Raw genomic sequence first — 230,686 nt, 5'->3', positions numbered from 1 at the left:
CCAGCGGACAGCGCCACCGGCTTCGTTTAACGCCGCTACCGCATCCCAGTAGCCGGTCGTTGCCAGCTTGAGGGTTTGTAAATTCTGTTCGGGGCTCAACCCGCCGATAACAACGGCAATCGTGTACGGCGGACAGGCAGCCGTTCCAAGGGCGGCGATTTTCGTCTGCAAAAAACGCTCAAAGGATTGGGGATTCAGCAACGCCTTTGTCGCGCAGGTAAAATCCGTTTTATTGGAAGAACCGCCGCCCTTCGCGCAGAACAGGAAACGGTACGAAGGCTCGGCGCTTCCGTTTGTGCTGAATATATCAATTTGCGCCGGTAAATTGGTAGCCGAGTTTTTTTCATCGAAGAGAGAAGAAGGAATATTGATGGAAAACCGCAGATTATTCTCTTTATACGCCTTCCCGATACCCGCAGTCAACGCTTCCGTATCGGAACCGAAAGGCGTTGTTCCCTCCACAGCGTTTAAGACCGAATACACGGACGAATCCTTCCATGCAAAGACTTGCGCAACGCCCGTGTCCTGACAGAGCGGCAGCGTACCTTTTGCCGCAATCACTGCATTTTCCAACAGTTTAACTGCGACAAGCCGGTCGTTTTCCGAAGATGCAGGATCGCACGCAACATTCAGCAAACTTTCCAAATGTTCTTGAGGAAAGGTAAAAGACAATCGTTTAAACGCTTGCTCTGCGAAGACAGCGAGTATGCTGCCGTCAACTATTAAGCCGTTTCCGCCCTGTACCGCCGCAAGGCCGGAGGCTGGAATAATCTTTTCAAATTCCATATATGTAAGTATACATCGAAAAGAACAAATTTACCAGCCCACGCATCGGTTATATATCGGTTGTATCACTATTTTTTTTGACTCTATTTATAATGCGGAATCCATAGCGTTTACCGTGAACTTCTTGAGTTTTATATTCAATTCATGCTATGACAATAAGGACATCTCTAAAAAACTGCGAGCTTATCAGCTTATTCTGTAAGAAAATGCTCATTCAGGTGTCCGCGTTGCCGACCTACGAATCAGTTTTTAAAAGATGCCCAAGGAGTCTTTCATGATTAAAGCACTGATTTTGGATTACGGCAATGTTATTTCTTTAACCGATACGGAAGCTATCGATGCGACACTGGCTGCCGAAACCGGCATTCCGTTGAAAGCATTTGGAAATCTTTACAGCACACACCGCAGCGATTTTGATCGCGGCATCATCAGCGGTGAGGAAATGTACAGCCGCTTACTGCAAAATAACGGCTATGAAGAAGCCGCTAAAGATGCCGAGCTACTAAAAAAAATGGTGGATATCGATTTAGCCGCTTGGCGAACTTTAAATAATGCGGTATGCGATTGGGCATTGAACATTCAAAAGCAAGGATTTAAATTGGGCATCCTTTCCAATATGCCATATCAATTTTTAGATCGATATGAAAAAGAAATTCCGCCCTTTGTAGCCGCCGATTATGCATGCTTTTCATGCCGGTTGCATCTGATAAAACCCGAACCGGAAATTTATCGCAAGTGTCTTAAAGGTTTGGGTATCCGCGCAGATGAAGCTGTTTTTTTCGATGACATTGAACGGAATATCGCTGCAGCGCAAAAGCTCGGATTCCGAGGTTTTGTATGGACAGGATTGGCGCAAGCTCAGAAAGATTGGCTTTCTTGCCTGTAAACGACAAAGCCCGGATTAAGCCCTGATTGAGCCGTTGACATAAACTATCGTACACTATAAAATAACAGCATTATTTATATGTTAGGACATTTCTAAAAGCTAACCGAGTTTTTAGAGATGCCCATGTATCTAATCTATTTTTATCTATTTATTAAGGAAGGAAATCATGGCAGAAGAAAAATATGTCTATTTCTTCGGAAACGGCAAGGCTGAAGGTAACGGCGAGATGAAGCAGTTACTGGGCGGTAAAGGCGCCGGCTTAGCCGAAATGACCCGTGCAAAGTTGCCCGTTCCCGCTGGTTTTACAATTACCACTGAAGTTTGTCAATTGTATTATTCAAATAATAAGAAATACCCTACCGGTTTGGAAAAATCTGTAAAAGAGAATTTGCAGAAGCTGGAAAAAAGCGCCGGTAAGAAACTCGGTGATCCCAACGATCCGCTTTTGGTTTCCGTCCGTTCAGGTGCTCCCGTCTCGATGCCCGGTATGATGGAAACGATTTTGAACCTCGGTTTAACCGATAAATCGGTTGAAGGCTTGGCAAAAAAGACATCGAACCGCCGTTTCGCTTTGGATGCGTACCGCCGTTTCATTATGATGTACGGTTCAACGGCAATGGGTATTGACCGCAGTAAATTCGACGCCCTTTTTGATGAAGTAAAAGAAAAACATACCCGCGGACGCTTGAACATTGCAGCAAGTAAAAAAGTCGGCGATACCGATGTAAATGAAGACGAGCTTGCAGAAGTTATTACAAAATTTAAGGCGCTATATAAAAAAGAGATTAAGAAAGACTTCCCACAGGATCCGATCGAGCAGCTTTGGGGCGCTATCGGAGCGGTATTCAATTCATGGATGGCTGAAAAAGCCGTTACTTACCGCCGCGTAGAAAACCTCGTCGGAATTAAAGGCACTGCAGTAAACGTTATGCAGATGGTATTCGGTAACAAGGGGAATACCTCCGGTACCGGCGTTTGCTTTACGCGCGATCCCAACAGCGGTGAAAATATATTCTACGGAGACTACCTCTTTAATGCACAGGGTGAAGACGTTGTTGCGGGTATCCGTACACCGATTAAACTTTCCGAATTTGAAAAAGAAGATAAAAAAGCTTATGACCAGCTCTGCAAAGTCCGCGCTCTTTTGGAAGACCACTACAAGGACATGCAGGATATGGAGTTTACCGTAGAAGAGGGTAAACTCTATATGCTTCAGTGCCGTACCGGTAAACGCTCTCCTGCTGCCGCGTTCAGAATGGCTGTCGATATGGTGAATGAAGGGCTTATCACAAAAGAAGAAGCGATCATGCGTATTAAAGCAAGCGATATCGAAGGTATCTTCTATCCGGCTATTGACTACAAGCAGGCAAATTTGAAATCCGCATTGCTTGTAAGCGGAATTGCCGCAGTCCCGGGCGCTGCCACCGGAAAAATCTGTTTTTCCGCCGCTAAGGCAGAAGAGCTTGCTGCAAAGAAAGAAAAAGCAATTCTCGTGCGTAAGGAAACCAGCCCCGAAGATGTCGGCGGTATGCACGCTGCACAGGGTATTTTGACTGCAACCGGTGGAAAGACCAGCCACGCAGCGGTTGTTGCGCGCGGTTGGGGAAAATGCTGTATCGTCGGATGCGAAAAACTCGTTATCGATTACGAAAAAGGCGAATGCAGCTATGACGGTAAAGTCCTGAAAGAAGGCGATTTTATCACCCTTGACGGAACCAAAGGTGATGTGTATGTCGGCGAGCTGAAATTGGTACAAGCAAAACAGCCTGAATCATATAAGACCTTGATGAAGTGGGTTGACGAGATTCGTACCATTAAAGTACGCACCAATGCTGACCGCCCCGAAGATGCGAAAGTTGCAATCGAACACGGAGCCGAAGGTATCGGTTTGTGCCGCACCGAGCACATGTTCTTTAATGATGAAAAGCGTATTCTTGCGATCCGTGAGATGATTGTTGCAAACACTACCGAGGGACGCAAAAAGGCTTTGGCTAAGCTGCTTCCGATTCAAACAAAGGACTTTGAAGGCATCTTTAAAGCAATGGATGGAAAAGGCGTTACCATCCGCTTAATCGATCCTCCGCTGCATGAATTTGTACCGCACGATAAGGAAGGTCAGCAGAAGTTGGCCGAAGCGCTCAATATCAGTTTTGCAAGTGTAAAGGAACGGGTAGAACAGCTCCATGAAGCAAACCCGATGCTCGGTCATCGCGGCTGCCGTTTGGCAATTACTTATCCCGAAATTCTCGAAATGCAAGTAACCGCTATTATTACTGCAGCATGCAATGTGCACAAAAAAGGTATTACGGTACTGCCCGAAATTATGATTCCGCTTACTATCGATCCTAAAGAATTTGCGATTCTTGAGCAAAGAATTCGCAGCGTTGCAGACGCAATTCTAAAAAAGCATGAGGCTAAGATTAAATACTTGGTCGGTACGATGATCGAAACTCCGCGCGCTGCTTTATTAGCCGATAAAATCGCAGAACGGGCAGAGTTCTTCTCGTTCGGAACTAACGACTTAACGCAGATGACGCTTGGTATAAGCCGCGATGATGCTGCGAAGTTCTTGCCTGCGTATGTGGATGAGCAAAAAGCGGGAGTATTCCCCGCCGATCCCTTCCAGTCGTTGGATCAAGTCGGCGTCGGGTTGCTCGTAAAAGACGGTATTGCAAAAGGTCGTTCAACTCGCCCCGAATTAAAGGTCGGTATCTGCGGTGAACACGGCGGAGATTTGGAATCCGTTAAGTTCTGCTGCCGTGTCGGCATGTCTTATGTTTCGGCATCCCCATTCCGTGTTCCGATTGCCCGCCTTGCTGCTGCACAGGCTGCAATAGAAGCGAAAAAGGGCGGAGCTAAAAAAACGACCAAAACGGCAAGATCCGCTAAAACCACAACAAAGAAGAAATAAATAATCGTTATAGTTTATATAACTGTACCCAAAGGCTGCCCGAAAATTTTAGTTTTGGGTAGCCTTTTTACTTTATAGCTTAATTCCGGATGAAAGCTAATAAGGGAGATACGCTTAAAAACTATAAAGAAGGAGCATGGGGATGTTCCAAAAGTTAGTTACTTTCGAGACAGCTCCAAGGCAACGAAGTAGATGTGTCGTATATTTTCAAAAGTCAGAGGGGTTGTACTTTTCATGATACACCCGCTCATACAAAAACCGTTTATCCTCTTCGAAAAGATCTTCGAACACAAAGCCGAGTACAGCACAGTTGCTTTTTGGAAGAAAATGGGAAAATAGACTTCGCCCTTTGCTATGAATGGTACGGTGAGGAAAATGCAGCACAAACTGAAGCGATTGCCGTTTCCCGATTGAAACTGCATAGCGGTCTTTGCATCCGCAGATGAGTATCTTACTGTCTATAAACAATACATACAGCCCGCTTGATGAATATGGGTTAAACATCATAAACGTTTGCCGTTCAAACTCGTGCAGGCGGTATAAAAAAAGCGGGAACATATTCCGCGTTATTGTTTTTTCTGCCGTATATTGTGCGGCCGTTTGATAAGCCGATGGTAAAAAATCGGTGAAGGCAGGCAAATACAGATCAGTATGGATAATCGAATCGAGGGGAAAATGTTCGTGTTCATGCGCGGTAATCGGAGAGTTATCCGGTATATGAATTTCTGCAAAAACATTGTTTTTTTGCTGTCCATCGGGGTCGTATTTATATGCAATATCGGGTAACGCTATAGAGCAGCTGCCGTTATGTGCATAAACAGTTGTATGAAAGACAATGCTTCGTTTTTTATGATCAAAAAAAACGGATGTTTTTTTCCCGATGAATTCAGGCAGTGGTTGAAAATAGAGCTTACTGTTTTTTATCGTATAGGAGCCGGACGGCAACATATAAAAGAGCGCTCCCGATTGTAGAAGAAGCGGCGGGAACTCCTGTAAGAATGATTCAATGATATAGTCATATTCAATTCGTGAGAGCGGAATCTGCATATTCTGCCCCCTTAAAATCGATATAAGAAATTTTCCATGCGGTATCTTCTTTTACTGCGCCGAATTCCAGCATAATAAACAGCGGCTGTTCGTCATCGGAAAAAAAGTCTGGAACCTCAGCGATATTCTCCGGCTGTTCTTCGATACCTTCCTCGATAGCTTTAGTACCTGCGGTATTTTCCATACTTTTGGTATTTTCGATAGGAAGAGCGTCCGGTTCCGGCTCTCCAGTCTGTACAATTGCATTCTGTTGTACAGCTGCATCTTGTTGTGTAATCGCATCCTGCTGTAAAGATGAACCTGGGCTTATCGCCGTATCATGCGGTACAGCGGTCTCTTTGCTTTCATTGCTAACTTCATCACTCACTTCCGCTGCTGCCGGTTTTACAGTCAGCCGCATCAGTATTATTGCACTGCCATCCTGTTTGAATGATGGGCGTCCGTAAAACGCATAAGAAAAATCAGGAAAATGTTCTATCATAAAACGACCGAGATGAGATAAAAATGCTTTTTGTGTACTAAAAAAGGCATCATCAATCGATTTTGAAACAATTGCTGCTGTGATTTTATCACAAAAGGCGAGGACATCTTCGGGAATATTTTGATAATCCAGTATCCCAAGCTGCGGCAATGAAGGAAGAATATCGCCGTCATCGATAGTATCTGCATACGGAACAGGCCGGTCGCCTTCAATAGTATACGGTTCGGGAAGGGGCGGAATAACCAAATCATCTCCCAATGCTTCCCATTGAATAGAGTCAAAATATGCCTTATTTTGATCCCGTAGAGATTCCGAACAGAGCGGCAGTAGTATCAATAAAAAAAATGCCCCGAACCATTTTTTTCGCACTATTTTATATCTCCTCCCATACCATCCATATCTTCCAACGATAATCCGTAGCACTCCCCGTCCCTATCGGAATTATACGGTTCAATATGGATCACAATATCATACACATTCCCAAGTGCATTTCTAATAGCGAGCGAAGTTTTTTCGGCAATACTGTGCGCTTCACTTACCGGCATGGAGCCGTCAACCTCGATATCCAAATCGATATCCCACAAATTCGCCATTTTGCGTATCCGCGCCCGATGCGGGTTTTTAACCTCCGGGATGGTTGCTACGGCGCTAAAAAGCTGTTCGTAAAGCTGCTTATTGGTATTGCCGTCCATCAATTCAACATTGAGTTCAATAAAGAGCGTAATGGCCGATTTGATAATCAGGCATGAAACGAGCAATGCAACAAGCGGGTCAAAATACGGTGCATGGAATAACAGAGAAATAACAAAGCCGACAAGTACCGATGATGATATAACAATATCATTTACCATATTGCGTGCATTGGCGAGTATCATCAAGCTTTGGGCTTTTTTACCGAGGAGATATTGATTAAGCGCGAGGAGAAGCTTACCGGCAATAGACACCGTCGTTACGATTATCGCAATGCGCTGCGGCATCGGAAGCAGCTCGCCTTTATATACCTGTATCAGTTTATTGATTGAGGCGATAAAGAGCTGGATGCCGGCGAACATAATGATAAACGCCAATACCATAGAGGCAATGGTTTCGGCACGCTGCCGTCCCCACGGATAGCGGGAGTCCGACGGCTTATTGATGATAAAGCTGACGAGCACTGCCATCACGGCAATACCGACATCGGTTGCCGTATCGATGCCGTCTCCCAACACTGCAAGACTGCCGGTTATAAGACCTACGGCGAGCTTCATTATGCAGAGAAACAGATTACCCCCGAGTGCAATAAAAGAAGCTGTGCGTACAATCTTGGTGCGTGTATCCTGCATAAGCGTATTTTGATCGGTCGATTGCATTTAGTCGTAAAACTCTTTAATTGTGTCCGCAATATATTGGATATGTTCTTTTGTTATCCAATAGTGTGTTGCCAATCGGAAATACCCGTTGCGGTCGCAAGGATTGATCAAAATATTTTTTCCATGCATATATTCGACAAAGGCTTCCGTATCCAATTGTGCATCTGCGCTATTTTTGAAAAACAAAAAGTTAATGTCCCTGCGGTCATGCGCAATCTCTATTTTATCGATATCGTTTAAGAGCTTTTCCAACATTCCCGCATTCTGATGGTCGGTATCAAGGCGGTACCGCATCTCTTTTAAGGCGATTAAGCCCGCAGCGGCAAGGATACCCACCTGACGCAAACCGCCGCCCATAATTTTGCGGTTCCGGCGGGCTTGGTCGATAAATTTACGGCTTCCCGCTAAAATAGAGCCGACCGGTGCGCATAAGCCCTTGGAAAGGCAGAACATAACCGAATCCGCATGCTGCGTCAGTTCCTTCGCTTCAATACCTAAGGAAACCGCCGCGTTAAAAAGACGCGCGCCGTCAAGGTGAATGGGAATATGATAGCGGTTTGCACATCGCCTTACCTGCTCCATCTGCTCTACCGAAAACACTTTTCCGTTTGAGTGCGCATTTTCCAGACAGATGAGACTGGTTTCCGGTTCATGAATATCATCCCCGATGCGTACACGCGGTTCAATTGCTTCCGGCGAAAGAATAGAACCGTGAGCATCGATCGTCCGCAGTTGTACGCCTGCAATAATACTCGCGGCTCCGCTTTCGTGCTGTACGATATGACATTGATCGTCTAAAATGACCTCACTGCCGCGGGGACAATGCGTGAAAAGCGCCAACTGGTTTCCGAATACGCCGGACGGTACGAAGAGCGCTGCCTCTTTTGCCGTAATACTTGCCGCATATTGTTCCAGTTCCTTAACGGTAGGATCATCTTCGTACACATCATCGCCGACCGGAGCCTTTGCCATAGCTTCCCGCATTGCTTCGGTTGGCCACGTAACGGTATCGCTGCGTAAATCAATGTATTTCATATATCCAAGTGTATCCCATAAGCCCTTCCAATGCAATACAGGACATCTCTAAAAAACTTACGGTTTTTAGAGGTTTTTCTTAGATGTAATTTGCGATGCTGAACCTCAGCTACGCATCAGACACTTTTCCGCACGCCTTGATCGGGGAGAGCTGCGAGTGCGGCGGCGAGCGGCTGTCGTGTAACGGGATCATGGTAGTCAGGATACAGTTCCAATAATGGGATGAGTGCAAAGGCTCGCCGGTGTACGGCAGGGTGCGGGATGATAAGCGGAGGATTATCGAGCTTAACGATTTGGCTCCCAAAAAAGAGAATATCGATGTCGAGTGTACGAGGGCCTTTTGGAATCTCAATTTCACGGTTTCTGCCGTAGTCCGCTTCGATCCGTTGCAGAGTTTTAAGCAACGAGGCGGGACTCCCTGCATAGTGTCCCGATACAACCATGTTGTAAAAATCATCCTGATCGAGATAATCCTGCGGCTTTGTGATATAGACGGATGAGGTACGGATATCATTTAAAAATGACGCGAACCGTTTAATTGCTTCTGCAAGGATTGTTTTTGAATCTCCGCGGTTGGACCCAAGTCCCAATATGATTGTTTCCATATCTAAAATTTTCGGCCTCTTTACAAAAGACTTGTATATTTTTATAGTATCGATAGCATTTTGTATAGGAGATACTATGAGTAAATTTTTGGCGGATGCCTCTTTTTGGGAGCTTTTTCCTCAAGCGCAGCTCGGTGTGGTGCTGTTAAAAGGTATAGATAATAGCGGCGAAAGTGTCCGCGATATAAAGGTATTACTTTCACGAAGCAATGCCGATGCGGAAAAATTTTTGGTAAAAAACGTATTCAGTGAGAATCCCGTAATCGCGATTTGGCGTGATGCGTATCGTAAGTTTAAAACAAAGAAGGGCGTTCGATGCAGTATCGAAGCGCTGTTGAAGCGGGTAGAAAAACAGAATCCCGTTTCGTATATCAATCCGCTGGTAGATATTTACAATGCCGCATCATTGCAATTCGGCTTGCCGTGCGGAGCGGAAGACAGCGATACCTTTGACGGTGATTTAATCCTCGGTGTTACAAAGGGCGGCGACGATTTTTTTGCGCTCGGCGATGAGGAACATAGCCAAACACTGGAAGGTGAGTTGTGCTACCGTGATAATAAAGGCGCCATCTGCCGCTGTTTTAATTGGCGTGATGGGCAGCGCACAATGATTACCGAAAACACAAAAAATGCGTTTATCATCATGGAAAACCTTGATCCTGCCCGCTTGGAAGACTTAAAAGCCGCATTGGCGCTTATCGGAGAGTATGCTCAAAAGTACCTCGGTGCAGCTGTTACAACCGAAATTTTAACGCAATCAAATCCTTCTATCGAACTATAATTCTATCTTACTATAAATAATAAGAACACCGGTTAGTCTATTTTTTTTGGCTGATCGGTGTTTTTTTATCGTTTTCCTATTTACTAAATAATAAAATATCGTTATAATACTATCTATAAAATAAAAGAGGATTAGACTATCCGTTTAAGATACAGTTACAAAACGGTACAACATAACGCCTCTTTTAATGAATAGGAGTATAAATTATGAAGTACGCAACATTCAGTATCCCGCCTAAGATTGTACACGGAGTGGGTGCCTTGGAATTTCTTTCCACATTGGAAGGGAAAAAAGCGGCTATCGTTACCGGTGGAAGCTCGATGAAAAAATTCGGCTTTATCGATGAAGCGAAGGGCTATCTGGAAAAAGCCGGTATGGAAGTAGCGGTTATCGACGGCGTAGAGCCTGATCCTTCCGTTAAGACCTGTAAAGAAGGCGGCGCAAAGATGGCAGCCTTTAATCCCGATTGGATTATCGCATTAGGCGGCGGTTCTGCAATGGATGCTGCAAAAATCATGTGGGTGTACTACGAATACCCCGGCTATAACTTTGACGATTTAGCCGCCTTCAAATTCCCCAAGCTGCGTACAAAAGCAAAGCTGGTTGGTATCCCGTCAACATCCGGAACTGCTTCCGAAATTACCGCATTCTCCGTTATTACCGACACGGAAAAAAATATCAAGTATCCGCTCGTAAGCCCTGATATTATCCCCGATATTGCGATTGTCGATGATAGAATCCCCGCAAAAATGCCGCCGCTGGTAACGGCTCAAACCGGTATGGACGTTATGACCCATGCTATCGAAGCCTTCGTGTCTACCGCTCACGACGATTACACCGATCCTTATGCACTTGAGGCGATCCGGCTGGTGTTCGACTATCTTGAGCGGGCCGTCGCAAACGGAAACGATATGGAAGCACGCGGAAAAATGCACACGGCATCAACGGTTGCCGGTATTGCATTCAGCAATTGCTCGCTTGGTATCGTTCACTCGATGGCGCATAAGATTGGCGGTGAGTTCCATCTGACGCATGGTGAGGCAAACGCAATTATGCTTCCGTATATTATCAACTATAATAGAAAAGAAACCGACCGGTACAGCAAGCTGGAAGGGGCTTTAGGTATTGATAATATCGCAAATGCAGTCTCTGCCTTGAACCGGAAAGTTGGTATTACCCGCACCATACAGGAAGGCAAGAATACCGTTATTCCAGAAGATAAGTTCCTCAAGGTATTGGATTTGATGAGCGAAAGAGCCTTTAACGATGCCTGTACGCTGACCAATCCGCGCAAAACCTCTCCTGCCGATATTAAGAAGATTTATCTTGCAGCTTATTACGGCAAAGATATTGATTTTTAACAATATAACCATTTCATAAGATAAAACGCCCTTGCTGCCCTCATCGGTAGCAGGGCTTTCTTTTATGCATAGGATGTTGTTTACGTTGCAATGTGCTTCTCTTCTGATTCTACAACCTCTTTTACCGTTCTTACATAAACAATTTTTATCTGTTCATGTGTTATTCTTTCCCTTAACATCCCCCTCTCTTGACATTTATTACTTAATAAACTAGTATACTAGTTACATAGTATACTAAAGGAGGAGAGCATGAAATATGATACCGATATACCGATTTATGTTCAAATTATCGAAAAAATAAAAAACGATATATTGAACGGTACATTGGTACCGAGTGAAAAACTTCCTTCCATTCAAGAAATGGCGGTGATGATGGAAGTGAATCAAAACACCGTTTCACGGGCATATAAGGACTGTGAATCGCTCGGCATTATCGAAACAAAACGAGGCATCGGCTCATTTGTCATTGATAATCAAGACTTGATCAGCCGGCTGCGTACTGAAAAAGTTACGTGTATCACCAAGGCATTTATCCATGACTTGGAAAGCCTCGGCTATTCACGGGCTGAAATTATTGAACTGATAAAAAATTCAGCTACAACGCAGGCTGCACAGGAGGTTACCCCATGAGTATTATTTTACAAGCGGATTCACTGAAGAAATCTTATTTTACTAAACCGGTACTAAAAGATATTTCGTTAGAAATACAGGATGGTTCGATACTCGGCTTACTTGGTCCCAATGGTTCGGGCAAAACGACCTTTTTAAAAATTATTGCAGGGCTCCTGCACGCAAGCTCAGGGGAGATCAGGATATGCGGTGAAACTGTCGGTCTTGCAACAAAAGCTATGGTCTCTTTTTTACCCGACAGGAATTGTCTCTATCCTAAAATGACTGCGTTGGATGCCATTCAATTTTATCGAGATTTTTTTGAGGACTTTGATCGGAATAAGGCTTTGGAACTGCTCAGTTTTATGCAGCTTGATCCAAACCAAAGTATTAAAACAATGTCAAAGGGCATGATCGAAAAAATGAATCTGACGCTTACTTTTTCCCGTGCAGCAAAGCTCTTTGTTCTTGATGAACCGCTCGGCGGAACCGATCCAGTCGCCCGTGAAAAAATTATTAAGACAATTATTAAAACATGGACGGAAAATAGCGCCATTATTATCAGTACGCATCTGGTAACCGATGTTGAACACGTCTTTACCGATGTTGCATTTTTACGGGAAGGAACGATCGCCCTATCCGGTGATGCAGAGCAGCTGCGGGAATCGCACCAAAAATCAATTTATCAGCTCTATCTCGAAATTTTCGGTTAAGACGGCTCTTGAGTTTACGGAGGTTTATATGAAGCAGATTTTTAAATACATCTTTTTACAGCGGAAACAAAGTATTCTCCTTCACTGTGCCCTTATGGCATGTATGAGTGGGGTTGAACTCTTGTTCCTTACCATGACAAACGATGTAACAAACGGTTTTTATCATTTCTGGTTTGTGCTAACCATGTTAGCGTTAGCGGTTATTCCGCTTTCATCCTTTATCCGGTGCAGCAGCGGCTATGGGCGCTCATTGCTATTCACCGATGAAAGTTATCTTATGCTCACGCTGCCGGTACGTACTGAATGGATAGTGCTTGGCAGAATGCTATGCGGACTTGTAGAATTTTGTATATACGCGATTGCCGCACTGATCCTTTTTGTGATAGTGATGCTGTTTTGGATTATCCATTATATGGGATTCCACTTCCGAGATTTATTCCAGCTTAATATCGAGCTTTTAAACACGATACTAGTCAAAAATATTCCGGGATATATTGTGCTGCTGTTTCTGTTTATTGCAGGATTTATTTTGATCGGAAATATAACCCTTGCTGTTCAAACTATTGTGCGGTCTTTTAACATTAGACGTATGCGTGCCCTCTGGACAGTAGGAGGTATCTTGTTATTTATGGGTATGCTTTCATTTATTGGAACGATTGAAACAGGAGCAGCCGCAATGTTGGGCGAAATATTTACCATTAACATTTACGGAATACACCATTATGCCGGAACGTTTACCTATCCTACTACTACGGTACATGTACCGGTAGTATCCATTCTGCTTTCTATCGCTTTCGGTATCGGATGCTTTTTTCTTTCGGTCTGGCTTTTAAAAAAGAAGGTAGAAGTGTAAGAGGGAACCGCTAAAAACTTCAAGTTTTTGGACAGTTTCCTTAGATTTAGATGCGATGTTACTACTAAAACCACTGCCATCCATGTCCGTTTTGCAAAGCTGCCACGGATGGCAGTGGAACTAGGCAGAAACAAGTTTTCGCAAGAAAACTTGCAGTCAAGAAATTGACATGGAGATCAATTTCTTGACGTTGACTTAATTTTAAACTCGTTATCAGCTATGCTGATGAGGGATGGCGAAAAAGTAACCAACTTTTGAGACATCCCCTTGTGTTCAGCGAAGTACATGGACGTACTTCGCTGAACAAGCAAAAAAGCAGACGGCGTGTATATCTTCAAAAGGACTGCCCCAGCGCTTCCTTTTCCGCTTCCAGTTCACGCAAGCGGGCTTCCAATTCAGCTTCTTTTTCGCGCTTACACAAGGGACATTCAAAATGCTCCCCGTCGATATATCCGTGCTTGGGGCAAATGGAGAAAGTCGGTGATATGGAAAAATACGGGATACGGTAGTGGGATGCAACCGCTTTAACCAAATCGCGGCACGCCTGCCAATCTTTAATCGATTCTCCTAAAAAGATATGGAATACCGTACCGCCGGTATATTTACGCTGCAACGCTTCCTGATGATCGAGCGCTTCAAACACATCGGCGGTGTACGAAACCGGCAGCTGGCTTGAATTGGTATAGTAGGGATCGCGCTCCCCTGAGGTGATAATATCGGGGAACTGCTGTTTGTCGTGCCGTGCAAGCCGGTACGAGGTGCTTTCGGCGGGGGTTGCTTCAAGGTTAAAGAGGTCGCCCGTCTGCTCCTGAAAATCCGCGAGCCGCTTACGGATATGAGTCAGCACTTTTTCGGCAAAAGCTTTACCGGTTTCGCTCACGATAGTTTCTCCGAGGAAGTTAAGGCAGGATTCGTTCATGCCGCAAATTCCGATGGTAGAAAAGTGATTGTTTAAGTGCTGGAGATACCGGCGCGTATACGGGAAAAGTCCTCCCTCCAGCAGCCGCTGAATCACCTTGCGCTTAATCTGCAAGCTGGTTTTAGCAAGCTCCATCAGATAGTCGAGGCGGTCAAAGTATTCTTTTTCCGTGCGCGCAAGGTAGCCGATTTGCGGCATATTGATGGTAACAACGCCGATGGATCCGGTAAATTCGTCGGAGCCGAAAAGACCGCCGCCCCGCTTCCTCAGTTCGCGTTTATCCAGCTGCAAACGGCAACACATAGAGCGGACATCGCTCGGGTTAAGATCAGAATTGATAAAATTCTGAAAATACGGCGTCCCGTACTTTGCCGTCATCTCGAAAAGGAGAGCGGCGTTCGGGCTATCCCACTTAAAATCCTCGGTAATATTGTAGGTCGGAATGGGATACTGAAAGCCGCGACCTGCCGCATCGCCTTCCAGCATCAGCTCGATAAAGAGCTTATTGATCATATCCATTTCCGCTTGGCAATCACCGTAGGTAAAATCGGTTTCCTTTCCGCCGACCACCGCCTTTTTATCGGCAAGGTCTTTAGGGCATGTCCAGTCGAGTGTGATATTGGTAAACGGCGCTTGGCTTCCCCACCGGCTCGGCGTGTTAACCCCGTAGATAAAGCTTTGCAGGCACTGTTTTACACTCTTTTCGTCCATCTTGTCGGCTTTTACAAAGGGTGCGAGATAGGTGTCGAAAGAGCTGAATGCTTGCGCCCCCGCCCATTCATTTTGCATAATGCCGAGAAAGTTCACAATTTGCTGAATAAGGGTAGAAAGGTGGCGTGCAGGCTTCGACGTAATCTTGTCGGGAACGCCGCCCAAGCCCTCTTGAATGAGCTGCCGGAGCGACCATCCCGCACAATAGCCCGAAAACATCGAAAGGTCATGGATGTGGAAGGCGGCTGTCTGATGCGCTTCGGCGATTGCCGGCGTGTAGATATTTTTAAGCCAGTAATTCGCCGTTATCGTGCCGGAGTTATGCAGGATGAGTCCGCCGAGCGAAAAATTGACATTGGCATTCTCGTTGACCCGCCAATCGCTTTTGCTCAAGTAACCGTTCATCGTTTTGTCGATATCGATCATCAGCCGTTCCGCATCGCGGACAGCTTCCCGTTTTGCACGGTAGAGGATAAATGCCTTTGCGATGCGTGCTTCATTGCGTTCGATCAAAACATTTTCAATAATATCCTGAATTTCTTCGATTGCCGGAATCGAATGTGCATGGCGCGAAGCCATCAACTCCGTCAACTTTTCTTCTACTGCAACCGTCAATAAATCAGCTTTTTCTTCATCTACGGAACCGGTAACCGCTTCAATCGCTTTTTGAATTGCTATCTTTATTTTATTTCGATTAAAAACTTCAATATCGCCTGACCGCTTTACCACCGAGCGTAATATCGGTTTTGTTTCTATTGTTGTATCGCCCAAAAAGGCTGTCCATTCAGGAAATACTGCTTGATCCATCTGCTTCCTCCCCATATTTGACATATCGGAACCTCTAAAAACTTGAGTTTTTAGAGATGCCCATGTATTTTTTGTACTTCGTTGATAAACTCATCAAGGTTATTGAATTTCTTATATACCGATGCAAACCGGATATACGCTACTTTATCTACAGTGTATAAACGGGCAAGTACCATTTCACCCAGCTCGGTACTCTTGATTTCTTTAGCGCTCTTACTATTCATAACCGCTGCATCTTCAATATCGCTGACGATGTTTTCAATCTCGTTCATCGAAACGGGACGTTTTTCCAGTGAACGTTCGATGCCGCGTTCCAATTTTGCGCGGTCGAATGGCTCTCTCCGGCCGTTTCGTTTAACCACCATCAGCGGTTTTTCTTCTATCCGCTCATAGCTGGTAAAGCGGTATCCGCAACTGAGGCACTCTCGTCTCCGCCTGATACAATCGCCTTGCCCGAGCGTTCGGGACTCTACCACTTTGTCGTCAACACTTCCGCAATACGGACAGCGCATATCTTCTCCCTTAAATCAATTTATAATTAATTTTTAATTATAAATTGTGAATTATGAATCGGTATACTTTAACCGGCAAAAAATGCTGTGAGAGTTTCCCACTGCCGTTCAAGCGCTGTATTACGTGCCGGAAAAATGGCGACTGTTTTCTTTTCTCCGGTACGTAAACACAGCACGCATTTTATGAACGGTGTTTTAAAAATCCCTTTGGTAAAGCGCTCCGTTTCGGCCTTTTCGATATCGGAAAAAAGGTGTTGCGTACGCAAAATAAAAAAAATAAGACCGACCCGATACTCTACCGTCTGTTCCGTACAGTTAAAACTCCACCGGTCTATATAGCATAGCACAAACAGCGAAAAACATCCCAGTATAATTCCCAAAATCGGCAGCTGATGCCGTTCATTATACATCAGAACAGAGGCTGCACTGATACACAGCAGCATCACCGCATATCCTACCCGTGTTCCGGGAGAAAGGAGCGAAAAGGTGAAAATATTGCTTCGTTTTTTTTCAGGTAACAACGGTTTATCCATGGTTACGCTTCCGATTATATCGAGCTAAAAGACCGATACCGATAAGACCGCCTGCAATCATCATAAAGCAAAAGATTTGTCCGGTAGAAATATTTTTGAACGAGCTAAAAAGATAGATATTTGCCTCGTCCGCTGCAATCCGGAAGCCCAGCTCATAATCGGGCTGCCGAAAGTATTCGATAAAAAAACGGACAACACCGTAACCGATGGTATAGAAGCAAAATAAAAAGCCGTTAAACGGTTTTTTATTGCGCACCAGCCATACCGCAATCCAGAGGAGTACTCCTTCAAACAGCGCTTCGTACAGCTGGCTCGGATGGCGGGGAAGGTTGATATACTGCGCTCCTTCCTGTATGGCGACTCCTGCTTTTGCTGCAAACTCTTGTACCCACGCTTCTTTGACCGGAAAGCAATCGTGCAGGGGAACCGACGGAAAGATCATGCCGATGGGACTTGTTGTGATGCGCCCATAGAGTTCGCCGTTGAAAAAGTTTCCGAGCCTTCCGAATGTGTAGCCGAGCGGTATGCCTGCTGCTGCGGTATCCGCCCAAGCGAAGAAGTCCTGTTTATGCCGTTTTGTCCACAGAAAGGCGCCCAAGAAGCATCCGATAAACCCCCCGTGATACGACATTCCCTGTAAGCCCGTCCATTGCCGCGCTTCGGAGAACGGCCAAAAGATCAACCACGGTTTTTGCCAATAAAGCCATGTCGGTTCATATACCAGCGTTGCAAAAATGCGGGCGCCGAGCATCAGCCCGAACAGAGACCATGTAAAAAAGTCGATGATATCTTCATTCGTGATAGGCTTTTCGCTTTTTGTATATCGTTGTAACTCACCTTTTTTAACCTGTACCTTAAACAGCACGAAAGCTATCGCAAAGGCAACGAGGTACATAAACCCGTACCAGCGTAAAAGGGGGAAGCCCGGAATAATCTCCGGTTTTATCCACGACGGATATTGAATAGCACAAATCATAAAAACACCTCTTATTCCGCCGTAAAGTCGATTTTATCTTCAATTTGATTACAGACTATTCTGCCCTGTTTTGAATCGAAGGTGAATATGACATGAGAAGCCGGTTCTCGTACTTCGTAATATCTACCATGACTTTCTAAAATAACGCCGGGGTACACGGTGCCGGTTACCTTCACCTCCGAGGGAATATGCGATTCAAAATTCTCTTTCAGCTTAAAAATCTTTATGCCGAGAGATGTATTTGATTTAAGCAAGATGACTTTTTGTTCCCGCAGTTCTTGGATACGGTCAGCCGGGGTTTCCGTATCGCTTAACTCCGCTTCTATGCGAGCAAGCTCCAGCAGGTTTTCCTGCGTCTGTTTTTCGTATACCTCGATTTTATCTTTTATGAGGTAGTCTTGCCCGAAAGAAATAATCGTGCGGACGGTTTTGTAATCACCTAAATTGCGCACATTGATACCGTGTGCAGCATGGGCGTTTCCCCCGATAAAACTACCCGGTTCTCCGTTCATAATGAGTTGACCGTTTGTTTTAACAACGCAGCGGAAACTGTATTCATTGATATAGATATTACCGCCTGCGAACAACCGTGCGGTTTCGGCAAAATGGAGTGCCATCGTGTTCTTTGCCCACACCGTACCGCGGCTTTCTCCGCGTATGCCGCCGTTCATTAAAAGCGATTCTTTGGTATACACCAGCGATACACCTGCATCTCCGTTGACGGTTAAACTGCCGCCTGCCTTTACGCTGCGGTCTGCATCTATGTCCCCATTGATAATCACATCACCCGCAAAGATAATGTCGCCGGTTTCTTTATTCACATCAGTGTCGATAATTTTTGAATTCAGTATCTTGAGCCTTTCACCGGTGCGTATCAATTCTCCGTGTACAGCCGCTACGAATGAAACTTTTTTTCCTTGCTTGATAACACGGATCGTGTTATCGGTTTGAGGCAGATTTAATGGTACGGCCTTATCGATTTCTATAGTAGTACCGAATACGTCGGATCCTTTCTCGCCGGTTTCCTGAAAGAATGTTTCCAACAGGGTTTCTCCCCGTTTTACCGAAACACTGTTGGAATGCCCGAAATGTACCTTCCAGTCAAATTGGTACGAATGCGGGGCGACCGGCTGTATGCCTCTGCTGACGGTAAATTCAACCGGCGCAGAGGAAAGCCGTGCTTCGTAAATAGCGTCCCTCAGTATTTTGTCGGTATATCGATCAGGCGGTAGGTTTACCTCGTCCAAGGCTTTTTTTAAGCGGGAAAGTGAAAGGCGTGCACCGGCTCCTCTTCCCGATTCGAGGATGAGCGATGCTTCCATGTTGTCGGCACTGATAACAGCTTTGACCGTGGCATCTTTATACGGGATAATACGCAGCTTGAGCCCGTCGGAACTTTCCGCCGATAAAAGAATACCGTTACAACCGGCTTTTAGTTCGTCGTTGGTTTGCGTGATATTTCGTAAATCAAGTACAAAGGGGTCATTGCCCGGTAAGCCCGGAATAGTATTTCCATAAATATCCGCTCCGCTTGTTCCGAGTTCCGATTTTGAAAATTCGTACAGCAGATCGTGTTTTGCGACGATGGAAAGAGCTTGCGCTTCGGATAGCGGAAAGTCTTTGTCGTATATCATCTGCGGTTGCTCACGGGCTGTTCCTACCGCATGGAGCAGTTTTTTACGGAACAGGAGATCTTCTGCCTCGTCCAACTTTGTAATATGCGAAATAAGAGATCGATCTTTTCCTCGTCCGGGGAGTGTGCCTTCTGCGATGACAAGTTCAATTTCACGGTCGGATGCTTCGACAAAAGCATTTATTTTTTCGTCTAGCGTTTTAAAATCGATGTTTGCAATTTGGCTGTTATTCAGCATTGTCGTAATCAGTTTTTTATCAATACTGTGCGGTTCGTTTTTTGCTTTCCGTATATAGAGTGTCGCCTTGGTTTTATTCGGATCGATAATAAGCCGTGTATCAAAGGATGAATCAAGTTCGATTTCGAGAGGAAGCGGTAATGTCGTTCCATACAATATTTTATCGAAGTAACGTTCAAACTGTTGCGCGTTGATGAGGTTTTCGGTAGATACCCCTACTTTTTTAGCCTGTTCTACTATTTCTTCATAGCTAGGGAACACGCAATCCTCTTTATTGTCTACGTCGCTGACGGAAAAATACCACTTTTTATTTCTTTCGTTTTGTTTTATCGTCCACTTCATATCATACCGCTTATATACGATACCCTTGTTCAAGGGCTGTTTTTATTTTCCGCTTTAACAAAGCATTTTCTTTCTTTAAAACGGAAATCTCATATTGCTGACTCTTGAGCATTTCGGCAATATCACTCATTGATAATGCATCACTGCCGATAAGATCTTCGATATAACCCATTTTTGAGCGGAAGTCGGTTTCAGCCTCTAATTCGGCAGACTGAAACGTTTCATCGGTATATTCGGCGTAATCTGCCGCATTTTGAAAGGTTTCGGTTTCGGACTGTAGAATTTTGTCGGCAATGCGGTAGATTGCCTGAGAAATCATCGCATGTGGTTTGTATAGGATGACGGGTAAACGCGATGCAAGCGCCGTATCCTGTATTGTATCTCGGTAAATAACGCCGAGGTGTTCAAGATTGATATTGAGGTATTCCTGACATGAACGGCGGATCTTTAAGGCTTTGTCGGCATCTTTCGGGTCATCGAGCATATTCATAATAAGCCGGGGCTTAAATTTCCGCAGATTGGATAAAAAAAGTTCGGTGTTTTTAGGATCGACTTTTTCCAGCTCGGTGATGATGCGGGGAATATACATTCGCTGCATAGATGCGGAATCCGACTTGAGCTTCTCAAGGTATTTAAAACCGGGGCTGTTTCGCTTAAAGGCTCCGTAGAGCATACGGAATACGACATTTTTTAGGAAAAGATATGCGTTCAGTATTGCGGTAACCGACGGCGCAGTAACGACAATGCCCTGAGGGGAAAGTAAAAAGAAATCCAGAATACCGAGGTGCGTTCCTGCACCGAGATCAAGGATCAGGTAGTCTGCATCCATTTTAAGCATATTTTTGATTAAGCTGTTTTTATCGGAGGCTTTTAAGGCTGCGAAGCCGGGAATTTCGGAGTCGCCCGGAACAAAACGAACATTCGGATACCCCGTATTTACAATAATATTTTCAAATGACGAATTTCCCGACAGAAAAGTACCGATTCCGTGCGCATTCGATTGCTGTCCAAGGACTAAGTGAAGATTTGATGCGCCTAAATCCAGATCGGCAACCAGAACGTTTTTTCCTGCTTGTCCGAGTGCAATTGCAAGATTCGCGGAAAGAAGACTTTTTCCGACCCCTCCCTTTCCGCTAGCAATCGGTATTATTTGCATAATACACACTCCCTTTTATAAATGAATAAAACAACAGCACCGTATCAGCTGGGAAGAAAAAAAGTACTTCCTTTGAAAAATTGAGACTGCCGCTGCTCTGTGCCGAGTTAAAGACAATCCCTATTATAGCAAATCCCTGTTGAAAAATATAGAGGAATTCCGCGCAAACAGCGGTTAATTTGAACAATGCAACCGCATAAAGCGCCCAGTGAAAGTCTTTTTCGTTTAACGCGAGCATCAGCCACAAAAGTACCGGCATACAGAGCGCCGCAAGTGCGCTATACTTAAAGAAAGTCATCCCTTGGGGATAGCCGACAGAAAAGACAGCGATATAAAAAACTTTTATTATTTCGTACACAAAAGCGGCACAATAGGCAGCAACCGTTTTCTTGTTCATCTAATAGAGTGTATGCGCTAGATTACGTTAGGTCAAGGGCTATTATCAAGGCGCACGTAATACAAAAGCTCCTTCAAAGGGGAGCGGCGTGTCCAAACTGCAACAGGCTTGAACGTTAGTGGAAGCGTGGGGCTTAAGTTTCGGCTTAAGTCCCTGTTTTTATAGACTCAGTACAAATCACCTGTTTTACGGGTGGTTTGTACTACGTCTAAGCTCTGTCTACTCCGCATCCCCTCCGTCGAGGTCAAGCTCTCCGTTGAAGGTTGTTTCCGAAGCGGGCGGCGCGATGTCTTCTTCATCCTCGCGTGCAACCACATCCAACCCGATGAGCTGGTCGGGGCTTTCGATATCGAGGATTTTAACACCCTGCGCGGCGCGTCCCATCACATTAATAGAGGAAACCTGCACGCGGATGGTTTTTCCCTGTCCGGTGATGCAGACAATTTCGTCATCGTCAGCGACGGCAAGCAGCCCGACCACTTCGCCGGTTTTTTCGGTAATGGTGTACACCTTTTGCCCGCCGGTACCGCGCCCATGCGGAGAAAACTCGGAAAAGTCAACCCGCTTGCCGTAGCCGTTCTCGCTCATCACGAGGAGCTTGCCGCCGTTAATCCGAAGCGCGCCGGTCAGCTCATCCCCGCCGGACAGCCGAATACCGATTACCCCATGCGAAGCGCGTCCTTGATCCCGTATTTCGGTTTCGGAAACGCGGAGCGCCTGTCCGTGCCGGGTTACCAGCATCAGCTCATCTTTACCGGTGGTAAGGATTGCACTCACGAGCTTATCCCCTTCATCAAGCTTAATGGCGATAATACCGCGCGTTTTGGCATTTTGGAAGCTGTCGGTCTGCACTTTCTTCACAATGCCGCCCGCCGTCGCCATCAAGAGGTATGTGTCGCTACTAAACTCTTTTAAGGACACAATCGTGGTAATTTCCTCGTCGGAAGATACGGCAAGGAGCGACTTGATATGCGAACCGCGGCTTGTACGGCTCGCTTCGGGGATTTCGTGTACCTTAACCCAATACGCCTTCCCCTCATTGGTGATAAACATAATATAGTCGTGTGTAGAAGCGGTGAAAATCTGGTCGATAAAGTCGTCTTCAACCAAGGCAGCCGAGTTGGAACCCTTGCCGCCGCGGTTCTGCCGCTTGTAGGCGGTAACCGGTACCCGCTTGATGTAGCCGAGGTTGGAAACCAGCACTACCATCTGCTCTTTTTTGATGAGGTCTTCGATGTTAATCTCTTCCACCTCATCGCTGACAATATCGGTACGGCGGTCGTCGCCGAATTTCTCTGCAAGCTCATCGGTTTCCTGCTTAATGAGCGCAAGAATCTTTTCAGGATACGCCAAGAGGTCTTTCAAATGTTCAATCAGCAGTTCAAGCTCCTGCAATTCCTTGCGGAGGTCTTCAATTTCGAGGCTGGTGAGGCGCTTGAGCTGCATATCAACGATTGCCTGCGCCTGTATGTCATCAAACGAGAACCGCTCCATCAGCGCGTTCTTGGCGCTTGCCGTATCGCGGGAGCCGCGGATAATCTTAATCACCTCATCGATATTGTCGATGGCGACGATGAGGGCGCGTAAAATATGGGCACGTTCTTCAGCTTTTTTCAAGTCGAAGCGGACGCGGCGGGTAACAACCTCCTGCCGGTGCGCAACAAAGTAGCCGACCAACTGCTTAAGCGTCAGCGTTTGCGGCCGCCCATCCACCAATGCAAGGTTGATAACGCCGAAGGAGGACTGCAGCGCTGTCTTGGAAAAGAGCTGGTTCAGCACCACCTTTGCGATTGCGCCCCGCTTCAGCTCGATAACCAGCCGTAAGCCGGCGCGGTCTGAGGTTTCATCGTTGACTGCCGCAATCCCTTCTATCACTTTTTCACGGGCAAGTTCACCGATCTTAGCAACGAGTGCCGTGGTGTTTACTTGATAGGGCACTTCGGTAAAGATAATCGTTTCCTTGCCCTTTTTATCAACCTCGATATTGAACCTGCCGCGGACTAAGATCTTCCCGCGTCCGGTTTTAAACGCCTGCCGGATGCCCTTTTTACCAAAGATAATGCCGCCGGTCGGAAAGTCCGGCCCCTTAATATACTTGGCAAGCTCATCAATGGTAATATCAGGATTGTCGATATAAGCAGACACCGCTTGAGCAATTTCGCGTAGGTTGTGCGGCGGCATATTGGTTGCCATACCGACGGCGATACCGCTTGAACCATTCGCCAACAAGAACGGAAATTTACCGGGCAGTACGGTCGGTTCCTGCGTAGAATCGTCAAAGTTCGGAATAAAATCAACGGTATCTTTTTTGATGTCTTCTACCATCGACTCGGCAAGCCGCGCCATCTTTGCTTCCGTATAACGGTAGGCTGCAGGCGGGTCGCCGCCGATGGTACCAAAGTTTCCTTGCGGATGGATTACCGGATATCGGAGTGAAAAATCCTGCCCCAAACGGACAAGCGCATCATATACGGAGGCATCGCCGTGCGGGTGGTAGCTTCCCAGCACATCACCGACAATCTTAGCGCATTTGCGCGTCGGCCCCGAATAGCGCAAACTCTTCTCTTCCATCGAGTAGAGGATTCTGCGGTGTACCGGCTTCAAGCCATCCCGCACATCGGGCAGGGCGCGGCTCACAATAACCGACATCGAATAATCTATATATGCACGTTTTACTTCAGTTTCAATCGGAATGGGGATTAACACCCCGCCTTCCGGCGTTTTTATCTCTTCCACGTTTTATGCTCCATTACACATCGAGATTTGCATAGACCGCATTTTCTTCGATAAACTTGCGGCGCGGCTCTACTTCTTCGCCCATCAGCGTGCTGAAAATCCGGTCTGCCTCTACTGCATCGGGCAGGGTTACCCGCATCATCTTACGGCGGGCGGGATCCATCGTTGTCTCCCAGAGCTGGGTGCCGTCCATTTCACCCAAACCCTTGTATCGCTGTACCGCAGGACTGACGTTACGTCCGATTTCATTCAAAATGCTGTCCCGCTCGCTGTCGTCATAGACGTACCATTCTTTTTTATTGTAGGAAATTTTATAGAGCGGCGGCATCGCGAGATACACATAGCCGTGCTCGATCAATTCCGGCATATAGCGGAAAAAGAAGGTAAGTAAGAGCGTGCGGATATGGGAACCGTCAACGTCGGCATCCGCCATAATGATAATCTTGTGGTAGCGGATTTTATCAAGGTTAAAGTCCTCGCCGATGCCGGTACCGAGCGTTGCGATAATCGGCTGGAGTTTCTCATTGCTCATCACCTTGTCGAGCCGGGTCTTTTCTACGTTCAGCATCTTTCCCCACAGCGGTAAAATCGCCTGCGTCTTGCTGTCGCGCCCCTTCTTTGCGGAACCGCCTGCAGAATCACCTTCTACAATGTAGACTTCGCATTTTTCAGGGTCTTTGGAAGAACAGTCAGCGAGTTTTCCCGGTAGTCCGAAGCTGTCAAGTCCGCTTTTCCGGCGGGTCGCTTCCTTCGCCTTGCGTGCTGCGATACGAGCAGTTGCTTCACCGACTGCTTTTTCGAGGATTTTATCGATTTCGGTCGGGTTTTGCTCAAAAAAGAGGGTGAGCTTTTCGTTGATAAAGGTGTCAACAATGCTGCGTACGTCGCTGTTGCCGAGCTTGGTCTTCGTCTGTCCTTCAAACTGAGGCTCAGGGACTTTGACCGACAGTACCGCCGTTAAACCGGCACGCACGTCTTCGCCCATCAGCTTTTCTTCTTTTTCCATCTTTTTAGAAAGCTTGGCGTTCTTTTTCAAGAATTCGTTCATCACGCGGGTGAGCGCCGTTTTAAAACCTTCGAGGTGGGTGCCGCCCTCGCGCGTGTTAATATCGTTGACAAAAGAAAGGATGTTTTCTTTATAGCCGTCGTTGTACTGCATTGCAAGTTCAACAATGACATCGTTTTTTTCACCGTCAAAATAGATCGGTTCCTTAGGCAGTACCTGTTTGCTTTCGTTCAGGTAGCGTACAAAGTGAGAAATACCGCCGTCAAAGGCAAAGGTTACCTCTTTTGGAGTCGAAAGCCGCTCGTCGCGCAGCGTAATGCTGATAGTGTTGTTCAAAAAGGCGAGTTCTCGCAACCGGACTGCCAGTACGTCAAAATTATAGGTTGTTGTTTCGGTAAAAATAGTCGGATCGGCAGTCCAGCGGATAGTAGTGCCGCGCTTTTGCGTCTCTCCGCGTTTGGTAACAGGACCGAGCGGCTCACCGAGCGCAAATTTCTGCACATATTCAAAGCCGTCCCTGTATACAATCGCTTCCATACCGGTAGAAAGTGCGTTTACAACAGAAACACCGACACCGTGCAAACCGCCGGAAACCTTGTACGAACCCTTGTCGAATTTACCGCCTGCATGGAGCCGCGTCAAAACCAACTCCAGCGCGCTCACGCCCTCTTCGGGGTGAATATCGACGGGAATACCGCGCCCGTTATCTTCTACCCTGACGGTATCGTTTTTTTCCAATACGACTAAAATGGTATCGCAATAGCCCGCCATCGCTTCGTCGATACAGTTGTCGACAACTTCGTAGACCAGATGATGCAGCCCATCGGGGCCGGTAGAGCCGATATACATTCCGGGGCGCTTGCGGACGGCGTCCAGCCCCTTTAAAACCGTAATATTTTCCGCTGAATATGAAGGCGTTGTCATGCACTATCCTTAGAGAATAAAAATGAAGGGAACCGATAAAAGAATGATTTTTAGCGGTATCCTGTGAATTATTGGTTATCCTATAAAAATGATTTTAACGGTAGAAGCTCCCGTTCTTTATGAAAATCGGGCTATTGTACTATAATCAATCGAAAAAGTAAAGGCTGAAACTAACGTACGGGTATTTCAAATTGACAGTGTGTCCTCATACGTATTATAGTAGGCAAAGAATGATGAAAAAAGAACTATCTTTTAAGCCATTTTCATATTTGAAGCATAAAAATAAAGGGAATTACGTGCAGAAGTCTTGTTTTTTTAAAATAGTCGGACACAGCTGCCTTATCGCTGTGGTTGTTTTTATCAGCGGTTGTGTGTCGCGTCCGCCTGAGTATGATATGCAAGCCTTCGGTGCCGTTGGAATGGACGCCGATGTGTATATAGTTGCTCCGGTTTCAGGGAACGAGCCGCTTTTAAAGGCGCTGTTTACCGCCTTTGTTCCGGAGAAAACCGCTGCGCAGTATTTAAACCGGACATTGGTACTGTATATCGGAGCAGACTACGGGGCGTCGCCGTCGGCAACCGTTGTTTCGAGCGGTTCTTATCCTGTTAGTTTAGGAGATTTGCTGTTTCCTAAAAAAGACGGTTGGGAAAAACGCCGCGCGGTAGCGCTGAACAATCATACTTATTATTCTTCCGAGGTTGCGGATATAGTGGTGCAGGAAAAAACAGCTTTTATGTGCTTAGGTGATAATCAACGGAATTCGGCGGCGTTTTTGCAGCGGATAGCCGAGCCGCACTTGCCGGTGTTCCCGCCTCGGTTCCAAGCTCTGAGCGAAACGGGCGGAGTAGGTGAAATCGGTTTATATGCTCGATCAGGCAACCTCATCGCAGCCGCTTTGCTGGATTTAGAAGATATCGAATTACCGATACGGTCGATAGAACTCTATCTGAAAAAAAACGCGGATTCGATCTATCGCTGCTCCGCCGTATTTGAAACGACTGATGTTCGTACAGCGCTTGTAGTCCGGTTGCTTCTGAGCCATGGCATGAATGGAGATTTTTCCGTTCAAGGCTCTTCTGTTTTTGTAGAAAATGCCGATATTACAGAAACAGAGTTCATTAAAATGCTGGAATCTATGTTTTTTAAAAGCTTATAGCGTTGACGAAAATCTCTTTAAATATTTTTCGTAGTTATGGGGTGCGTATGCCTACGTATGACTATATGTGCGATTCTTGCGGAACGGCTTTTGAGGTGCAGCATAAAATAGCTGATACTCCCGTTATAGTTTGCCCTCAATGTGGAGCATCCGCTCATCAAGTATTCTCCGCAGGATTTGGATTAAATTTTACCGGTAAAGGGTTTTATCAAACCGATACACAAAAAACAGCTGCGTCTGCAAATGCGAAGAAAGTTGATGGACAAGAAGGAACTTTGCAAAAAAAGGATAAACCGGCCAAGTCGTGCGGCTGTAGCTGTTCGGGCGCCTGTTCGTGTTCAAGCTAAATATATGAATAAACAACCTAAGTTTTTTTGTGAAAATTGTAATGCAGAAGTTCGTCGTGATGCGGTGATCTGTCCGTATTGCGGTCGTTTTTTTGCCTCCGTGCGGTGTCCTTCGTGTGGATTTACCGGAACACATAAAGAGTTTAAAGATGGATGTCCTTCATGCGGCTATGCATTCACTCCTGATGTACAAGAGGATAAAAAGAATAATACAAAAAAAATAAAAAAAAAGAAATTTCATATTCTGCGGTATATCAAACCTAAAAACGATATTCGCACTGATGCCGACCCTTTACCTTTATGGATATATGGGGTAGTTATTTTGCTCTGTGTAGTTCTTGCAGCACTTTTCTTCTTCCTTTAAGCGAAAAATACTTATTCCAAACAAAAAACATCGGTGGCATATCGATCTCTCAAAGATATGATAATTTTGCTTGACTGTTAGCAATTTCGGCTCTATACTTATAGATAACAAACCTGTTCGGAAACTTCCGTTTCTGAACAGGGTACCTTGAAATGCGATGTTCTTGCATCGTGCTATTTGTGCGATGCGTGAACTCGTCGACCTATTCGAAAACGCAGTTATCGAATAGATCTAATATAAGTGGGGTAAAATGAGTACGGCTAAAGTTTTTAGTTCCATTTTACCATAATATGATTGTTTGCTGAAACTTATTGAGGAGGAGTTTTATGAGCAAAGAAACCTTAAATCCGTTAGCAAATGCACAGGCACAGGTAAAAAAAGCGTGTGATGCTTTAGGTGCAGACCCCGCGGTCTATGAATTATTGAAAGAACCGCAGCGGATGATTGAAATTTCCATTCCGGTAAAGATGGATAACGGTTCTATCAAGGTATTTAAAGGATATAGAGCTGCACATAATGATGCGGTCGGTCCTTACAAGGGCGGTATTCGCTTCCATCAGAATGTCAATGTCGACGAAGTAAAAGCTCTTTCGATTTGGATGAGTATTAAATGCCAAGTAACCGGTATTCCCTATGGCGGTGGAAAGGGTGGTATCACGGTCGATCCTTCCGAACTGTCTCAGCGTGAGCTTGAGCAACTTTCACGCGGCTGGGTACGCGGTTTGTATAAGTACTTGGGTGAAAAAGTAGACGTACCTGCTCCGGACGTTAATACCAACGGCCAGATTATGGCATGGATGCAGGACGAGTACAATAAGCTTACCGGCGAGCAGACAATCGGTGTATTTACCGGTAAGCCGCTCACCTACGGCGGTTCCAAGGGAAGAAACGAAGCAACCGGTTTCGGTGTTGCAGTTGTTATGCGTGAAGCATGCAAAGCAATCGGTATGGATTTAAAGAAAGCGACCGTTGCCGTTCAAGGTTTCGGAAACGTCGGACGGTTCACCGTTAAAAATATCATCAAGCTGGGCGGAAAAGTCGTTGCAGTTGCAGAATTCGATAAGAAAGAAGGTACATACGCAACCTACAAAGAAAGCGGCTTTACCTTTGAAGAATTGAACGATGCAAAAACAAAAGACGGCAGCTTACTCCATGTTCCCGGTGCAAAGAGAATTTCTCTCGATGACTTCTGGGCATTGAACGTCGATGTTATCAGCCCCTGTGCAATGGAAAACGCGATTAAAGAGCACGAAGCTAATCTGATTAAAGCGAAATTAATTTGCGAAGGCGCAAACGGCCCCATCACGTTGGAAGCTGACGAAATCCTTTACAAGAAAGGTATCCTCGTTACTCCCGATATTCTGACCAATGCCGGTGGCGTTACCGTTTCTTACTTTGAATGGGTACAGAACCTCTACGGCTACTATTGGACTGAAAAAGAAGTTGAAGAGAAAGAAGAGCGTGCGATGATCGATGCGTTCAACCCAATTTGGGCATTGAAGCAAGAAAAGAACGTTTCTTTCCGCCAAGCAACTTACATGAAATCTATCAAGAGAATTGATGAAGCGATGAAGGTAAGAGGCTGGTATTAATCCCGAACTTCATATTTGCCTGAAAATATATGAGAACGGGGCTGTCCAAAATCTGAAAGCCTATCGGCTTTTTCTGTAAGGAAATGAATTATCATATCCGCTAAAGCGGATTGCGTAACAGTTTTTGGACAGTTTCCTTAGATTTAGATTCGATGTTGTGATGCAAAATGTACGTCCTTGTACATTTTTCATCGGCGAGTTTTTGCTGTGCAAAAACGTCGCTGCTGCCGGGAACCACCGCCATCCGTGGCGGGTCTGACAGTCATTACTGTATAAAGACTTAATTTTAAACTCGCAGGGATGTCGAAAAAGTAACCAACTTTTGAGACATCCCCGTTTCTATATGGGTAGATAACAGGTTTTAATTTACAAGGCGCATTGGGTGTCGTAAATGATCATCCGATGTGCCTTTTTTATTTTTACAGGAGCAATCTCTGAAAACTCAATGAGATTTGCCTCGTATCATTCGGACTGAATATCCCCATATAGAAAAAAATGCTGTTTTTTTCTATAATAATAAAAAGTAACTTTTTATGGGAGGCTCAACTATGAAAGCAGCCGTATTGGACGGATTTACGCTTAATCCGGGAGATTTGTCGTGGCGAGTTTTACAGGACATTGCAGATATTACGATATATGACAAAACCGCACCCGATGAGGTGTACGAACGGGTAAAAGACTGCGAGGCGGTTTTATCAAATAAAATTGTGTTTTCAAAAGAATTGATTGAGCGCTTACCCAAGCTGCGCTATATCGGCGTACTGGCGACCGGCTATAACGTTATCGATATAGAGGCGGCTCATGCGGCGGGCATCACCGTAACGAATATCCCCAGCTACAGCACCGACAGCGTTGCCCAGCTGGTATTTGCATTCATCTTGCAGTTTTATTGGCACGTAAAAGAACACAGCGATGAGGTACACAGCGGTAAGTGGAGCCGCAGCGCACATTTCTGCTATACCTCGTTCCCGACATTTGAACTGACGGGAAAAACGCTTGGTATTATCGGTTTTGGACACATCGGGCAAAAGGTTGCGGAAATTGCACTTGTGATGGGTATGCGGGTGCTTTATGTCAACCGCTCGCCTAAAACGGTACCGCAGCTCGCGGCGGCGAAGCAGGTGGAGCTTGACACTCTCCTTGCCGAAGCCGACATTATCAGCTTGAATGCGCCGCTTAACAGTGCAAGCGAAAAAATGATCGATACCGCAGCGCTTGCAAAAGTAAAGCAGGGTGTGTTTATTATCAATACCGGACGGGGGCCGCTTATCGATGATGAAGCGGTTGCCGCAGCATTAAAAAAAGGTTCCATCGGCGGCTATGCGGCCGATGTGCTTAGTGCCGAGCCGCCGCCTGCAAACCATCCGCTGTTCGGCTGTCCAAACTGCGTTATAACACCGCATATTGCATGGCAAACCCGCGAAGCGCGGACGCGGCTATTGAACCTCGCCGCGGATAATTTAAAAAGCTTTCTTTCCGGTAAACCGCAGAATGTAGTGTAGAATAATTCATAATTATGAATTATGAATTCTGAATTCTGCCATCGCTGGCATCACTAAAAAATATACAGGGGCAAACACATCAGATAAGCCAGTCAAATACCGCAGAATATATAAGCTGGACGACCATTTGAGCCGCAACGCGGCGAAACTCTGGTCGGAGTGCTTATATATTCTGCGGGGGTGTACTACAAAATGTCTGATACGCTTGCCCGAAAGGAGTCTCGATGAAGCAATTAAAAAACGGGCAGCTTGTTGCAATAGGCGCAGCGGTTGTACTCGTTATCTTGGCATTTTTCAGTTTTACCGTTGTTTCGACAACGGATAACGGTGTGGTAACGCGGCTCGGTAAGTACAACCGGACGCTGCAGCCCGGGCTGCAGTTTATTATTCCGATCGTCGAACGGGTGTATCATATACCGGTTACGACCGTTCAAAAAGAAGAGTTCGGGTTCCGTACCACGATGGCGTCCGACCGGAGTCAGTACCGAAACAATATCGTAAGCGAATCTTCCATGCTAACCGGTGATTTGAACATTATCAATGTTGAGTGGACGGTGCAGTACCGCATTATCGATCCTAAGGCGTGGCTCTTCAATGTTGAAGAAGGGGAACGGATTAACACCGTCCGCGATGTGTCCACTGCGGCAATCAACAGCTTAATCGGCGACCGAGCTATTTTGGATATTATGGGATCGGAACGCGATTCCATTCAGTTCTCTGCCAAGGAGATTATGAACGAAAAGTATAAGCAGCTTGGGCTCGGCATTGCGGTTTCGTCGGTGCAGCTGCAAAACGTTATCCCGCCGGAAGATGTGCAGCAAGCCTTTGAGGACGTTAACATCGCCATCCAGGATATGAACAGGATGATTAACGAAGGCAAAGAAGCCTATAACAAGGAAATCCCTAAAGCGAAAGGAGAGGCCGACCGGATGATTCAGGAAGCGCGCGGCTATGCGGCGGAACGGGTCAACAAGGCGGAAGGAGATGTTGCCCGATTTAATGCTGTCTATGTCGAGTATAGCAAGGCGCCCGATATTACCAAGCGGCGGCTCTATCTTGAAACACTCGATAAGATATTTTCAAATACCGACAAGGTAATCTTCATCGATAAAAACGTTAAAAATTTCTTACCGTTAAAAAATCTTTCGGGAGGGGAGCAGTGAGAGCGAGTAAAATAGATCCGGTAAAGGCTAAAAAGACCGTGCGGTTTGGCGCAGTGGTGGTGTTTATTCTTATTCTTGTGTTGTCGGTAAAGCCGTTTTATGTTTTACATGAGGGGCAGACGGCCATTATCACTCAGTTCGGTGAGATTGTCAAAACCGAAACGGACGCCGGGCTTCATTTTAAAATGCCGCTTTTGCATCAGGTGCATCGATATACGGCAAAACTGTTACGCATCGACGGCGACCCTCAAAAAATCCTCACCAAAGAAAAGCAATTCATCGAGGTGAATACGACCAGCCGTTGGCGTATTTCTGATATCCGTAAGTTTTATCAGTCACTCGTAACCTACGAAGGGGCTTATTCGCGGCTTTCCGATATTATCGATTCGTCGGTACGGGATATCATCACCGTCAACAGTTTGGATGATGTTGTCCGCACTACCAACAGCATTAACGAAACCGTCCATCAAGAGCAATTCGGATTGAATACGGACGACGTGAAGCTTGAGGAGGTAACCGGTTCGGAAAAGGTGGTATATGCCGCTATCGAAAAAGGGCGCGATGTGCTGGCCGCCGAAATTTTAAAGAAGGCGAATATGCAGCTGGAAGATTTCGGCATTGAGGTTATCGATGTCATCTTTAAAGAGATAAAATATTCCGACGAATTGCAGGTTTCGGTCTATAATAGAATGATTAAGGAACGGAATCAAATTGCCCAGACCTTCCGTTCTACCGGTGAGGGAAAAAAGGCGGAGTGGCTCGGTAAGTTGGAAAACGAGAAAAAGAGCATCCTGTCAAAGGCGTATTCCGAGTCGGAGAAGATAAAGGGAACGGCAGATGCGCAGGCTACCGCAATCTATGCTGCATCGTACGGCAAGTCTCCTGAGTTTTATAGCTTTTGGAAGAGCCTTGAGGTATATCAAAACGCGCTTCCCGATACCGAAAAGATATTATCAACCGATATGGAATACTTTCAATATCTCTATAAACATTAACAGCGTGTGATGGGTAGATAAAATCAAGTACGGGAGACTTGATTCGTGCGGAAGGTTTAATACCCCGACGCTTGCGTCAGGGTTGTTGATTTTTTCTATCTTTAAGCTTATACTTTAAAAGTGGGGATTCCCACCGTGAGGAAATAGATTATGCCGACAACAGTTTTAAAATCCTATGATGCAAAAATCGACTCAAAAAAAAGGATAACATTGCGAAATGCGTTCTACGAATACTTCCATGTCGAAGAATATGATGATGGCAGAATATTACTTGAACCTCGTGAACTTACAAAACCACTTCAAGTTTCAGTGAATACTCTCAAAATGATGGATGCAAGCATGGAAAATTTCAATAAAGGACTTGTTTCCGAACCCATTGATTTTTCTGCCTATGCGGATATTAAGTAATGTTCAACATAAGAATGGGTATTCCTGAAATGAGAGAATATTGGAACGGTTTGGAAAAGAACATTAAAGCTCATGTCGCTAACAAACATGAAGTTATGTTATTCAAAAAATTAGTGAACTGTTTTAAGAAGCTGTCGTCTGACCCGAAATATCCGGGACTGTGTACACATGATATTGAGGCACTGACAAAACGATATGGAAAGAAAGTTTGGCAGTCATATTTGGAAAACAGCAAACCTGCAGCCGGTAGAATTTTTTGGGTGTATGGTCCGAATAAATCTGATATTACGATAATCGGACTTGAACCGCATCCGAATGATAAGAAAGATGCGTATCAGAAAGTAACGCTTTCAAGTATGGATAAGGGAAATGAGGGCAACGCCCTAATGCCCTAATATTTGTTGGAATTTTTACCGATACTGAAATATGCAGGGAGGACTCCGGTGAGACGTAGAGGTTCTTTTGGACGAGTAATAGTATTACTTTTATTGATTATTATATTGGTTTTCGGCGGACTTTTTTGGTTTAGCTATCTCGGCTTAATCAATGCGCGAGGAATCTTTTCGCCGGTATACTCGTTGTTCGGATTAAAGACACCTGCCGGTGTCGCTTCTCCGGCTGATGCGGATGCGGATTTGGATGCCGACCGGTATGCAAAGCGGTTGATTGCCTTGGATGTCCGTTCGCAGGAGCTTGATAAAAAAGAAGCTGATGTTACCGCCCGCGAAAAAGAAGCGGCGCAGGTATCGCAGGAACTGGACGATCGGCTTTCTATTATAGAAGAAAAAGAAAAGTCTTTTAAACAGATGATGACGGAACGAGATATGCGAGAAGCGAATATCGACCAGATTGCGCGGTATATCAACGGTATGCAGCCTGAGAAAGCGGTCGCAAACTTATTGCAAATGGATGATCAAGATATTATCGATGTACTGCGGGCGGTAGAGGCAATAGCAAAAAAAGCGAACAAAACATCTTCCGTTGCATACTGGTTCTCGTTGATGCCGGCGAATCGCGCCGCCGATATTCAGCGCAAGATGGCAAACAAACCGGCAGCGCTTCCTTAATCTCTTGAGAGATGTTATTTCCGACACTTCAGTTTGCGCTCTTTTTTTCCGTTGTCTTTTTTCTGTACTGGTATGTATTCAGGCGGAGAGAACAACGGATTGTGCTGCTTACCTGCGCAAGCTATTTTTTTTATGCCTGCTGGGATTGGCGTTTTTGCCTCTTGCTGTTTGGAGTGTCGGCGCTGTCCGGCCTTATCGGTTATCTGCTCGGAATTCAAAAAAACTATATTCCCCGTACTGTTACGATGATAATCGGTACCGTACTGCACATTCTCTTCCTCGGTTTTTTTAAATATTTTTATAATATTGTTTCCTTTTTCAACTACACATTTTTTAACGGGCAGCTCCAAACGCCGTTATTGTTGCAACTGCAAAGTTACTCACTCTTATTACCGGTCGGAATTTCGTACTATACGTTCCGTTCGATGAGTTATATCTTTGATATTTACCTTTGCAAAATGAGGCCGGTTAAATCGTTTATCGAAGTAATGCTCTATATCTCGTTTTTTCCGCAGCTGGCGTCGGGTCCCATCGTGCAGGCGGAAGCTTTTTTTACCGCCTTGCCGGACAATCTTACACAAGACGCAACGGCAGAACGTCCGATCGCCTTTGACCGCAGCGTACTGTTGATCTTGTCGGGGCTGTATAAAAAGATGGTACTGGCCACCTTTCTTTCCGTGCTTGCCGTCGATCCCGTATTTGCGAATCCTGCACAGTGCAATACCCTCGAACTGCTTGTCGCTTTGGTGTCGTACACATTTGTCATTTACTGCGACTTTTCCGGTTACAGCGATATGGCGATCGGCATCGGGCTTTTACTCGGCTTTGAAGCGCCGCAGAACTTTAACCGGCCGTATCTTTCCCAATCGGTGAGCGAGTTTTGGCGGCGCTGGCATATCAGCTTTTCGTCGTGGCTGCGCGATTATGTGTATTTTTCCTTCGGCGGCTCACGCTACGGGTTAGTCCGCACAGTGTTTGCGCTGGTCGGGACAATGCTCATCGCAGGGGTGTGGCACGGCGGCTCTCTTCCTTTTATACTGTGGGGGCTGCTTCAGGGTATTGCCTGCGCCGCAGAGCGGGTTGTCGCCGTACTCGGCAAAGAGCGCCGCGCCGCCGCTATAAACACTGCTGCGGGCAACCAAGGATCTCTCATTGCTGCAACGGCTGTATCCGATAAACCGCGCCGCGGCATGGTGCGGTTTGCCGGCCGGGATATTGATATAAAACAGCTGCTTCGGCTCGGCGGTATGTTTGTGTTTATCAATATCAGCTGGTTGATTTTCCGGTCGAGTACCGTGCGGGAAATTGCGTTGTATCTTTCTTCGCTCAAGAATATCACACAGCCGATTCGCACGGTGCATTGGTTTGTGCTGGTACCGCTTGCCGCCGCCTTCCTACTGCAAATCCCGAAAGAAGAGACGCGCCGCGTATGGTTTACACGGTATGTGCGGCTGCCGCTTGCAGTAAAGACCGCTGCCGTTGTGCTGTTTTTTGTCGCTCTCAACATTGTGTCGACCTCCGGTATCGCACCGTTTATCTACTTCGGCTTTTAAGGAGGATGTGCAAAGTATGAATGAACCCAGTCAACACGGCGAATCTGCTCAGCAAGAGTGGAACGGCCGATACTCTCCCAACCAGTGTTTTTTCTTTGCGGTGCTAGCGCTGCTTATTCTTATTCCGTTTTTAGGGCAGCGGCTTGCGCATCCGGTGCAAAACATCAAAAGAGCTTCTTTAAAAAATATTTACAGCGCGCTCACCGCTCCGATTGTTTCCGTTACCGAAGCAATTCCGGTAGCAGCCGTTATTCCCGTACTCAGGAATGCGTTTATACGGGGGGCGGGATTAGCGGAGCGCGGCGAATGGGATACGTTTTTTTACCGACAAGGGGTGTACGACAGCGAGGTTGCAGCCTTTTATGCAATAACCGGTGAACAGGGCTATATCGAAACACTACCCGGTTTTTCGGATACGCTGAATGAACGGGAAGGTATACCTGCCGAGTTGAGCAGACAGGTTTCTAAAGAAACGCTCCGCAATGTCGCACTGCCGGTTATTCATTCTGCACGGACGCCTCTGCGGATATTTTTTTTCGGGGATTCCCAAATGCGCAGTATCGCTGCCGGTATGACCCGCGCGCTCGGTTCCGATACCTCTATTGCCGTGCGGGAATTAAGCGTTCCTTCTTCCGGTTTTCTCCGTTCCGATTACTATAACTGGCCGCAAAAACTTGAAGCCGTGTTTGCCGGTCAAAAAGACGGGGAACGTTTTGATGCAGCCGTCATTTTTTTAGGGATGAATGACTATCAGGATATGTGGACAACCGGCGGCATCATGCTTACGGCGGGTACCCCTGAATGGGAAGAGGTGTACCGTAAAATGGTAAAAGTACACCTCGACACTGCGCTCGCTTCCGTTCCGCGGCTGTACTGGCTCGGCTTACCGGTCGTTCGGAGCGCTGCATATAACGAAAAGATGCAATACCTAAATGCAGTGCACGATTCCATCGCGGAAGAATACGATTCTAAAAAGCTGGTCAGAATTTCGCTCAAAAGCCTCGTCGAGCGATACGGAACGGGATACCTCGGCGCAATTAAGCCTGAAGGCAGCGCATGGATATCCCTCATGCAAAGCGACGGTATCCACTACACAATCGAGGGCGGCGAGTATTTAATGAAGCAATTCATTGACCGCCTGCACTGCGACTATGCATTCAGGTAAACGCATCAGACCGTTTTTAAACACCCTCGTGGAAAAATTGAAACTATTCGACCAGAACTGCCAAGGATGGCATCGCTAAAAAATGTACATCCCTGTACATTTTTTAGCTTCGAGTTTTCCTGATGAAAAACTCGATACTGTTTGGAACCACTGACTTCCTGTCAGTACAGCGATGTTTTGTGCGTGCACAAAACTCGCCTTCAACTGATGTACATGGATGTACAACAGTTGAAGATGGTTCAAATGGTCTCACAGTCTCAATTTTTCCGCGGTTTTTATCTACTCTATCTGATGCGTTTACCTGTCTGCTGGAAAAATGTGCGAAATTTTATTTCCTTAAAATGCAACAGTTGAACAAAATATGAATTTTTGAAACTGTTGCATTGGTGCGCGTCAAGCGCACGCATCAATACGCAAGTTTTCGAAAGAAAACTTGACGGTTAAGGTGAGCGGCGTCATTGTAGACGCTCACCTTATACCTATGAAATTTCGCACAGAAGGAAGGCAACCACTAAAAATATTTTTCATGCGGTTGCCCTGATTACGTATTTGAAACACATTGAACAATGATTTAAAAGCAGTTACACTACTTCCCATGATACTCGACAATAAATATATGATGCCGTATACGGTGCCGACCACTGCCATCGATGGGCAGTATCGCTGTACGCCGTTAACCGTTGCTGCGCTTTCGCAGGATTTGGCGGCTAATCACTATAGTTCTACCGGTATATTTATGCCGCAGCTGCAAGAACGGGGGTTGATGTGGATTATTTCGAAGCAGCATTTTGAAATACATGAATACCCGCTCTGGCTCGATTGCCTGACGTTACAAACATGGGCGCAGCCGCCGAAGGGGCTTTTTTGTTTTCGGGATTTTGCCTATTACTATGCCGAGGGCGGAAAGAAAGATTCGTTGTCTGCGGCCTTTAAAGATTTTGATGCGGCGGAACGGAAGGGTACGGAATGGACGGCAGACTCGTTGCTGCGGCATGGAGAGCTGTGTGTGCGCGGCAGTACATGCTGGATTGTGCTGAATATGCAAACCAATCAGCCTGCCATTCTTGACGATATGGTGTTCGGTTCGCTGACCTTTTGTGACGAGCATTTGGAAGGACGGGTTTTTGCGAAGATACCCTTGCCCGAACACTGGGATCAAGAAGAGCTATTCCATCCGTCGCTTTTGGACATCGATATGAACGGACACGTCAATAACCTTCATTATATCCGCTGGGCACTATCGTTTATGGATGCCGGTTTTTGCCGTGGCAAATTGCTCCGCGTACTTGATACCAATTTTTTGATTTCCGCTCAATATGGGGAAGAACTCTGCTGCCGCTGCTCTTATAGTGAAGACAATGTGTGTGTGCATTCTATTGTGAGAACTGCCGACGGCAGCGAGGTATTCCGCGCCCGTAGTGAATGGGCTGACGAACGGAAGATGGCACGGCCGCTTCAGGTTGAACATGAAACATCCCGACTATAACGCGCCGTCCGCACTCGCCACCGTGCTTGATGAACACGGGTTCGGGATGCAGAAAAAATTCGGACAAAACTTTTTGATTAACGCACATATACGGCAGGAGCTCGTTTCCGCACTCGGTCTTTCCGCCGGAGATACTGTATGGGAAGTCGGCCCTGGGCTTGGCTCGATGACGTCGCTGTTGTTAGAAGCCGGTGCCGATCTAACCGTATTCGAAATAGACCGCGGCTTCGTACAGCTTTTAACGTCATACTTCGGCTCCTATCATTCGTTTCATTTAATAGAAGGCGATGTGCTTAAAACATGGAAAGCGGAGTATCAACGGCATGCACCGGAAGCCTTTTTCGGGAATCTGCCGTACAATATTGCGGCAAAGCTCATCGCGGCGACAATCGAAGCCGAGTGTTTTTTTGACCGTATGGTGATAACCGTGCAAAAAGAGGTTGGACTCCGGATGACCGCGGCTCCGGGAAGCGCTGATTATTCATCGTTTTCGGTGCTGTGCCAGTGGGCTTATGATGTGGAACCGATCCGCGATATTGCTCCCGCCGCTTTTTGGCCTAAACCGAATGTCGAATCACGGGCGCTCCGCTTTACCAAAAAGCAGTCCCCGCAGCCGGTACGCGATGCGCGTTTTTTTTTAAGTCTTGTCCGCGGTTTGTTCAGTGCGCGGCGTAAAACGGTAAAGAATAATTTAAGTACGATCCTTGCTGCACGGGGAAAAAAGACGCTGTCTGCGGAATCCTTGCTGAAAGCAGCCGAAATCGATCCCGCCGCCCGTGCGGAATCTCTTACGGTCTATGATTTTATCCGATTATCGGATACACTGGCGGGCTGTGATGAATAAACGATTGCGTTGTACTGCGTTTTTGGTTCTGTGCATGATGACCGCTGCGCAGATGCCGCTGATTGCGGAAGAAAAAAAAGAAGATCATACGCCGGTTCCCTATACCAAAGAGGAATTCCCTCTTTGGCAGCGGGAGCTTCGACGGTTTGAAATATTGTCCTTCGGGGCGCTTCCCTTTGTTACGTTGCTCTCTTTTTGGGGCTACGATATGATTCGAGCTGCAAAACACCCCAAAGACCCCGCCTATTATCCGTGGCCGCTCAAACAGGCTGATAAAGCGGTCGCGCTGACCGAAAAAGAACAGCTCGGCGTGTTCCTTACCGCCGCCGGTATATCAATGACAATCGCGTTAATCGATATAACGTACCGCGCTATTAAACGTTCCGCAGTAAAAAAACGTTTGGAACGGGAAAATGCCTTTACCGAAGATCCCATTCAGTTTATTCCGATAAAACCATCAACTGAAGTAGAACCTCAGACTTTGCAGCACATGACCGATGCCGCATTATCTGCGGGTTCTATCGGCGGAATTGCAAGGCTATTAGAGAAGAACGTCGCTGCAGATCCTTCCGCTCAGGGCGGCAAGACCGATACGGCAGCGCAGCATTATGACTAAAGTATTTGAGCTTGAGGTTCCGGAAGGTACCGCTAAGCTGAGGCTTGATGCGTTTTGCAGCAGCATTCTTACCGGCATGACCCGTTCGCAGCTGAAAATGGGGATGCAATCCGTGCAGCTTAACGAGCGGCAGGCAAAACTTTCAAGCACTGTGCAAGCGGGCGACCGTATCACACTGATATGGGAAAATCCGCTCCCCGATGTTCTTATCCCTGAACACATTCCGCTCCGTATCCTGTATGAAGATAACGATGTCATTGTGGTAAATAAGCAGGCTGGTATGGTAACGCACCCTGCGGCAGGCAACTGGACGGGGACGCTGGTACAGGCGCTTGCCTATTATCGTTTGCACACTTCTCCTATCCATGACGCATTCGCTCGCTTGCTCGAAGCGGAGCAGGGAAAAGAAAATTTTACCGAGCTATCGCGTATGGGTATCGTTCACCGACTTGATAAGGATACCTCCGGCATCCTTATCACCGCCCGTAGCGCCGAGGCGGAAGCCTTTCTAAAAAACGAGTTTAAGCTGCGGCGTACGGAAAAATATTATCTTGCAATCTTGAACGGCATACCGGAAAAGCAGACCGGTATTATCGAAACTTCGGTATTCCGTGACGGACATAGCCGCATTCGGTTTGCCGCCTCAGGCGATTTGTCTAAGGGAAAATATGCGCGTTCCCGCTATAAGGTATTGCGGGTATATGGGAAATATGCGCTGGCGCTCTTTAAAATCGATACCGGTAGAACTCACCAGATTCGGCTCCACGCGCGGTTTATCGGCTGTCCGATTGTCGGGGATCCGCTGTATGGAAAAAAAGAGGCGGAGTGGAAACAATACGGGTTGATGCTCCATGCGTATCGGCTCCGTATTACGCTCCCTTCAGCACGTGAAAAAGCCGTGTTTACCGCCCCGCCGCCCCGAAAATTCCTGACAGTCCTGCGCCTTTTGCAGAAGCGACAGCCGCAGGGGAATAGCTGAGATATTAACACGGCAATCGCATCACAAATATTTTAAGCGATTGCTTTCCTTTTGTACGAAATTTTATCTAAAATTTCATACAGTTGATTGACAGCTCCGTTCGCTTATACCTTCCGCATACTTTCCAAGGGCTTTTCTTTACCTGCATACACGGCGGGCAGCAGGCAGACAATTACCGACAGAATAAGCGTTCCGGCGGCGATTATATAAAGCTCGGTAGCATTGAGGGATATGGGGATATACTCCAAATAGTATTCGGGCGCTAAGAGGCGGATGGTTTCGGGGCTGCCCGTTTTTCCCAGCATATAATAGAACGCGGTCTGCCCTATATTGATTGCGTGCTCAAAAGCGACAAACAGCTCGTTGATGTGTAAAGCCGCCAGTATCCCACCGGTTAAGCCGATACAGAGTCCTGCTGCTCCCGTAAAGAGACCTGCGAGTAAAAACGACAGGGTGATAAAAAACGGATGCGCTCCGGTCGCTTTAAGAATTGCAATTTCCTTCCGCCGCTCCATGATGAGCATTACCATTGCCGACGAAACATTGACCGAGGCAGCAAGAAGAATCAAAAACATAATGAACATCAAAAGATTCTTTGAAGTCTGAAATGAATAAAATTGAGAACGGTTTAAATCCTGCCACGTATACACCGAAAATCCCGCCGGTAACAGTTGCCGAATGGCGTCTTTTGCTTCCGCAAGCAAGACGTCGTTAAAAGGATCTGCAATACTGACAACAAGAGCGCTCAGCGAAGATTGCGGCGACAATACTGCATCGGCAGACTCCAACGGGATAAAGATCCACAGTGCATCCAATTCCTGATAACCGGAGGAAAGAATGCCGACAACCTTAAAACGAGTAAGTTTCGGCTTTGTCTGATTGCCTGAATACTGCGGCAGCAGCGTAAGCAGCGAGCAGCTGTCTCCGACTTTAAGACCGGTTTTCTCCGCAATCTTTTTGCCGAGCAGGATGGAGCGGGCGCCGTCAAATTCAAGACTGCCGTCTACCACCGTTAACAGGTTCCGTGCCGCCGGATTTTCGGTAAAATAGCCCGTCTCTATTGCCCGTATTGTGCCTCCGCTGCGGCCGGTCTTGCCGATGAGTAACCCCGTACCTTCCTGTTGCCGCCGAGAACCGGTGAGCGCCGACTGTGCAGTCATGCGGATTGAATTAAAAACTTCTTGGATGCTTTGCTTCCGCTCATCGGCTGTCTGTGCATTCCGCGGCGTCGGGCGCAAGTCGAGCACCTGTATGTGTCCGCTCCCCAGTTCAATCATACGGGAGGTAATCCCCTTGATCATTCCGTCAGACACAACGAGCACAATAACCAACGGAATGATGCTGATACCGATGCCCCAGACAGCGCCGATTAAACTTTTCCGTGCGTTTGAAACTGTCTTTCCTGCATTCAGTCCCAGATACCGCAGCGCAAGCTTCCATGCCAATAAAAAATTCATAAAAGCTGCAACTTCCCTTGCTCAAGCCGGTAGCATAGATCGGTATCGGCGGCAATTCCCTGATCATGCGTCACGATGATAAGTGTTTTATGATGTTTATCCGCTATCGAAAAAAGCAGCTCCTGCACCCCGTGCGCATTTGCGGGATCAAGGTTGCCGGTCGGCTCATCAGCTAAAATAAGCGAAGGGTTATTGATAAGCGCACGGGCAACCGCCGCCCGCTGCCGCTCTCCGCCGGACAGCTGTGCGGGAAAATGATGAAGCCGCGTTTCCAACTTGACATCATGCAAAAGCGCAATAGCTTTCTCTTTTACCTCTTTTTTGGGCATACCCGCGATGAGTGCCGGAAGCATCACATTTTCGAGCGCCGTAAAGTCTTTCAACAAATAGTGAAATTGAAAAATAAAACCGAGGTAAAAACGGCGGTAGTCCGTTAGTCCGCTTTCATTGAGCCGGTGCAGTTCATATCCGCCCGCAATAATCTCACCCGAATCCGCCTGTTCCAAGCCGCCGATAATATTTAAAAAAGTGCTTTTCCCGCAGCCGGACTCTCCTACGACGGCGATTTTTGCCGGCTGTTCGATTATCAGACGTAAGTTTTGCAAGATGCGGATTGAATCCGCTTCCGATTGAAAGGTTTTTGAAACGTTTGTCAATGCCAAAATCGGTTTATTCATAGCGCAGCACCTCCGCAGGTTTAAGGGTTAGAATTTTTCGGGCTGCAACTGAAGCGGCAAAACTCGCAGAAAAGACGCCGAATAAGAACACCAAAAAAACTTCGCCGAAAAAGATACGCACCGGAACCGAATCGATGTAAAAGTATTTGGGACTGAAAATACTAAAGCCGGTAAAAAACGTGTGCTCCAACAAAATATTTGCCGCTTCAATGACGGCATTTACCAGGTACTCCGCCAATAAAAACACCCGATTGATATCTGCAGAAAGCAGCAGTCCCAACAGCAAGCCGATGGAAGCGCCCAAAAGCCCGATTGTAAAACCGTTAGCGATAAAGAGGGCTTGGATATGTTCTTTTTTAGCGCCCAACGAAGCAAGCACCGAAATTTCCTCCCGCCGCTCATAGATGGAACGCCGCATTCCGTTGTAAATATTCACAGTAACCACCACAAAGATTAAAAACACGAGCATAAACATCGTATTTTTTTCGATACGCAAAGCTCCGAAAAAAGCTTGATTATAGGTACGCCACGATTCCGTTTTCAGTTCGGGCACGGCTGCGGAAATGCGGGCAATATATATTCCGTCAGTCTCCGAATTTTGAAGCTTTACTGCAGCGGACAGCTCCTGTTGTTTGCCGCACAACCGCTCGCCGGTCTCCGTGGACATAAAGGCAAAGCCCGCGTCAATTGCATAATAGCCGGTCTTCATTAAACCAGTAATCCGGCACTCCGCATCCTCCGGAAAGATGTCGGTATCCGCAGTGCCCGAAAGCGCGAGCAGTGAAATCTTATCCCCGGCGGAAACCGAAAGCATACGGGCAAGCTCATATCCGAGCACAACGGCATTTGGCGTGCCGAGGTCAAAAGAGCCTTCCATCATCGTTATAGCGCCGGAAAAGCCGCGGTCATCGCTTAAGACCGTTTCCGGCACGGCGCGGAGTATGGCCGGCTGTTGCCTGCCGTAGTTCCCCTGCATTATCGTTTGCGTTTCTGAAAATATATAAAAAGATTGGAACCCGCCCGCAGCTTTTGCCTTTTCAAGCGCCGCTTCGGAGCCGTACAGCTGCACATGCGCCGAGCTTACCTGTAAAATAGTGTCGATAAAACTGCGCTGAAAACCGTTCATCACGGCAAGTATTACGATAAGCACCGTAACTCCGAAGGCGATGCCGAGTACGGAAAGGATTCCGGTAATTGCCGAACGCCCCTTGGTATCCGCAGCATTAAACCGCCGCAATACAAAAAAAATCCATGCAAGGTCGGTACGTTTCACTGTTCCTCCCCTACATACACTTCTTTATCATCGACATAGAGGTGTACAATATGCGGCGTACTATGCAGCTCGATAAAGGCGGTTTTCTTCCCGTTACGGTATTTTGTTTGAGTAACAGCCTTATCACCGACGAATTCCCATACCGACCGATCGGTGTTTTTTCCTGCGGTAATTGTCTGTTCAATCAGTTTATCAGCAGCGTTATAGACGTTTTCCGTCTTTGATGCCAAGGTTTTTCCTTCGTACCGCTCGACGGTCAGTTCTTTTCCTTTCTCGTTATAGCGGAAAATTTCCGACGATTCCTTGCGGAGTATTTTTTTTTGCTCGGGATAGCGGGCGGCACCCTGATATGTCCATACCGTTTTTTCAATCGCGGCACCATCTTCGTAGAGCACTCCAAAGGCTGACCGTCCTTGCCGGTCAAAACCTTCGTAGTACCATTTATTTCCGTCTGCAACAGCTAATCCTTTGCTATGAATTGAGGCAAAGGTAGAATCGACAGGTTCGCCATTTTCGCCCTCTTTCCCGTCCGTACCGTCCGCCGGTGAAGCGGTTCCGCCATTCGTTGCAGCGCTCTTTGCAGTTTCCGCAGAAACCTTCTCTGCTTGGGGAGTATCTGCCGGCGCTGTATCTGCCGGAATCTCTTCCATTTGAGTGCTGCCGGCGGCATTTCCGACCTTAGAAGTTTGCGCCGTATCCGGTGATTCTTGCTGTTTTTCTCCGGACTGATTCGGCTCATCCGTTGGTTTCATTTTTTCGGCAGGCCGCGGCGTATCCGTTGATTCCGTCTTTCCGGCAGCAGCGAGCGGCGAACGGCAGAGTAAGCCAACCGTTAAAAGGAGGCAGCACAAAGCGAGGCGTTTCATACCGGCATACCGATAAATTCCCGCAGATAGGTATCGGCGTTGAAGGGAGCAAAGTCTCCGTATTTTTCGCCGGTACCGGTAAAAATGACCGGCAGATTCAGCTGCCGTCCCACGCTGAGCGCGATACCGCCCTTTGCCGTCGAATCGTATTTTGTCAGGATAACGGCATCGACACCGACCGCCTCGTGGAAAACCTCAGCCTGTCTAAAGCCACTTTGTCCTGCCGTTACATCAAGTATGAGTATTTTTTTATAACATCCCTCATCGGTTTTCGATTCGGCAATCCTATTGATTTTTTGTAATTCCCGCACGAGGTTTTCCTTATTATGGAGCCGCCCGGCGGTATCGGCGATAACAAGCCCGCCGCCCTGCGCCCGCACCGCCTGCGCAGCATCAAAGATAACCGCCCCCGGATCTCCGCCGTACTGATGCGCAATAACCCGCACATCAAGCTGTTTTCCGTGATATTCAAGCTGCTCTATCGCGGCTGCCCTAAAGGTATCCGCAGCGGCAAGGATGATCGGTGCTTCAAAGCGTGATTTATAATATTGAGCAAGCTTTGCCGTAGTTGTCGTTTTTCCCACTCCGTTTACGCCAAGCAATAAATACACGGAAGTTTTATCTTTCTCCGGCGTAAAAGAAGCGACCGGCAAAAAGGGAAGTAAAATATCATATAAAACCTGTAATACCTGCTCTTGTTGTTCAACCTTCCGCTTTTTGCATTCCGCGCGGAGCCGGTCTTCAATCTCAAATGCAAATTGAGCGCCGATATCGCCTTCTACCAACGTATCGGTAACGCTTTCAAAAAAAGAATCATCCAATTTGGAATGAATGCCGAACAGTTTCTTTAAGCCTTCGGAAAAACTTTTTTTAGCCATATTTTTCTCCAATATATTCAGTATTACATATTAGACCTATTCGATAACTGCGTTTTCGAATAGATCGACGAGTTCTAAATCGCACAAATAGCGCAATTTAGAACATCGCATTTCAAGGTAACCTGTTCAGAAACGGAAGTTTCCGAACAGGTTTATTATAGGGCATCTCTAAAAACTCGATTGGATTTTTTCAGATATCTCATCAGCAAAGCTGATAACGAGTTTAACCGATTATAATTTGCGAGCTTCTTTCGGGATGCTCTGATCGACGGCGTGCAAGTACAACCCGAGCTGCACCGCATAGTTAATACCTAAACCGATTGTTAGCCCCTGCATTACCGCCGTACTGATAAAAAGCGCACGATATTTTTTCTTTACGCTTTCATCGACCTCGAGTCTATAATCCGTAATTGCGGAAGCCATATCCGCCGTTACCCCTTGCAAAATCATAAAAATAGGAAGCGACACATAAAAAGCACCGAGCGACCAGTACAAGACATTCCTCCGCCGATCGATCAATGTCTTGGTCTTTTCTTTATTGAGCGTAGCTTGCAGCTGATAGATTGTCTGCCCTTGTTGCATAAAATTATTAGGTCGAAGCACAATATAGGTTTTTACATCTTTATATGAAAAACTGATAGCAGTATTTTTACCTGCCGGAATATCGGTTTTGAACGGTGTACCGGCAAAATACTGCGTATGTAAAAACACATCCGCATCGGGCTTTATAAACTGAAATCCGACAGAAATAATTTTTTCCTTTTTTAATTTTATATTAAGCAAATAATTTTGCCCTGCTTGAGCCTCAATAGTCTTACCGGCTGAATCGTAACCGGCAGCAAGTGCTTCAAGCCGATGACTTCCTGCATACATATAAATAGACTTTTTTCCCGTTTCCAACAGTTCGCTGTCCAAATACACTTCCGCATCTTCCGGTTCGACAGTAAGCAAAACCTTTGCAGGCTGGGTGTTTTTTACCGCCGTCATAATTTGAGCCGCCAACGAACGGGCAATTGTTTCAATTGACTGATACGGCCCCGCTTCGCTGAACCGGTAGTCGGGCATCCCCAGCAAACCGGTTGTTAATACAACGGACACATACATATACCCAGCCAAGTCCTGTATCGAGCCGTCAATAACTGCGGAGATGTTTTCTGATTTCAGCGTTTGCGAAATGTTCGCATATTCGGGAAGCTCAAACACCTGCTGTCCGTCCTTCCACATCATAACGGGCAGCGTTTCGACGGTAAAAGAGGTGTCTGCCAGCAATGTATCGATTTTCTTTTGTGCTTTTTCAATATCGGCTTCCTTTGCGGTTATTTTTTTGTTGAGCGCAGCTGTCTGCTTGAGCTTTTCTTTTTCGGACATTACCGCAAGGTACAGCGAATCACGTTCTGCAATTAATGATACCCGTTCGCGGATAAGTGCAAGTTTTTTTGCCGCATAATCTATGAGCTGCCGTGCTCTTTTTTCTTCGGGAGTTACGAGCCTGCTTGCGGGCATAGTACAAAAAAGATTGAGCATTGCGGGTAATGCAGTCGCGTACGACGCATATAATTCAGGCACATCGGTAAGCACAAATTTTGCTGCGGTAATCGACCACGTAGGAATTTCATCCTTTGCTTGGGCGGCGCCGCATAATGCAGTTACTATCGCAATCAGAGCAACACACAGCCGTTTTATCTTCATTCCGGAGTATCCTCATACATCAGCTGATTTGCCCATTGTTTTTTCAAAAAGTCTTCGATAAAGCCGTCTATATCACCGTCCATAACGGTTTGAATATTGCCCGTTTCATGCTTTGTACGATGATCTTTTACCATTGTATAAGGCTGAAAGATATATGATCTGATCTGATTCCCCCACGAAATCCCTTTTTTTTCAGCGGCGAATTTCGCGTTCTCTTTTTCTTTTTCGTTGCGGTAGTATTCGTAGAGCCGCGCTTTAAGCATACTCATCGCCGTTGCCCGATTGGAGATTTGGCTTCGCTCATTTTGACATGCAACAACAATGCCGGTAGGCAAGTGCGTCAACCGTACTGCCGAGTCGGTTTTATTGACATGCTGCCCTCCGGCGCCGCCTGCGCGGTAGGTATCTACCCGTAAATCTTCCGGTCTGATATTTACCTCGATGGTATCGTCCAGCACGGGGAATACATAAACGGAAGAAAAAGAGGTATGCCTGCGGGCATTCGCATCAAACGGGCTGATCCGAATAAGCCGGTGTACGCCAGTCTCCGCCTTTAAAAAACCGTAAACATAATCGCCGCTTATCTGTAGGGTGATAGACTTTAAGCCCTCATCGGCTTCCAGTTCATCGAGCGTTTCGACGGAAAAACCGCGGCGCTCCGCCCAGCGAAGATACATACGAGTTAACATCCGCGCCCAATCACAGGCTTCGGTTCCGCCTGCTCCTGCATGCACAGTCAAAAAGGCATCGCTCCCGTCAACCTCATCGGAAAGGAGTGCCAGTGTATTAAGCTTTTCAAACCGTTCTTGAAGATTTTTAAGCGACATATCGATTTCTTGAATGGAATCTGCATTATCTTCCGCTCCGGCTTCTTGAGTGAGTTCATAGAGCGTCTGCAAATCTTCTATATCCGCAATGAGTATTTCCCACGGCTCAATACGGTTTTTCAGTTTTTTAATTTCCGACAAGAGTTTTTCAGCATTTTTAGGGTCGTTCCAAAAGCCTTCTTGCCCCGCGATAGCTTCTTTTTCTGCAATCCGTTTTTTTACCGCTTCGGAGTCAAAGACGCCTCCAGATTTCGTCGACATCGGATTTAAGCGCTACAATCTGCGGTTTATATTCTTCCAATAACATCATTCCCCCTGATATGTTGTCTATAAAAACTTTTAGCCTTTCTGAGGCGGACGGATTAAGAGTTTCCGCCACTTCTTTTTTGCAAGCGTGGAAATCGCTAATACGCCCTCAACGGGATACTGATATATGCGGATAACATCATAATAATCGGTTACCCGATCGATCTCGCGTTTAAGAGCAATTAATTGTTTTTCGTCAACGGTAGAGGATTCCCAGCACGCCCGCTGCACCCGTTCAAATCCGTGAAAAGTTAATAATTCAGAAAGATGAACGGCAGATTCTTCTCCGCCCGGATCTATCATTACCGATACAAACATAGTATTGTATAGAATATAACAAACAAGGCTCTATTGTCAAAGGGCTTGCACCAAGAAGTCAGGGTAAACGCATCAGGTCGGTTTTCATATCCGCCGCGGATGGCGGTGGTACTAATCAGCAACAAGTTTTTCGTTAGAAAAACTTGACACGAACATTGTACAAGGAAGTACAATGTTCGTGTTACCCGCAGAAAAATTGAGACTATTCGACCAGAACTGCCAAGGATGGCAGTGGTTCCATATAGTAGCGATGTTTTGTGCGTGCACAAAACTCGCCTTCAACTGATGTACATGGATGTACAACAGTTGAAGATGGTTCAAATGGTCTCACAGTCTCAATTTTTCCGCGGTTTTTATCTACTCTACCTGATGCGTTTACCCGTCCGCTAGAAAAAAATGTGCGAAATTTTATTTCCTTAAAATGCAACAGTTGAACAAAATATGAATTTTGGAAACTGTTGCATTCGTGCGCGAAAAGCGCACACATCAATACGCAAGTTTTCGAAAGAAAACTTGACGGTTAAGGTGAGCGGCGTCATTGTAGACGCTCACCTTATACCTATGAAATTTCGCACAGAAGGAAGGCAACTGCTAAAAATATTTTTAATACGGTTGCCCTGCACACCCCCGCAGTCGCCGGTTTTTGAGGGCTTTTTCGACGGTAACGGCGAAGCGTAAGAGGTTTTCGATGAGTGCAGGCAATAAAGAAGCAAACCGGCGGCCGGCGCTTACAATATCATGCCGCCGATGGGTACGTGCATCGTAAGCATAGTTTAACTGAGTCCACACCTCAAACACACGAGGTACGCATATCAATGTGATGGTAAAGAGCGTCGAAAAGGCGCCGGTGTATTTCTTTCTGCAAAAGAAGCGTTCGATTTTTTCGCAGAGCACAAAAATTTCCAGCTTTGAAGTGGTTTCGTAAAATATTGAGGCAGTAAATAAGATAAGCGCGAGTTTTTGCATAAAAAACAGTGTTTCCGCTGCCATAGTTTTAAATATATCTACCGTCAGCGGCATACCGATTATCTTGATAAAAAAAATACAAATTGCATAGATACCTAAAAACCGGCAATTCCTTTTTACCGTTAGCCATGACAGTTTTGCGCAAATACCGGTTAATATAAGGCAAACTGCATATACCGCCAGCAGTGTCTGAGGTGCGCCGTACAGGGTAAAAGAAGAAAGGCATAATATGCAGAACTTTACTCCTGCCGGAAGACGGTGGATAAGCGTATTTTTTGCTTGATACTGAAATAAAAAGCTTTTCTTATCGGCAGGCATCGTAAAAAGAATCTAAGGAGAAGCTTTAAAAACTTCAGTTTTTAAAGCTTCTCCATACAAGGTCGGCAAATACACGGTATGAGCAGAGGGGATTTCGTATGCCGTATTGTTCAAGGATACCACTATGGAGTGCCGGTTCGGGTTCCGCATTATAGACAAGATTTCCCTTGTGTAAAATGATGAGCCGGTTCGCAAGCGCAAGTACCTTTTCCAGCTCATGGGTAAGCACCATAACCGTTTTTCCGTCACACTGCAACTGCTCTATCATTGCCGTTACCTGCACCACCCCTGCATAATCGAGGTTTGCAAAAGGTTCGTCAAAGATGATAAGGTCGGCTTCCATCATCAAAATACCGGCAACCGCAAGCCGCCGCTTTTCGCCCCCTGACAAACTGCGTGCGGGCAAACGGCGCTTTTCGTATAAGCCCAGCTGCGTTAGTACTGCTTCTAACCGCTGCGCAATGATCTCTTTCGGAAGTTTGCTATCCCGCATACCGAAAAGCGCATCCTCCTCGACGGTATCGCCGAGGATTTGAGCGTCGGCTTCCTGAAACACCAGCCCAATACGCAGCTCACCGCCGTCTTTCCTACGGCGAACTATCGAACCGGCAGACGGCGTTTCCAATCCGGCGATAAGCGTCATCAAAACCGTTTTACCCGATCCGTTCGGCCCCGATACAACAATGCAATCCCCGTCACATACCGAGAAAGATATACCGTTCAGCACCGGCTGCCCAACTCCGGCAAAAGATTTAGTTACATCGGTGAGCTTGAGCAATTCATGTCGTTCTGAGGAAGATGGCATCAGTACGGAGTTCAATGCAGGTATAGAACCGTTGTTATTCTATGTAGCGCCGTATAATCGGGCGCAATTTGAGCGTAATAGGAACGACAACAACCAGTTTAATCAAATCGGGCAGGACAAAAGGCACAAAGCCTTTCAGAAAAGTATGCTGCCAGCTGAGGTTAAGCGCGTGCTTAAACCAAAGGAGGCCGAACACATAGATGGAAAGGAAGCTTAAAAGCCCGGCAACCGCAATGATACCGCAAGCGAACGGCCACCGCTGTTCTGCTCTATAAAGTTTCATGATAAAACCGCCGACAACCGCTGCGGCAAGATACCCGACTAAAAAGCCGCCGGTCGGTCCCGCAAATACGGCAAAGCCTCCGGAACCGCCTGAAAAAACAGGCAGACCGACAGCTCCGGCAACCAGAAAGAGCAGTACCGAAAGACCTCCGAACAGCGGCCCCAACAGCAATCCGGCAAGCACTGCAAGCGCGTTTTGCAGTACAATCGGAATAGGTCCAACGGGAATGGCTATCATCCATCCCGCACAAATCAATGCGGCAAAAACCGCAGAAATAATACTTTTACGCATTTTCGTACATACCCTTTGAGTACCTCTAAAAATTTGATGAACTTTTTAGAGGTTCCCTATAGTTTCGGCGGAATCAGCTTCCACGTACCATCAATATTTTCCAAGCCGTAGACGAGCAAAGAAACATTTGCCTGCTTCATAATAACATCGACCCGAGTCGGTGAAACAAACTTGATATCGTCTACCCGTACATTCTGACGCGAAGGGACGAATACGTAGGTAAAGTAATCTCTCAAAGATTTAAGTTTTATCCCCTTAACCGGCAATGCTTCGGAAACTTTTTGAAGCGTCAAAGCTTGAGAATACTGCTGCTTATAGTCTTCCGATAAGAATTTAAGCCATTGACTATAATCCTTTGAAGCAGTAATCCGGTTGAGATTCTCAACAATCTTTTCCATCTCCGTTTTTGTTAGATCGTACGTTTCTTTTGTAATTGTAACCCCTTCAAACTCGGCGATAACTTCCTGTTTTTTTTCAGCGGGAGCCGGTTTAACTTTAGCAGCAGGCTCTTTTTTCTCAATAACCGGCTCGGGTTTCACGGACGGCTCTTCCGCCTTCGCAGGCGGATCCTCTTTCCGAACAGGAGCTTCCTGCTTAGGCTCGGCCGGTTTAACCGGAACAGCCGGCTTAGCAGGTTCCTGCTTTACAGACGGCATTGCCTCTTTAGGTTCCGGTTCCTTAACCGGTTCGACCACAGGCGCAGGAGTCGTAACCGCTTCGGATTGGGCAGGTTCTTCTTTAACGGAAGGCGGCGCAGCAGAACAGCCGGCCAATACACTTATTATAAAAGCCAAAAATAAATATCGATGGAATATTTTCATGTCTGTATTCTATAGGTAAAAACCGATTTCGTCAAATCATCAAAGCATTAAATTATCAAATACTCACGGCAAACGCGACAGCTCGTTATGAACGGTGCTATATGTCATAAAGCCCCCGGATAGATTAACCGTATTCTTATACCCGTTCTGCCGCAAGATTCGATCCGTGATATATCCGCGCAAACCCGACCCGCAATTGATAACCACCGGACGGTCTTTCGGCACCTCACTCAACCGATCCCGCAATGAAGTATGCGGTATATTGACCGAGTCCGGAAGTGCACCGCAGCTGAATTCCTCCGGTGCACGCGCATCAAGGAAAAATGCTCCCTGTTCCGCATATCGGGGAATATCCCGCCACGAGATAAGCGTTGTTAAACCGTTATGGTCGTTTTCCGCAATAAAACCGAGCATATTGATTGGATCCTTTGCGGAATTGAACGGCGGTGCATACGCTTGCTCAAATTCGGCAAGATCGGAAATCGTACCGTTTTTTTTGATGTAGGCTGCAAGCACATCGATCCGTTTATCAACACCTTCCGGACCGACAGCCTGTGCTCCCCAGAGCCGTCCGTTTTCAGGATTATATAAAATTTTAATCGATAACATGGAGGCATTGGGATAATACCCTGCATGGTGCACCGCATGGGTTATCACTTGCTTATAGGGAAGCCCTGCCCTATCCAACGCTTTCTCCCCCAATCCCGTTGCAGCGGCAGTATAATCGAATATCCGCGCGATGCTGGTACCGATTGTCCCGCAGTATGTTTTCTTGTTGCCGTACACAATATTATCCGCACAGATACGCGCTTGTTTATTCGCAGGCCCGGCGAGGGGAACCGTCGCATCGGTGCCAAGCAGAGGGCTCTTAAACGAAATAGCGTCGCCGATAGCGTAAATATCCTTTTGAGAGGTTTCAAAATAGTCGTTGACCTTTATTGCTCCGTTCGGCGCCAACTCAATATTGCAATCCTTTGCCAATTTGGTATCGGGGCGTACGCCGATCGAAAGGAGAACGGCATCGCATATAACCTCTTTACCCGACTGCAAACATACCGCCAAACCGGCGCTGCGCCGTTCAAACGCTTTTACTCCATCTTTCAGGTATAAACCGACACCCTTGCTGCGGATGTTCGCCTGCACGATTGCCGCCATATCATAATCGATAACATTCATCACCTGATCAACCACTTCGATAATGGAAACTTCCATGCCGCGACGGTGCAGGTTTTCCGCCATTTCCAAACCGATAAAACCGCCCCCGATTACGGCAACCCGTTTTGTTGCAGGGTTGTCTATTCTTTGTTTAATCGCATCGATATCGCTGACCGACCGCAGCGTGTAAATCGCTTCATCGTTAATTCCCGGAATCGGCGGCTTAATGGGGGATGCGCCCGGGCTTAGAATCAGCGTATCATAGCTTTCGGTAACTTCCGCCCCGGTATCCAAATTTTTCACCGTTACCGTTTTGGAAGCAGGGTTAATCGCCGTTACCTCGTGCCGTACCTTTGCGGTAACGTTCAGCGAGGCCTTAAACTTTTCGGGCGTCATCACAAAAAGCGCATCCCGGTTTTCGATAACGCCGCCGGCATAATAGGGAAGCCCGCAATTCGCAAAGCTGATATGCTGTCCCCGCTCAAAGACGGTAATCTCCGCCGTTTCATCCAATCTGCGTAACCGCGCTGCAACTCCTGAGCCTCCGGCAACGCCGCCTACTATGATGTATTTTTTCATTTTTCCTCCATAGGATTCAATGATGCCGCGAACATATAATCGGACATCTTCAAAAATTCAACCGAGTTTTTAAAAAATACCCAATTGTTTTTGAGGAATCCTCTTATTTCGCCTGTTTTTTCCACGCATCGATAAATTCAAGCATGTACTGCTGAATATCGCCGAACCATTTTTGCTGAAAGGCGCAGGCTTCTACACCGATATAGCGGTAGTGCCATGACTCCCACACATAGCCGGTTACCTTCTCGTATCCTTTGGGAAAAGAAAGCGACCAGCCGTATTTTGAAGCGTTCTGCAGTACCCACTTACCGGCGCGTGTTTGTGCAAATTCATCGGAGATGGAACCTAAGTCTACGACCGTACCAAGCTGGTGTTGGCTTGTTCCCGCACGGGCTGAGAACCGTTCCGCCTCTTTTTCGCCGGATTCCCGTACATAGCGGTCAAATAAATTTTTCTGATATGTGTATGAACGGTACGAGGAGCTGACAACCAGTGTAACCCCATCCCGCTTTGCCGCAAGCGCCATCTCCTGCAAAGCTTGTTCCGCTGTTTTTGTCAGGGATAAATCCTTTCGGTTAATGATATAGGCGCGACCGGTATCCAACCTTACAAGATTTTGCGGCGTATATCCGTCCGGCAATAAATGCCGTTTATCAACCAATATCAAGAGATTCTCTTTCTCGACAGCCAAGACCTTTTTCAAGTCGGCTAAGAAAAGAACTGGATCATTGCCGATACAACGCCGTATCTCTGCCGGAATAGCAGAAGGATATGCAAAGTTACGAAGTTGCATTTCCATATTTGCATCAGCTGCCGTTACACAAAAGAATGATAACAGACATATCGTTATACAAAGTATTTTTTTCATACCACTTACTTTTTAGCGACGTGTTTATAGGTATACAATAATACAGGAGCGAGACTGCTCTTGCCGATAGCATACTCTACGGGCAAGATTTTTTGTCATCAATAAACCGAATCCCCGATACCGCCTTGCCTTCAGATCAAAATAGGGTTTTGTTCTTTTGAGCGCATGTAATAAATTGTCAAAATTCGTACTGTGATAGGAGAAACAAAGACGCGGAAAGAAAATATTTGATACACTTAATAGAATATCTTTATTTTCAGCAAAGACAGCATGCTCGGCAATATTGTCAAACACTTCTGTTGAGATAATAAGTGCTGCTGTCCGTTTGCTCTCAGGAATATCTTTAGAGGTAGAGATAAACTCTTCAATAAAGCCGATATTTTTTAAATCGGCTTCTACCTGTAAATGGTTCACGTCCTTATACCGTATCAGCCTATTTTACTTCATCAAGCGAGCGAATAATAGGAAACACTTCCGAAAAACCGGTGGAAGCAATCGCAAGCTTTACAACCTCTGAAGGATTCAAAATATAAATTTTATGACCAAGCTCCTCCCCGTCTTCGGAAGCAGCCATAAGGATCCCTAATCCTGATGAGGATAGGTTTGTAACCCGAGATACATCAAGTACGATTGAGCGCTCCTTAATAAGGTTGTAAACTTTTGTCTCAAATTCATGATACGTGTATGAATTTATTGAACCGGCTACTGTCAGTAATACAAACGTATCGTTCGTTTTTTCCGTAATCGTTAAATTATCCATCATTATACTCCTCTATTATTGATTATACTTTAATACCAATATGGTAACATCATCATCAATTTTACGTAAAATAAAATCCAGAAGGCGATTATAAATAGTGCGGGCAATCTGAGAGGGTTTGGCGCTGTTATTTTCCTGCAGGATTCGGCCGACACGATCGCTGCCGAACCGGTCTCCTTTAAGGTTCGTTGCCTCAAGCAAACCGTCAGTTGTAAAAACAATCGTATCTCCCTTGTGCATGGTGATTTTCCGTACTTTTAAGAAAGGCGCAATATTCTTTACAAAGCCGAGAACTCTGCCTTCCCCCTGAATTTCGATTGCGTTCTTATATGAACTGATATACATCGACATCAGCGGAATACCGCAGTTCAAATAATAAATCGTATTGGTAGGAAAATCGATAATACCGAAAAGTCCCGCAAAAAAAGTTCCCCGCGGCAGATTATCCTTTATAAATCGATTAACCTTTGTTACCAGTTCTTTAAAATCGGTAATAGTTTGCAGATAGGTATGAATAATCGATTTTAAAATGACCATCGACATACTGGCGCTTAATCCCTTACCCGACACATCGCCGATAAGGAACATTGCCCGCTTTTCATTCAGCGTAATATAGTCGATAAAATCACCGCCGAGCTGATGTGCAGAATATGCAATAGAATCCATTGAAAATCCATGCGATTCAAGCGTATCCTTATAGTTCTGAATGGAGCCGATAATTTGGTCGGACATTTCGACCTCGCGGTCGATCGTAACGGTAATATCCTGTTTAGAAATATTTCTAAGGTAATAGATTACCAAAAAGAAATACGAATACATATTGGATAATACTCGTATGTCATACGGAGTGTACTCCGCACTGTGCGTCTTAGGCGCTAATAGGATACAGCCGATGAGTTTTTGTCCCTCTCTCATACTGATAAGAATTTCGGTCTGTGTTGTTTCAAAAATATCGAGTAGTTCATCCCGTATCGATTCATACAAATAATTAGCAATAAGCTCCGTTTTGGTAATAACGATATTATTTCGATTGAGTAGATACTCAAAACAAGGGAGGTTTGCGCTCAATGTACTATGATGCTCAAAATCCGAATACACCGTCTGCAAATTCATGTTTTCATCGCTGACGAGAATATCGAGCCCCTTACAGGTGATATGCTGTTTCATAATTCTCGGAAAAGTCTCCAACACCGTATCGTGGCCTTTCCCAAAATCGAGTTTTTGCAGCTCTGCATCCAACTTTACTTCGTAATCCGCTGTTTTACCAAAGACATATTCAAGCTTACCGGCAATAAAATTTCGTATAAAGAAAATAATAACGCAAGAAAGGGTAATTAAAACCATCCAACTGCCGATCGAATGAGTAACCTGCATAATCATCGACGTCGTAAAGCCTGCGGCTGCAGCAAAAAAGGCGGTAAAAAGGATAAATCGAATAAGGCCGAAAACGATTTGCTTAATGTCAAAAACACGCGTCAGCGAAAATATGGCATTGTCCAACGCCAGCATAGCAACATACCCGAACGGTACAAACGAAAAAGCCCAAGAAAACACCATAAAATAATGGTTTTCTGCAATCCATATTGCAAGACCAAGTCCTATGGCAAACCCATGCAAAAGGAGCTGTTGCCGGTGAATATTGCTTTTAACAAAAAATGCTTTGACAAAGCATATCATGATTGAAAGCACCGGAAGAAAGAATATATAAATATACATAAAGAGCCGAGCGCCGCTCAGTCCCTTAACAATATCGCGCGGTAAAAAGTAAAAGCCCCTCAACGGGTTCCATTGAAATCTGCCGATGTAAAATACGACAAGACCGATACCCGCGATATGGAATACTGCACTAATCTTTTGGAGCACCTTATACGCTTTTAGTTCCGAAATGATAAATGCCATATTGATGATATGATATGATGCAAGCACCATAAAGAAAAAGGCACCGACGGATACGATACGCTGTATAGCGGCCTGTCCGTAAAACACCAAATGAATGGAAACTGCGATACAAAGTGCAACAAGCGTAGCAGGAACCGTAATCTTATTTAACAGAACATTAATACGATTCGATTGATGAAACGAAAGATACAATGAGTTTACAAGGAGTAAAACAGCGCCAAAATATGTAAAGAAAATTAACCCCATACATTATCCCTTTAATTTTACTGCTAAAATAGTAGTATCATCGCGGAAGGCTTTTGCAGCACTATAGTTAAGCCCCAATTCCGCTACTTTTGAGGTAATTGACGATGCGTCCGACGAAGCAAAAGATTTAATCGAGTCAATGTAAAGCTCATTACTGCCGAGTTCCACCCCTTCTTCATTGGTAATTTCGGGAATTCCGTCCGTCGTAATAACAAGCAAATCATTACGGTATAAAGGCTTTTCGGAAACCGTCACCGAATCGATATCAATAATTCCGATAACGGAACAATTTGAATCAAGCATCTTTACTTTATATCCTTCCGCCGCCCTCGTAAAGATCATCGGCGCTTCCATTGAAGCATTTACATAACGTATCTTCATAGCCTTAGTGTCGATGAGTCCTAAAAACACGACGGTATATTTATCCAGCAGATTCATACGCTTAATAGCGCTGTCTATTGCAAAAATCAAACCGGCAAGGTCTTCTTTATTTTCCATAATCCTTATCGTGTTTACAACGACACCCATGACAAGCGCTGCAGCGAGTCCTTTGCCGGAAACGTCCCCCGTAATAACAAGGGTTTTATCTTCGTCAATAGGGATAATGTCATAATAATCTCCCGATACGTTTACCAATGGCCGGAAATAAACGCCTATTTCCAGCTTGTCAAGCGCCGGTATCTTTTGCGGCAGGAATGCCCGCTGAGTATTGGCAACCATCTGCCATTCTTGCGCAAGTTCCGAATAATAGAGGAGCTGCGAAAGTGTTTTTTCGCGTCCGAAATAGTTCTTAAACTCCGTAAAAAACTGATGGAAAACTTCGGGTTCAACCGCACGGATATAGCGGCAGATAATAAAAAACCGTGCGGAACTATATGCAATGACCAAACCCCGCGCTTTTTTTCTATCAGTGATCATCTGCATATCCGAATCCAATAAATAAATATTTTCTCCCCAGTGATCCATCCATTCGACTGAAAACCGATGCGCTAGTTTTTCATACACATCGGGATCCGAGACATAAGCAGAAGTGCTGCTATATATAACCAAATCGGTGTCGGTATTGATAAGCAAGACAGAGCAATCAGCCTTGTATTCAAGTTCCTGTTGAATAGCTTCAATAAGGTTTTCACGAGTATAGCAAAAGCGCAATCTGTTGATAAAGGTGTCAAAAAGAGCAGTCTCGGTTTCTTGATACACCCTTTCCCGTACCTTGCGAGATAAAAAAGCTGTCCCAAGCGAGACCATAATGGAAGCAATAGCAAAGATTGCAAAAGCAAAACCGAAACGGGTAACAAAACTGAAATTAGGAAGCATCCGGTATTGTGTTACCATCAATGTAAGGTCTCTTGCCGAAATCAGCCGCCCTAAAAACGAAAAACGAGGACTCAACGCGAGCATAAAAGCTGAAAAAACCAAACTAATGCCGGTAAAAATAACTAATTTTCCCCAAAATTCCTGTTGTTTTCGTATCATGCACTACAACCTCATAACCATTTTAATTCACTTTTCATTTTTAAACGAATAACACCGACCTATCTTTACCCGACCGGCCAGTGTTACTCCGTTAGTCCATACTATTATTTTTACCCTGTTCCCGTTATTTCATCATATTGACGGCAGGCTTCTCGCTGATCAGCGCAAGATCGCACCAGTCCCAGTCGGTAACGAACTGTTGATCCCAGCTCTTTGTCCGCTTGTTTACCGCGTACAATTTCATGCGGTAAGCAGTCGGAATCGCCGGAGCTTCTTCAAGGATATTCTCGTCCCATTCCTTATAAGCTTGAGCGCGGAACGCTTCGTCAAAAGAATCTTCGGAACTTATCTGAGAAAGCAGCGCTTCGTTTTTATCGTTTACCCAGCGGGGAAGATTGAACTGCGCAACCTTTCCATACAATCCTGACGGTTCGGGATTTGAACCGACACCCCATGCAGCGGAATACATCTCTACTGTCGGGTCATCATCCTGCAACTTATCATAGAACGCATTGAACTCGATTAAACGACCGTCGTTTAACGCGACATTTAAACCGACATCTTTCCAGTTTTGGATATAGTAATTAGCAATCGGAGCCGCCACATCGCTGCCGCTCATAAACATAAAATTGATCTTAAACGGTTTTCCGTCCGGCGTTTCGCGGTAGCCGTCCCCATCTACATCCTTATAACCTGCTTCGTCGAGTAACTTTTTTGCTTTTTCAGGATCATACGAATAGCCCTTCCGTGAGGCATCGTAAAAACCGGGATGATACGGCGTGATAAAGGAATTTGCCGTAACACGGAGCCCGTGGTAGTAGATGGCATTAATACCGTCGTTATCCATCGCATACCCGATCGCTTGACGCAATGCCTTATCTTTAAACTTACCACCGTCGGGAAACATTTCGCACTCTTCTTTTTCTTTATTCCACACCCCGAATTTAAATGCGACGTATGTATAAGTATTTTCGATGTTACCGACAATATCGATATTATCGATTTTCATTTTCGGCTTTCCGTTTTCGTCAAAAAGCGTCTTCCCTTCGTCGTCAAGCTCGACAAATTGATCATATAAATCGGCTTTAAACTGAACGGCGTCAACCTCGCCTGCCTTTATTGCGGCAACAGCTGAAGTCGGCGCAATCCGCTTTACGATAAGCTTATCGATAGCCGGTTTTTTACCGAACCAATAGGGATTAGGCACATATTCGAGGATATCCCCTTCAACCATAGAATTAATCACAAATGGACCGCAGGAGAGCGGCGTTTTCCGTACACGGTCGTGGGAGGCCATTTCCGTCAGCGGAATATCTTTGAGGTAATGAGCAGGTTCCGCATCATACGTAATTCCCGCGCCCCATAAGATACCGGGAAAAAAGTTTTTAAAGGTAACCTCTACCGTTTTGTCATCTATCTTTTTGATGCCGGAAATAGTTTTTGCCTTCCCTTCATGATATTCAACCATACCGACAACGTTTTCGTAATCACTGTCATAGCGGACACCCGTATAGTCGGGATGTCCGACACATTCATAGACAAAGATAATATCCTCAGCAGTCACGGGTACCCCATCAGACCACGTAAGCTTCTCGTTTATGTGATAGGTAGCGGTTTTTGCCTCGCGGTCGAATGTCATAGCACAGTAGCTGTCTTTAATTTCATGGTTCGGGCCATCGGTCATAAACTTACCGATCCGCGGACGCATCGCTTCATACGTAGGATTATCCTGATAGAGGAAGGTATTAAACACCCCCTGCCATGGCGTATCGTACACATAGCCGTATACGAATGTACCGCCCTTAATAGCCGCTCCTTCCCGCTCGATCATTTGCGGAAACATCAGTTTTAATGTTTTATCTCCTGCATCGTCCCCGCCGCTCTGTGCAGTCTGTTTTTGCTCAGTCTTACCGCCGCAGCTTGCAAGAGCCACCATTACCGCGCATAAAAACGCAGCAATTTTTAAACCCTTTGACATTGTACTCCTCCCATAAAAAGTCAAGAAGAAAGTATCAACTTTCGATTGACTTTTTACGCACGTTCGCAACAAAGTGAGAACGTGCAGATGATATACAAGTTTGCAAGGCAAACTTGGGTAAATAAAAGCCGTGCCATTTGTACGGTTTTTATTTTACACTTCTCCTGATTTATTTATAACGCTGTTTTGCATCGGATGCGCGTTTGATCGTTTGTCCGACATAGTTAATACACAGCATTAACACCATAATTAAAATCGACGCAGGCAGCCATACCCACAGCTTACCGGAAATGGTTCCCGGATCACGCGCATAGCCGATCAGCGTACCGAGCGACGGCGACGTCGGCGGAAGCCCGAAGCCTAAGAAGCTCATCCCCGTTTCGATACCGATATTCCCCGCCATACCGAGCGTAAAATCGACAATAATGATAGAAGCGATATTCGGTAAAATACCGCCGTACATAATTTTAAAATCACCGGTACCCATAATGCGCGATGCGTTTACATAATCGCGGCGGTTTTCCGATAACGCTTTACTGCGTACAAGGCGCGTAACGCCTGTCCAGTAAAAAGCGGACATAATAAAAATAAATGTCCAAATATTATAGGTCGGCACAATGGTTACAAAGACGATAATCAGCATAACGACCGGCAAAATCATAATAAAGTCGCAGATACGCATGATGATGTTATCAACCCTTCCGCCGTAAAAGCCAGTGATTAAACCGAAAAACATCCCGACGATTTCGGTAAGAATGGTTACGCTGAAAGCAATTAAAATGGAATTACGCGCACCGATAATCAGCTGCGGCAGAATCGGACGTCCGCCGAGGTCTGCACCGAGCAGGAATTTTTTACCGGGCACCGAAAATTTATCCCGTAAACTTACCTTCATAACCGCTTCCGTATCAAGTACAAAGCCGCCGATGATGATAACGGTAAAGATAATAACCAATATACCGAGCGCAACAATTGCCGCCTTATCATGTTTAAATTCCGTCTTTACAATCTTCCAAAACGACGGCACGGAAGACATCTCTTTTAATGTCGCCTCATCTATGGTATCAATATCAAATGCCGTTTTTTCCATATTTACTCCTTAGTCAATTCTGATACGGGGATCGACAATTATCATAATAATGTCGGAAATCAAGCTGCCGAACAGGGCGAGCGTTCCGTACAATAAGGTCAACGCATTGATAATAGAATAATCACGCGACATAATCGATTCTATAAACAGCAAGCCCATCCCTTGATACATAAAAATCGTTTCGATAAATATTGAACCGGCGAGCAATCCCGTTACCGTAAAGCCGAAAAAGGCCGCTATCGGCAACAGAGAATTTCGGAAAATATGATGCGTATAAACTTTATCGATCGGTACGCCCTTACTCCGCGCCGTTTTAACGTAATCTTGACTCTTCGCATCGATAACCTCATTGCGCAGGTATTGCACAATACCCGTCGTACGCAATACTGCCGCCGTAATTGCCGGCAGCAGCATGTGATATATTCTGCTTACAATATAACGGCTACTGTTTCCCATTGCCTCCAATCCGACGAAGCCCGACGTCGGAAAAATCTTCAGCCGATAGCCGAACAGCAAAAGACTCAAAAGACCGAGGATAAACGTCGGGATTGCATACGTGATAAAGTTATAGACCAGCACCGCCTTATCGAATTTAGACCCATTATAGCGGCCGGCACGTATACCGAGCGGAACGGCAATGGCATACGTTAACACAACGGTTAAAAGCGAAAGCCACAAGGTATTTTGCGCAGGTAATTTGATTTTATCCGTTACCGGAATCTTATAGGTATAGGAAATGCCGAAATCGCCGTGCAGCAGAATGCGTCCCATCCAGTTCTTATACTGTACCGGCCACGGATCATTTAAACCGGCTTTTTCCCGCAGCTCTTCGATACGGCTTGCCTTAATGTTAGGATTGCCAACCAGTCCGGTAAAGGGATCGCCGGGCATCATTTTTCCAATTAAAAAAACCAAAACACTCAATATAAACAGCTGCGGTATCATAATAAGGATACGGCGTACTATTGTTTTCCACATACTCTCCCCCTAATCCTTCAGCGCAGCGTAATGAGTTTCGCTGATTTTCTTTAAATCGTACACTCGCCCTTCGGGACTAAAGTAACGTTCCGATTCACGCTCATATATTTCATCAATTTCGGCACGGCGCTTTTTATATTCGTCACGTATTTCGACATTCATTTCAGGGATTGCCGCAATAAGCCTCTTGGTGTAGATATGCATCGGATTGCGATAAATATCATCCCGTGTTCCCGCCTCTACGAATCGACCGCGGTACATAATATAGATGTAATCGCACATGTGTTTGACAACGCCGAGGTCGTGCGAAATAAATAGATAGCTCAGCATAAATTCACGCTGAATCTCTTTAAGGAAGTTGAGAATTTGCGCCTGTACCGAAAGGTCAAGCGCGGAAACCGGTTCGTCCGCCACAATGAGCCGCGGATTAACCGCTATTGAACGCGCAACACCGATACGCTGCCGCTGCCCACCGGAAAATTCATACGGGTATTTATATAAGCCGTCGGGCGGTATTCCGACAATCTGCAACAGCGACAGAACCTTCTTTAATTCTTCATGTTTGGAAAGCCGCTCAAAGTTTCTGATGGGTTCCGCAATGATGTCTCGAATGCGCTTTTTGGGGTCGAGGCTCGACATAACGTCCTGAAATACCATCTGAACGTTTTCGTTGTATTTAATCTTTCTCCGCTGAGCCTTCGTATTTACGAGGTTGCCTTCGTAGCGGATTTCCCCGCCGGTAGGCTGCTCCAACCCGACAATTGCTTTGCCGATGGTTGTTTTCCCCGAACCGGACTCCCCGATAAGACCGTAGGTTTTTCCTTCTTCAATCTGAAAAGAAACGCCGTCCACCGCCCGCACATGATCCTGTATCGTATTAAAAAAGCCGCCGCGGATAGGGAAATGTACTTTTAAATCTTTTACTTCCAATAATGCCATATCCGCCCCCTTATACCTCATCCTCGAACCGGAAATTTTTCCAGCAGGAACAGCGGACAAAATGCCCGGGGCTTACTTCGTGCAAAACCGGCGTTTCTTCGTGTTCTTCGGCAGGAATCCACGGAATACGGTCGGCAAACCGGCAGCCCGTATGCTTGAGTTTTTTAAGCGACGGAACCATACCTTTAATAACATGCAGCATGTCATCGTCTTTATCGGCCTGTGGAATCGATTTAAGCAAAGAGCGGGTATAAGGGTGCAACGGATGCGTAAACAGTTCCTGCACGGTGGCCAGTTCGACAATCTCCCCCGCATACATAACCGCAACACGGTCGGCAACCTGCGCAACAACGCCGAGATCATGGGTAATAAGAATGATGCCCGCCTTGTGCTTTTCCTGCAGGTCTTTGATGAGATCGAGAATCTGCGCTTGGATGGTTACGTCGAGCGCCGTTGTCGGCTCATCGGCAATGATAAGCGACGGATTACAAGACAGCGCTGTCGCAATGAGTACCCGCTGCCGCATTCCGCCGGAAAGCTCATGCGGAAACCGCTGCGCCGTACGCTTGGGGTTCTGGATACCGACATCGTTTAAAAGCTGTAAAACCCGCTCTTGCCGCTCTTTTTCGTTGAGACTGGTGTGGTACAACAGAGCTTCTTCAATCTGCTTCCCTACCCGCTGCAGCGGATTAAGCGAGGCGAGCGGATCCTGAAAGATGAACCCGATATCCTTTCCGCGGATTTTGTTCATCTCATTTTCTGAAAGCGTCAGCAAGTCCCTGCCGTTCAGTAAAATTTCACCCGAAACGCGGGTAAAGCGCATATCGTGCAGTCCCATAACGGACATCGCAACCGTGCTTTTACCGCAGCCGGATTCCCCTACAATAGCAAGCATCTCATTGGGATGAACGTCAAACGACACGCCGTCAACAGCATCATAGTAGCTGCCGTCGATACGGAAAGCCGTGTGCAAATTTTTAACGGTCAATAAATTGTTTTGTTCCATGGTAGTTCACTGTATTTATAACCTTTTTTTAATAACTCTATAACACGGTATCACGGATACGCAAATTTTGCAACCGTATACCTATAAAAAAATCCGGGTAACTGCATCAGGCTCTTTTGTTATCCCCGCAGAATAATTGAGGCCGTTCAACCAGAGTTGAACCGTTGGTTCAAATGGTCTCGCGACCTCAATTATTCTGCGATGTTTATCAATTTTTCCTGATGCGGTTACCCGTCTGCTAGAAAAAATGTGCGAAATTTTATCCAAAATTTCGCACAGAAAGAAGGTACCGCATCTTATACTCTATAGTAGATATTTCTCTAAAAAGCGGGCAATACCGTCCTCGTTATTGGTGTAGTCCGTTACTGCGTACGCAATATCTTTGATAGCGTCGTGGCCGTTTTTCATGGCGATGCCGTATCCCGCAAGGCGGATCATCGTTTCGTCATTCATACTGTCGCCGAATGCCATCACTGCCTCATTTTTGATACCGAGTAGCCATGCCAGCTCTTGCAGGAACTCCCCCTTACCGGTATCCAATGGAATAATTTCCAAAAAATACGGCTTACTGGTAAACAGGACAGCCCGCGTACCGAACCGCTTTCTAAACTCCGGTTCGACGGCAGCGATAATATCAGGCTCCGCAGGAATGAGCAATTTATACACCGGCTTGGTGCGCAAAATCTCCCGATAATCATCCGGTATGACAACCTTCATTTTTGTCAGATGCGCATCCCTATCCGAAAAAACAGTCCGTTTAGCGATGTAAATGGTATCGTCAAAGTAGAGATGGCAGGAAAGATTTTGCGACTCTATATAATCGTAAATCTCAATCGCAAGATCGGCGCCGAGACGGCGGCTGATGATTTCCAGCTTCATATCGGAGGTCAATATCTGCGTCCCGTTGTTGCACAGGATATAGCTTTCCGTTTTATCCGAACCGATCCGCTGCGCATACGAATGTACCGAACGAGGACTTCTCCCCGAAGCGAGCAATGTCAGTACACCCTTTTTCATCAAGGCCTGTAAAACCGATACCGTATAATCGGAGATGGTCAGATCATCCCGCAAAAGGGTATCGTCCAAATCCATTGCGATAATTTCTATGTTTTTTAACTTTTCCATTACAGCGGCTCGCCTTTCAGCAATTTACCGATACGCTCAAGCGCAACCCGTATTTTACTGATGTCGGTAGCGTAGCAGCAGCGGACAAAGCCTTCGCCGCCGCTTCCGAACACGTGCCCGGGCACAACGGCAACTTTGTAGTCGGTAATCAGCTTAACCGCAAAATCTTCCGAACTTAAACCGGTACTACGGATATCGACAAAGAGGTAAAATGCACCGTCGGGCGTTATATAAGGAAGATTCATCGAATCAAAGCTCTTCATCATCAAGTTACGCCGCTGCCGGTAGGAAACCCGCATCCGCTCAACCTCGTCCCAGCCGCGTTCCAATCCTTCCAGCGCCGCATATTGGCTCATAATCGGAGCGCAGATTGCCGCATACTGATGAATTTTATGAATTTGAGCCATCAGCTCCTGCGGGCAGGCGATAAACCCGATACGCCAGCCGGTCATTGCAAAGGACTTTGAAAACCCATTGAGGATAATGCAGTAATCCTTCATTCCGGGGAAAGAACCGATAGATGTATGCGGCGCTTCATACCGAAGTTCGCAATACACCTCGTCGGACAGCGCCCAAATCTTATGCTTTTTAACGACGGCGGCGATCTTTTCCATCTCATCAGCAGGAATCATCGTACCGGTGGGATTGTTCGGGCTGCAGATAATTAGCGCCTTGGTTTTCGGCGTAATAAGCGCTTCGATGGCCGCCGCAGTCGGGATAAAGTTATCCGCCGAGGTGTCCAGCCCGACCGGTTTCGCCCCGCAGAGCGCCACCAAGGGCTGATACGAAACATAGCACGGTTCCGCAACAATCACCTCATCTCCCTGATTCAGGATGGAACGGAACACAATATCGATTGCTTCCGAAACGCCAAAAGTAATCAGTACCTCGTTTTTAGGAGAATACGACATGCCGTAGCGGTTCAAATAACCGGCAATCGCCTTGCGGAGCGGTTCAAGCCCCCAGTTTGAAGTATAGGATGTATGCCCGCATTCGAGATGATACCACGCTTCCTCGCGCATAACCCACGGCGTTGCAAAATCAGGCTCCCCTACCCCCAGCGAGATAATATCGTCCTGTCCGGCGGCAAGCTCAAAAAAACGGCGGATACCGGAAGGTGCAACGCTCACAATCCGGTTGGAAAATTGATCGGGTCTGTCCATTATGCGGTAATCTCTTCGCGGGGATCTTTTTTGGGGTCGATATAATACGTTCCGTTTTCCTTGTAGGTCTTGAGCACAAAATGAGTACGTGTGCTGATCACTCCTTCCAGCGACGCGAGTTTTTCCGACACGAAAAAGGCAACCTCTTTTAAATCTTTTCCTTCGACCAGCACATGCAGATCATATCCGCCGGACATCAGCTGTACCGTCTTTACCTGCGGGTACCGATATATCCGCTCCGCAATGCGGTCAAATCCGTGTTCCCTCGCCGGCGCAACCTGAATTTCTATCATCGCAGATACCGTATCGCTGCTTGCAAGCCGTTCACGGTTGATAACCGCAGCATATTTTAAGATGATGCCCTCATCCTCTAATTTTTTAATGGCAGCGCGAACCTCTTCCTCGGACTTACCCGTCATTGCGGCAATATCCTGCGGACTTAGCCGCGCATCGTTTTCCAGTAAATCGATAATTTCCTGCATACCAGCTCCTTGGTAATCCGGTTCTATTCCAGCGGGGCAAAATAGCCGGTTTCATCCCTGCCCGAACGGGTTAGAAGCCGTACCTCAAGCTCTACCGGTAAATAGGCACGACCGAAGTCGGTTGGCAATGTAGAGGTATAACTTAGCTGATACGAGCCTATAGGTTTGGCAATTAAATCTTCAATAACCGGAGAAAGCCCCTGTTCGGCATAGATATACGTACTCATCCCACCCGTTTTTGTGCAAAGATACGAAAGCTCAGGAGGCAATGTCCGCGGCTTTAGATTAACCGTATAAAAACGGATACCGTTGTTGGTCATATATGCAGCAAGATCGTTTAAGCTGTACTGTTTAAAGCTGTCGGAACCGATATCTTCAAACGACAAGAACACGATAGCCCGCTTTGGAGCCGCATTAATCAGCTCCCCGCTGGCAAGCCGCAACGCAAGATCGCAGTTCCATACCGGTGACCATGCCGCCTTTAATTTAAGCGGCTGCGATAAAAGCGCTTCGGGAGAAAACTTACCCTCCAGCACCGGCAGTTGAGAGGCTGACACAAGAGAAATCTTTCCTTTTCCCTGCATTGTCTCGGCGAGCTCTTTTACCACCGTCTTAACCAGCTCCAATTCTTTTTCCGATTGAGGTGAGCGCTCGATTACAACGGCAATATCGCAGCCGGTATTGAGGTAGGCGGCGCCCTTTAAAGTAAAATCATTGACTTGCCGGTTCGATTCGGTCAGGAAAAAATTATTCGCCGTTAATCCCACCACCGGTTGCCCCATCCGGTTTTCTACGCGGACATCGACGGTAACCGTCGGGAACTTATCGGCATAGACGCGGTCGAAGCGGACAAACAAACCGCCCGCCAGTTCGTTGATATGGGAAAAGACCTGAATATTTCCGTTTTTATAATCGGCCAACAAAAGACTGCCGTTGGCATCGGGAATTGCCGCGGTTACACGGGCGGGCGCATTCCCTAAACTCGCAACGGTATATAAGCTCGCTAAGCCGATATCGACCAAGTACACCTTATTGGCGCAGGACACCAGCAGATTGTTTTTCCATACCCGCATCGACTCCGCCTGTACGACACTTCTGTCCGGCAGCAGCGTTCTGATATAGTTTCCCGCCGTATCAAACACATAGATAGAGCCTTTTACCGAATCCGCAACGTAGACCAAATCGTCTAGGATTGCGATACCTGCCGGAGCGGTAAAGCCCGGGAATATGCCGCTGCGCTGCCCGAATGTAAAAAGCCCTTCTCCGTCCGGAGAAAACACCACAACGCGGGCGTTGCCGAAATCCGTTACAAAAATATTTCCGTAAGAATCGTGCGCTAAAAACTGAGGGCCGATACACTGTCCGTCGCCCCTTCCTCTGGTTCCGAACGACTTAATGAATTTTCCGTCTTTGGTAAGCAGCGAAAGCCGATCGGCAGCGAATTCGGAGATGAGCAGGTTCCCGTTTTTAAGCGGTAAAATATCGAAAGGACGGTCAAAGCCCTGCAAGGGACCGCTCGTCCGGTCAAGTACGATGCCGTTAATATCGAAGTGAACCAATTCGTTGGAGCCGTAGGCGACTACCCAGAAACTGCCGTCGCCCATTGCCGCAACCGAAAGCGGCTGCCTAAAAAAGACTTCCGTTCCATGTTTGGATTCAAATACGGCAGTTTCTACATAGCGTACCGATTCCGCAAAATCGGGCTGAGAACTGCGCCGTTCCTTAACAACTTCTATTTTATTTTTTAACAGCTGCCCGCCGTATCCTGAGGCAGACGCTGCCGACCATTGCTCAAGTGCAGCCCCCTCTATACCGGAGCGGTAATAGGCTTGTCCGAGCCAATCCAAGATGAGCGGATCGCCGGGAATATGCGTGAGAGCTTTTTCAAATAGCAGGATAGCCTCGTTAAAGGTTCCGCGGTAATACGCCTGCACGCCGCGGCGGAATTCTTCAAATCCATGATCTCTATCGGCGGAACTCAGGCGGGGTTGAAGGCTGTTGGCCTGCGCAGGCAGCGCCGTAGCGAGGCACAATAAAAACAGTGTTAAACCGGCTGTTTGCAATAGTCTCTTCATACGCATGATAGTTAATCCTTTTAACAATTTTCTAAAAACATGAAGTCTTCGGCCACTTTCACAATGAACCTAATTATCTGCTCATAATAAGCTGCAGATGGCGCTTAATTATTTCGTTACCGGGAAGCTGTGCATCCGCCCGTTGGATATATGAACGGGCTTCGGTATCAAAGCCCATCTTGTAATATGTCCACGCCAGCGAATCCAAATAAGCGGGATTATCGGGCTGTGCGTCGAGCGCTTTTTTACACAGAATCAAAGCCCGAGTTAAATCTTTTTCGGTATCGGCAAGGATGTAGCCAAGCCCGTTAAGCGCCGTCGAATTATCCGGATCAAGTTCCAGCGCTTTCTCATAAAGACTCAAAGACTTGTCTACTTTATCCTGCTCATACGCCAAATACGCCATCGAAGTATGCACCTGCGGAGAATCGTATCCTGCATCCAAAAGCTTTGAAAGCTCAAACTCTGCCAAACGGGCACGGCCTGTCTTGGTATAAATAAAGGCCAGAATAAGCCGACACTGATATACGCGGGCGATATCGGTCCCGGCTGTGATAATCTGTTCCAAATAGACAAGCGCATCGTCATATTGTAAAAGGCTCGCATAACAGAGGCCGATATAATACGCCAAATCGAAATTGAGCTCAACATCTTTAGACGATATCTTTAAAAATGCGGCAAGCGCTTCTTCATATCGATTTTCCCGATAGAGCTGTATGCCTTCTTTAAGAACCGTATCCATTTCGTTTCTCCATCATAGTATGCGTACTCCGCCGGAAGGTTTCACTTTATAATACAAAGGCTTAAATCCGAAAATTCGTTCATAGTCGCCCAGTTTTTCAATATAGGTTTGGATATCATCCGCTCTTAAAATATTGTACGTACATCCGCCGAATCCCCTTCCCGTCAGGCGCGAACACACAATATCGTTCATATCGGGAGCGACAAATTCCATAGCCCGCTTCACGAGCCAATCCAATTCGGGGCAGGAAATTTCAAAGCGATCGCGCAAATTCTCTTGAGAGCGTGTTACAATACGCGAAAACACCACCCAATCGTTTTTCTTTAAGGCGCCGATAGCGTCATCGACACTGATGGATTCGCGGATAATATAGAGTACCCGCCGCCGTACCGATTCGGGAATGGCAAGCTCTTCAAGATCGCTTTCGGCAAGCTTACTGAAATCCTGAGGAATATCCGGCATCTTTTTTACCCGCTCGTAGGCTTCCATACATTCCTGAATTCTATGGTTCAGCTCCTCGCGCGCCAACAAACGGGGAACCCGCGAATCCGTCAAAATGATCCGGTAGTTACTGATGGGGAAAGGATAAATATCAGCCGTCTTCCGCCGATGATTTGTCCGTATGCAGTGTCCCGCCTTTGCATATAATGCGCACAAAATATCCGCACGGTGAGGATAGGTATTAAGATGCTGCACGTTTGCATTCTCCAAAATATCGACAAGATCAGCTTTCGTAAGCCGCGGCGCAAATACCTTCCGTAACGCCATCGCCGTTGCAACCTTGAGCGCATTCGGCGTACCGAGCCCCGCATCCGCCGGTATTTCGGAAAGGATGGTAAAATTGAGTCCTGTCATCTCAATCCCTTGATCCATAAAAGAAAGAATAACAGCCTTTATCGAATTTGCCCAACGATCTTCTTTACGATACCGAAGGTTGGCAGCTGCAACTTTTTTCCGCTCTTTGAGCGACAGAGAAAGGAACCGATAATTAGAATCTTTTCGTTTTGAAACACAAAGATACAGATAATGATCGATTGCCATCGAAAGTGTATTGCCCTGTGCAAACCATGTATGCTCACCTAAAAGGTGAAAGCGCCCGGGAACCGCAACGGTTACTTCCGGCTCGTCTCCATATTCGTCTACATGAAACGGTAGAATCTTCTGCATACTTTCTATAATATCTCTTATATTGAAACAATTCAAGAAAAATGATTAAATTGCTGTAAAATTATGTCGGTTATTTCATCTTTTTTAGCGGTTTTATGCTCTGCGGTGCTGCTTTCCCTCGGTATACCGAATGAATATCTGCATTTTGGGTCGGCTTTCTTCGGCATTATTGCACTGATACCGTTATATACCGCATTTTGCATCATCCCGAGCCGACGGCGCACGGCGTGGATGTTCGGCGCGATGATAGCCCTTGTCCATCTGTTCTCCAGTTTTTGGCTGGCGTATTTTGAAAACTTTGCAATTTTTACGCTCGGCGCTTCCACCGTCGCTTATTTCTTCCTCGGCTTTCTTTTCGGACACTGGTTTTATTATGCAATGAAGCTGCCGTCGGCTCTGCGTCCGTTTGCCTTTGCGGGCTTGTGGACACTCTGGGAATGGTTTAAGGGAAGCGGTTTTGTCGCCTATCCGTGGGGCAGCCTTTCGATGACAACATTATCGCTGCGGCCGCTCATTCAAATAGCAGATATTACCGGCGTATGGGGAATAACCTTTCTTGTTGCATTGATTTCCGCGCTCCTTGCAGAAATAATCCGTGCAGCAGAAGATGTAACCACCGGTTTTTCCAAGCTGCACGGCAGACCGTTACTCCGCCCACTGATCTTTACCGCCGGTCTATTGCTGCTGGTCAACGGATACGGACTTTTCCGCATGTATCAAAAAAGAACGCCGCAACAGAACCTCACCCTTGTGTTAGTACAGCAAAACACCGATCCGTGGGTCTACGGCCTCGATTTATTTTTTGATAATTTGTATAACACCCAAAAGCTTACCGAAAAGGCAATTACCGAATCGCCGGTGCGGCCTGACCTCATCGTATGGAACGAAAGCAGCCTTGCATACGGGTATGATCAATTTCAAGATTATTACCGGCAGCGTCCCGTTCAAGAATCCTTTACCGATTTTTTGCAGCGGATGGATATTCCCATTTTAACAGGCTCCCCGCTTTTACAGGATGCCGAACGCGAAAAATACGCAAATTCCGTCTATCTTATCGCACCGGACGGAACGGTACTCGACACCTATTCAAAGATACAGCTGATCTGCTTTGCGGAATACATTCCCTTTATCGACCATCCGTTTGTGCAGCGCTTTTTCGACTCGCTGGTCGGTTTTTCGTCGGGATGGGCGCCGGGAACGGAATATAAAGCGATGACGTTCACCGCACAAAATGGAAACGATGTCCGCTTCGCCGCGCCCATCTGTTTTGAAGATGCCTTTCCGACACTCTGCGCCGATTTGCATAATCAAAAAAGCAATATCTTGATTAACCTGACCAATGATTCGTGGTCTAAAACGGCGAGTGCGGAATACCAGCATTTTGCCGTCGCCTATTTCCGTGCAATAGAACTACGGACGCCGCTTGTCCGCTCTACCAACGGCGGCTATACCTGCGTTGTCGATCCTGTCGGAAACATTACCGCAAGCCTTCCGCTCTTTACTACCGATGCATTAAGCGTTTCCGTCCCGATCTATCCGTACCAACCAACTTTTTATGCACAATGGAAAGACTGGCTGCCCGCGCTTTTTTTAGCGATTGCGCTTATCACTGCTACCGCATACCGGTTCAACCCCGTGTTTTGTAAAAAAGCGGTGGTGTATATGGAACATCCGCTCGAATGGCTCTCCCCTGCCGAACGAAAAAAGCGGCAACGGAAACGGCTCTGGAAAAAGCCGTGGTTTAGGAAGCAGCGGAAGTTTATTAAAGAATTCCGGGAGTAACTGCATGGCTTTACCATTTGAGCATATTATAGACAAATACCGCGAAAACTCAACTTCCGAACGTAACATGGGAGACAAGTTTGAACGGCTTATGCAAGCCTACCTTTTAACCAAACCAACATATAAAAACCTTTTATCAAACGTATGGCTTTGGGCAGATTTTCCTTATAAAGCCCAATTCGGAACCGGTGGAAAGGACACGGGCATTGATATTGTATGCCGTGCTCACGATGGCGATTATTGGGCAGTTCAGTGCAAATGCTATCAAGCAGATAAGAAAATCGACAAGGCAATGGTAGACTCCTTTGTTTCCACATCTTCATTTAAATTTCAAACACAAGACGGCGAAAAAAACTTCAGCTTTAGGATTTGGATTGACACCACGTATGGCGGTTTTAATGCAGAGGCACAGAATGTAATCGAGAAGCTCGGTATCGGGCGAATCGGCTTAATTGATCTCAAAAACGATGACGTAAACTGGGAAGAATTGGATGCCGGCAAAAAAGGAAATGAAGCACGTGTCAAAAAATACGAGCTACTTTCCCACCAAAAAGAAGCGTACAACGCTGCGACACAATATTATAAAACCTGCGACCGTGGAAAGCTCATTATGGCGTGTGGCACCGGTAAAACGTTTACATCGCTCAGAATTGCGGAGGGCTTGGCGACCGAAAGCCGACTGGTGCTGTTCCTTGTTCCGTCAATCGCACTTTTGAGCCAAACCTTAAAAGAATGGTCGGCACAAAGCAAAGAAAACATCTATCCTATCTGTATCTGTTCGGACGCTCATGCAAGCGACAAAGCGGAGGATTCAATTTCAGACCTCGTTCTTCCTGCAACGACGGATTCTGCAAAAGTTCATAGGCAATTCGTTGACTATAGAAACCGCCTGAAAACCGAAGGAGGAATGATAGTTGTATTCAGCACCTACCAGTCAATCGACGTAATCGGTACCGTCCAAAAAGACATAAACAGACGCGAAAAAGATTCATTCCTCTTTGACTTGATTATTTGCGATGAAGCACACAGAACTACCGGTATAAAGCAAAAGGATAAATCTCAGTCTGCATTCACGAAGGTACATTCCAACGATAATATCAACGCAAAAAAGCGTCTGTATATGACTGCCACTCCCCGACTATATTCAAGCGAAGCGCAAGCGAAGGCGAAAGAAAATGAAACGCTCGTTTGGTCTATGGATGCCCCTGAATGGTTCGGTGAAGAAATCTACCGTATCGGCTTCGGTGCGGCAGTTGAAAAGCAGCTGCTTTCCGATTACAAGGTAATCGTACTGACACTCGATGAACATTCAGTGCCGCCGGAAGTTCAAAAAAGTATTATAGACGGACACTCCGAAATCAAAATGACCGATGCGATAAAACTCATCGGCTGTATCAATGTACTTTCAAAACGCACAAGCTATCTTACCGACAAGGAGCTATTCAGCGATGTCGATCCTGAACCGATGAAGAGCGCTGTTGCGTTCTGTTCGAGTATCAAAAATTCAAAGTATTTAAAAGATAGCTTTAATGTATGTCGGCAAGCCTATTATGACAAACTTTCCGAAACGGAACGCGAGCAACTCGTTTTAGTGGACGCTTCCCATATTGACGGCACTATGGGAAGCACTGCTCGAGAAGAAAAGCTCGACAGGCTCAAGCACGCTGATCCGAACAAAAACGAGTGTCGAATTTTAAATAATGTACGATGTCTTTCCGAAGGTGTCGATGTTCCGAGTCTTGACGCTATTATGTTCCTTTCCAGCCGTAACAGCCAAGTCGACGTCGTTCAATCGGTCGGCCGCGTTATGCGGAAAGCCGAAGGTAAAAAATTCGGCTACATCATCATTCCTGTGATTGTACCGGCGGATAAAAATGCCAATGAAGTTCTGGACACAAGCGATGACTTTAAAATCGTATGGAGCGTCTTGAATGCTCTCCGGGCGCACGACGACCGTTTTAATGCAACAATCAATAAAATTGAACTGAATAAAAAGAGACCTAAGATTATCACCGTATCCGGCGGAGGAAATTTCGGCGGAAAACCGGTAGGCGGAAACGACGGCGAAGCGGAAGCGGTACAGGGAGTTTTAGACTTTGACGAACTGCAGCAAGAGCTTTACGAGAAATTCAAGAGTCTTACCGAACAGGTTTTTGCAAAGATTGTAAACAAATGCGGAAGCAGACGTTATTGGGCTGACTGGGGTAAAGACGTAGGCGAAATTGCCAAGCGAAACATCGAGCGCATACATAAGCTCATTTCAATCGAAGGTACGCATAAGGAAAAATTTACCTCTTACTGGGAAGGTCTCAAAAAGAATCTCAATCCAAGCGTAAGCCAATCGGAAGCGGTTGAAATGCTCGCCCAACATATCATTACAAAACCCGTGTTTGAAGCTCTATTCGGGAATGATCGCTTCACAAAAGAAAATCCCGTTTCAAAATCACTGGAAGACATCGTTATTTTACTCGATGAAAAATCAGCCCCGGAAGATTTGGAAAAACTCGAACGATTCTACAAATCGGTTCAGCAGAGAGTCGAAGGAATCGACAATGCAGAAGGAAAACAAAAAGTCGTCGTGGAACTGTACGACTCTTTCTTTAAAAATGCCTTTCCACTGACGGTAGAAAAACTTGGTATTGTGTATACGCCGGTTCCGGTCGTTGATTTTATCATAAGGAGCGTCGAGTGGGTGTTGAATAAAGAATTCGGCCGTTCAATCAGCGACGAAAGGGTTAATGTAATTGATCCGTTTACCGGCACCGGCACATTCATCACGCGCCTTTTACAGTTGGGGATTATCAAGCCGGAGGACTTGGAGCGGAAATACAGGCACGAGATTTTTGCGAACGAAATAGTCCTTTTAGCCTACTACATCGCAAGCGTGAACATAGAAAATGCCTACCACGATTTAAGCGGCAAGGATACCTACGAGCCGTTCGGCGGTATCTGTTTGACAGACACATTCCAGCTTTACGAAACCGGAGAGCCGACTTTAGATGACAGGATATTCAGAGAAAACAGCGACCGTGTGAATGAACAAAAAAAACAGCCGATTACCGTCGTTATGGGAAATCCTCCGTATTCAATCGGGCAGAAGTCGGCTAATGACAATGCACAAAACCAAAGATATCCAAAACTTGAAGAGCGTATCGCAACCACGTATGTAAAAGAATCTGAAGCAGGATTAAATAAGTCAGCTTATGACTCTTATATTAAAGCATTCCGGTGGGCAAGCGATAGGATCACCGCATCAATGCCCGCCCTCGGGGGGGGGGGGGGGGGGGGGGGGGAGGCTCTTCCCAAGGGGGGGGGGGGGGGGGGGGGGGGGGGGGGGGGGGGGGTAATAGCCTTCGTCTCAAACGGGAGCTTTCTGGACAACAATGCGCAGGATGGGTTCAGAAAAACGCTGGAAAAGGAGTTCGAAAGGGTTTATGTATTCAATTTGAGGGGCAATCAGAGAACGAGCGGAGAACTCTCCAGAAGGGAAGGAGGGAAGATTTTCGGCAGCGGAAGCCGAACTCCGATAGCGATTACAGTCTTGGTCAAAAAGGAGACGGCATAGTGGCTTTTGTTTCAAATGGGAGTTGGCTGGACGGTAACGCACAAGACGGATTCAGAAAAACAATCGAAAAAGAATTCAGCAAGGTCTATGTATTCAATCTCCGAGGCAACTGTAGAACAAGCGGAGAACTCCGCAAAAAGGAAGCGGGAAATGTGTTCGGACTTGGCAGCCGTACACCAATCGCAGTGACGGTACTCGTAAAAAAAAGTGAGAAATCAGATGAATAACCATAGAGCGGAAATTTACTACTACGACATAGGCGACTACCTGAACCGTGAACAGAAACTGGATATAATCATAAAATTCAAGAGCATGGAGAATCTACCATTCACACAACTTACTCCAAATGAACATGGTGATTGGATAAGTCGAAGAAACGATCAGTTCTCTGCATGGATTCCGATAGAAGCGGATAAAAAATTTGATGCTACCTCACAGTCTTTCTTTACAATTTATTCTCTTGGGTGTGCGACAAATCGTGACGCTTGGGTTTACAATTATTCTTATTCAGAATTATGTAAGAATATACAATTAACAATCGATCATTATAACCATCAACAAAAATTGATAGCGACAGGAATAAAGTCTGATCCAGAACGTGATTTTTCAAAAGGAAACTGGACCCGCGACTGGCTTAATGCTTTAAAGCGTCATAAAACATTTGCTGAACAGGAAAAATTTTATACAAAAGCAATGTATCGCCCGTTTTGTAAACAGCATTATTATTTTGATGATGATTTAACTCAAGAACGGTATAAGCAGCCTAAGCTCTTCCCCACACCAAATCATAAAAACCTTGTCATTTGTGTGAACGGTCTCGGCGGTAACAAAGAACCATCCGTACTTATTTCAGATTGTATAGTTGACCTCAACTCTCAAGAAGCCGGCTCTCAATGCTTCCCTCTCTATTGGTACGAAACGATTGAGACGAAGCAGCATTCGCTCTTTGATGACGGCGCAAAAATCGTAAGACATGAAGCAATTAGCGACTTTATATTAAACCGTGCTCAACAAAAATATGGAAACAATGTTCAGCGTGAAGATATTTTCTATTATGTTTACGGCATCCTGCATTCAAAATCCTACCGAGAAACATTCAGCGCCGACCTCAAAAAAATGCTTCCCCGTATTCCGCTCGTAAGCGACCGGCAAAAGTTCCGGGCATTTAGTGAGTCAGGCCGTAAGCTTGCCGACTTGCATTTGAATTATGAAGAAGTTGAACCCTATCCGGACATACAGGTAAGCTCGCTTAAATATGTTCAGTACAATACCGAAATGCAGAATGTATACAACGATGAGCTTATGGCAGCAGAGCCAAATCCACAGGTTATACCGGAGAATGAAACCGACTACAAGTATTATGCAGTGGAGCAGATGAAGTTCCCGAAAAAAGGCGAGAAAGGCACGATTGTATACAATCACTGGCATACCATAAAAAATATTCCGGAAAAAGCGTACGAGTATGTCGTAAACGGAAAGCCTGCAATTGAGTGGATTATGGAGCGCTACGCGGTAACGACGGATAAAAAATCCGGAATAAAGAATGATCCGAATGATTGGTCCCGTGAACATAACAAACCCTGCTATATTTTGGACTTGCTCCTGAGTGTCATCAACGTATCGGTTCAGACCGTAGACATTGTGAACGAACTGCCGGAAGTAGACTGGGATAAGGAATAATTAAAAAACATTATCCAAGTTTAAATACATCGCCATTAATCTCATTGAACAAAGATTCGATATACAGAAAGCCCCTATCGGAAAACGGCAAAAACTGATAAACTGATCACGATCGGTAAGAGTCTGTATTTTCAAAAATTGTGATACCGGATACGAAAGTTTTTATGGGAGATATAATCATGAATACAACCGAACAAAATCCCGCAAGGGAGGTACCCTTTTTTAGACCGTCGTTCGACCGCAGAGAAGAAGAAGCGGCAATCCGCGTGCTGCACTCGGGATGGCTGACGACCGGCAAGGAAACGCTCGCCTTTGAAAAAGAGTTTGCCGATATGGTACACAGCCCGTACGCACTGGCAGTTAATTCCGCATCAAACGGATTGATGCTCGCGATGGAAGCCTTCGGAATCGGCAAGGGTACCAAAATACTCACCAGTCCGTATACCTTTGTCTCGACTGCGACAAGCGCCTTGCACCTCGGCGGAGAAGCGGTCTATGCGGATATCGAAGCGGACTCCTACAGTATCGATCCGGAAAAAATCGAAGATAAACTCAAGCAGGATAAGAGCATTAAAGCGATTGTACCTATCCATATCGCAGGAAACCTCTGCAATATGAAGGCGATTAACAGCCTCGCCAAGAAATACAACGTCGCAGTTATCGAGGATGCAGCCCATGCCTTTCCTGCAAAAACGACAGACGGCTACGGCGGCACCTTCGGCGATGCGGGCGTATTCTCTTTTTATGCTACCAAAACCATCACAACCGGAGAAGGCGGTATGATCTGCGTCCGTAATTCCGAAGCGGCGGAACGCATTAAGCTGATGCGCTCCCACGGTATCAACCGCACAATATGGGATCGTTACACCGACAAACACGCCAGCTGGCAATACGATGTCATTGCAGAAGGCTATAAATGCAACCTGCCGGATATCTTATCGGCAATCGGCAGAGTACAGCTGCAAAAGGCGGAAGATTTTTACCGGAAACGGAAGCTCATCGCCGAACGATTTACCCGCGCCTTCGGACAGCTCGACTTTTTTCAAGTTCCGCCGGACGGAGAAGGCAATGCGTGGCACCTCTACCTCCTCCGCATCGTACCGGAAACGCTTTCCATCGGCAGGGATGACTTTGCCCGCGCGCTGCAGGAACGGGGACTTGGCATTTCAGTCCACTTTATCCCCCACTTTGAACTGACCTTCCTAAAAGAGCGGTACGGACTGCGCGCGCAGGACTTCCCCAATGCGGCAGCGCACTATGCACAGAGCATCAGCCTTCCGTTCTGGCCGGATATGAGCGATGAGGATGTACAGTACGTTATCGATACGGTCATCGACACCGCTAAGAAGTTCCGCCGATAGGGAAGGAAAACAGGGATTTGACAGGAAGTTTGATATGATAGAACAATTTGTGTCCGATCTTACCTTTGAGGGGCAGCGCTATGCGGTGATTGTCCGCGCTCCCGTATCATCAGGGATCATTTCCGCCGTGCATCTGCCACCCTTACCGGAAGGGTATGCCTTTTACGGAGCGGCACAGCTGCCTGCGCAAAAAACGATCGAAGTATTCGAGCACTCGCTTCCTCTTTTTGCAGCGGACGAGATAGAATATAAGGAGCAAGCCGTCGGAATCCTTACCGGCGATAATCAGGCAACGCTTGAAGCGCTGCGGAAAGACATCACAATAGAACTGGAGCCGATACCCGAAGACAGTTTTGAAGCGGGGCGGACACATACGCTGTTTGACTATCCTATCGTTGCACGGGAGGCGTGCACTGCCGGAAATATCGATGCAATCTTTGAAACAGCCGCCTCAACCGTATTCTCATCGCTTAAAATCGCTTCGCAATATGCTGCCCGTTCGGAACCGTTTTCCGCCGTTACGGTGTTCCGCGAGGATGGGCTTGACGTCTATGTGCCCACCCAATGGCCGTTCCATGTCCGCACCGCAGTAGCAAAAGCGACCGGACTTGCGGAAGAAGCCGTCATCGTACACCCAACCCAAACCGGTGAAACATTCAACGAGCTTTTGTGGTACCCGTCTCTCCTTGCCTGCCAGTGCGCTGTTGCGGCGGTTCTACAGCGGAACACCGTTTCGCTCAATTTATCGGCGGAAGAAAGCAGAGCGGCAGCGCCTAAAACGCCGGAGATGATTATCGAACATCAATCGGCGCTGTCCGACACTCATTCGATTGCCGCAATGCAGATTTCGATTATTGTCAACGCCGGCGCCTGCTGCCCGCTCATCGGCACCATACTCAAGCAAATGACCGCAGCAGCATTAGGGCCGTACATAATACCGAACTACCGGATAGAAGTGCGGGCATCAAAAACGGCGGACGGCCTTATCGATATCCTTGAGGGATGGGGCGACTACTATGTGTCAAACGCACTGGAAAACCACATCAACAAGATTATTCAGGATTACAATCTCTCTCCGGCGGAATGGCGTGCAAAAAATATGCCGGACGATTACAGCGCCATTTTTTCAAGCCTCTTCGAACTCTTAACCGGCAAAAGCGATTTTACCTGTAAATATGCCGCATATAATGTTTTTAACCGAGGTAAAACGGATAAACGGGACGGACGCTGGCGCGGTATCGGCTTGGCAGCGGGCTTTCAATACAGCGGATGCGCTGCAGACTTCACCTATACGGCAGAGCTGACACTGGATGTTCACAACAAGCTTTCCATTAAGGCGGAACCGGCTGGGTCTGATTTAAAGAAAGTTATCAAGAAGCTGGCTGTGAAAAAGCTGGACATTGCCGAATCCGATATTACCTTTGCCGGTCTTACAACCGCCGATATGAATGAGTCAGGGCCTGCGACTGCCGGTAATACCGTCGGCATCGTCCTTCCCCTTTTTGATTTTATCCGTTACCGGAATCTTATAGGTATAGGAAATGCCGAAATCGCCGTGCAGCAGAATGCGTCCCATCCAGTTCTTATACTGTACCGGCCACGGATCATTTAAACCGGCTTTTTCCCGCAGCTCTTCGATACGGCTTGCCTTAATGTTAGGATTGCCAACCAGTCCGGTAAAGGGATCGCCGGGCATCATTTTTCCAATTAAAAAAACCAAAACACTCAATATAAACAGCTGCGGTATCATAATAAGGATACGGCGTACTATTGTTTTCCACATACTCTCCCCCTAATCCTTCAGCGCAGCGTAATGAGTTTCGCTGATTTTCTTTAAATCGTACACTCGCCCTTCGGGACTAAAGTAACGTTCCGATTCACGCTCATATATTTCATCAATTTCGGCACGGCGCTTTTTATATTCGTCACGTATTTCGACATTCATTTCAGGGATTGCCGCAATAAGCCTCTTGGTGTAGATATGCATCGGATTGCGATAAATATCATCCCGTGTTCCCGCCTCTACGAATCGACCGCGGTACATAATATAGATGTAATCGCACATGTGTTTGACAACGCCGAGGTCGTGCGAAATAAATAGATAGCTCAGCATAAATTCACGCTGAATCTCTTTAAGGAAGTTGAGAATTTGCGCCTGTACCGAAAGGTCAAGCGCGGAAACCGGTTCGTCCGCCACAATGAGCCGCGGATTAACCGCTATTGAACGCGCAACACCGATACGCTGCCGCTGCCCACCGGAAAATTCATACGGGTATTTATATAAGCCGTCGGGCGGTATTCCGACAATCTGCAACAGCGACAGAACCTTCTTTAATTCTTCATGTTTGGAAAGCCGCTCAAAGTTTCTGATGGGTTCCGCAATGATGTCTCGAATGCGCTTTTTGGGGTCGAGGCTCGACATAACGTCCTGAAATACCATCTGAACGTTTTCGTTGTATTTAATCTTTCTCCGCTGAGCCTTCGTATTTACGAGGTTGCCTTCGTAGCGGATTTCCCCGCCGGTAGGCTGCTCCAACCCGACAATTGCTTTGCCGATGGTTGTTTTCCCCGAACCGGACTCCCCGATAAGACCGTAGGTTTTTCCTTCTTCAATCTGAAAAGAAACGCCGTCCACCGCCCGCACATGATCCTGTATCGTATTAAAAAAGCCGCCGCGGATAGGGAAATGTACTTTTAAATCTTTTACTTCCAATAATGCCATATCCGCCCCCTTATACCTCATCCTCGAACCGGAAATTTTTCCAGCAGGAACAGCGGACAAAATGCCCGGGGCTTACTTCGTGCAAAACCGGCGTTTCTTCGTGTTCTTCGGCAGGAATCCACGGAATACGGTCGGCAAACCGGCAGCCCGTATGCTTGAGTTTTTTAAGCGACGGAACCATACCTTTAATAACATGCAGCATGTCATCGTCTTTATCGGCCTGTGGAATCGATTTAAGCAAAGAGCGGGTATAAGGGTGCAACGGATGCGTAAACAGTTCCTGCACGGTGGCCAGTTCGACAATCTCCCCCGCATACATAACCGCAACACGGTCGGCAACCTGCGCAACAACGCCGAGATCATGGGTAATAAGAATGATGCCCGCCTTGTGCTTTTCCTGCAGGTCTTTGATGAGATCGAGAATCTGCGCTTGGATGGTTACGTCGAGCGCCGTTGTCGGCTCATCGGCAATGATAAGCGACGGATTACAAGACAGCGCTGTCGCAATGAGTACCCGCTGCCGCATTCCGCCGGAAAGCTCATGCGGAAACCGCTGCGCCGTACGCTTGGGGTTCTGGATACCGACATCGTTTAAAAGCTGTAAAACCCGCTCTTGCCGCTCTTTTTCGTTGAGACTGGTGTGGTACAACAGAGCTTCTTCAATCTGCTTCCCTACCCGCTGCAGCGGATTAAGCGAGGCGAGCGGATCCTGAAAGATGAACCCGATATCCTTTCCGCGGATTTTGTTCATCTCATTTTCTGAAAGCGTCAGCAAGTCCCTGCCGTTCAGTAAAATTTCACCCGAAACGCGGGTAAAGCGCATATCGTGCAGTCCCATAACGGACATCGCAACCGTGCTTTTACCGCAGCCGGATTCCCCTACAATAGCAAGCATCTCATTGGGATGAACGTCAAACGACACGCCGTCAACAGCATCATAGTAGCTGCCGTCGATACGGAAAGCCGTGTGCAAATTTTTAACGGTCAATAAATTGTTTTGTTCCATGGTAGTTCACTGTATTTATAACCTTTTTTTAATAACTCTATAACACGGTATCACGGATACGCAAATTTTGCAACCGTATACCTATAAAAAAATCCGGGTAACTGCATCAGGCTCTTTTGTTATCCCCGCAGAATAATTGAGGCCGTTCAACCAGAGTTGAACCGTTGGTTCAAATGGTCTCGCGACCTCAATTATTCTGCGATGTTTATCAATTTTTCCTGATGCGGTTACCCGTCTGCTAGAAAAAATGTGCGAAATTTTATCCAAAATTTCGCACAGAAAGAAGGTACCGCATCTTATACTCTATAGTAGATATTTCTCTAAAAAGCGGGCAATACCGTCCTCGTTATTGGTGTAGTCCGTTACTGCGTACGCAATATCTTTGATAGCGTCGTGGCCGTTTTTCATGGCGATGCCGTATCCCGCAAGGCGGATCATCGTTTCGTCATTCATACTGTCGCCGAATGCCATCACTGCCTCATTTTTGATACCGAGTAGCCATGCCAGCTCTTGCAGGAACTCCCCCTTACCGGTATCCAATGGAATAATTTCCAAAAAATACGGCTTACTGGTAAACAGGACAGCCCGCGTACCGAACCGCTTTCTAAACTCCGGTTCGACGGCAGCGATAATATCAGGCTCCGCAGGAATGAGCAATTTATACACCGGCTTGGTGCGCAAAATCTCCCGATAATCATCCGGTATGACAACCTTCATTTTTGTCAGATGCGCATCCCTATCCGAAAAAACAGTCCGTTTAGCGATGTAAATGGTATCGTCAAAGTAGAGATGGCAGGAAAGATTTTGCGACTCTATATAATCGTAAATCTCAATCGCAAGATCGGCGCCGAGACGGCGGCTGATGATTTCCAGCTTCATATCGGAGGTCAATATCTGCGTCCCGTTGTTGCACAGGATATAGCTTTCCGTTTTATCCGAACCGATCCGCTGCGCATACGAATGTACCGAACGAGGACTTCTCCCCGAAGCGAGCAATGTCAGTACACCCTTTTTCATCAAGGCCTGTAAAACCGATACCGTATAATCGGAGATGGTCAGATCATCCCGCAAAAGGGTATCGTCCAAATCCATTGCGATAATTTCTATGTTTTTTAACTTTTCCATTACAGCGGCTCGCCTTTCAGCAATTTACCGATACGCTCAAGCGCAACCCGTATTTTACTGATGTCGGTAGCGTAGCAGCAGCGGACAAAGCCTTCGCCGCCGCTTCCGAACACGTGCCCGGGCACAACGGCAACTTTGTAGTCGGTAATCAGCTTAACCGCAAAATCTTCCGAACTTAAACCGGTACTACGGATATCGACAAAGAGGTAAAATGCACCGTCGGGCGTTATATAAGGAAGATTCATCGAATCAAAGCTCTTCATCATCAAGTTACGCCGCTGCCGGTAGGAAACCCGCATCCGCTCAACCTCGTCCCAGCCGCGTTCCAATCCTTCCAGCGCCGCATATTGGCTCATAATCGGAGCGCAGATTGCCGCATACTGATGAATTTTATGAATTTGAGCCATCAGCTCCTGCGGGCAGGCGATAAACCCGATACGCCAGCCGGTCATTGCAAAGGACTTTGAAAACCCATTGAGGATAATGCAGTAATCCTTCATTCCGGGGAAAGAACCGATAGATGTATGCGGCGCTTCATACCGAAGTTCGCAATACACCTCGTCGGACAGCGCCCAAATCTTATGCTTTTTAACGACGGCGGCGATCTTTTCCATCTCATCAGCAGGAATCATCGTACCGGTGGGATTGTTCGGGCTGCAGATAATTAGCGCCTTGGTTTTCGGCGTAATAAGCGCTTCGATGGCCGCCGCAGTCGGGATAAAGTTATCCGCCGAGGTGTCCAGCCCGACCGGTTTCGCCCCGCAGAGCGCCACCAAGGGCTGATACGAAACATAGCACGGTTCCGCAACAATCACCTCATCTCCCTGATTCAGGATGGAACGGAACACAATATCGATTGCTTCCGAAACGCCAAAAGTAATCAGTACCTCGTTTTTAGGAGAATACGACATGCCGTAGCGGTTCAAATAACCGGCAATCGCCTTGCGGAGCGGTTCAAGCCCCCAGTTTGAAGTATAGGATGTATGCCCGCATTCGAGATGATACCACGCTTCCTCGCGCATAACCCACGGCGTTGCAAAATCAGGCTCCCCTACCCCCAGCGAGATAATATCGTCCTGTCCGGCGGCAAGCTCAAAAAAACGGCGGATACCGGAAGGTGCAACGCTCACAATCCGGTTGGAAAATTGATCGGGTCTGTCCATTATGCGGTAATCTCTTCGCGGGGATCTTTTTTGGGGTCGATATAATACGTTCCGTTTTCCTTGTAGGTCTTGAGCACAAAATGAGTACGTGTGCTGATCACTCCTTCCAGCGACGCGAGTTTTTCCGACACGAAAAAGGCAACCTCTTTTAAATCTTTTCCTTCGACCAGCACATGCAGATCATATCCGCCGGACATCAGCTGTACCGTCTTTACCTGCGGGTACCGATATATCCGCTCCGCAATGCGGTCAAATCCGTGTTCCCTCGCCGGCGCAACCTGAATTTCTATCATCGCAGATACCGTATCGCTGCTTGCAAGCCGTTCACGGTTGATAACCGCAGCATATTTTAAGATGATGCCCTCATCCTCTAATTTTTTAATGGCAGCGCGAACCTCTTCCTCGGACTTACCCGTCATTGCGGCAATATCCTGCGGACTTAGCCGCGCATCGTTTTCCAGTAAATCGATAATTTCCTGCATACCAGCTCCTTGGTAATCCGGTTCTATTCCAGCGGGGCAAAATAGCCGGTTTCATCCCTGCCCGAACGGGTTAGAAGCCGTACCTCAAGCTCTACCGGTAAATAGGCACGACCGAAGTCGGTTGGCAATGTAGAGGTATAACTTAGCTGATACGAGCCTATAGGTTTGGCAATTAAATCTTCAATAACCGGAGAAAGCCCCTGTTCGGCATAGATATACGTACTCATCCCACCCGTTTTTGTGCAAAGATACGAAAGCTCAGGAGGCAATGTCCGCGGCTTTAGATTAACCGTATAAAAACGGATACCGTTGTTGGTCATATATGCAGCAAGATCGTTTAAGCTGTACTGTTTAAAGCTGTCGGAACCGATATCTTCAAACGACAAGAACACGATAGCCCGCTTTGGAGCCGCATTAATCAGCTCCCCGCTGGCAAGCCGCAACGCAAGATCGCAGTTCCATACCGGTGACCATGCCGCCTTTAATTTAAGCGGCTGCGATAAAAGCGCTTCGGGAGAAAACTTACCCTCCAGCACCGGCAGTTGAGAGGCTGACACAAGAGAAATCTTTCCTTTTCCCTGCATTGTCTCGGCGAGCTCTTTTACCACCGTCTTAACCAGCTCCAATTCTTTTTCCGATTGAGGTGAGCGCTCGATTACAACGGCAATATCGCAGCCGGTATTGAGGTAGGCGGCGCCCTTTAAAGTAAAATCATTGACTTGCCGGTTCGATTCGGTCAGGAAAAAATTATTCGCCGTTAATCCCACCACCGGTTGCCCCATCCGGTTTTCTACGCGGACATCGACGGTAACCGTCGGGAACTTATCGGCATAGACGCGGTCGAAGCGGACAAACAAACCGCCCGCCAGTTCGTTGATATGGGAAAAGACCTGAATATTTCCGTTTTTATAATCGGCCAACAAAAGACTGCCGTTGGCATCGGGAATTGCCGCGGTTACACGGGCGGGCGCATTCCCTAAACTCGCAACGGTATATAAGCTCGCTAAGCCGATATCGACCAAGTACACCTTATTGGCGCAGGACACCAGCAGATTGTTTTTCCATACCCGCATCGACTCCGCCTGTACGACACTTCTGTCCGGCAGCAGCGTTCTGATATAGTTTCCCGCCGTATCAAACACATAGATAGAGCCTTTTACCGAATCCGCAACGTAGACCAAATCGTCTAGGATTGCGATACCTGCCGGAGCGGTAAAGCCCGGGAATATGCCGCTGCGCTGCCCGAATGTAAAAAGCCCTTCTCCGTCCGGAGAAAACACCACAACGCGGGCGTTGCCGAAATCCGTTACAAAAATATTTCCGTAAGAATCGTGCGCTAAAAACTGAGGGCCGATACACTGTCCGTCGCCCCTTCCTCTGGTTCCGAACGACTTAATGAATTTTCCGTCTTTGGTAAGCAGCGAAAGCCGATCGGCAGCGAATTCGGAGATGAGCAGGTTCCCGTTTTTAAGCGGTAAAATATCGAAAGGACGGTCAAAGCCCTGCAAGGGACCGCTCGTCCGGTCAAGTACGATGCCGTTAATATCGAAGTGAACCAATTCGTTGGAGCCGTAGGCGACTACCCAGAAACTGCCGTCGCCCATTGCCGCAACCGAAAGCGGCTGCCTAAAAAAGACTTCCGTTCCATGTTTGGATTCAAATACGGCAGTTTCTACATAGCGTACCGATTCCGCAAAATCGGGCTGAGAACTGCGCCGTTCCTTAACAACTTCTATTTTATTTTTTAACAGCTGCCCGCCGTATCCTGAGGCAGACGCTGCCGACCATTGCTCAAGTGCAGCCCCCTCTATACCGGAGCGGTAATAGGCTTGTCCGAGCCAATCCAAGATGAGCGGATCGCCGGGAATATGCGTGAGAGCTTTTTCAAATAGCAGGATAGCCTCGTTAAAGGTTCCGCGGTAATACGCCTGCACGCCGCGGCGGAATTCTTCAAATCCATGATCTCTATCGGCGGAACTCAGGCGGGGTTGAAGGCTGTTGGCCTGCGCAGGCAGCGCCGTAGCGAGGCACAATAAAAACAGTGTTAAACCGGCTGTTTGCAATAGTCTCTTCATACGCATGATAGTTAATCCTTTTAACAATTTTCTAAAAACATGAAGTCTTCGGCCACTTTCACAATGAACCTAATTATCTGCTCATAATAAGCTGCAGATGGCGCTTAATTATTTCGTTACCGGGAAGCTGTGCATCCGCCCGTTGGATATATGAACGGGCTTCGGTATCAAAGCCCATCTTGTAATATGTCCACGCCAGCGAATCCAAATAAGCGGGATTATCGGGCTGTGCGTCGAGCGCTTTTTTACACAGAATCAAAGCCCGAGTTAAATCTTTTTCGGTATCGGCAAGGATGTAGCCAAGCCCGTTAAGCGCCGTCGAATTATCCGGATCAAGTTCCAGCGCTTTCTCATAAAGACTCAAAGACTTGTCTACTTTATCCTGCTCATACGCCAAATACGCCATCGAAGTATGCACCTGCGGAGAATCGTATCCTGCATCCAAAAGCTTTGAAAGCTCAAACTCTGCCAAACGGGCACGGCCTGTCTTGGTATAAATAAAGGCCAGAATAAGCCGACACTGATATACGCGGGCGATATCGGTCCCGGCTGTGATAATCTGTTCCAAATAGACAAGCGCATCGTCATATTGTAAAAGGCTCGCATAACAGAGGCCGATATAATACGCCAAATCGAAATTGAGCTCAACATCTTTAGACGATATCTTTAAAAATGCGGCAAGCGCTTCTTCATATCGATTTTCCCGATAGAGCTGTATGCCTTCTTTAAGAACCGTATCCATTTCGTTTCTCCATCATAGTATGCGTACTCCGCCGGAAGGTTTCACTTTATAATACAAAGGCTTAAATCCGAAAATTCGTTCATAGTCGCCCAGTTTTTCAATATAGGTTTGGATATCATCCGCTCTTAAAATATTGTACGTACATCCGCCGAATCCCCTTCCCGTCAGGCGCGAACACACAATATCGTTCATATCGGGAGCGACAAATTCCATAGCCCGCTTCACGAGCCAATCCAATTCGGGGCAGGAAATTTCAAAGCGATCGCGCAAATTCTCTTGAGAGCGTGTTACAATACGCGAAAACACCACCCAATCGTTTTTCTTTAAGGCGCCGATAGCGTCATCGACACTGATGGATTCGCGGATAATATAGAGTACCCGCCGCCGTACCGATTCGGGAATGGCAAGCTCTTCAAGATCGCTTTCGGCAAGCTTACTGAAATCCTGAGGAATATCCGGCATCTTTTTTACCCGCTCGTAGGCTTCCATACATTCCTGAATTCTATGGTTCAGCTCCTCGCGCGCCAACAAACGGGGAACCCGCGAATCCGTCAAAATGATCCGGTAGTTACTGATGGGGAAAGGATAAATATCAGCCGTCTTCCGCCGATGATTTGTCCGTATGCAGTGTCCCGCCTTTGCATATAATGCGCACAAAATATCCGCACGGTGAGGATAGGTATTAAGATGCTGCACGTTTGCATTCTCCAAAATATCGACAAGATCAGCTTTCGTAAGCCGCGGCGCAAATACCTTCCGTAACGCCATCGCCGTTGCAACCTTGAGCGCATTCGGCGTACCGAGCCCCGCATCCGCCGGTATTTCGGAAAGGATGGTAAAATTGAGTCCTGTCATCTCAATCCCTTGATCCATAAAAGAAAGAATAACAGCCTTTATCGAATTTGCCCAACGATCTTCTTTACGATACCGAAGGTTGGCAGCTGCAACTTTTTTCCGCTCTTTGAGCGACAGAGAAAGGAACCGATAATTAGAATCTTTTCGTTTTGAAACACAAAGATACAGATAATGATCGATTGCCATCGAAAGTGTATTGCCCTGTGCAAACCATGTATGCTCACCTAAAAGGTGAAAGCGCCCGGGAACCGCAACGGTTACTTCCGGCTCGTCTCCATATTCGTCTACATGAAACGGTAGAATCTTCTGCATACTTTCTATAATATCTCTTATATTGAAACAATTCAAGAAAAATGATTAAATTGCTGTAAAATTATGTCGGTTATTTCATCTTTTTTAGCGGTTTTATGCTCTGCGGTGCTGCTTTCCCTCGGTATACCGAATGAATATCTGCATTTTGGGTCGGCTTTCTTCGGCATTATTGCACTGATACCGTTATATACCGCATTTTGCATCATCCCGAGCCGACGGCGCACGGCGTGGATGTTCGGCGCGATGATAGCCCTTGTCCATCTGTTCTCCAGTTTTTGGCTGGCGTATTTTGAAAACTTTGCAATTTTTACGCTCGGCGCTTCCACCGTCGCTTATTTCTTCCTCGGCTTTCTTTTCGGACACTGGTTTTATTATGCAATGAAGCTGCCGTCGGCTCTGCGTCCGTTTGCCTTTGCGGGCTTGTGGACACTCTGGGAATGGTTTAAGGGAAGCGGTTTTGTCGCCTATCCGTGGGGCAGCCTTTCGATGACAACATTATCGCTGCGGCCGCTCATTCAAATAGCAGATATTACCGGCGTATGGGGAATAACCTTTCTTGTTGCATTGATTTCCGCGCTCCTTGCAGAAATAATCCGTGCAGCAGAAGATGTAACCACCGGTTTTTCCAAGCTGCACGGCAGACCGTTACTCCGCCCACTGATCTTTACCGCCGGTCTATTGCTGCTGGTCAACGGATACGGACTTTTCCGCATGTATCAAAAAAGAACGCCGCAACAGAACCTCACCCTTGTGTTAGTACAGCAAAACACCGATCCGTGGGTCTACGGCCTCGATTTATTTTTTGATAATTTGTATAACACCCAAAAGCTTACCGAAAAGGCAATTACCGAATCGCCGGTGCGGCCTGACCTCATCGTATGGAACGAAAGCAGCCTTGCATACGGGTATGATCAATTTCAAGATTATTACCGGCAGCGTCCCGTTCAAGAATCCTTTACCGATTTTTTGCAGCGGATGGATATTCCCATTTTAACAGGCTCCCCGCTTTTACAGGATGCCGAACGCGAAAAATACGCAAATTCCGTCTATCTTATCGCACCGGACGGAACGGTACTCGACACCTATTCAAAGATACAGCTGATCTGCTTTGCGGAATACATTCCCTTTATCGACCATCCGTTTGTGCAGCGCTTTTTCGACTCGCTGGTCGGTTTTTCGTCGGGATGGGCGCCGGGAACGGAATATAAAGCGATGACGTTCACCGCACAAAATGGAAACGATGTCCGCTTCGCCGCGCCCATCTGTTTTGAAGATGCCTTTCCGACACTCTGCGCCGATTTGCATAATCAAAAAAGCAATATCTTGATTAACCTGACCAATGATTCGTGGTCTAAAACGGCGAGTGCGGAATACCAGCATTTTGCCGTCGCCTATTTCCGTGCAATAGAACTACGGACGCCGCTTGTCCGCTCTACCAACGGCGGCTATACCTGCGTTGTCGATCCTGTCGGAAACATTACCGCAAGCCTTCCGCTCTTTACTACCGATGCATTAAGCGTTTCCGTCCCGATCTATCCGTACCAACCAACTTTTTATGCACAATGGAAAGACTGGCTGCCCGCGCTTTTTTTAGCGATTGCGCTTATCACTGCTACCGCATACCGGTTCAACCCCGTGTTTTGTAAAAAAGCGGTGGTGTATATGGAACATCCGCTCGAATGGCTCTCCCCTGCCGAACGAAAAAAGCGGCAACGGAAACGGCTCTGGAAAAAGCCGTGGTTTAGGAAGCAGCGGAAGTTTATTAAAGAATTCCGGGAGTAACTGCATGGCTTTACCATTTGAGCATATTATAGACAAATACCGCGAAAACTCAACTTCCGAACGTAACATGGGAGACAAGTTTGAACGGCTTATGCAAGCCTACCTTTTAACCAAACCAACATATAAAAACCTTTTATCAAACGTATGGCTTTGGGCAGATTTTCCTTATAAAGCCCAATTCGGAACCGGTGGAAAGGACACGGGCATTGATATTGTATGCCGTGCTCACGATGGCGATTATTGGGCAGTTCAGTGCAAATGCTATCAAGCAGATAAGAAAATCGACAAGGCAATGGTAGACTCCTTTGTTTCCACATCTTCATTTAAATTTCAAACACAAGACGGCGAAAAAAACTTCAGCTTTAGGATTTGGATTGACACCACGTATGGCGGTTTTAATGCAGAGGCACAGAATGTAATCGAGAAGCTCGGTATCGGGCGAATCGGCTTAATTGATCTCAAAAACGATGACGTAAACTGGGAAGAATTGGATGCCGGCAAAAAAGGAAATGAAGCACGTGTCAAAAAATACGAGCTACTTTCCCACCAAAAAGAAGCGTACAACGCTGCGACACAATATTATAAAACCTGCGACCGTGGAAAGCTCATTATGGCGTGTGGCACCGGTAAAACGTTTACATCGCTCAGAATTGCGGAGGGCTTGGCGACCGAAAGCCGACTGGTGCTGTTCCTTGTTCCGTCAATCGCACTTTTGAGCCAAACCTTAAAAGAATGGTCGGCACAAAGCAAAGAAAACATCTATCCTATCTGTATCTGTTCGGACGCTCATGCAAGCGACAAAGCGGAGGATTCAATTTCAGACCTCGTTCTTCCTGCAACGACGGATTCTGCAAAAGTTCATAGGCAATTCGTTGACTATAGAAACCGCCTGAAAACCGAAGGAGGAATGATAGTTGTATTCAGCACCTACCAGTCAATCGACGTAATCGGTACCGTCCAAAAAGACATAAACAGACGCGAAAAAGATTCATTCCTCTTTGACTTGATTATTTGCGATGAAGCACACAGAACTACCGGTATAAAGCAAAAGGATAAATCTCAGTCTGCATTCACGAAGGTACATTCCAACGATAATATCAACGCAAAAAAGCGTCTGTATATGACTGCCACTCCCCGACTATATTCAAGCGAAGCGCAAGCGAAGGCGAAAGAAAATGAAACGCTCGTTTGGTCTATGGATGCCCCTGAATGGTTCGGTGAAGAAATCTACCGTATCGGCTTCGGTGCGGCAGTTGAAAAGCAGCTGCTTTCCGATTACAAGGTAATCGTACTGACACTCGATGAACATTCAGTGCCGCCGGAAGTTCAAAAAAGTATTATAGACGGACACTCCGAAATCAAAATGACCGATGCGATAAAACTCATCGGCTGTATCAATGTACTTTCAAAACGCACAAGCTATCTTACCGACAAGGAGCTATTCAGCGATGTCGATCCTGAACCGATGAAGAGCGCTGTTGCGTTCTGTTCGAGTATCAAAAATTCAAAGTATTTAAAAGATAGCTTTAATGTATGTCGGCAAGCCTATTATGACAAACTTTCCGAAACGGAACGCGAGCAACTCGTTTTAGTGGACGCTTCCCATATTGACGGCACTATGGGAAGCACTGCTCGAGAAGAAAAGCTCGACAGGCTCAAGCACGCTGATCCGAACAAAAACGAGTGTCGAATTTTAAATAATGTACGATGTCTTTCCGAAGGTGTCGATGTTCCGAGTCTTGACGCTATTATGTTCCTTTCCAGCCGTAACAGCCAAGTCGACGTCGTTCAATCGGTCGGCCGCGTTATGCGGAAAGCCGAAGGTAAAAAATTCGGCTACATCATCATTCCTGTGATTGTACCGGCGGATAAAAATGCCAATGAAGTTCTGGACACAAGCGATGACTTTAAAATCGTATGGAGCGTCTTGAATGCTCTCCGGGCGCACGACGACCGTTTTAATGCAACAATCAATAAAATTGAACTGAATAAAAAGAGACCTAAGATTATCACCGTATCCGGCGGAGGAAATTTCGGCGGAAAACCGGTAGGCGGAAACGACGGCGAAGCGGAAGCGGTACAGGGAGTTTTAGACTTTGACGAACTGCAGCAAGAGCTTTACGAGAAATTCAAGAGTCTTACCGAACAGGTTTTTGCAAAGATTGTAAACAAATGCGGAAGCAGACGTTATTGGGCTGACTGGGGTAAAGACGTAGGCGAAATTGCCAAGCGAAACATCGAGCGCATACATAAGCTCATTTCAATCGAAGGTACGCATAAGGAAAAATTTACCTCTTACTGGGAAGGTCTCAAAAAGAATCTCAATCCAAGCGTAAGCCAATCGGAAGCGGTTGAAATGCTCGCCCAACATATCATTACAAAACCCGTGTTTGAAGCTCTATTCGGGAATGATCGCTTCACAAAAGAAAATCCCGTTTCAAAATCACTGGAAGACATCGTTATTTTACTCGATGAAAAATCAGCCCCGGAAGATTTGGAAAAACTCGAACGATTCTACAAATCGGTTCAGCAGAGAGTCGAAGGAATCGACAATGCAGAAGGAAAACAAAAAGTCGTCGTGGAACTGTACGACTCTTTCTTTAAAAATGCCTTTCCACTGACGGTAGAAAAACTTGGTATTGTGTATACGCCGGTTCCGGTCGTTGATTTTATCATAAGGAGCGTCGAGTGGGTGTTGAATAAAGAATTCGGCCGTTCAATCAGCGACGAAAGGGTTAATGTAATTGATCCGTTTACCGGCACCGGCACATTCATCACGCGCCTTTTACAGTTGGGGATTATCAAGCCGGAGGACTTGGAGCGGAAATACAGGCACGAGATTTTTGCGAACGAAATAGTCCTTTTAGCCTACTACATCGCAAGCGTGAACATAGAAAATGCCTACCACGATTTAAGCGGCAAGGATACCTACGAGCCGTTCGGCGGTATCTGTTTGACAGACACATTCCAGCTTTACGAAACCGGAGAGCCGACTTTAGATGACAGGATATTCAGAGAAAACAGCGACCGTGTGAATGAACAAAAAAAACAGCCGATTACCGTCGTTATGGGAAATCCTCCGTATTCAATCGGGCAGAAGTCGGCTAATGACAATGCACAAAACCAAAGATATCCAAAACTTGAAGAGCGTATCGCAACCACGTATGTAAAAGAATCTGAAGCAGGATTAAATAAGTCAGCTTATGACTCTTATATTAAAGCATTCCGGTGGGCAAGCGATAGGATCACCGCATCAATGCCCGCCCTCGGGGGGGGGGGGGGGGGGGGGGGTAATAGCCTTCGTCTCAAACGGGAGCTTTCTGGACAACAATGCGCAGGATGGGTTCAGAAAAACGCTGGAAAAGGAGTTCGAAAGGGTTTATGTATTCAATTTGAGGGGCAATCAGAGAACGAGCGGAGAACTCTCCAGAAGGGAAGGAGGGAAGATTTTCGGCAGCGGAAGCCGAACTCCGATAGCGATTACAGTCTTGGTCAAAAAGGAGACGGCATAGTGGCTTTTGTTTCAAATGGGAGTTGGCTGGACGGTAACGCACAAGACGGATTCAGAAAAACAATCGAAAAAGAATTCAGCAAGGTCTATGTATTCAATCTCCGAGGCAACTGTAGAACAAGCGGAGAACTCCGCAAAAAGGAAGCGGGAAATGTGTTCGGACTTGGCAGCCGTACACCAATCGCAGTGACGGTACTCGTAAAAAAAAGTGAGAAATCAGATGAATAACCATAGAGCGGAAATTTACTACTACGACATAGGCGACTACCTGAACCGTGAACAGAAACTGGATATAATCATAAAATTCAAGAGCATGGAGAATCTACCATTCACACAACTTACTCCAAATGAACATGGTGATTGGATAAGTCGAAGAAACGATCAGTTCTCTGCATGGATTCCGATAGAAGCGGATAAAAAATTTGATGCTACCTCACAGTCTTTCTTTACAATTTATTCTCTTGGGTGTGCGACAAATCGTGACGCTTGGGTTTACAATTATTCTTATTCAGAATTATGTAAGAATATACAATTAACAATCGATCATTATAACCATCAACAAAAATTGATAGCGACAGGAATAAAGTCTGATCCAGAACGTGATTTTTCAAAAGGAAACTGGACCCGCGACTGGCTTAATGCTTTAAAGCGTCATAAAACATTTGCTGAACAGGAAAAATTTTATACAAAAGCAATGTATCGCCCGTTTTGTAAACAGCATTATTATTTTGATGATGATTTAACTCAAGAACGGTATAAGCAGCCTAAGCTCTTCCCCACACCAAATCATAAAAACCTTGTCATTTGTGTGAACGGTCTCGGCGGTAACAAAGAACCATCCGTACTTATTTCAGATTGTATAGTTGACCTCAACTCTCAAGAAGCCGGCTCTCAATGCTTCCCTCTCTATTGGTACGAAACGATTGAGACGAAGCAGCATTCGCTCTTTGATGACGGCGCAAAAATCGTAAGACATGAAGCAATTAGCGACTTTATATTAAACCGTGCTCAACAAAAATATGGAAACAATGTTCAGCGTGAAGATATTTTCTATTATGTTTACGGCATCCTGCATTCAAAATCCTACCGAGAAACATTCAGCGCCGACCTCAAAAAAATGCTTCCCCGTATTCCGCTCGTAAGCGACCGGCAAAAGTTCCGGGCATTTAGTGAGTCAGGCCGTAAGCTTGCCGACTTGCATTTGAATTATGAAGAAGTTGAACCCTATCCGGACATACAGGTAAGCTCGCTTAAATATGTTCAGTACAATACCGAAATGCAGAATGTATACAACGATGAGCTTATGGCAGCAGAGCCAAATCCACAGGTTATACCGGAGAATGAAACCGACTACAAGTATTATGCAGTGGAGCAGATGAAGTTCCCGAAAAAAGGCGAGAAAGGCACGATTGTATACAATCACTGGCATACCATAAAAAATATTCCGGAAAAAGCGTACGAGTATGTCGTAAACGGAAAGCCTGCAATTGAGTGGATTATGGAGCGCTACGCGGTAACGACGGATAAAAAATCCGGAATAAAGAATGATCCGAATGATTGGTCCCGTGAACATAACAAACCCTGCTATATTTTGGACTTGCTCCTGAGTGTCATCAACGTATCGGTTCAGACCGTAGACATTGTGAACGAACTGCCGGAAGTAGACTGGGATAAGGAATAATTAAAAAACATTATCCAAGTTTAAATACATCGCCATTAATCTCATTGAACAAAGATTCGATATACAGAAAGCCCCTATCGGAAAACGGCAAAAACTGATAAACTGATCACGATCGGTAAGAGTCTGTATTTTCAAAAATTGTGATACCGGATACGAAAGTTTTTATGGGAGATATAATCATGAATACAACCGAACAAAATCCCGCAAGGGAGGTACCCTTTTTTAGACCGTCGTTCGACCGCAGAGAAGAAGAAGCGGCAATCCGCGTGCTGCACTCGGGATGGCTGACGACCGGCAAGGAAACGCTCGCCTTTGAAAAAGAGTTTGCCGATATGGTACACAGCCCGTACGCACTGGCAGTTAATTCCGCATCAAACGGATTGATGCTCGCGATGGAAGCCTTCGGAATCGGCAAGGGTACCAAAATACTCACCAGTCCGTATACCTTTGTCTCGACTGCGACAAGCGCCTTGCACCTCGGCGGAGAAGCGGTCTATGCGGATATCGAAGCGGACTCCTACAGTATCGATCCGGAAAAAATCGAAGATAAACTCAAGCAGGATAAGAGCATTAAAGCGATTGTACCTATCCATATCGCAGGAAACCTCTGCAATATGAAGGCGATTAACAGCCTCGCCAAGAAATACAACGTCGCAGTTATCGAGGATGCAGCCCATGCCTTTCCTGCAAAAACGACAGACGGCTACGGCGGCACCTTCGGCGATGCGGGCGTATTCTCTTTTTATGCTACCAAAACCATCACAACCGGAGAAGGCGGTATGATCTGCGTCCGTAATTCCGAAGCGGCGGAACGCATTAAGCTGATGCGCTCCCACGGTATCAACCGCACAATATGGGATCGTTACACCGACAAACACGCCAGCTGGCAATACGATGTCATTGCAGAAGGCTATAAATGCAACCTGCCGGATATCTTATCGGCAATCGGCAGAGTACAGCTGCAAAAGGCGGAAGATTTTTACCGGAAACGGAAGCTCATCGCCGAACGATTTACCCGCGCCTTCGGACAGCTCGACTTTTTTCAAGTTCCGCCGGACGGAGAAGGCAATGCGTGGCACCTCTACCTCCTCCGCATCGTACCGGAAACGCTTTCCATCGGCAGGGATGACTTTGCCCGCGCGCTGCAGGAACGGGGACTTGGCATTTCAGTCCACTTTATCCCCCACTTTGAACTGACCTTCCTAAAAGAGCGGTACGGACTGCGCGCGCAGGACTTCCCCAATGCGGCAGCGCACTATGCACAGAGCATCAGCCTTCCGTTCTGGCCGGATATGAGCGATGAGGATGTACAGTACGTTATCGATACGGTCATCGACACCGCTAAGAAGTTCCGCCGATAGGGAAGGAAAACAGGGATTTGACAGGAAGTTTGATATGATAGAACAATTTGTGTCCGATCTTACCTTTGAGGGGCAGCGCTATGCGGTGATTGTCCGCGCTCCCGTATCATCAGGGATCATTTCCGCCGTGCATCTGCCACCCTTACCGGAAGGGTATGCCTTTTACGGAGCGGCACAGCTGCCTGCGCAAAAAACGATCGAAGTATTCGAGCACTCGCTTCCTCTTTTTGCAGCGGACGAGATAGAATATAAGGAGCAAGCCGTCGGAATCCTTACCGGCGATAATCAGGCAACGCTTGAAGCGCTGCGGAAAGACATCACAATAGAACTGGAGCCGATACCCGAAGACAGTTTTGAAGCGGGGCGGACACATACGCTGTTTGACTATCCTATCGTTGCACGGGAGGCGTGCACTGCCGGAAATATCGATGCAATCTTTGAAACAGCCGCCTCAACCGTATTCTCATCGCTTAAAATCGCTTCGCAATATGCTGCCCGTTCGGAACCGTTTTCCGCCGTTACGGTGTTCCGCGAGGATGGGCTTGACGTCTATGTGCCCACCCAATGGCCGTTCCATGTCCGCACCGCAGTAGCAAAAGCGACCGGACTTGCGGAAGAAGCCGTCATCGTACACCCAACCCAAACCGGTGAAACATTCAACGAGCTTTTGTGGTACCCGTCTCTCCTTGCCTGCCAGTGCGCTGTTGCGGCGGTTCTACAGCGGAACACCGTTTCGCTCAATTTATCGGCGGAAGAAAGCAGAGCGGCAGCGCCTAAAACGCCGGAGATGATTATCGAACATCAATCGGCGCTGTCCGACACTCATTCGATTGCCGCAATGCAGATTTCGATTATTGTCAACGCCGGCGCCTGCTGCCCGCTCATCGGCACCATACTCAAGCAAATGACCGCAGCAGCATTAGGGCCGTACATAATACCGAACTACCGGATAGAAGTGCGGGCATCAAAAACGGCGGACGGCCTTATCGATATCCTTGAGGGATGGGGCGACTACTATGTGTCAAACGCACTGGAAAACCACATCAACAAGATTATTCAGGATTACAATCTCTCTCCGGCGGAATGGCGTGCAAAAAATATGCCGGACGATTACAGCGCCATTTTTTCAAGCCTCTTCGAACTCTTAACCGGCAAAAGCGATTTTACCTGTAAATATGCCGCATATAATGTTTTTAACCGAGGTAAAACGGATAAACGGGACGGACGCTGGCGCGGTATCGGCTTGGCAGCGGGCTTTCAATACAGCGGATGCGCTGCAGACTTCACCTATACGGCAGAGCTGACACTGGATGTTCACAACAAGCTTTCCATTAAGGCGGAACCGGCTGGGTCTGATTTAAAGAAAGTTATCAAGAAGCTGGCTGTGAAAAAGCTGGACATTGCCGAATCCGATATTACCTTTGCCGGTCTTACAACCGCCGATATGAATGAGTCAGGGCCTGCGACTGCCGGTAATACCGTCGGCATCGTCCTTCCCCTTATCGAGCAATGCCTGACCGATTTACAGGACCAGCGATTCCGCAATCCGCTGCCGATCAGCATTTTGAAAAGTACCCGTGCCCCGCTACCGGATGTCTCACAGTCCGATGTTCCATCGCTCGATGCTCCACAGTCAAACGTTCCATCGGTAGAAAATGAAACCGGCAAAAACAGAGTTTCGTTCATTTCCCAAACGCCTGTTGCCTGTATTATCGAACTCGAAATGGACACGGTTTGTTATGAAATACAAATCCGGAAGGTGTGGTTCGCATGCCGTCCCGGAAAAATCTACGAGAAAAAACAGATTCTCAACTATCTGCGTAAAAATATTGCTGCAGCATTATCGCGTACCGCAAAGGAAGCGATTCTTTCACTCAAAGCCGATGATGCTCCTTCTTCCTACTCGGAGTATCGGCTCATACTGCCGACTGAAATGCCGCCTCTTTCCGTAGATATTCCCGAACGAGGAAATTCGATGAGCGCTTTTGATTCATGTGCGCTGAATATACTGCCCGCTGCCTACCTTGCGGCATTAAACCAAATACTGCTGCGTGTTTCGGCGCGGATAGATACGCTGCCGATCCGCACTGAACGCTTATTTAAAGCTTTAACGGGGAAAAAATAATATGAGGATACGATTTAATCTGAATAATCAGGCGGTAGAGATTGAAGCCGATGCCGATGAGCGATTGTCGGATGTGCTGAGGCGGGATTTCGGCCTACTCAGTGTGAAGAAAAGCCGTATACAGGAGTCGTACGGTTCCTGTACGGTGCTCTTAAACGATCATGCGGTACCGTCATGTATAATTCCCGTCTTTGCCGCAGCGGGGCAAAACATTATCACGCTTGAATCCTTTAGCGCTACGCAAGAATATAAAGATATTACCGCCGCGTTTGAAAAAGAAGGCATTACACTGTGCGGTTTTTGTTCCGCCGGTACCCTTTTAACCGCGCATAGTATTGTGCAAAAGCATTGGAATCCTACCGACGAACAGATACGAGATGCTTATATCGGAACCGTGTGCCGATGTACCGATATCGTTTCGCTCACCGCGGCGTTAAAGCAGGTATGCAGATCAAGGAGAGGCAAGCGGCATGAAAAATAATTATATCATCAATACCGCAAAAAGTATGGCAGAGCTGTATACATTGATGCAGAACAATACCGACATTACTCCGCTTGCCGGCACCACCGGATTGCTCAAAGATTGCCATACCGACCGTTTCCCCTTGCCGGAATCGATTTTGTTCTTAAAGAATCTTCCCGAACTTGAAACCATCGCAAAACGGGAGCGCTTCATAGACTTCGGCGCTACCGCAACCCTCAATACCATTTTAGAGCTGGGAGAAAAGAATGTGCCGCAGATTCTCTATCAGGCGATTTTCCTTGCGGCAAACCCCGGGGTTCGTTCGCTTGCAACTATCGGCGGAAACATCGCACAAGCGCCCATGCAAAACTCTTGCCTTATCCCGCTAATCGCGCTCGATACAAAGATCGAAATACGGACACGGAAAGAAACGTTTTGGATGCCGCTGATTCAGTATTGCGACGAAAGCAGTAATGTGCTGCGTCATACCCCGCATATCATCCTTCGTGTGCGCGTCCCGTTTGAAGAATGGACTATTTCATATTACAAGCGGCTTGGGCCGATCGGTCATATTACTGCCGATACCGCCTCTTTTGTATTCCTCGCCCGCACACAGAAAAACCTGCTTTCCGATGTTAAACTGCTGTTCGGCAGCACTCAGCTGATAAAAAGTAAAGAGTTTGAAAACCTGCTCACCGGAAAGGGACTCCCCATCGACCGGCGCAGCGTCGGTGCATTGATGAAAGAAACCGAAGAAATTTTCAGCGATACCTTTACAGCCGCAGAAATCTCCGAGTTTCAAAAGGCGTGTTTTTTCAACTTAATTGAAGAAAGTATGTACTTACTAACCGGTTAAGCATAAAACCAGTAGAATCCCTATGTAACATATCCACAGAGCGGGCAAAGTATTTCGATAGGGATTCGTTCTATCAACACGGAGCCGCAGCGACAGGCATTTCGATACGAATTCGTTCTATCGACAAGGCGCCGCCCGCCCCGTCCAGCTCAATATCCAGCCCCTGTATACAGACCCGTTGCCATGTTTCTTGCGGGTACTCAAAAAGACCGGTGCGGTATTCCCGTATCTTGCCGGACGGGGCATGTCCGCCGACGGAGTCAAAGCTGCCGGTTCGTCCCGCATCCGTGATATAGGCGGTTTTTCTGCTCTGCTGTTCGCAGCATGTTTCTACAGTTGCAGTCTGCATATCGATATGCGCATCAGCGGAACCGGCACCGGATAAATCACACTCGGCGGACATCAGCCGTTCATCGGCTGTGGCGGCGCCGGTGCCCGACCCGACCAACACAGAGAGTCTCCCCGCAAGAAAGAACGCCATAGTTTGTTTTTCGGCGGTTGCGGTTGAAGAAAAATCAGCCATGATAAACGGCGTTTCTCTTTCTATTTTCGGAAGCAGCGTCTGCATCAACGTAAACGGATTATCCGCTAAAAGCCGATGGTGTCCTACCCGTCCCAAAATCGAAATAACCGCAAGTTTTTCCCCGCTTCGGGCTGTAAAATAGCGGTAACCGGCTCCCGAACTGTGCTCAGGCAGATTGAAAGGGCGCAGCACAAAAGGCATCTGTGGGAGATTTTCAACTAAATCTTTTTTTTGAAAGATACAATCTCCGCCGGTGATACAATCGATGCCCATCTTTCTCAAATAACCGGCATGTTGTTTGCCGAGCCCGCCCGCACCTGTCGCCATACCGGCATTTGCGATAATAAAGTCGGGTTGATAGCGGCGCTTAATCTCCGCGATATTTTTTTTAACCGCCCACACGCCTGCTTTACCGGTAATTTCGGCGATATAAAAAATTCTCACGGCTCATTCCGCTTTTGTACCAGTGTGTTCGGATTTTTTAATGCCAGCCTATCGATTATTTTAGTACATTTTTTTGCAAGCTTTTTGTTTCCCAGCATCGTATAGGTATCGCGTAAATTAAAGAGCGTATCCTCAGAATCGGGAGCAAGTGTCAGAGCCGATTCAAAGGCGCGGCGGGCTTGTTCATATTTTTCTTCATTAAAAAGGAGTGTACCGTAGTTATTCCAAATGCGGCCGTTTTCGGTTTCCAGCTCAAGCGCTTTCGTATATGCAAGCCGTGAAGCCTCCATCTCGCCGGTTTCGTGGAGAACAACCCCCAGCGTATCCCAAATATCGGCATCGAAAGGATTACAGCGTGCTGCTTCGTAGAGCGCATAGCGGGAGTTATCTTTATCATCAAGTGCATAGTAACTGAGTCCGAGGTTAAACCACATCAAACTGCTGAACGGTTCAAGCTGTAAGCCACGGCGAAGGCATGCAATCGCTTCGCTATGGCATCCCTCGGCAGCAAGCATTACTGCACTGTCATTAAAAAAATCAGCTGTCTCTTGCATATTTAAAATATATACTATTTTATAAAAAACCTCAATCGATGTAAAAATATGCATTACCGTCTATTTTGCTTCTTTTTAAACCGGCGGCATTCCCTGCTCTTCTGAAAATGCTCTATCCGGCACCACTATTTTTTACGAGTTTGCGATCCTTGACGCCCTTCATTTTTCCCATTAAAATCCGCAGAGTAAGGAAATTAGGAATGGATATTATTAAGCGAAACGGAGAAAAGGAAGCCTACAATGCCGAAAAGATTACACTGGCGATGCAGGCAGCATTTAACAGTGTAACGGATGCGGCGGCGCAGCAGGATACGGATACAGCCGTACAAAAGGATACGGAACTATCAAAGGTTGACAATCTTGCGCAGGTACTGCAGCAGATGACGGCGGAAATCGAAGCCGATATATATGAACTGAGCAAAAACGGGAATGCGGTACAGGTAGAAACCATTCAAGATCTGGTTGAAAAAACGCTCATCGAACATAATTATTACGCAGCGGTAAAGAGTTTTATTCTTTACCGTGTTGAGCAGACAAAAAAACGGGATGCACGGCGTGCTATTGCGGCCCATTTTTCTTCCATTGATATTCAACCGGTACTAACCCGTATCCAGCAGGATTTTCCCGAAGAGCAATACGGTTTAACGCTGCTCTTTCATAAGTTTGAATCCTTCCGTAAGCAGGATATGACAGAATCGGAATTACTGACAATCCTGATAAAGGCCGCTGTAGAGCTCACTGCGCAGGAAGCTCCCCGTTGGGAGTTTATTGCCGCCCGCTTTTTAATGCTCGACTTTTCCGAAAAGCTGAAAGCCGAACTTGCCAAGCGGAATATCCGATCGTTTTATGAAAAGCTCACCTATCTGGAAGAAAAAGGGCTCTACGGCGCTTATATCCGTGCAGGTTATTCAAAAGAAGAGCTGGAAAAAGCCTATTTGTATATCGATAACGGTAAAAATGACCTATTCACCTACAGCGGTTTGGATTTACTCTTGCGCCGGTATGTTATTTCCACACGAGGACATATTCCGCTCGAAACACCGCAGGAGATGTTTTTAGGAATCGCCTTACACCTCGCCTTGCATGAAAAAAATGACCGGATGGAATGGGTGCGCCGCTTTTACTTGATGCTGAGCAGCTTGCAGGTTACCATGGCGACGCCGACCCTTTCCAATGCCCGTAAGCCCTATCATCAGCTTTCGTCCTGCTTTATTGACACCGTTCCCGACTCCCTCGACGGGATTTACCGCAGCATCGATAATTTTGCAAAGATTTCCAAATTCGGTGGAGGCATGGGGCTGTACTTCGGCAAAGTGCGGGCAGTCGGCGCTCCCATCCGCGGGTTTCAAGGAGCGGCAGGCGGGGTCATCCGCTGGATAAAGCTTGCAAACGATACCGCCGTTGCCGTCGATCAGCTGGGTGTGCGGCAGGGTTCGGTAGCCGTGTACTTGGACGTATGGCACAAGGACGTGCCGGAGTTTTTGCAGCTCCGTACCAATAACGGCGACGACCGCATGAAGGCGCACGATGTGTTCCCTGCGGTGTGCTGCCCCGACCTCTTCTGGCGCACCGTCGATGAGAATATCAATGCCTCGTGGTATCTGCTGTGCCCGCACGAAGTTCTCACGGTAAAAGGCTACGCGCTGGAAGACTTTTACGGCGAAGAATGGGAAAAACGGTACAAGGATTGTATCAATGATAACCGGATTTCAAAGCGGGAAATCCCGATAAAAGAGCTGGTGCGCCTCATCCTGAAATCTGCGGTAGAAACCGGCACGCCGTTCATCTTTAACCGCGACCATGCGAACCGCGCTAACCCGAACGGGCATAAGGGCATGATCTATAGCTCGAATCTCTGTACCGAAATTGCACAGAATATGAGCCCGATCGAGACAGTAAACACCGAAATCCAAACACAGGATGGGGAGACTGTGGTTGTAACCGTTACAAAGCCCGGCAATTTCGTCGTCTGTAATCTCGCGTCGCTTGTCCTCGGCAATATCGACACCGATAACGAAGCCGAGCTGGAAGGTGTCATAGAAGCGGCGGTGCGTGCTTTAGACAATGTGATTGACCTCAATTTTTATCCCGTACCGTATGCAAAGATCACCAACGAGCAGTATCGCGCCATCGGCTTAGGCGTTTCGGGCTATCATCATTTACTGGCAAAAAAACACATTGCGTGGGAAAGCGAGGCTCACCTCCGTCTTGCCGATGAGCTGTTTGAAAAAATCAATTACTACGCAGTGCAGGCGAGTATGCGTATTGCTGAAGAGAAAGGCACATATAGCCTCTTTGAGGGCAGCGATTGGCAAACCGGCGCGTATTTTGAAAAACGCGGCTATCATTCCGAACAGTGGACAGCGCTGCGGGATGCGGTTGCCCGACACGGTATGCGGAACGGCTATCTGTTAGCGGTTGCTCCTACCAGCTCCACCTCGATTGTCGCAGGCACCACCGCCGGCATCGATCCCATTATGAAGCGCTATTTTTTGGAGGAAAAGAAGGGCTCGTTGGTACCCCGTGTTGCCCCTGCCCTCTCACTCGAAACCTATTGGCTCTATAAAAACGCCCACACGATTGATCAGCTCTGGAGCATCCGCGCCTGCGGTCTCCGCCAGCGTCATATCGATCAGGGGCAATCCATGAACTTCTACATTACCAACGAGTACAGCTTCCGGCAAGTACTCAACCTCTATGTTGAAGCATGGAAAAACGGCGTAAAATCCGTCTATTATGTCCGCAGCCGCTCCCTCGAAGTGGAAGAATGCGAAAGCTGCAGCTCGTAGCGGAAACGCGCTCAACGCATCTTTCACATAATTGACGTACGGAAATATGTACACTATACTAGGGTTAGTTCTTAGAGGTTCCTTATAGTTTATCAACGGAGGTTCTGTATGGATGCAATCAATATAACGAAGGCACGGGCAAATCTATTCAAAATTATAGCAGAAGTAAATGCGCACTCCGAGCCGGTGATTTTGACAAATACGAAAGGCAAAAATGCTGTTTTGATTAGTGAAGATGATTGGAATGCACTACAAGAAACCATCTATTTAAATTCTATTCCCGGAATGGCTGCTTCGTTGCAAAAAGGAATGGAAACCCCGCTGGAAGAATGTATGGCAGAAAAAGATGTTTTGTGGTAATTGCCGATGTATCATATAGTGTACGATAAGCAAGCCATTAAAGACATAAAAAATTTAAAATCGGCTCGGCTGGATATAAAAGCAAAAAGACTGATAGAAATTGTCAGAAGCAATCCGTTTGCAAATCCTCCACCTTATGAAGCGCTTATCGGGAATCTTGCGGGACTGTATTCACGGAGAATTACTATTAAACATAGATTTGTGTATCAGGTCTTTCCCGGCAAGATTACGGTAGACGATAACGAATATGACGGAACTGTGAAAATTATCAGGATGTGGACACATTATGATGATATATCATGATGGGGCAATATGCTAACTTTCACATAATTGGCAGCAGGGCAACCGCATTAAAAATATTTTTAGCGGTTGCCTTCCTTCTGTGCGAAATTTTGCTTAAAATTTTGCACATTTTTTCAATAGGCGGGTAAACGCATCAGGTAGAGTAAATAAAAATCGCGGAAAAATTGAGACTGTGAGACCATTTGAACCATCTTCAACTGTTGTACATCCATGTACATCAGTTGAAGGCGAGTTTTGCGTTGCGCAAAACATCGCTGCTGTATGGAACCACTGCCATCCTTGGCAGTTCCGGTCGAATAGTCTCAATTTTTCCGCGGGAATGTTAAAAAAACGACCTGATGCGTTTACCCTGTAATTGGCACGCTAATCGGTTGCAGTAAATACTAAAACTCGCTATAATATGCGCTATGATTTTCCCGTTAAAAGAATTGATTGAATTTAAAGGCAATATTTATGAAATTACCTGTGCTGCAACACGGCGCGCTTTTCAGCTGGTAACTATTCAAGATCCGATACTCGAAGAGAATAACGATAAGGTTGTGTGCACCGCGGCGGCTCAAGTATTTACCGGCGCTATCGACTATAAAATAGACTATCGCCCCGATCATTCCTAATTCTTGATATCGACACATACAATTCCTGTTGCGGTTATTTTCGGGGCTACCGCCTGCGGAAAGACCGCGCTTGCCGCTCATCTTTTTGCTTCTCCTGTTAATCCCATTAAAGCAGAGATTATATCTGCGGATTCGGTGCAAGTATATCGCGGTATGCCGATCGGTTCGGCTCAGCCTCCGCAAGAGCTTCTCGATACGCTCCCCCATCACCTTATCAGTATATGCGACCCTTCCGAAGAATTTTCCGTAGCGGACTTTGTACGCAGCGCGGATGCACTCTGCCAGGACATTGCAAGCCGCGGTAAATTGCCGGTTGTACTTGGCGGAACAGCCTTTTACATTAAGCATTTTATGTACGGTATGCCGATTACCCCACAGGCAGACCCCATTTTGCGTGCGCAATTGCAGGAACGGATGCAGCGTATCGGCGCCGCGGCAATGCACGCGGAACTTACGTCTTTTGACCCCGCATCGGCAGCCAAGATCCACATCCATGACGAATACCGTATCCTCCGCGCGCACGAGGTGTATTGTGCTTCGGGGCGGCCGCTCAGCTCATTCGAGCTGTCGTACCGTTATCGCGAGGGTTTCCGCTTTTGCCCGATATGTTTAGACCGCCCTCGCGATGAACTGTACCGGCGCATCGAAGTCCGTGTCGATGAGATGTTTGCACAAGGATTACAGCAGGAAATTGTGCAGCTCGTTTCGCAGGGCTGTACTGCCGAATATCCTGCGATGAAGGCTATCGGGTATCGGGAGTTTTTTGAGTTCTCCCCCGATGCGCCGACGGCCGCCCCGCTCGATGCGGTGAAAAACCTCATTAAGCGCAACAGCAAACGGTACGCCAAACGACAGCAAACCTTCTTTCAATCTTTCCCGAATGTTCACCGCATCGACATGACCGACCCGAAAAGCGGACAGCAAGTTGCAGAGATAGTACGAAGGCTATTTTAGCAAAGCGATTTCAAAATTTACTCATTTCTCCTGACACGCTAAGAAATCTGTGATGTTAAGGAATCGGTGATTGACATTTCACAGTCAAGCTGGTACAGTTACTAACTGTCTATTTCAAAATGAAGAAAACTAAAATCCGGATACATTAAGGAAACAAAACTATGGCGGGCTTTAAAAAGAATACGTTGGCAATCGGAAGTATTATTATTCTGGTGTTCTCGGTAATTGCATTTGTCTTTGTTCCGGCAGCAGGCGGACAATGGGGCAGTAATACCAAAACAACGCTTGGTAAATGGAAGAACAAGCGGCTTGACTACACGGCTGACGGGCTTTTTTTACGGGAATACCGGCAGCTTCATCGCTCTGCCGAACTGCGCGGATACCTGAGAAGCGATAATAAAATCCAGCAGGAATTTATAGAACGGCAGATTATGCGTACGGCGTTTAACGCGTCAATGATTCAACTCGCGGCACAGGAAGAAGCCCTGAACGCCGGTTTCTATCTGCCCAATAAGAATATCAACAAGGCGCTCATTTCATATTATACCGATTCGACGGGCGCTTATTCGGAAAAACTATACGCTCAGACATCGGAACAGCAGCGGCTTGCCTATCGGCGGGAAGTAATCGATTATCTTACCGCACAGCGATATATTGAAGACAACTTCGGTACCTATAATAATATATTCGGCCTAAAAACCAGCTCGGCAGAAACCGCTTTTGTGCAGAAAATGGCGGAAAAAGAGCGTATCTTTAAGTATGTCGTATTTGAGGAAAGCCAATTCCCGCAGGATAAAATCCGTGCGTATGGAGAAGAACACGCGGATCTGTTTGCAGAGCATAGCTTACTGATGTTGACATTTAACTCGCAGGAGGATGCGAATAAAACCGCTCAAGCGCTCCAAAAAGGAGAAATCACGTTTGAAGACGCCGTTATAACAAATTCTACCAAGCTGGGTACCGATTCTAATGGAAAGCTGTTATCTCCGTACCGAACAACGATAAACCGGACATTCCCCGAATCACAGGATCTTGATACCGTACTCAAGCTCGGTGTCGATGAGGTGAGTTCCGTTGTTAAAACTTCTTCAGGATATGCAATTGTAAAATGCACCGCTCCGGTTACGCCTGCCGATTTTTCATTAGACGAAACACGAGAACGTGTATTCTCGTATATGAAATCGAATGAACGCGGTATTATCGAAGATTACCTTGAACAAAAGGCAAAAACCTTTATCGAAGCGGCAAAAATCGGCGGGTTTGCGCATGAAGCTTCCGTAAACGATTTGGTTGTACAGACGAGCAATCCGATGACGTTAAATTACGGTAATGCCGATATCCTACCTCAGATTTCATCTCAGGCTGACTCCTTCTTTGCATCGGGAGTGCGGAACGAAACGTTCTTTAAAAAAGCATTCGCACTTAAACAAGGGGAAATTTCCGAGCCGATTTTGCTGGGCGCAAATGTGCTGGTATTGCAGCTTGATGAAGAGAAAGCCGGTTCGGAAGAAACGCAAAATAACATCGCAACCTCATACCGGCAGTTTGCATCGGTTTGGTATTACGAATACCCGCTTGCCATGCTTGCCTATCAGCAGCTTTCATGGGGGCAGCAGACTTTTATCGATTTTGTGTTGAACAGCAAAAATTTTACCGACAATTTTAACACGGTATTCAACTAAAAGATTGATTAACAACAAAGATGAAAAGCCTCTGCTGATACAAACAGACAGGGGCTTTTCCGTTTTATACCGAAATAAATATCTCTATTCAAAATACAATCCTCAAGCAGCCATTACAACACAGATTGCATCGTTGCAGATACCCGATTCTACATTGATACTCTGCCTTTCGCCGGTACTCGGATACGGACTGAAAGAATTGGCGGAAAAGCTGCCGCCCTCTTCTTATATCCTTGCGTTGGAATGCGATCAAGTATTGATGCGGTTCTCGCTTGATCATTACGATTTCTCCCCATTTGCACAGCAACGGTTTTCTTATATCCGAACGGATTCGGTTGCAGAGGTGCTAAAAAAGATAGAAGCCTTACCGCTGTTTCCCTTTAAAAAGTGTATTGCCCTTTCCTTTTCAGGAGGGGTACAGTTGAATCAAACCTTTTATGATGAGGTGCGCTTATATGCAGATGAGGTAATTTCTCGGTTCTGGAAAAACAGGATAACGCTGATGCACCTCGGCAGGAATTACGCACATAATACATTCCGCAATCTCCTCTCGCTGGCGAGATCGCTTGCAAAATCGTCGGCGAGGCCGATGAGAGAATCGCTCACAAGATCGCCGGAGAACTCGCTGGCAGGCTCTCCTGCATGGGGTCTACCGTCGACTAAGAGTAATTTCCGGTTGCTCACCGGCGATGAGCGTATCCGCAAGCCTCTTTTGATTGCAGGCGCCGGACCATCGCTGGATACTGTACGGGATTTTATCATCAAGAATAGAAACTCCTTTTTTTTACTTGCAGTGGATGCCGCGGCTGCAGCGCTTTTACCCGATATTCAACCTGATGCAATAGTACTGGTGGAATCTCAGTATTGGATTGATTCAGCGTTCATCGGCTTGCACAAATACGGCATACCGATCTTTGCCGATCTGACGGCTTCCCCCCGTGCGCTGCAAGCATGCGGCGGAAATGTATACTTTTTTTGCACCGAGTATGCTCGATTGAAGTATTTGGAACGTCTCTATCAGACGCTGCATCCGCTTACTCTTCCGCCGATGGGATCGGTAGGATTGACGGCAATACAGCTTGCTTTAGCGCTGACTGCCCCTCACCTACCCATACTGCATACCGGTTTGGATTTTGCATGGCAAAACGGCCTTACCCATGCCACCGGAAGCAGCCCTGCAAAAAAACTCTTTGCGGAAATAACCCGCACCGAATCGCCGTATAAGCTCAGTGTTTCTACCGGTATGCAGCGCATTTCCGGAAAGCGAGGACTTTCCTATTGGACAACGCCGGTGCTTTCCGGCTATACAGAACTGTACCGCCATACTTTCGCCGGAAATGAGCGAGTGATCGACATCGGGACGGAGGGCTGCTTTTTGAACGGCCGACAAGCTGATATGACCGAAGCGGAGCGGATACTTACCGATGTCGGCAAATCGAATATAAATGCGGACAGTACAGCTATCGGAACCGGTTGCTCGCAGACAAATGCAGCCGATAGTTTTTTTGATTCCGTTTGTGAATCAGACACTGCAAACGAACGATATGAAGCGCTCTGCGGCTATCTTGCCGGTGAAGCAGAAGCCCTGACAGTACTGAATGATCACTTACAGGGTAAACGCTCGATATCGGAACATATGATGGAACAACTCTTCGCAGAGCGTGACTATCTGTACAGCCACTTTCCCGATGCTGCACGTGGCTATTCACTTGACCTCGGTTTTTTAAAACGGGCAGGTATCGAGCTGCGATATCTGTTAAAGATTCTCGGGTAACGGATATCAATAATGTATACTTACACAGGCAGCAGCTATCATCGGAAACTGCCTATCGCCCCTGTAAAATCCTATTACAATACTTTCTACACCGACTGATTGCGACGTGCGCAAAGACAGACATATTCTTCCTTTAAGGTTAAAAGCAATTCATCTTCCAAAAAACGCTATGCTGCGTGCAGCATAGCGTTTATTTCCTGCATGGTATCGGCAAACAGCAGCACGTCATCCATATAGCGGACATAGCCTTTTACCTTTATCTCCTCTTTTGCATAGTGATCAAAAGCGCCAAGATAAAAGTTTGCAAAGTATTGGCTCGTTAAATTACCGATCGGTAAACCCCGTCCTTCCGTTACACAATAGGATGCAAGCAGCGTATTAAATAAATAATGAAGTTAGGGGAAGACTTTTCTTTTTTTTCGATAAAAAGAAAAGTCTTCCCCTACGACCCCATGTAAAGAAAAATGACGACTTAGGGTTCTACCCTAAGAACCCGCCTTTCTTCCAAAGCTTATTCTAAAATAAAAGCTAAAAAGTAATGGTTTTCACCCTAACTCGTTTCAGAACCGCCGTCCGCGACGGTAGAGAAACGGCAGGTATTAAACTCTCCGTACAAATAAACCTCAGGTACTCACCATACTCATGTCAATCGAGGCAAAGAGGCTGCTGTCCGCTTGCGCTGAATATATGCCAGAGCCGCACAGCATACGCCAACTGCAAACGTCGCTGTCGAAAAGGCCAAGCGCCCTACTCCGGTTTCCGGCGCAATAACCGGTAGCCGTGCAAAAAAATCCGCAGACGCAAAGATTATCCGATATGCAGCGTCCAATCCGTATCCAAGCAGCGGACTCGTGAACGGGAAGATAAGCGCAAGCGGAATGCAGATAAGCCCCGCTATGAGGAAAACCGAAACAAGCGGACTCACCACACATGAAGCAATTACCCCCGCCGCTGCGATATTCCCGATTGCAGAAATAACAATCGGGGCGGTAAAAAGCTGTGCGCCGACGGATGCGGAAATACTGCCTGCAAAAGCCGGAGGTATTTTTCCTGCCAAAAGACGGGCGCACGCATCGCCGAAGATGATGATGCCGGCGCATGCCCCATACGAAAGCATAAACCCAAGCGTTATTGCTTCAGCGCCGGCGATTGCGATATGTACGGTTAGCATGGCGCACAGCACGGACAAGGGCGGCGGTTTTAAACCGAGTGCTCTCCCTGCGGCGGTGATACATACCATTCCCAATGCGCGGTTTAACGAAGGAGCAGAGCCTGCGAACCAGACAAATAGGAAAACCGCCGCAAGCGAAAACCATACTGCCCTGCTTTTATGCCCGAATACCCTACCCCCTTGCAGCGCCGCCGTCCCGATTAATGAAAGATGCATCCCCGACAGCGCAAGGATATGGGCAAGACCGGCGTTGCGGAAAGCCGCGATGCATCCTGCCGGTAAGAACGCTTTATCGGCAGCAAGCAGCGCAAGCAAAAGTCCGCCCGCATCGCCCCAACCGTATAGCATCCGCATAAAAGCAAAGCGGAAAAACGCGCGGAGGCGGCTAAGCGGAGAATTCCATCCGAGAAACATCGGCTGCACCGGCTGCGCATAAAACACTGTTCCCGTTTTACCGAACTTTCCTTGAACTGCAAGCCGCATTCCGCGGACATAAAACCGGCATTCTTGCGGCTTTTGCAAATAGTCAGCAAAAGCCGCCGTACCGCGCAGCAACGGAATCGTCTTTTCGGATTGCTCCGCTTCGCCGATGCGGGTAATGCCTCCTGAATATGTTCCGCGGACAAGCGCTGCCGGAACAAAAAGCTGCACGGAACCCGATGCGGAAAATTGTTCATTGCGGCCGGCGCCGCACGCAATCAGTTTAACCGGTATGCGGTAATAATCAGTACCTGCCGGAACAGGCTCACCGGTTAATTCCGCAATAAGCGTCCGTACCATATACAATGCTGCAAGTGTTTGAGGTGGGCGCTGTTCTCTTTGCAGAGCCAGCGCCGAATATGAGCCGATTGCAATTCCGGCAGCCGCACAAAGCGCAAACCGAACTGCAAATCGTACGCAATGCATAGGAATCGCAGTTCGGTGATTCCGGTCGTGCCGCTCTCGGTATTTTAAGTTTCGATGCAACAGCTTACCCGCTACGGATACCGCTATTAAAAACACCGATAGCACGCAGAATAATAAAACCGCCGTCAAAAAGATAAACGATGTAATGAGACCGCCGATGTACGCAAACGCATAAAGCGTATAAAAAACAGCTGTCGATGCCGCAGCAAGAACCGTAACAGGCGGGACAATATGTCTACTATCCATACCAACCTCTTACGATTCCTTATACGCCACGGTGTGCAAAATGGCTAGAAATTACCGGCGTTTACGGTCTAAATATTCAAAAAACTTCAGTTTTTAGGAGTACCCTTTTGATTTGATATTTTTATATGATAGAGCGTATGATTTTCCGGATTTCCCTTAAATCGTATCTGCTGTTTTTGTACGGTATTAGTAAAGGAAAGAATGGAATGTTTAACAGCAGGACTCTTAAAAAGAGCTTCTGAAATAACAATCTCATTCGGAAGCGCAGTATTTTTTATATCAGCGGCAGTATTGACAGTCAAACCGACATAATTAAGCCGGTTATTCAACGTTGCCACCAGCGCGGAACCACTGTGCAAGCCCATTTTCATTTCCAGTTGTTCGTTTATCGACTTATTTTGAGAATGCTTCATCAACTGACGCAGCGCTTTCACCGCAGCTTGGAAAGCCTTACCGGAGTCGATAAAAGACGCCACAACAACATCATCGCTTTTCATAACCGGTACGCCGCAGCACTTTTCAATCGTACCAAAAAGAATCTTCACATACTCTTTTATCAATGAAAATGCTTTTTTATTGCCTAATGAAGCATAAAGTTTCGTCGAGTTCGTAATCTCCGCAAAGAGAATCGTTATATTTTTCAATGGAAGCGATTGATCACCGATAAGCACTTCGGAACTCATCAATTTACGATATAAATTATTTTGAATGATCTCAACACCCCGTACTGCATCGGGTGTATCCCATGTCCGATACTGCCCGTTCCGGATATTTTTACCGATTTCAGCGATATAATTCAATCTAAACAGGGGATCAATCATCTTACAACGCGGATGAATTGAAAAGCATGCTTCGACATTGGTGTCGAGCATATTATCAAAGGCTTTATTGCAAACCGTACAAAAATTTTGAGACGAAGCACGATGAAGAGACGGCGCCTCATACGCGACATTTCCGCATGTGGGGCAATGATAAATCCAGTCTAATATAAAAAATCCGTCGTAAACGCCTTGAATAAAAATATCCAATATATCTTCACGCGATATACCAAAGGCTTTACCGATTTCATAAAGAGGAATATGAAAAAGCAAACGCTCCGATACATTCATCAAAAAAGCTGCAATCTTATCAGCTTCTTTTTGCTTCCCTTTACAGCGTAATTTCATGCTCATAAGCTCTCCTTCCGATAAAAAACTCCATAATGAAAAGCAAGAGAAGTACGGAAAAACATGGCAGGTGGTACGAAATAGTTTTATTTAACGCACCATACTAAACAGCCGGCTTTTAAAATAGTTATAAAAAATTTTAACAAATATTTGACAAATCGTTTTTTTCTATGTTATAGTAGATAAAGAATTGGTGGTATTACCACACACTGATGTTATATATATGAGATTACATGAAAAAGAAAAAAAAAGCAACTGCCAAAAGTAATAAAGAACGCTTTATTGAACAGATGGAAACGCTGCTGTTGATGCAGCTTATCCTTCCGGGAGAGCAGCTACCGCCCGAACGGGAATTGGCACAGCAGATGGGCGTCTCTCGGCCGGTGATTCACGAAGGCCTTTTGGAACTGGGAGCGAGGGGTCTTATTTCCATTCGCCCGCGGCATGGCTGGATTGTCAATAACTTTACGGAAGAAGGCGCACTGCCGCTGCTTTCAAGTCTCTATCGTTTTTCTGCGCCTCAGTCTGCCTCGCGTATCGATGCCGATTTGGAAGAAGTCCGCAGGATGATTTTGAAAAAATCGTTGCAGCAGTATTTTGATTCCGATACGGCGCAGCAGCAAGCGGATTCGCTGCTCATTGAGAAATTACATAAGATACACGGAGAAGAGCAAAAAAAGCTCGGCGCTGCCTTAAAGCCTGCCGAAATACGGCGGTTGACCGAATTGGATTTTCTTTTTTATCGCGCAATTATTGAGGCAGGCGGTAATATCGTTTTTCTCCTGCTTTTTAACTCGGCACGGGAAATCTATCATCAAAAACTGGAGCTGTTTTTTACTGAAAATATCGGGAGCATCCGGACAGCCGCAGCCTTAAAATCGCGGTTGATTACTTATATCTCGAACAATGAGCGGAATGAAGCGCTCACTTTATTGGAAGAAATGATTTCGACGAATGCATACATTAGACCTATTCACGCGAAAACTGACGGACAGAAAAATCCGCCGATTATGGAGGAGCATCATTATGAAGCAGTATCTTCAAAAGCTTGAGCGGAAGATAAAGGCACGGTATCCGCAGCTGAAGCTTTCGGCGGAATGGGACGGTCGCTCGGTGATACTGACCGGAGACGCTCCTACTGTTGAAGAACGGTACGCCGTCGGCGCTTTTTTTGCAAAAAGATGCAAACATCAGCGCGGATACAAGGGCTTGGTCAACGATATAACCGTCGCAGGAAAGACTGAGCCGCCGATGCGGATGCCGGAAGTGCGGGACAATTTTTTAGCGGGCAAGACCTTCGATATCGTGATTATCGGCGCCGGTGTTGTCGGATGCGCAATCGCACGGGAACTGTCCCGCTATGATTTAACAATCGCTGTTCTCGAAAAAGAGTGCGATTGCGCAATGCAGGCATCCTCCCGCAACGACGGTATGATCCATCCCGGCTTTGCAGACAGTCCTTCAAAGATAAAAGGCAAACTGAACACGCGCGGCAACCGCCTGTACCGCAAGCTCGACAAAGAACTCGGCTTTCAAACCGACTGGCCGGGCAGTTTTATGCTGTTTAACACTCCGTTTCTGAAACCTCTTGTGCCCTTTATGCACCGACGGGCAGCAAAAAACGGTGTTGACGGACGGGTCGGTTATATGAATAAAAAAACGATACAAAACATGGAACCGAACCTGAGTACGGAATACTACGGCGGTTTTTGGATGCCCTATTCCGGCATTGCCTCGCCTTTTAAGGTAACAATCGCCTTTGCGGAAAATGCAGCGGCAAACGGGGTATCATTTTTCTTTGAAACCGCCGTAATCGGCTTTGACAAAACAAACGAATTGATTTCGGCAGTGCGCACAAACCGCGGTACGCTGAACACCCGTCTCGTCATCAATGCAGCCGGCGTATGGTCTGATAAAATTGCGGAGTTTGCCGGAGACCGTTTCTTTTCCATTCATCCGCGAAAGGGTATGGATATCATCCTCGATAAAAAGAAAAAGGGAATGCAGCATACCATTATCGGAAAACCCAATCTCTTTAACTCTTCAAAACAGCATTCAAAAGGCGGCGGAATTATCCCTTGTATAGAAGGAAATATCCTCGTCGGGCCGACTGCGCATGAAGTGTATGACCGCGAAGACTACGGTACCGATTCGGAGAACGAACACGCCTTGCTTGAGCAAATGGCTATGAATAAAACGCTTTCGCGGGGTGATGTCATCACGTATTACAGCGGTATCCGTGCAGCGACGTGGGAGGAAGACTTTATCGTCGAAACATCCGAAAAGGTCCCCAACTTGATTCATGCGGCGGGCATTCAATCGCCGGGTTTTGCTTCCGCTCCTGCAATCGCGGAAGATATTGCAGCTCTTGCACTCCGGCGCTTTCCCGTCGGCCTCAAAGAAAAACCGGACTTTATACCGCGCCGCGCCGCCCCCTGCGAAACAGCCTCGATGCACGATGCCGAGCGGCATACGCTTATCAAACAGGATTCGCTCTACGGTAAAATCGTCTGCCGCTGCGAGCAAATTTCCGAGGGAGAAATACGAGATGCGGTACGCAGCTGCCTTGCGCTCGGTATGCAGAATATCAGCCTTGATGCGATAAAACGCCGATGCCGAGCCGGAATGGGGCGGTGCCACGGCGGTTTTTGTACGCCGCGGGTTATGGAAATCATCAGTAGGGAAGCCGGTATCCCGCTTGAGCGCATTACTAAAAAAGGCGGCTCGTCGTATATACTGAACAACCCGCTGCCGGCAGACAAAGGGAAAGCAACATTATGAAACGTTTTTACGATATTATCGTGATTGGAGCGGGGCCTGCCGGTATGGCTGCCGCTCTTGCCGCTGCCGAAAAAGCCCCTCAGTGCAGCATCGCACTGATAGAACGAGAAGAACATATCGGTGGGATTTTAAAGCAGTGCATTCACGATGGCTTCGGACTTATTCGGTTTAAGGAGCGGCTAACCGGCCCCGAATATGCGTGGCGGTATCGCGACATGCTCGCACAACACTCCAACATCGACATATTCGTATCCACCTTTGTTATCCGTATTGTGCAACAGAACGGCGGCGGCTTTGAGCTGACCTTTACCAATCCGCAAAACGGTATTTTTAATCTTTCCTGTACAGCGCTCATTTCCGCAACGGGCTGCAGGGAACGTACCGACCGGCAGGTGTTTATCCACGGCGATCGGCCTTCGGGGGTATTCACTGCGGGGCAGGCGCAAGCCTTTATCAACCTAAAGGGATACCTTCCCGGTAAGCGGTTTGTCATTTTGGGCAGCGGAGACATCGGGCTTATTATGGCGCGGCGGCTCACCCTCGAAACCGCAAGTGTCGGCGGCAGTGTGGAAGGTGTCTACGAGGTAAAAAGCGAACCGTCGGGACTTACCCGCAATATCGTGCAATGCATTGAAGACTACGGTATTCCGCTCCACCTTTCTACGACGGTGAGCGCCTTGCACGGGGCAGGACGCTTGGAGGGCGTAACCGTTACGCAGGTCGATAAGCAGATGCAGCCGCTCGCCGGTACGGATCGGTACATTCCCTGCGACACGCTCATTTTAAGCGTCGGGCTCATCCCCGAAAACGATATCCTCGACAGTCTCGCGCCGAAAATGGACACGCGGACAAAGGGGCCGCAGGTTAATCAATATATGGAAACGACCGTGCAGGGGCTTTTCTCCTGCGGAAATGCCCTGCATGTAAACGATCTTGTAGACTATGTTTCGGAGTCGGGCGGTATTGCCGGAGAACGGGCTGCCTCACTCTGCAGCGGAACGGCGTTTGAAGGCAATACCGCCGCGGGCAGAAATCCGGCAACTGAATACTGCTCGCCGGAGCTTGCAAGGATTGAACCCTTCGCTACGGAAATGCAACCGACTGCGCTACGCAAAAACTCTGCTGAAATTCCGATCAGCGCAGATAAAACGCTCTTGTATCAAACCCCCGCCCGCATCGCACCGGATAGAAAACCGGCGGTGTTGTACTTCCGCTCTGCAGCACAGCGGGAGCACGCCGTATTAACTATTACTGCGGAAACAAAAACAGACTCAACAATTCTCTTCAAAAAAACATACCGGTCGTTAAAACCGCCGGAGATGGAGCGAATTATAGTGGAGACTGCATCGATACCGGCATATACGCAGCGCCTGTCCGTTTCGCTGACGAACGCAGAGCCGGCTTATCGAGCAAAGGAGGCGGAATGACCAAAAAGCTGATTTGTATTGCGTGTCCGCGCGGCTGTCATTTAACCGTGACAACTGGCGATACACCGGATACAATGGAAGTAAGCGGAAACAGCTGTCCTAAAGGAGTTGTCTACGGCAAACAGGAAGCGCTGTGCCCTATGAGGACGCTCACCACCACCGTTGCCTGCAAACCCTCCCGCCGTAACGGGGAAACAACAGGATTCGGTGCGCCGGAGTTTATCCGATTGCCGGTAAAAACCGGATGTGAAATTCCGCTTGAGGAGATGAAATCTATGATAGAAAAAATACGCAGTATTACCGCCGCCGCTCCGGTACGGTATGGCGACTGCCTTGCGCAGCTGACCGCTGAAAACGGGACGAAAATACCGATACTCGCCTGTGCAAGTACGGAGGCTGAATGATTATGACCAACCAATCGACGATCATTTCAATCGACTGCGGTACCCAGAGCTTGCGCGTTATCATCTTTGCGGAAGACGGCGCGGTGCTCGCAAAGAAACAGATTATGTATAAACCGTGCGTCAGTCCGCGGCCGGGATGGGCGGAACAAGACCCTGAAGTGTGGTGGGGCGCACTCTGCACGGGGGTAACTGCGCTTAAAACCGGCCATCCGGATTTACTCGCCCGCGCAAAGGGAATCGGCGTAACAGCTCAGCGGGACACCGTTATCCTCATCGGGAAAGACGGAAACGTATTGCGCCCTGCAATCACATGGCTCGATACCCGAAAGGCACGCGGCCGGTATCATCCGAATTTCATTATGAAGGCTGCGTTAAAAGCAGTCGATTACTACGAAAAGATCATGCACTCCCAAAGCGACGGTCAGTGCAACTGGATACAGGAGAATGAACCCGAAATTTGGAAGAAAACCTGGAGAGTACTGATGGTATCGGGCTATCTGCAATACCGGCTTACGGGAATTGCTGCCGATTCGCCTTCTTCGCTGGTCGGACACATTCCCTTTGATCATAAAAAACAAAAGTGGGCATCCCCCGGACACATCACGGCAAAGATATTTCCGATAGACGATGATAAAAAATGCAGCGTTGTGCAAAGCGGGAAAGAGATCGGACGGGTTTCCGCCCAAGGAGCGCTGGAAACGGGGCTACCCGCCGGTATACCGGTTATCGCCTGCGGCAGTGATAAGGCATGTGAAACGCTCGGTATGGGATGCCTCGATGCGAAAACGGCCTCTCTCAGTTTCGGCACAACGGCGACGGTAGAAATATGCACCGACCGCTACACGGAACCTATTCGCTTTCTACCTGCATACAGCGCCGCCTATCCAGGGCGTTGGGTACCGGAAATCGAAATATTCCGCGGCTACTGGATGATCAGCTGGTTTAAGGACGAGCTCGGCTATGAAGAACGGGCAAAGGCGACGGCAACCGGTATTATTCCGGAACAAATTATGGATCGTCTCCTCGACTCCTCCCCGCCCGGCTGCTACGGCCTAATGCTGCAACCCTATTGGGGCGCCAGCCTTAAAGATCACTATGCGAAAGGCTCGATGATCGGGTTCGGCGACGTACACGGACGGCACGCAATATACCGCGCAATCGTCGAAGGGCTCGCCTACTCGCTGCGGGAGGGGTTGGAACAACTGCAACGACAAAGCGGCGTTCCCGTACAAAAGGTTGCCGTTTCGGGCGGAGCCTCGCAGAGCGACCGTATCTGCACTATCACGGCAGATATCTTAAACAAACCGCTTATCCGCGGTGCGACAACGGAAACTTCCGCACTGGGTGCCGCGATCTTAACGGCGTACGGAACGGGGTGTTATTCAAGTATCGAAGAAAGCGCCAAAAATATGGTTCATATCGCGCGAGTATTTACCCCTTCACCGGATAACCGCGAATTATATGATGAACTCTATCAAATATACACACAGATATATCCTATCTTAAAGCACGTGTATAAACGGATACGGGAGGTAACCGGTTATCCGTCATGAGGGCATCTCTAAAAACATGGTTAGATTTTTAGAGATGCCCGACGAGTTTTGAGATAAGTCTTTGTTTTGTAATGACTTATCTCAAAACATCGCAGTTAAATCTAAGGAAACTGTCCAAAAACTGAAGTTTTTGGACAGACTCGTAATAGGAGATAAATATGGCAGAACGTAAGGTATACAAGAATTTTAAACCGGAATGGGAGCAAGTTCCCCCGCCGCCGGCTTCATTCCGTTCGATTTTAAAATGGGGGGACCCAAACGAATTTAAGGAACCGAATGAAAGGCTCTTTACCTTTATGAAAGGTGAGCTCGGCTTAACCGATGCAGATTTTCAGCGGAAGGGCGCCGACGGACACGAAATTGTACCCGAAACATTAGCGACGCCGCCGCTTGAACCGGAGCATGTTGCGTTTTTTGAATCCGTGTGCGGTAAAGAGAATGTCAGTACCAAGGGATACAACCGGCTTTCCGTAGCTTACGGCAAAACCATGTACGACCTCTACCGGCTGCGGGAGAACATCACCGAAAATGCCCCGCGGGCAGTGCTCTATCCTTCAAGTCATGAAGAAATCGTGCAGATTGTCGAATACTGCCAAAAGCAGCACATCCCCCTCTATGTATACGGCGGCGGCTCTTCCGTTACCCGCGGCGTGGAAGCGTTTAAGGGCGGCATCAGCCTTGATATGCGGCGGAACTTTAACAAGGTGATTAACTTTAACGAAACCGATCAAACCATCACGGTTGAAGCGGGGATGTCCGGCCCCCAGCTCGAAAAAATCTTGAGTGAAGCGAAAACCCGATTCGGCGCACGGCACGCTTATACATGCGGACACTTTCCGCAGTCGTTTGAATACTCCTCCGTCGGCGGCTGGACGGTAACGCGGGGCGCCGGTCAGAACTCAACCTATTACGGCAATATTCACAATATCGTGATGGGGCAAACATACGTTACTCCCACCGGCATCATTAAAAGCTACGGACTTCCCGCCCACGCCGTCGGCCCTGATATCGATGAGCTGATGATGGGGTCGGAGGGAGCGTTCGGCGTACTGACGCATGTAACGTTGAAAATTTCCCGCCTGACTGCGGAGAACCGCCGGTATTTCAGCTTTATGTTTAAGGACTGGCAGAGCGGACGCGACGCCGCGCGGGAAATTATGCAAGCCGAAGCAGGCTATCCTTCCGTGTTCCGCCTATCCGACCCCGAAGAAACCGATGCAATGATGAAGCTCTACGGCGTGGAAGGCACGCCGCTCGAAAGCTTGATGAACCTCCGCGGATACAAAGCGCATAACCGCTGTATGTTCTTAGGATGGACGGAAGGTGAACGAGGCTTTTCTTCAAACCTCTTCCGCATCGTAAAAAAAATCAGCAAAGCCCACGGCGGACTGTACCTCACCGGCTATCCCGCACATAAATGGGAAGAAGGCCGCTTTACCGACCCCTATTTGCGGGAATCGCTGCAGGACTACGGCATCATCATCGACACGATGGAATGCTCCGTTACATGGGAGATGATGGGCAGGGTGCATGAAAAGGTACGCGCTTTTGCAAAATCCCGCCCGAACACGGTCTGTATGACCCACCTTTCCCATGCCTATGAGCAGGGAGCCAACCTCTATTTTATCTTCATCGGGAAATTCCGCGATAAAGAAGAATATGCAGAATATCAGTTCGGTATCTTTGATAATATCATGGAACAGGGAGCTGCGATGAGCCACCACCACGGTGTCGGCAAGATGACTGCGGCGTGGGTGGAACAATCGATCGGCACGGATAGGCTGAATATTTTCCGCGCGTTAAAAAAGCATTTTGACCCCGACAACATTATGAACCCGGGCGGCACCCTCGGCATCGACATGACCGAAGAGCAAAAGCGCAAGCCGAAGTTCTGCAGCAGAACATGGGATAATCCCGCGTATTAAAAGAACTGTTTAAAAACAAGCATTTTCCAAAAAAGCCGATTAAACCGTATGGTCTAATCGGCTTTCGTTTTTAATGCAATTCTTCAAACCCGTAGGCTTCTTCTTTCGTATTAAAGAAATAGTTATAGGCTTTGGAAGCCTCAACCGTAATTTCCTGTTTACTTGCACCGTAGGTCGTTGTAACGGAGCGGTAAAAGAAACCGGGACGAGTTTTTGAAAAAGACGATTCGACAATATGGGTTCCGGGAGTAACATAGAATCCGGTTGAAAGTTTTTCTCTAAAGTAGAACGGACGTTCCCCGTCGACACTGCTGACGGTTATCTGCTGAGCCGCACTCGCCAGATAACCGGTTACCGAACCGGTTTTACCGATATACACTTTTACCGCATCGGGATGTTCATTCAGCCAATTTGTAACGCGCTGTTTATCCTTCTTTGTTTTAAAGATTGCAAATGCAAAATACGCAAGCAGCCCTATCGGGATAAGGATAAAATAATAGATATGTGAAAAACTTGTATTACTCATGATGATGTCCATGTGTTTTCTCCTTTACGGTTGTCAATTTAGCCGGTTCATCAGTATTGTCCGTGTTGAGTTTGGTTACGGAATCTCTATTGATTCCCAAATCATCCAATAACTTTATAAACTGCGTAATACCAATTAATTCGCAGTCAATCAGTTCTTCATTTTCTCCCTGCCGGGTAAGATAGAGCGAACATTCCGTATCCCCGCCGGAACTAACGGTTCTTGCCCGTATCGCTGTAGCGGAAATCGAATAGGTATCGATTTTATTACCCTTTTTTATTGTCAATGTATCGCCGTCGGTTTCTATAACAATCATATTACCGATAATTACCAACCAAATATAGCCGACGAAAGTTGCTAACGCTATCAATAGCAACAATACGAAACTTTTAAGCCAAATTGATGCAATAAAAGTCACAAAGAGAGCGGCTCCCGCACCAAAAACAAGATTCACCAGTACTCTGTGCGGGCGTGTCTTATAGACATTGCTCATTTTTTCCTCCTATAAAACTTTCGGAATCGAAGGCACTATTATAATTGAGCCATTCACTTTGTCAACCCAGTCTAATTGCTGTTGCTATGATGATGACAATGCCGATGTACATATTGAAATTCCTTTCTATTCTATGGCATACTACGTTCCACAAGGAGGATACGATGGAATTTATACGCCAAGAAAATAGAATTTATGCGGAAAATGATGCCGGAAAAGTCATTGCCGAGGTTACATTTCCGCAGGAGAACAACTCGACGGTTTGCCTCGACCACACCTTTGTCGATAACTCTTTACGAGGGCAAGGCGTTGCCGGTAAACTTGTTAAAGAAGTCGTAGACTATGCTCAAAAGAACGGGAAGAAGATACGGCCTCAATGCTCGTATGCAGCCGATTGGTTCAATAAACATTCGGAATACGCCGATTTAGTTGCACATTAAAATCAACGGCACAAGAGAAAAAGCCGATAGGGGCTTTCGTTTTTTAGAGATTTCCAGGAGGCATCTATGAACATTGATAGAGATACGGCGATTGGATTACTCAATCAATATGTTACAACTGAGCATATCATTGCGCATTCATTTGCTGTTGAAGCTGTTATGCGCGCGCTCGCAAAACGGTTGTCGCCGGCGGATGAAGAACTGTGGGGGATTACAGGGTTGCTCCATGACTTGGATATGGACGTTTCCAACTGGCAGGAACACCCTGAACGGCACGGTCCCGTAACAGTTGAACTATTAAAAAAACAGAATTTCGGCTGCGAGGAAATGTACAGTGCTATTATCGCTCACAATCCCGATACGGGCGCCGTACCGCAAACGCTTTTTGAAAAAGCGCTCTATGCAGCCGACCCTATTACCGGTTTTATCACTGCCGTTACGCTTGTGTATCCCGATAAAAAAATTACAAGCGTTAAGGTTAAATCCATCATCAAGAAAATGAAGGCAACCGGATTTGCTGCCGGTGCCGACAGAGGCGCAATGATGTCAATAGAAAATATCGGAATACCGTTTCCGGAATTTGCGGAATTAGCACTTGCAGCGATGTGCGGTATCGCCGATAAGCTCGGACTTTAACATAGGTATGCGCTGCTCGCTTTTGTTGAAGCTTTTCAATCCTACAGACAGTAAGTCTATCTGATGTATATATTCTATGGCTAAGTTTAAACGGCAATCGAAATCTGTCCGCAAAGCGGAGATACAAGAAGCTGCAAAAAAAGTATTTTTAGAGAAAGGCTTCCGCTATACGACAATGGAAGATGTGGTTAAACACACGACGCTTTCCAAGGGGGGCGTATACCAATATTATAAAACGACAAAGGCAATCCTTTTTGATATTATGCAAAACGGAAACTATTTCCGGTATGAACGAACCGAAAAGATTGTGCGGGAATCGGCAGGAACCGAATCGCTTGCCGAGGTTATGACAGATGCTTGTATGGCGAAGCTCTTTGATGAAGTACCCGAAAAAAAACTCTACTTGATGTTTTTAGCGGAAATTCCTTATGACCGCGATTATGAAATGCTGTATTTTCAATTGGAAAAACAAGCTTTTGAACTATTTATAAAAACGTTACACTACCCGCCCCAACAAGAATTAGAAATTATGAATATCATCCGGCAGCAAGAATATTTTCTGCTTAAAATTTTTCACGGTATGATGGTGATGCATGAATTATTCAGCGATAAAGACGTGTTTAATCAAAATAAAGAAAAAATCCACACAATGATTCTTACCGCCATTCAAAGTTTTTTTAACCGGCATCAAGATTTGTTCAATTATTTCAATCGATGATGCGTTTGTCCTGAATAATGGAGTGATATATGCTATTAATTAATTTTATACTTGCAATGCTGCCGATTTTTTGGCTCATTATTTCTTTAAGCAAGCTCAAGATGACAAGTTGTAAGGCCTGCGGTATTGCGTTGCTTATAACGGCAATTTTAGCAGCGTTGTATTGGAAATTGCCGCCACTCCATATCTCATCCGCTATGTTCGAAGGAGTCGCCTATGCACTCTGGCCTATCTGTTTGATTATTGTTGCCGCTCTTTTTACATACAATTTAACGATACATACCGGCGCTATGGAAAAGATCAAAGGGATGCTGATCGGTATTTCCGATGATAAAAGAATACTGATGCTGATTATCGGCTGGGGGTTCGGTAATTTTATGGAAGGTATGGCAGGGTTCGGTACTGCGGTTGCTATTCCCGCATCGATTCTTGCCGGAATAGGGCTTAATCCCATCAATGCGGTAACGGCTTGTCTTGTTGCAAATACGACACCGACTGCGTTCGGCTCGGCAGGAGTGCCGACAGCGACGCTTGCATCCATCACAGGGTTGGACTTGCAGCAGCTTGCTGCAAATGCCGCGCTTATACAGGTTGTTCACGCCTTTCTTTCACCATTTCTTATAGTGGTAATCTGCGGCGGAGGAATAAAGGCATTAAAAGGTGTATGGCATGTTACGTTGGTAGCGTCGGTGTCGTTTGTTGTTCCCTATCTTCTTTTTGCACAGTTGTTAGGTCCCGAACTTCCGACTATTGTCGGTTCAATCTGTTCGATGCTCTGCGTAATCCTTTCAGCAAAATTCGGCAAAAAAAACGGTAATGGAGATTGTGACGCCGCAAAAATCGAATCGGAATATTCGGTACAAACTGCTGCGTCGGCTACAACAACACCGGCGGCTCATATCGGCTTTGCCGAAGGCATGAGAGCATGGGCGCCCTTTATGCTTATCTTTATATTGTTAATTCTTACCTCAAAGCTCTGTCCTCCCGTGCATAACGCCATCAAGAATTTCAAACATTCGTTCATGATTTATAAGGGAGAAGGTGGCAAGCCTCTCACGTTCAGCTGGATAAATACTCCGGGAGTGATGATATTCATTGCGGCTATCTGCGGTGGGCTTATTCAAAAGGCTTCGTTGTTCGAAATGGCTACCGTATTGGGCGCTACCCTAAAGAAATATTGGAGAACCTTTGTAACGATCTGCAGCGTTTTGGCAACTGCCAAGGTGATGATATATAGCGGAATGATCTCCGATATTGCACACTCTGCTGTTGTCGCAACCGGCCCCGTGTACCCCTTTGTTGCACCGCTTATCGGTGTATTGGGCGCGTTTGTAACAGGATCGGGCACCTCTACTAACGTCCTCTTCGGGAATTTGCAGCTGGAAACCGCCCTTTCGCTTAATCTGGATCCGTATTGGATTACTGCAGCAAATGTAATGGGAGCCGGTATCGGCAAGATGGTATGCCCGCAGAATATTGCAATCGGCGCAGGAGCTATCGGTATTACCGGTTCCGACAGCAAAATTCTCGCGGCGGTGTTTAAATATTTTATTACGTATGCACTGCTTGCCGGAGTAATCTGTTTTACCGGCTCGTTACTGATGTGAACCGCTGCATATTCCCATTGAGCAATTTTACTTAGAATATAACGCAACTCCGGGCAAGGGATCGGGCTGTGCAAAACGAATACATTTAAACGGATGGATATTAACCGCGTTTACATACCAGCCTTTAATGTCGCTTAAATCGATAACATTGATTGCAGGGACGTGAGAAAGCGGGATAATAACCGACGAATCTAACAGCAACTGCTCCGCTTTTGCAAGATATTCAAATCTTGTTTTACGATTTTGCTCCGCCGATGCTTTCTTGATAAAATTTTCGTAATCGGTATTATGCCAACCTGAATCATTTAAAGTTGAATCAGACCTGAATAATTCCAGAAAAGCGAGCGGATCTGCAAAGTCGCCAATCCACGAAATAACGGCTAAATGATAATCGTCCGTTTTTAACCGGTCATAGTATTCTTCAAAAGGAACGGTTGTGATTTCCGTTACAATTCCTATTTTTTCCCATGCGGTTTTCAACAATGCCGCCTGTTCGGTGTAGAATGCTGTTTCCGGCAGAAGAATTTTTACCGGTTTTGTCGTCTCTGATTGCAGCAGATTTTTTAAAAGCTTTTCCGCTTTTGCCGTATCCTGTTTATCAATACCCGGTACTGTCGGGTATCCCGTGAGAGGAAATACCAGCGTCTTAGCAGGAATTAAATAATCCTTGCGCAATTCGGTATAAGGGAGTGCAGCAAGTAGCGCTTCTCTGAGCGTTTGATTATTGCATGGCGCTGTATTTGTTTTAAAATAGAAGAATTCGGTTGCAAACATCGGCGTAATATGGATGGTATATGCCGCCGCTACTTTATTTAAATTGACTGACCCGCAAAGCCAGTGAACAGTTCCTTGATTAAATGCTTCCGTCATTTTATCGGCATCTTCATCTAAGAGTATGCTGATTGCAGGGAGTCGTACCGATTCGGAATCCCAATAAGTGGGATTTTTTATGAGACGGATTTTTTCGGCGGTAAAACTTTCTATTTTAAAAGGACCGCTCGCGATCGGTTTAAAAGCTTCGGAAGGCTTCACAAATGAACTCTTTCCCGCATAACGGGTTATCTCTTTGAGCTGTGAAGGATGTACTGCCGAAAATGCATGATGACAGAGTATATTGGCTAATTGCTCTGCCGGATATATAAGCGAGATTTTTAATGAAGTATCGGATTCCGCACATAAGCCGATAGCCGACATATCGGAACTTTTTCCGGTACGATATTCTTTTACTCCTTTAACGCAATCTAAAAGTGAGGCATAAGGTAAATCAAGCTTAGGGTTTAACAAATTGATAAATGAATCGCATACTACTTGAGCTGTAATAGGATCGCCGTTTTCAAATGTGAGTTTATCCCGCAGAGTAAACGTCCACGTTAAACCGTCTGCACTGATCTTCCAATCCTTTGCTAACCCGGCGACCGGCTGTAACGTATAAGGATCGTAAGTGCATAGTCCCTCATACAAACCGGTCAAGATTTGAGCCTCATTTGCATTATATGCAGCATGAGGATGCAAATTCGGAATACCGGTGGTAACCGAAACAATAAATTCGTTTTGAGGATACGTTTCACTTTCTGCGCATGCAACAAATGGAAATATACACAAAACAAAAAACAATACCAGATTTTTTTTATTCATGAATCAATCCAAGTTCTTTCATATTTAAATATTCTTCAACGCTCGCATTGTATTCCGCTCTGCATTGATTTGCTTTTATAACTGCGTTTCGAATTGTGGTCAATTCTATTTTTATCCCTTTCATTTTTGAGCGTAGTATAACGTCAGTGGATTTATAATAATCATCCAATCCGCCGAGGGTTTTTAAATATCCATTACATATAACGATGTATTTGTTTAAGAGTTCAAGTAATTGTTCATTGTTCATGCCGGTTAAACGCTGCTGTAAGTCGGAGGTACCCGATGCAAGAACTCTAAAAATACGAATTGTTTTTGCTAAATTATCAGTAAAATCTTCCAGTACGATTATTTCTTTTTTTTGCAAATTGCTGATAGGGTCTTTAATCAATATGGTAATTTCATGTTTTCTTTCTTCCATATTGAACGCACGTCTCAAAGCTTCTAAAAACTTGGTAAAAATCGTCGTACGCGATTTATATACTACTTCTTGATTAGCCATAAGTTTGGTGAGACAAGTGTCGAAATGATTACCGGTGGTGCCGAGGATGCGCAGTCCCGTTATAAGCACCGGCCGCATATTTTCTTGTTTATTGGTTTTTACATTTTCTTTTTGCGTTACATTCAAATGGCGCAATACTTCTTGTTGCAGATGTGCCGAATCGGAACCGTAATCTTCTTTAATGACTTCCATCACAAGCTCATGATAGAAGGGAAGTTTTTCATCATTTGCGGCAATAGTCTTTTTTAGAGTTTTTAATAATTTAATCGGGCTTACGATATCCGCTTGCGTAACCGTTAAATCGGGTGGTAAGTTTTTTCTGATTGTTAGCTTATATTCTTCACGGTGTAAACGGGCAAGTTGACGGAGTGTTTTATTGATCTCCGTGTCGAGCTTTGCAAGGTGTCCAAGTGAATCGCGTAAAAGTCCGCCGGTCAGCGTATCGGAGACGGAGTGGAGCGATTTACAAATCTCGGCAAGTGCACGAGTATTCGCAAGCGTTGAATTTTCGTTGAGCGCTGACCACTGGAAAGTTTTATTCAATGCGAGCATGGATGCAATACGCTGCGGCGTCAGGAATGAACAGTTAAATTGATAGGAGTTCGTTAAAAAATCGAGCATCGTTTGATACTGTGCCAATCTGGAACCGACGATAGCAGCTCGCTCACCGTCTGCAAAAGCTTCATTGCTGGGAACTTTTATTTCGGTCATACGGCTGTCGTATTTATACGGATCGTCATAGACCAAGCCCTTTTTCAATAAATTGCTGCGGAGAATTTTTACCACACTGCCGAGCGCTGCATAATTTTGCTGCAACTGAGGAAGTAAATGTTTGTTAAACTCTTCCCGTTGTATAGCTATGTGATGTTCTAACACTTCAGAAAAATTTTTCGTAGATTCCATATCACCATTATCGGCACTTTAAAAAAAATTTTTATAACAAACCTGTTCGGAAACTTCCGTTTCTGAACAGGTTACCTTGAAATGCGGTGCGTGAACTCGTAGACCTATTCGAAAACGAAAGTTTCAGAATAGGTTTATTACATACTGATCTTTCCCATTACGACAAACTTCTTTGCTCCCGTCGCAGACGGGACGTTATTCGGATTACCGCAGAGCGCTTCGTTTGCAAGTACGGCAAAGGCAGATGCTTCTTTTGAATCGCTGTTTTTACCGATATCCTCGTTGGTCAGCACGGAACATTGAGGCAACAGCCGCCGTAGATGCGCTAAAATAATGGGATTTCTGCTGCCGCCTCCACCGACTATCAGCTTTTGCGGTATCGGCAATCCGAATGTATTAAGCGAATACGCGATTGAATATGCAGTATAATAGGTTGCCGTCCTTACAATTGTTTCCGGCGGTAGCTGCAATGATGTACCTTTATCATACAACACTTGTATAAACGCTTCGGAATAATGTTCTCTACCGGTGGTCTTTGGCGGTTTTAATTGCAAATAAGGATCCGTTTTAAGAAAATCAAGCAATGCCGAATCAACGGCACCGGCAGCGGCACATTTGCCGTCTTCGTCATAGTTTTGCGTACCGCCGGTGATAAGCCGCATCAAGCCGTCTATCAGCATATTCCCCGGGCCGGTATCAAAGGCGATAATGCCGTCCATATCGGCATCGGCAGGCAAAAGCGTGATATTGCCGATACCGCCGATATTCTGCAAGGCGATTACCGTACCGGGTTCTCGATATAATAGATACTCGGTAAACGGAACAAGCGGCGCCCCTGCTCCGCCCGCCGCAACATCCCGAACGCGGAAATCGGCAACGGTAACGCATCCGGTTCTTTCTGCAATAACTGCCGCTTCGCCGATTTGCAGCGTGCTTTTAATATTCTTGCCAAAATAATATCGTTCATTCGGTGCATGAAAAACCGTATGTCCATGCGAACCGATAAAATCAACCGTACTTATATCGATCTTCGCCTTTTTGCATACGGCAAAGCAGGCGTCCGCAAACAGTTCCCCCAGATAAGCATTCATCGCGCTTAATTCTTCGCTGCCGCCAAAAGAACCGGAAGCAAGAACCAACAACCGCTGCCGTACTTCTTGCGGATAAGGCACGGTCAGAAATGCCCGCTCCGCAATACGCGTATCGACACCGCACCCGGTAATAGTCAGCAGCACCGCATCGATACCGTCAACAGACGTTCCGCTCATAAGCCCAATCGCCGTTTTTTCTTTTTTCCCGCTTATAAAATCCAACTGTTTCATATATTGTTCACGAAGGCAACCGCTCTTAAATATTTTAAGCGGCTGTATTCCTTTTGTGCAAAATTTCATAGGTATAAGGTGAGCGTCTACAATGACGCCGCTCACCTTAACCGTCAAGTTTTCTTTCGAAAACTTGCGTATTGATGTGTGCGCTTTTCGCGCACGAATGCAACAGTTTCCAAAATTCATATTTTGTTCAACTGTTGCATTTTAAGGAAATAAAATTTCGCACACTTTGTCTAAGTTACTCGCGGTCTTTTTGGAAAAATTTAAAAAACGGCTTTTTCTGTTTTTTTTCGGTATCCGTTTTTTGTATCAAATGCTTGACGTTTTCCATTACCTTGCTCACGATCGGCTGATCGGATAAATCAACCAAAAAGAATGACAAAGTACCGGTAGCAGAGAACACCGGCATACACACGATATGTGTATCTTGCTGTACGGCAGTATGCGTATGTGAAGCATTCTGAATTGCTTCTTTAATACTAATGGCAGGCGCAATGTCGGAAAGCGTGTCGCCTTGTTTACATCCCGTTTTCTCCTGCGCTTTAGCAGAAAAATTAAGGATGCTACCTGTCAGACTTACCACTAGAAGCGGACGGTCTATTATAAGCAGAAGTTCATCGACAAGGCCGTTTAAACCCGCAATCTTCAAACTTTTTTGTGCGGTAATTTGATACGCATCGCTAAGCGCTTCCTGCAACGTAACACCTAAGTTTCCCAATTTTTTTGCACGAGAATCCGACAATACGCCGTTCAGCTGGATAGCCTTTGCAACCATTAAAAAGTCGTTCTCTTTTCTTTTTGCATATACGAGCATTGTTATCAATAAACAAAGTTCAATCCCCGCACCGATAAACCCGAAAAACAATACGAACTCCGAATCACTTTTAAGTGAACTCTGCATTCCGACTTTATATCCCCAAATTGCAGTTGCTAAAATAAGTGCAAACGAAAAAAATACCGCACCGATCAGTTTCTTTTTTCCGATAATAATCATAGAGACATTCCTACCTATAGGATATTTTAGATATTTCTAAATTCCGCAATCTTTTCAAGACTGCCAAACACAAAGAGTTTATCGCCTGTTTGTAATTCAAGATTGTCATCAGGTTCATACATCGCTTCGCGGTTCAAAGGATTGCCAACCGTATCGATATCAAGCTCAAGCCGGACAATCGTAATTAAGGTTAGATTGAATTTTTCTTTGATCGCAACCTGCGACAGTGTTTTTCCAATAAAAAACTTCGGTACTTTTACTTCACAGATTCCATATCCTTCGACAACGGAAAGCGAATTAAGCGCTTCAGGGTTAATCAATTCATTCGCGATACGGGAGGCAGATTCTTCTTCAATCTTTAATACTCTACTAGCTCCAACCCGCTTCAACACAATCGCATGTAACGGAGAAACCGCCCGTGCTACAATATAGGGAATTTCCCGCTCTTTCAGTAACGTTGTGGTTAAGATGCTTGCTTCCTTATTATCACCGATTGCAACAATGGCAACATCGATATCGTCGAGCGGAGCCTTTCTGAGTGCGTTTTCGTCGGTAGTGTCGATCACCATTGCCGCCGGAACAATTTTTTTTACCCGATCGACAGCCTGCGCATCATGATCAAATGCAACAACCGAACCGCCTCCCTCAGCAAGCATTTCACAAATTCGAATACCGAATTCACCTAATCCGATAACCGCAAAATTTTGTTGTACATCCATCGTATTCTCCTTTTAGAGATTCCCTCTACATCAATGGCGCAATAGCTTTAAGAACAATGCCGGAAGCTTTAACCGTCCATTTTTCATTCCGGACTGTTTCGGCCGTTACTGCACGGCACTGTTTTAATACGGATTGATAATCCGTTTCAATATCTTCAATACAGTCGACACCGTATAAATACGTAGCGCATTCAAAATGATGATATAAACTTCGGTAATCCAAATTGATGGTACCGACAACGGCTTCTCGATCATCACATACAAAAACTTTCGCATGAACAAAGCCCGGCGTATATTCGTAAATCTTCACTCCCGAAGCCAACAATGAAGCGTAATGCGTTTTTGCCAATGAATATGGAGCTTTTTTATCGGGTATGCCCGGTAGAATAAGCATAACATCCACACCGCGCTCCGCAGCAAACTTCAACATCGTTTCCATTTCTCCGTCTAAGATAAGATAGGGCGACATAATATGCACATATCGGTGCGCTCTGTTGAGGATATCCATATACACACATTCGCCGACTTTGTTTTCATCGGTGGGACCATCTCCGAAAGGAATAACAAAACCGGCTGCGGAAACCGGCAAGGCTTTGACAGGAACTTCCAAATACTCATTAAAATTCCATTCTTTTTCGTGCAGGCTCCACAGCTGCAAAAACATCAATGTAAAACTCTTAACTGCGGCGCCCTGCAGCATAACGGCAGCATCCTTCCAATATCCGTATTTATTAACAACGTTGATATACTCATCCGCTAAATTAACGCCGCCGTTAAACGCAACCTGACCGTCAATAACCAGAATTTTACGGTGATCTCGATAATTATAGCGCGTTGAAAGAAAAGGGGTAAGCCGCCCGAATATCTTACATTTAATACCCAACTTTTTCAGGCGCTCAGGATAGTCATGCGTCAATGTAGAAAATTCGCAGGTTCCATCGTACATAATTCGAACATCTACACCCTCTTTTGCCTTTTCTGCTAATATTTCCAAAACGCTTCCCCACATCACACCTTCTTCTATAATAAAATATTCCAAAAAAATAAAATGCTTTGCCTGTTTCAGTTGAATAAGCAGTTCTTTCCATTTAGCTTTTCCTGAAGGAAAATACGTTACTTCAGTTTGATTAAAAACCGGATGACACCCTGTATGACGCATATAATGAGCGAGCGCCGCCACGCCCTTATCTTGTACCGACAGCGCCTCTACAACCTGCGGATCTTGCGGAATACTATCGTGAGTCAGCGCAAGAAGATTATTCAGACGCTTCCGTGCAAGACGATTTCCAAGATCACTTTGGGTATACCAAAACAATAAAGCTCCGAATGCCGGAAGCAGCATAATGATAACCAGCCATGTAATCTTTGCGGTAGGGTCGATATCCGAATTGAGTAAATACAACACCATCGAAACGATGAATAAAGACTGCACGAAAGAATAGTAAGGAAATATTTCTTTAAACCGATACGGAATGCTGAATAAAATATATGCCTGTAAGCCCAATAAGACAAGGAACACTCCTAAACGGCTAAACAAAGCGCGTACAAGCCCCTTGTGTCCTTTTTTGAGTAAATATAAATATTTACGTTTCCGCTGTTTCTTTTCTTTCGTATTACCCTCACTTATGGAAATGTTTTAAATGCGCTCCCCTAGCCAATCGAAATAGCGCCGTACGGATATTCTACGGTGTCGCTGTGTTCTTTTTTTCCGGCAGCGGTGAGAATGGTAAGCGGCCCTACCCTGCCGATGAACATAAGAAAGATCAGTATTAGTTTACCGGCAATACTGAATTGTGCTGTTATGCCGGTAGAAAGCCCAACCGTTGCAAAGGCGGAAACCGTTTCAAACGCCATCGGTAAAAACGGAAGCGATTCGGTTACCGTCAATACGAATATGGCAGCAGAGACAATCGTCAGACCAAATCCTAAAATGAGAAACGCCTTTTTTACCTGCTCATCGGGTATCGACATTTTTTTAATAACCACCGTCTTATCGTTTTTCAGGAATGAGCGAAAAAAAGCAAAGACCACCGCAACGGTGTTCAACTTAATACCGCCTGCCGTGCTGCCCGAAGCGCCTCCTACAAACATCACGAAGATCATCATCAGTAGTGTTGCATTGGTCAGCGAAGCAAAGGATACTGTTGAAAAGCCCGCAGTCCGCAATGTAACCGCCTGAAAGAAAGCGCCGAGATATTGTTCGCCAAGTGAAAAATCCTTCATGGCATGGGTATACTCCAACAGATAAAACGCTGCAAAAGAGATAAACAGCGCCCCTGCCGTCATTGCAAGCACGATCTGCGTATTGAGCGGAAGAAAGAACGGGATTTTTTTCTTTCTGATCGCATTGTGCGCTTCGGTTCTTATTTTACGTACCGTATCGTACATGACTGCAAAACCGATACCTCCGAGGATAATTGTAAAGCTGATTGTTAAACTGATTATAGGATCGCCGGTAAAGGATTCAAGATTGTTTGAAAAAAGCGCAAAACCGGCATTACAAAATGCCGATACCGCATGGAACGCTGCAAAACCGAGCGTTTCGACAGACACCCCCATGGTACGAGAAAATCCGAGGTATAAAAATCCGGCGCTAACTGCTTCAACCAAAAATGTAGAACCCACAATGACGCGAAGCGCTTTAAACAATCCCGACATATCATCTTCGCTGACCATATACGAAACGGTCAGCTTTTCAGCAATGGATAATTTACGTCTAAACGCAAGCATCCCGAAAAACGAAAACACCATAATACCGAGTCCGCCAATCTGAATAAGCGCCATAAGGATAATCTTGCCGACCGTTGTTAATTCCGTTGCAATATTGATAACGCTCAAACCGGTAACGCACACTGCAGAAGTTGCAGTAAATAAGGCGGACAAAAAATCAAGATGGTTGGCGCCGGGGGTTGCGGCGGGCAGCATCAGTAAAAAGGCGCCGGTGATGATAACCATGAAAAACGAAATAAGCAACGTTCCGGCAGGGTTCAGCATCACCCGTTCTGTTCCACCCGCACTGTCCGCCGTATTTTTGATGATTTTACCGAACAAGAAAATATTTTTTACGAGTGCAAATATCAAAATCAGTTCCGGCGACGTAGGAATAAAACCGATCTTTATTTTAAAGAAAATAAAAACCGCGCAAAAAAGAAGTGTTGTCAAACACAGTATTGCATGTTTTTGAAAATACTGCTGAAAGTATTTTTCCTGCCTCATCGGCAAAAACGTTTCTGCAATAATAAGAAGCAAGATCACGGCATCGAGTGTGTGGATAACGATAGTAGCGGCAAGGGAAGCATAGAACTGCTGCAAAAAAAGCACCGCTAAACTGAGTATAAAGGCAACGCCTGAAAGATTTGCACGGAGCTTTGTTCCAATAGTATTCATATCAGTCCAATCCTCTTTTCTATTTTCATATCTTGAGTATCGATAGCTCAACGCTTTTAATATTTAGCAGCTATTCCGTTATTTTATCTCCCAATCCATATAACGTCAACGTGTGTGTATATTCGGACACGGAAATCAATTTTTACCTAAGATATGCAGAAGTTGATATGGATATAACAGAGATTTGAACATTAAGGCTGTCAAAGCAATTTTTGATTTTGTCTCTTGCTTGTACATCCTCATTATGTTAAGCTCCGAGCTTTCTGACCATATTTAAATTCTGTTGCGCCGTCTTTGTTTGAATCCTGCAACCGTCTGCCCCGAAAAGCACATCTAAAAGCCAGTGCATTGTTTCAACCGACCATTCCTGACGGGCATGATGAAGCAGTTCCTTTGCACTGAGATTTCTGCTGGAAATATAATAATGCCATTGTTCAGATTTTCCGTTCTTATCTTCAAATTGTGTACAGACCGCTCCGATACATTTAAGAGCCGTCCATTGCTTTCCACCGGGTTGCCATGATACATCATCCGTCGTAAATGCTGTTCTTATTTCCTTTCTGCCATGCCCTCTTTCACTGGTTTGAGCACTATCCATTTTTGTGCGCAAGGCTGCGGTCCGTACATAGTCCTCTATATCACTCTTAAGTGTCGGTTGATTGTCCTTTGCACACAGAAGATAGTCTGCTTTTTTCTCAATAACAGCCTGTGCCGTGTCAATCTGGCAGTTTAAGGCATCGCTACGACCATATACCCTTCAATTTCGAGTGATTTAATAAGGTTCTGCATAGCCGGTATTTCATTTGATTTGCCTGCTACCGTTTCTTGAGCAACAGTCATCTTGAGTTCGCTGATATGGGCACTGACGATGTGTATCGGCTCTTCGTATATATCCATTTTCTCCGTTGAACGAATTTCCTTGCCGTCTACAGAAAGCGTCAGCGATGTATTCATTGTGCTTTCTTTTTTTTCCTTTGCTTCTTTCTGTATTCTTTCAAATACACGAGGCGCAATTTCCTTTTCAAAAATTGATTTCTGTGTACAACATCGTTTAGGCTTGACATTCTCTGCAAAAACCTTATAGTAAATAGATATGCGGTACAAAGTAAATGCAATTAGGTCTCGGGTACTTGACAAAAATAATAATGCTTCAATAATTTACGCACTTACGCACTTACGCACTTACGCACTTACGCACTTACGCACTTACGCACTTACGCACTTACGCACTTACGCACTTACGCACTTACGCACTTACGCACTTACGCACTGCTCTGCCTCGTTTTATGTGCCCCTCTTTATGCGCAGGAAATACCGCTCTGGGTTTTAAGCAAAGACGTATACTTTCCTTCTGACATCTATCTCAGCGCGCTCGGCGTAGGAGATACCAACCAAGCATCGCGCGAAGATGCAATCTCACAACTCACCCTCTATTTTGATTCAACAATAACCGTAAACAACACAACAAATGCTTCCATAAAAGAAACGCGCGATTCCGTAGACAAAACGCGGAGTCTTTCATCCGAAATTTCCGTTTTTTCGGAAGCTGAATTGCCGCCGCTTTCATTCACGGAAGCATTCTTCCATGCAAAGAACGGAAAATGGTATACGTGCGCCTATATCGATAAAAAAGAAGCGGCAAAAATGTATGCGGCGGAACTGCAAAACGGTATTAAAAATGTTCAACTTACGCTCAAAAATCTCCAAACATCATCTTCCTTTACGAAATTTGTCGATCTTTCAAAAACGCTCAAAGAGCTGAATGCGTTGCAAAAGACGGCGGAAAAATTAACCGTTTTGGATTTTGCAAACGGTGAAAGACTGCACTCTTCAATTATTACGCTGAAAAATGACTGTATAACACAAAGACAAGCGTTAAAGGAACGGATGAAATTTTCTATTCGGATTGAAAATGATTGTGATGATGCCGTTACAATCGCTTTGCAGGAAATCCTTGAAAACGAAGGTTTTATCTACGACCCCGACGGCGCATTGTGCCTTAGCGGAAGTATTAAAACCGCTATAACCGAGAACGATGCCGGTGTTTTTGTAACGCCCCGTTTATCGCTTAACATTATCGATACAAAAAACGGCGGAAAATCGCTCGCGTCTTATGCAAAAGCATATAAAAGATGGGGGCATATTCATTTGGAAGGCGCGAAGAAAAAAGCCTTTGTTGAAGTTGAAAAAGATCTGCGTGCGCATTTTATGGAAATTTTTCGGTAATTGTAATTGCAATGAAGGGTAAGAATTTTCAAAGAGGCATCCGCAGTTTTTTATAAGGATGAGCTCTAAAAACTTCTATTTTTAGAGATGACCTTAGATTATTTACTTGTTCTTATGGAGGAAAAAAATGAGTAAAAATTTTGTCAAAACGGTTTTGGTGTTATCGGCAGGTTTAATGTTGATAGCAGGATGTGCTTCTACAGGCGCGGCAACGACACAAAATGTGCTACCTCAGGCTTCCGGTAATGCACGCAATCTTAAGTTTGAAATTATCGATTGGCAAGGCGCTTCTTTCGGAGCGGAAATTCCCGAATGGGCGCAAATTGTTCTAACGGATAAGGAACAGCTTGACCGCATCGCAGCAGCGCCCACGTATAAAGATTTAGCGGTACGGACGGCTTCGGCGCAAGGTAAGGATATTGACCTGTTAAAACGGTGGGTCCAAAACGACATTGCCGCAGCGGTTACCCGTGAAATTGCGCAAACAATTACGGTTAAATCCGGCCAAGGAATGAGCGGAAATAAGGACAACGATAAAGACGCGCAAAAATTACTGCAGGATGTGATGGGTGTTTTTTCGTCCGTTACTTTAAACGGGCTGGAAAAAAGCCGCGAGTTTTGGGTCGGACGGCGCGACAAAGCGACTGGGAAGGAAAGTTATGAATATGTTGCCGTGTATGTTATCAATAAAGAAGATTTACAACTGCAAATAGACCGCGCACTGGGTAAGGTCGCCGCAAAAACCGAAAAAGAGAAGGCGATGTTAACCGATATTAAAGCTGCAATACAAAACTCTGTTGATAAAGTTCAGCATATCGATTTCGGCGAACAATAAAAAAGGAAGGGGAAGTATACTATGAAAAAATTAATTATTTTTATCAGTCTGCTTTTGTGTGCCGGTTTTGCCTTTGCCGCAGATGTGCAGACTGCATTAAAAGAAACGGCGGAACAGTTTTCCGCATCGCTTAAACCGAAAAGCGTTGTTGCGATTATCGGTATCCATTCCGAAAGCCCGGTATTGAGCGACTTTATGCTTGATGAACTGACACTGCGGTTAGTGCAGCTTAAAAAGCTCACCATTGCCGACCGTGCAAACTTGGAAGCGATAAAGAAAGAGATGAGTTTTCAGCTTTCGGGAGAAGTCGGCGATGAGTCCATTCAACAGTTAGGCGCTAAGATCGGCGCGGAAACGGTTATACAAGGTACGCTAAAACAACTGGGCAAAAGCGCTCGGTATACGTTGACCATCCGCGCACTAGACGTTACAACAGCCGCCGTTACCGATATGTACCGCGCAAATGTGGAGCTGAATGAAATTGAAGCGGAGATGTTGGGAGTAAAAGCGGTAAAAAAAGCACCAACGCAATACAGCGTAGCAAGTGTCGGATTCCAAAACCTGTTATTCGGACTCGGTTCATATAGAACCGGTCACCCCGGCGACGGCGCGGTATTGACTGTCGGACATCTTGTCGGATGGTCATTCCTCTTTGCAGGGCTGGGAGTACTTTTGGATGATAATGGATCGCCGCCCGATCCTCCCGATCGGGATCATTTTGGTTCAACAGATAGCTATAATCGGGCGTTCAGGGATTATGAGGATGATCTCAATAGGCGTAATCGAATAATGGCTGACAAGGCTGCTACCGGACTTGGGCTTATGATATCAGGCGTACTCATAGAAGTAGGGTCCATTATTTACGGCTTTGTTATGCCGGCGGTGCATCTTAAACGTGCACGCGCGAACGCAATCGCTGCCAATGACACCGGCTTTAAGTTTAATCTTGCCTATACTTCGTCGGGGGACATAGCGCCGCAGCTTTCGTATAAAATCAGGTATTAGACCTGTTTGATAACTGTGTTGCCGAACAGGTTGGTGGATTGATAAATATCGTTTTTGCCGATAAGACAATAGCAAGGCAGACGTATCAGTTTTTGAAAATATACAGTACATCTCTGCACTGCGTCATTAAAAGTGTATATGAAGGTATACTTTTAATGACCAGTTTCGCATAAGTGCGAACTGCTGCTGTTGGTTAGTACTATCGGCATTCTATAGGGCATCTCTAAAAACTCGGTTAGATTTTTCGAGTTGCCCAACCTCCCGCCTACTTCCTAAACGCTTTCACTTTTTCCGCAAAGTCGCGCAGCGCGGCAGAAACGCGCACGGTAACATCTGCCGTATCCATACCGCTCAAGAGCTCGATACCTTCATCGATATTGCTGACCGCCCATATCTTAAACCGCTTTTCGGCAATTGCATTGATGACGCGCTCCGGCAAAAAGAGATTGTTTTTATTGCCCTGAGGAATCATCACTCCTTGCGTGCCGGTAGACCTGAGAATCGCACAGGTATCGAAAAAGCCGGTTATCTTTTCCGAAATACCGCCCACCGGCTGCACCATACCGAGTTGATTCAAACTGCCGGTTACCGCGATATCCTGCCTGAGCGGGATGCCCCCGATTGCGGAAAGCAGCGTGAAAAGCTCGGCGCAGGAAGCGGAGTCTCCGTCGATCATACCGTAGGATTGTTCAAAGCAGATTGCAGCGGAAATCGACAGCGGAAAATCAGGCGCGTATTTTTGCCGGAGAATCGAGCTGATGATGAGGTGCGCCTTATCGTAAATTTCGCCGGAAAGCCCCGCCTCCCGCTCGATGTTGATAATACCGGCAGTACCCGGCGATGCTTGCGCGGTAACGCTGACCGGTATGCCGAAAGTATGGAAGCCGCGCTCCTCTACGGCAAGCCCGTTGATTTTTCCCACTGCGGTGCCGGAGGTATCGATTAAAATTTCTTTGAGCTGCACCATCTCGGCAAATTTTTCTTCGGGTAAGGCTGCAAGGTAATGCCGCCGCTCGATTGTTTTGGTAATGATCTCATCGGTGATAAGCTCGCATGATTGCTGCTTCGCCGTATAATTCGCCTCCGCAACAAAATCCGCAATCTTTGTAAACTGAGCGGAAATCAAATGCCGGCTCTCCGAAAGTTCAACCGTATATGCAAGCAACTTCGCATACCCCGAATCGCTGAACGGCAGCGAATGCCGGTCTTTTACAAAGGTTTCGATGAGCGCCAAAACGGCGGCCAAGTTTTCATCCGTCAGCGGCATCACCGAATCGAATTCTGCGCACACCTTGAACAGCTTATAAAAGTCGGGATCCTCCTGATAGAGAATCTCATAGGAATATTCGCCGCCGATGATGATAACCTTCAGCTGTGCAGGAATCGGTTCGGGCTTTAAAAGAGAAGGCGTATGCGTACCGGCGGGCGGCGCTTGCACGGCGATCCGTCCCGACTGCAGCACCCGCTTTAAATACACCCACGAATCTTCTTCTTCCAAAAGGTCTTTCAGCCGCAGCACCAAAAAGCCGCCTAGGGCACGGTGTACCGCTCCTCCGCGCAGCCGTAAATGACCGTTCCGCAGTCCGTCTTCTTCATCACCGTGTCCTTCGATCGTCCCGAAAAGATTGGAAAAGTTCGGCTGGTTTTCGTCGATAACGTAGGATTTATCCTCCGTATTTTCGCAAATCAGATTGATTGCATACCGTCCGAAAAAAGCCTTCTTGTGCCGCGGAGACTTAAACGGCGCTGCATACATCACGGCACGGGCAATCAAATCCGCCTCGGTCTTTTTTAAAAAGGACGCAATCTTCTCGTTGTGTTTTTTCTGCGTATCGGTTTCGGCAGGATAGCCGTTCAACAGCGCACGAGGCTGCTCAAGCTCCGCCGCGATAATCGGTTTGAGTAAATCGATGTACAGCTGTTTGAGTTTTTCTTCCGCCTCCGTTCGGTTTTTCCGCAACAGGGCAAAAAGATCGGCCAGCTCATCGAGCGAGCGGTAATATGTTTCACGTAAATTGTTGAGCGCTTGTTCGGAAAACTTCTTCCGCGCAACCAGCAGCTGCAGCTCTCCGAACGGAACCTCTTTTCCTTTAATAAGCGGAATCAAATCGATGGATTGATTAGGATCGTCTTTCAGCTGCAAGAGCTTAAATCCCCGCGACAGCATCGTTACTTCAAAATTCGCAAGCAGGGAATTTTCGTCGCTGTCTACCGCCGACATAATCTTCTTTTGAGCAGACAAAAAATTCTCAGATTTTTCAATCTGCAGTGCCTGTTTATAGAGAGCTTCAATCGCATTTTTGAGGCTGTGCTGAAACTTCTTGCCCTCACCCGCCGGAAAAAACAGCGCGATCGGTTCTGCCGGATGCCGATAGTTATGCGCATACGCAATATCTTGCAAGGAGGCGGTATTTGGTTTATAGTCCTTGAGCAGCGAAGAGAGAACCGTCCGGCGGCCTGTTCCCGGCGCTCCCATAATAAAAATGTTGTAGCCGTCGTCCCGAATACTTAAACCGAGTTCCAATGCGGACACCGCGCGGAGCTGCCCGACAATCGGCTTATGCGGCGCCTGTGTTTTTAATGCGGCGATTTTCGATTCCGGTATATTGAATTGAATTTCTGAAAGCGGAAGCTCCTGTGCCGAAGCCTGCTGCGGGATGTTTGACGTTGATGATGTATTCAATAGCTTCACTCTCCTCAATGATTATGAGATACAAAAGGCAACTCTAAAAACTCAGGTATAGTTTTTAGAGTGTCCCAAAAGGAAAAAATATGACCGATCTGTTACTAAGCGAGCTTGTCGTTCTGCTCCTCTTACTGCCGGTATTACTGCGCCCGTTTTCAAAAAGCTTAAAAAAAGGCCGTGCAATTCCTATTCTACCTTTTCTGAGCCTCTTTGTCTGTATCTGTATTATCATCGGACAGGGAATCGTCCTCTATCTTTTTATTCTCGTTCTCTTTGTACTGATTGTCTGCCTTTCGGAAATAATACGACTGATTGCGTTTTCCCAAGGGATGCTGAACGATTTTTACGGTATCGCATCGATGATGCTGCGTATGGTGTTACTGTGCCTTTTTTGCGGAGTAGCGTATTGCGCATTCAGATTTGCGCCGGAAGCAAGTATCAGAACCGAGTATCCGCTGACTATCCGTTCGATCGAATTAACCGATAAAACAAGCGCCGGTACCGATAAAGGTAGAGCCGAACAAACCGCCGATTCAGCTTCACCTGCTTCTTCTGTTTCGCGTAATCTATCCGCTTCACGGAATCCTATCGAAGGATTGTTGATTGAGCGGCAGGGCGGCGCCGATAAAAGAGCGCTGGTGATTATTGCCGAAGCTTTTCCATACACCGAACGGCCGGAAACGCTCGCCTCTCTTTTGGCGGATCAAGGCTATACCGTTGCGGAAATCACGAGACTCAAACCGCGCGGCGTTATTCCGCGCATCGAACTGTACCGCAAGCTGCTGCACCTCATCGGGAAAAAAGAGCAACGGTATTTAATAAAAGAAGATGACCCGCAGACGGCTGCGTTCTTTGCAGACTTTCTCGAACAAACGGTTGCGCGTTACGGACGCAATAAGCGGATATTTTTATATGCGGAAGGAATCTATACCGATTTAGCCGCGCACTTTTGTACGGAAAATCCGGGTGTATTTACCGGTGTGTTTTTCAGCCTTTCCGAAGAAGAGCCGCTGCCGTCCGCCCCCGACGGATGGATACGGACCATGCGGGAACACAATCCGGAACTTCTGCCTGAGGACAATACCTTGACCGAACAGGTACAGCCGGAGCGGCCGCTGCCGTTCTGTTGTTACATCCGCCCCTACTCCGAACTCGCAGGCTTCGGACAATTGCGCGCAGAGGATGCCCTCGCAGCGGAACTCTTAGGCAGCGGCCGCAGTATCGGCAGGCAGGACAAAGCCGCAGCAGCCGCGGCATTTAACCGGTATGCACTACTGTTTTGAACTGCTGACCCCGGAGACTATCTATGACGCGGCTGCATTCGTGCGGCAGCACGAATACCGCTGCATCGATCTTGCAGAGCAGCTGCGGCTTTGCTTGTACCCCGACTATGCTCCGCGGTATAAAAAGGCGGCGGCTGTCTATGCCTGCCCGCAACGGCAAACTTGTCCGCAACCGCAAAAAATCTGCTGCGGGGTCTTACTGTTCAGCACGTATGGGCTTCTGTTCCACTGTATCGATACGGGTATTCCAGAGGAAACGGTCTTAGCTTTCGGTCGGTTCTTTTTAGACGAGAACGTGTTCTATAGCGAACACCAGTGGGAACTCCATGCCGTTGCCGGCATCCGCGAGCATACAATTCTCTTTGAGCGGGTTCTATCCGAAACGGCACATATCCGGCTCGACGCCGCCGTAGATTACTACCTGATGCGATGTACAAAGCCTTGTACGGATATATTCTTTCAAACAGCACAGGCCAAGCTGAATACCGCGCTATGGATTGAACGCGCAACGGAGAACGATCTTGCAGAACTCTTCCCGCTTCAGTTCGATTATGAAAATACCGAGGTTGCCTATGAAGGCCGCCCGATAAATCCCGCCGTCTGTAAACTGTCGCTGCATACTCGCCTTACAACCGAATACATCTACAAGGTCTCGGCAGACGGGCACATCGTCGCAAAGGCCGGAATCAACGCACAGGGCTTTCACTGGTTCCAAATCGGCGGCGTCTACACCCTGCCCTCATACCGGAACAAAGGATTAGCCGCAGCCGCCGTCGCACATCTCATCAATACCCATAACGCAGAAGCGCACAGCTTCGCACTCTTCGTAAAAACCGCCAACACAGCCGCCCTCCGCGTATACGAAAAGCTCGGCTTTGAGCAGTGCGGGCCGTTTAGAATGAGTTATTGGAAGGCGGGGGCGAAGTTATAGAAGGGGAATGAGGGAAAGACTTGCAATTTTTGCTGAAAGATAGAAAGCACATGTAATGCAAAATCTTTACAAATAAGCTCTATTGCTATACAATACACTAAAAAGAAGGAGTATGCAGTTATGGCACAAATTAGTTTGAGAATTGATGATGATGTAAAAAGGAGTGCAGAGCAAGTATGTGCAGATATTGGTATGTCTCTATCTACGGCAATCAATATTTATCTGAAAAAACTTGGAAGAGAAAGACGTATACCTTTTGAAGTGAAAGCGGATCCGTTTTATTCTCCTGAAAACAGCGCAATTCTTGATAAGAGAATCGCAGATATACGAATAGGAAAGAATATTTCCGAACATGAACTTATCGAGGTGTGATAGTGCATAAAATTGCTCAATGCGGTTCTCATTACGGCGATAAGTAAATGATTTTCTGATGGACGCAGTGAATAAATGGCTGCTATAAAATCCGATACTGTTTTGCAATAGGTAAGAATGAATAATAAACCTGTCCGGAAACTCGCCTTTCTGAACAGGTTACCTTGAAATGCGATGTTCTAAATCGTGCTATTTGTACGATTTAGAACTCGTCGACCTATTCGAAAACGAAAGTTTCAGAATAGGTCTATTATAGTGTTGAAATCGGGCAATTATTCATTCTTGCCCAACGTATGACATTATTTAACCGTGCTTGGTACCCTTTTCCATCTTTCCGTAACCATTCAAGATTATCATTATCAATCTTTGTATGAATTGCTGTTTTGGGAACTTTTAACGCTTGTATGTAATAAAAGCCGCCGTTGTTGTCAGGCATACTCGGTGGAATATCGGAGAAGTTTATCTCACTGTCAGGCATTTTATCTAGCCGTTCAAGCGTTGCCCTTTCCTCTGCGGTCAGCGGCGGAAAATCAATAACCTTGTATTCTCTTTGCGTTTTCTTCATAAAGCTTTACCTCCGTTTTCACTGCTTTTCGTGCAGAAATAAGCCTTGTAAGTCCATCCCTGTCAGTTGCTATCACGGTTACGATATAGTGTCCATCTATCTTGCCTATATATTTTTCCCGATCCTCATCGTCTGAATGTTTATAATCATAATCTTGGTAAAGTAACGGATCATTGAATATACGGCTTGCAAGTTCAAAACTAAGCCCGCTATGGGTTCTTATATTTGCTTCATTCTTTGCCGTATCCCACACAAAAGCATTAAGATAGACAAAATCCTTATTCCGTCCCATATATTTAATATACATTATTCATATACATAAATCAAGTGCAAAAAAAATAGAACATTATATTGTCAAGGACTCTTTTTAAACTTCTTGCCTCATGCCGTATCCTCAGTTTATAGAATCGACTATAATCGAAAAATAACAGCTATCAACATATTTTATCGACTATAATCGAAATTCATATTGATTCTATTAAGTATTTCGATTATAATCGAAATAATAGGAGGGGGCTTTATGAGTCAGATTATCAGACCGAAATACCTACAACAGATTGCGCAATTTGTAGACAAGCCGGTTATTAAAGTATTAACCGGTATGAGAAGAGTCGGAAAATCAACGCTTTTAATGATGATAAAGGACGAAATTCTCAAAAACATACCCGTTGAAAACAAGCTCTATCTTAATTTTGAGTCGGCGGAGTTTTTTGATGTAACAACAGCCGGCGCTTTACATGCCTATTTACAACCGCGCATACAACACATAAAAACGAAATGCTATTTTTTCTTTGACGAAATACAAATGGTGGCAGGATGGGAAAAGGTTATCAACAGCCTCAGCGTGGATACGGACTGCGATATTTATATAACCGGCTCAAATTCGACGCTTATTTCGGGAGACCTTGCAACTCTGCTTTCGGGGCGATATACGGCGTTTGAAATTTATCCGTTTACCTTCGACGAGTTTACTCAAATATGTAAAGATAAACAGCTTTCAAATGAAGCGCTCTTCGATACATATATACGGATTGGCGGAATGCCTTTTTTGCACTATTTTAATTTTGAGGAAGCTCTCTGTTTTAAATATTTAAGCGATGTGTATAACACTGTATTGGTCAAAGATGTATTGCAGTACAATAACATTCGGGATGTCGATATTTTTAACCGTATCTTATCATATGTGCTCGAAAATATCGGTCATACTTTTTCGGCAAACAGTATTAAAAATTATTTTAAAAATGAGAAAAGGACTGTTTCGCTCGATACCATTTTAAATTATTTGGAATATTGCCAGAATGCATTTATCATAAAAAAAGTCCCCCGCTATGATATGGCAGGTAAAAAGATACTGAAAGTAGACGAAAAATATTATGCAACCGATCACGGATTCCGGCAAGCGCAGGGATTTCCCAATACAAAAGATATTGAAAGAACATTGGAAAACATTGTGTTTATCGAACTTGTCTCAAGAGGATATGAAGTAAAAATCGGAAAACTGAAAGAGAGAGAAATCGATTTTATCGCACAAAAAAATAATCAGCTCTCTTATTATCAAATCGCCTATATGTTAAGCGATGAACAAACACGCGAGCGGGAATTCGGTGCATGTAAATCGATTGAAGATAATTTTCCCAAATATGTGTTGTCGTTGGATCGTTTTGATTTCAGCAGGGATGGCATCACCCATAAAAATATTATTGATTTTTTATTAGGGTAGAGGTTTGATAAGGCAAATACCTACTTGCCATTTGCAGCTGATAGCTAATAACCAGTTTACAATACAAAATCGAAGAAATATACGCATTACAGGTTAAAAAGATAACACGTGCTAATGACGGCGTATACTGGGGATTATCAATAATAGCAAAACCGGTATAAAAGGCCGTTGCATACAGTATAAAGAAAAACGGCAGAACAACGAAAAAATTCTTCCGAAAGATAGCTTTACTTTCAGCGATAATATGCTTCATCTTCATACTTTCTTTTTTATAAACCAAAATAGTGGGTACAAACACCAAGCGGCTGAACCAGTATAAAAGCAGAATAAATATCAAACCGGTTTCTATCCAATCCATAACGGAAGAGAGAGCAGATGCTTCCGAATGTGCCGAATGAAAAGTAAGCATAACCACAGCAACCGGTATCGTGATAACAATCAACTGAATAAAATAAATAACATAGAGGTGTAGAATTACGGCAAAAATAGAATTGAAAACGACATTCCCTATCTGTTGCTTTATATATGCCCGCTGAAAATAGACAATAACGGCTGTTTGCAAAACTGCTACGGCAACAATTAAAAGCGTGATAAAAGAGTTTATCGCCTCGTTTGAACCGGTAAACATGGGCATGATATTTGAAACGACCGATAAACCTATATAGGCAAGCGTATAGTTAATAAACGGTTTTCCCAAAAGCTTCATATCGGATACGATCGATCGAATAAGATTGATGAATTCTTTCATACCGGTTTCCCTTTTTGATGAATAATGACTGCACCAATCATAGCCGATATCCGATATTTTTACAACGAAGAAACGAAAAACCTATTTTTTAAGAAAGACCTAAGAAACACATCGCGTACGTTGACCTTTGATAAGGGGTATTCTATAATTATGGTATGAAAAGCACTATTACGATTGAAATTTGCGTAGGCTCGCTCGATGATGCGATTGCAGCCGAAAAAGTCGGCGCCGCAAGAATTGAATTAAATTCTTCCTTGTTTTTGGGAGGCCTGACTCCTTCGCTCGGCTCCCTCCTCCTTGTTAAAAAAGAGACGAACCTAAAAGTGATGACGATGGTTCGCCCCCGCGCCGCAGGATTTTTGTACACCGCATCCGAATTTAAGACGATGAAAGAAGATGCAAAACTGTTTATCGACAACGGAGCTGACGGTATCGTATTCGGTTTTTTAAAAAAGAATGGAACGATTGACGAAAAGCGGTGCGAAGCGCTCATCAAAATTGCAGGCGATAAAGAAAAGGTATTCCACCGCGCAATCGATGTCGTGCCCGATCCCCTGAAAACGCTTGACATTCTGATTGATCTCGGCTTTACCCGTGTACTTACCAGCGGACAGGAACCGACCGCCTACGAAGGCATGGAGCTGATCTCCGCGATGGTTAAGCACGCAAAAGGCCGCATAGAAATTCTGCCCGGCGGCGGCATTACAAAGAAAAATGCGGCGAAGCTCGTAAAAGGCACCGGTGTCAATCAGATTCACTTTGCAGCGTTAAAAGCCGTAGCCGAACCTTCGACGGCAAAGAACCCCGCCATCTACTACGGCGGTGCCCTCTACCCGCCCGAAGACCGGTTTGAAACCGCCGACCTCGGCGCAATGTCCGAAATTATCGGCACCGTAAAATAAGCGCTTGGAGTATTAAACTCTCCTCACGAATAAAGGAACAGAAGGGGAAGGAACGGACAAAGGATGAAATCGAGTTCAACGGGGAGATTTCACGGCAAAGAATTGCCATCGAGCATACCAGCCGTTATTTGAAGAGATTCAGGATACTTGGTTCCAGATACCGAAACAAACGAAGAAAATTCGCTCTCCGTATTACGCTGATCTACGGCATTTATAACTTGCGACACTGGTTTTCCAACATGTCTAATGTAAGGGAACTCCAGCCCTCTGCAAAACTCCCATTACTAAGTATATACCTGAATATCCAAACGGACAAGGAAGAATTCTTGGGCATCTCTAAAAACTCGGTTAGATTTTTAGAGATGCCCGACGAGTTTTAATTTAAGTCTTTATATTGTAATGACTTAAATTAAAACATCGCAAATTACATCTAATAGTCAGTGAAATGCGGCTTAGAATAACACTTACATCAGATTCAGCAGCAAGTCCCTCTTCCGCAAATTCTCCTAAACTTGTCTTTATCCGTTCGAGCGCCCGATTAAGGCTTGCTTCATTTCTTCCGATCAAGACAACCGTATAACCGGCTTTTGCAAATAATTCCGCAATACCGTGACCTATAATACCGTTTCCGATAACGGCAATGGTTTTTCCATCCATTTGATTAAGCATTTCTATATTCCTCCTCATTCTTATACTACAGGGCATCTGAAAAAACTCGGTTAGCTTTGCTTCGCATCCTTCGGAATAGAAGATACCTCATCAGCATAGCTGATACCGAGTTTCAATTTAAGTCTTTATGTTGTAATGACTATCAACGCCGCTTCGTTAATAGTCAGACATAAAAATTGATTTCCGTGCAAGCAAAATCGGGGATTGCTACCGCTTTATAATTGTCCAATTATTTTCCGTTGCAGTGATACGGGCTTCGATACTCGGCTCTTCATTTTCATAGGGATACGCATCGGGTTTATTTTTATCTGCCTGATAAATCACTTCACAATACGAAGCGGCATTTTTTTTAGGAAGGCTGTATAACAGTGCATCGAGCGTTGCGCGAGTCAATCTGTTTTTTTTAATGTCCAGCGTAATAATACCGAAAGGCGCTTTTGATAAATTGTGCGGGTCTATTTTTATATCAGTTAAAGCATTGTACGAACACGTCATATCATTGAGTATTTGACATGTTCGTACATCAAGGATTTTCAGGCGATTCCAAGCGCAAAACAATCCCTCTAATTCCCGCTGTTTTGAAACATCAAGCGTTTGCAGGTTATTATAGCTGCAGTTCAAGATTTCCAAATGCGGACAGCCTTCTATATCCAGTACGTTCAAATTGTTCCGTCTGCAATTAAGTATTTTTAATTCAGGCAAATTGCCTAAGATGAGCGTTTTAATACCGCCCTCACCGTCCTCATTTGCATTGGAGGCACAATATAAGTTGTGTAAAAAAAGGTTATTTGAAACATCCAACGAAGTTAAACTGTTCCGGCTGCAATCAAGTTTCTCCAGTTTCGGCATAGCCGAAGTATCCAGTGCGGTTAAAAGAGTGCACCCTGAGATATCTAAATATTTTAAATGAGACAGCTGCGGCAGTATGAGTGAATGAAGTTGTTTACCGTGTATACTGAGCTGTTCTAAACGCGGATTTTGCAGCAAATTGAGTGAATGAAGTTGTTCACCGTATATACTGAGCTGTTCTAAATGCGGATTTTGCAGCAAATTGAGCGTGTCATTCGTAGCGCCGCTGAGCTGCACTATTCTTAGCTTAGGATTACCGGAAAGATCAACAGAGGTTTTACACCGCAGGCTCAATTCTTCTAAGTTAGGATATCGGGAAAGATTAAAACTTTCGTTTTTCGTAACGCTTATGTCCAATTTTTGCAAATACGGTGAATCAGGTAAGACTATGCTTTCGAAGGTAGTTTTAGCCGATAATACTTTAAGCTTCTTATTATTCGATAGGTCAAGCGTTCTGTTTTGTGGGGAAAGAGTGTATACCATGCCCGAAAGTTCAAGATACTCCAATTCAGTCAGTGCAGAAAAATGAGGCATTGCAGTAAATTCATGCGGCGCACATATCAATGTTTTGATATGTTTTCCGTTTTTGAATACTAAACCGGTTATTGTTGTGGGGGGACCGGTAAAAAGAAAAAGCCCCCTTATTTCTATTTGCGTTATATCTCCGACAATACCGATACGCTCCTGATTGAGGGCAATGATGGAGCCTCCCTTATCTCTTTCAGAAAAAGGCGGCAATTCCTCCATTTTATCGGCGGTGTGCGTTCTTGCTCCAATAAGATGCGCAGGGCGACCGCTTACCGTGTCGGCAAATACTGCAATGCCTTTCGCTTTCGTATCCAGCTCAATGATAATATCGGCATATTCAACATCAACCGGCACACTAAAAGGCGGATAGCATGATGAAAGGCAGCATATCAGTAATATCAATCCGATAGACCATAGTTTTGTTTTCATAGTTTCTTCCCATAAAAGTCAAAAAGAAAGTATCGACTTTCGATTGACTTTTTATGCACGTTTGCAAAAGGCAAACTTGGCAGATAAAAGCCGTGCTATTTGTACGGCTTTTAAAACAACACAAGGCCGACGGCAGCGCCGGCAAGAATTAAAAAGATGGGATGCAGCCGTTTAAACACAACCTGTACAACACAGAAAAGGCAAAAGACGGCTGCTGCCTTCCAGTCAACCAATTCCGTCCACTGCCGCGAAGCGTAAAAGGCGGGCAATGTAAATACCGCAACGGCAAGTACGTTCCATGCAGCAGCGGCAATCATCCCCGCAGCTCCCGCCCGCAGTCCATACATAGTGTTCTTAACCGGTGCCGCATTTTGAAACGACTGAGTAAAGCGGGCTATCAATACAATCACAATCAGCGACGGCAGCACAATCCCTGTCGTCAATACAAGGCTGCCCCAAATACCGTACAACTCATACCCGATATAGGTCGCCATGTTGATACCGATCGGCCCCGGCGTCGATTCCGAAACGGCAATCATTGCAATAAACTGTTCAGAACTGATAATCGAGCGGGCTACCAACTCCTGCTGCATCAAGCTGACGGCAACCAGTCCGCCGCCGATGGTAGAAAGGCCGATATACATAAAAAGGAAAAATAAACCGAACAAACTCATTCGTTATCCTCCTTACGGCGGCCGGAAGCTCTTTTGCCGTTTCGGATAATCTGCGCACAAAACCCGATGATACCGGCGGCAAGCACAATCAAGATACCGGAAACATTCCACACAGACATTGCAAGAAAGGCACCGACGGCAATCCCCGCGGTAACAAAGTCCGTAATAATCTTTTTGCCGAAAGTAAAAACCGCACGGGCAAGTAAGGCGGCGACAGCGACATAGACGCCTTTCATCGCACGCTGTATCCATACAATATCGGAAAAGCGGGAGATGGAACCGGCTATCAGCGTAATCACAATCCACGAAGGACACACAATCCCTATCGTGCTCACAATCGCGCCCGAAAGCCCTGCACGTTTATACCCGCAGAACGTCGCAACATTCACCGCAATAATTCCCGGCGTACACTGCCCTATCGCAAAGTAATTCAGAATTTCTTCTTCAGTCAGCCACTGCTTCGATTCTACCAATTCCCGTTGCAGCATCGGCAGCATACTCATACCGCCGCCAAAGGTAAAAAGTCCTATCTTAAAAAAAGCCGTGAACAACTGCACATATCGTATCAATCCGTCTTTCATAGCTCACCGCCCCCTTACACTATTGCACACCTCTAAAAAATTGATTCGCGGTCTTGTTGGTACAGTACACAGCGATAACCTTACCCTGATAATTACCATATTGTAACTTTTTTTCTTTATCAAAGCAATCTTTGATTATTGTATAATACCCATTTACACAAAACTTCTTACAACGTTAACAATATTGCAAATTGATTGACTGCAAGAACCCAATTTCTGATCGGCATCGTTATTACTGTTGCGCTTTCTGTTGCAGATATCCTGTCCGTGCAGCGAATACTCAAAAAGTATCTTTTAAAACTCGGTTTGATTGTTAGATGTTTCCTTTCATTCAACGGTAAATACAACCGATACCTCTTCATCGCCGCAGCGGACGATAAGCCGGTGTTCTCCTTTCTCCAGCGGAAGGCTGCCTGAAAACGGGCGGTTTAGGGTAATTGGAGTGCGGCCGCCGTAGCTAATATATACGGTATCTTCCGCTCCGCCGGTAATTTCGATTGGAACGCCGATGCCTTGGTAACGAGCATTGCTGACAAAACGGCTGCCGTTTGCCGGTCGGATGACAGTTAACGCATTACTCGGCTGTCCGATGGTACCGTGCCGTGTGATGTTCGCAAACCAGCGCCGGTATTCTTCGGGGTATACGGTAACTGAGCGTCCGTTTTGTATTTGGTGCCAGTTGCATTCGCCGCTTGCTTGTTCATATTCGCCGGTTTCCCGTTTATATGTGCCGTGCCGGTTGGATGCGTTGAGCCGGTTGGATGTGCCGAAGCTGTTGTATCCACTCTGTTCATTGTACCTATTGTGCTCGTTGAAAGCGGCGAATGCGGACGGCAGATATTCCTGTACGGTGTTGTGGCATGCGGGACCGGCGGGCATTCCAGAAAGGGCGCAAACGGGTTCACGGCACCAATGCTCCGGTTCTGCAAAGTTTTTTGCCGGTACGACGGTGCCGTCCGCTAATGACAGGCTGTGCAGCCGGACGAGTACGTTCCGTGCAATCGAAGCGGGGGCGGAGCTTCCTGTTTTCCCGATGACGGTATTGCCTGCAAAATTTCCCATCCATACGCCGACGGTAAAGGCCGATGATGAGGCGAGGGCAACAAGGCTTTGGAATTGATTTGCCGTACCTGTTTTGAATATGGAAGGAAATGGGGTATTCAGCGGTGAAGAAAAGCCGAACCCCTTTGCCCTCGCTGCGGAATCGGAAAGGATTGAGCAGATGAGCCGCGCGGTATCTGCGCTGAAAACCTGTCTCGGTGTGGAAAAGCCGTCGGCAGTGCTTCCATCAGTAAATGAGCGCAGCGGGAGGAGTACGCCGTCGCGGGGAAAAACGCTGAATGCGCGTACCAGTTCGTAGAGGGGAACCGGTACGCTGCCGAGTGCAAGCGACAGTTTTGCCTCTACGCCGTCTGTTCCGATAGACTGAAAGCCGAGTTCCTCTAACGTGCGCAGATAGGTTTCGATACCGAGTTCGTTGAGAAGATAGACGGCGGGAATATTGAGGCTGGAGGCAAGCGCAACCCGTAAACGGACGGGACCGTTAAACCGGTTATTAAAGTTGCGCGGGATATACGCCTCTTCCTTTCCGAACCGTATCGGGATATCCGGCAGTATATCCGACGGCTTCCATCCTTGTTCCAATGCGAGCGCATATAAAAACGGTTTTGAACTGCTCCCGCTCTGATTTAACGCGGTAACACCGTCGATTTTTCCGTTGCTTTCATCGTCAAAATATGAGTTTGAGCCTACCCACGCAAGGATATTCCCGGTTGCGTTTTCGATAACGAGAATGGCGCCGTTGTGTACGCGCGCTTGAGGATTGCTTTTCAACTGAGCGCGGAGGAGCAGTTCAGCCTGAGCGGACAAGGCACTGTCTGCGGTTAAATACCAGTCGGACGGTAATGCTTGAGGTGCTGCTTTGGGGGATGCCGATACGGGCTGGTGCGCAGTCTGTGTTTGACTGTTCCTCTGCGGGGAACTGCTGCCCTGCGCAATTTCCGGGCTGTCTTCCGGTTGCGGTTGAGTACCGCCTTGCTGAACTTCCGGTTGTCGGTGAAAATCGCCTGCTTTATACCGCCGCACAAGGTATTCGATGTAATGAGGCATCCCGAAGGGGTATTCAAAGCGGCGTGCGGTACGGGCAGCCTGCAGCAGCCGGTCTGTAAGCGGGGTGTCTTGCTGTCCGTCCTGCCCTGTGCTTTCTTGCACAAAGACGGCGTGGTAGAGCGCGGCCGCTTTTTCGGCACATGCTTCGGGATGCTCAAGCGGGTTGTAACCGGCGGGACGGCGGGGAATGACTGCGAGGCAGCAGAGCTGTTCCGCAGTCAGTTCCGAAAGCGGCAGGGCAAAAAAATTCCTTGCTGCCGAGGTAAGGCCTTCGGTTTGGAATCCAAACGGAAGGCTGTTAAGATAGAGTTCAAGAATAGCCTGTTTTGAAAGGCGCCGCTCAATCCGGAGCGCGTTTCGAGCTTCTCGGAGCTTTGCAAAAAACGTACGCCTTTTTGCCGGAACGACGAGGCGGGCGAGCTGCATCGTAACGGTAGACGCACCGCTGACCCGCTTCCCGCTGCTGATATTTTGATAAGCTGCCCGTGCAATAGCGGCAACATCGATGCCGCGGTGGGAGAAAAAATCCTTGTCCTCCGCAGCGAGAAAGATGCGGACGGCCTCGGGCGGCATCGATTCATACGCCGTAAATTCACGCCGTATGCCGTTCTCCAGTGCGAGGATTTGAATAAGGTTGCCGCCCCGATCATAGACGCGGGTACTCCAATCCCGCTGCATAAAAGCGTCCAGTTCCGGGAACGGTAAAAAGAGCGAAAGCCAGCCGCCGATACAGAGTACAATCAGCAACGCCGCCGTGCCGTACAGCAGCCGTTTTTTAGATAATCTGCGTGTATTACTCTGCCGTATTTTCATAATCATTTATAATCGGCGTAGTTTTTTTTGAAAAGTCCATGTAAGGTTTCGGCAATCTGTAAGCTCAAGTCTCCATCCAATTTTGTTTCTTTCCTGTCGTAAGTAAAAATACCATTCACCTCATCTTCAACATCGCTCACTTGAGTATAAATTGAAGCGCTCAATCCTTTTTCCATCGCCGGATATACATCGGTTTCATAGAGGTTCCGGATACCGTCGTTTAAAGATTGCGTATCGCTGAAGATTTTATAACCGTATAAAATATCGGAGGATGTATGACCTTCTACAGCCAAACTGAAGCCTCCGAATTCGGTTAAGGCTAAAATCCGATTCAACGGATCGGGTTTCGGGCGGAAGGACTTAAAATAAATGTGATAGCTGTGGAAATCTCCGGCCCCTTGATCAAAATAGCCGCTCGCATGATCGATGAGCCTCGTGGGATCTTGTTTATGGACGTATTCCGCCATTGAGGCTGCTTCGAATTGGCCCCATCCTTCATTAAAAGGAACCCATACCGAAAGGCTTACCGTATTGTACAGTAAATCGATGGTACGTTCGGCATCGCGTAAAAATATGTTCCGCCCCTTTTCGCTTTTGCGTCCGTAGAGGGCATAGCGGTTTTTCGTATCTTTAAAATTGAAGCCGAGCCACGGTGCATATTGAACGACCAACGGTTTATACGGGCCGCCGCCGCTGACAAAATCCTGCCAGACGAGCATTCCGAGCCTATCGCAATGATAGTACCAGCGGAGCGGTTCTATTTTAATGTGCTTCCTCAGCATATTAAAACCCATATCTTTCAGTTTTTTAATTTCCCAAATCATCGCCTCGTCGGAAGGCGGCGTATACATTCCGTCGCTCCAATATCCCTGATCCAAGAGCCCGTGATGAAAGATCGGCGCTCCGTTTAGACTGAGAACGGGACCGTGTTTGCCGTTGATGATTCCGAATTCCCGCATACCGAAGTATGAAGTTACCGTATCCTCTCCTGCACGGATTTCCACATCATAGAGGAAAGGATGTTCGGGACTCCAACTCTTAAAATCGGCAGGCATTTTTATCCGCAACGGATTGGTTGTGAGTGTGTCTTCCGCAATTACAGAACCGGAGTCAAATATTTTAATGCGTATATCATCATCAAGTTTAACATATATATCATCAAGTCGATGCGAAGAGTTTACATTGTTTCCGCCGGTATCGGCTCCGGTAATAAAAACCGAAATTTCAACTTCACCTGTTTGATAATGAGGAGCTATATTGATCTTTTCGATATGAGTGTCGGGAACTTTTTCGCACCATACGGTTTGCCAAATACCGCTCTGCCCCGTGTACCAAATCTCTCCTCGGTTTAAGGTTTGCTTACCGTAGGCCTCATCACCGGTATCGGTATCGTCGGTAACTGCAATGATGATTTCCGTTGTATCACCGTTTAAAAAATCGCTGATATCAAAAGAGAACGGCCAGTATCCCCCCGAATGGGAACCTGCTTCTTTACCGTTGACATAGACGGTACAGTGTTGATCTACCGCTCCGAAATGTAAAAGAAGCCGCTCACTCGGTTTACAGTGTTCAAAGTTGAATGTTCTGCGGTACCACAGCGTCTCCTCCGGAAGCAACTGCCGCTGTACATTTGACAGGATTGTTTCCGGAGAGAACGGTACGATTATTTCTCCGTCCCATATTTTAGGCATCTGTTTATCGGCGGTTATCGCGTAGTCCCATGCTCCGTTTAAGCACTGCCATTCTTTCCGCACCAACTGAGGACGGGGATAATCGTTTAAGGGCTTTTGTTTGTCGAGCGCTTCACCCCACGGTGTGAGTAAAGGTTTTATCGGTTTGTTTTTTCTCATGTTATTGTCTCGATGGTAAGGCGATCGTTTCTGCGCCGGTTATACATTTTCGATGCGAAAAAGAGCGGGAAGAGCGCCGTTACCGCTAGAATCGCTCCCCACAGATAGATGGATTCTGCGGGAATATTTTCGATGATTCCGAATTCATTCGCGATGGAGCCTGCTCCGTTTTTAACAATGATGTTGCCTATCACGGTTCCGATAATCATCGGGGTGAGGACGAAAAAGAGAATACGGATACCTTCAAACTGCCCTCGTGCGGTTTCGGGATAGAGTTCTTTAACCCAGATGGTCATCGATTGCGTGACGAGAATTTGTCCTGCACCTGCAAGGAAAACGGAAAGGAACAGCGGAATGTTTTGCACGCAGAATACCGTTTCCGTGTTAAAAGCCGCGGGCTTTGCAAAGAGCGATAAAATGCATAAGCCGACGATATTCAGAATAATTGCAAAACAGGCAAGCTGCGGAGTACGCCTCTTATTGATAATCCCGATTGCAGGAATCACCGGCAGGGACGCGGCGACTAAACTTAATCCTTGAATAATGCCCATGTTCCCTGCGTTAAAGCCCATGCGGTAAATCATCCAGTTTCCCATGTGGACAAAATAAACATTGAACGAGACAAAAAAAAGTGCCGTTGTAATACACGCAAGCATCAATTCTTTTTGAGAAAAAAAACCTTCCGCTTTAAAGATTGAGCTCAATTGCTCCCAAAATGAACCGGTTTTGCAAGGTTTTAAGTCGGGAGAATCTTTTAATAGAAGAAGCGAGAGAAGTCCTGCAAGGATGACAAAGATACCCATAGACCAAAACAAGCGTTGATAGTTATTTTCGCTGCCGATGAGCAAACCGCCCAATACGGTGCCGACGATGGTGCCGATTATCGGTTGAATTGCGAGTACGGCTCCGACTTGACCGCGGTTTTTATCGGTAGTCATGTCATTGCTCCATGCATTGTATCCCGAATCGTTTCCCATAGAGCCGAAAAAGCTCATAACATCATCGGCTAAGATAACAAGGACTGCCGCCCAGATTGAAGCCTTTGCTCCGGTTCCGACCTGTCCGTGTCCCACAAATTCGGTAAGACCGAACAGAATCGTCGTCAATCCCCATACGATGTAGCCTATAGAGATAAATCTTCTTCTCGAACCGATTCTATCCGACAGTGTCCCGAATATGAAGGTTGAGAATGTTGTGACCAAAGCGCTGGTAATAACCATGAGCGTTACGATAGAGGAATCTTTTGCAATCTTTGCATACACAAAGGTATTAAACCATTGATTTTCGATATTCCAGCATAACTGTCCCGCAAGACCTAAGCCCCACATTAAAAACCAAAATCGTTTTGTTCCGATAAGTGTTTTTTCTTTCATAGTATCCATTACTTATTACCCATCACTTAATCACATAGAGCATTCCGCCGCTTCGTCCGAAGATTTCATTTTCGTACATACACTCGGCGGTTGCAGGCGGGCAGGGGAATACGCCGCGGCGGGCTGCGCGGAACTTAAAGCGTACCGTGGTGCCGCCTTTGTCCCAGCTGTTCCAGAAATACTGAACTTCGTTGTCGTATATCTGTTGCTTACTTGGATCCCGCCAATCAGTCCACGGCTTTTCCGTATCTTCTTCCTCGTAATCGTTTGATGCAGTGGTAACGAAGGCTGCGTCTAAAATTTCCGCGCCTGACGGAATGGGCGCCCGCAGTGCGACAAACGTATAGTCCTTTCCCGACGAGAGGCGGATTGCCATTTCGTAGGTTTTGCCGCTTTCGAGGGTGATCATCGAGCTGTTCTCCGAATCCGGCGTTACGATTGTATCTGCGGCAATGTCGCGGATAGTACAGGAAACGCCGAGCCCCTCGTCGCGCGGCTGCTGGCGTTCCTGCGGCAGTGCATACGCAAGCGAGGCAGTGTAATAGAGCTGTCCCGTACCGGTTTTGGTAAAGCGGAGCGGCAGCAGGGTATCCCGCTTTGCTCCCGACACCGGCTGTTCTTTAAAGGAGAACATTTGGAAAGCCGGTTTTGCTGCCGCTCCTTTGAACGCCGCAGTGAGTAGGTCTCCGCCGGGCAGTGATGCCGCAGCGGTGAGGTCGGTAGCATCAAGCTGGGCATACTGAATATATTCGTACACTGCTTCCAACACGTGAGCAGTAGTCGCCGTATTTTGCCAATAGCCGCCCTTTTGACGCTGCAACAGGGTGTACAGCACTGCCCGTACCGCATCTTCGCGGCTATGGTCGGGCACCGCTTTTACCAAGCTCTGCAGAATAAGCGCTAAGTCGAGGGAAAGGTCGTTCTCGTACCAGAATCGGTAGCCTTGTAACGGCGGCACCGCGAGCGATACGCTGCGGGTGGTAAAGCGGCACGCATTCATGATCCGTTCCGTACACTTCGCCGCCTTCGCTGCATCTCCGGCGCGGTTCCGATGCGTGTAGGTTAAGCTTAGCAATGCAAGGGCTGCAAGATCATTCGGTTGCGCGGTGTAGTCTTCCAGCTGAGGAATCACACGTGCTTGAACTGCCGTCAAAATACTTTCATCAAAACCGGCGTTGTTCATTGCCAGTACAAAGCAGGCGTAGGCTTGTAAGTACGGCGAGAGCGTTTTCCTCTTCGCAAGCAGCTGCGAGCGAATATAGTCGGTCAGTTTTTTTGTATTGACGGCAATATCATCTTGGCTGTATCCGCGCTGCTGTGCGGCGGCGCAGATATGCGCAATCCGTAAACTGACATAAAAGTCCGCGTACCAGCCGCCCTGCCAGTAGGGGAAGCCGCCTTCGGACGTTTGTTCCCGCGCCCATGCCGCCATCGTTTTTTTGACCGTGTGCCGGACATTCGGTACCTTACTTTTAAGCGAGAATACGTCGATGTAGTTTTCAAACAGGACGAGCGGTAGAATGCGGGCGGACTGCTGTTCCATGCAGAGGAACGGATAGTCGAATACGTAATCAATAGCCGACGACAGCGCGCCGAGTCCGCTTGAATCCAGCGTCAGACTGAGCGATCCGGTATTTTCATCTGCCATAGACGGAATGATCAGCCCCTCGGCTGCTTCGTTTTCATCTTTTGCGATAGCGCCGGTTGAAGTTACGGTTTCAAAGACAAAGGGTCGTTCGATAACGAGCGGCTGAATCAGTTTCTCTTTGAGCGCATCGGAAGAAACGGTAAACACCGCCTCTACCGTGCCCGCCTTTACCGCTGCAATATCAAAGTAGACCGCCGCCTGCTGCCCGCCTGCAACGGTAACCGTATGCGTTGTCTCCCCGTCGATAAAGGCGGCTCCGCGGTGCGGTATGCCGACCGTAGAGGTATCTTGCCCCTGTCCATTTTTTTGAGCGGCGGCATTTCCCGCGCTGCCTTGCTTACCGCCCTGTGCATCGGCAGCGGAATCATCCTGCGAGCAGGGTTCGCGGACTGAGGCGCGTATCGTAATGCTATGAGCGCGGGTGTCCACATTGGAAATGAGGACGCCGCATTCTGCAGTATCCCGTTCACGGAGGCGGCGGGGCATAACCGGCAGGATGTTGACGGTGTTCTGCACGATAATCTCTTCTTCGTGCAGGGCAAAAAGGTCGGTATGTGCTCCGACGGCGGTAAGCCGGTAGCTGGTCAGCGTATCCGGCAGCTTAAAGGTTGCCGTCACCTTACCGTTTGAATCCGTCTTTAAGATAGGAATAAATACCGCGGTCGGGTTAAAGTTGCTGCGTTCTGCTTCATCATCCCCTTTCCCGCCGTCCGAATCGCCGCCTGCAAGCGTTTTCGCTTCTTCCATAACGGGATCCATCAGCCACGCGCGGGAATCTCCGCCGATGACGCCGAGCTGGAAATTGTCGGGATCATAGAAGAAGTCGAGCGGATTGGGCACGTGATAATCTATTAAATCGAGGACACCGCGGTCTACGGCAAGCAGGGTGAGTTCCGCATTGGCCAAGGGCTTACCGCCTCTTGTCGCCGTCAGTGTAACGGTTGCTTCCTCTCCGGGCTTGTACACAGACTTATCCGCGGCGAGTTCGACGGAGAATGCTTTGACGCGGGTATTTACAAAGACCGGCGTCATACCGAAAATGCCTTTCGGCTTATCAAGGTCAAGTTCGCCGTGCTTGTGCTGCGGCTCCTTTGTCCGTACCGAATAGGATGACACTGCGACATACACCACGGGAATATAGTTGCTTGCGATGGGGATTTCCAAAACTTGCGTATTCCCGTCGAGTTCGCGGACTTCTTCCGTAAAAATACCTTCGCGCTCTACCGTGATGAGGTATCTTCCCGCAGGGAGCGGGCTTTGCATCAAAATGCGGGCAGTGTCGCCGGGGTTGTACAGCGATTGGTCGGGCGTTAGGCGCACGGCATCTTCATAATCGCGATCCCAAAAGCTCGCGCCCGATCCGGTAACATAGAAGTGGTAATCGGTTTTGAACGTGCGCCCTGCGGTATCGGTTCCGCTCATACTCAGAATATATGAACCGGCATTTTTCGGCGTTACCTGCACCGTTCCCTTTGCAGCGGGTTTCACGGTTGCCGTATGCTCGGTGATGTTTTCTTTTTCGTAGTTTGAGTAAATGCTACCGCCCGAGCCGCGCTCCTGCACGAGTTTCCAGTTTTCCCTGATCAGCTCAACGGTAAAATCTCCTGCGGCTGGTTTGGTGTCGCTAAGCGGATTGCCGTCGGGGGAGGCGAGGATGAACGGGAAGGTGAGCTTTTGTCCCTTTTGCGCAAAGCCGGTAAGGTTTTCAGGCCGTGCAAGCCCGATGTAGAGCGCTGCCGGATGCACCATAACGGTATTCCGTGCGGAAATTTGCTGATTGCTGATGTCGGTTATCGAAACCTCGGTGCTGTAGCGATAGGGGAGGCCGATAATGCCTTCCGAAGCTGCCGCTTGGCAGGAAAGTTCCGCCGTACCCGTGTTCGATAGTTTTCCGGAAAACGATGCAACATGATCGATACCATAGCCCGATACTCCGAACCGATAGTCCTTTAATGCCGCATGGTGAGGGCTGAAAGAGGCTCCTTGACGCATCCAGCTTCCGCTATATGCAGCCTTGCCAAGCCCTCCGCCCGAAAGGTACGAGGCGGATACTGCCGCTTTGATGGTATCTCCCATAATGACCGGCTGCTGCGGCATAGTTACTTCCGCCTGAAATTTCAGCTTTTCAAAATACGCAACGGTGATGGGACATTCCTGTGCTTCGCTGTTGTTATCGTCGTCAGTCCGCCGGTAGGTCAGGCTGTAGGAGCCGGGCGCTAAATCTTCCGGTAAGTCGAATGCTCCCCAAAAGCTCCCCGAATCGGTACAGGTGCCTTCTTGCTCTGCAACGTCTACCTCATCTCCTTCCGATGAATAACCCGATAACGTAACGGTGTACTGCCCCTCGTACGGCGTGAAGGTATTGAATGTTTGTGTGCGGTCGATACCTCTGAACGAAACCGTTTCTCCGGGTTTATACAGCCCTCTGTCTGAAAAAAGGAACGTCCGCTGATGTGTTTCTGCAACTTCCGACGGATAGTACGCTGCAGGAACATCGAAGCGCCACGGGCTGTGGGTATGCGGATAGAAAACAGCTTTATCTCCATCTTTTTCTACAAATACGGCAGTATAATTTTTCGCATTGCGGAAAAAGCGGATACTTTTGCTTCCGTAGGGAAGGACGGCAAGCCCTTCTTTATCGGTGGTGCCGGAGACAAAGGGATTTTGCGCACCTTCTTCGGGGCTGACCGCTTCATTCTTATCGGTTTCCGCGTCGTACAGGTATACCGAAGCACCTTCAACGGGTTCCCCTGTCGAGAGCTTAGAAACCAGCACAACGGTTTTATTGAGCGCGGAACGGACGGTAATGCCGAGGTCCGTTACCTGCACGGTCGAGGTTTGGCGGTTGACGCGAGGGTTTTTATCCCGCTGAGAATAGGGCGGGAGGGTTATTTCCGTATCGATGCAGACAAAACCTTTGCCGTTTTCAAGGTAGGGGTCAAGGTCGGCGAGTTCAAATAGCCGTTTATTCCGCACGGAAGTATCTAAGGTCTTTGCCCTTGAACGGTCATAAGCCTCTCCCCATGAGCTTAGATCAAGCGGATTGTCGGTTTTTGCGATTGCATAGCTCGACGGGGAAAGAATATTTTGATATTCAAAGAGGTATTTATGCGGATACGCTGCTTCCAGCATCAGATGCCCCGTATCGGTATATTGCACAAAACTCGGCGCATCGGGAACGGTAACCGTATAGGATGCAGCGGAGGCAAGAACTCTGCCGTAGGTGTCCTTTATGCCGTTTTGCACGGTAACGGTGTATGTTTCTTGGGGCGCAACCGGTAAGCCGTGAATCAGCACAGTTGAATAGTACGATGTTGCATTGTGCACTTCGATGTTTTTTTCACCGAATGTAAGCGCCGGTTTTATGGAAATATTGTTGAGTATGGTCTTTTTATCCACCGGATGGGAGAACCGGAGGGCTATCGGGTTTTTATAGCCGTAGTCGCTATGATAAACCGATGCGTTCTTGCAGGTAAACGGCTTGAGCGTATGGTATTGCGCTGTGGTGAGGGAGCCGTCCGGACGTTTTGCCGCTACGGTAACCGTTGCATTAAAGGGGATTTTGCCGTTGATATTCACCAATACGTTGAAGTCGTTTTCTCCTTCGGGGCGGGTAACGGTATGACGGTATGGAACCGCTTGTTTCCCTGCTTCCTGTACCGATACGGAAAGAATCGATTGCAGTTCGGCAGGCTGTACAGGATAATTGAAGCGGAGCTGTACATCGTTTGCCGCTTCCGGAATCAGGTTGTCGGTATTGATGGGTATCCACCGGTCGGAGTTTTTCCGCAGCATATAGCCGGGTTGGGAATAGGTGATTCGGAGCACTTCGCTGGTAACGGTGAACTGCCTTTTCCCTTCTATTTGTTTTCCGTTGAGCGCTTGTACGCTGTCTTTAACGGTTATCGTGTATTTCTGTCCGGGTTTAAGGCTTTCTGCAGGTTCAAAAGCAAGGTACCGCGAGCCGTACCAGCGGAACACACCTTTTACGGCTGGACTAATCGATAGGTATGGAGACTCCGTTTCCGGTTTGCCGAGGGCGCCGATTGCCTTAACCGGCAGCGAGAACACGACATAAAAGGACGGCGAGGTTACCGCCGCGGGAATCTTGCCTTTCGGTCCCCAATCGGCAACCGTGAGCGCTCCGCTCTGCGGAAGGTCGATGGTTTCCGCTACGCCTTTGGTTTGCTCGCCGGTCTCTGCCGTCAATTGAGGCGTGTAGGAGGTTTTGTATGCCGTAAGCGCCCGTATCCCGGGAATAACCGAGACATCTTTTGCCGATGATTGCAGCGCAGGAGCTTTAAATGCCGGTATTTTGGAGTCCTGTTCGGGTTCGGGCGTTTCTATTGCATACTGCGGCAAAAACTGCTTTTCAAAGTCTGAAATATTCGGATCATTGTACTTGCGCTGCGTCTGTTCTTGCAGCTTTGCGATATACGCTTTTTGATTTGCATCGGTTGAACTTGAACCTTTGCCGCAGCCTGCTATCAGGACTGTCAGGGATATGATCGTTACAATAATACCGGATTTTTTCATCGCCCTTTGAACTCCCTTCAACTCATGAATAATGGGAACATCTAAAAACGCGAGTAAGTAGATGCTTCTACCATTATACAAGAGCCACCGTGAATATACAACACGGCGCATGGCGATTTCAGGGCAATCGCTATCATGAAAGAAAACTTTGAACCGGTGATTTGCATGGATGAAAGATAAAAGGGATGATATGAAGCATTACTATTGGGGATTGATGGGGATAAGATGAGACCGGCGGGATTCGAACCCGCCACCTACTGCTTAGAAGGCAGTTGCTCTATCCAAATGAGCTACGATCTCTTGGACGCGCAGTTTTCACTGCGAATATGTTATATATATACAATAGGAACGAAAAAAAGTCAAGGTTTATTTTCAGCCGCTGAAATAGCGCGGCTGAAAAACGCTACGAGTTTGCTTACGCAAACATCGCTTATTGACGTGTGCGCTATCGCGCACGGATTCAACAGTCTCAAAAATTGATATTTTGTTCGACTGTTAAATTTTAAGGAACCTATCGTGCAAACGCATCAGACTGTTTCTAGTAGCCCCGCAAAATAATTGGGGCTGTTCAACCAGAGTAACGCCAAGGAATTGCCATCCGTGTCAATTCCTTGGCTGCCGGTTTTTTCAAAAACCTGTTTCTGTTTATCACCTCTGCCATCCTTGGCAGTTCTGACTGCGGTTCAAATGGTCTCACAGTCCCAATTATTTTGCGCTTTTGCTCTACTCTACCTAATGCATTTGCCCTGCTACTGAAAAAACTGTGCAAAATTTTCTTCAAAATTTTGCACAAAAAAGATCTAAGTGCTTACATATTTCTGATGAAGTTACCCTGCCCAATCTGCTGCATCGGCAGCTCAAGAAATATTTTAGAGAATCTTTCAAAATTATTTAATTAAAAATCATTCCGAATATTTGACTTCTTGCCGTAAATATACTATTTTGTGTGCATGAAAATGAAAACATTATATTTATGCATTGCTTTTGGTTTCCTTGCGCTTGGCTGTTCCGCTAAGCAAACACAATCCGCTGCTTCGGCAACGATGTCGGATTCTGAGGCGCGGAAAACTGCTTCTGCGGCAGCGCAGAGTTCTGCAAATCAACAGACCTCTACCGATCCTGTTGCAGCGCTCAGTTCGCTCGGGTTTTATGTGTATGACCAGCCGATCGATCTGCCTATAACCGCGCCGATACCTGCGCTTACGGGTGATCCTGTCAAAGTGAGTGATTTTACCGGTAACATCACGCTCCTCAATTTTTGGGCGACATGGTGCCCGCCCTGCCGTGCGGAAATGCCTTCCATCGAGCGCCTATACAAAAAGATGAGCGGCACAAACTTCCGGATTGTTGCCGTCAATGCCGGTGAGCATCGCACACAAGTTTCGTCCTTTATCGAAAAAAATAAGTATACATTTCCCATCTATTTGGATGAATCAAATGCGGTATCGTCCATCTTTGCGGCGCGCGGTCTTCCTTCTACCTATCTGGTTAATAAAGAGGGAAAAGTTATTGCCGCGCGTATCGGTGCGATGGAATATGACCAAGCGGAATTGATAAAACTGCTCAAGGAATTAGCCGATGGGTAGTGCGTCTCTTCCCGGTTTATTCGGGGCGTTTTTTGCAGGACTGCTTTCGTTTTTGAGCCCCTGCGTCCTGCCGCTCATTCCTGTGTATCTCTCGTTTATTTCAGGTGAGTCATTGACGGAAATTCGAGAAGGCGGCAGCGGTCGTATGCGCCTTTTCCTGCGCAGTGTCAGCTTTGTACTTGGGTTTACGGTGGTATTTGTGCTGCTCGCTATTCTCTTCGGGACAGGCGCTCGTTTTATCGGCAGTTCTGCCCCCCGCGTCATTATGCGGATTGCTGGAGCCATTGTCATAATTCTCGGCCTTAACATGCTTTTCGATTTTATTCCGTTTTTACGCGGGGAGATAAAAGCACAAGCGCCAAACACTGCTGCGAGTTTTTCAAAGGCGTTTGTATTCGGGATGTTGTTTGCCGCCGGATGGAGTCCCTGTATCGGGCCGATTTTATCGTCCATCCTTCTGTTTGCCGCTCAGTCGGGGAATGCCGTAAAAGCAGCCTTTCTGCTTGGCGTATATTCGCTCGGCCTTGGCATTCCGTTTTTGTTGGTCGGGCTGTTTTTTGATAAAACGGAACCGTTACTGCGTTGGTTTAAACAACATGCACGCGGCGTAAAGATAACGGCAGGCATCCTCATTATCTTTTTCGGAATTCTGATGGTAACCGCCGGTTTGGCCAGCATTACCGCCTTCTTTACCAAGATAGGCTATGCATTGGAAGACTACGCGCAGACGGGAACTCCCCCGTTCAGTTCTATTGCAGGCGCTCTTGCCCGATGGCTACAATTCCAAGGAGTGTAGGAATATAGGAAAGCCACCGGAAACCGGCTTTTTAGATTGCGTTATTCTTTACGGATTTTTTGTAAAGGCGTGCGCAATCTAAAAATTCCTGTAAATATGTTGGGAGCATAATCTTTTTATTCCATACAAGATACAGGTCGCGGTATCGATGCGGGATATTTTCAAGTGAAAAAGAAAGCAGCTCGCCGCGGCTTATCATATCATCAACTGCGATTTTTGAAATAAACGAGGTTCCAACCCCTTGCATAACAAGCCGCTTAATCACTTCGATGTTATTAATTGTAGTAATAATATGGAGCGATTCGATAGAAATATGCGCGGCGGTGAGTATCAAATCCATATTCTGTTTTACGGCGGAACCGGTTTCCCGTACGATGAGCGGTTCTTGCGCAAGCCGCTTTATATCCGGCCGTATCTGCTGCAGAGCCCGATAATAGGGGATATTGGGCGTAATAAAGACAAACTCATCTTGATAAATCGGATAGAACTCGCAGTTTTCATCATCAGTTTTCATACCGACAATACCGGCATCTACCTTTCGTGCGGAAATCCGTTTGATAGTCTCATAACTGTTTTGCTCTTCAACTTGAATGAGCGTATTGGGATGGTTGTTTTTGAAGCGGCTTAACACAAAGGGAAGGATATATCCCGTAGGAATGGTAGACGCACCGAGCCGTAGAATTTTTCGATTGGGATTGATAAACCGATCAATAAGCGATGAACGCTGCTGCAATAAATCCTTGGCTTCGCGATAGAGCAGCGTTCCTTCTTCTGTAATTTTCAGCTCCCGTGTTGAGCGGATAAAGAGCGGGCTGTCAAGTTCTTCTTCAAGCTGTTTGATGTGGAGACTTACCGTCGGCTGGGAAATATTCAATTCTTCGGCCGCCGCAGAAAAACTCAAATTTTCTACAAGCTTTACAAATACCTCAAGATGTTTAAATTCCATAGTTAGTCCTCAAAACGGTAGTAGGAAAATCGTAAAAAGGGATCCGCTCATATTTCGGGCATTTTAAGAACGTTGCAATTACTGACCTCTCGGCGCCTTTGCGGGATCGAGCGGTTTATTGTTCTTGTATACCATAAAATAAAGCCGCGGGGTACCGGTAAGCGAATCTGAGGCAAGGGTACCAAGTTTTTGACCGACGGTAATATGCGCACCTGCTTGCGGAAGTATCTGCGCCAGCCCCCCGTATACATAGACATACTTTGTTTTTGACTGAATAAAGATAACCTGCCCGTACCCTCGGTGCGGTCCCATCGAAATAACGCGTCCCGAAGCGATAGCTTGTACGGAAGCGTTTGCCGTCGAATCGATAGCGACACCATAGAGCTTTCCCGAAAGGTACGAAATATCGGAGATGGGAACAGGCCACAGAAGCTTTTTGTCGATTGCTTTTTTTGTATATGAACGCGGATCTTCCCATGAAGCTTGAGGATTTTGCTGCGCTGCCCCTGTATTCTTAGGAGCTGCAGCAACGGCAGTTTTTTCTCGTTCCGGTACAATCAATATTTTTCCGACTTTTAAGACGGCAGAATCGGAAAGACTGTTCGCCTTCCGTAGCGCGTCAACGGTAACGGAGAATTTTTTTGCAATGCTGTAAAGGGTGTCGCCCTTTTGTATCGTGTATGTTTCGGGGATGTAAATTTTCTGCCCAACCGTAATTTTACCTGCATCACTGATGTTATTCCGTTCCAAGAGAATAGCAACCGGCACCGAATATTTGCGGCTTAACGCATAGAGCGTTTCGCCTTTTTCCAATATATGCAGGGTATCAGCTCCGGCGGCTGAATAAACGGCAAGAGAAAAAATAAAAATACAGACGGAATAACGATGCTTAGACATATTCGTCTATAAGTATCGGCTCATTATGCAAAAAACATAATATCGCAGTTGCCCTGTACTAGACATTGAGCAGCTGTTTCACTATTATCGTAACGATTATCAATTTAAGTTATAGGAGTATCTTATGGAAAATTTAATCGGAACAAAGATTATTGATTTTACTTTGCCTGCCTACTGCAAGGGAAAGTTTACTACGGTATCGACTGAGTCATTATTAGGTAATTGGTCCGTGTTTATGTTTTATCCCGCAGATTTTACGTTTGTGTGTCCGACCGAATTGGCCGATTTGGGTAAGCTGTATCCGGAATTTCAGGAAATCGGATGCAAGGTATTTTCCGTTTCTACCGATAGCGAGTTTGTGCATAAGGCATGGGCAGATGCAAGTGCGACAATCAGTACTCTGCCGTATGAAATGATTGCCGATAAAGCGGGTGTTTTTGCTGCTTCCTTGGGTATCCTTGTACCTGAAACATGGGTTGCTCTCCGCGGTTCCTTTGTTGTTGACCCTGACGGTATCATCAAAGCATACGAAGTGCACGATAACAGCATCGGACGCGATGCCTCCGAATTGCTGCGTAAGGTTCAAGCCGCCCAGTTTACTGCAGCGCACGGCGATCAGGTATGTCCTGCAAAATGGCACCCCGGCGAAAATACCCTGTATCCTTCAATTGACTTAGTCGGAAAAATCTAAGGAAGTGCTGATTAAAGAAAAGCTGTTACCGGCAAACGGGGCTGTTCCGAAAATAACCAACTTTTGAGACATCCCCATGCCTATTTTTTAAAAAGCTTCGAAAACGTTGCTTTAAGCTTTGCAAGCACCGATGGCGTTTGATCCTTTGCCGTTTTCTCTAATGCAAGGAAATCCCGTGCGGCATCATCAAGACTGAAATCGTTGCCGTTCTTTTGTTTGAGCCTATCCCAATGCTTGACAATCCAAACATAGATATCACTCTTCGTCCGATTTTTAAAATCGGAAAGCAGCTTATATTTATCTATCACAGCGATAACCGGAAGATAGACCGTTTTAAACCAAGAAATCAGCGCATCATTAAAATCGATTTCGGTATGCTGCTGCTCGTTCATATAATACTTATGGACAAGAATATGATTATAGATGACATCGTAGCGGCCGGCTGCGGTAAAGTCCAAATCCCAATAATCGGTCAGATCGCCGAAATGGGTTTCGTTATAAAACACCCGCTTTTCATAACGGATAACTGCATCGAGCAGCGTGTCCAGCCTAACATCAGGCGGCAGCTGCACCTCGCTTTGCAGCGAGATCACTTCAGCATCGATAAACTCAACGCCCTGCATCTTTGCCACCGACACACGATGATTCCCGTCCCGGACAAAATACAATCCGCCGAGCTCATACAGTTGAATGGGCGGCAACACGATATCGGACAAATGAGCTTGATCGACATTAACCCACCGTTGTTTCAATTCATTTGAACGGGGGAAAAAATGATTGTCAAAATCGTTATAGCGCCCCTCACTGCCGACAATCTTTTTGATCGGAACTGTTTTAAGCCCGACATACACCTCATTCTTAGGTTTTAAAATCTTTTTTACGTCGTTCAATGAAAGAAGCCGTTTTTTATCGGGATGCATGACATTCTGCATCTCATTGATCCATGCCTTATTGCGCGCTTTGGAAAAATCTTCTTGTGCCTGAAATCTGAAAGCATCCGACTGCATAATACTAAATTATGGTAGTAAATAAAAAACAGACTGTCAAGTTAAACCACCAAAGTCTCTGCTACCCATGTGTTAGGTGTGTCCTCATCTATTCCATCTCCGAATACCGCGCCTGCATCAAGGAATGTACCTCCCTGTACATTCCTTGATAGCAAGTTTCGGTACGACCGAAACTTGCTGCTGTTTGGAACCACCGCCATCCATGGCGGTTCTGTGAGTATTTGTATTTCAGGCTGAAAATTTGCTTCCAGCTCTTGCTGCGTAATTCCGCACAACGCAGCATAGTCACGATCAAGCGAAATATCGCGGAGATTATTCAAGTCGCTAAAGATACTGACCTTGCTAAACTTTGTTACACCGGTTAGGAATACAAACCTAAGATATTGATCGCAGGATTTAAACACACCGTAAAAACCTTTTAGAATACGGCGATATGTTTCGTTTAATGCTTCATCGGTGTTCATTGTTTCCAAAAGCGGCTTATCGTATTCATCTACCAGCACAACAACCTGTTTACCGGTTTTTTGATAGATGTGTTGAATAAGGTCTTTCAACCGGCTGTCCGGTGCGTCATCCCTTCGTTCCGCCACAAAAGCTTCCTCCCAATCGCGGAGATGTACATTCAAAATATCGAGCAATGCCTGTTCATCGGTATACGCTTTCGCATTAAAATCCAAATACAGCACCGGATACTCCTGCCACAGTTCCCGATTTCCGGCCTCGGCATTTTCAAGTTTTTCTATTGCAAGACCGCTAAACAGCTCTTTTTGACCGAGAAAGTATGCTTTTAATGTAGAGAGCAAAAGGCTTTTCCCAAACCGGCGCGGACGGCTTAAAAAATATACCTTACTGGTATGGGCAAGCCGAAATATACAATCAGTTTTATCAATATAAAGAAAATTTTTTCCCGTAAATCTTCAAAGCTTTGTATGCCTATCGGCAAGTTCCGTGTAACATCCATGTAACCAATATAGCAAAGATAGAGAGTTTCTGCGATTTTCTTCTTTTGATATTCTAAAAATACGTCCGTTCTATCACCGCCTGATAGACTAACTATGCTATTAGTATAGTTGTTGGGACAATCACACGGGGAAGCGGGGGAACTATGCAGACGGATATAATAAGATTTATCGATGATGAAAGTAAGCAGGAATGTATGACTGTAGCCGGGTATCTTTATAATCTATGTTCGAATAGTAAACATCTGGATAAGTATAAATCATTACTGATATTATTACAGGCACTCATTGTGCGTCTAAAAAAAGAAACACAAGCTGAAACAATTGTGCAAGCATTTATTCAAAAAGGGATAAAGGAAAAACAGCTAACGGTATTTACGCCGGGAAAAAATTACAATCATCCGTTTGAATACGGGAGTAAATTGGATGTAAATTTTAAAGAAGATACGAAAATCGCTGCTGCCATCGACAATTTTACGACCGATTCCATTTTTACGATAAATCTTTGCCGTTGTGTTTTTATGCAGAGAGAAAACCTTGCTAAAATTATCGCGCTTATTTTCTTTTCCGCCAAGATAAATAACAATGATACGTATATCATTCCTCAGAAAATAAATGTTTCAGCACGGATAACCAAGATACTTAATGATATAACTCCTGTTGAATTTCTATTTGATACCTTACATCTTTCACACCAAGAAGCGGTATTGCTTACGGCAGCATATAGAACACAGACAATCTATGAACTCTATAATTTTTATGATGATGTGTTATTGCAAGCCACAGAAAATCAAATAACATATCATGGCAATTGGTTTTTAATAAAACATGCAAAAATTATCGAGAAAAAATTTGAGCTTCCAGTCAATCACATCGTTTATGAAGAAGACGAACACTATTCAAATAATATCAGTTGTTAAAAAGATTTTTTCACCTCTATCACCGCCTGATAGACTGACTATGCTATGAGTAAACCTGTTCGGAAACTTCCGTTTCTGAACAGGTTACCTTGAAATGCGATGTTCTAAATCGTGCTATTTGTGCGATTTAGAACTCGGCGACCTGTTCGAAAACGCAGTTATCGAACAGGTCTAGTATAGTCGTTGGGACAATTACTGAAGGGAAAGCGCAGATTGAGAGCAATAGATACTATTTCAGCACTTGTGAATCAAAAAAATATTTTCATACTTGACTTTTGAGGGGGGGGGGGGGGTATTATGGAAGAGATTTCATTGAATTGGAGCGATGTTAACAAAATGATAGCTCATGTAAATTCAGCAAATGCTGTTTGTACAGGAACAACAAATAGGTTACACGTATTCAATTCGAAAAATAAATGCCAAAAGGAGATTATTATGGCACAGAAATTTTATTGTAAATGGTGTGGTACAAACTATTCGAGCGTTTCAAGTTTAAGTTCCGGTCATTGTTCTCGTAATCCGGAAGGAAAATACCACGAGCTGTATGAAGGGGCTGAAAAAAGTCAGTATACCTGTAAGTTTTGTGGAACGAAATATTCTTCATTATCCAGTTTGACAAGCGGCAGCTGTAGCAAGAGCCCGTATAAGAAACACCATCCCGCGTTATAAAAGGGAAATTGAACAGTTGGTAATAAAAAATTCGCCAACTGTTCATATATTTTGAAAATAATAGGAGTTCTGTATGAAAAAAATTATCGGTATTTTTTATTTTTGTATCACTGTAGTCTTAACACTCTACAGCCAAGATTTATTTCCGTATCAAGATGAATGGAAAAAAGATACGTATGGCTATATTGATCGTAACGGAAAAATTATCATAAAAGCTCAATATAAAACAGTCATGCCATTTATTAATGGCGTGGCAATAGCAGAAGATTTTAAGGAAAATAAGTTTTATATAACGCCGGACGGAAAAAAAATAGATATAGATACTACAGGCATGAGATGTCCGATAACAATATTGACACCTTTCTCTTCAGAAGTTGGTTTAATAACAACATGGTATGCGGAAAAATATTTTGTAAATAAAAAAGGAAAAGTTGTTTCACCAAGATATTATAGAGCTTACCCATTTTCAGAAGATATTGCAATTGTGTATGCAGATGATAAAACCATAGCAGTAAATAAAGACTTTAAAGAACTGTTTGAAGTTTATGTAGATGTAGATAACGTTCCTGAAACGTATGGTTTCAGTGAGGGGCTTATTGCTGTTCAAAATGCAAAAGAAGAATGGGGATTCATGGATAATCAGGGAAAGATTGCAATAAAGCCAAAATTCAAATGTCATCATCGCTCAAAGTTGCCTAGTCCGTTTATCGGTGGATATTCATGGATTAGAAAATCATTTAATTCATTTTTTATCATAAATAAAAAGGGCGATGTGGTATATGAATTTAAAATAACCGGAGCTGATTTTCCAGAATCTTATTTTTATCTTAGAGATGGTTATCTTATTTACGACGATGAAGAACTGACAATTAGAAATCTTCAAGACAATACGGAGATAACAACTCAAAGAGGTGATTATTTTACTAACAATTTAGGTATTGTAAAATTAGGAAAGAATTTTTTTTATGGCGGTAATATTTTTTCTTTTGATGGAAAATTGATTAAAACTATCCCGATAGAAAATCTACAGTTATGGTCAGATAAATATTTATATTCTTCAGAATTTGATATTATCTTTGATGAGAACGGTGAAGTAATCCTAGGGTCAGAAGATAAGAGACAAGAATATTCAAATGTCGTACGAAAATATGAGGAGAAAAAAAATGAACAAAAAAATCGATGAACAACTTTTACGGATTAACAATCTTCACTGGCTGCCGTGGATAGGAAAGAACTATTCCGCAAGTCAGACAAAGCTGATGGTATTGGGAGAAAGCCACTATCTTTGCGCAGGCGACAGTCCTGACGAGTACGGCATCGATTTTACCCGCAGCTTTATCGGTATGCATCAAAACGGCGAGGAAGGAACAAACGTTATCCGCAATTTTGAAAAAACAGTATTGAATAGAGATTATGATGAAGAGCTGAGCAAAGAAGAAATGACGGCAATTTCTGACAGCTTTGTCTACCAAGTCATTATTCAGCGGCTCCTCAGCGCAAGCGAAGAACGCCCCGACGATTCCGATTTTCAAGCCGGCTGGCATATCATTTTAGAAACGATAAAAATACTCAAACCGAATACGGTTGTTTCATTGGGTGTAAAAGCCTTTGATGTATTAACCAATTTGGAATACGAGGGGCTTACTATTAAAAAAGAAAAATGGGGAGATGATAAAATCAACAATGCCTATCCTCGTTATTGCCGCATAGAGCTTGGCGGACATCCTATCGATATCATTTTCCTCCGTCATACCAGCGGAACGAAGGGCGGTTACTATCCTCTCGAATGGCATAAATTCTTAAAAAAATATTTTAATGTCTCCCGATATTTGAGTGAATTGAAGTTATAAAAATAACCAACCACGTATAAGGAAACTCTGGAGCAGTGATTCTGACAGAAGCAACTGTTTTTAGAGTTTCCTTTAAGTTTATTTGTTGTAAGGTTAAATTGGGGTTAGTGTGATAAGTCAGTGATTATTTTCTCTACTATTTTATGAACATCTTTTTGATGTAAATCGGATAGCCGGTAACGTGCTTCTGAATAGTGCATACCCAACTGTTTTGCAAACTCGCTAAATTCAGATTTTGTTTTATTTTCATTCTTCCCATTACGAAGATTAATTGCATATATATCTATTCCATTATTTTTCTTTTCCCATGCGCAATCAATAATGCAAGAATTGTCTTCTTTTGAAAATACGCAGCAATTTCCATCATTAGATTCTGCATAAAACCATATTTTCCAATGTATACTATTAATCGTAAATCGATAACCTTCATCATCACGATCTTTTGTCAGATTTTGCGTTAAAAATTGCGATTGTTCAGGTGGAATAAGTTCTAAATAAAAGACATACGTTTCCAAATCACGAAAGGTTGTAGCTCGTATTTTCGGAATTAATATCCAGTTATCTGTTTCATCATACCATTGTATGTTCTTTCGCCTGCAATAGGCTAACATTTCAGGATATATCAAGAATTTATCTAAATCATAATCTAATGTACGCTTTCCACCTTTTATATCATCGATACATTTGGTAATCATATCTTTTTCTGCATTCTGTATATTGGATTTATCTTTCAGTATATCAAGAAAAGATTGAAAACCTTTATTATTCTCATAAATCAGCGTTTTCCAATCCTTATACTCCCAACAAAAAGAATAATTTGTATTTCCTCTAAATATCTTAGGATAATTATCCGACGGTAGAATAGTCAGTAACGCTCTTCTGGTGATATCGAGCTTCCGATCCTTAGGGCCATTATAAAATATCTGCCTAACGGTTTTATCGTATTCATCAAAACGTGCTACATCAAAGGTGCTGCTATCGAGTACCCCATCTCTACAGCTCCATTGCAATAGCGGCTTTATTTCACCCTTCCATAGATGATGATCTTCTGCTGCCCAAAATCGCTTTTCATAGTTTTGTCTTTCTTTTCCTCCGGTTTTATACAAAGCTAATTTAAATGCTTCTTCATCGGTTAATAAGGTTTTTGAAATTTCATCTTTAAGTTTCAATAGAGATGTTATATCGGTATTCGGCAACTTCTTTATAATTTTGAGAGCTTCAGGTAGTTGTTCCGAAATGGCCTTGCTCATGTTATCCACTCGTGAAAGATTAAAGAAAAAACGTATTACCCGTTTAATATTTTCGATATCCGATTGGCCAAATCGAGCGATATATTCAATTACCGGTAAGATTTTAAATAATGTAATCTGATCGTTTTGCTCCTGCGGCGCTAGGTATGAGTCAAATTTATCAATGAGTTCTTTATCGAAAAGAAACGTAATAATAGAAAAATACTTTTTCACCGTTTCAAGATCAATCTTTCTCAGTTCGGTACTCGGCATAGAGTCGACCATATTTTGGAAAGCCGTTTTATTATCGTTTATTATATCAAATTGCAATAATACAACCCATCTAAAAAACTCCTTTAACCCGATATCCGCAGTATCATTTTTGTGTCGATTTTGCCAAAAAAAGTCTTCCCATTGTTCCCAGTCTTTGCTTGCAGATTTTTGTTTTTCTTCATTCGTAATCTTTGATAACATAAGGGGTTTTAGATTTTCAGTTTCGGTAAGCGGTTCACCGGTGGTATTAATAATCACGAAGGTTTCTTCGCCGTTTCTACGATTTTCCATATCATAATACAGAAAAAATATCTTATCTATTAGAAACTCTCCGAAAGCCTTATATTTATCTTTTATAGTTTGAGACGTTAACCGTTTATCAATGATATCTAAGGCTTTCAGCATACTTTGTATACTAGGATCCACATCATAGTCTTTAAAATACCACGGCTGTTTTCGTATATCTTCAACATTCAGGGTTGTATTATCCCCGGCAAAAAAATTACCGGCAAGATCGAATAAAAAATAGAGCGTATTTTCCCGTATTGCATATTGTAAACGAGGCTCTTTGTTATCAGTAATATACTGCTCAAAAGAATTTTCCGTTCGCTTATTGAGCAGACCGAGTAATAAAAAAAGCGTTGTAAGACGCTGTTGTCCATCGCATAATTGCAGATAATGGGACGGCTCCTCGTATCCATATATGAGCCCCATAGTGATATGCTGATTTTTATCTTTTACAAAGAGTTCAATAAGGTTATCCGTAAAGTTTTCTACAAGACCGGCTTTGTCTCCCCAGCAATAATCACGTTGTAAATCGGGAATAATTATCTTATTCTCACCATTGAATATATCCCCTAAGCAATATTCTTTCCCTGTCTGAAAGGTTTTATTTTGTGTAACCATAATACTTTTTTATCTCCGCTATTATTTTCTCTTTATTCTGCTCTATTTCTTTATTTCCCCAACAGCTTCCTGCAAATACGGACATAGTATGCAGTAAATGACGGCTTTTAAAATTTTCAGAAAAATCAAAATACATTCGTTTTTTATCTTCAAAACTCTTGTTGCCGAATGCAGAATTCTCATTTTTGTAAAGCAGGACAAGATTTCCGATACAATGGTCATTTTTTCCGGATGCTTTTGATTGTGGTAAAATATGCTCTAATGATTTCTTTCCGTTATCCCAACAGGAAAAATCAAAAGCTCTGCCGAGTTTTGTATCTTCTTCAATATTTAATCTAAAAAGTTGCAAATACGCATATTGTTTATAATCATTATTATTGTATAAATCATTATCAGAAACTGCGTTAATTAAATCCTTTACATCATTCTCAATGATCGGTTCGTCATCTTCAGCATTTTTTTCAGCTGCTAATGCTTTTTTGATATCATTATAGGTAAGACTTAAAAATACATATTTATACCATTTTTCCAATTCATCTTGTGTAATATGATCGGAAAAATAATTGACAAGAAAGTCCATTCGATCCTTCTTTTTAAATATTTTTACTATTGCACCGATTTTATTATGCAACTCCACCGTGTTGCCAGTGCTGTTATATACATCTTCGAATTTCTTTTGTAACCGGCGTAAATCATAAAAAAGATCATGCGCTTTTTGAGCTGAATTTTCTTTTAAAAAGAGACTTCTAAATTCTGCAAAAGAATAATCTGTATTTTTTTCTTTGTGTATTTCATAATATGTTGTTAATAAAAGACCGAGCGTGTTATTTGATTGCTCTTTCATGCCGTAAAACTCTTTTACGCTATTATTATTCCACCAATAGAGCCATCTATCCCACTCCCGTGCATATTTTCCGCGCAATAAGACTTGTTCCCATCGTTTTGCTGAATCTTCATCACTATTGCTATCTAACGATACTAAACGTAATAATTCGGCTTTTATGAGTTCCTCCGGTGTCATCACCGCTTTATTGCCGTTCATCATGGAAAAAACGGTTGTCGCTTTATCGTCCGGTATAGATATGCATAAAAACTTTATGTTTTCATACAAAAATACTGCTAAATCGTGCAACTCATTAGGAGTTTTCTTTTTTAAAACTTCATGTATTATCCGTATTGTTTTCTTAAAATAATATATATCTTGATGTTTTTCGGTTTCATCTTTTTTTGCTTGTTTTACCAATTCTTCACGTGACTGTTGAGCAACTTCTGCAATATTTTGAAAAAATGAATCGGATTCTTTACGGATTTCATATTTTATTTTGAATATACGGTCTGAACCAAGATAGCGTAACAGGAGATAAAAAAAGGTTGTGCGCTGTTGTCCATCTATTAATATCACTTCATTATTTTTAGGTTTAGTAGTAATAATACCTTGCAAAAATAGCTCTCGCTTCTTTTCAAAAGCTGCTATAATACTGTCAATCATGTATGCTGCCGAATCTTTCTTAGAATCACGTTTTTTACCCCATATATATCCGCGTTGATAATAAGGAATAATGAAAGTAGAAGTTAGACTTAAATACTCGTTTAATGACTTTATTGAATTTTCCATATCCACACCTCTATCAATCCTAACACATCTCTATACCACTTTCAACACTACCAAAATTTCCCATTTTCTACTATAATAACGCTATGAAAGACATACAAAACCGTGCGATTACTCATCAAATGTTAGAACGTCTCACGTATATTCATAATCGGATAAAAGCTGAATGCTTTCCTAATGCATCCGAACTTGCAGCAGAACTGGAGTACAGTATTCCGACAATAAACCGCGATATAACGTTTTTGCGGGATCGGTTTAATGCACCCATCGAATATAATGCGCAAAAGAAAGGATTTTATTACAGCGAAAAATATGAAATGCCGATCCAAAATATTTCGCAAAAAGATGTAACGGCGCTCGTTGCTGCAAAAACGCTGCTGCAGCAATATCAGGGAACGCCGATCTACAAAGAGCTCGTTGACGCCATTGATGTTATTACGTTTCCGCAAAGGCAAGGAACGGGAGCGTTTATTGACCGTATCGCCGTTCCGCCGATGCCTTATGCCATTATCGATGAAGCGGTATTTACTGCACTCTACCAAGCGATGATTCAAAACCGCACGATCGAATTTGATTACCGCGGCGTGTTGGATAGCAGGAAGGTACACCGGCGTGTCCGTCCGTATCAGCTCCTTTTTGATGACGGACGATATTTTCTATTCGGCTATGCAGAGGAACGCCAAGCGGAACGGCTTTTTTATATTCCACGTATTGAACACCTTTGCACTACCGATGAGCTTTTTACACTGCCAGAAAATTACGACTTTATCTCCCGCTGCGGCGGCGGAAGATTCGGCTCATTTATGGAACCGGAAACCGTTACCTACCGTATTGCATTCTACGGCGAATCTCGTCTCGCAATAAAAGATTCCGTATGGGCTGATAATCAAAAAATTACCGAATATGATGAAGAAGGAAAAACCGAAATAGTCTTTTCCGCAGCGCAAGGGTACCGGATATTGAAATGGGTATTGTCTCACGGCTCAAACGCACAGCCGCTTGAACCGGAAGATTTTGTGCAACACTGGCAAGCGGAAATACAGGCTATGGTGCGACGGAGCAAGGGATGTGCGGAAATACGCTAATTATATTTTCCGGCGTTTAAATCCTTCGACACGGGCGCTTGCAGGACAATCGAGGGAGCTTCTATCCCCGCGCGCTAAATAGCGGTAACCTACTCCGGCAATCATGGCGGCATTATCCGTGCAGAGCTTGAGCGGCGGAAAGATGCACGTTAAACCTTTTTGTTCAGCGAGTTTTTCACGGAGCAGCGAATTGGCAGCGACGCCGCCGCCTGCGACAATCGTGTGCAGTCCCGTGTCTTCTACCGCCCGCAGCAGGGATCGCAGTAATATTTTAACGGCTCTTGATTGAAAGGCCGCCGCGATATTTTCGGGTGTTTTTTCATAGCCGGGATTCCAGAATTGATCGATTTGATTGATAACTGCGGTTTTTAAGCCTGAATAGGACACGTCATACCGGCGGCCGGATTCATGCAGTACCGGCATCGGGAAGTTTGCAGCCTTGGGATCGCCGTTTTTTGCCAGCCGGTCGATAATTACGCCGCCCGGATAACCGAAATCGTAGAACTTCGCAACCTTATCGAATGCTTCGCCCGGCGCATCGTCGATAGTACTGCCGAGCACTTCGATTGAATCAAAATCGTATACTTTACAGATAAGCGAATGTCCGCCCGACACTAAAAGACCGAGGTAGGGATAGGGAATGTCCTGCTCAAGATGCGCTGCGTACAGATGCCCGAGCATGTGGTTTACAGCAATAAACGGTTTGTTGCATGCCCATGCGAGAGTTTTCGCAAAGGTAAGCCCTACCAACAGCGACCCCATCAGCCCCGGCCGATTGGTTACGGCGATACCGTCTATCGATTGCAATGTTTCACCCGCTTCCTGCAAAGCGGTTTTGACAACCGGCAATATCCATTCGGTGTGTTTCCTACTTGCAATCTCAGGCACGACACCCTTATATGCTTCGTGAAATGGTATTTGAGTTGCCACTACCGAGCTGATGATTTTATGTCCGTCCTCCACGACGGCGGCTGCCGTTTCATCGCAAGAGCTTTCTATTCCAAGTATCTTCATTCTATTATTCCTAGTGAAAATCCATCTTCGATAAGCGCAGGATACATTTCGGTTAAAAGCTGCGCAAGCTCAACCGTAAAGACATGACCGATCATGATGGCAGAGCCTTTCTGTCTCGCAATGCTCAACCCTTTTTTAATTTGCGTTTCCATTGCAGCGCGGCTCTTATCGTTATCAATAAAAATTGCCCGTTCCCAGACAGCCATGTTTTTCTCCTTTGCAACCTTCGCAACGACTGACCGAGCGGTTGTCCGCGAATCCAAAAAGAATATATGCTTTTCCGCTACGACATCCAAGACCGCGCTCATCGCTGCCTCATCCGCCGTCATCAGCGAGCCTTCGTGATTATTCATCCCGGCTACCGGCCAAATTTCTTCGAGATTTTTTCTGACGATTTTTTTGATTTGCTCCGCAGAAAGTCCCGGCGTAACGGCACCCGGCCCCGGATTAATATGCAGATCGACCGATTGCATCGGCTGGTGCAGAATAACCTGTTTTCCGGCCTTGCGTATCCGCCGCGCCGACTCGCTAGAGTAGCGCAATCCGGGTAAAACTGCAATAGTACAGGGGAATGGGAGCCGCAAAAAGTATTCAAGCTGGTCGAGATTGTGCCCCGCATCGTCAAATACAAAGGTGAGGTTCCCTGCATAAGGAGCACGCTTGCGCGGCTTTTCCGGTTTTGCAGCAGGCTGCACCGGTTGCATTGTTTGCACGTTTTTTTTCTTATCGGGTACGGCAGGTTTTTCCGGTACGCTGTTTTTTTTCGATGCAGTATTTTTTTTATCAGGTGCAACGGATTTCTCCGGTACGGTATTCTTTTGCGGAGCCGCATGGACTGCCGGTTTTTCTTTCTTCGCAGTATCTTTCTGTGCGGCAGAAGAGGTATGGGATGCTGGCGCAGATGCAGCAGCAGGCGAATGCGGTGCCGGTTGTGCAGCCGGTGTTGTTTTTTTGGCAGCCGGCGCTTTCTCCTGTGATGACGCCGTTTTTTGCTGCGCTGCCGGTGTGTTTTGCCGTTTTTGCTGCACCGCGGAATCGGTATGCGGCTGTGTTTGTGCGGCAACCTGCGGCACGGTAACCGGCGGTGAAGGTTCTTGTGCTGCCGTAAGCGATTCATTCCGTTTTTGTTCGGTTGAGGGTTTATCCTGTTGTACTTGAGTTTGCGCCGTGCCGGTATCCTGTTTTAATGAATTTTTAAGATTAGGCACTAATTTTAACACTAAAACAAGATTAAAACCCAAAAGCAGAACGCACAATATCACCAACGCGGCAATAATATTTCCTATCGAACGCTTTTTTCGGGCAGTAGAACTACGTGATTTTTTCTTTGCTGTTGTACTGCTGCGGCTCTTGGTTTTTGACTGCCCCTTCGCCGCGGTTTTTTTAGGTGTCGTTTTTTTGCTTGTTTTTACTTTATCTTCTTTTTCGGGCATAGGCAAAAGCATAAAAACAGTACGGCTTAATGTCAAGCGGTATTTGTACAGGGCAGCCGCTATCGGGGAACCTCTAAAAACTGCAAGCCTATCAGCTTGTTCTATAAAGAAATCATTTATCGTATACGTTAATAAATCTCTATACTCTAAGATAGAGCCGTTTTAATGGAAAGATATGATAAGGATAGAAATAAAATAGAGAAAATAATCGGGCAAGCCGGATTTGAACCGGCGACCCCAAGTCCCCCAGACTTGTACGCTAACCAACTGCGCTATTGCCCGTTTTGTTTCAATAACAGAAATAGATATTATCGATAAAGTTCCGTTATGTCAATACTCCGCATTCTGTTCCGAAACAATCGATAGAATGTTCGGAGAATAATGTAACCACAGATTGACTTTTGCCGTATTCCGTATATACTAGGCATATTCGATAACTTCGTTTTCGAATAGGTTTACTAATGTGCTTGTGAGGTTATACTATGAAAAAATATATTGTAGGAGCGTTAATCGTTATCATCGGTTTGCTCGTTCTATTTGCTCCCTTTGGATTTGCGCATGTCTGTTTCCCTAAAGCAGACGGCAGCTTTATGAAGTGTCATTGGATGGGCGAAGCAGTCAGAATGCTCGGAGGATTGATTACTGCATTAGGCATCATATTTTTACTGAGCAAACGTTCACGAATCGGTATCGCATTTTCCAATATCGGGCTCGGTACTTGCTTGATATTATTGCAAACAGTTGTCATCGGTACTTGCAAACATGCCGCAATGCATTGTAATGTACATACCAAGCCTGTCATTTTATTATTAGCGATTATATTGATAGTAATAAATGCTGCCTACCTGTTCGTTAACAGAAAAAGATAAATTCTACTATTTCACTATACTATAGGATTATTACAGTATGTTATTGCAAACAAAACAGCTTTCCCGAACGTTTACCAGAAATGGTTCCGATTTTTTTGCCGTCAGAGATGCCGATTTTAGCATCAACACCTCCGATTTTGTATTTATTGTCGGACGCTCCGGTTCGGGAAAAACGACGTTGCTGAACCTCATTTCAGGCATTTTAGAACCGACTTCGGGGACTGTTTTATTTGAAAATAATGACATCACAATGATGAACGATACTGAAAAAAGCTATTACCGTAACGAGTCGATAGGATTTGTCCCCCAATCGCTCGGCGCTTTACCGAATCTCTCGGTACTTGATAATGTCCGCGTACCGTTTTTTTTATTTAACCGGGACGGCGATACCGAAGGGAGAGCGCTGAGCTTATTGGAAGTGATGGGAATAGCTCATTTAAAAGATGAAATGCCGAAAAATCTTTCAGGCGGAGAAGCAAAACGGATGCTTATTGCGCGTGCGTTGATGAATGATCCCAAACTACTCATCGCTGATGAACCGACTGCAAACCTCGACGCGGAAACGGCAGCCGGTGTTATGCAGGCTATAAAAGATATAAACAAACTTGGAACTGCCGTGCTTATCGTAACGCATGATTCCAATATCTTAGATCCGAATTGTACAACTTACCGGATGGACGCCGGTACCCTTTCAAAAGCATAGATTTTCCATAATATTGCTTTCTTGTGTGTCTTATGCTATAAATTAAGACTAAATGATAGTCTATATACATAGACGCCTTATCAGCAAAGCTGATAATAAGTGTTTTTATAAATGATTACAGCAGTATTGTCAGATGTCCTTCCGATTAAAAACATATCGGTCAGGAAAAAACTCGATTCTTTGTAAAAATTTCTAAAAAAAGTGATTTTCAGCAGTTTTTTTAAGCCAAAATCGCAATGACGATATATAACAAAGATAAGAAGCACTGCAGCGGGGCAAAACGTGTCGGAAGTAAAGAGACTTTTGCAGAACGTCATTAGTAATGTTCTGACGGCACCAGCCGAGCGCACTATAATTATGGAGGCCATAAATGGCAAAAACAAAATCGGAAATAAATCAGGTAACCAATATTACTGATGCCGATGAAAAGCTGAAAGCGTTGGAAGCAGCACGCCTACAAATCGAAAAGGAGTTTGGACAGGGTTCATTGATGAAGCTCGGCTCAAAAACGGCGGCAAGCGGTATTGAAGTAATTCCTTCCGGCAGCATCCTGCTCGACGAAGCGCTCGGTATCGGCGGCTATCCGCGCGGTAGAATTATCGAAATATTCGGGCCGGAGTCGTCGGGAAAAACTACGCTTGCTCTTCATGTTGTTGCCGAAGCGCAAAAGCGGGGCGGTATTGCGGCGTTTGTGGATGCCGAACATGCCCTTGACCCGCAGTATGCGCAAAAACTCGGTGTCAATATCGACGAACTGTGGGTCGCCCAGCCCGATGCAGGAGAACAGGCTTTAGAAATCACCGAAAACCTCGTCCGATCGGGTGCGGTGGATGTCATCGTCGTGGACTCGGTAGCAGCCCTTACGCCGCAAGCGGAAATCGACGGCGAAATGGGCGATTCACACATGGGATTACAGGCACGTTTGATGAGTCAGGCGCTGCGGAAGCTAACGGCGATTATTTCGCGGTCAAAATGTATTCTCATTTTTATCAACCAAATCCGCATGAAAATCGGTATTGCGTACGGCAATCCGGAAACCACCACTGGAGGTAATGCGCTCAAATTCTACTCATCGGTACGTATCGAAGTCCGTAAGGGCGAGGTACTCGGCAAGGATGAAGATGAGGCATGGGGAAACAAGGTACGCATCAAAGTTGTCAAGAATAAAGTCGCGCCGCCGTTCCGAAAGGTTGAGCTGGAAATCCTGTTCGGCAAGGGAATCTCACCATACGGCAGCTTGCTGGACTGCGCGGTAAAATACGAATTGATAGACAAAAAAGGCGCATGGTACTCGTATAAAGAAGATAAGATTGGGCAAGGGCATGACAACGCCGTAAAATTCTTGGAGAACAATCCCGATATTGCAATCGATCTTGAAAAGACCTTGCGCGCACAGCTGTTCCCCAATCAAAAATACATATCGAGTTTTGTAAAAACCGATCAAGCCGCCGATTCCGGCTCTGCAGGCAAAACACCGTCCGGTTCAGGCGTCGGCGAAGCATCGGCTGCGGCAAAGACAGGGGCATCAAAAGCGGCCGCTTCCGTAAAACCGGGAGATACAAAGGCTGATAAAGAAGCCGATGCTCAGACCGCTCCGGCAGGGAAAAAATCCATGCTCGAAAAGGCCGCTCTCGCGAGCGGCAAAACTGAAAGCTTGAATGCCAGTTCTGCGGCAGTATCCGCTGCGCATAAATCAAAGCCGGGCAGCGCTTTTGACGGCGACAACGAACTCTTTTAACCTGCCCGATATCACAGGGTAATCGCATCAGACTGTTTTGCTATATTTCCCCGCAAAATAAATAGGCTATTCAACCGGAATTTCGCCGCTTTGCGGCTCAAATGGTCTCATAGCCTATTTATTTTGCGATTTTTATTTATCTGTCTGATGCGATTACCCTCCTGAGGGCAGTACCTTCGTCCATGCGGGAAGCAGCTTTTGCGGATCCTGCCGCTCGGTGATGAGCGCCGTAAAAAGCGGTTCCAGCTGAGGCAGCGCCGCATCCAGCAGGGTAAATTCTTCTTGAGAAAAAGGAGACAGCACATAACCTGCAATATCGGGATGCTCGGCGCTGCTGCTTTTTTTTCCGCCCGGACGCCCGATACCGATCCTGAGCCGCCAAAAGTCCGGCGTTCCCAGCGCTGCCTTTATTGAGCGAAGCCCGTTGTGCCCGCCAAGTCCTCCCGACCACTTGAGGCTCAAGGCGGCAGGCGGCAGTTCAAGCTCATCGTGTACAACAAGTATTTCTGCCGGAGGAATTTTGAAAAACTGGGCAGCCTCCCCTACTGATTCGCCCGATAGATTCATATATGTTTCCGGCTTTAAAGCATGGACAGCCTGCCCCCCGCTCACTGCTGCCGGAAAACGCCCGTACAGTCCGCGGAACTTATGCTGCCACGAAATTCCCCCGCAAATAGATAAACGATCCGCAGCAATCCACGCTGCGTTATGCCGGGTGCGTTCATACTCCCGCCCGACATTTCCCAAAAATGCTATTAACGAAATCATCTTTTTTAACCTGAAATTATTCTTTTACCTTCGTGTCGATTATGATCGTAACCGGTCCGTCGTTGTGAATTTCCACCTGCATATCCGCTCCGAATTGTCCGGTTTTTATCGGCTTGCCAAGCGCTTCGCTCAGTTTACGGATACAGCATTCATAGAGCGGGATTGCAATCGAAGGCTCTGCCGCTGCATTGAAGGACGGGCGGTTTCCTTTCTTGGTACTGGCAAACAGAGTGAACTGACTGACCAACAAAATGTCTCCCTGCACATCCGCAAGGGCACGGTTCATCTTCCCCTCATCGTCTTCGAAAATCCGCATCTGTACGATTTTTTTAACCAACCAATCTATATCGTCCTCAGTATCTTCAGGACAGATACCGAGCAAAATCACAAAGCCCTTGCCGATGGTCTGCGTTTCAAAGCCTTCAATCGCCACACTTCCCGACCGTACCCGCTGTATTACTGCTCTCATAGCACACACTCCTTATCATTTCTTCCATATTATGTCCTTATTATGTCCTTCCGCGCTTGCGAATATTCGAGGTTTCAGTATAGTATAATAACAAAATTAAGCATATAACGCATCGGCATTATTTCGATCGGCATCGGGAGTGTACTTTACAATGGATACACAAAACACGGAACTTTTACAAGCGGGATTAGACGCATTACATATTGAAGACCGGCACGGTAAATTGGCAGATATGTTGACGCGATACATTCGCGAACTTGAAACGTTTAATGCCGCATTCAATCTGATAAAGGTGCAAAATACTCAAGAGCTGATTATCAAACATATCCTCGACAGCCTTGCGCCATGGGAAGTGTTGGCGCAGCGGATCGGTTCACATCAAACCAAAGATACCTGTACTATTGCGGATATCGGATCAGGAGCAGGGCTGCCGGGTATTCCGCTTGCATGCCTGTTTTTACTTAAAACGCCGAGCATTAAATTTACACTGATAGAGCGGATGCACAAACGATGCGCTGTTTTGGAAAACATACAAGCCATGCTGGGGCTGACCAATACCGCCGTGCTGGAATCCGAGGCAGAGAAAGCTCCTGCCGATTATTTCGATATTGCCGTGTTCCGTGCATTTCGCCCACTTGACCGAACCATGTTGGCTACGCTGCAAAAACGAATCCGCAGTACCGGTATCTTAGCCGCCTATAAAGGAAAAGCAACCGCAATTGAAGAAGAGATGCAAGCATTGGGGACTCATAAACCGGACTATCAGATGATACCGGTACAAACACCCTTTTATGACGCGGAACGGAATCTCGTTATCATCTCAAAGGAAAAGCTTTAAGACGCCTCTTAAAATACGATCTATAGACCTATTCTGAAACTTTCGTTTTCGAATAGGTCTACAAGTTCACGCACCGCATTTCAAGGTAACCTGTTCAGAAACGGAAGTTTCCGAACAGGTTTGTTATTGAACAGCTCTATTCCGAAGGATGCGAAGCAAATTTAACCGAGTTTTTAGAGGTTCCGTCTATTATTGACACCAATAATTTATTTGCATTTAGCTCTGACAGGGGGTATAATAGAATCGTACTATCGGGAGGCTCTCGAAGCTTCCATCTTTAGAGCTATCCCGTTGTAATTAAAGGAGGCTCATGATGAAAAAAAATGTACTAAAACGGTATCTGGATTCCAACTTGTTAAGGCGAATCCTTGGAGCGCTGATACTCGGCGCAATTACTGGTATTGTACTCGGTTTCTTCCCCAATGCGGTGCAGCCATACGTTACCTATACGAAGTTTTTCGGCGATGTATTTATTCGATTACTGAAAATGATAGTTGTACCTGTCGTATTCTTTTCAATTATTTGCGGTTCAGCCAGTATTGAACCGGCAAAATTGGGGCGGATCGGTGTTAAAATCATTATCTATTATTTGCTGACCAGTGCTCTTGCCGTATTTGTCGGACTTGTGTTTGCTAATCTGCTACGTCCCGGCTTCGGTTTTTCGGTTATCGGTTCGGCAGCTGCAAAGGCAAAGATCAGCGAAGCGCCTGCAATGAATCAAATTCTCTTAAAAATGATTCCTACTAACCCGATGGAGGCTTTGGCTCAAGGGGATATGCTGCCCATCATATTATTTGCAATGCTGTTCGGTTTTGCCGTTTCTTTTGTCCGCGGTTCAAAAGACGAATTGCTCCGTAAAAGCGGTGATACGGTATTTTACGGTTGTAACGGGGCGGCAGAGGCAATGTATAAAATCGTCGGCGGAATTATGCAATACGCACCGATCGGTGTATTTGTTTTAATTTCGATCGTATTTGCCCAACAAGGACCGCAGGCGATAGGGCCGCTTTTAATGGTAACACTCTGTGCCTATCTCGGCTTTGTCGTACAGACGATTGCGGTGTACGGCGCTATTCTTGCCGCGTCGAAAGTTTCGCCGATAACCTTTTTCAAAAAGATTCACGAAATTATGATTACCGCTTTTGTAACCCGTTCGTCATCGGGAACGTTGCCGGTTACCATGCGCGTGGCAGAAGAAAATTTGGGGATTCCGCGCAGTATTTCTTCGTTTACACTGCCGCTCGGCGCAACAATCAATATGAACGGAACCGCCATCTACCTTGGTGTTTGCGCAATGTTTATCGGTTACGCAATCGGTTCTCCGCTGAGTATTGCCCAGCAGATTACTGTTGTACTTACGGCAACGTTGGCAGCGGTCGGCACTGCGGGTGTTCCGGGGTCGGGAGCCATTATGCTGCTGATGGTGCTTGATTCCTGCGGCTTAAAACTCACTGAAGGGTCGGCTGTAGCGGCTGCTTATGCAATGATTCTCGGAATTGATGCACTGCTTGATATGGGAAGAACTTGTATCAATGTAACAGGCGATGTCGTAGGTACACTCATCGTGTCACGGCAGGAAGAAAAATACCAAACGTCAAATCAGGCAGAGGTCTAAGGAAACACTGGGGCTGTCCAAAAACAGAAAGCCTGTCTGTTTTTCTGTGCAATACCGTTTGGACAGTCTCTTAATTCTATGGGAAATTTTATTTTACGACTTACCACGAAAAAACAAAAAACATAGTAAAACTTGACAAATAGGTAAGAGCAGGTTACCCTTTTAAAAGAGCATCTTGATACAAACTAAAATACTTTTAAAGAAGCTCATGGGCATCTCTAAAAACTCGGTTAGATTTTTAGAGATGCCCGACGAGTTTTTTGATAAGGCTTTACATTATTATGACTTATCAAAAAACATCGCAAAAGGAATCTAAGGAAAACCTCTAAAAACTGAGGTTTTTAGAGGTTCAATCATCAATTTGGAGGAAATTATGAAACGTATGTTGAAGCTCTGTGCCGCACTGTTGATTGCCGGTGTCTTGCTGAGCGGGTGCGATACGAAAAAAACAGACGCATCCAAAACCAATTCGGAAAAGCCGATTGAAATCTCATTGTACTATTCAGACAATGCGACGCTCCCTTTTAAGGCCGATTGGCTCACCGTGCAGGAATCGGAAAAGCGCTCAAACACGAAATTACACTTTGAACCGATACCGATTGCCGATTATAATACAAAAGTATCGTTAGCCTTAAATACCGGCAACGGTCCCGATGTAATCCTTTACCAAAACACCAACGGAGAAAACGGATCGTTGGCATTAAACGGTGCGCTTATACCGATCAGCGATTATGCCGACTGGACTCCGAACTTTAACGCACAGGTAAAAAAATTCGGATTGGAAAAAGACATTGACGCAGTTCGCCTCAAGGATGGAAAATATTACTATCTGCCTTCTTTATTCGACGTTCCCTTTTACGACGGTGGATTGATTTTGCGTGAGGACATACTGAATAAATACGGCTTATCTCAGCCGAAAACATTTGACGACCTCTATGTCTATTTAAAGAAATACAAGCAAGATAATCCCGACTCATACCCCCTGACGATTTTGGCCGGCCCTCGGGTTTTATACAGAATGACAATGCCATCATTCGGAATCAGCCTCAGCAAAAACTCCTCAACCGGTACCGGCGTTTTAAGCTGGGACTATGAGCAGGGCAACTATTTTGCAGGCGCCGTAACGGAAATGTATCAGTCCTATGCACGGTTCCTTGCAAAGCTTTACAAAGAAGGTTTGTTGGATCCTGAAATGGCCGATCCCATCGACGGCGACAAATGGGCGCAAAAACTTGCTACCGGTAAAGCAGTTGCTACGTATGCGTACTATGACCAAATCGGCGGCGTTACCGGCAAATCGGCTATCGAAGGCTTTAAACTGCAAATGTATCCGCCGCTTGCAGGCCCCGCAGGCGCTCACCACCAACCAAAGAGCAGAACACAATGGGGTATCATGTTCCCGTCAAAGACCGCAAAACGCGCTGACTTTGAACAAATTGTCCGTGCGATTGATGATATTTTCTTCAGCGATGAAGGGGCAAAGCTCTGGTGTCTCGGCGTAGAAGGCGTAACCTATACGGTTGAAAACGGTAAAATCCAGTATGCAAAAGAAATTACCGAAGCTCCTGAAGGTATTTACAAGACAATGCAGTTAAAATACGGATGCGGCGCCGATACAACGCAGCTGGTATGGATTAACAGCAGAGAAATGACCAAGTATGATGATAATTACGCCCGCATCAATGCCGAAGTGGAAAAGATGGATATGGCGATCCAGCCGATTCCCCCTACCCCGCTTTTTGATGATGCTGTCGCCGAAGAAGCAGGCATCTTGCGTACTCCGCTCTTAGACACATTTGAAAAATGGAACAACGATTTTATCACCGGGAAAAAAGATATTGATAAGGATTGGAATGCCTATGTTACCGAAATGAATAATGTCGGCATTGAAAAGTACCTTACGCTCTATAACGAACACGTAAGGAAATAACCTCTTGCTGCGCCTGCATAAGCATCGCTTTGCAGGTGTATTGGGCATCTCTAAAAACTCAGGTATAGCTTTTAGAGATGCCCTATTATTTTTTAACGCTATGAATCAAAGAACAAAACGCTATTTTCATCAATACTGGCAGCTTTATGCGATGCTTATGCTGCCCTTAATTTATTTTATCATATTTAAATATGTTCCGATTTTCGGTAATGTACTTGCATTTAGGCGATATCGTCCGGGACTCGGCGCATTCGGCACCGAATGGGTAGGTCTGCGCTATTTTACGATGTTTTTTAAAGACCCTGCTTTTTGGCGCGCATTTAGGAATACGCTGACTCTATCGCTGATGAATTTACTGATTAACTTCCCGATACCGATTATCTTTGCACTCCTCTTAAACGAAATACGTTTTGTTTTTTTTAAGAAATTCGTACAAACGGTTTCATATATGCCGCGGTTTATTTCGACCGTTGTCGTTATTGCAATGGCTGCGGAAATTCTTTCGCCGAGTACCGGTATTTTAAATCTTCTGTTAAAAAACACGTTCGATATGCAGCCGATCTATTTCATGAACGAACCATCCTATTTTAGGGTACTGTATATTTTCACCGACACATGGCAGTATATGGGTTGGACTGCCATTATCTATCTTGCGGCAATTACAGGGATTAACGAAGAACTCTATGAGGCGGCAAAGATCGATGGTGCGGGAAAATTGCAGCAGATACTGTATATCACCATACCATCCATCCTGCCGACTATTATGGTGATGCTTATTCTGGAAATCGGCAGATTACTGACGCTCGGGTTTGAAAAAATCCTGCTGATGTATACCCCGAACAATGCGGATGTCAGTGATATTATCGCAACACTCGTATACCGTACCGGTTTGGCAAATCAAAATTATTCGTATGCAACGGCAATCGGATTATTTACCGGCGTTATCGGCATTGTTCTTGTCGCCTCTGCAAACGCTGCAAGCAAACGCCTCACCGACGAAAGTATCTATTAAAAAGTACCCATTAACACGGAGTGATCTATGCAATCAAGAAAAAACTCGTTCAGCATTTTTAATCTTATCCTCTTTATTGTGATGGCATTTGTCGTACTCATCTGCATTGTACCGTTTATATATATGATTGCCCTGTCTTTCTCCGACCCCGCAGCCATTATGCAGAACAAAGTATCGTTTTTACCGGTGGGATTTACGACGGCAGCATATAAGCAAATATTCACATATCCGAATTTCTTTAGGGCGTACGGTAATACTATTTTCTATACTTTTTTTGGCACCCTTATTGCACTCTGTTTTACCTCGACCTTTGCGTATCCGCTTTCAAAGAAATTTTTACGGGGAACCGGCATCATCATGAAGCTGATAGTCTTTTCGATGTTTTTTTCAGGAGGTTTAATCCCCACCTATCTGCTTATTTCTTCATTGCATTTAACGGGTACGGTATTCGCGATACTGCTTCCCTTTGCCATCAATCAATTCCACCTGATTATCTTGATAAACTTTTTTAAAGCCTTTCCGCATGAACTGGAAGAAGCTGCATTGATAGACGGACTCGGCTACTTTAGAATTTTTACGCAGATTGTCATTCCTCTTTCAACTCCTGCTTTGGCGGCAATCGGCCTTTATACGGCAGTATTCTTTTGGAATGATTGGTTTAACGGATTGATCTACTTAAAGTCTTCACAGTTCCCTGTTATGTTGTTTCTGCGCAATATCGTCAACGGTACGGCAACAATGGGGGATGGAGCCGGCAGCGCAGATATGTCGGTTATCGGTATTTCGATTAAAGCCGCCGTCATTATCGTTTCAACACTGCCGATTATCCTGCTGTATCCTTTCCTGCAAAAATACTTTGTGAAGGGGCTTACCATCGGCTCGGTAAAAGGCTAAAGAGTAAAAGGTTAAATAACGTATATCTCGTAAGCGGTGTTGTAAAACCGGCAGTTCTACAACACCGTTTTTTTTATCGGCGGCTTTCGGAGCTGCTGCCGGCAGCGGTTTCAAAATCAGCTTTAATTTTTTTCAATACTACACCGATATCATTTTGATAGATAAAATCCCAGCCTACCCACGAGAATTTTTTATCGGCTGATAAGCGATTGTCGACGGTAGGATTGGTAGACGGGAAAAATCCGCTTTGGGCAAAAACCGTACCGGTCTTTTCCGAAAGAAAAAACGATACAAAATCTTTTGTAAGTTCCTCAGTATCTTTTTTTACCAGCATAAAAATAGGAGCGACAATCGCACCGTCCTCCGGCCAAATCGTCTTCAGAGGAGTCCGCTCATCTATCATCTTAGAGAAAAAGTAAGGACTGATGCTGACGACAGGCTGAGCAGGCGCGGCTTTACCGCCTTTGACCATTTGAGCAGGATGCATATAAGCACTGCATGCTTTGCCTAATTTCTTAACTCCTTCATCACCAAAACGCGCGTAGATATTAAGGATGACAGAATTAAATAAATCCAAATCGCCGAACGGAATAGCGACGGAATGTTCAAATTCGGGAGATAAAATATCCTCCCATGTTTTCGGTACTTTCCTGCCATTCAACAGCGCGGTATTCACAATCATAATTGCAGGAACGACGCCGATAATGGCGTAATTTTTTTTCTCATCCCGCAAATCGATATAGTCATTGCAAAAATCTTTATTGACCTTATCGAGTGCACAGTGGAATTCCTTGTTTTCAATAAAAGAGCCCATCAGTTTTTTATCAAAGAACAGTTCAAAACCGGTAGACAGGAGCACATCCGGCAGGTTTTCTTTTTTACCGGTTTTTGCCAGATCGATTATCCAATCAATACCGAGATTAGCCGATCTTAGATCATATCTGATTTTATAGTTTTTCTTTTCCAATTCTTCCTTATGCGTTTCGACATAATCGGAATAAAATGCTTCAAAGCTTTCCAGAAGAGGAATCCGTATCGGGCAAGGCAAAACACCTTCAATCCTGATCGTTTGTTTACCATCATCCGGTTCAAGAGGATTATCGCTTTTTACCTTTAAACCGAGATCGATATGTGCAAAACCGGATGCGGCTGCTTGTTCGATAATTTCAACGAGTTCCCGCTCGCATAAATCGATATCCAATTTCTTAGAAAGAAAAGCTTTTTCAAGTGTGATTTTCTTTCCCATCAATTTGCGCATGACCGGATTAGTGAGCGGCGTAAATCCCTTCCCTGCCAAATAGCGAATTGTTTCGGGGTACCGTTCCGTAACGTCAAAGACCGTTTCGTTCATCATAAAATAATTATTCATAATCTTCCTCCAATAACAGATATATAGTAGACTATTTACCACCGATACTTTTGGGCATCTCTAAAAACTCGGTTAGCTTTTAGAGATGCCCGACGAGTATTTTTTATAAATTTTTATATTGTAATAATTTATAAAAAATACATCGCAAATAAACTTAAGGAAAACCTCTAAAAACGGAAGTTTTTAGAGGTTCCCTTTAAAAAGCCCCGCATATGATGCAAAGGAAGGACGCTGTGAATCCGCTCTTTAAAGATATTCCCGCAAAGGAACTGGAAACCTATCTTACCGCCGTCAAGGCAAAGGCCGCCGTCTATCCAAAAGACAGTTTCATTTTCTTTGAAGGAGATATCCCCAAGGCATTGTTCGTTCTTAAATCGGGAGTTGTCCAAATCGAAAAAAATGATATCGACGGTAAACGAATCATTATGAACCGCTTTGAAACACCGGAAACAGTCTTCGGTGAAGTCTATGCTTTCTTACAATCCATCCCGTATGATTATTCATGCAGGATAATCGCCGATGCGGAAATTCTCAGTATTCCGGCAAATATATTTTCGGCTTCTGCAACACTGCCCGCCGTACAAACAAAAATTGTACAGAATCTTTTATCTATTCTTGCGCATAAAGCTTATTTTTTAAACCAGAAGCTGTTGATATTTTCATCATTTACACTGCGCAAAAAAATAGCCGTGTATCTGTTACAGCAAGCGCATGGTCAGCCTAAAATAACGCTTACACTGAACCGAGAAGCTATGGCCGAATATCTTGCCGTCCCTCGCCCTTCCCTATCCCGCGAATTGATGAATATGCAAAAAGACAAGCTGCTCACCATATCCAAAGATACCGTAACCGTTAATATCGATAGACTCGAAGATCTTGCATAAATTAATTTCGCGGATAACCGCTCTAAAAAAGCTAATTTGTAGAGCTATGCAGACTATATCATAACGAAGGCAAGGATTCTGTACCATTTGTTACCGAATAAATTATTAATATAAAAAGAGATACTATGAGAACAAATAAGATTAGCAGTCAGATTTTCGATATTCAATTTTTTCGATATTCGTTTTTCGATTGCTTGACTAAAGCCGCAAAATAAAGTATTGTAGTGCTTTCTTGGGCCTATAGCTCAGTTGGTTAGAGCAGCGGACTCATAATCCGCGGGTCGCCGGTTCAAGTCCAGCTGGGCCCATTTTCCCCCTCACAACAATTTCTACAAGTAACACCGGAGTCTACAGCATTGCGCTGTAGAGAACTCACAATTTTCTATCTATTTTTATAAATTGCAAATCAATTATCGTAATCTGCTATTGGGAATCTTTGTTCCGGCAAGCCGAATCAATTTCTCCATTTCAGCCTGTGTATATGGACGGATTGCATTCCATGCGGGATTAAGACAGTTCCCCGGTAAAAAAGGAGCAAAAAACCATGCGGCATCGGAAGGGAGTAATTCTGAAATAGCGCGTATATCCTCGTCGCCTACAAGCGGCGGAACAAGAACTGTTCTATATTCGATTTCTACCGGCCGACAAAATGTTTGCTTTTTCTGCAAAATCATCAGCGTCCGTCTCAGCGCAGCTTCAGGCTGTTCAGTCATCGGATCAGTCCCTGCCGGACAACAAAATCTGAGTTCATGATAACGGGCGGGGGCGGTCTTTATATCGACGGCTATCATATCCGGACAGAGCGCTTCGTCGTGCAAGAGCGAATACATTCTATCCGGCAATAAACCGTTTGTATCAAGCTTAACGGCAAGCCCTGCCTTTCGTGCCCGCAGAATAAGTTCCGGTAAGACCGGAGACAGGAGTGCTTCGCCGCCCGAAATAACGAATCCGCGCAGTACCGGCTTCCGCTTTTCGATATGCTCATAGACCGTTTCGAGCGGTACGTAGTCATTAGTACCGCCCTGTAATGACTGAGCGGCAGGACCTTCCGAAACGGATGCACATACAAGCTCGCCGTTATAACAATACGGGCAGCGCAAATTACAGCCGGGCAGAAAAACCGCAGCAGCAACCTTGCGCGGATAGTTGACAAGCGTGGTTTTCTGCAAACCGACATTCATAGATTATGCGATAACCGCTTCTGCCGTATACGGGGTCAAATGATACGCTTTAAGATCGGCAACCGAATATGCGCGGGAAAGCTCTTTTTCCGATTCGTTATACATGATAACGGTAGGACAGGAGCGGACTCCGTGCTTTGCAGCTGCTTTAATGCCTTCTTCGGTATCGGCATCGATATAATGGATAGCAATACCGAGATTATTGCAGTAATCTTTAACAGGGGGGCAATTGGGACACGTCTTTCGTGTATATACCTCAAAAAAGGCAGGATATTGAATTGACGGTGTTTCCGTACCCGATACGGCACTTTGCCCTGCATAGAAGGAGATTTTCGGATTTTCGTGCTCGAACATTTTTCGTTCTGAAAACTCTTCACGCTTGCCCTTATTCCAATTACGGACGGAACGGTAATAACCGACTATACGTGCATATACTTCCGTTGTGGAACCGTGTACGTTTTGCAGTTCGGACTGTGTAGCTGCAATATCGGCATCGATTGCTTCTCTTGTTCTCATGGTGTCTTATCCGCCTTTTTATAGAGTTACGTTTCACTATATAAGTTTATCTATATAGCGTTTATTATGCTTGTATTTGCTATAATACCCCCATATATAGTGTATGTCAAGAGGTCAAACAAAATCCGGCTTTGTCGTGAAACTCATTATCCTATAGTTGACCAAGTATCGGTTTTTATGTATCATAGCCTGTATTTTATACTTGCAGGAACATTTCTAAAAACTGCTATTTTTAGTAGTTCCTACTATATTGAATTGATTCATTTCCGGGAGGATTAACGTGAGCGTAAAAATCAGACTCAAGAAATTCGGGACAAAAAAGCGTCCGTATTACCGCATCGTGGTACAGGATGTCCGCGAACCCCGCGACGGTAAAACCATCGACGAGGTAGGCATTTACCATCCTATCGAAGCGGAAGAGCGGCAAATTGCTTTTGATGCCGATAAGGTACGCGGTTGGCTTAATAAAGGCGCTCAGCCGACCGACACTGTTCGTCACTTACTCAACAAAAAACAATTCACGTTATAGGTCGGCTATCGAACATGGAACGTGATTTAGTCGAGTACATTGCAAAGTCGCTTGTCGATGATCCCAGCGCTGTTTCCGTGTCGGAAAAAGAAACCGATCGCGGCATTGTGTTGGAGTTACGTGTTGCAAGCGGTGATGTTGGAAAGGTAATCGGAAAATTCGGAAGGGTTGCTCAGGCAATTCGGACGTTGCTTATGGCATCAGCCGGCAGGAGCGGGACCCGTTATTTGCTGGAAATTCTTGATTAATGGACTGGCTCATAACCGGTAGGGTTCGGGGTACATTCGGTCTTGAAGGCTTTATCAAAATAGAAAGCTGTTCGGGCGAATATGAACATTTTTTAAACTTAACAGAGATAAAGCTGCGGCTTTCATGCAAAGAACCGGAAGGGCAGCGTCCCGAAACATCCTATCAGGTTGAAGAGTGTGTTATCCGTAATGCGGATGCATTATTAAAACTACGAGGTATCGATTCGCCTGAGGCGGCAAAAAAGCTGCACGGAGCGGATATATTGGTTCCTCGGGATATGGCTTGCCCGCTTGAACGCGGCGAGTTTTATATCAATGATCTTTGTAATTCCGACCTTGTGTACAAAGGAAATTCTGTGGGTACAATTGCAGATGTAGTGGAAGGCGGAGGCGGATTGTTATTGGAAGTCTCCGAGGCTGCAACAGGCAGAACCGTGTATGTTCCGTTTCGCTCTCAATTTATCGGGAAGATAAACATAGCGGCAAAGCAGGTTGAGCTTATGCACCGCTGGATTCTCGAATGAGATTCAATGTGCTGACCTTGTTTCCCGAAATACCCGCCGCCTTTTTCGAATCGTCGATCATGGCGAAGGCGGTCGAACGGGGGCTTATTACCTACAATCTGGTGAATATCCGCGACTTTGCTTACGACAAGCATCGAACCTGTGATGATCTAACCTACGGCGGCGGGGCGGGAATGCTCCTATTGCCGCAGCCGCTTGCGCTCGCGCTCGATTCCGTGCAGGCTGCCGAAAAGCGGGTTATCTATGTAACCCCTTCCGGCAAACCCTTTACGCAATCATGCGCAGCGGAACTTGCACGAGAAAAAGAACTCGTGTTTATCTGCGGCCGCTATGAAGGAATTGATCAACGAATCATCGACGAATACGCCTGCGATGAAATTTCGCTCGGCGATTACGTGATGTCCTCAGGTGAACTTGCTGCACTCGTAATAATAGACGCGGTGTACCGCTTGATCGACGGCGTTATTTCCCGCGAATCCCTTGAAGAGGAGAGCTTTTCCGACGGTTTGTTGGAATACCCCCAGTACACACGGCCGCAGATATTCAGGGACAGGGCTGTTCCTGAAGTGCTTCTGTCCGGCCACCACGAACATATTCGTAAATGGCGGCTTGAACAGCGGATTAGAAAGACGCTTGCCATGCGTCCCGACTTACTGACGGCAATCCGTAGTTCACCTGAATGGACAAAAGAAGCGGACATTATTTTACAGGAGATAAAAAATGGCAGAGAATTTAATTCGTAAGATTGAAGAAAAACAAAAGATTGTCGAAAAACCTTCTTTTAGAGTGGGCGACACCGTAAAGGTACACTTCAAGATTATTGAAGGAAAAACCGAACGTATTCAGATATATGAAGGCTTGGTACTGTGTTTTAAAAATGCGGGTATCGGCCGGACATTCACGGTAAGAAAGAACTCTTACGGCGTTGGTGTCGAGCGCGTATTCCCGCTTCACTCGCCGCGTATTGCAAAGGTGGAAGTTGTGCATACCGGTAAGGTACGCCGTGCCAAGCTGTACTACATCCGCGAGAAGATCGGTAAGGCAGCAAAGATTAAGACACTGCTGCAGAAAAAGAACTAGCGGATATGCAAACCGTAGCGGAACGGTCGGCGCTTATTATTCCGTTAAGCTGGAACACTGCGCTTAATAAGACCGTTCTTTTACACGGGAATACTGCTGCCGGTTTTTCTGAGAATGAACCGGTAACGGTTCGGGTACTGTCATTCCTTAAAAATAATATGGTGCGGATTGCCGTTAAAGGTTCCGTACTACAAGCGCAGACAAAAGCTCTTTCTCAGGATATTCGAGAAGGAGCTCTTTTATTGATGCGCGTTCATATTAACGAGAACACGGTGGTACTAACACCGTACCCAAAATATGTACCGCAACCGCTGCCGCATGGCGATGTATTTACCCAGCTCGCCATACCGCAGTCCGACCTTACGGCGGCATTGATCGCCTTTTTCCGTCAAGCCGAACAGCCGCTTCAATCCCGCCCACTTTTAAAAATCCTTTCTTCGCTCTCTGCGTTTGCCCCGCACGAGAAAAAAGCTGCTTTTGCCGCAGCGCTCCTCTACTCCCGCGGCATTGAACCTTCGCCACAGCTGATTGCACAATGCCTCACAGCGCTTTTCGGCCTTTCCGATAAGCAGGGAAGAACCGCTGTCGAAGAATGGGACGACCAAGACCTCTTTCGTTTCCTCAATCATGTAAAAACAGGCAAAAACCACTGGGTAGTATTCCCGTTTGAAAAACAGCTCAACACACTCTGGAAAGGTTCGGCAGCATTTTTGCTTGACCTGCAGGATACGGTGTGCCGTGAATGCTGTCTGCGGGTGCGAAGTGAAAAAAAGCAGGAATCTTGGACGTTTACGCTCAAGGATCACCAATGTCTTTTTTCCTATCGAGGGCAAGACGAACTTTCACTACAAAAACAGGAAAAACTCACGGCATTGCTACAAACTTGTCTGGAATCCGCAGGAGTTACGTCATATACCGTACATTATGCCGATAATAATAGAGAAGAGAATCATACCCTTGCATCAATTGATATATCCGTGTAGTATAGACGTGGAGTGAGGTATGACTTTTTTATATTACCGTGAAGATAAAAAACGATAATATGAGCAGAGCACGGGACTGTTCGGTGGCATTGTCATATACATTTGGGGAGAGTGTTCCGCTGATTACCGCCTCAGGACGCGGTACAGTTGCGCAAAAGATACGGGAAATTGCCGATAAATGTCATATTCCCCTCATCAATAACCCTCTGTTAGCGGAAGTGTTGGTTGAAGCCGAAATAGGCTCTTGCATTCCCGAAGAAACGTATCAAGCGGTTGCCGCTCTTTTTGCATTTCTTCAAAAAAAGGATGGGATAATCGGTGCTTAGGCGAATTAAGGTAGAAGATTTAAAAGAAGGTATGCTGTTTTCAGAACCGCTGTTCTTTGACGACGGTAAAAATAGAGTTCTGGGCAAAGGGTATCCGGTTTCTGAACGTGAACTATCGGTATTAAAGCAATGGAAAGTACCTTTTGTTATGACAGCCGGTAAAAGCATAAAAAAAAGAGCGGAATTAGATGAAAAATTAGATGCACTACCCGACAAAGGGGGAGCTCCTACCGCTAAAACAGCTAACAAAAACACTCAAAAGAAAACAGCGGAAGAAAATACTATTTTACAGCTTCCGGATATTTTAACGCACAGCGAACTGTATACCGAATATTTGGCGATTATCCTAACACTGGATATCTTTTTAACCGAGGTAAAAAAAAGAAAACCAATATCACCCCGCCCCATAGATGGAATTGCCCTGAGACTCCGTAATTTGCTCGCCGCCAATAGACCGCTCGCTATTTCATTCATCTTATCAGCCCAAATTCCTGAACGAGAGATGGCAAAAGCCCTCGTGGATACCGCTATTTTAGCTGAAACCATCGCAAAATTCATGAATCTTCCGGAAGATTATATTGATGACATAGTGCTCGCTTCCCTACTACACGATTGTGGGATGCTAAGAATTCCCGATGCCATTTTAAACAAGAAGACTGCGCTTTCAGATACTGAAATGCAGACCGTTGCGGCTCATACCGTCTATGGATATAAAGCCGTATTATCGGAATTTATGTATACCGAACGGGTCGCGATGCTTGTTTTGCAGCACCACGAACGATGGGACGGCAAAGGATATCCGAACGGACTTGATAAAGAATCCATCGAAATAGGCGCCCGTATCATCGCTGTTGTAGATGCCTTTGTGGCGATGACCGCACAAAAGGCGTATCGTAGTGCATTACTCGGTTATGATGCCATGAAGACGCTCCTCGCAGACAAAGGCCGCCGCTTTGACTATGAAGTTATCAAAGCTATGATTCAAAGTATCGGTGTATATCCCATCGGTTCAATAGTGTTGATGAACGACACATCCATCGCCCGTGTTGTGGGTACAGCTCCCGAAGCGCCGTTGCGTCCGTCGATTAGAGTAATCATTGATGAAACCGGACATCTTTATCCCAATAATAAGGGTAAACTTATTGATCTGAAGGAATACAAAAATACTTTTATTGTCAAGGCTATTGACCCGCTACAGTATCAGCAAAAAAAGTGATGGAAGAACGGCTTGGCCCGGCAGGAGAATCTTATGCAGCAAAATGGCTTGAACAGCAAGGATATTCCATCATTGCCCGAAACTGGCGTACAAGAACCGGCGAAATTGACATCATAGCGGAAAAAGGTGAAAGACTTGTTTTCTTTGAAGTGAAGACATTGCCTCACACATCGCTTGCAGACTTGGATATTATTGTCGGAAATAGAAAACAGGAAAGGATTTGTAAAACCGCTAAATATTTTCTCTTAACTCATCGAAAATATAACAAGATGCATATACGTTTTGATGTTCTTGTGTTGCCGTTTGACCCGCGAACAACGGAAGGACTCGAGCCTTTGCATTTAGAGAATGCTTTTGAGGATTATGTATGAATGTTGGCGTGTTTCCAAAGAAAGAGCGGTATACCCCCCGCAAATACTTTACCGAATCCGACTTTCGCGAAATGGAAACAAAACTCAAAGATGAGGCATATATTCAAGCTGCGATATACCGATTAGCATCGATATTGACCGAACAGATGATGTATATGAAGGATGAAGAATAATATGAGCAATAGGCGGGGACACAGAAGAGATAATCATTATACCGAAACTGCCGCAACAGACAATAAACCGTATACCGGCTCAAATCATAATGAACCTACAGAACTTTTTATCTGTGCACGATGCGGGAAACCCATCAAAGATTTAAGCGCTGCATTAGCGGATAAAACAGACGGCAAGCCTGTGCATTTCGATTGCGTATTGAATTTTTTAAGGCAAAATGAAACCTTACAGGAAAATGAAGCGATTTCTTATATCGGACAAGGAAGATTTGCCGTTATCAAATATGCTTCAATGGTAACGATGAAAGAGTTCACGATTGTAAGAATCATCGAGTGGGAAGATAAAAATCAACGCGCAGAATGGCGAGGCACCATTGCCGACCGTTTCAGCTTAATCGATTGAGCAGCCATCAGCGTATATCCTAAGCACACTTCCGGACAGCCTATTTGCAAAAGGCATCGCGTATAAATTGCAAGGGGTATCGCATAATTCTTTTCCTTGACTTGACCAGATTAACAGGTTAAACTTATCATAGTTTTAAACCGCAACGCAGCTTGTCGGCTTTGAAAACGGTGTTATGTGATATTACTTCTGCATTAAAGCTGAATAATTCAAATGATTTTCTCTTGCAAAAGAAATAAACTCTTTTTCTTCCTGTGTTACCCGAATTTGAAATTTTAAAGGCGATCCGAATTTTTGTTTTCGACCGGCATTTTCCCTTGCTCCGCCATGTCCAAACTCTTTTGCATAATTTGCAAGACCGGATTTCTTTAAATATTCCTTTTCAGAAATAATTTTTTCATCGGGAGAAAGTTCTGATTCCAATTTCTTAAAAACATAACCTTCGGAATCTTTTACATATACATATTCCATAATCAGATCTCCTTCAAACGTTTCTCAGCGAGTTTTATAGTTTCTTTTGGAGTTTTCTGTGTCTTCTTTACAAAAATAACTCCTATTACAATAATTTTCCCTTCTTTATATTTAAATAAAGACCTAAGTTCATTTGATTTTATTTCAAAAATCTTTTTCTGAAGACGCTTTACTTTTACAAACTCAATTCCCCGTTGTTCAATCTTTTCATATTCTATTTTTAGTAAATCTTTTTGCGATTGTTCCAGAGATGATATTTCAGATTCAACAACAGGCAGTTTTTCCACCGTAAACTTCACGATTTAAATATACCATTTATTTTGATTTTGTCAACAATTTCAATTAAATATTATCAATATATAATTTCGTTCTTTTTAAGAATTATCTTCCTTTATTATCAAATAGAGCCCTGTTATATCTGCTATTTGAACAGTCTTTATAAAAACTTGTGAAAGGAGCCATTTTCCTATTCCGTTTCCCTGTAACTCTCTATTAACAGCAAGCCTCGCGATTCTCAGTGTAGGCATCGCGTATAAATTGCAAGAGCTATCGCATAATTCTTTTCCTTGACTGGAGCAGATTAACAGGATAAACTTATAATAGACTAGGGTAAACGCATCAGGACGTTTTTTTAACAACCCCGCAGAAAAATTGAAACTATTCGACCAGAACTGCCAAGGATGGCATCGCTAAACAATGTACATCCTTGTACATTGTTTAGCTTCGAGTTTTTCTGATGAAAAACTCGATACTGTTTGGAACCACTGACTTCCTGTCAGTGCAGCGATGTTTTGTGCACGCACAAAACTCGCCATCAATGCGCCCAAGGATGGGCGTGGGATAGGTCAGAAACAAGTTTTGGAACAAAACTTGTCCTCAACCGATGTATATGGACGTACATCGGTTGAGAGGTACACGGATGTACAACAGTTGAAGATGGTTCAAATGGTCTCACAGTCTCAATTTTTCTGCGGTTTTTATCTACTCTACCTGATGCGTTTACCCTTTTGCCGGAAAAATGTGCGAAATTTTAAGCAAAATTTCGCACAGAAATAAAAAATATTCGCAATGGAGATCACTATGAAACAAAAACGATTAACAAGCTTTTTCGTATTAGGATTAGTGGCTGTGCTACCGGTACTATTTACCGGATGCCCCAAGTTATCGGATAATCCCCCCCCCCCCCCCCGTAACTGAACTGCATTTTGATGAAGCTACTATACAAGTTGAAGTAAAAAACAACGATACGTTAACGCTCGTAAAAAACGGGGATCAAATCCAAATCGGTGCCGAATTAAAAATACGAGCAAAAAACATACCATCCGATAAGACACTTGAAGAATGGAAAATTAACGGAAAAACGGTTGCCTCAGCAACGGAAACATTCAACCATACTATCGTTAAAGAAGATGCCGACAGCAACGGTAAAACACACATCACCTATACCCTTAAAAATAAAGCTGCATTGTTAAGAGTACATTTTGATACGGCAAAGGTTACGGTGGAAGCGCTTACTACAGGTGCTTGGAAACCGCTGAGTTCCGGATCGGAAATAGTCGACAACACTCAGCTACGGTTGACTGCGATAGGGCTTCCAGCCGACAGTACCGTACAATCATGGACAGTCGGAAAGACAAACATCCCTGCAGAAGGGCATGAACTTACCTATACCGTGCGCAAAGCCGACGCTAACGATAATAATATCGTAACAATTTATTACACTGAAAGAAAGATCGTCAATCTCAAAATAAATTTCGATGCTGCACAGGTAAAGGTTGAAGCGGAGCAAGCAGGAACATGGAATACTCTCACGAGCGGTTCGACAGTTCAAGAAAATACACGGCTGCGGTTGACCGCACTTGCGGTACCTGCCGGCACTCCCGTACAGGCATGGAAAGTAGGAAATACAATCGTTCCGGCAGAGGGGTCTGAGCTTATCCATACCGTACGCAAAGTTGATGCTGACAGCAGTAATCGTGTAGCGCTTGCATATACTGTCAAAAGTGACAAATTGATAATTGCCTTTGATAAGGAAAAGGTGAAAGTATTTACCAACGAGAGCGGTATCGTTAGAGACGGCAGTGAGCTGACGGTTGGGATGAAATTGAACATTGCAACTCAAAATCTTCCTACAGGGGAAATTGTAGATACTTGGAAAATCGGGAAACGGAACATTTCAGCTGATTCAAATGACTGTAAGTATACCGTAATGGCCGAGGATGCCGAAAGCGGTATTATTGCCATCAGCTATACGACAAAGGCCGCAAAGAAGTTTACCCTCAACTTTGACGGGTCAAAGATAACGGTGCGAGAGCGTAAGGAAGATGGGCCGTGGCAAATACTTTCAAGCGGTACACAGGTGGAAGAAAGAACGAGAATCAGTATTAAAGCCACTGACATTCCGGTAGGTCATATCGTAGATATGTGGACTATCGGCAAGCGTACCTTTCCTACCGAGCATAAAGACGAATGTTGGTCTACTGTGAAGTCCGCCGATGCCGAAAGCGGTGTCATTACCATCAGCTATACGACAAAGCCCGCGCAGAAGTTTACCCTTACCTTTGATGCAGCCAAGATGACGGTAACAATACCGCAGCAGCACGGGCAGGATCAAACGCTTTCAAACGGTGCACAGGTAGAAGAAGGAACGGAAGTCCGTATTGAAGCCAAAAACCTTCCGGCAGGGCAGATCGTAGATACGTGGAAAATCGGAAAGAGAACATTTGAGGATAAGGCTGAATGGAACGGAAACCGGTGGGGGTTCCACGTAGGTTCAAACTATGCCGAGGGCGACACCATTAGCATCAGCTACACGACAAAGGCCGCTAAGAAGTTTACCCTTACCTTTGACGAGTCAAAGATGACGGTGGAAATACCGCAGCAGCACGGGCAGGCTCAAACGCTTTCAAAAGGTGCAGAGGTGGAAGAAATGACCGGTATCATCATTGAAGCAAAAGACCTTCCGATAGGACAGATCGTAAATACGTGGGAAATCGGGAAGAGAACCTTTGAGGATGAGGGTAATTGGGGTGGAAACCGGCACTGGTTCTGCGTGAGTCCTGATTATGCCGAAAGCGGTGTCATTACCATCAGCTATACGACAAAGGCCACGCAGAAGTTTACCCTGAGCTTTAATGAAGCAAAGATGACGGTGAGAATATGGCAGCAGTACGGACAGGGACAAACGCTTTCTAACGATGCAGAGGTGAAAGAAAGAACGGAAATCAATATAGAAGCCAAAGACCTTCCTGTAGGCAAGATCGTAGATGAGTGGAAAATCGGGAAGAGAACCTTTGAGGACGACAAGGGTAGTAACAGGTGTTGGATCCGCGTAGATTCCGATTATGCCGAAGGCGGCACCATTACCATCAGCTACACGACAAAAAATGAATAGCAGATGAATATGATTTTTCCGGAAAATGAGTAAAAACATCAGACAAAGTAGATAATGGAAGCATCCCCTTGCCGCTTTTGGGGCAAAACTTGTCCTCTACCGATGTACATGGGGACGTGCATCGGTAGAGGACACACGAATGTACGTGGAAGTGTATTATTGGGATGCAAGGGGATGGCGAAAAAGTGATCAACTTTTGAGACATCCCCAGCCTTTCCGTTAGCCTTTTGAAAATACCCTGTCCGGAAGTGTACATCCGTGTACACTTCTGGACGCGAGTTTTTGCTGTGCAAAAACGTCGCTACTGCACGGAACCACGGACATCCCTGTCCGCTCTGATACGTTGAGGATTTTCAAAAGCCGCACGCGGTATACACCCCTTCCGTAAGCCTTTTGAAATAGCCTGTTAAAAAGCGTACGTCCCTGTACGCTTTTTAACGACGAGATTTGTGCATAGCCCAAATCTCGCTACTGTATAAAACCACCGACGTCCATGTCGGTTTTGAAACACCATTTGCCGTTAGCCTTTTGAAATAGACGATGCAGATGCTAGGAGCGTACAAAAAACACCCGCAGGCACGGTACAAAATGTACTTCCGTGTACATTTTGTACCTACGTGTTTGCAAGGCAAACACGCTACTGCACGGAACCACGGACATCCTTGTCCGTTCTGATACGTTGAGGATCTTCAGTAGCGGCATGCGGTATAGAGCTTTCCGTTAGCCTTTTGAAATAGACGGCGCAGATACGAGGCGCGAGCAAAAATAAAGCGGAGACGTACTTGGTGTACGTTGAGCATTTATTTTTGCGCAGCAACGAAGTAGATGCTCCGTATATTTCAAAAGGTTATTAGACGACGATATTTACAAGCTTATTCTGAACCACGATAACCTTTTTAGGCTGTTTATCGCTGAGGAAGCGCTGCGCACCATCTGTTTTTAGAGCGAGTGCTTCAAGCTCTTCCTTAGGCAAATCGACGGCGGCTTGAAATTTATCGCGTACCTTTCCGTTAATCTGCACGACAATCGTACATTCGGAATCGATGCAAAACTTTTCGACAAACATCGGCCACTGCGTATATGCAATTGTTTCCGTATGGCCTAACTTCTCCCACAGCTCTTCGGCAAGGTGCGGTGCGTAGGGCGCAAGCAGCTTGACAAATGCCTCCCATGCAAAGCGGGGTACAGTTTGATATTTTCCAAGTGTATTGACAAAAATCATCATCTGGCTGATTGCCGTATTGAAGTTGAGCGATGCAGTATCTTCGGTTATCTTTTTAATAGTCTTATTGAGAATCTTGGTAATTTCCGCATGTTCCGGCGTACTCATGTCGTTCACCGGAGAAGAAATCAGCTCTTTTCCGGAAATAGCCCAGATTTTCTCCAAGAAGCGGAAAATACCGATCAGCCCTTGCGTGTTCCACGGCTTGGACATATCGAGCGGCCCCATGAACATCTCATACATACGGCACGAATCGGCGCCGTATTGAGCGATCATCTCATCAGGATTGATGACATTTTTTAGGCTCTTCGACATCTTTGCGATAACCCGCTTCAACTTTTCACCGGTGCTTTTTTCTTCAAAAGCATCATCACCGGTCTGCACGACCTCATCGACCGGCACGAGCGATCCGTTTGAACGCTGATATGCAAAGGAGGTAATCATCCCTTGATTCACCAGCCGCATGAACGGTTCCTTGGTATGCACCACGCCTAAATCGTACAGTACCTTGTGCCAAAAGCGGGCATAGAGGAGATGGAGTACCGCATGTTCCGCGCCGCCGACGTAGAGATTAACAGGCATCCAATACGCTTCTTTGTCCTTGGCACAAAAACGGTGTGCATTATGAGGATCGAGGTAACGGAGATAGTACCAGCAGGAACCCGCCCATTGAGGCATGGTGTTTGTTTCGCGGCGGGCGGGGGCTCCGCAGTGCGGACACACGGTATTCACCCATTCGGGTATCTTGGCAAGCGGACTTTCTCCCGTGTCGGAAGGGGTGTAGCTATCCGTTTCAGGCAAGGCAAGCGGTAAATCCTTTTCGTCCAGCGGAACCACGCCGCATTTCGGGCAATGCACCAACGGGATAGGCTCTCCCCAGTACCGCTGTCTGCTGAATACCCAGTCGCGGAGCTTATAATTGACGGCCTTTTTGCCGAAGCCGTTGGCGGCAGCATAGTCGGTAACACGCTCTATTGCTTCCCGTGTCGGCAGTCCGGTAAATTCGCCCGAATTTACCGCATAACCGTCGGCTGCGGTACATGCTTGCGGTACTGCACGGTAATCGCCCGCCGCTCCCTTTTCCTTCCATTCAGCCTCTGAGGCAACCGTTTGAATAACCGGCAGTGAGAAAACTTGAGCAAACTCCCAGTCGCGCTCATCATGCGCCGGAACCGCCATAATGGCGCCGGTTCCGTAAGAAACCAAAATATAATCGGAAATCCAAATCGGAATAGGTTCTTTTGTCAGCGGGTTTACCGCGTATGCGCCGGTAAAGACGCCCGTTTTCTTTTTTGCAAGTTCAGTCCGTTCAAGATCGGTTTTCTTTGCCGTCTCGTCAATATACTGCTGCACGGCGTCTTTTTGCTCCCCGCTGACAATGTGCATGACGAGCGGGTGTTCCGGAGCAAGCACGAGGTAGGTCGCCCCGAAAATAGTATCCGGCCGAGTAGTATACACGGTAATCTTTTCGTTTTCATACGGAGCGGCAAGGTGAAAGTCTATTTCTGCTCCGGTGCTTTTGCCGATCCAATTCCGCTGCATCATCTTAACGGACTGAGGCCAATCCAGCTCTTCCAAGTCTTCAAGGAGCCGCTCAGCATACGCGGTGATCTTGAGCATCCACTGCCGGACATTCTTGCGGACAACCTGTGTGCCGCACCGCTCGCAGCAGCTTTCTTTTACTTCCTCATTCGCAAGGCCGGTTAAACAGCTCGGACACCAGTTAATCGGCGCTTCCGTTTCGTAGGCCAAACCTTTTTTATACAGCTGTAAAAATATCCACTGTGTCCAACGGTAGTAGTCCACATCGGAAGTTGCAAGCTCGCGATCCCAGTCGTAAGAAAAACCGAACGCCTGTATTTGCCTCCGGAAGGTATCGATATTTTCTTTTGTCGTAATACGCGGGTGAGTACCGGTCTTAATGGCGTAATTTTCCGCGGGCAAGCCGAAGGAATCAAATCCCATCGGGTGCAGTACCGCATATCCGTTCATACGGAGATACCGACAATAAATATCGGTTGCCGTATACCCTTCCGGATGCCCGACGTGCAAACCTGCTCCCGACGGATACGGAAACATATCCAATACATACGCCCGTTTTTCCGGCGGATAATTTTCGTCCTCGGTTACCTTAAACGTCTTATGATCTTTCCAATATTTTTGCCATTTTTTTTCAATATCGCCAAAAGGATACGGCATTATACAACTCCTTTGAGTAAAACATTTTAGAAATTTTCCTTAGATTTAATGCAATAGCATTTATTTATTCATTATAGAAGGATTACTTTTTTGCTGTTGGTTTTGGTAATACCGAATACCCGCAAAATATTGTCCGTGGTATAATCCGCATGGGCTAAGTTATTGTAATAATCCGTAACGGTTTGCAGTTCTTCTTGAGAATCATCGTAGACTGCAAAGGCAGCTGCGCTGCGGAAAGCGCCTGCCTCAAGCAATTCCGTCAAGCTCTTTCCGCCATTTTTAGCACGCCGTTCTTTATCGACTACTGCGGCGGCACCGTCATATCCGATTGCACTGATAAAATCATTTTTTGTCATTTTACACTCTCCACTTAAACCTTTTTAAATCCTTCCTTCGAAACGCCGCAGAGGGGACATACCCACGTTTTGGGCAAATCTTCAAATCGAGTACCCGGCTTAATATTACCTTCAGGATCGCCGGTTTCAGGATCATACTCATAACCACATAAATCGCATACATATTTATCCATACTCTACTCCATCTATTCCTTACAGAATACTTGCAGGTCAACACTATACGGGTTTTAGGACGATTTTACAAGTAGGTGCAGACAAAGCATATCAACAATAAAATAAGGGTATAGCACAAAATTGGGTATAGGGGAGAGCAATCGAAAAGCTATTGTATCGCGCTCATAGGACATCTTCCTTCATGTCTTTACTTGTCAGTGGTTGCATTTTTTCTAATACATTTTATATCTGAGCATCTCTAAAAAGAGGTTCTTGTTAGAGATGCTGTTCTGTTTATTTAGCTTCAATAAAATCTATTTCTATTCCATTGGGATCGACCGCTGTTAATATCTTTTTACCATCTTTTACCGTTCGCGGCTGCATAATAATACGGACATTTTTAGAGCGGAGATATTTTTCCGTCTCTCCAATCTGATTTACACTGAAAGTCAACGAAATAGAGTTTTCCTTTTTCACCTTTGAACGATCATTATGGATCAGTTCCAACCGGCCATTCGACTTAGGATCGTACAAAAAGGCAATCTGCTTCCCCGGGGCAGCAGACATCATAGACTCAAAGGTAAGTCCGAGAACCTTTTCATAAAACTGCAATGATTTTTCCATGTTGTCGGTTCTAATAACCACACTGTTCATCTGCATCTTTTACTCCTTGGCAAATATCCGTATTCCGGTATCTGCGATACTTACAGTATACCCAACAATGGACAATTTTGCAAAAGGAATATCTTCTTCCGGAAAGATTAGAGGCAGCATCATTTATTTATAGTATACGCGTTCTCCTGCATCTTTAGGGATTCAACGTAACACGCAGTTTTACCGGATTATGGTCTGTATACCGGAAAGATTCATCGAGTGTCTCCACCGATAAAAGAGAAATATTCGGAGACAAAATAAAGCCGTCAATAACGTAGTACGGCCACTTTTTGCGAATATTTTCGTCGGTAAGCGCAGCCGTATACGGCGCTTTGTTCAGGCGGCACGAGGGAACTCTGTCATCGACGGCAAAGTGCCAACCTTCAGGGAGTAAGCCTGCATCCATTATACCGGGCGCCCAAAATTCATCATAGAGGGGATACAACGACCGTGTCCCCGGAAAGGTTTGATTAAAATCTCCGCCCGCTATCACATAATTGCCCGCTTCATATTCAGCGCGAATAAAATCGGCGACCGCCTTTGTCTGCGCAATCTTTCCTTCCCCTTCATCATAAGCTTCCAAATGTAGCACGGCCGTTACCAACTCTCTGCCCGATTCGAGGGGAAAACGGGTTATCAGCATACAGCGTTTTAAATTAACCGTACTGACCGGCCACTTAAACGGTACCGGCAACGCAAAACGATAGGTCTCCGTAAAGGGGTATCGCGTAAAAAGGCCGACTCCGCTCGCCACTTTTCCGATTGGGGGAATCGGATACGGTACATACGACGCCTTAAAATTATAAGTATAGGTAAGCGCCGTACCAAGCGCCTCGGTAAGCGCCGCCGTTTGGTCGATGTAATAGGAACGCTTTGAGGACTTATCCATTTCTTGAATAAAGTAAAAATCGGAAGGATACCGTTTCAGTGTCTCGATAACTCCTGCAAGGTTTTCTTCGACCTCTTTCTTATCCGAAGGGCGCACCATAGTACCGCCGTCCATAAAAAAATCATGCTTTGCGCCAAGACCGCAATAGCCGATATTCCAACTGATAATATCGATCGGCTTTGCAAGCGCAACGGTTTCTTCCGTAAGAGCAGTTTCTCCGATGATTTCAGCAGGCTCTTGAGCTTGGGGGCGATATTCCGTTATCGTAATAAACAGTAGCAGAATCCCGAATGATATGGCGGCAACAGCTACAATTCCACCGATGACCTTTAATACCAAAAGAATATTTCGTACCAAAAACGTTTTCATTCAGACCATCCTTTACATAAAGCTGCCGGTTCTTTCGCGACATCGATTAACCGGTGAACTCCTATTTTTTCTTAACAATAATTATCAGCTTTGATATTCATTCTGTCAACATTGTTTTATCGAGGTAAATGCATCAGGCCGTTTTCTTAGTAACCCCGCAGAAAAATTGATACTATTCGACCAGAACTGCCAAGGATGGCAGTGGTTCCATACAGTAGTGATGTTTTGTGCACGCACAAAACTCGCTTTCAACGGTTGTACATGGACGTACAACCGTTGAAGATGGTTCAAATGGTCTCACAGTCTCAATTTTTCCGCGGTTTTTATCTGTTCTACCTGATGCATTTACCCATTTATCGGAAAATGTACGAAATTTTATTTCCTTAAAATGCAACAGTTGAACAAAATATGAATTTTGGAAACTGTTGCATTCGTGCGCGAAAAGCGCACACATCAATACGCAAGTTTTCGAAAGAAAACTTGACGGTTAAGGTGAGCGGCGTCATTGTAGACGCTCACCTTACACCTATGAAATTTCGGACAGAAGGAAGGTAACCCCGCGGAAAATATTTTTAATGCGGTTACCCCATCAGCATAACCGAAAGCAGCGAATCCCGATCAGGCAGTACGGAAACGGCAGCTTCCCGCCGCACCACAATGCAGTCCTCAGTTTTTACCTGCAAGGCGGGAACTCCGGCAGTTTCAAGCATACCGTTTCCGGAGATGATAAAGAGGCTGCACCATCCCGTTTTTGCAGCAGGGGTATCAAATGCCGAAAACGAAATAGTCCCCGTAGTGGGAAAATCTTTTTTTTCAAGCCGAAAATACGGACATACCGTTTTTCCGCTAAACGGATGTTCCGGCGTCAGTGTAGACTTAGGCAGATACCGCAATACATCAAGTCCTTTTTGTATATGCACCTCACGGGGTCGCCCCCAGTCATAGAGCCGGTAGGTTATATCGCTTGACTGCTGCACCTCTAAAAGCCGCAAGCCGCCCTGTATCGCATGGACGGTTCCGGCAGGGATAAAGATAAAGTCCCCCTTCGAGACGGGAACGGATCGGAGACAGCGCTCGAGCGTATTATCCCGAATAGCTGTTTCCAACTCGCTGCGGCGGTAATCCTTTTGCAATCCGTAAATAATCTTTGCATCGGGAACCGCATCAAGCACATACCAGCATTCGGTTTTACCGGCGCTGTGTTCATGGAGGCGGGCATAGTCATCATCGGGGTGAACCTGCACCGAAAGCGTCTCATTTGCCTGAATAATTTTAATCAAAAGCGGATACGAAGCGCCGACGATAGCGTCAAGCAGTGTTCCGCCTATCTGCGCCGCCGCATCATCTACAAGAGACTTGCCCGCCGGATGAACGGAGACAATCCACCGCTCATATCCCCAGACCTTTTCGGAAACAAAAGGCTGTGTTTTAAACATCGTTATATTCTGCTGCATATCATCCCCCTCAACTGCATCTCGTCGGGGTTGTTGATTCCGAAGGATGCGAAGCAAATCCAACCAAGTTTTTAGAGATGCCTACCTTACAATAAACTGACCGGATCGACATCCGTTTCGATATATACACCCACAGCCGCTTTGTATTCGGTGATAAACCGGTACACGGCTTTTTGCATCGGTGCGAGCGTTTCGGCGCGCAACAGCAGCTGCATCCGGTGATTGCCCGCCACGAGCGAAAGCATACAGTCGGACGGGCCGAGTATTTCTATGCCTTCCGCAGCATCAGGCGGAAACAGCCGCGGTAAAAGCTCCCGCGCGCCGAAAGCGGCTTCTTCCGCTTTGTGTTGATCTTTACTGCGGAACACCAGCCGGATAAGGCGGGCAAAGGGAGGAAATTCCAACGCCTGCCGCTGCTGCAGCTCCTGCGTATAAAAACCTTCCACATCGTTGTGCTGCGCACAGACAATTGCAGGGTGATAGGGATTATAGGTTTGAATGATAACCTCCCCGTCCGGAACATACCGCCCTGCCCTGCCCGCTACCTGCATGATGAGCGAAAAGGTGCGCTCGGCGGCTCTAAAATCGGGCATCTGCAAGCCGGTGTCGGCAAGCGCAATTCCGACCAGCCGCACACCGGGAAAGTTTAAGCCTTTGGCAATCATCTGCGTGCCGAGCAAAATATCGACGGCGCCGTCCCGAAAGTTATTTAAGATCTGAACTGCCTGCTTGTTTTTTTGCAGCACATCGGTATCGATACGCTGAACGGTGCAGTCGGGGAAGGTTTTCCGTACCTGTTCTTCAATATATTCCGTACCGATGCTCATATAGCCCGCCTCGATGGAGCCGCATTCGGGACAGGCGCTCGGCGGCTTTGCCGTCCATCCGCAGTAGTGGCACTTCATCAGCCCCTCGCTTTTATGAAAGGTGAGCGGCACCGAACAGTTTTTACATAAGAGCTCGTGTCCGCAGTTCTTACACTTAAAGAAATGAGAGAAGCCGCGGCGGTTCAAAAAGAGAATGGTCTGTTTTCCTTGCGTTTTGGTGCGGCGCATTTCATCGATCAGCGCAGTGCTTAAGGCTCCGGCCGTATGCAACAGCGATTCGATGCGGATATGGGGCAGCGCCCCGCCGGAAAGCCGCTCGCTCAGCCGCAGGGTGCGGATTGCACCGGTTTTCATCAAATGCCATGCCTCTACCGACGGCGTTGCCGAACCCATCACCAGCGGACAACCGTGTTTTTTGCAGAGGTACATCGCAACCTGCCGCGCGTGGTAGCGGGGCGCAAAACCCGACTTATACGAACCGTCGTGTTCCTCGTCAATGATGATGAGCCCAAGCTCGCGGACGGGAGCAAATATGGCGCTGCGTACTCCGACGACAATCCGCGCCTCGCCCCGCGCAATACGCCGCCATTCTGCAAGCCGCTTGCTGCCGGTCAGTCCCGAATGGAGCACCGCACAGCGGTCGCCGAAACGCTTTTTGACGGTTTCCGCAACCTGATGGCTCAACGTAATTTCGGGTACCAGATAGATGACTGATTTTCCGGCGGCGAGCGCACGAGAAGCGGCCTGTAAAAAGACCTCGGTTTTACCGGAACCGGTGATACCGTACACATAAAAAAACTCGCCGCCAGCGCAGCCGGAAATCGCTTCTACGGCAGAACGTTGTTCATCCGAAAGTGTAAGCGCCGAAGCGGAAAAATCGGTTCCGGCGAATTCGATCCCGTCGGTATTCAGCTCTCCCGCTTCGCGTTTGCCTGAAGGCAGCATCGCAGACAGCGCAATTCCCTCGGCGCAGATATAAAAGCGGGACATCCAACGGGCGAGTGCCGCCTGTTCATCGGTAAAAAGCGGTTCCGCATCGATGATGCGGTCGATCGGCTTTATGTCGGCTTCGGCAAAAGGACAGCTTTTCGGCAGCGTTTCATGTTCCGCAACAATAAAGCCGATGAGCTTGCGCGAGCCGAATCGAACCGCCGCCCGTCTGCCGGCCAACGATTGTTGCCCGTCCGCAGCAACAGGATTCCGGTAAAAGAACGATTGATATAATGGAAGTTTAAAGACAAGCTCAAGCCACTGCGCCATAGACTAGCCCTGCGCCTGAAGTTCGTGCAGACGGGCGCGGAACCGCTTGAGGTCTTCCCATGCGGGGCGTTTAAGGCTTTCGTCCCGAAGCAGCGCACTCGGATGATAGGTCGGCATCAGTGGTATCCCCTGATAGTCGAAAAAACGCCCCCGCAGCTTGCCGATACCATCGGAGGTTTGCAGCAAATGCTGTGCGGCAATGCGCCCCATCACCAGAATCATCTTAGGGCGGAGCAGCCGTATTTGCGCATCCAAAAAGGCGGCGCAGCAACTCCGTTCCTCCGGCGCGGGGTCGCGGTTCTGTGGCGGGCGGCATTTGACCACATTGGTGATATAGCAGTTGGTCTTACGCGAAAGCTGAATAGCCTCCAGCATCTTGTCGAGAAGCTGCCCCGCCCTGCCGACAAAGGGTCTGCCCTGCCGGTCTTCGTCCGCGCCCGGCCCCTCGCCGATTACCATCACCTCAACGGAGTTGGTCAGGCGGGACAGCTCTTCGGGGCCTTCCCCCGCCACCGGATGGATACGGGTTTGCCCCAACACGCAGGCGGAGCACTGCGCAACCGCAGCGTAGATATCCTGCATCGACCGGAACGATGCGCCGGAACTGTCTGCCGGAGAATCTTCATCGGCAAAAAAGCCGCTCCGTTCATTGCCGATACCCGCGGGATGTGCCGCAAGCGTAACAGCCTCGCCGGATGAGTCCCCACCCGTTAAATCCGCAGAACTTCGAGCGACCGGCTCCGATGCTGCAGCAAATGCAAACGATTGGGGATACGGCGCATCGCTGCGGTATCCTTCAATATATTCCGATGCGGTTCTAAAAAAACGATATAATACTTCACACGTTTCCATAATCAACTTTCCGTTAGCCTTTTGAAAATAGACTGTTAAGCAGTTATACATCCGTGTACAACTCATGACGCAGATGCCCCGTTTTTATGACTAACCCTTCCGTCAGCCTTTTGAAATAGGTGGAGCAGATTCGAGGCGCGAGAAAAAATTAACCGCAGGCGTATCTTTGATACGTTGAGGATTAATTTTTTCGTAGCAACGAAGAAGATGCCCGCATATTTCAAAAGACAAGGTTGAACAACCTTTTTTATTTTGCGTGGCTAGTAAAAAAACGGCCTGATGTGATTACCCTACCATATTTGCGGGCATTATACACGGAATTGCAAGAAAATGCAAAGAAAAACCACTGATAAGTTGCGCCTTCCTATTCTTCTAACCTCATACGGAAACTGTAGTATTTTACGCTTTTTAGATACAGTTGGGAAAAAATTGATTTCCGTGCCCCTTAAATGATTTTATTTTTTAGTGCTGGATAGTTACAATTTTTTTATTTTATTTGACCTATTTTCATATTTACTGAAAGAAGAGCTTTTGTCGGCGGTTCTCGACCAGAATTTATATATATCAAAATCTTTATCTTCCAGTTTTTTTAAGCAATTTTTCTCCTTTAAAAAATCGCTTTTAAAATCACTGTTTGATTTACTGTTGAGCAATTCTTTTATATTTTTGATTGAAGTTGCATATATGATTTCATCTTCAAAATTATTTACTTGAGGAATTAAAACCGTCTCGATGTTTTCCCGCTGAAGCATATTCAGATTTTCATAAAGTGTATGCTCCGTATCAGCGGCATCCGTATCAAAAACTATAATAACTTTAGACTCCCGAGGTATAAGCCGTAAAAGTGTATTACTTATTTTCCGTTGATGTAAGACGCTCACTTTTCCCGATAAGATATATTTTCCTTTTAATATCTTTACGGCTTTTTCTTCCATTTGACCTTCAACCAAATAAAAACACACTGTACCGGCTGCCATAATCACCGATCCTCATTAAGATATTCGATTGAAAGAATTTTATTTATATCCGGAGAGATATCGAGTACATCATTTTTTACAATATTTCTTAAAGATATGTTATTTTTTTTTATTTTTTCTTCGGGGTGAACGACTTCTATCTTGTCATTTTTTCTTAGAAATATAAACGAATGTATAGGCAAATTCATTTCCAAAATATCTGTATTATGTGTCGTAAAAAATAATTGCGTATTCGGTTTTAATAAAGAAATCATTAAGCTTAAAACAGATTGTTCAATATCGCTTTGTATAAATGAAAATTGTTCATCACAATAATAAAAGCCATGCGTACCTTCGTATAAAGCGCTAATAAGAAAAGCTATATCCAAACCGGCTTTCGTTCCGCTTGATAAAAAATTCTTATCAACAACTTCCCCGTTTTGTACAAAGAGATCGCCGGTTTTACTTTTTATAATATAGCTTTTATCAACTTCCATACTCTTTAAAACCTTTGTAATAGAGGTATCAAGCGTCTGCAAAACCGCATTTAAAATATCCAAATCCAATATATTGGCATTATCCTTGAGTAAGGATGAGCTTTTCTCATCTCTAGGAAATGTAAATAGCCACCCAAACTGAGGTAGCTTTTCTAATTTTTCAATATTATCTTCTCCGTGTAATTTTTGGAGTTTTTTTACACACGTTTCATACGAATCGTTAACTGCTATTTCGGAAGAAAAAACATCAAGTGAAACTATTTTTTCGGGCAGAAATGTGCAGACAGCTCTGTATAAAACGTTATCATCGACTAAAAAATCGATAGAAAAATATGCTTCGCTTTTTTCATCTAAAAAATTATCGTCAAATGATTTTATATTTTTTTTTGAAAGAAAATTAAAAATATCAACGAGCGCTTTACCGAGAGATGTTTTTCCGGAAGCGTTCGCTCCCATAAGAATATTAACTTTTTTATAACGAAAATTCGGCTTTGTTTCCAAATATTCATTTTCGATAGTGGATTTTACTAATTTTTTGGGATACGAAAAATTGACTTTAAAATCTTGAAACCCGAAGAGATTGTTAAGCTCCAAGTTCATTACAACCATAATAATAGTCCTTCTGTCTTATTAGTTCCATTTTTCAGAACTAATAAAACTATACTATATATTTTTTTATACGTCAATTGTAAGCCTCAATTATTTTGCGTGGCTAGTAAAAAAACGGCCTAATGTGATTACCCTACCATATTTGCGGATACTATACACGGAATTGCAAGAAAATGCAAAGAAGTAGTGAATATCACCTATTACATACAAGAGAAGCCTATTTCAGCCTAAGCTTCAATACATGGTTTTGAGAAATAAGCTTCCAATGGGGCTGGCTGCCTATTTTATCCGTTATCGTAAATTTATTTTCGTAGCCTGATGGAATAGTAAAACTGGAATCGCCCTTCACTATTTCTCGGTTGTTTTGATAGCCGCCGTTCGTACTATTTAACGTAATACGTGCAACTTTTTCCGTAGCAGTTAGCTCAGCGGTCAGCGTGATAAAGGCAGTATTCGTCAAATATATGTCATTCTTGCTTGGACCAGTGGCTCCTCCGCTTGGTTCAACATTAATAACCGTAGAACCCGACATATTGAAGACCGAATCGTCAATATATATAGCCCCTCCGTCCCTTTTGGCAGTGTTGCCGATAACGGTAGTATCTTTAAGCGTAAGCTCTTTATCGCTATAGATACCGCCTCCATTTCCAACGTTGCTATTCTGGTTAGAAGCTTCATTATTCTCTATCCTAACACTGTCCATCGTACACGTTCCTGCATTAACCATTCCGCCACCGTAGTATTGTACGTTGTTATCCTTTATCTCAGCATGGTTAATAGCTGCCGTTCCACGGTTATACACGCCCCCGCCGTAATCAGCCGTATTTTTAGAGATGATAACAGGTTTCTCACTAGCCTCATTGATAGTTAATGTACCGAGTTTAATATCGCCTGAATCTTTATCTACAAAAATACCGCCACCGTTACCAACGTCTGCTCCTATCTGCATAGCAGTGTTACCGCTAATTTTTGTACCTGCTTTTAAGATACATTTAGCCTCCGAATTGACGAATATACCACCACCCTGTACCGCATAGTTCCCTTTGCTTGTATCGTCGTCGCCGATGGTACATTCTGTTATAGTAATCGTGGAACCTCCGTTATAAATAGCTCCACCCCCGCCGTTCGCAATTACACCGCTCGCTGAATTCTTTGTAAAAGAACCTCTCGATATAGTAAGAGTTCCCGCTTTAACGTGCAGACCGCCTCCTCTCAGTGCACTACAGTTATTAACAGTTACATTTTCCAACTTACATTGGACGTTATTACCGTTATACAGATTGATACCTCCCCCGTTAGCTTCTGCTTCACAGTTTTCAATAGTCGTATCTTTTATGCTCACCGTTCCTTTCGGCGCTTGAATATCAATACCGCCGGACGACTGGCTGCCCTTTCCTTTACACTTTTCTATTCTACAGTTTTCGAGTATTAAATCTTTGCCTTTATTAAAGTAAATACCGGCTGCATTATATTGGGTCTTACAGTCCTTAATCGTTACATTCTTCATTGTAAGGGAACTATTATCATCAACATAGACGGCATATTTTTCGGTCTTGGTTAGGATTACGCTTTCAAGCGTTAAGGTCTTACCGCTATCCACCTCAAAAATACCTTTAATCTTTGTCCCAGCAGTCCCTCCATCAGCTCCGGTACCATGTGCATTCAAAGTATACCTATTGCCCTCGGTTGATTTTACGGTGATATTCTCTTTTACCTTTATTGTAGATTCCATGATGGTCCATTCATACGTAATATCGTTTGCTATTTCGATAACGGCACCGTCGGAAGCTTCTTGAACTGCTTTCCGTAAGGCTTCCCACGTGGTTATTGCCGGACTCTGACCTCCAACAGCCTTAAACTTGACGATAACGGTTACGTTATTCTGCACCGTTAGAGAAGCATTGTTATTATTGCCGGAATCAGGAACCGCACCCGTCCAGCTATCTACTTCATAGCCGAGAGCCGGTTGTGCGTTAAATCTTACCTCACTATTGTAGGGAACATCGGTAAATTGTTTGTGCTCCGTGCCGCTTGCTGTGTCATATTGGGTGTCATATAAACCTATAAGTTTTCCGCCCTGTCCTCCGTCTACTTTAAATGTTACGATATAGGTCTTTGGCGTCCACCGCGCCGTGTATTCCGCATTTGCTGCAGGGAATACGAGCGATGCAGGCAGTGTAGGATTCCAGCCGTTAAAGGTATAGCCTTGTCTGGTCGGTACAGGCGCGGTAAACGCTGCACCGAATTTACCATTTCTCGTAACATCAGCCGTACTACCGCTGATATTTCCGCCCGCGAGCTTAAAGGTTACGGTAATGCGCTTCCTCTTATATTTGACTTCAACAACCGTATTTCCGTCTCCGGTAATCGTTTTTTGCTTAATGGGGAGCGGCTCAAAACCGGCATAGCCATTTGCCGTAGCCGTTGTCAGTGTCCCCGTAGTACCGGATAATGTTTGAGTAGCACCGGAGACAATCGTGTACTCATTATCATTATCAATATTTTGCTGAAAGTGCTTTACCGTGTACGATACCCCTCCCACCGGATCCCATCTTGCATAGAGGGTAATGTCGGATGTTACCGTACCGGAATCGAAATCCCATGCAGTTGTACAGGCATCGTCTTTGCACCAGTTGCGGAACGTATATCCCGCCGGAGCAGTCGGTGCGGCGGGTATTGGCGAAATTTTAAAACCATAGAGTACCATTTGAGCAGGAACCTCGCCTCCGCCTTTGGAATTAAAGGTTACCGTGTGCTCCTTTAAGACTTTATAGTATACCGTTTGAGGATCGCTCGGTTTAAATGCTACCCCGTCTGTATGATATGTCAACTTATAAACTTTTTCGCCTGCTCCGTTTAACGGCATATCTACGGTAACGGGAGAAGCTCCTGTCTGCTCAGGTGTAGGCGTGTGTCCTGCCTCTGTCAGTGTATAATGAATAGTTACGTCTTCGTCCGAAACACTAAGCTTAATTTGAGCTTCCGGCGCTAAAGCGGCAGCTTTTACGACAATCGCCTGATTCTGCGCAGTTCCGTCCCCCGAAAGAGAATCTATCTTTGTTCCCGTAATGACAGCAGCCTGCGCCTGTTGTGGGGCATTTAACTGAGTCCTTGCCGTAACCGATTTTGAATACAGTCCTTTTGCGTCCTTTAATCTAATCGTATAGTCTTTTTTTGCACTGCCGGGCATTACTTTAACATCGGTTTTAAAATACAGCGTCCAATCGGAAGGAATATTTTCCGCATCAGGGGGTGCTAATTTTTTTACTTTACCTTTATCGATAAAATAGCTGCCATTTTGTGCTTTCAGCTGTTTCTGTACGTTATCAACCGAAAGGCTATACGGTATCCCAGCTATTTCAATGCCGACAATATCCTCATGCAAAAGTCCATTGCTGCACCGTTCTTTCATATCGCCATCCGACAGTTGCAAGCACAGAACATAATAAGAAGTTTCGGAAGATGAAGCGGTTTTTGTCTGTGCAATAACACATTTATCAATAGCCGGAGGCGGGGTATTTACCGTAAGTCCAAACGGGACGGTTTGTTTAAATGCTCTACCGTCTGTGGTATACAGAGTAATAGCCGGAGTTATCGCTTCGCTTCCCCATTCATACTTTTGTAAAAAGGCAGGGTTATAGGTAAGCGTCAGCTTGGTATTTGAAATTTTTTTGAACTCATAATCATTGCCGGATTGCGGTGCGGCAGCTCTTTTATCGGATGTATTTTGAGTTTGCGGAAAGGTAATAATATCGGCAGGAGCATCGGAATCTCCCGGCATTCTAAAATGAAAGTTTTTAGGATTGCGCAGGGTAAACGTAACCGTTACGGCATCCTTAGAGGGAACGCAGTGCGTACCTTCAGCATCGGTTTGAGTTACCGTATCAAACGCATAATCTGCGATAGATGCCTCGGTTGACCAATAGCTTAAATAATCATCGATATCTGCCATGTAATTTTTACAGGCAACGAAAAAGCAAAAAGTTAAAACTGAAAGAATAACGGTTCGCACAACTTTTTTCATTTAAAACTCCGGCAGAATTCAAAACGGCTACAAAAGCATTATTTTTCTATTTTAACTCATATTACTCAAAAAAGAAAGCACAAAATTGCCGGTATCAAAAGACTCATCCTTCGTTATTCTGAGATTTTTACCTACTCTACCTGATGTATTTGTCTCTCAAAATTTACTGCCTGCCAAGCCGGGCAAGAATGCATGCACCGACAACCGGCTCAAAACGGCGGCGGATAATCCGCACCTGCGGCAAAGCATCAGCGATATAGGCAGCGGTCAGCTTTGCAAATGAAGCTTGATGCTCCAAAATGCCGCCGGAGAATACCACTTCAGCCTCCGTTCCGTCGAAGAGGGCACCGTATACGCTGCGGGCAAGGAGCGACAGGTCTTGAGCGGCGGTTTCCAGAATACCTATCGCCGCCGTATCCGATTGCTGCGCCGCCTGAAATACGCAGGGCGAAAAAGAGGCCACCCGCGATTTATTAAAATTTGTGTACAAAAAGGGAAACAATTCCCGTATGGTGTTGACTCCGTAATGGTTAAACAGCATCGGAGCCAATAGAGTGTTCACTCCGCGCCGTTCCAAAGCGGCGGCGGCAGCTTTAATCCCGTCCAATCCTATCTTAAAGCCGGAACCTTCGTCCCCAATCAAATGGCCGAGTCCGCCGGCGCGGGCGGTTTTACCGTTCTTATCTAATCCGGCGGCAATAGAGCCGGTACCGCTCACCACGATAATGCCTTCCGCCGTTCCGGTGCCGCCTGCGAGCGCTGCCAGTGCATCGTTGCAAAGATACAGAGGACAGCGGATGCCTTCGCCGGTAAAAAAACGGCGGAAATCTTCGGTCTCTTGTTCCGTGCTCATACCGGCGGAAGCAAAGCAGCCTGCAGCGCAGTTCTGCACATCGATGCCGCTTTCAGTTTTCAGTTTTTGAATCAACTCGCGGAGATTGGTGCAGGCTGCATCGAATCCTACCGCATACCGGTTGGTAGAACCGCCCTTTACCTGCGCAATCAGCCGATCGGTTTCATCACAGATACCGAGCCGTGACTGTGTTCCCCCTCCGTCGATCCCGAAAAATAAGTGCTTCATCGTTTCCCGAACTCCCCTCTGCTGATGTAACCGCCGCACAACAGGCTGTTTACCCCCGCTGCCCCCGTTTATACACATCGAGCGCATTGTTGATATTGCCGTTCCCCTGCTTAAGAAGCGCTTCCGCTTCCTCTTTCGATATCTCAAGCGAGGCCATAATCACCGCTGTCCGTATCTTCCGTCCGGAATCCTCAAATATCTGTGCGGCATGAGCCTCCCCGCATCCGGTAATCTCGTTAATCAGCCGCTTCGACCGTTCTACCAACTTTGCGTTTACCGGCATCAAATCGATCATAAAGTTATTATATACCTTTCCCAGCCTAATCATCGCTGTGGTGGTAATCATATTCAGTGCGAGCTTTTGCGCAGTACCCGACTTCATTCGAGTGGAACCGGTAACGATTTCGGGCCCGACCGGCAGATAAATGGGATAATCGGCAAGCTCGAAGGTGCGTGAATCTTTATTGCAGCTTATTGCACCGGTCGGGCTGCCGAGCGAACGGGCATACCGGAGCGCTCCCAGCACATAAGGGGCGGAACCGGAGGCGGTAATACCGACCAACATATCGGCTGCCGAAAACCCCGCGCCGCGCAGCTGATCGATACCGTGGTTTTCATCATCCTCGGCGCCTTCGATGGAACGGCGGAGCGCTGCATCACCGCCTGCGATAAAGCCCTGCACCATATCGGGGGACACGCCGTAGGTGGGCGGACATTCGGAGGCATCAAGCACCCCCAGACGGCCGGAGGTTCCCGCACCGAGGTAAAACAGCCGTCCGCCTTTTTGAAACACCTCAACCGCACAATCGACCAACTGCGTCAATTGCGGAATCGCCTGCGCAACCGCCTCGGGAACTTTTTTATCTTCATTATTGATAATCGTTAAAATTTCTGCCGTACTTTTTGTATCGATTTGATATGAAGCAGGATTACGCTGCTCCGTTACGGGAATTTCTTTCATTGCTATCTCCTGTAAGCAAAAAACATCTTGCTGATTTTAGCTCAATCTTCAGTTTTTGTGTAGCAGAAATCAACAGTCTCGACGCAGAGCATTGAAACTGTTGATTGTGACTGCCGAAATTATACCTTTCTTTCCCCTAGCCAAGCCCTCGATAAACTCATACAATAAGTTATCTTTAAAACTATAGCTCTTAGATATCATGGTATCTTCTAAAAACCGCAAGCCTATCGGTTTGTTCTGTAAAGAAATGATTTATCGTATCCGCTCGTGCGGATTGCGAATCAGTTTTTAAAGGTTTCCATCATTAAGAGCGCGTATTCTATGGTAAAATTATATATGGAAGAATCGTGCGGATATTTATCGGTTTTAAATCCTGAACAACTTGAAGCGGTGTGTCATACCGGCTCGCCGCTTTTGATTTTGGCAGGTGCGGGTTCGGGGAAGACACGGGTTATTACAACAAAAATTGCGTGGCTCATTGCTGAACAGGGGGTACGCCCCGAATCGATTTTGGCAGTTACCTTTACCAACAAAGCTGCTCGGGAAATGGCGGAACGGGCACAGGCACTGGATGAACGCGCGGGCAGGTCGAGTATCAGAACCTTTCACTCCTTCGGTGCGTGGATGCTGCGCCGATATGCCGAATGGGCGGGACTTTCTCCTAATTTTACGATTTACGATGATGATGATTCGGTAACGCTGCTGATGAAGGCGCTGCCTCAACTAAATAAGCAGGAGGCGCAGCGCTTTATACGGAAAATCTCCCGTGCGAAAGATTATTGCCTTTTGCCCGATAGTCCGCAGCTTACAATGATCGACCCTGCGCCTGAGTTTGCAGTAATCTACCGTGCGTATCAACAGCGGCTCCGCGAAACGGGGAATGCCGACTTCGGCGACCTGATTATGCTGCCGGTTCAGCTGCTGCAAGAGCATACCGCTATTGCCCAACAGCTGCATAGACGCTTTAAAGTGATCCTCGTGGATGAGTATCAGGATTCAAACAGCGCTCAGTTTCAGCTATTGCGGGAACTGACCGGCGAAGACACGTATGTCTGTGTTGTCGGCGATGACGATCAGTCCATTTACCGGTTTCGCGGCGCGGAGGTGCAGAACATCCTCACCTTTGACCGTCAATTTCCGCATACAAAGATTATCCGGCTGGTGCGGAACTACCGCTCGTATGAACCGATTTTGCGCGTCGCCGACTCGGTTGTGTCCTGCAATGAAGGACGGCTCGGTAAAACGCTGATTGCAGCGCGCGGAACCGGCGGACAAAAGCCCAGCCTTTATTATCTACCGTCTCAAGATGCGGAGGCAGAGCTGTGTGTGCAGCTCATCAAAAAGGCGGTGCGGGCGGGCGGCTCGTACTCAGACTGGGCAATTTTGTACCGCACCAATGCACAATCGCTCAACTTTGAAACCACCTTTTTGCACGAAAAAATTCCGCACAAAGTAG

The 230,686-nt window shown here is 45.9% G+C and carries 197 protein-coding genes, 3 tRNA genes and 2 pseudogenes (2 of these 202 cut by a window edge); 92 read left to right on the top strand and 110 right to left on the bottom strand.

Translation table 11 applies throughout. The features are described from left to right. A protein-coding gene (locus tag ABK01_RS06920; protein ID WP_253675099.1) for a FumA C-terminus/TtdB family hydratase beta subunit crosses the window boundary here: on the bottom strand, positions 1–786 show its start. Its footprint begins 858 nt before the window's first position; only the first 786 of its 1,644 coding nucleotides appear in the window; its start codon is at positions 784–786; its stop codon lies beyond the left edge, outside the window. Positions 787–1,060: 274 nt separating this feature from the next. Here ABK01_RS06920 and ABK01_RS06915 point away from each other — a divergent pair, with 274 nt between their 5' ends. After that, positions 1,061–1,672: an HAD family hydrolase gene (locus ABK01_RS06915; RefSeq protein WP_253675098.1), complete on the top strand. Its 612-nt coding sequence runs from the start codon at positions 1,061–1,063 to the stop codon at positions 1,670–1,672. A 166-nt stretch (positions 1,673–1,838) separates the two neighbouring features. Then, the gene (ppdK, locus tag ABK01_RS06910) at positions 1,839–4,583 is read left to right on the top strand and encodes a pyruvate, phosphate dikinase (protein WP_253675097.1); all 2,745 of its coding nucleotides are present in this window, start codon (positions 1,839–1,841) and stop codon (positions 4,581–4,583) included. 207 nt (positions 4,584–4,790) lie between these two features. Here ppdK and ABK01_RS06905 read toward each other — a convergent pair whose 3' ends face one another. From ABK01_RS06905 to folK, 5 genes are all read right to left on the bottom strand, one after another. Next, on the bottom strand, positions 4,791–5,630 hold the full coding sequence (locus tag ABK01_RS06905) for a hypothetical protein (protein WP_212564823.1): 840 nt from the start codon (positions 5,628–5,630) through the stop codon (positions 4,791–4,793). After that, on the bottom strand, positions 5,605–6,480 hold the full coding sequence (locus tag ABK01_RS06900; RefSeq protein WP_253675096.1) for a hypothetical protein: 876 nt from the start codon (positions 6,478–6,480) through the stop codon (positions 5,605–5,607). Before ABK01_RS06900 ends, ABK01_RS06905 begins: the two co-directional genes overlap by 26 nt. Continuing rightward, positions 6,480–7,460: a cation diffusion facilitator family transporter gene (locus ABK01_RS06895; protein WP_253675095.1), complete on the bottom strand. Its 981-nt coding sequence runs from the start codon at positions 7,458–7,460 to the stop codon at positions 6,480–6,482. Before ABK01_RS06895 ends, ABK01_RS06900 begins: the two co-directional genes overlap by 1 nt. Further along, the gene (ltaE, locus tag ABK01_RS06890; protein ID WP_253675094.1) at positions 7,461–8,495 is read right to left on the bottom strand and encodes a low-specificity L-threonine aldolase; all 1,035 of its coding nucleotides are present in this window, start codon (positions 8,493–8,495) and stop codon (positions 7,461–7,463) included. It lies immediately after the preceding gene. 116 nt (positions 8,496–8,611) lie between these two features. Further along, positions 8,612–9,100 (bottom strand): 2-amino-4-hydroxy-6-hydroxymethyldihydropteridine diphosphokinase, encoded by a 489-nt coding sequence (gene folK / locus ABK01_RS06885; RefSeq protein WP_212564827.1) that lies wholly within the window; start codon positions 9,098–9,100, stop codon positions 8,612–8,614. A gap of 76 nt (positions 9,101–9,176) precedes the next feature. On the opposite strand from folK, the gene ABK01_RS06880 reads away from it, so the two are divergent. The 5 genes from ABK01_RS06880 (at position 9,177) to ABK01_RS06860 (ending at position 13,417) form a co-directional block, all read left to right on the top strand. Further along, complete coding sequence (locus ABK01_RS06880) at positions 9,177–9,881, top strand: B3/B4 domain-containing protein (RefSeq protein ID WP_253675093.1); 705 nt, start codon at positions 9,177–9,179, stop codon at positions 9,879–9,881. 206 nt (positions 9,882–10,087) lie between these two features. Further along, positions 10,088–11,242 (top strand): iron-containing alcohol dehydrogenase, encoded by a 1,155-nt coding sequence (locus tag ABK01_RS06875; protein WP_253675092.1) that lies wholly within the window; start codon positions 10,088–10,090, stop codon positions 11,240–11,242. Positions 11,243–11,491: 249 nt separating this feature from the next. Next, on the top strand, positions 11,492–11,872 hold the full coding sequence (locus ABK01_RS06870) for a GntR family transcriptional regulator (protein ID WP_212564830.1): 381 nt from the start codon (positions 11,492–11,494) through the stop codon (positions 11,870–11,872). Beyond that, positions 11,869–12,564 (top strand): ABC transporter ATP-binding protein, encoded by a 696-nt coding sequence (locus tag ABK01_RS06865; RefSeq protein WP_212564831.1) that lies wholly within the window; start codon positions 11,869–11,871, stop codon positions 12,562–12,564. The genes ABK01_RS06870 and ABK01_RS06865 overlap by 4 nt, the downstream gene beginning before the upstream one ends. A 28-nt stretch (positions 12,565–12,592) precedes the next feature. Next, positions 12,593–13,417, top strand: a complete 825-nt coding sequence (locus tag ABK01_RS06860; RefSeq protein WP_253675091.1) for a hypothetical protein — start codon at positions 12,593–12,595, stop codon at positions 13,415–13,417. A gap of 334 nt (positions 13,418–13,751) precedes the next feature. On the opposite strand, the gene ABK01_RS06855 is transcribed toward ABK01_RS06860, so the two are convergent. The 9 genes from ABK01_RS06855 to gyrB all read right to left on the bottom strand — a co-directional run bounded on the left by ABK01_RS06855 (position 13,752) and on the right by gyrB (position 26,307). Further along, positions 13,752–15,854: a ribonucleoside triphosphate reductase gene (locus ABK01_RS06855; protein ID WP_253675090.1), complete on the bottom strand. Its 2,103-nt coding sequence runs from the start codon at positions 15,852–15,854 to the stop codon at positions 13,752–13,754. Between the two features lie 50 nt (positions 15,855–15,904). After that, complete coding sequence (gene nrdR / locus ABK01_RS06850; protein ID WP_253675089.1) at positions 15,905–16,366, bottom strand: transcriptional regulator NrdR; 462 nt, start codon at positions 16,364–16,366, stop codon at positions 15,905–15,907. Positions 16,367–16,434: 68 nt separating this feature from the next. Then, positions 16,435–16,899, bottom strand: coding sequence for a hypothetical protein (locus ABK01_RS06845; RefSeq protein WP_253675088.1), 465 nt, complete (start codon positions 16,897–16,899; stop codon positions 16,435–16,437). Further along, positions 16,892–17,875, bottom strand: coding sequence for a prolipoprotein diacylglyceryl transferase (gene lgt, locus ABK01_RS06840; protein ID WP_253675087.1), 984 nt, complete (start codon positions 17,873–17,875; stop codon positions 16,892–16,894). Before lgt ends, ABK01_RS06845 begins: the two co-directional genes overlap by 8 nt. Positions 17,876–17,886: 11 nt before the next feature. Next, a complete protein-coding gene (locus ABK01_RS06835; protein ID WP_016523474.1) occupies positions 17,887–20,088 on the bottom strand; it encodes a FapA family protein in 2,202 nt (733 codons plus the stop codon). Positions 20,089–20,098: 10 nt separating this feature from the next. Continuing rightward, complete coding sequence (locus tag ABK01_RS06830) at positions 20,099–21,244, bottom strand: nucleotide-binding protein (protein ID WP_016523475.1); 1,146 nt, start codon at positions 21,242–21,244, stop codon at positions 20,099–20,101. Continuing rightward, positions 21,222–21,641 carry a hypothetical protein gene (locus ABK01_RS06825; protein ID WP_206181570.1) on the bottom strand — a complete coding sequence of 140 codons (420 nt, stop codon included), beginning with the start codon at positions 21,639–21,641 and terminating at the stop codon, positions 21,222–21,224. The genes ABK01_RS06830 and ABK01_RS06825 overlap by 23 nt, the downstream gene beginning before the upstream one ends. A 219-nt stretch (positions 21,642–21,860) precedes the next feature. Then, a complete protein-coding gene (gene gyrA / locus ABK01_RS06820) occupies positions 21,861–24,377 on the bottom strand; it encodes a DNA topoisomerase (ATP-hydrolyzing) subunit A (RefSeq protein ID WP_253675086.1) in 2,517 nt (838 codons plus the stop codon). A gap of 13 nt (positions 24,378–24,390) precedes the next feature. Next, positions 24,391–26,307 carry a DNA topoisomerase (ATP-hydrolyzing) subunit B gene (gyrB, locus tag ABK01_RS06815; protein ID WP_212564839.1) on the bottom strand — a complete coding sequence of 639 codons (1,917 nt, stop codon included), beginning with the start codon at positions 26,305–26,307 and terminating at the stop codon, positions 24,391–24,393. Positions 26,308–26,603: 296 nt separating this feature from the next. Here gyrB and ABK01_RS06810 point away from each other — a divergent pair, with 296 nt between their 5' ends. The 16 genes from ABK01_RS06810 (at position 26,604) to ABK01_RS06735 (ending at position 41,545) form a co-directional block, all read left to right on the top strand. Next, positions 26,604–27,464, top strand: coding sequence for a lipoprotein (locus ABK01_RS06810; protein WP_371922039.1), 861 nt, complete (start codon positions 26,604–26,606; stop codon positions 27,462–27,464). Between the two features lie 47 nt (positions 27,465–27,511). Then, positions 27,512–27,811 carry an FmdB family zinc ribbon protein gene (locus ABK01_RS06805; RefSeq protein ID WP_212564840.1) on the top strand — a complete coding sequence of 100 codons (300 nt, stop codon included), beginning with the start codon at positions 27,512–27,514 and terminating at the stop codon, positions 27,809–27,811. Next, on the top strand, positions 27,723–28,175 hold the full coding sequence (locus tag ABK01_RS06800; protein ID WP_230974330.1) for a double zinc ribbon domain-containing protein: 453 nt from the start codon (positions 27,723–27,725) through the stop codon (positions 28,173–28,175). Before ABK01_RS06805 ends, ABK01_RS06800 begins: the two co-directional genes overlap by 89 nt. A gap of 326 nt (positions 28,176–28,501) precedes the next feature. Beyond that, positions 28,502–29,767 carry a Glu/Leu/Phe/Val family dehydrogenase gene (locus ABK01_RS06795; RefSeq protein ID WP_253675083.1) on the top strand — a complete coding sequence of 422 codons (1,266 nt, stop codon included), beginning with the start codon at positions 28,502–28,504 and terminating at the stop codon, positions 29,765–29,767. Positions 29,768–30,315: 548 nt separating this feature from the next. After that, entirely contained in the window at positions 30,316–31,269 is a 954-nt protein-coding gene (locus tag ABK01_RS06790) for a D-2-hydroxyacid dehydrogenase (RefSeq protein WP_253675082.1), read from the top strand. A 224-nt stretch (positions 31,270–31,493) separates the two neighbouring features. Then, complete coding sequence (gene hflK / locus ABK01_RS06785; protein ID WP_253675080.1) at positions 31,494–32,432, top strand: FtsH protease activity modulator HflK; 939 nt, start codon at positions 31,494–31,496, stop codon at positions 32,430–32,432. Continuing rightward, positions 32,429–33,427 (top strand): protease modulator HflC, encoded by a 999-nt coding sequence (hflC, locus tag ABK01_RS06780; RefSeq protein ID WP_253675071.1) that lies wholly within the window; start codon positions 32,429–32,431, stop codon positions 33,425–33,427. The genes hflK and hflC overlap by 4 nt, the downstream gene beginning before the upstream one ends. A 150-nt stretch (positions 33,428–33,577) precedes the next feature. Then, positions 33,578–33,835 (top strand): hypothetical protein, encoded by a 258-nt coding sequence (locus ABK01_RS06775; protein WP_212564845.1) that lies wholly within the window; start codon positions 33,578–33,580, stop codon positions 33,833–33,835. Further along, positions 33,835–34,230 carry a hypothetical protein gene (locus ABK01_RS06770; RefSeq protein WP_253675069.1) on the top strand — a complete coding sequence of 132 codons (396 nt, stop codon included), beginning with the start codon at positions 33,835–33,837 and terminating at the stop codon, positions 34,228–34,230. Before ABK01_RS06775 ends, ABK01_RS06770 begins: the two co-directional genes overlap by 1 nt. Positions 34,231–34,278: 48 nt before the next feature. Then, a complete protein-coding gene (locus ABK01_RS06765; protein ID WP_212564847.1) occupies positions 34,279–34,902 on the top strand; it encodes a periplasmic-type flagellar collar protein FlbB in 624 nt (207 codons plus the stop codon). A gap of 11 nt (positions 34,903–34,913) precedes the next feature. Continuing rightward, entirely contained in the window at positions 34,914–36,455 is a 1,542-nt protein-coding gene (locus tag ABK01_RS06760; protein ID WP_212564848.1) for an MBOAT family O-acyltransferase, read from the top strand. A 16-nt stretch (positions 36,456–36,471) separates the two neighbouring features. After that, the gene (locus ABK01_RS06755) at positions 36,472–37,620 is read left to right on the top strand and encodes an SGNH/GDSL hydrolase family protein (protein WP_253675068.1); all 1,149 of its coding nucleotides are present in this window, start codon (positions 36,472–36,474) and stop codon (positions 37,618–37,620) included. 595 nt (positions 37,621–38,215) lie between these two features. Next, positions 38,216–39,106 carry an acyl-[acyl-carrier-protein] thioesterase gene (locus tag ABK01_RS06750; RefSeq protein ID WP_253675066.1) on the top strand — a complete coding sequence of 297 codons (891 nt, stop codon included), beginning with the start codon at positions 38,216–38,218 and terminating at the stop codon, positions 39,104–39,106. Then, complete coding sequence (gene rsmA, locus ABK01_RS06745) at positions 39,087–39,950, top strand: 16S rRNA (adenine(1518)-N(6)/adenine(1519)-N(6))-dimethyltransferase RsmA (protein WP_253675064.1); 864 nt, start codon at positions 39,087–39,089, stop codon at positions 39,948–39,950. The genes ABK01_RS06750 and rsmA overlap by 20 nt, the downstream gene beginning before the upstream one ends. 34 nt (positions 39,951–39,984) lie before the next feature. After that, positions 39,985–40,566 carry a hypothetical protein gene (locus ABK01_RS06740; RefSeq protein ID WP_371922038.1) on the top strand — a complete coding sequence of 194 codons (582 nt, stop codon included), beginning with the start codon at positions 39,985–39,987 and terminating at the stop codon, positions 40,564–40,566. Further along, complete coding sequence (locus tag ABK01_RS06735) at positions 40,559–41,545, top strand: RluA family pseudouridine synthase (RefSeq protein WP_253675057.1); 987 nt, start codon at positions 40,559–40,561, stop codon at positions 41,543–41,545. Before ABK01_RS06740 ends, ABK01_RS06735 begins: the two co-directional genes overlap by 8 nt. 104 nt (positions 41,546–41,649) lie before the next feature. On the opposite strand, the gene ABK01_RS06730 is transcribed toward ABK01_RS06735, so the two are convergent. The 29 genes from ABK01_RS06730 to ABK01_RS06590 all read right to left on the bottom strand — a co-directional run bounded on the left by ABK01_RS06730 (position 41,650) and on the right by ABK01_RS06590 (position 73,048). Beyond that, a complete protein-coding gene (locus ABK01_RS06730; protein ID WP_253675055.1) occupies positions 41,650–43,002 on the bottom strand; it encodes an ABC transporter permease in 1,353 nt (450 codons plus the stop codon). Then, entirely contained in the window at positions 42,999–43,679 is a 681-nt protein-coding gene (locus ABK01_RS06725) for an ABC transporter ATP-binding protein (RefSeq protein WP_253675053.1), read from the bottom strand. Before ABK01_RS06725 ends, ABK01_RS06730 begins: the two co-directional genes overlap by 4 nt. Continuing rightward, entirely contained in the window at positions 43,672–44,952 is a 1,281-nt protein-coding gene (locus ABK01_RS06720) for an ABC transporter permease (RefSeq protein WP_253675051.1), read from the bottom strand. The genes ABK01_RS06725 and ABK01_RS06720 overlap by 8 nt, the downstream gene beginning before the upstream one ends. Beyond that, a complete protein-coding gene (locus ABK01_RS06715; RefSeq protein WP_253675049.1) occupies positions 44,949–45,818 on the bottom strand; it encodes a hypothetical protein in 870 nt (289 codons plus the stop codon). The genes ABK01_RS06720 and ABK01_RS06715 overlap by 4 nt, the downstream gene beginning before the upstream one ends. Then, positions 45,815–46,696 carry a signal recognition particle-docking protein FtsY gene (ftsY, locus tag ABK01_RS06710; protein WP_253675047.1) on the bottom strand — a complete coding sequence of 294 codons (882 nt, stop codon included), beginning with the start codon at positions 46,694–46,696 and terminating at the stop codon, positions 45,815–45,817. Before ftsY ends, ABK01_RS06715 begins: the two co-directional genes overlap by 4 nt. 231 nt (positions 46,697–46,927) lie before the next feature. Next, positions 46,928–48,385 carry a PEGA domain-containing protein gene (locus ABK01_RS06705; RefSeq protein ID WP_253675045.1) on the bottom strand — a complete coding sequence of 486 codons (1,458 nt, stop codon included), beginning with the start codon at positions 48,383–48,385 and terminating at the stop codon, positions 46,928–46,930. Continuing rightward, a protein-coding gene (gene prfB, locus ABK01_RS06700) for a peptide chain release factor 2 (protein WP_253676596.1) occupies positions 48,382–49,519 on the bottom strand; the annotation gives its coding sequence in 2 pieces (ribosomal slippage) (positions 48,382–49,446 and positions 49,448–49,519; 1,137 coding nt in all). The genes ABK01_RS06705 and prfB overlap by 4 nt, the downstream gene beginning before the upstream one ends. 32 nt (positions 49,520–49,551) lie before the next feature. Further along, positions 49,552–49,836 (bottom strand): CRISPR-associated endonuclease Cas2, encoded by a 285-nt coding sequence (locus ABK01_RS06695; protein ID WP_253675044.1) that lies wholly within the window; start codon positions 49,834–49,836, stop codon positions 49,552–49,554. A 603-nt stretch (positions 49,837–50,439) separates the two neighbouring features. Then, the gene (locus tag ABK01_RS06690; RefSeq protein ID WP_253675042.1) at positions 50,440–51,120 is read right to left on the bottom strand and encodes an energy-coupling factor transporter transmembrane component T family protein; all 681 of its coding nucleotides are present in this window, start codon (positions 51,118–51,120) and stop codon (positions 50,440–50,442) included. A 34-nt stretch (positions 51,121–51,154) separates the two neighbouring features. Next, entirely contained in the window at positions 51,155–51,925 is a 771-nt protein-coding gene (locus tag ABK01_RS06685; RefSeq protein WP_253675037.1) for an ABC transporter ATP-binding protein, read from the bottom strand. 34 nt (positions 51,926–51,959) lie between these two features. Beyond that, entirely contained in the window at positions 51,960–52,499 is a 540-nt protein-coding gene (locus tag ABK01_RS06680; RefSeq protein ID WP_253675035.1) for a biotin transporter BioY, read from the bottom strand. Between the two features lie 56 nt (positions 52,500–52,555). Further along, positions 52,556–53,320, bottom strand: coding sequence for a hypothetical protein (locus ABK01_RS06675; protein WP_253675033.1), 765 nt, complete (start codon positions 53,318–53,320; stop codon positions 52,556–52,558). 63 nt (positions 53,321–53,383) lie between these two features. Then, positions 53,384–55,054 (bottom strand): CoA-disulfide reductase, encoded by a 1,671-nt coding sequence (locus tag ABK01_RS06670; RefSeq protein WP_253675027.1) that lies wholly within the window; start codon positions 55,052–55,054, stop codon positions 53,384–53,386. A gap of 103 nt (positions 55,055–55,157) precedes the next feature. Then, complete coding sequence (locus ABK01_RS06665; protein ID WP_253675022.1) at positions 55,158–55,922, bottom strand: M15 family metallopeptidase; 765 nt, start codon at positions 55,920–55,922, stop codon at positions 55,158–55,160. Positions 55,923–55,946: 24 nt separating this feature from the next. After that, complete coding sequence (locus ABK01_RS06660) at positions 55,947–56,336, bottom strand: hypothetical protein (RefSeq protein ID WP_253675021.1); 390 nt, start codon at positions 56,334–56,336, stop codon at positions 55,947–55,949. A gap of 19 nt (positions 56,337–56,355) precedes the next feature. Next, a complete protein-coding gene (locus ABK01_RS06655) occupies positions 56,356–56,685 on the bottom strand; it encodes an STAS domain-containing protein (RefSeq protein ID WP_371922001.1) in 330 nt (109 codons plus the stop codon). A 12-nt stretch (positions 56,686–56,697) separates the two neighbouring features. Continuing rightward, positions 56,698–58,827 (bottom strand): PP2C family protein-serine/threonine phosphatase, encoded by a 2,130-nt coding sequence (locus ABK01_RS06650; protein WP_253675020.1) that lies wholly within the window; start codon positions 58,825–58,827, stop codon positions 56,698–56,700. Between the two features lie 3 nt (positions 58,828–58,830). Continuing rightward, positions 58,831–60,303 carry a PP2C family protein-serine/threonine phosphatase gene (locus ABK01_RS06645; RefSeq protein WP_253675019.1) on the bottom strand — a complete coding sequence of 491 codons (1,473 nt, stop codon included), beginning with the start codon at positions 60,301–60,303 and terminating at the stop codon, positions 58,831–58,833. Positions 60,304–60,427: 124 nt separating this feature from the next. Then, positions 60,428–62,281, bottom strand: coding sequence for an oligopeptide ABC transporter substrate-binding protein (locus ABK01_RS06640; protein ID WP_253675018.1), 1,854 nt, complete (start codon positions 62,279–62,281; stop codon positions 60,428–60,430). 169 nt (positions 62,282–62,450) lie between these two features. Then, a complete protein-coding gene (locus ABK01_RS06635; RefSeq protein WP_253675017.1) occupies positions 62,451–63,371 on the bottom strand; it encodes an ABC transporter permease in 921 nt (306 codons plus the stop codon). A gap of 9 nt (positions 63,372–63,380) precedes the next feature. Continuing rightward, the gene (locus tag ABK01_RS06630) at positions 63,381–64,349 is read right to left on the bottom strand and encodes an ABC transporter permease (RefSeq protein ID WP_253675016.1); all 969 of its coding nucleotides are present in this window, start codon (positions 64,347–64,349) and stop codon (positions 63,381–63,383) included. Between the two features lie 9 nt (positions 64,350–64,358). Next, positions 64,359–65,288: an ATP-binding cassette domain-containing protein gene (locus ABK01_RS06625; protein ID WP_253675013.1), complete on the bottom strand. Its 930-nt coding sequence runs from the start codon at positions 65,286–65,288 to the stop codon at positions 64,359–64,361. 10 nt (positions 65,289–65,298) lie between these two features. Further along, positions 65,299–66,294, bottom strand: a complete 996-nt coding sequence (locus ABK01_RS06620; RefSeq protein WP_253675012.1) for an ABC transporter ATP-binding protein — start codon at positions 66,292–66,294, stop codon at positions 65,299–65,301. A gap of 303 nt (positions 66,295–66,597) precedes the next feature. Beyond that, positions 66,598–67,419 carry a Cof-type HAD-IIB family hydrolase gene (locus ABK01_RS06615; RefSeq protein ID WP_253675011.1) on the bottom strand — a complete coding sequence of 274 codons (822 nt, stop codon included), beginning with the start codon at positions 67,417–67,419 and terminating at the stop codon, positions 66,598–66,600. After that, entirely contained in the window at positions 67,419–68,585 is a 1,167-nt protein-coding gene (locus ABK01_RS06610) for an aminotransferase class I/II-fold pyridoxal phosphate-dependent enzyme (protein ID WP_305880062.1), read from the bottom strand. Before ABK01_RS06610 ends, ABK01_RS06615 begins: the two co-directional genes overlap by 1 nt. Continuing rightward, positions 68,582–69,064, bottom strand: coding sequence for an Lrp/AsnC family transcriptional regulator (locus ABK01_RS06605; protein WP_016523627.1), 483 nt, complete (start codon positions 69,062–69,064; stop codon positions 68,582–68,584). Before ABK01_RS06605 ends, ABK01_RS06610 begins: the two co-directional genes overlap by 4 nt. Positions 69,065–69,087: 23 nt before the next feature. Beyond that, a complete protein-coding gene (locus ABK01_RS06600; protein ID WP_371922000.1) occupies positions 69,088–71,145 on the bottom strand; it encodes a hypothetical protein in 2,058 nt (685 codons plus the stop codon). A 67-nt stretch (positions 71,146–71,212) separates the two neighbouring features. After that, positions 71,213–71,881 carry a tetratricopeptide repeat protein gene (locus ABK01_RS06595; protein ID WP_016523625.1) on the bottom strand — a complete coding sequence of 223 codons (669 nt, stop codon included), beginning with the start codon at positions 71,879–71,881 and terminating at the stop codon, positions 71,213–71,215. 12 nt (positions 71,882–71,893) lie between these two features. Beyond that, positions 71,894–73,048, bottom strand: coding sequence for a galactokinase (locus ABK01_RS06590; RefSeq protein WP_253675008.1), 1,155 nt, complete (start codon positions 73,046–73,048; stop codon positions 71,894–71,896). A gap of 63 nt (positions 73,049–73,111) precedes the next feature. Here ABK01_RS06590 and lnt (ABK01_RS06585) point away from each other — a divergent pair, with 63 nt between their 5' ends. The 6 genes and pseudogenes from lnt (ABK01_RS06585) to ABK01_RS06560 all read left to right on the top strand — a co-directional run. Next, positions 73,112–74,830: an apolipoprotein N-acyltransferase gene (gene lnt / locus ABK01_RS06585; RefSeq protein ID WP_253675007.1), complete on the top strand. Its 1,719-nt coding sequence runs from the start codon at positions 73,112–73,114 to the stop codon at positions 74,828–74,830. Between the two features lie 4 nt (positions 74,831–74,834). Further along, positions 74,835–78,395, top strand: a complete 3,561-nt coding sequence (locus tag ABK01_RS06580; RefSeq protein WP_253675015.1) for a restriction endonuclease — start codon at positions 74,835–74,837, stop codon at positions 78,393–78,395. Continuing rightward, complete coding sequence (locus ABK01_RS06575) at positions 78,395–78,622, top strand: hypothetical protein (protein WP_253675014.1); 228 nt, start codon at positions 78,395–78,397, stop codon at positions 78,620–78,622. Before ABK01_RS06580 ends, ABK01_RS06575 begins: the two co-directional genes overlap by 1 nt. Further along, on the top strand, positions 78,615–80,075 hold the full coding sequence (locus tag ABK01_RS06570; protein WP_253675005.1) for a type ISP restriction/modification enzyme: 1,461 nt from the start codon (positions 78,615–78,617) through the stop codon (positions 80,073–80,075). Before ABK01_RS06575 ends, ABK01_RS06570 begins: the two co-directional genes overlap by 8 nt. A 179-nt stretch (positions 80,076–80,254) precedes the next feature. Further along, on the top strand, positions 80,255–81,436 hold the full coding sequence (locus ABK01_RS06565) for a DegT/DnrJ/EryC1/StrS aminotransferase family protein (protein ID WP_253675004.1): 1,182 nt from the start codon (positions 80,255–80,257) through the stop codon (positions 81,434–81,436). After that, a pseudogene (locus ABK01_RS06560) lies at positions 81,375–82,478 on the top strand (molybdopterin cofactor-binding domain-containing protein); the annotation flags it as partial. The gene ABK01_RS06565 and the pseudogene ABK01_RS06560, both read left to right, overlap by 62 nt. 411 nt (positions 82,479–82,889) lie before the next feature. Here the strand turns inward: ABK01_RS06560 and ABK01_RS06555 are convergent. From ABK01_RS06555 to ABK01_RS06515, 9 genes are all read right to left on the bottom strand, one after another. Beyond that, positions 82,890–83,186 (bottom strand): ABC transporter permease family protein, encoded by a 297-nt coding sequence (locus tag ABK01_RS06555; protein ID WP_253676594.1) that lies wholly within the window; start codon positions 83,184–83,186, stop codon positions 82,890–82,892. A gap of 42 nt (positions 83,187–83,228) precedes the next feature. Continuing rightward, positions 83,229–84,158 carry an ATP-binding cassette domain-containing protein gene (locus ABK01_RS06550; RefSeq protein ID WP_253675013.1) on the bottom strand — a complete coding sequence of 310 codons (930 nt, stop codon included), beginning with the start codon at positions 84,156–84,158 and terminating at the stop codon, positions 83,229–83,231. Positions 84,159–84,168: 10 nt separating this feature from the next. Then, entirely contained in the window at positions 84,169–85,164 is a 996-nt protein-coding gene (locus tag ABK01_RS06545) for an ABC transporter ATP-binding protein (RefSeq protein ID WP_253675012.1), read from the bottom strand. Positions 85,165–85,467: 303 nt separating this feature from the next. Continuing rightward, a complete protein-coding gene (locus ABK01_RS06540) occupies positions 85,468–86,289 on the bottom strand; it encodes a Cof-type HAD-IIB family hydrolase (RefSeq protein WP_253675011.1) in 822 nt (273 codons plus the stop codon). Next, on the bottom strand, positions 86,289–87,455 hold the full coding sequence (locus ABK01_RS06535; RefSeq protein ID WP_305880062.1) for an aminotransferase class I/II-fold pyridoxal phosphate-dependent enzyme: 1,167 nt from the start codon (positions 87,453–87,455) through the stop codon (positions 86,289–86,291). The genes ABK01_RS06540 and ABK01_RS06535 overlap by 1 nt, the downstream gene beginning before the upstream one ends. After that, positions 87,452–87,934, bottom strand: a complete 483-nt coding sequence (locus ABK01_RS06530; protein WP_016523627.1) for an Lrp/AsnC family transcriptional regulator — start codon at positions 87,932–87,934, stop codon at positions 87,452–87,454. The genes ABK01_RS06535 and ABK01_RS06530 overlap by 4 nt, the downstream gene beginning before the upstream one ends. A 23-nt stretch (positions 87,935–87,957) precedes the next feature. Beyond that, on the bottom strand, positions 87,958–90,015 hold the full coding sequence (locus ABK01_RS06525; protein ID WP_371922000.1) for a hypothetical protein: 2,058 nt from the start codon (positions 90,013–90,015) through the stop codon (positions 87,958–87,960). A 67-nt stretch (positions 90,016–90,082) separates the two neighbouring features. Next, positions 90,083–90,751: a tetratricopeptide repeat protein gene (locus ABK01_RS06520; protein ID WP_016523625.1), complete on the bottom strand. Its 669-nt coding sequence runs from the start codon at positions 90,749–90,751 to the stop codon at positions 90,083–90,085. 12 nt (positions 90,752–90,763) lie between these two features. After that, entirely contained in the window at positions 90,764–91,918 is a 1,155-nt protein-coding gene (locus ABK01_RS06515) for a galactokinase (RefSeq protein WP_253675008.1), read from the bottom strand. 63 nt (positions 91,919–91,981) lie between these two features. Between ABK01_RS06515 and lnt (ABK01_RS06510) the strand changes: the two genes are divergently transcribed. The 7 genes from lnt (ABK01_RS06510) to ABK01_RS06480 all read left to right on the top strand — a co-directional run bounded on the left by lnt (ABK01_RS06510) (position 91,982) and on the right by ABK01_RS06480 (position 103,697). Then, the gene (gene lnt, locus ABK01_RS06510; RefSeq protein ID WP_253675007.1) at positions 91,982–93,700 is read left to right on the top strand and encodes an apolipoprotein N-acyltransferase; all 1,719 of its coding nucleotides are present in this window, start codon (positions 91,982–91,984) and stop codon (positions 93,698–93,700) included. 4 nt (positions 93,701–93,704) lie between these two features. Further along, entirely contained in the window at positions 93,705–97,439 is a 3,735-nt protein-coding gene (locus ABK01_RS06505; RefSeq protein WP_253675006.1) for a restriction endonuclease, read from the top strand. Next, complete coding sequence (locus ABK01_RS06500) at positions 97,432–98,892, top strand: type ISP restriction/modification enzyme (RefSeq protein ID WP_253675005.1); 1,461 nt, start codon at positions 97,432–97,434, stop codon at positions 98,890–98,892. The genes ABK01_RS06505 and ABK01_RS06500 overlap by 8 nt, the downstream gene beginning before the upstream one ends. Positions 98,893–99,071: 179 nt before the next feature. Further along, complete coding sequence (locus tag ABK01_RS06495; RefSeq protein ID WP_253675004.1) at positions 99,072–100,253, top strand: DegT/DnrJ/EryC1/StrS aminotransferase family protein; 1,182 nt, start codon at positions 99,072–99,074, stop codon at positions 100,251–100,253. A gap of 34 nt (positions 100,254–100,287) precedes the next feature. Further along, positions 100,288–102,378 (top strand): molybdopterin cofactor-binding domain-containing protein, encoded by a 2,091-nt coding sequence (locus ABK01_RS06490; protein ID WP_253675003.1) that lies wholly within the window; start codon positions 100,288–100,290, stop codon positions 102,376–102,378. 1 nt (position 102,379) lies between these two features. Then, positions 102,380–102,859: a (2Fe-2S)-binding protein gene (locus ABK01_RS06485; RefSeq protein ID WP_253675002.1), complete on the top strand. Its 480-nt coding sequence runs from the start codon at positions 102,380–102,382 to the stop codon at positions 102,857–102,859. Then, complete coding sequence (locus ABK01_RS06480; RefSeq protein WP_212564880.1) at positions 102,849–103,697, top strand: FAD binding domain-containing protein; 849 nt, start codon at positions 102,849–102,851, stop codon at positions 103,695–103,697. Before ABK01_RS06485 ends, ABK01_RS06480 begins: the two co-directional genes overlap by 11 nt. Before the next feature lie 73 nt (positions 103,698–103,770). Here the strand turns inward: ABK01_RS06480 and ABK01_RS06475 are convergent, their stop codons facing one another. Both ABK01_RS06475 and ABK01_RS06470 read right to left on the bottom strand, forming a co-directional pair. After that, entirely contained in the window at positions 103,771–104,664 is an 894-nt protein-coding gene (locus ABK01_RS06475) for a TIGR00282 family metallophosphoesterase (protein WP_253675001.1), read from the bottom strand. Next, the gene (locus tag ABK01_RS06470) at positions 104,661–105,218 is read right to left on the bottom strand and encodes a tetratricopeptide repeat protein (protein WP_212564881.1); all 558 of its coding nucleotides are present in this window, start codon (positions 105,216–105,218) and stop codon (positions 104,661–104,663) included. The genes ABK01_RS06475 and ABK01_RS06470 overlap by 4 nt, the downstream gene beginning before the upstream one ends. A 200-nt stretch (positions 105,219–105,418) precedes the next feature. On the opposite strand from ABK01_RS06470, the gene ABK01_RS06465 reads away from it, so the two are divergent. From ABK01_RS06465 to ABK01_RS06435, 7 genes are all read left to right on the top strand, one after another. Beyond that, positions 105,419–108,007: a ribonucleoside-diphosphate reductase subunit alpha gene (locus ABK01_RS06465; RefSeq protein ID WP_253675000.1), complete on the top strand. Its 2,589-nt coding sequence runs from the start codon at positions 105,419–105,421 to the stop codon at positions 108,005–108,007. 108 nt (positions 108,008–108,115) lie between these two features. After that, positions 108,116–108,367 carry a type II toxin-antitoxin system Phd/YefM family antitoxin gene (locus ABK01_RS06460; protein ID WP_253674999.1) on the top strand — a complete coding sequence of 84 codons (252 nt, stop codon included), beginning with the start codon at positions 108,116–108,118 and terminating at the stop codon, positions 108,365–108,367. Between the two features lie 6 nt (positions 108,368–108,373). Further along, a complete protein-coding gene (locus ABK01_RS06455; protein ID WP_162664815.1) occupies positions 108,374–108,670 on the top strand; it encodes a Txe/YoeB family addiction module toxin in 297 nt (98 codons plus the stop codon). A gap of 407 nt (positions 108,671–109,077) precedes the next feature. Then, positions 109,078–109,284 (top strand): DNA-directed RNA polymerase subunit omega, encoded by a 207-nt coding sequence (locus ABK01_RS06450; RefSeq protein WP_016523781.1) that lies wholly within the window; start codon positions 109,078–109,080, stop codon positions 109,282–109,284. 3 nt (positions 109,285–109,287) lie between these two features. Further along, positions 109,288–110,238: a tRNA (adenosine(37)-N6)-dimethylallyltransferase MiaA gene (gene miaA / locus ABK01_RS06445; protein WP_253674998.1), complete on the top strand. Its 951-nt coding sequence runs from the start codon at positions 109,288–109,290 to the stop codon at positions 110,236–110,238. A gap of 161 nt (positions 110,239–110,399) precedes the next feature. Beyond that, complete coding sequence (locus ABK01_RS06440; protein ID WP_212564885.1) at positions 110,400–111,920, top strand: peptidyl-prolyl cis-trans isomerase; 1,521 nt, start codon at positions 110,400–110,402, stop codon at positions 111,918–111,920. Between the two features lie 4 nt (positions 111,921–111,924). Further along, a complete protein-coding gene (locus tag ABK01_RS06435) occupies positions 111,925–113,694 on the top strand; it encodes a 6-hydroxymethylpterin diphosphokinase MptE-like protein (protein ID WP_253674997.1) in 1,770 nt (589 codons plus the stop codon). A gap of 640 nt (positions 113,695–114,334) precedes the next feature. Here ABK01_RS06435 and ABK01_RS06430 read toward each other — a convergent pair. Together ABK01_RS06430 and ABK01_RS06425 are read right to left on the bottom strand one after the other, a co-directional pair. Next, positions 114,335–116,017 carry a ComEC/Rec2 family competence protein gene (locus ABK01_RS06430; RefSeq protein ID WP_253674996.1) on the bottom strand — a complete coding sequence of 561 codons (1,683 nt, stop codon included), beginning with the start codon at positions 116,015–116,017 and terminating at the stop codon, positions 114,335–114,337. Between the two features lie 86 nt (positions 116,018–116,103). Next, positions 116,104–117,189: an adenylate/guanylate cyclase domain-containing protein gene (locus ABK01_RS06425; RefSeq protein ID WP_212564887.1), complete on the bottom strand. Its 1,086-nt coding sequence runs from the start codon at positions 117,187–117,189 to the stop codon at positions 116,104–116,106. 227 nt (positions 117,190–117,416) lie between these two features. Here ABK01_RS06425 and ABK01_RS06420 point away from each other — a divergent pair, with 227 nt between their 5' ends. The 6 genes from ABK01_RS06420 to ABK01_RS06395 all read left to right on the top strand — a co-directional run bounded on the left by ABK01_RS06420 (position 117,417) and on the right by ABK01_RS06395 (position 125,273). After that, positions 117,417–118,235: a FadR/GntR family transcriptional regulator gene (locus tag ABK01_RS06420; protein ID WP_253674995.1), complete on the top strand. Its 819-nt coding sequence runs from the start codon at positions 117,417–117,419 to the stop codon at positions 118,233–118,235. After that, the gene (locus tag ABK01_RS06415; protein ID WP_253674994.1) at positions 118,210–119,964 is read left to right on the top strand and encodes an NAD(P)/FAD-dependent oxidoreductase; all 1,755 of its coding nucleotides are present in this window, start codon (positions 118,210–118,212) and stop codon (positions 119,962–119,964) included. Before ABK01_RS06420 ends, ABK01_RS06415 begins: the two co-directional genes overlap by 26 nt. After that, positions 119,961–121,391: an NAD(P)/FAD-dependent oxidoreductase gene (locus tag ABK01_RS06410; RefSeq protein ID WP_253674993.1), complete on the top strand. Its 1,431-nt coding sequence runs from the start codon at positions 119,961–119,963 to the stop codon at positions 121,389–121,391. Before ABK01_RS06415 ends, ABK01_RS06410 begins: the two co-directional genes overlap by 4 nt. After that, a complete protein-coding gene (locus ABK01_RS06405; RefSeq protein ID WP_253674992.1) occupies positions 121,388–121,795 on the top strand; it encodes a DUF1667 domain-containing protein in 408 nt (135 codons plus the stop codon). The genes ABK01_RS06410 and ABK01_RS06405 overlap by 4 nt, the downstream gene beginning before the upstream one ends. Further along, positions 121,792–123,348 (top strand): FGGY-family carbohydrate kinase, encoded by a 1,557-nt coding sequence (locus ABK01_RS06400; RefSeq protein WP_253674991.1) that lies wholly within the window; start codon positions 121,792–121,794, stop codon positions 123,346–123,348. Before ABK01_RS06405 ends, ABK01_RS06400 begins: the two co-directional genes overlap by 4 nt. 158 nt (positions 123,349–123,506) lie before the next feature. Continuing rightward, positions 123,507–125,273 carry an FAD-binding oxidoreductase gene (locus tag ABK01_RS06395; RefSeq protein WP_253674990.1) on the top strand — a complete coding sequence of 589 codons (1,767 nt, stop codon included), beginning with the start codon at positions 123,507–123,509 and terminating at the stop codon, positions 125,271–125,273. A 70-nt stretch (positions 125,274–125,343) separates the two neighbouring features. Here the strand turns inward: ABK01_RS06395 and ABK01_RS06390 are convergent, their stop codons facing one another. Beyond that, positions 125,344–125,811, bottom strand: a complete 468-nt coding sequence (locus tag ABK01_RS06390) for a hypothetical protein (protein ID WP_253674989.1) — start codon at positions 125,809–125,811, stop codon at positions 125,344–125,346. Next, positions 125,792–126,292, bottom strand: coding sequence for a Got1/Sft2-like family vesicle transport protein (locus ABK01_RS06385; protein WP_253674988.1), 501 nt, complete (start codon positions 126,290–126,292; stop codon positions 125,792–125,794). The genes ABK01_RS06390 and ABK01_RS06385 overlap by 20 nt, the downstream gene beginning before the upstream one ends. A 164-nt stretch (positions 126,293–126,456) precedes the next feature. Between ABK01_RS06385 and ABK01_RS06380 the strand changes: the two genes are divergently transcribed. The 4 genes from ABK01_RS06380 (at position 126,457) to ABK01_RS06365 (ending at position 129,693) form a co-directional block, all read left to right on the top strand. Next, entirely contained in the window at positions 126,457–126,732 is a 276-nt protein-coding gene (locus ABK01_RS06380; protein WP_212564895.1) for a GNAT family N-acetyltransferase, read from the top strand. Positions 126,733–126,798: 66 nt separating this feature from the next. After that, complete coding sequence (locus ABK01_RS06375; RefSeq protein ID WP_253674987.1) at positions 126,799–127,368, top strand: HD domain-containing protein; 570 nt, start codon at positions 126,799–126,801, stop codon at positions 127,366–127,368. Positions 127,369–127,444: 76 nt separating this feature from the next. Beyond that, positions 127,445–128,086, top strand: a complete 642-nt coding sequence (locus ABK01_RS06370) for a TetR/AcrR family transcriptional regulator (RefSeq protein WP_253674986.1) — start codon at positions 127,445–127,447, stop codon at positions 128,084–128,086. 29 nt (positions 128,087–128,115) lie between these two features. Continuing rightward, a complete protein-coding gene (locus ABK01_RS06365; RefSeq protein WP_253674985.1) occupies positions 128,116–129,693 on the top strand; it encodes an L-lactate permease in 1,578 nt (525 codons plus the stop codon). A 27-nt stretch (positions 129,694–129,720) separates the two neighbouring features. Here the strand turns inward: ABK01_RS06365 and ABK01_RS06360 are convergent, their stop codons facing one another. From ABK01_RS06360 to ABK01_RS06320, 9 genes are all read right to left on the bottom strand, one after another. Further along, a complete protein-coding gene (locus ABK01_RS06360; RefSeq protein ID WP_212564899.1) occupies positions 129,721–131,328 on the bottom strand; it encodes a peptide ABC transporter substrate-binding protein in 1,608 nt (535 codons plus the stop codon). After that, positions 131,321–132,730 (bottom strand): TP0584 family protein, encoded by a 1,410-nt coding sequence (locus ABK01_RS06355; RefSeq protein WP_212564900.1) that lies wholly within the window; start codon positions 132,728–132,730, stop codon positions 131,321–131,323. The genes ABK01_RS06360 and ABK01_RS06355 overlap by 8 nt, the downstream gene beginning before the upstream one ends. Positions 132,731–132,867: 137 nt before the next feature. Then, complete coding sequence (locus ABK01_RS06350) at positions 132,868–134,052, bottom strand: anhydro-N-acetylmuramic acid kinase (protein ID WP_253674984.1); 1,185 nt, start codon at positions 134,050–134,052, stop codon at positions 132,868–132,870. Between the two features lie 244 nt (positions 134,053–134,296). Next, a complete protein-coding gene (locus ABK01_RS06345; RefSeq protein ID WP_253674983.1) occupies positions 134,297–135,052 on the bottom strand; it encodes a hypothetical protein in 756 nt (251 codons plus the stop codon). Positions 135,053–135,078: 26 nt separating this feature from the next. Then, positions 135,079–135,771, bottom strand: a complete 693-nt coding sequence (locus ABK01_RS06340; RefSeq protein ID WP_253674982.1) for a potassium channel family protein — start codon at positions 135,769–135,771, stop codon at positions 135,079–135,081. Between the two features lie 25 nt (positions 135,772–135,796). After that, entirely contained in the window at positions 135,797–137,308 is a 1,512-nt protein-coding gene (cls, locus tag ABK01_RS06335; RefSeq protein WP_253674981.1) for a cardiolipin synthase, read from the bottom strand. A gap of 113 nt (positions 137,309–137,421) precedes the next feature. Next, the gene (locus ABK01_RS06330; RefSeq protein WP_253674980.1) at positions 137,422–139,158 is read right to left on the bottom strand and encodes a TrkH family potassium uptake protein; all 1,737 of its coding nucleotides are present in this window, start codon (positions 139,156–139,158) and stop codon (positions 137,422–137,424) included. A 247-nt stretch (positions 139,159–139,405) separates the two neighbouring features. Then, a complete protein-coding gene (locus ABK01_RS06325) occupies positions 139,406–139,858 on the bottom strand; it encodes an ISAs1 family transposase (RefSeq protein ID WP_253676593.1) in 453 nt (150 codons plus the stop codon). A gap of 29 nt (positions 139,859–139,887) precedes the next feature. Continuing rightward, positions 139,888–140,112, bottom strand: a complete 225-nt coding sequence (locus ABK01_RS06320) for a hypothetical protein (RefSeq protein ID WP_253674979.1) — start codon at positions 140,110–140,112, stop codon at positions 139,888–139,890. A 597-nt stretch (positions 140,113–140,709) separates the two neighbouring features. Here ABK01_RS06320 and ABK01_RS06315 point away from each other — a divergent pair. From ABK01_RS06315 to ABK01_RS06305, 3 genes are all read left to right on the top strand, one after another. Next, positions 140,710–141,384 carry a hypothetical protein gene (locus tag ABK01_RS06315; protein ID WP_253674978.1) on the top strand — a complete coding sequence of 225 codons (675 nt, stop codon included), beginning with the start codon at positions 140,710–140,712 and terminating at the stop codon, positions 141,382–141,384. Between the two features lie 127 nt (positions 141,385–141,511). After that, on the top strand, positions 141,512–142,219 hold the full coding sequence (locus tag ABK01_RS06310) for a hypothetical protein (protein WP_253674977.1): 708 nt from the start codon (positions 141,512–141,514) through the stop codon (positions 142,217–142,219). A gap of 21 nt (positions 142,220–142,240) precedes the next feature. Beyond that, complete coding sequence (locus ABK01_RS06305; RefSeq protein ID WP_253674976.1) at positions 142,241–143,224, top strand: CsgG/HfaB family protein; 984 nt, start codon at positions 142,241–142,243, stop codon at positions 143,222–143,224. A 265-nt stretch (positions 143,225–143,489) separates the two neighbouring features. On the opposite strand, the gene ABK01_RS06300 is transcribed toward ABK01_RS06305, so the two are convergent. Continuing rightward, positions 143,490–145,907, bottom strand: coding sequence for a Lon protease family protein (locus ABK01_RS06300; protein WP_371921999.1), 2,418 nt, complete (start codon positions 145,905–145,907; stop codon positions 143,490–143,492). An 89-nt stretch (positions 145,908–145,996) separates the two neighbouring features. On the opposite strand from ABK01_RS06300, the gene ABK01_RS06295 reads away from it, so the two are divergent. The 3 genes from ABK01_RS06295 (at position 145,997) to ABK01_RS06285 (ending at position 148,496) form a co-directional block, all read left to right on the top strand. Further along, complete coding sequence (locus tag ABK01_RS06295) at positions 145,997–147,193, top strand: hypothetical protein (protein ID WP_253674974.1); 1,197 nt, start codon at positions 145,997–145,999, stop codon at positions 147,191–147,193. After that, a complete protein-coding gene (locus tag ABK01_RS06290) occupies positions 147,177–148,124 on the top strand; it encodes a GNAT family N-acetyltransferase (RefSeq protein ID WP_253674973.1) in 948 nt (315 codons plus the stop codon). Before ABK01_RS06295 ends, ABK01_RS06290 begins: the two co-directional genes overlap by 17 nt. Positions 148,125–148,244: 120 nt before the next feature. Further along, positions 148,245–148,496 (top strand): type II toxin-antitoxin system RelB/DinJ family antitoxin, encoded by a 252-nt coding sequence (locus ABK01_RS06285; RefSeq protein WP_212564911.1) that lies wholly within the window; start codon positions 148,245–148,247, stop codon positions 148,494–148,496. 250 nt (positions 148,497–148,746) lie between these two features. Here ABK01_RS06285 and ABK01_RS06280 read toward each other — a convergent pair whose 3' ends face one another. Both ABK01_RS06280 and ABK01_RS06275 read right to left on the bottom strand, forming a co-directional pair. Beyond that, positions 148,747–149,061, bottom strand: a complete 315-nt coding sequence (locus tag ABK01_RS06280; protein ID WP_212564912.1) for a BrnA antitoxin family protein — start codon at positions 149,059–149,061, stop codon at positions 148,747–148,749. Next, entirely contained in the window at positions 149,027–149,368 is a 342-nt protein-coding gene (locus ABK01_RS06275) for a BrnT family toxin (RefSeq protein ID WP_253674972.1), read from the bottom strand. The genes ABK01_RS06280 and ABK01_RS06275 overlap by 35 nt, the downstream gene beginning before the upstream one ends. 213 nt (positions 149,369–149,581) lie before the next feature. On the opposite strand from ABK01_RS06275, the gene ABK01_RS06270 reads away from it, so the two are divergent. Further along, a complete protein-coding gene (locus ABK01_RS06270; RefSeq protein WP_253674971.1) occupies positions 149,582–150,781 on the top strand; it encodes an ATP-binding protein in 1,200 nt (399 codons plus the stop codon). Here the strand turns inward: ABK01_RS06270 and ABK01_RS06265 are convergent. Continuing rightward, entirely contained in the window at positions 150,759–151,529 is a 771-nt protein-coding gene (locus tag ABK01_RS06265) for a hypothetical protein (protein ID WP_253674970.1), read from the bottom strand. The genes ABK01_RS06270 and ABK01_RS06265 overlap by 23 nt on opposite strands. Before the next feature lie 155 nt (positions 151,530–151,684). Here ABK01_RS06265 and ABK01_RS06260 point away from each other — a divergent pair, with 155 nt between their 5' ends. Then, positions 151,685–152,431 (top strand): copper homeostasis protein CutC, encoded by a 747-nt coding sequence (locus ABK01_RS06260; protein WP_253674969.1) that lies wholly within the window; start codon positions 151,685–151,687, stop codon positions 152,429–152,431. Further along, positions 152,428–152,811: a transposase family protein gene (locus tag ABK01_RS11810; RefSeq protein WP_371922037.1), complete on the top strand. Its 384-nt coding sequence runs from the start codon at positions 152,428–152,430 to the stop codon at positions 152,809–152,811. The genes ABK01_RS06260 and ABK01_RS11810 overlap by 4 nt, the downstream gene beginning before the upstream one ends. 1 nt (position 152,812) lies before the next feature. Here ABK01_RS11810 and ABK01_RS06255 read toward each other — a convergent pair whose 3' ends face one another. The 9 genes from ABK01_RS06255 to ABK01_RS06215 all read right to left on the bottom strand — a co-directional run bounded on the left by ABK01_RS06255 (position 152,813) and on the right by ABK01_RS06215 (position 168,790). Next, the gene (locus ABK01_RS06255) at positions 152,813–153,100 is read right to left on the bottom strand and encodes a 3-hydroxyacyl-CoA dehydrogenase NAD-binding domain-containing protein (protein ID WP_212564916.1); all 288 of its coding nucleotides are present in this window, start codon (positions 153,098–153,100) and stop codon (positions 152,813–152,815) included. Positions 153,101–153,307: 207 nt separating this feature from the next. Beyond that, positions 153,308–154,906, bottom strand: a complete 1,599-nt coding sequence (locus ABK01_RS06250) for a leucine-rich repeat domain-containing protein (protein WP_253674968.1) — start codon at positions 154,904–154,906, stop codon at positions 153,308–153,310. Positions 154,907–155,016: 110 nt separating this feature from the next. Continuing rightward, positions 155,017–155,580: a chromate transporter gene (locus ABK01_RS06245; protein WP_253674967.1), complete on the bottom strand. Its 564-nt coding sequence runs from the start codon at positions 155,578–155,580 to the stop codon at positions 155,017–155,019. Beyond that, a complete protein-coding gene (locus ABK01_RS06240) occupies positions 155,577–156,161 on the bottom strand; it encodes a chromate transporter (protein ID WP_253674966.1) in 585 nt (194 codons plus the stop codon). The genes ABK01_RS06245 and ABK01_RS06240 overlap by 4 nt, the downstream gene beginning before the upstream one ends. Before the next feature lie 327 nt (positions 156,162–156,488). Further along, positions 156,489–159,089 carry a transglycosylase domain-containing protein gene (locus ABK01_RS06235; protein WP_253674965.1) on the bottom strand — a complete coding sequence of 867 codons (2,601 nt, stop codon included), beginning with the start codon at positions 159,087–159,089 and terminating at the stop codon, positions 156,489–156,491. Next, positions 159,086–160,933 carry a glycoside hydrolase family 2 protein gene (locus tag ABK01_RS06230; protein ID WP_253674964.1) on the bottom strand — a complete coding sequence of 616 codons (1,848 nt, stop codon included), beginning with the start codon at positions 160,931–160,933 and terminating at the stop codon, positions 159,086–159,088. Before ABK01_RS06230 ends, ABK01_RS06235 begins: the two co-directional genes overlap by 4 nt. After that, entirely contained in the window at positions 160,930–162,306 is a 1,377-nt protein-coding gene (locus ABK01_RS06225) for an MFS transporter (protein WP_253674963.1), read from the bottom strand. The genes ABK01_RS06230 and ABK01_RS06225 overlap by 4 nt, the downstream gene beginning before the upstream one ends. Before the next feature lie 22 nt (positions 162,307–162,328). After that, the gene (locus ABK01_RS06220; protein WP_253674962.1) at positions 162,329–168,490 is read right to left on the bottom strand and encodes an Ig-like domain-containing alpha-2-macroglobulin family protein; all 6,162 of its coding nucleotides are present in this window, start codon (positions 168,488–168,490) and stop codon (positions 162,329–162,331) included. A 226-nt stretch (positions 168,491–168,716) separates the two neighbouring features. Beyond that, positions 168,717–168,790: transfer RNA gene (locus tag ABK01_RS06215), tRNA-Arg, on the bottom strand. Positions 168,791–169,446: 656 nt separating this feature from the next. Between ABK01_RS06215 and ABK01_RS06210 the strand changes: the two genes are divergently transcribed. Continuing rightward, positions 169,447–170,076 carry a TlpA family protein disulfide reductase gene (locus tag ABK01_RS06210; protein ID WP_230974346.1) on the top strand — a complete coding sequence of 210 codons (630 nt, stop codon included), beginning with the start codon at positions 169,447–169,449 and terminating at the stop codon, positions 170,074–170,076. Continuing rightward, on the top strand, positions 170,069–170,872 hold the full coding sequence (locus ABK01_RS06205) for a cytochrome c biogenesis protein CcdA (RefSeq protein ID WP_212564924.1): 804 nt from the start codon (positions 170,069–170,071) through the stop codon (positions 170,870–170,872). Before ABK01_RS06210 ends, ABK01_RS06205 begins: the two co-directional genes overlap by 8 nt. Before the next feature lie 31 nt (positions 170,873–170,903). Here the strand turns inward: ABK01_RS06205 and ABK01_RS06200 are convergent, their stop codons facing one another. Then, entirely contained in the window at positions 170,904–171,818 is a 915-nt protein-coding gene (locus ABK01_RS06200; protein WP_253674961.1) for a selenium metabolism-associated LysR family transcriptional regulator, read from the bottom strand. A 78-nt stretch (positions 171,819–171,896) separates the two neighbouring features. Continuing rightward, positions 171,897–172,715 carry a M23 family metallopeptidase gene (locus tag ABK01_RS06195; protein ID WP_253674960.1) on the bottom strand — a complete coding sequence of 273 codons (819 nt, stop codon included), beginning with the start codon at positions 172,713–172,715 and terminating at the stop codon, positions 171,897–171,899. A 124-nt stretch (positions 172,716–172,839) separates the two neighbouring features. On the opposite strand from ABK01_RS06195, the gene ABK01_RS06190 reads away from it, so the two are divergent. Further along, the gene (locus ABK01_RS06190) at positions 172,840–173,406 is read left to right on the top strand and encodes a redoxin domain-containing protein (RefSeq protein ID WP_212564927.1); all 567 of its coding nucleotides are present in this window, start codon (positions 172,840–172,842) and stop codon (positions 173,404–173,406) included. An 80-nt stretch (positions 173,407–173,486) separates the two neighbouring features. Here ABK01_RS06190 and ABK01_RS06185 read toward each other — a convergent pair whose 3' ends face one another. After that, a complete protein-coding gene (locus ABK01_RS06185) occupies positions 173,487–174,413 on the bottom strand; it encodes a transcriptional regulator (RefSeq protein WP_253674959.1) in 927 nt (308 codons plus the stop codon). Between the two features lie 209 nt (positions 174,414–174,622). Continuing rightward, a pseudogene (locus ABK01_RS06180) lies at positions 174,623–175,374 on the bottom strand (AAA family ATPase); the annotation flags it as partial. Positions 175,375–175,518: 144 nt separating this feature from the next. Here ABK01_RS06180 and ABK01_RS06175 point away from each other — a divergent pair. From ABK01_RS06175 to ABK01_RS06165, 3 genes are all read left to right on the top strand, one after another. Further along, positions 175,519–176,292 carry a hypothetical protein gene (locus ABK01_RS06175; protein ID WP_253674958.1) on the top strand — a complete coding sequence of 258 codons (774 nt, stop codon included), beginning with the start codon at positions 175,519–175,521 and terminating at the stop codon, positions 176,290–176,292. A 742-nt stretch (positions 176,293–177,034) separates the two neighbouring features. Further along, a complete protein-coding gene (locus ABK01_RS06170; protein ID WP_253674957.1) occupies positions 177,035–178,144 on the top strand; it encodes a WG repeat-containing protein in 1,110 nt (369 codons plus the stop codon). Continuing rightward, positions 178,125–178,811: a uracil-DNA glycosylase family protein gene (locus tag ABK01_RS06165; protein WP_253674956.1), complete on the top strand. Its 687-nt coding sequence runs from the start codon at positions 178,125–178,127 to the stop codon at positions 178,809–178,811. Before ABK01_RS06170 ends, ABK01_RS06165 begins: the two co-directional genes overlap by 20 nt. Positions 178,812–178,915: 104 nt before the next feature. On the opposite strand, the gene ABK01_RS06160 is transcribed toward ABK01_RS06165, so the two are convergent. After that, positions 178,916–181,219, bottom strand: coding sequence for a DUF262 domain-containing protein (locus tag ABK01_RS06160; RefSeq protein ID WP_253674955.1), 2,304 nt, complete (start codon positions 181,217–181,219; stop codon positions 178,916–178,918). Continuing rightward, positions 181,203–182,834, bottom strand: a complete 1,632-nt coding sequence (locus tag ABK01_RS06155) for a DUF262 domain-containing protein (protein ID WP_253674954.1) — start codon at positions 182,832–182,834, stop codon at positions 181,203–181,205. Before ABK01_RS06155 ends, ABK01_RS06160 begins: the two co-directional genes overlap by 17 nt. Before the next feature lie 83 nt (positions 182,835–182,917). Between ABK01_RS06155 and ABK01_RS06150 the strand changes: the two genes are divergently transcribed. Further along, a complete protein-coding gene (locus ABK01_RS06150; RefSeq protein ID WP_253674953.1) occupies positions 182,918–183,916 on the top strand; it encodes a helix-turn-helix transcriptional regulator in 999 nt (332 codons plus the stop codon). Here ABK01_RS06150 and tsaD read toward each other — a convergent pair whose 3' ends face one another. From tsaD to ABK01_RS06135, 3 genes are all read right to left on the bottom strand, one after another. Then, positions 183,917–184,930, bottom strand: coding sequence for a tRNA (adenosine(37)-N6)-threonylcarbamoyltransferase complex transferase subunit TsaD (tsaD, locus tag ABK01_RS06145; RefSeq protein WP_253674952.1), 1,014 nt, complete (start codon positions 184,928–184,930; stop codon positions 183,917–183,919). It abuts the gene before it with no gap. Beyond that, positions 184,927–186,363 (bottom strand): divergent polysaccharide deacetylase family protein, encoded by a 1,437-nt coding sequence (locus ABK01_RS06140; RefSeq protein ID WP_253674951.1) that lies wholly within the window; start codon positions 186,361–186,363, stop codon positions 184,927–184,929. Before ABK01_RS06140 ends, tsaD begins: the two co-directional genes overlap by 4 nt. A gap of 208 nt (positions 186,364–186,571) precedes the next feature. Then, a tRNA-Pro gene (locus ABK01_RS06135) sits at positions 186,572–186,645 on the bottom strand. A 200-nt stretch (positions 186,646–186,845) separates the two neighbouring features. Here ABK01_RS06135 and ABK01_RS06130 point away from each other — a divergent pair. The 3 genes from ABK01_RS06130 to recA all read left to right on the top strand — a co-directional run bounded on the left by ABK01_RS06130 (position 186,846) and on the right by recA (position 189,673). Continuing rightward, positions 186,846–187,232 carry a DUF4418 family protein gene (locus ABK01_RS06130; RefSeq protein ID WP_253674950.1) on the top strand — a complete coding sequence of 129 codons (387 nt, stop codon included), beginning with the start codon at positions 186,846–186,848 and terminating at the stop codon, positions 187,230–187,232. 37 nt (positions 187,233–187,269) lie between these two features. Next, positions 187,270–187,935 (top strand): ABC transporter ATP-binding protein, encoded by a 666-nt coding sequence (locus ABK01_RS06125; protein ID WP_016523980.1) that lies wholly within the window; start codon positions 187,270–187,272, stop codon positions 187,933–187,935. A gap of 370 nt (positions 187,936–188,305) precedes the next feature. After that, on the top strand, positions 188,306–189,673 hold the full coding sequence (gene recA / locus ABK01_RS06120; protein ID WP_305880055.1) for a recombinase RecA: 1,368 nt from the start codon (positions 188,306–188,308) through the stop codon (positions 189,671–189,673). A gap of 153 nt (positions 189,674–189,826) precedes the next feature. On the opposite strand, the gene pth is transcribed toward recA, so the two are convergent. Next, positions 189,827–190,441 carry an aminoacyl-tRNA hydrolase gene (gene pth, locus ABK01_RS06115; RefSeq protein ID WP_253674949.1) on the bottom strand — a complete coding sequence of 205 codons (615 nt, stop codon included), beginning with the start codon at positions 190,439–190,441 and terminating at the stop codon, positions 189,827–189,829. 16 nt (positions 190,442–190,457) lie between these two features. Next, on the bottom strand, positions 190,458–190,910 hold the full coding sequence (dtd, locus tag ABK01_RS06110; protein WP_253674948.1) for a D-aminoacyl-tRNA deacylase: 453 nt from the start codon (positions 190,908–190,910) through the stop codon (positions 190,458–190,460). 151 nt (positions 190,911–191,061) lie between these two features. Between dtd and rsmG the strand changes: the two genes are divergently transcribed. The 5 genes from rsmG to ABK01_RS06085 all read left to right on the top strand — a co-directional run bounded on the left by rsmG (position 191,062) and on the right by ABK01_RS06085 (position 197,199). After that, positions 191,062–191,748, top strand: a complete 687-nt coding sequence (gene rsmG / locus ABK01_RS06105) for a 16S rRNA (guanine(527)-N(7))-methyltransferase RsmG (protein ID WP_253674947.1) — start codon at positions 191,062–191,064, stop codon at positions 191,746–191,748. 310 nt (positions 191,749–192,058) lie between these two features. Next, positions 192,059–193,363 (top strand): dicarboxylate/amino acid:cation symporter, encoded by a 1,305-nt coding sequence (locus ABK01_RS06100; RefSeq protein WP_212564942.1) that lies wholly within the window; start codon positions 192,059–192,061, stop codon positions 193,361–193,363. Between the two features lie 373 nt (positions 193,364–193,736). Then, entirely contained in the window at positions 193,737–195,293 is a 1,557-nt protein-coding gene (locus ABK01_RS06095; protein WP_253674946.1) for an extracellular solute-binding protein, read from the top strand. 4 nt (positions 195,294–195,297) lie between these two features. Next, complete coding sequence (locus tag ABK01_RS06090) at positions 195,298–196,305, top strand: ABC transporter permease (RefSeq protein WP_371921998.1); 1,008 nt, start codon at positions 195,298–195,300, stop codon at positions 196,303–196,305. Between the two features lie 27 nt (positions 196,306–196,332). Further along, on the top strand, positions 196,333–197,199 hold the full coding sequence (locus ABK01_RS06085) for a carbohydrate ABC transporter permease (protein WP_253674944.1): 867 nt from the start codon (positions 196,333–196,335) through the stop codon (positions 197,197–197,199). A 73-nt stretch (positions 197,200–197,272) separates the two neighbouring features. On the opposite strand, the gene ABK01_RS06080 is transcribed toward ABK01_RS06085, so the two are convergent. Continuing rightward, positions 197,273–198,568, bottom strand: coding sequence for an ABC transporter substrate-binding protein (locus ABK01_RS06080; RefSeq protein ID WP_253674943.1), 1,296 nt, complete (start codon positions 198,566–198,568; stop codon positions 197,273–197,275). A 233-nt stretch (positions 198,569–198,801) separates the two neighbouring features. Here ABK01_RS06080 and ABK01_RS06075 point away from each other — a divergent pair, with 233 nt between their 5' ends. Together ABK01_RS06075 and ABK01_RS06070 are read left to right on the top strand one after the other, a co-directional pair. After that, the gene (locus ABK01_RS06075; protein WP_253674942.1) at positions 198,802–199,452 is read left to right on the top strand and encodes a Crp/Fnr family transcriptional regulator; all 651 of its coding nucleotides are present in this window, start codon (positions 198,802–198,804) and stop codon (positions 199,450–199,452) included. Between the two features lie 234 nt (positions 199,453–199,686). Then, a tRNA-Ile gene (locus ABK01_RS06070) sits at positions 199,687–199,760 on the top strand. A gap of 102 nt (positions 199,761–199,862) precedes the next feature. On the opposite strand, the gene ABK01_RS06065 is transcribed toward ABK01_RS06070, so the two are convergent. Further along, entirely contained in the window at positions 199,863–200,633 is a 771-nt protein-coding gene (locus tag ABK01_RS06065; protein ID WP_253674941.1) for a radical SAM protein, read from the bottom strand. A gap of 3 nt (positions 200,634–200,636) precedes the next feature. Further along, a complete protein-coding gene (gene nrdD, locus ABK01_RS06060; RefSeq protein ID WP_253674940.1) occupies positions 200,637–201,149 on the bottom strand; it encodes a glutaredoxin family protein in 513 nt (170 codons plus the stop codon). A 280-nt stretch (positions 201,150–201,429) separates the two neighbouring features. Between nrdD and rpsP the strand changes: the two genes are divergently transcribed. The 11 genes from rpsP to ABK01_RS06005 are packed head-to-tail and all read left to right on the top strand — an operon-like array spanning position 201,430 to position 207,002. Next, entirely contained in the window at positions 201,430–201,678 is a 249-nt protein-coding gene (gene rpsP, locus ABK01_RS06055) for a 30S ribosomal protein S16 (protein ID WP_253674939.1), read from the top strand. A 14-nt stretch (positions 201,679–201,692) separates the two neighbouring features. Next, on the top strand, positions 201,693–201,926 hold the full coding sequence (locus tag ABK01_RS06050) for a KH domain-containing protein (protein ID WP_006188554.1): 234 nt from the start codon (positions 201,693–201,695) through the stop codon (positions 201,924–201,926). Beyond that, positions 201,926–202,450, top strand: a complete 525-nt coding sequence (gene rimM, locus ABK01_RS06045) for a ribosome maturation factor RimM (RefSeq protein ID WP_253674938.1) — start codon at positions 201,926–201,928, stop codon at positions 202,448–202,450. The genes ABK01_RS06050 and rimM overlap by 1 nt, the downstream gene beginning before the upstream one ends. Continuing rightward, positions 202,447–203,193: a tRNA (guanosine(37)-N1)-methyltransferase TrmD gene (gene trmD, locus ABK01_RS06040; RefSeq protein ID WP_253674937.1), complete on the top strand. Its 747-nt coding sequence runs from the start codon at positions 202,447–202,449 to the stop codon at positions 203,191–203,193. The genes rimM and trmD overlap by 4 nt, the downstream gene beginning before the upstream one ends. Then, positions 203,171–203,530 (top strand): 50S ribosomal protein L19, encoded by a 360-nt coding sequence (gene rplS / locus ABK01_RS06035; RefSeq protein ID WP_253674936.1) that lies wholly within the window; start codon positions 203,171–203,173, stop codon positions 203,528–203,530. Before trmD ends, rplS begins: the two co-directional genes overlap by 23 nt. Before the next feature lie 5 nt (positions 203,531–203,535). Then, positions 203,536–204,513, top strand: coding sequence for a hypothetical protein (locus ABK01_RS06030; protein WP_253674935.1), 978 nt, complete (start codon positions 203,536–203,538; stop codon positions 204,511–204,513). Positions 204,514–204,572: 59 nt separating this feature from the next. After that, positions 204,573–204,839: an EscU/YscU/HrcU family type III secretion system export apparatus switch protein gene (locus ABK01_RS06025; protein ID WP_212564949.1), complete on the top strand. Its 267-nt coding sequence runs from the start codon at positions 204,573–204,575 to the stop codon at positions 204,837–204,839. Further along, complete coding sequence (locus ABK01_RS06020) at positions 204,832–206,055, top strand: HD-GYP domain-containing protein (protein WP_253674934.1); 1,224 nt, start codon at positions 204,832–204,834, stop codon at positions 206,053–206,055. Before ABK01_RS06025 ends, ABK01_RS06020 begins: the two co-directional genes overlap by 8 nt. Then, on the top strand, positions 206,055–206,426 hold the full coding sequence (locus tag ABK01_RS06015) for a YraN family protein (RefSeq protein ID WP_212564951.1): 372 nt from the start codon (positions 206,055–206,057) through the stop codon (positions 206,424–206,426). The genes ABK01_RS06020 and ABK01_RS06015 overlap by 1 nt, the downstream gene beginning before the upstream one ends. Further along, entirely contained in the window at positions 206,423–206,599 is a 177-nt protein-coding gene (locus ABK01_RS06010; protein WP_253674933.1) for a hypothetical protein, read from the top strand. The genes ABK01_RS06015 and ABK01_RS06010 overlap by 4 nt, the downstream gene beginning before the upstream one ends. Position 206,600: 1 nt before the next feature. Continuing rightward, entirely contained in the window at positions 206,601–207,002 is a 402-nt protein-coding gene (locus ABK01_RS06005) for a hypothetical protein (protein WP_212564953.1), read from the top strand. Between the two features lie 183 nt (positions 207,003–207,185). Here the strand turns inward: ABK01_RS06005 and ABK01_RS06000 are convergent, their stop codons facing one another. Further along, a complete protein-coding gene (locus ABK01_RS06000; RefSeq protein WP_253674932.1) occupies positions 207,186–207,473 on the bottom strand; it encodes a hypothetical protein in 288 nt (95 codons plus the stop codon). Between the two features lie 2 nt (positions 207,474–207,475). Further along, positions 207,476–207,760: a type II toxin-antitoxin system RelE/ParE family toxin gene (locus ABK01_RS05995; protein ID WP_253674931.1), complete on the bottom strand. Its 285-nt coding sequence runs from the start codon at positions 207,758–207,760 to the stop codon at positions 207,476–207,478. Positions 207,761–208,938: 1,178 nt separating this feature from the next. On the opposite strand from ABK01_RS05995, the gene ABK01_RS05990 reads away from it, so the two are divergent. Beyond that, positions 208,939–210,867: a hypothetical protein gene (locus ABK01_RS05990; RefSeq protein ID WP_253674930.1), complete on the top strand. Its 1,929-nt coding sequence runs from the start codon at positions 208,939–208,941 to the stop codon at positions 210,865–210,867. An 850-nt stretch (positions 210,868–211,717) separates the two neighbouring features. On the opposite strand, the gene leuS is transcribed toward ABK01_RS05990, so the two are convergent. The 13 genes from leuS to murQ all read right to left on the bottom strand — a co-directional run bounded on the left by leuS (position 211,718) and on the right by murQ (position 229,230). After that, positions 211,718–214,288: a leucine--tRNA ligase gene (gene leuS, locus ABK01_RS05985; protein WP_253674929.1), complete on the bottom strand. Its 2,571-nt coding sequence runs from the start codon at positions 214,286–214,288 to the stop codon at positions 211,718–211,720. A 71-nt stretch (positions 214,289–214,359) separates the two neighbouring features. Continuing rightward, on the bottom strand, positions 214,360–214,644 hold the full coding sequence (locus ABK01_RS05980) for a hypothetical protein (protein WP_212564631.1): 285 nt from the start codon (positions 214,642–214,644) through the stop codon (positions 214,360–214,362). Between the two features lie 14 nt (positions 214,645–214,658). Beyond that, the gene (gene rd, locus ABK01_RS05975) at positions 214,659–214,817 is read right to left on the bottom strand and encodes a rubredoxin (protein ID WP_212564630.1); all 159 of its coding nucleotides are present in this window, start codon (positions 214,815–214,817) and stop codon (positions 214,659–214,661) included. Between the two features lie 274 nt (positions 214,818–215,091). After that, entirely contained in the window at positions 215,092–215,457 is a 366-nt protein-coding gene (locus ABK01_RS05970) for a VOC family protein (protein WP_212564629.1), read from the bottom strand. A 148-nt stretch (positions 215,458–215,605) separates the two neighbouring features. Further along, positions 215,606–216,709 carry an endonuclease/exonuclease/phosphatase family protein gene (locus ABK01_RS05965; protein WP_253674928.1) on the bottom strand — a complete coding sequence of 368 codons (1,104 nt, stop codon included), beginning with the start codon at positions 216,707–216,709 and terminating at the stop codon, positions 215,606–215,608. Between the two features lie 581 nt (positions 216,710–217,290). Further along, entirely contained in the window at positions 217,291–218,163 is an 873-nt protein-coding gene (locus ABK01_RS05960) for a type I phosphomannose isomerase catalytic subunit (protein WP_253674927.1), read from the bottom strand. 86 nt (positions 218,164–218,249) lie between these two features. Then, positions 218,250–220,250, bottom strand: a complete 2,001-nt coding sequence (priA, locus tag ABK01_RS05955) for a replication restart helicase PriA (protein WP_253674926.1) — start codon at positions 220,248–220,250, stop codon at positions 218,250–218,252. A gap of 3 nt (positions 220,251–220,253) precedes the next feature. Beyond that, positions 220,254–221,108, bottom strand: coding sequence for a uracil-DNA glycosylase (locus tag ABK01_RS05950; RefSeq protein ID WP_371922036.1), 855 nt, complete (start codon positions 221,106–221,108; stop codon positions 220,254–220,256). A gap of 470 nt (positions 221,109–221,578) precedes the next feature. Beyond that, positions 221,579–222,085 (bottom strand): hypothetical protein, encoded by a 507-nt coding sequence (locus tag ABK01_RS05945; protein ID WP_253674924.1) that lies wholly within the window; start codon positions 222,083–222,085, stop codon positions 221,579–221,581. Then, a complete protein-coding gene (locus tag ABK01_RS05940) occupies positions 222,082–223,164 on the bottom strand; it encodes an AAA family ATPase (RefSeq protein WP_253674923.1) in 1,083 nt (360 codons plus the stop codon). The genes ABK01_RS05945 and ABK01_RS05940 overlap by 4 nt, the downstream gene beginning before the upstream one ends. Before the next feature lie 217 nt (positions 223,165–223,381). Beyond that, positions 223,382–227,188 carry a right-handed parallel beta-helix repeat-containing protein gene (locus ABK01_RS05935; RefSeq protein WP_253674922.1) on the bottom strand — a complete coding sequence of 1,269 codons (3,807 nt, stop codon included), beginning with the start codon at positions 227,186–227,188 and terminating at the stop codon, positions 223,382–223,384. 163 nt (positions 227,189–227,351) lie between these two features. Then, entirely contained in the window at positions 227,352–228,269 is a 918-nt protein-coding gene (locus ABK01_RS05930) for an N-acetylglucosamine kinase (RefSeq protein ID WP_253674921.1), read from the bottom strand. A 49-nt stretch (positions 228,270–228,318) separates the two neighbouring features. After that, positions 228,319–229,230 carry an N-acetylmuramic acid 6-phosphate etherase gene (murQ, locus tag ABK01_RS05925; protein WP_253674920.1) on the bottom strand — a complete coding sequence of 304 codons (912 nt, stop codon included), beginning with the start codon at positions 229,228–229,230 and terminating at the stop codon, positions 228,319–228,321. 336 nt (positions 229,231–229,566) lie between these two features. Here murQ and ABK01_RS05920 point away from each other — a divergent pair, with 336 nt between their 5' ends. Beyond that, positions 229,567–230,686, top strand: partial view of an ATP-dependent helicase gene (locus ABK01_RS05920; protein WP_253676591.1) — the 5' portion only. It continues 1,478 nt past the right edge of the window; the window shows 1,120 of its 2,598 coding nt (coding positions 1–1,120); its start codon is at positions 229,567–229,569; its stop codon lies beyond the right edge, outside the window.

Source organism: Treponema sp. OMZ 305 (genome assembly GCF_024181325.1).
Taxonomy (GTDB): Bacteria; Spirochaetota; Spirochaetia; order Treponematales; family Treponemataceae; genus Treponema.
This window is presented reverse-complemented; position numbering and strand designations above follow the sequence as displayed.

Excerpts from the sequence above, each read along its gene's own strand:
- ABK01_RS06410 (WP_253674993.1), top strand. The coding sequence starts at position 119,961 with ATGAAACGTTTTTACGATATTATCGTGATTGGAGCGGGGCCTGCCGGT.
- ABK01_RS06875 (WP_253675092.1), top strand. The coding sequence starts at position 10,088 with ATGAAGTACGCAACATTCAGTATCCCGCCTAAGATTGTACACGGAGTG.
- ABK01_RS06380 (WP_212564895.1), top strand. The coding sequence starts at position 126,457 with ATGGAATTTATACGCCAAGAAAATAGAATTTATGCGGAAAATGATGCC.
- ABK01_RS06665 (WP_253675022.1), bottom strand. The coding sequence starts at position 55,922 with ATGAAAAAAATACTTTGTATAACGATATGTCTGTTATCATTCTTTTGT.
- ABK01_RS06505 (WP_253675006.1), top strand. The coding sequence starts at position 93,705 with ATGGCTTTACCATTTGAGCATATTATAGACAAATACCGCGAAAACTCA.
- ABK01_RS06050 (WP_006188554.1), top strand. The coding sequence starts at position 201,693 with ATGGAACGTGATTTAGTCGAGTACATTGCAAAGTCGCTTGTCGATGAT.
- ABK01_RS06790 (WP_253675082.1), top strand. The coding sequence starts at position 30,316 with ATGAAAGCAGCCGTATTGGACGGATTTACGCTTAATCCGGGAGATTTG.
- ABK01_RS06605 (WP_016523627.1), bottom strand. The coding sequence starts at position 69,064 with ATGCAGGAAATTATCGATTTACTGGAAAACGATGCGCGGCTAAGTCCG.
- ABK01_RS06155 (WP_253674954.1), bottom strand. The coding sequence starts at position 182,834 with ATGGAAAATTCAATAAAGTCATTAAACGAGTATTTAAGTCTAACTTCT.
- ABK01_RS06715 (WP_253675049.1), bottom strand. The coding sequence starts at position 45,818 with ATGAAACGCCTCGCTTTGTGCTGCCTCCTTTTAACGGTTGGCTTACTC.
- ABK01_RS06235 (WP_253674965.1), bottom strand. The coding sequence starts at position 159,089 with ATGATTATGAAAATACGGCAGAGTAATACACGCAGATTATCTAAAAAA.
- ftsY (WP_253675047.1), bottom strand. The coding sequence starts at position 46,696 with ATGGCTAAAAAAAGTTTTTCCGAAGGCTTAAAGAAACTGTTCGGCATT.
- ABK01_RS06270 (WP_253674971.1), top strand. The coding sequence starts at position 149,582 with ATGAGTCAGATTATCAGACCGAAATACCTACAACAGATTGCGCAATTT.
- ABK01_RS06615 (WP_253675011.1), bottom strand. The coding sequence starts at position 67,419 with ATGGAAAAGTTAAAAAACATAGAAATTATCGCAATGGATTTGGACGAT.
- ABK01_RS06685 (WP_253675037.1), bottom strand. The coding sequence starts at position 51,925 with ATGCCATCTTCCTCAGAACGACATGAATTGCTCAAGCTCACCGATGTA.
- ABK01_RS06625 (WP_253675013.1), bottom strand. The coding sequence starts at position 65,288 with ATGGCATTATTGGAAGTAAAAGATTTAAAAGTACATTTCCCTATCCGC.
- ABK01_RS06895 (WP_253675095.1), bottom strand. The coding sequence starts at position 7,460 with ATGCAATCGACCGATCAAAATACGCTTATGCAGGATACACGCACCAAG.
- ABK01_RS06905 (WP_212564823.1), bottom strand. The coding sequence starts at position 5,630 with ATGCAGATTCCGCTCTCACGAATTGAATATGACTATATCATTGAATCA.
- ABK01_RS06800 (WP_230974330.1), top strand. The coding sequence starts at position 27,723 with ATGGACAAGAAGGAACTTTGCAAAAAAAGGATAAACCGGCCAAGTCGT.
- ABK01_RS06225 (WP_253674963.1), bottom strand. The coding sequence starts at position 162,306 with ATGAAAGAAAAAACACTTATCGGAACAAAACGATTTTGGTTTTTAATG.
- ABK01_RS06170 (WP_253674957.1), top strand. The coding sequence starts at position 177,035 with ATGAAAAAAATTATCGGTATTTTTTATTTTTGTATCACTGTAGTCTTA.
- lnt (WP_253675007.1), top strand. The coding sequence starts at position 91,982 with ATGTCGGTTATTTCATCTTTTTTAGCGGTTTTATGCTCTGCGGTGCTG.
- ABK01_RS06525 (WP_371922000.1), bottom strand. The coding sequence starts at position 90,015 with ATGCGTATGAAGAGACTATTGCAAACAGCCGGTTTAACACTGTTTTTA.
- ABK01_RS06005 (WP_212564953.1), top strand. The coding sequence starts at position 206,601 with ATGAGCAATAGGCGGGGACACAGAAGAGATAATCATTATACCGAAACT.
- folK (WP_212564827.1), bottom strand. The coding sequence starts at position 9,100 with ATGGAAACAATCATATTGGGACTTGGGTCCAACCGCGGAGATTCAAAA.
- ABK01_RS06825 (WP_206181570.1), bottom strand. The coding sequence starts at position 21,641 with ATGAACAAGAAAACGGTTGCTGCCTATTGTGCCGCTTTTGTGTACGAA.
- pth (WP_253674949.1), bottom strand. The coding sequence starts at position 190,441 with ATGATTTCGTTAATAGCATTTTTGGGAAATGTCGGGCGGGAGTATGAA.
- ABK01_RS06855 (WP_253675090.1), bottom strand. The coding sequence starts at position 15,854 with ATGGATCAAGCAGTATTTCCTGAATGGACAGCCTTTTTGGGCGATACA.
- ABK01_RS06465 (WP_253675000.1), top strand. The coding sequence starts at position 105,419 with ATGGATATTATTAAGCGAAACGGAGAAAAGGAAGCCTACAATGCCGAA.
- ABK01_RS06725 (WP_253675053.1), bottom strand. The coding sequence starts at position 43,679 with ATGAATAAACCGATTTTGGCATTGACAAACGTTTCAAAAACCTTTCAA.
- ABK01_RS06670 (WP_253675027.1), bottom strand. The coding sequence starts at position 55,054 with ATGAAAAAATACATCATAGTAGGCGGCGTTGCCGGAGGCTCAGGAGTT.
- ABK01_RS06690 (WP_253675042.1), bottom strand. The coding sequence starts at position 51,120 with ATGCCTGCCGATAAGAAAAGCTTTTTATTTCAGTATCAAGCAAAAAAT.
- ABK01_RS06830 (WP_016523475.1), bottom strand. The coding sequence starts at position 21,244 with ATGCAAATAATACCGATTGCTAGCGGAAAGGGAGGGGTCGGAAAAAGT.
- ABK01_RS05970 (WP_212564629.1), bottom strand. The coding sequence starts at position 215,457 with ATGCAGATGAACAGTGTGGTTATTAGAACCGACAACATGGAAAAATCA.
- ABK01_RS06255 (WP_212564916.1), bottom strand. The coding sequence starts at position 153,100 with ATGCTTAATCAAATGGATGGAAAAACCATTGCCGTTATCGGAAACGGT.
- ABK01_RS06260 (WP_253674969.1), top strand. The coding sequence starts at position 151,685 with ATGAAAAGCACTATTACGATTGAAATTTGCGTAGGCTCGCTCGATGAT.
- ABK01_RS06740 (WP_371922038.1), top strand. The coding sequence starts at position 39,985 with ATGATGACCGCTGCGCAGATGCCGCTGATTGCGGAAGAAAAAAAAGAA.
- ABK01_RS06770 (WP_253675069.1), top strand. The coding sequence starts at position 33,835 with ATGTTCAACATAAGAATGGGTATTCCTGAAATGAGAGAATATTGGAAC.
- ABK01_RS06655 (WP_371922001.1), bottom strand. The coding sequence starts at position 56,685 with ATGATGGATAATTTAACGATTACGGAAAAAACGAACGATACGTTTGTA.
- ABK01_RS06085 (WP_253674944.1), top strand. The coding sequence starts at position 196,333 with ATGCAATCAAGAAAAAACTCGTTCAGCATTTTTAATCTTATCCTCTTT.
- ABK01_RS06835 (WP_016523474.1), bottom strand. The coding sequence starts at position 20,088 with ATGAAGTGGACGATAAAACAAAACGAAAGAAATAAAAAGTGGTATTTT.
- ABK01_RS06415 (WP_253674994.1), top strand. The coding sequence starts at position 118,210 with ATGAAGCAGTATCTTCAAAAGCTTGAGCGGAAGATAAAGGCACGGTAT.
- ABK01_RS06730 (WP_253675055.1), bottom strand. The coding sequence starts at position 43,002 with ATGAATTTTTTATTGGCATGGAAGCTTGCGCTGCGGTATCTGGGACTG.
- ABK01_RS06000 (WP_253674932.1), bottom strand. The coding sequence starts at position 207,473 with ATGGAATATGTATATGTAAAAGATTCCGAAGGTTATGTTTTTAAGAAA.
- ABK01_RS06295 (WP_253674974.1), top strand. The coding sequence starts at position 145,997 with ATGACCGATCTGTTACTAAGCGAGCTTGTCGTTCTGCTCCTCTTACTG.
- ABK01_RS06245 (WP_253674967.1), bottom strand. The coding sequence starts at position 155,580 with ATGAGTTTGTTCGGTTTATTTTTCCTTTTTATGTATATCGGCCTTTCT.
- ABK01_RS06705 (WP_253675045.1), bottom strand. The coding sequence starts at position 48,385 with ATGAAGATAAAACGGCTGTGTGTTGCTCTGATTGCGATAGTAACTGCA.
- ABK01_RS06520 (WP_016523625.1), bottom strand. The coding sequence starts at position 90,751 with ATGGATACGGTTCTTAAAGAAGGCATACAGCTCTATCGGGAAAATCGA.
- ABK01_RS06275 (WP_253674972.1), bottom strand. The coding sequence starts at position 149,368 with ATGTATATTAAATATATGGGACGGAATAAGGATTTTGTCTATCTTAAT.
- ABK01_RS06565 (WP_253675004.1), top strand. The coding sequence starts at position 80,255 with ATGAATACAACCGAACAAAATCCCGCAAGGGAGGTACCCTTTTTTAGA.
- ABK01_RS06165 (WP_253674956.1), top strand. The coding sequence starts at position 178,125 with ATGAACAAAAAAATCGATGAACAACTTTTACGGATTAACAATCTTCAC.
- ABK01_RS06795 (WP_253675083.1), top strand. The coding sequence starts at position 28,502 with ATGAGCAAAGAAACCTTAAATCCGTTAGCAAATGCACAGGCACAGGTA.
- ABK01_RS06805 (WP_212564840.1), top strand. The coding sequence starts at position 27,512 with ATGCCTACGTATGACTATATGTGCGATTCTTGCGGAACGGCTTTTGAG.
- nrdD (WP_253674940.1), bottom strand. The coding sequence starts at position 201,149 with ATGAGAACAAGAGAAGCAATCGATGCCGATATTGCAGCTACACAGTCC.
- ABK01_RS06775 (WP_212564845.1), top strand. The coding sequence starts at position 33,578 with ATGCCGACAACAGTTTTAAAATCCTATGATGCAAAAATCGACTCAAAA.
- ABK01_RS06600 (WP_371922000.1), bottom strand. The coding sequence starts at position 71,145 with ATGCGTATGAAGAGACTATTGCAAACAGCCGGTTTAACACTGTTTTTA.
- ABK01_RS05935 (WP_253674922.1), bottom strand. The coding sequence starts at position 227,188 with ATGAAAAAAGTTGTGCGAACCGTTATTCTTTCAGTTTTAACTTTTTGC.
- ABK01_RS06140 (WP_253674951.1), bottom strand. The coding sequence starts at position 186,363 with ATGCCCGAAAAAGAAGATAAAGTAAAAACAAGCAAAAAAACGACACCT.
- ABK01_RS06205 (WP_212564924.1), top strand. The coding sequence starts at position 170,069 with ATGGGTAGTGCGTCTCTTCCCGGTTTATTCGGGGCGTTTTTTGCAGGA.
- ABK01_RS06580 (WP_253675015.1), top strand. The coding sequence starts at position 74,835 with ATGGCTTTACCATTTGAGCATATTATAGACAAATACCGCGAAAACTCA.
- ABK01_RS06460 (WP_253674999.1), top strand. The coding sequence starts at position 108,116 with ATGGATGCAATCAATATAACGAAGGCACGGGCAAATCTATTCAAAATT.
- ABK01_RS05980 (WP_212564631.1), bottom strand. The coding sequence starts at position 214,644 with ATGACAAAAAATGATTTTATCAGTGCAATCGGATATGACGGTGCCGCC.
- ABK01_RS06485 (WP_253675002.1), top strand. The coding sequence starts at position 102,380 with ATGAGGATACGATTTAATCTGAATAATCAGGCGGTAGAGATTGAAGCC.
- ABK01_RS06030 (WP_253674935.1), top strand. The coding sequence starts at position 203,536 with ATGCAAACCGTAGCGGAACGGTCGGCGCTTATTATTCCGTTAAGCTGG.
- ABK01_RS06595 (WP_016523625.1), bottom strand. The coding sequence starts at position 71,881 with ATGGATACGGTTCTTAAAGAAGGCATACAGCTCTATCGGGAAAATCGA.
- ABK01_RS06320 (WP_253674979.1), bottom strand. The coding sequence starts at position 140,112 with ATGAATACATCGCTGACGCTTTCTGTAGACGGCAAGGAAATTCGTTCA.
- ABK01_RS06280 (WP_212564912.1), bottom strand. The coding sequence starts at position 149,061 with ATGAAGAAAACGCAAAGAGAATACAAGGTTATTGATTTTCCGCCGCTG.
- ABK01_RS06425 (WP_212564887.1), bottom strand. The coding sequence starts at position 117,189 with ATGAGCATGAAATTACGCTGTAAAGGGAAGCAAAAAGAAGCTGATAAG.
- ABK01_RS06345 (WP_253674983.1), bottom strand. The coding sequence starts at position 135,052 with ATGATTATTATCGGAAAAAAGAAACTGATCGGTGCGGTATTTTTTTCG.
- ABK01_RS06100 (WP_212564942.1), top strand. The coding sequence starts at position 192,059 with ATGATGAAAAAAAATGTACTAAAACGGTATCTGGATTCCAACTTGTTA.
- ABK01_RS06080 (WP_253674943.1), bottom strand. The coding sequence starts at position 198,568 with ATGAATAATTATTTTATGATGAACGAAACGGTCTTTGACGTTACGGAA.
- ABK01_RS06010 (WP_253674933.1), top strand. The coding sequence starts at position 206,423 with ATGAATGTTGGCGTGTTTCCAAAGAAAGAGCGGTATACCCCCCGCAAA.
- ABK01_RS06490 (WP_253675003.1), top strand. The coding sequence starts at position 100,288 with ATGATAGAACAATTTGTGTCCGATCTTACCTTTGAGGGGCAGCGCTAT.
- ABK01_RS06860 (WP_253675091.1), top strand. The coding sequence starts at position 12,593 with ATGAAGCAGATTTTTAAATACATCTTTTTACAGCGGAAACAAAGTATT.
- ABK01_RS06620 (WP_253675012.1), bottom strand. The coding sequence starts at position 66,294 with ATGGAACAAAACAATTTATTGACCGTTAAAAATTTGCACACGGCTTTC.
- rd (WP_212564630.1), bottom strand. The coding sequence starts at position 214,817 with ATGGATAAATATGTATGCGATTTATGTGGTTATGAGTATGATCCTGAA.
- ABK01_RS06025 (WP_212564949.1), top strand. The coding sequence starts at position 204,573 with ATGAGCAGAGCACGGGACTGTTCGGTGGCATTGTCATATACATTTGGG.
- ABK01_RS05965 (WP_253674928.1), bottom strand. The coding sequence starts at position 216,709 with ATGAAAACGTTTTTGGTACGAAATATTCTTTTGGTATTAAAGGTCATC.
- ABK01_RS06870 (WP_212564830.1), top strand. The coding sequence starts at position 11,492 with ATGAAATATGATACCGATATACCGATTTATGTTCAAATTATCGAAAAA.
- ABK01_RS06195 (WP_253674960.1), bottom strand. The coding sequence starts at position 172,715 with ATGTCTAAGCATCGTTATTCCGTCTGTATTTTTATTTTTTCTCTTGCC.
- ABK01_RS06540 (WP_253675011.1), bottom strand. The coding sequence starts at position 86,289 with ATGGAAAAGTTAAAAAACATAGAAATTATCGCAATGGATTTGGACGAT.
- ABK01_RS06365 (WP_253674985.1), top strand. The coding sequence starts at position 128,116 with ATGCTATTAATTAATTTTATACTTGCAATGCTGCCGATTTTTTGGCTC.
- ABK01_RS06175 (WP_253674958.1), top strand. The coding sequence starts at position 175,519 with ATGCAGACGGATATAATAAGATTTATCGATGATGAAAGTAAGCAGGAA.
- ABK01_RS06015 (WP_212564951.1), top strand. The coding sequence starts at position 206,055 with ATGGAAGAACGGCTTGGCCCGGCAGGAGAATCTTATGCAGCAAAATGG.
- ABK01_RS06290 (WP_253674973.1), top strand. The coding sequence starts at position 147,177 with ATGCACTACTGTTTTGAACTGCTGACCCCGGAGACTATCTATGACGCG.
- ABK01_RS06350 (WP_253674984.1), bottom strand. The coding sequence starts at position 134,052 with ATGAAACAGTTGGATTTTATAAGCGGGAAAAAAGAAAAAACGGCGATT.
- ABK01_RS06695 (WP_253675044.1), bottom strand. The coding sequence starts at position 49,836 with ATGTTTGTATCGGTAATGATAGATCCGGGCGGAGAAGAATCTGCCGTT.
- ABK01_RS06355 (WP_212564900.1), bottom strand. The coding sequence starts at position 132,730 with ATGGAATCTACGAAAAATTTTTCTGAAGTGTTAGAACATCACATAGCT.
- ABK01_RS06420 (WP_253674995.1), top strand. The coding sequence starts at position 117,417 with ATGAAAAAGAAAAAAAAAGCAACTGCCAAAAGTAATAAAGAACGCTTT.
- ABK01_RS06360 (WP_212564899.1), bottom strand. The coding sequence starts at position 131,328 with ATGAATAAAAAAAATCTGGTATTGTTTTTTGTTTTGTGTATATTTCCA.
- ABK01_RS06500 (WP_253675005.1), top strand. The coding sequence starts at position 97,432 with ATGAATAACCATAGAGCGGAAATTTACTACTACGACATAGGCGACTAC.
- ABK01_RS05930 (WP_253674921.1), bottom strand. The coding sequence starts at position 228,269 with ATGAAGCACTTATTTTTCGGGATCGACGGAGGGGGAACACAGTCACGG.
- ABK01_RS06160 (WP_253674955.1), bottom strand. The coding sequence starts at position 181,219 with ATGGTTACACAAAATAAAACCTTTCAGACAGGGAAAGAATATTGCTTA.
- ABK01_RS06530 (WP_016523627.1), bottom strand. The coding sequence starts at position 87,934 with ATGCAGGAAATTATCGATTTACTGGAAAACGATGCGCGGCTAAGTCCG.
- ABK01_RS06185 (WP_253674959.1), bottom strand. The coding sequence starts at position 174,413 with ATGCAGTCGGATGCTTTCAGATTTCAGGCACAAGAAGATTTTTCCAAA.
- lgt (WP_253675087.1), bottom strand. The coding sequence starts at position 17,875 with ATGATTTGTGCTATTCAATATCCGTCGTGGATAAAACCGGAGATTATT.
- ABK01_RS06265 (WP_253674970.1), bottom strand. The coding sequence starts at position 151,529 with ATGAAAGAATTCATCAATCTTATTCGATCGATCGTATCCGATATGAAG.
- priA (WP_253674926.1), bottom strand. The coding sequence starts at position 220,250 with ATGGCGCAGTGGCTTGAGCTTGTCTTTAAACTTCCATTATATCAATCG.
- nrdR (WP_253675089.1), bottom strand. The coding sequence starts at position 16,366 with ATGCGCTGTCCGTATTGCGGAAGTGTTGACGACAAAGTGGTAGAGTCC.
- ABK01_RS06455 (WP_162664815.1), top strand. The coding sequence starts at position 108,374 with ATGTATCATATAGTGTACGATAAGCAAGCCATTAAAGACATAAAAAAT.
- ABK01_RS06375 (WP_253674987.1), top strand. The coding sequence starts at position 126,799 with ATGAACATTGATAGAGATACGGCGATTGGATTACTCAATCAATATGTT.
- ABK01_RS06250 (WP_253674968.1), bottom strand. The coding sequence starts at position 154,906 with ATGAAAACAAAACTATGGTCTATCGGATTGATATTACTGATATGCTGC.
- hflK (WP_253675080.1), top strand. The coding sequence starts at position 31,494 with ATGAAGCAATTAAAAAACGGGCAGCTTGTTGCAATAGGCGCAGCGGTT.
- tsaD (WP_253674952.1), bottom strand. The coding sequence starts at position 184,930 with ATGAAGATACTTGGAATAGAAAGCTCTTGCGATGAAACGGCAGCCGCC.
- ABK01_RS06285 (WP_212564911.1), top strand. The coding sequence starts at position 148,245 with ATGGCACAAATTAGTTTGAGAATTGATGATGATGTAAAAAGGAGTGCA.
- ABK01_RS06865 (WP_212564831.1), top strand. The coding sequence starts at position 11,869 with ATGAGTATTATTTTACAAGCGGATTCACTGAAGAAATCTTATTTTACT.
- ABK01_RS06095 (WP_253674946.1), top strand. The coding sequence starts at position 193,737 with ATGAAACGTATGTTGAAGCTCTGTGCCGCACTGTTGATTGCCGGTGTC.
- ABK01_RS06570 (WP_253675005.1), top strand. The coding sequence starts at position 78,615 with ATGAATAACCATAGAGCGGAAATTTACTACTACGACATAGGCGACTAC.
- ABK01_RS06305 (WP_253674976.1), top strand. The coding sequence starts at position 142,241 with ATGAAAAAATTAATTATTTTTATCAGTCTGCTTTTGTGTGCCGGTTTT.
- ABK01_RS06405 (WP_253674992.1), top strand. The coding sequence starts at position 121,388 with ATGACCAAAAAGCTGATTTGTATTGCGTGTCCGCGCGGCTGTCATTTA.
- ABK01_RS06200 (WP_253674961.1), bottom strand. The coding sequence starts at position 171,818 with ATGGAATTTAAACATCTTGAGGTATTTGTAAAGCTTGTAGAAAATTTG.
- ABK01_RS06385 (WP_253674988.1), bottom strand. The coding sequence starts at position 126,292 with ATGAGCAATGTCTATAAGACACGCCCGCACAGAGTACTGGTGAATCTT.
- leuS (WP_253674929.1), bottom strand. The coding sequence starts at position 214,288 with ATGCCGTATCCTTTTGGCGATATTGAAAAAAAATGGCAAAAATATTGG.
- ABK01_RS06395 (WP_253674990.1), top strand. The coding sequence starts at position 123,507 with ATGGCAGAACGTAAGGTATACAAGAATTTTAAACCGGAATGGGAGCAA.
- ABK01_RS06125 (WP_016523980.1), top strand. The coding sequence starts at position 187,270 with ATGTTATTGCAAACAAAACAGCTTTCCCGAACGTTTACCAGAAATGGT.
- ABK01_RS06735 (WP_253675057.1), top strand. The coding sequence starts at position 40,559 with ATGACTAAAGTATTTGAGCTTGAGGTTCCGGAAGGTACCGCTAAGCTG.
- ABK01_RS06480 (WP_212564880.1), top strand. The coding sequence starts at position 102,849 with ATGAAAAATAATTATATCATCAATACCGCAAAAAGTATGGCAGAGCTG.
- ABK01_RS06880 (WP_253675093.1), top strand. The coding sequence starts at position 9,177 with ATGAGTAAATTTTTGGCGGATGCCTCTTTTTGGGAGCTTTTTCCTCAA.
- ABK01_RS06310 (WP_253674977.1), top strand. The coding sequence starts at position 141,512 with ATGAGTAAAAATTTTGTCAAAACGGTTTTGGTGTTATCGGCAGGTTTA.
- ABK01_RS05940 (WP_253674923.1), bottom strand. The coding sequence starts at position 223,164 with ATGGTTGTAATGAACTTGGAGCTTAACAATCTCTTCGGGTTTCAAGAT.
- murQ (WP_253674920.1), bottom strand. The coding sequence starts at position 229,230 with ATGAAAGAAATTCCCGTAACGGAGCAGCGTAATCCTGCTTCATATCAA.
- ABK01_RS06495 (WP_253675004.1), top strand. The coding sequence starts at position 99,072 with ATGAATACAACCGAACAAAATCCCGCAAGGGAGGTACCCTTTTTTAGA.
- ltaE (WP_253675094.1), bottom strand. The coding sequence starts at position 8,495 with ATGAAATACATTGATTTACGCAGCGATACCGTTACGTGGCCAACCGAA.
- rplS (WP_253674936.1), top strand. The coding sequence starts at position 203,171 with ATGGCAGAGAATTTAATTCGTAAGATTGAAGAAAAACAAAAGATTGTC.
- ABK01_RS06220 (WP_253674962.1), bottom strand. The coding sequence starts at position 168,490 with ATGAAAAAATCCGGTATTATTGTAACGATCATATCCCTGACAGTCCTG.
- ABK01_RS06150 (WP_253674953.1), top strand. The coding sequence starts at position 182,918 with ATGAAAGACATACAAAACCGTGCGATTACTCATCAAATGTTAGAACGT.
- ABK01_RS06130 (WP_253674950.1), top strand. The coding sequence starts at position 186,846 with ATGAAAAAATATATTGTAGGAGCGTTAATCGTTATCATCGGTTTGCTC.
- ABK01_RS06635 (WP_253675017.1), bottom strand. The coding sequence starts at position 63,371 with ATGGAAAAAACGGCATTTGATATTGATACCATAGATGAGGCGACATTA.
- rimM (WP_253674938.1), top strand. The coding sequence starts at position 201,926 with ATGGACTGGCTCATAACCGGTAGGGTTCGGGGTACATTCGGTCTTGAA.
- trmD (WP_253674937.1), top strand. The coding sequence starts at position 202,447 with ATGAGATTCAATGTGCTGACCTTGTTTCCCGAAATACCCGCCGCCTTT.
- ABK01_RS06915 (WP_253675098.1), top strand. The coding sequence starts at position 1,061 with ATGATTAAAGCACTGATTTTGGATTACGGCAATGTTATTTCTTTAACC.
- ABK01_RS06515 (WP_253675008.1), bottom strand. The coding sequence starts at position 91,918 with ATGCAGAAGATTCTACCGTTTCATGTAGACGAATATGGAGACGAGCCG.
- ABK01_RS06755 (WP_253675068.1), top strand. The coding sequence starts at position 36,472 with ATGAATGAACCCAGTCAACACGGCGAATCTGCTCAGCAAGAGTGGAAC.
- ABK01_RS06450 (WP_016523781.1), top strand. The coding sequence starts at position 109,078 with ATGATTTTCCCGTTAAAAGAATTGATTGAATTTAAAGGCAATATTTAT.
- rsmG (WP_253674947.1), top strand. The coding sequence starts at position 191,062 with ATGGATACACAAAACACGGAACTTTTACAAGCGGGATTAGACGCATTA.
- ABK01_RS06760 (WP_212564848.1), top strand. The coding sequence starts at position 34,914 with ATGTTATTTCCGACACTTCAGTTTGCGCTCTTTTTTTCCGTTGTCTTT.
- ABK01_RS06430 (WP_253674996.1), bottom strand. The coding sequence starts at position 116,017 with ATGGATAGTAGACATATTGTCCCGCCTGTTACGGTTCTTGCTGCGGCA.
- ABK01_RS06340 (WP_253674982.1), bottom strand. The coding sequence starts at position 135,771 with ATGGATGTACAACAAAATTTTGCGGTTATCGGATTAGGTGAATTCGGT.
- ABK01_RS06230 (WP_253674964.1), bottom strand. The coding sequence starts at position 160,933 with ATGAGAAAAAACAAACCGATAAAACCTTTACTCACACCGTGGGGTGAA.
- ABK01_RS06630 (WP_253675016.1), bottom strand. The coding sequence starts at position 64,349 with ATGTGGAAAACAATAGTACGCCGTATCCTTATTATGATACCGCAGCTG.
- ABK01_RS06440 (WP_212564885.1), top strand. The coding sequence starts at position 110,400 with ATGGCGGGCTTTAAAAAGAATACGTTGGCAATCGGAAGTATTATTATT.
- ABK01_RS06370 (WP_253674986.1), top strand. The coding sequence starts at position 127,445 with ATGGCTAAGTTTAAACGGCAATCGAAATCTGTCCGCAAAGCGGAGATA.
- ABK01_RS05960 (WP_253674927.1), bottom strand. The coding sequence starts at position 218,163 with ATGCAGCAGAATATAACGATGTTTAAAACACAGCCTTTTGTTTCCGAA.
- ABK01_RS06845 (WP_253675088.1), bottom strand. The coding sequence starts at position 16,899 with ATGGATAAACCGTTGTTACCTGAAAAAAAACGAAGCAATATTTTCACC.
- ABK01_RS06240 (WP_253674966.1), bottom strand. The coding sequence starts at position 156,161 with ATGAAAGACGGATTGATACGATATGTGCAGTTGTTCACGGCTTTTTTT.
- ABK01_RS06680 (WP_253675035.1), bottom strand. The coding sequence starts at position 52,499 with ATGCGTAAAAGTATTATTTCTGCGGTTTTTGCCGCATTGATTTGTGCG.
- ABK01_RS06750 (WP_253675066.1), top strand. The coding sequence starts at position 38,216 with ATGATACTCGACAATAAATATATGATGCCGTATACGGTGCCGACCACT.
- ABK01_RS06545 (WP_253675012.1), bottom strand. The coding sequence starts at position 85,164 with ATGGAACAAAACAATTTATTGACCGTTAAAAATTTGCACACGGCTTTC.
- ABK01_RS06190 (WP_212564927.1), top strand. The coding sequence starts at position 172,840 with ATGGAAAATTTAATCGGAACAAAGATTATTGATTTTACTTTGCCTGCC.
- ABK01_RS06390 (WP_253674989.1), bottom strand. The coding sequence starts at position 125,811 with ATGGACATCATCATGAGTAATACAAGTTTTTCACATATCTATTATTTT.
- ABK01_RS06675 (WP_253675033.1), bottom strand. The coding sequence starts at position 53,320 with ATGAAAATATTCCATCGATATTTATTTTTGGCTTTTATAATAAGTGTA.
- ABK01_RS06400 (WP_253674991.1), top strand. The coding sequence starts at position 121,792 with ATGATTATGACCAACCAATCGACGATCATTTCAATCGACTGCGGTACC.
- ppdK (WP_253675097.1), top strand. The coding sequence starts at position 1,839 with ATGGCAGAAGAAAAATATGTCTATTTCTTCGGAAACGGCAAGGCTGAA.
- ABK01_RS06550 (WP_253675013.1), bottom strand. The coding sequence starts at position 84,158 with ATGGCATTATTGGAAGTAAAAGATTTAAAAGTACATTTCCCTATCCGC.
- ABK01_RS06555 (WP_253676594.1), bottom strand. The coding sequence starts at position 83,186 with ATGATACCGCAGCTGTTTATATTGAGTGTTTTGGTTTTTTTAATTGGA.
- rsmA (WP_253675064.1), top strand. The coding sequence starts at position 39,087 with ATGAAACATCCCGACTATAACGCGCCGTCCGCACTCGCCACCGTGCTT.
- dtd (WP_253674948.1), bottom strand. The coding sequence starts at position 190,910 with ATGAGAGCAGTAATACAGCGGGTACGGTCGGGAAGTGTGGCGATTGAA.
- recA (WP_305880055.1), top strand. The coding sequence starts at position 188,306 with ATGGCAAAAACAAAATCGGAAATAAATCAGGTAACCAATATTACTGAT.
- ABK01_RS06590 (WP_253675008.1), bottom strand. The coding sequence starts at position 73,048 with ATGCAGAAGATTCTACCGTTTCATGTAGACGAATATGGAGACGAGCCG.
- ABK01_RS06065 (WP_253674941.1), bottom strand. The coding sequence starts at position 200,633 with ATGAATGTCGGTTTGCAGAAAACCACGCTTGTCAACTATCCGCGCAAG.
- ABK01_RS06330 (WP_253674980.1), bottom strand. The coding sequence starts at position 139,158 with ATGAATACTATTGGAACAAAGCTCCGTGCAAATCTTTCAGGCGTTGCC.
- gyrB (WP_212564839.1), bottom strand. The coding sequence starts at position 26,307 with ATGACAACGCCTTCATATTCAGCGGAAAATATTACGGTTTTAAAGGGG.
- ABK01_RS06470 (WP_212564881.1), bottom strand. The coding sequence starts at position 105,218 with ATGCAAGAGACAGCTGATTTTTTTAATGACAGTGCAGTAATGCTTGCT.
- ABK01_RS06645 (WP_253675019.1), bottom strand. The coding sequence starts at position 60,303 with ATGATACGAAAACAACAGGAATTTTGGGGAAAATTAGTTATTTTTACC.
- ABK01_RS06650 (WP_253675020.1), bottom strand. The coding sequence starts at position 58,827 with ATGGGGTTAATTTTCTTTACATATTTTGGCGCTGTTTTACTCCTTGTA.
- lnt (WP_253675007.1), top strand. The coding sequence starts at position 73,112 with ATGTCGGTTATTTCATCTTTTTTAGCGGTTTTATGCTCTGCGGTGCTG.
- ABK01_RS06210 (WP_230974346.1), top strand. The coding sequence starts at position 169,447 with ATGAAAACATTATATTTATGCATTGCTTTTGGTTTCCTTGCGCTTGGC.
- ABK01_RS06640 (WP_253675018.1), bottom strand. The coding sequence starts at position 62,281 with ATGTCAAAGGGTTTAAAAATTGCTGCGTTTTTATGCGCGGTAATGGTG.